The sequence below is a fragment of the Streptomyces griseochromogenes genome (assembly GCF_001542625.1).
In the GTDB taxonomy this organism is placed as follows: Bacteria; Actinomycetota; Actinomycetes; order Streptomycetales; family Streptomycetaceae; genus Streptomyces; species Streptomyces griseochromogenes.
Map to the genome: position 1 here is coordinate 4,627,108 of NZ_CP016279.1, position 230,686 is coordinate 4,857,793.

190 protein-coding genes, 14 pseudogenes and 1 riboswitch (1 of these 205 cut by a window edge) are annotated in these 230,686 nt (G+C 70.4%); of the genes and pseudogenes, 108 read left to right on the forward strand and 96 right to left on the reverse strand.

Annotation, left to right across the window (positions count from 1 at the left end; all coding sequences use genetic code 11):
* A protein-coding gene (locus AVL59_RS19620) for a polyamine ABC transporter substrate-binding protein (RefSeq protein ID WP_067306110.1) crosses the window boundary here: on the reverse strand, positions 1–795 show its 5' portion. Its footprint begins 330 nt before the window's first position; the window shows 795 of its 1,125 coding nt (coding positions 1–795); it begins with the start codon at positions 793–795; its stop codon lies beyond the left edge, outside the window.
* A gap of 171 nt (positions 796–966) precedes the next feature.
* Complete coding sequence (locus tag AVL59_RS19625) at positions 967–2,145, reverse strand: aromatic ring-hydroxylating oxygenase subunit alpha (RefSeq protein WP_079146802.1); 1,179 nt, start codon at positions 2,143–2,145, stop codon at positions 967–969.
* A gap of 389 nt (positions 2,146–2,534) precedes the next feature.
* Between AVL59_RS19625 and AVL59_RS52990 the strand changes: the two genes are divergently transcribed.
* The 8 genes from AVL59_RS52990 (at position 2,535) to AVL59_RS19665 (ending at position 10,816) form a co-directional block, all read left to right on the forward strand.
* Positions 2,535–3,119: a hypothetical protein gene (locus tag AVL59_RS52990; protein ID WP_067306113.1), complete on the forward strand. Its 585-nt coding sequence runs from the start codon at positions 2,535–2,537 to the stop codon at positions 3,117–3,119.
* On the forward strand, positions 3,116–4,399 hold the full coding sequence (locus tag AVL59_RS19635) for an NADH-ubiquinone oxidoreductase-F iron-sulfur binding region domain-containing protein (RefSeq protein ID WP_067306116.1): 1,284 nt from the start codon (positions 3,116–3,118) through the stop codon (positions 4,397–4,399). The genes AVL59_RS52990 and AVL59_RS19635 overlap by 4 nt, the downstream gene beginning before the upstream one ends.
* Positions 4,400–4,456: 57 nt before the next feature.
* Positions 4,457–4,648: a ferredoxin gene (locus AVL59_RS19640; protein WP_067306119.1), complete on the forward strand. Its 192-nt coding sequence runs from the start codon at positions 4,457–4,459 to the stop codon at positions 4,646–4,648.
* Position 4,649: 1 nt separating this feature from the next.
* Positions 4,650–6,704 (forward strand): acetate--CoA ligase family protein, encoded by a 2,055-nt coding sequence (locus AVL59_RS19645; RefSeq protein ID WP_067306122.1) that lies wholly within the window; start codon positions 4,650–4,652, stop codon positions 6,702–6,704.
* Positions 6,705–6,754: 50 nt separating this feature from the next.
* The gene (locus tag AVL59_RS19650) at positions 6,755–7,927 is read left to right on the forward strand and encodes an acyl-CoA dehydrogenase family protein (RefSeq protein WP_067306125.1); all 1,173 of its coding nucleotides are present in this window, start codon (positions 6,755–6,757) and stop codon (positions 7,925–7,927) included.
* A gap of 38 nt (positions 7,928–7,965) precedes the next feature.
* Positions 7,966–9,138 (forward strand): acyl-CoA dehydrogenase family protein, encoded by a 1,173-nt coding sequence (locus AVL59_RS19655; protein WP_067306126.1) that lies wholly within the window; start codon positions 7,966–7,968, stop codon positions 9,136–9,138.
* A gap of 116 nt (positions 9,139–9,254) precedes the next feature.
* Positions 9,255–10,157 (forward strand): 3-hydroxybutyryl-CoA dehydrogenase, encoded by a 903-nt coding sequence (locus AVL59_RS19660; RefSeq protein WP_067306127.1) that lies wholly within the window; start codon positions 9,255–9,257, stop codon positions 10,155–10,157.
* A 47-nt stretch (positions 10,158–10,204) separates the two neighbouring features.
* Positions 10,205–10,816 carry a TetR/AcrR family transcriptional regulator gene (locus tag AVL59_RS19665; RefSeq protein WP_067306128.1) on the forward strand — a complete coding sequence of 204 codons (612 nt, stop codon included), beginning with the start codon at positions 10,205–10,207 and terminating at the stop codon, positions 10,814–10,816.
* Positions 10,817–10,894: 78 nt separating this feature from the next.
* Here the strand turns inward: AVL59_RS19665 and AVL59_RS19670 are convergent, their stop codons facing one another.
* Positions 10,895–11,779, reverse strand: a complete 885-nt coding sequence (locus AVL59_RS19670; protein WP_067306129.1) for an NAD(P)H-binding protein — start codon at positions 11,777–11,779, stop codon at positions 10,895–10,897.
* Between the two features lie 42 nt (positions 11,780–11,821).
* Positions 11,822–12,871, reverse strand: a complete 1,050-nt coding sequence (locus tag AVL59_RS19675) for a YncE family protein (protein WP_067306132.1) — start codon at positions 12,869–12,871, stop codon at positions 11,822–11,824.
* A 144-nt stretch (positions 12,872–13,015) separates the two neighbouring features.
* Between AVL59_RS19675 and AVL59_RS19680 the strand changes: the two genes are divergently transcribed.
* A complete protein-coding gene (locus AVL59_RS19680) occupies positions 13,016–13,912 on the forward strand; it encodes a LysR family transcriptional regulator (protein ID WP_067306135.1) in 897 nt (298 codons plus the stop codon).
* Between the two features lie 89 nt (positions 13,913–14,001).
* Here AVL59_RS19680 and AVL59_RS19685 read toward each other — a convergent pair whose 3' ends face one another.
* On the reverse strand, positions 14,002–15,012 hold the full coding sequence (locus AVL59_RS19685; RefSeq protein ID WP_067306138.1) for a zinc-dependent alcohol dehydrogenase family protein: 1,011 nt from the start codon (positions 15,010–15,012) through the stop codon (positions 14,002–14,004).
* Positions 15,013–15,174: 162 nt separating this feature from the next.
* Positions 15,175–15,525, reverse strand: coding sequence for an ArsR/SmtB family transcription factor (locus AVL59_RS19690; RefSeq protein ID WP_067306141.1), 351 nt, complete (start codon positions 15,523–15,525; stop codon positions 15,175–15,177).
* A 194-nt stretch (positions 15,526–15,719) separates the two neighbouring features.
* Here AVL59_RS19690 and AVL59_RS19695 point away from each other — a divergent pair, with 194 nt between their 5' ends.
* Positions 15,720–17,012 (forward strand): hypothetical protein, encoded by a 1,293-nt coding sequence (locus tag AVL59_RS19695; protein WP_067306144.1) that lies wholly within the window; start codon positions 15,720–15,722, stop codon positions 17,010–17,012.
* A 103-nt stretch (positions 17,013–17,115) separates the two neighbouring features.
* On the opposite strand, the gene AVL59_RS19700 is transcribed toward AVL59_RS19695, so the two are convergent.
* Together AVL59_RS19700 and AVL59_RS19705 are read right to left on the reverse strand one after the other, a co-directional pair.
* Entirely contained in the window at positions 17,116–18,528 is a 1,413-nt protein-coding gene (locus AVL59_RS19700) for an FAD-binding oxidoreductase (RefSeq protein ID WP_067306146.1), read from the reverse strand.
* 68 nt (positions 18,529–18,596) lie between these two features.
* Positions 18,597–21,821, reverse strand: coding sequence for an ATP-binding protein (locus AVL59_RS19705; protein ID WP_067306149.1), 3,225 nt, complete (start codon positions 21,819–21,821; stop codon positions 18,597–18,599).
* Between the two features lie 238 nt (positions 21,822–22,059).
* Between AVL59_RS19705 and AVL59_RS19710 the strand changes: the two genes are divergently transcribed.
* Positions 22,060–22,617, forward strand: a complete 558-nt coding sequence (locus AVL59_RS19710; RefSeq protein ID WP_067306152.1) for a DoxX family protein — start codon at positions 22,060–22,062, stop codon at positions 22,615–22,617.
* Positions 22,618–22,729: 112 nt separating this feature from the next.
* Here AVL59_RS19710 and AVL59_RS19715 read toward each other — a convergent pair whose 3' ends face one another.
* On the reverse strand, positions 22,730–24,298 hold the full coding sequence (locus AVL59_RS19715) for an FAD-dependent monooxygenase (RefSeq protein ID WP_067306159.1): 1,569 nt from the start codon (positions 24,296–24,298) through the stop codon (positions 22,730–22,732).
* A gap of 361 nt (positions 24,299–24,659) precedes the next feature.
* Here AVL59_RS19715 and ligA point away from each other — a divergent pair, with 361 nt between their 5' ends.
* Entirely contained in the window at positions 24,660–26,744 is a 2,085-nt protein-coding gene (ligA, locus tag AVL59_RS19720) for an NAD-dependent DNA ligase LigA (protein ID WP_067317504.1), read from the forward strand.
* 28 nt (positions 26,745–26,772) lie between these two features.
* Here ligA and AVL59_RS19725 read toward each other — a convergent pair whose 3' ends face one another.
* From AVL59_RS19725 to AVL59_RS19735, 3 genes are all read right to left on the reverse strand, one after another.
* Positions 26,773–26,967, reverse strand: coding sequence for a hypothetical protein (locus AVL59_RS19725; protein WP_067306161.1), 195 nt, complete (start codon positions 26,965–26,967; stop codon positions 26,773–26,775).
* 45 nt (positions 26,968–27,012) lie between these two features.
* Positions 27,013–28,086, reverse strand: coding sequence for a PP2C family protein-serine/threonine phosphatase (locus AVL59_RS19730; RefSeq protein WP_237281558.1), 1,074 nt, complete (start codon positions 28,084–28,086; stop codon positions 27,013–27,015).
* 612 nt (positions 28,087–28,698) lie between these two features.
* Positions 28,699–29,277 (reverse strand): TetR/AcrR family transcriptional regulator, encoded by a 579-nt coding sequence (locus AVL59_RS19735; protein ID WP_067306164.1) that lies wholly within the window; start codon positions 29,275–29,277, stop codon positions 28,699–28,701.
* Positions 29,278–29,548: 271 nt separating this feature from the next.
* On the opposite strand from AVL59_RS19735, the gene AVL59_RS19740 reads away from it, so the two are divergent.
* The 4 genes from AVL59_RS19740 to AVL59_RS19755 are packed head-to-tail and all read left to right on the forward strand — an operon-like array spanning position 29,549 to position 34,392.
* Positions 29,549–30,139 carry a (2Fe-2S)-binding protein gene (locus AVL59_RS19740; protein WP_067306167.1) on the forward strand — a complete coding sequence of 197 codons (591 nt, stop codon included), beginning with the start codon at positions 29,549–29,551 and terminating at the stop codon, positions 30,137–30,139.
* A complete protein-coding gene (locus tag AVL59_RS19745; RefSeq protein WP_067306169.1) occupies positions 30,136–31,128 on the forward strand; it encodes an FAD binding domain-containing protein in 993 nt (330 codons plus the stop codon). The genes AVL59_RS19740 and AVL59_RS19745 overlap by 4 nt, the downstream gene beginning before the upstream one ends.
* Positions 31,125–33,257, forward strand: coding sequence for a xanthine dehydrogenase family protein molybdopterin-binding subunit (locus AVL59_RS19750; protein WP_067306171.1), 2,133 nt, complete (start codon positions 31,125–31,127; stop codon positions 33,255–33,257). The genes AVL59_RS19745 and AVL59_RS19750 overlap by 4 nt, the downstream gene beginning before the upstream one ends.
* Positions 33,250–34,392 (forward strand): XdhC family protein, encoded by a 1,143-nt coding sequence (locus AVL59_RS19755; RefSeq protein WP_067306174.1) that lies wholly within the window; start codon positions 33,250–33,252, stop codon positions 34,390–34,392. The genes AVL59_RS19750 and AVL59_RS19755 overlap by 8 nt, the downstream gene beginning before the upstream one ends.
* 41 nt (positions 34,393–34,433) lie before the next feature.
* On the opposite strand, the gene AVL59_RS19760 is transcribed toward AVL59_RS19755, so the two are convergent.
* Together AVL59_RS19760 and AVL59_RS19765 are read right to left on the reverse strand one after the other, a co-directional pair.
* Positions 34,434–35,312, reverse strand: coding sequence for an MBL fold metallo-hydrolase (locus AVL59_RS19760; protein ID WP_237281559.1), 879 nt, complete (start codon positions 35,310–35,312; stop codon positions 34,434–34,436).
* Between the two features lie 12 nt (positions 35,313–35,324).
* A riboswitch (guanidine-III (ykkC-III) riboswitch) is annotated at positions 35,325–35,392 on the reverse strand.
* A gap of 121 nt (positions 35,393–35,513) precedes the next feature.
* Positions 35,514–36,611, reverse strand: a complete 1,098-nt coding sequence (locus tag AVL59_RS19765; protein ID WP_237281560.1) for a PP2C family protein-serine/threonine phosphatase — start codon at positions 36,609–36,611, stop codon at positions 35,514–35,516.
* A gap of 441 nt (positions 36,612–37,052) precedes the next feature.
* Between AVL59_RS19765 and AVL59_RS19770 the strand changes: the two genes are divergently transcribed.
* The 3 genes from AVL59_RS19770 (at position 37,053) to AVL59_RS19780 (ending at position 41,720) form a co-directional block, all read left to right on the forward strand.
* Complete coding sequence (locus tag AVL59_RS19770) at positions 37,053–38,285, forward strand: FAD-dependent oxidoreductase (protein ID WP_067306178.1); 1,233 nt, start codon at positions 37,053–37,055, stop codon at positions 38,283–38,285.
* 98 nt (positions 38,286–38,383) lie between these two features.
* Positions 38,384–40,030: an APC family permease gene (locus tag AVL59_RS19775; protein WP_067317509.1), complete on the forward strand. Its 1,647-nt coding sequence runs from the start codon at positions 38,384–38,386 to the stop codon at positions 40,028–40,030.
* 367 nt (positions 40,031–40,397) lie between these two features.
* Positions 40,398–41,720, forward strand: coding sequence for an MFS transporter (locus tag AVL59_RS19780; protein WP_079146804.1), 1,323 nt, complete (start codon positions 40,398–40,400; stop codon positions 41,718–41,720).
* A 673-nt stretch (positions 41,721–42,393) separates the two neighbouring features.
* Here the strand turns inward: AVL59_RS19780 and AVL59_RS19785 are convergent.
* Positions 42,394–43,683, reverse strand: coding sequence for a collagen-like protein (locus AVL59_RS19785; RefSeq protein WP_067306181.1), 1,290 nt, complete (start codon positions 43,681–43,683; stop codon positions 42,394–42,396).
* Positions 43,684–43,843: 160 nt separating this feature from the next.
* Between AVL59_RS19785 and AVL59_RS52230 the strand changes: the two genes are divergently transcribed.
* The 3 genes from AVL59_RS52230 to AVL59_RS19800 all read left to right on the forward strand — a co-directional run bounded on the left by AVL59_RS52230 (position 43,844) and on the right by AVL59_RS19800 (position 47,770).
* Positions 43,844–44,170, forward strand: a complete 327-nt coding sequence (locus AVL59_RS52230) for a hypothetical protein (RefSeq protein ID WP_067306182.1) — start codon at positions 43,844–43,846, stop codon at positions 44,168–44,170.
* Positions 44,171–44,501: 331 nt separating this feature from the next.
* Positions 44,502–45,950, forward strand: a complete 1,449-nt coding sequence (gene argG, locus AVL59_RS19795; RefSeq protein WP_067306185.1) for an argininosuccinate synthase — start codon at positions 44,502–44,504, stop codon at positions 45,948–45,950.
* 140 nt (positions 45,951–46,090) lie between these two features.
* Positions 46,091–47,770 carry an immunity 49 family protein gene (locus AVL59_RS19800; protein WP_067306187.1) on the forward strand — a complete coding sequence of 560 codons (1,680 nt, stop codon included), beginning with the start codon at positions 46,091–46,093 and terminating at the stop codon, positions 47,768–47,770.
* Positions 47,771–47,922: 152 nt separating this feature from the next.
* Here AVL59_RS19800 and AVL59_RS19805 read toward each other — a convergent pair whose 3' ends face one another.
* Positions 47,923–50,262 carry a glycosyl hydrolase family 95 catalytic domain-containing protein gene (locus AVL59_RS19805; RefSeq protein WP_208870405.1) on the reverse strand — a complete coding sequence of 780 codons (2,340 nt, stop codon included), beginning with the start codon at positions 50,260–50,262 and terminating at the stop codon, positions 47,923–47,925.
* A 279-nt stretch (positions 50,263–50,541) separates the two neighbouring features.
* Here AVL59_RS19805 and AVL59_RS19810 point away from each other — a divergent pair, with 279 nt between their 5' ends.
* Positions 50,542–51,093 carry an HD domain-containing protein gene (locus AVL59_RS19810; RefSeq protein WP_067317513.1) on the forward strand — a complete coding sequence of 184 codons (552 nt, stop codon included), beginning with the start codon at positions 50,542–50,544 and terminating at the stop codon, positions 51,091–51,093.
* Between the two features lie 87 nt (positions 51,094–51,180).
* A complete protein-coding gene (locus tag AVL59_RS19815) occupies positions 51,181–51,399 on the forward strand; it encodes a hypothetical protein (protein WP_067306201.1) in 219 nt (72 codons plus the stop codon).
* Positions 51,400–51,434: 35 nt separating this feature from the next.
* Here the strand turns inward: AVL59_RS19815 and AVL59_RS19820 are convergent, their stop codons facing one another.
* The 7 genes from AVL59_RS19820 to AVL59_RS19845 all read right to left on the reverse strand — a co-directional run bounded on the left by AVL59_RS19820 (position 51,435) and on the right by AVL59_RS19845 (position 59,909).
* The gene (locus tag AVL59_RS19820; protein ID WP_067306204.1) at positions 51,435–52,406 is read right to left on the reverse strand and encodes a phosphotransferase family protein; all 972 of its coding nucleotides are present in this window, start codon (positions 52,404–52,406) and stop codon (positions 51,435–51,437) included.
* A 143-nt stretch (positions 52,407–52,549) separates the two neighbouring features.
* On the reverse strand, positions 52,550–53,209 hold the full coding sequence (locus tag AVL59_RS19825; RefSeq protein WP_067306209.1) for a DUF5825 family protein: 660 nt from the start codon (positions 53,207–53,209) through the stop codon (positions 52,550–52,552).
* 48 nt (positions 53,210–53,257) lie between these two features.
* Positions 53,258–55,219, reverse strand: coding sequence for a RiPP maturation radical SAM C-methyltransferase (locus tag AVL59_RS19830; protein WP_067306212.1), 1,962 nt, complete (start codon positions 55,217–55,219; stop codon positions 53,258–53,260).
* A gap of 93 nt (positions 55,220–55,312) precedes the next feature.
* Positions 55,313–55,438: a hypothetical protein gene (locus AVL59_RS55610; RefSeq protein WP_257785090.1), complete on the reverse strand. Its 126-nt coding sequence runs from the start codon at positions 55,436–55,438 to the stop codon at positions 55,313–55,315.
* 57 nt (positions 55,439–55,495) lie between these two features.
* A complete protein-coding gene (locus AVL59_RS19835; protein ID WP_067306215.1) occupies positions 55,496–57,349 on the reverse strand; it encodes a S9 family peptidase in 1,854 nt (617 codons plus the stop codon).
* A complete protein-coding gene (locus AVL59_RS19840; RefSeq protein ID WP_159399957.1) occupies positions 57,346–58,746 on the reverse strand; it encodes an MFS transporter in 1,401 nt (466 codons plus the stop codon). The genes AVL59_RS19835 and AVL59_RS19840 overlap by 4 nt, the downstream gene beginning before the upstream one ends.
* A 632-nt stretch (positions 58,747–59,378) precedes the next feature.
* Positions 59,379–59,909: a GNAT family N-acetyltransferase gene (locus AVL59_RS19845; protein ID WP_237281887.1), complete on the reverse strand. Its 531-nt coding sequence runs from the start codon at positions 59,907–59,909 to the stop codon at positions 59,379–59,381.
* A 165-nt stretch (positions 59,910–60,074) separates the two neighbouring features.
* Between AVL59_RS19845 and AVL59_RS19850 the strand changes: the two genes are divergently transcribed.
* From AVL59_RS19850 to AVL59_RS19885, 8 genes are all read left to right on the forward strand, one after another.
* The gene (locus AVL59_RS19850; protein WP_067306220.1) at positions 60,075–60,281 is read left to right on the forward strand and encodes a hypothetical protein; all 207 of its coding nucleotides are present in this window, start codon (positions 60,075–60,077) and stop codon (positions 60,279–60,281) included.
* A gap of 30 nt (positions 60,282–60,311) precedes the next feature.
* Positions 60,312–60,737 carry a DUF6233 domain-containing protein gene (locus tag AVL59_RS19855; RefSeq protein ID WP_237281561.1) on the forward strand — a complete coding sequence of 142 codons (426 nt, stop codon included), beginning with the start codon at positions 60,312–60,314 and terminating at the stop codon, positions 60,735–60,737.
* A 293-nt stretch (positions 60,738–61,030) separates the two neighbouring features.
* Complete coding sequence (locus AVL59_RS19860; protein ID WP_067317518.1) at positions 61,031–62,182, forward strand: glutathione-independent formaldehyde dehydrogenase; 1,152 nt, start codon at positions 61,031–61,033, stop codon at positions 62,180–62,182.
* A gap of 377 nt (positions 62,183–62,559) precedes the next feature.
* Positions 62,560–65,031 (forward strand): ATP-binding SpoIIE family protein phosphatase, encoded by a 2,472-nt coding sequence (locus AVL59_RS19865; protein ID WP_237281562.1) that lies wholly within the window; start codon positions 62,560–62,562, stop codon positions 65,029–65,031.
* 713 nt (positions 65,032–65,744) lie between these two features.
* On the forward strand, positions 65,745–68,564 hold the full coding sequence (locus AVL59_RS19870) for a lectin (protein ID WP_079146807.1): 2,820 nt from the start codon (positions 65,745–65,747) through the stop codon (positions 68,562–68,564).
* Positions 68,565–68,755: 191 nt separating this feature from the next.
* A complete protein-coding gene (locus AVL59_RS19875) occupies positions 68,756–69,571 on the forward strand; it encodes a maleylpyruvate isomerase family mycothiol-dependent enzyme (RefSeq protein WP_067306223.1) in 816 nt (271 codons plus the stop codon).
* Between the two features lie 187 nt (positions 69,572–69,758).
* Positions 69,759–70,640 (forward strand): RNA polymerase sigma-70 factor, encoded by an 882-nt coding sequence (locus AVL59_RS19880; RefSeq protein WP_067306225.1) that lies wholly within the window; start codon positions 69,759–69,761, stop codon positions 70,638–70,640.
* Between the two features lie 2 nt (positions 70,641–70,642).
* On the forward strand, positions 70,643–71,101 hold the full coding sequence (locus AVL59_RS19885; protein WP_067317523.1) for an SRPBCC family protein: 459 nt from the start codon (positions 70,643–70,645) through the stop codon (positions 71,099–71,101).
* Between the two features lie 36 nt (positions 71,102–71,137).
* On the opposite strand, the gene AVL59_RS19890 is transcribed toward AVL59_RS19885, so the two are convergent.
* Complete coding sequence (locus tag AVL59_RS19890; RefSeq protein ID WP_067317525.1) at positions 71,138–72,478, reverse strand: MFS transporter; 1,341 nt, start codon at positions 72,476–72,478, stop codon at positions 71,138–71,140.
* A 314-nt stretch (positions 72,479–72,792) separates the two neighbouring features.
* On the opposite strand from AVL59_RS19890, the gene AVL59_RS19895 reads away from it, so the two are divergent.
* Positions 72,793–80,787: a type I polyketide synthase gene (locus AVL59_RS19895; protein WP_472573242.1), complete on the forward strand. Its 7,995-nt coding sequence runs from the start codon at positions 72,793–72,795 to the stop codon at positions 80,785–80,787.
* Between the two features lie 17 nt (positions 80,788–80,804).
* Here AVL59_RS19895 and helR read toward each other — a convergent pair whose 3' ends face one another.
* From helR to AVL59_RS19920, 5 genes are all read right to left on the reverse strand, one after another.
* The gene (gene helR / locus AVL59_RS19900; protein ID WP_372450428.1) at positions 80,805–82,961 is read right to left on the reverse strand and encodes an RNA polymerase recycling motor ATPase HelR; all 2,157 of its coding nucleotides are present in this window, start codon (positions 82,959–82,961) and stop codon (positions 80,805–80,807) included.
* 603 nt (positions 82,962–83,564) lie between these two features.
* Positions 83,565–84,623, reverse strand: a complete 1,059-nt coding sequence (locus AVL59_RS19905) for a zinc-dependent alcohol dehydrogenase family protein (protein ID WP_067306233.1) — start codon at positions 84,621–84,623, stop codon at positions 83,565–83,567.
* Between the two features lie 166 nt (positions 84,624–84,789).
* Positions 84,790–85,776 carry a hypothetical protein gene (locus tag AVL59_RS19910; protein ID WP_067306236.1) on the reverse strand — a complete coding sequence of 329 codons (987 nt, stop codon included), beginning with the start codon at positions 85,774–85,776 and terminating at the stop codon, positions 84,790–84,792.
* 100 nt (positions 85,777–85,876) lie between these two features.
* Positions 85,877–90,454, reverse strand: coding sequence for a peptidoglycan-binding domain-containing protein (locus AVL59_RS52995; protein WP_162494772.1), 4,578 nt, complete (start codon positions 90,452–90,454; stop codon positions 85,877–85,879).
* 5 nt (positions 90,455–90,459) lie between these two features.
* Positions 90,460–93,609, reverse strand: coding sequence for a hypothetical protein (locus AVL59_RS19920; RefSeq protein WP_067306243.1), 3,150 nt, complete (start codon positions 93,607–93,609; stop codon positions 90,460–90,462).
* A 242-nt stretch (positions 93,610–93,851) separates the two neighbouring features.
* Here AVL59_RS19920 and AVL59_RS19925 point away from each other — a divergent pair, with 242 nt between their 5' ends.
* Positions 93,852–94,646 carry a hypothetical protein gene (locus AVL59_RS19925; protein ID WP_067306246.1) on the forward strand — a complete coding sequence of 265 codons (795 nt, stop codon included), beginning with the start codon at positions 93,852–93,854 and terminating at the stop codon, positions 94,644–94,646.
* 36 nt (positions 94,647–94,682) lie between these two features.
* Complete coding sequence (locus tag AVL59_RS50510) at positions 94,683–95,408, forward strand: peptidoglycan-binding domain-containing protein (protein WP_067306248.1); 726 nt, start codon at positions 94,683–94,685, stop codon at positions 95,406–95,408.
* 24 nt (positions 95,409–95,432) lie between these two features.
* Here AVL59_RS50510 and AVL59_RS19935 read toward each other — a convergent pair whose 3' ends face one another.
* From AVL59_RS19935 to AVL59_RS19985, 11 genes are all read right to left on the reverse strand, one after another.
* Entirely contained in the window at positions 95,433–96,206 is a 774-nt protein-coding gene (locus AVL59_RS19935) for a YqjF family protein (RefSeq protein WP_067306249.1), read from the reverse strand.
* Positions 96,207–96,377: 171 nt separating this feature from the next.
* Positions 96,378–96,902, reverse strand: coding sequence for a TIR domain-containing protein (locus AVL59_RS19940; protein ID WP_208870406.1), 525 nt, complete (start codon positions 96,900–96,902; stop codon positions 96,378–96,380).
* Between the two features lie 9 nt (positions 96,903–96,911).
* A complete protein-coding gene (blsL, locus tag AVL59_RS19945; protein ID WP_067306253.1) occupies positions 96,912–97,553 on the reverse strand; it encodes an L-leucyldemethyl-blasticidin S guanidino methyltransferase BlsL in 642 nt (213 codons plus the stop codon).
* Positions 97,554–97,591: 38 nt separating this feature from the next.
* Positions 97,592–99,466: a hypothetical protein gene (locus tag AVL59_RS19950; protein ID WP_067306256.1), complete on the reverse strand. Its 1,875-nt coding sequence runs from the start codon at positions 99,464–99,466 to the stop codon at positions 97,592–97,594.
* Positions 99,467–99,563: 97 nt separating this feature from the next.
* Positions 99,564–100,799, reverse strand: a complete 1,236-nt coding sequence (locus tag AVL59_RS19955; protein WP_237281563.1) for an MFS transporter — start codon at positions 100,797–100,799, stop codon at positions 99,564–99,566.
* 66 nt (positions 100,800–100,865) lie between these two features.
* Positions 100,866–102,113 carry an ATP-grasp domain-containing protein gene (locus AVL59_RS19960; RefSeq protein WP_067306266.1) on the reverse strand — a complete coding sequence of 416 codons (1,248 nt, stop codon included), beginning with the start codon at positions 102,111–102,113 and terminating at the stop codon, positions 100,866–100,868.
* Positions 102,110–103,288 (reverse strand): DegT/DnrJ/EryC1/StrS family aminotransferase, encoded by a 1,179-nt coding sequence (locus AVL59_RS19965; RefSeq protein WP_067306273.1) that lies wholly within the window; start codon positions 103,286–103,288, stop codon positions 102,110–102,112. The genes AVL59_RS19960 and AVL59_RS19965 overlap by 4 nt, the downstream gene beginning before the upstream one ends.
* Positions 103,285–104,508 (reverse strand): arginine 2,3-aminomutase, encoded by a 1,224-nt coding sequence (gene blsG, locus AVL59_RS19970; RefSeq protein WP_099053299.1) that lies wholly within the window; start codon positions 104,506–104,508, stop codon positions 103,285–103,287. Before blsG ends, AVL59_RS19965 begins: the two co-directional genes overlap by 4 nt.
* A gap of 128 nt (positions 104,509–104,636) precedes the next feature.
* Complete coding sequence (gene blsF / locus AVL59_RS19975) at positions 104,637–105,590, reverse strand: CGA synthase-related protein (protein ID WP_237281564.1); 954 nt, start codon at positions 105,588–105,590, stop codon at positions 104,637–104,639.
* A 48-nt stretch (positions 105,591–105,638) separates the two neighbouring features.
* Positions 105,639–106,673 (reverse strand): cytosylglucuronate decarboxylase, encoded by a 1,035-nt coding sequence (gene blsE, locus AVL59_RS19980; protein WP_067306278.1) that lies wholly within the window; start codon positions 106,671–106,673, stop codon positions 105,639–105,641.
* 48 nt (positions 106,674–106,721) lie between these two features.
* Complete coding sequence (locus tag AVL59_RS19985; protein ID WP_067306281.1) at positions 106,722–107,939, reverse strand: hydroxymethylcytosylglucuronate/cytosylglucuronate synthase; 1,218 nt, start codon at positions 107,937–107,939, stop codon at positions 106,722–106,724.
* A 592-nt stretch (positions 107,940–108,531) separates the two neighbouring features.
* Here AVL59_RS19985 and AVL59_RS56445 point away from each other — a divergent pair.
* A pseudogene (locus AVL59_RS56445) lies at positions 108,532–108,660 on the forward strand (hypothetical protein); the annotation flags it as partial.
* A gap of 225 nt (positions 108,661–108,885) precedes the next feature.
* Here the strand turns inward: AVL59_RS56445 and AVL59_RS19995 are convergent.
* The 3 genes from AVL59_RS19995 to AVL59_RS20005 form a co-directional block, all read right to left on the reverse strand.
* Positions 108,886–109,311, reverse strand: a complete 426-nt coding sequence (locus AVL59_RS19995) for a RidA family protein (RefSeq protein WP_079146808.1) — start codon at positions 109,309–109,311, stop codon at positions 108,886–108,888.
* A gap of 48 nt (positions 109,312–109,359) precedes the next feature.
* A complete protein-coding gene (locus AVL59_RS20000; protein ID WP_067306289.1) occupies positions 109,360–110,901 on the reverse strand; it encodes a carboxylesterase/lipase family protein in 1,542 nt (513 codons plus the stop codon).
* A gap of 191 nt (positions 110,902–111,092) precedes the next feature.
* Entirely contained in the window at positions 111,093–111,833 is a 741-nt protein-coding gene (locus tag AVL59_RS20005) for a class I SAM-dependent methyltransferase (protein ID WP_067306292.1), read from the reverse strand.
* A gap of 275 nt (positions 111,834–112,108) precedes the next feature.
* Between AVL59_RS20005 and AVL59_RS20010 the strand changes: the two genes are divergently transcribed.
* From AVL59_RS20010 to AVL59_RS20030, 5 genes are all read left to right on the forward strand, one after another.
* The gene (locus AVL59_RS20010; RefSeq protein ID WP_067306294.1) at positions 112,109–112,540 is read left to right on the forward strand and encodes a hypothetical protein; all 432 of its coding nucleotides are present in this window, start codon (positions 112,109–112,111) and stop codon (positions 112,538–112,540) included.
* A 130-nt stretch (positions 112,541–112,670) separates the two neighbouring features.
* Positions 112,671–113,150 carry a Pycsar system effector family protein gene (locus tag AVL59_RS20015; RefSeq protein WP_099053087.1) on the forward strand — a complete coding sequence of 160 codons (480 nt, stop codon included), beginning with the start codon at positions 112,671–112,673 and terminating at the stop codon, positions 113,148–113,150.
* 187 nt (positions 113,151–113,337) lie between these two features.
* Entirely contained in the window at positions 113,338–114,024 is a 687-nt protein-coding gene (locus AVL59_RS20020; protein ID WP_067306302.1) for a FadR/GntR family transcriptional regulator, read from the forward strand.
* The gene (locus tag AVL59_RS20025; RefSeq protein WP_237281566.1) at positions 114,021–115,460 is read left to right on the forward strand and encodes a hypothetical protein; all 1,440 of its coding nucleotides are present in this window, start codon (positions 114,021–114,023) and stop codon (positions 115,458–115,460) included. Before AVL59_RS20020 ends, AVL59_RS20025 begins: the two co-directional genes overlap by 4 nt.
* Positions 115,457–117,289 carry a GMC family oxidoreductase gene (locus tag AVL59_RS20030; protein WP_067306303.1) on the forward strand — a complete coding sequence of 611 codons (1,833 nt, stop codon included), beginning with the start codon at positions 115,457–115,459 and terminating at the stop codon, positions 117,287–117,289. The genes AVL59_RS20025 and AVL59_RS20030 overlap by 4 nt, the downstream gene beginning before the upstream one ends.
* A 101-nt stretch (positions 117,290–117,390) precedes the next feature.
* On the opposite strand, the gene AVL59_RS53595 is transcribed toward AVL59_RS20030, so the two are convergent.
* From AVL59_RS53595 to AVL59_RS20040, 3 genes are read right to left on the reverse strand one after another with little or no spacing between them, the layout of a single operon-like run.
* Positions 117,391–117,501 carry an ALQxL family class IV lanthipeptide gene (locus tag AVL59_RS53595; protein WP_208870408.1) on the reverse strand — a complete coding sequence of 37 codons (111 nt, stop codon included), beginning with the start codon at positions 117,499–117,501 and terminating at the stop codon, positions 117,391–117,393.
* A gap of 39 nt (positions 117,502–117,540) precedes the next feature.
* A complete protein-coding gene (lanL, locus tag AVL59_RS20035) occupies positions 117,541–120,270 on the reverse strand; it encodes a class IV lanthionine synthetase LanL (protein WP_067306306.1) in 2,730 nt (909 codons plus the stop codon).
* A gap of 56 nt (positions 120,271–120,326) precedes the next feature.
* Positions 120,327–121,424, reverse strand: a complete 1,098-nt coding sequence (locus AVL59_RS20040) for a radical SAM protein (RefSeq protein ID WP_335743747.1) — start codon at positions 121,422–121,424, stop codon at positions 120,327–120,329.
* A gap of 253 nt (positions 121,425–121,677) precedes the next feature.
* Here AVL59_RS20040 and AVL59_RS20045 point away from each other — a divergent pair, with 253 nt between their 5' ends.
* The gene (locus AVL59_RS20045; RefSeq protein WP_237281567.1) at positions 121,678–122,331 is read left to right on the forward strand and encodes an IclR family transcriptional regulator; all 654 of its coding nucleotides are present in this window, start codon (positions 121,678–121,680) and stop codon (positions 122,329–122,331) included.
* Positions 122,332–122,379: 48 nt separating this feature from the next.
* Here AVL59_RS20045 and AVL59_RS20050 read toward each other — a convergent pair whose 3' ends face one another.
* Entirely contained in the window at positions 122,380–122,847 is a 468-nt protein-coding gene (locus tag AVL59_RS20050) for a PPOX class F420-dependent oxidoreductase (protein WP_067306313.1), read from the reverse strand.
* Between the two features lie 442 nt (positions 122,848–123,289).
* On the opposite strand from AVL59_RS20050, the gene AVL59_RS20055 reads away from it, so the two are divergent.
* Both AVL59_RS20055 and AVL59_RS54430 read left to right on the forward strand, forming a co-directional pair.
* Positions 123,290–123,592, forward strand: coding sequence for a hypothetical protein (locus tag AVL59_RS20055; RefSeq protein ID WP_159399959.1), 303 nt, complete (start codon positions 123,290–123,292; stop codon positions 123,590–123,592).
* Between the two features lie 277 nt (positions 123,593–123,869).
* A pseudogene (locus tag AVL59_RS54430) lies at positions 123,870–123,962 on the forward strand (nuclear transport factor 2 family protein); the annotation flags it as partial.
* A gap of 145 nt (positions 123,963–124,107) precedes the next feature.
* Here AVL59_RS54430 and AVL59_RS20060 read toward each other — a convergent pair.
* Complete coding sequence (locus tag AVL59_RS20060; RefSeq protein ID WP_208870410.1) at positions 124,108–125,151, reverse strand: alpha/beta fold hydrolase; 1,044 nt, start codon at positions 125,149–125,151, stop codon at positions 124,108–124,110.
* A gap of 431 nt (positions 125,152–125,582) precedes the next feature.
* Between AVL59_RS20060 and AVL59_RS20065 the strand changes: the two genes are divergently transcribed.
* The 4 genes and pseudogenes from AVL59_RS20065 to AVL59_RS56845 all read left to right on the forward strand — a co-directional run.
* Positions 125,583–127,343: an alpha/beta hydrolase gene (locus AVL59_RS20065; RefSeq protein WP_079146809.1), complete on the forward strand. Its 1,761-nt coding sequence runs from the start codon at positions 125,583–125,585 to the stop codon at positions 127,341–127,343.
* Between the two features lie 25 nt (positions 127,344–127,368).
* Positions 127,369–127,704, forward strand: a complete 336-nt coding sequence (locus tag AVL59_RS20070) for a hypothetical protein (protein WP_159399960.1) — start codon at positions 127,369–127,371, stop codon at positions 127,702–127,704.
* Positions 127,701–128,279 carry a hypothetical protein gene (locus AVL59_RS20075; RefSeq protein ID WP_159399961.1) on the forward strand — a complete coding sequence of 193 codons (579 nt, stop codon included), beginning with the start codon at positions 127,701–127,703 and terminating at the stop codon, positions 128,277–128,279. Before AVL59_RS20070 ends, AVL59_RS20075 begins: the two co-directional genes overlap by 4 nt.
* A 305-nt stretch (positions 128,280–128,584) precedes the next feature.
* Positions 128,585–128,677 (forward strand): annotated as a pseudogene (locus AVL59_RS56845) (helix-turn-helix domain-containing protein); the annotation flags it as partial.
* Between the two features lie 32 nt (positions 128,678–128,709).
* Here AVL59_RS56845 and AVL59_RS20080 read toward each other — a convergent pair.
* Positions 128,710–129,363 carry a response regulator gene (locus AVL59_RS20080; protein WP_208870608.1) on the reverse strand — a complete coding sequence of 218 codons (654 nt, stop codon included), beginning with the start codon at positions 129,361–129,363 and terminating at the stop codon, positions 128,710–128,712.
* A gap of 11 nt (positions 129,364–129,374) precedes the next feature.
* On the reverse strand, positions 129,375–130,517 hold the full coding sequence (locus AVL59_RS20085) for a sensor histidine kinase (protein WP_208870411.1): 1,143 nt from the start codon (positions 130,515–130,517) through the stop codon (positions 129,375–129,377).
* A gap of 110 nt (positions 130,518–130,627) precedes the next feature.
* Between AVL59_RS20085 and AVL59_RS20090 the strand changes: the two genes are divergently transcribed.
* The 3 genes from AVL59_RS20090 (at position 130,628) to AVL59_RS20100 (ending at position 132,770) form a co-directional block, all read left to right on the forward strand.
* Positions 130,628–130,810, forward strand: a complete 183-nt coding sequence (locus AVL59_RS20090) for a hypothetical protein (RefSeq protein WP_067306330.1) — start codon at positions 130,628–130,630, stop codon at positions 130,808–130,810.
* A 68-nt stretch (positions 130,811–130,878) separates the two neighbouring features.
* On the forward strand, positions 130,879–131,781 hold the full coding sequence (locus AVL59_RS20095; protein WP_067306333.1) for an ABC transporter ATP-binding protein: 903 nt from the start codon (positions 130,879–130,881) through the stop codon (positions 131,779–131,781).
* Complete coding sequence (locus tag AVL59_RS20100; RefSeq protein ID WP_067306336.1) at positions 131,778–132,770, forward strand: ABC transporter permease; 993 nt, start codon at positions 131,778–131,780, stop codon at positions 132,768–132,770. The genes AVL59_RS20095 and AVL59_RS20100 overlap by 4 nt, the downstream gene beginning before the upstream one ends.
* A gap of 118 nt (positions 132,771–132,888) precedes the next feature.
* Here AVL59_RS20100 and AVL59_RS51405 read toward each other — a convergent pair whose 3' ends face one another.
* Positions 132,889–133,962 carry an IS630 family transposase gene (locus AVL59_RS51405; protein WP_107407372.1) on the reverse strand — a complete coding sequence of 358 codons (1,074 nt, stop codon included), beginning with the start codon at positions 133,960–133,962 and terminating at the stop codon, positions 132,889–132,891.
* A 140-nt stretch (positions 133,963–134,102) separates the two neighbouring features.
* On the opposite strand from AVL59_RS51405, the pseudogene AVL59_RS56045 reads away from it, so the two are divergent.
* The 3 genes and pseudogenes from AVL59_RS56045 to AVL59_RS20120 all read left to right on the forward strand — a co-directional run.
* Positions 134,103–134,600, forward strand: a pseudogene (locus AVL59_RS56045) (cupin domain-containing protein); the annotation flags it as partial.
* A gap of 72 nt (positions 134,601–134,672) precedes the next feature.
* Entirely contained in the window at positions 134,673–134,999 is a 327-nt protein-coding gene (locus AVL59_RS56050) for a helix-turn-helix domain-containing protein (RefSeq protein ID WP_335743777.1), read from the forward strand.
* Between the two features lie 235 nt (positions 135,000–135,234).
* Complete coding sequence (locus tag AVL59_RS20120; RefSeq protein ID WP_067306340.1) at positions 135,235–136,029, forward strand: SAM-dependent methyltransferase; 795 nt, start codon at positions 135,235–135,237, stop codon at positions 136,027–136,029.
* Between the two features lie 215 nt (positions 136,030–136,244).
* Here the strand turns inward: AVL59_RS20120 and AVL59_RS20125 are convergent, their stop codons facing one another.
* Positions 136,245–136,772 (reverse strand): transglycosylase SLT domain-containing protein, encoded by a 528-nt coding sequence (locus AVL59_RS20125; RefSeq protein ID WP_067306342.1) that lies wholly within the window; start codon positions 136,770–136,772, stop codon positions 136,245–136,247.
* Between the two features lie 985 nt (positions 136,773–137,757).
* Between AVL59_RS20125 and AVL59_RS54435 the strand changes: the two genes are divergently transcribed.
* Together AVL59_RS54435 and AVL59_RS54440 are read left to right on the forward strand one after the other, a co-directional pair.
* Positions 137,758–138,282, forward strand: coding sequence for a hypothetical protein (locus AVL59_RS54435; RefSeq protein ID WP_237281568.1), 525 nt, complete (start codon positions 137,758–137,760; stop codon positions 138,280–138,282).
* A 74-nt stretch (positions 138,283–138,356) separates the two neighbouring features.
* The gene (locus tag AVL59_RS54440) at positions 138,357–138,788 is read left to right on the forward strand and encodes a hypothetical protein (protein ID WP_237281569.1); all 432 of its coding nucleotides are present in this window, start codon (positions 138,357–138,359) and stop codon (positions 138,786–138,788) included.
* Position 138,789: 1 nt separating this feature from the next.
* Here the strand turns inward: AVL59_RS54440 and AVL59_RS52235 are convergent.
* Together AVL59_RS52235 and AVL59_RS20135 are read right to left on the reverse strand one after the other, a co-directional pair.
* Positions 138,790–138,884: pseudogene (locus AVL59_RS52235) on the reverse strand.
* A gap of 193 nt (positions 138,885–139,077) precedes the next feature.
* Positions 139,078–140,379 carry a hypothetical protein gene (locus tag AVL59_RS20135; RefSeq protein ID WP_237281570.1) on the reverse strand — a complete coding sequence of 434 codons (1,302 nt, stop codon included), beginning with the start codon at positions 140,377–140,379 and terminating at the stop codon, positions 139,078–139,080.
* Between the two features lie 258 nt (positions 140,380–140,637).
* Here AVL59_RS20135 and AVL59_RS20140 point away from each other — a divergent pair, with 258 nt between their 5' ends.
* From AVL59_RS20140 to AVL59_RS20175, 8 genes are all read left to right on the forward strand, one after another.
* Complete coding sequence (locus AVL59_RS20140) at positions 140,638–141,408, forward strand: SDR family NAD(P)-dependent oxidoreductase (protein WP_067306344.1); 771 nt, start codon at positions 140,638–140,640, stop codon at positions 141,406–141,408.
* A gap of 39 nt (positions 141,409–141,447) precedes the next feature.
* The gene (locus tag AVL59_RS55860) at positions 141,448–144,336 is read left to right on the forward strand and encodes a BTAD domain-containing putative transcriptional regulator (RefSeq protein WP_067306345.1); all 2,889 of its coding nucleotides are present in this window, start codon (positions 141,448–141,450) and stop codon (positions 144,334–144,336) included.
* A gap of 38 nt (positions 144,337–144,374) precedes the next feature.
* Positions 144,375–144,998, forward strand: coding sequence for an LLM class flavin-dependent oxidoreductase (locus tag AVL59_RS20150; RefSeq protein ID WP_067306352.1), 624 nt, complete (start codon positions 144,375–144,377; stop codon positions 144,996–144,998).
* Between the two features lie 354 nt (positions 144,999–145,352).
* Positions 145,353–146,039 (forward strand): SDR family oxidoreductase, encoded by a 687-nt coding sequence (locus tag AVL59_RS20155; protein WP_067306354.1) that lies wholly within the window; start codon positions 145,353–145,355, stop codon positions 146,037–146,039.
* Between the two features lie 106 nt (positions 146,040–146,145).
* On the forward strand, positions 146,146–146,904 hold the full coding sequence (locus tag AVL59_RS20160) for an SDR family oxidoreductase (RefSeq protein ID WP_067306357.1): 759 nt from the start codon (positions 146,146–146,148) through the stop codon (positions 146,902–146,904).
* Positions 146,905–147,139: 235 nt separating this feature from the next.
* Entirely contained in the window at positions 147,140–147,559 is a 420-nt protein-coding gene (locus AVL59_RS20165; protein WP_067306360.1) for a hypothetical protein, read from the forward strand.
* A 470-nt stretch (positions 147,560–148,029) separates the two neighbouring features.
* Positions 148,030–148,701, forward strand: coding sequence for a HEAT repeat domain-containing protein (locus AVL59_RS20170; protein WP_067317541.1), 672 nt, complete (start codon positions 148,030–148,032; stop codon positions 148,699–148,701).
* A gap of 3 nt (positions 148,702–148,704) precedes the next feature.
* Positions 148,705–149,709 (forward strand): MerR family transcriptional regulator, encoded by a 1,005-nt coding sequence (locus tag AVL59_RS20175; protein ID WP_067306363.1) that lies wholly within the window; start codon positions 148,705–148,707, stop codon positions 149,707–149,709.
* A 350-nt stretch (positions 149,710–150,059) separates the two neighbouring features.
* Here AVL59_RS20175 and AVL59_RS20180 read toward each other — a convergent pair.
* Positions 150,060–150,395, reverse strand: a pseudogene (locus AVL59_RS20180) (VOC family protein); the annotation flags it as partial.
* Between the two features lie 782 nt (positions 150,396–151,177).
* On the opposite strand from AVL59_RS20180, the gene AVL59_RS20185 reads away from it, so the two are divergent.
* The 4 genes from AVL59_RS20185 to AVL59_RS20200 all read left to right on the forward strand — a co-directional run bounded on the left by AVL59_RS20185 (position 151,178) and on the right by AVL59_RS20200 (position 154,409).
* Positions 151,178–152,257, forward strand: a complete 1,080-nt coding sequence (locus tag AVL59_RS20185; protein WP_208870412.1) for a zinc-dependent alcohol dehydrogenase family protein — start codon at positions 151,178–151,180, stop codon at positions 152,255–152,257.
* 32 nt (positions 152,258–152,289) lie between these two features.
* Positions 152,290–152,994, forward strand: a complete 705-nt coding sequence (locus AVL59_RS20190) for an NADPH-dependent F420 reductase (protein ID WP_372450408.1) — start codon at positions 152,290–152,292, stop codon at positions 152,992–152,994.
* A 127-nt stretch (positions 152,995–153,121) separates the two neighbouring features.
* Positions 153,122–154,216 (forward strand): zinc-binding dehydrogenase, encoded by a 1,095-nt coding sequence (locus AVL59_RS20195; RefSeq protein ID WP_237281572.1) that lies wholly within the window; start codon positions 153,122–153,124, stop codon positions 154,214–154,216.
* Positions 154,164–154,409 (forward strand): MmcQ/YjbR family DNA-binding protein, encoded by a 246-nt coding sequence (locus AVL59_RS20200; RefSeq protein WP_167549287.1) that lies wholly within the window; start codon positions 154,164–154,166, stop codon positions 154,407–154,409. Before AVL59_RS20195 ends, AVL59_RS20200 begins: the two co-directional genes overlap by 53 nt.
* A gap of 224 nt (positions 154,410–154,633) precedes the next feature.
* Here the strand turns inward: AVL59_RS20200 and AVL59_RS20205 are convergent, their stop codons facing one another.
* The gene (locus tag AVL59_RS20205) at positions 154,634–155,269 is read right to left on the reverse strand and encodes a TetR/AcrR family transcriptional regulator (RefSeq protein WP_067306374.1); all 636 of its coding nucleotides are present in this window, start codon (positions 155,267–155,269) and stop codon (positions 154,634–154,636) included.
* Between the two features lie 554 nt (positions 155,270–155,823).
* Positions 155,824–156,015 (reverse strand): annotated as a pseudogene (locus tag AVL59_RS48420) (IS5/IS1182 family transposase); the annotation flags it as partial.
* 297 nt (positions 156,016–156,312) lie between these two features.
* Here AVL59_RS48420 and AVL59_RS20210 point away from each other — a divergent pair.
* The 8 genes from AVL59_RS20210 to AVL59_RS20245 all read left to right on the forward strand — a co-directional run bounded on the left by AVL59_RS20210 (position 156,313) and on the right by AVL59_RS20245 (position 163,768).
* Entirely contained in the window at positions 156,313–157,341 is a 1,029-nt protein-coding gene (locus AVL59_RS20210; protein ID WP_067306377.1) for a 3-oxoacyl-ACP synthase III family protein, read from the forward strand.
* On the forward strand, positions 157,338–158,078 hold the full coding sequence (locus AVL59_RS20215) for a glycosyltransferase family A protein (RefSeq protein WP_237281573.1): 741 nt from the start codon (positions 157,338–157,340) through the stop codon (positions 158,076–158,078). The genes AVL59_RS20210 and AVL59_RS20215 overlap by 4 nt, the downstream gene beginning before the upstream one ends.
* Positions 158,078–159,556 (forward strand): class I adenylate-forming enzyme family protein, encoded by a 1,479-nt coding sequence (locus AVL59_RS20220; RefSeq protein ID WP_067306383.1) that lies wholly within the window; start codon positions 158,078–158,080, stop codon positions 159,554–159,556. The genes AVL59_RS20215 and AVL59_RS20220 overlap by 1 nt, the downstream gene beginning before the upstream one ends.
* Entirely contained in the window at positions 159,553–160,326 is a 774-nt protein-coding gene (locus AVL59_RS20225) for a glycosyltransferase family A protein (RefSeq protein ID WP_067306386.1), read from the forward strand. Before AVL59_RS20220 ends, AVL59_RS20225 begins: the two co-directional genes overlap by 4 nt.
* Positions 160,323–161,495 carry a cytochrome P450 gene (locus tag AVL59_RS50525; RefSeq protein ID WP_099053090.1) on the forward strand — a complete coding sequence of 391 codons (1,173 nt, stop codon included), beginning with the start codon at positions 160,323–160,325 and terminating at the stop codon, positions 161,493–161,495. The genes AVL59_RS20225 and AVL59_RS50525 overlap by 4 nt, the downstream gene beginning before the upstream one ends.
* Positions 161,492–162,424 carry an NAD-dependent epimerase/dehydratase family protein gene (locus AVL59_RS20235; protein WP_067306389.1) on the forward strand — a complete coding sequence of 311 codons (933 nt, stop codon included), beginning with the start codon at positions 161,492–161,494 and terminating at the stop codon, positions 162,422–162,424. The genes AVL59_RS50525 and AVL59_RS20235 overlap by 4 nt, the downstream gene beginning before the upstream one ends.
* Positions 162,425–162,504: 80 nt before the next feature.
* Complete coding sequence (locus AVL59_RS20240; RefSeq protein WP_067306391.1) at positions 162,505–163,185, forward strand: helix-turn-helix transcriptional regulator; 681 nt, start codon at positions 162,505–162,507, stop codon at positions 163,183–163,185.
* Between the two features lie 31 nt (positions 163,186–163,216).
* Entirely contained in the window at positions 163,217–163,768 is a 552-nt protein-coding gene (locus AVL59_RS20245) for a DUF3291 domain-containing protein (protein ID WP_067317544.1), read from the forward strand.
* A 471-nt stretch (positions 163,769–164,239) separates the two neighbouring features.
* On the opposite strand, the gene AVL59_RS20250 is transcribed toward AVL59_RS20245, so the two are convergent.
* The 3 genes from AVL59_RS20250 to AVL59_RS20260 all read right to left on the reverse strand — a co-directional run bounded on the left by AVL59_RS20250 (position 164,240) and on the right by AVL59_RS20260 (position 167,371).
* Positions 164,240–164,797 (reverse strand): GyrI-like domain-containing protein, encoded by a 558-nt coding sequence (locus tag AVL59_RS20250; RefSeq protein ID WP_079146816.1) that lies wholly within the window; start codon positions 164,795–164,797, stop codon positions 164,240–164,242.
* Positions 164,791–166,005: a CaiB/BaiF CoA transferase family protein gene (locus AVL59_RS20255; protein WP_067306397.1), complete on the reverse strand. Its 1,215-nt coding sequence runs from the start codon at positions 166,003–166,005 to the stop codon at positions 164,791–164,793. Before AVL59_RS20255 ends, AVL59_RS20250 begins: the two co-directional genes overlap by 7 nt.
* 82 nt (positions 166,006–166,087) lie before the next feature.
* Positions 166,088–167,371, reverse strand: coding sequence for an acyl-CoA dehydrogenase family protein (locus tag AVL59_RS20260; protein WP_208870413.1), 1,284 nt, complete (start codon positions 167,369–167,371; stop codon positions 166,088–166,090).
* A gap of 257 nt (positions 167,372–167,628) precedes the next feature.
* Here AVL59_RS20260 and AVL59_RS54450 point away from each other — a divergent pair, with 257 nt between their 5' ends.
* Complete coding sequence (locus AVL59_RS54450) at positions 167,629–168,366, forward strand: helix-turn-helix domain-containing protein (RefSeq protein ID WP_079146818.1); 738 nt, start codon at positions 167,629–167,631, stop codon at positions 168,364–168,366.
* Here the strand turns inward: AVL59_RS54450 and AVL59_RS56055 are convergent.
* Positions 168,336–168,464 (reverse strand): annotated as a pseudogene (locus AVL59_RS56055) (MmyB family transcriptional regulator); the annotation flags it as partial. The gene AVL59_RS54450 and the pseudogene AVL59_RS56055 sit on opposite strands and share 31 nt — an antisense overlap.
* Positions 168,465–168,580: 116 nt before the next feature.
* Here AVL59_RS56055 and AVL59_RS20265 point away from each other — a divergent pair.
* Entirely contained in the window at positions 168,581–169,144 is a 564-nt protein-coding gene (locus AVL59_RS20265; RefSeq protein WP_067306400.1) for a dihydrofolate reductase family protein, read from the forward strand.
* A gap of 167 nt (positions 169,145–169,311) precedes the next feature.
* Here the strand turns inward: AVL59_RS20265 and AVL59_RS20270 are convergent, their stop codons facing one another.
* The 3 genes from AVL59_RS20270 to AVL59_RS20280 form a co-directional block, all read right to left on the reverse strand.
* The gene (locus AVL59_RS20270) at positions 169,312–169,596 is read right to left on the reverse strand and encodes a transposase (protein WP_067306403.1); all 285 of its coding nucleotides are present in this window, start codon (positions 169,594–169,596) and stop codon (positions 169,312–169,314) included.
* Positions 169,597–169,689: 93 nt separating this feature from the next.
* On the reverse strand, positions 169,690–170,874 hold the full coding sequence (locus AVL59_RS20275; RefSeq protein WP_067306406.1) for a flotillin family protein: 1,185 nt from the start codon (positions 170,872–170,874) through the stop codon (positions 169,690–169,692).
* An 11-nt stretch (positions 170,875–170,885) separates the two neighbouring features.
* Complete coding sequence (locus AVL59_RS20280; RefSeq protein ID WP_067306409.1) at positions 170,886–171,137, reverse strand: hypothetical protein; 252 nt, start codon at positions 171,135–171,137, stop codon at positions 170,886–170,888.
* A gap of 152 nt (positions 171,138–171,289) precedes the next feature.
* On the opposite strand from AVL59_RS20280, the gene AVL59_RS20285 reads away from it, so the two are divergent.
* Positions 171,290–171,535, forward strand: a complete 246-nt coding sequence (locus AVL59_RS20285; RefSeq protein ID WP_067306412.1) for a hypothetical protein — start codon at positions 171,290–171,292, stop codon at positions 171,533–171,535.
* A 565-nt stretch (positions 171,536–172,100) separates the two neighbouring features.
* Here the strand turns inward: AVL59_RS20285 and AVL59_RS20290 are convergent.
* The 3 genes from AVL59_RS20290 to AVL59_RS20300 all read right to left on the reverse strand — a co-directional run bounded on the left by AVL59_RS20290 (position 172,101) and on the right by AVL59_RS20300 (position 174,613).
* Positions 172,101–172,760, reverse strand: coding sequence for a response regulator transcription factor (locus tag AVL59_RS20290; RefSeq protein WP_067306414.1), 660 nt, complete (start codon positions 172,758–172,760; stop codon positions 172,101–172,103).
* Between the two features lie 260 nt (positions 172,761–173,020).
* Positions 173,021–174,265: a sensor histidine kinase gene (locus AVL59_RS20295; protein ID WP_067306417.1), complete on the reverse strand. Its 1,245-nt coding sequence runs from the start codon at positions 174,263–174,265 to the stop codon at positions 173,021–173,023.
* 168 nt (positions 174,266–174,433) lie between these two features.
* A complete protein-coding gene (locus tag AVL59_RS20300; RefSeq protein ID WP_067306420.1) occupies positions 174,434–174,613 on the reverse strand; it encodes a hypothetical protein in 180 nt (59 codons plus the stop codon).
* Positions 174,614–174,938: 325 nt separating this feature from the next.
* Between AVL59_RS20300 and AVL59_RS20305 the strand changes: the two genes are divergently transcribed.
* Genes AVL59_RS20305 through tpg form a run of 3 tightly spaced genes read left to right on the forward strand, consistent with a single transcriptional unit; the run spans position 174,939 to position 178,029 of the window.
* A complete protein-coding gene (locus tag AVL59_RS20305; RefSeq protein ID WP_067306423.1) occupies positions 174,939–175,325 on the forward strand; it encodes a hypothetical protein in 387 nt (128 codons plus the stop codon).
* Between the two features lie 18 nt (positions 175,326–175,343).
* Positions 175,344–177,470, forward strand: coding sequence for a telomere-associated protein Tap (gene tap / locus AVL59_RS20310; RefSeq protein WP_067306426.1), 2,127 nt, complete (start codon positions 175,344–175,346; stop codon positions 177,468–177,470).
* Positions 177,471–177,474: 4 nt separating this feature from the next.
* Entirely contained in the window at positions 177,475–178,029 is a 555-nt protein-coding gene (tpg, locus tag AVL59_RS20315) for a telomere-protecting terminal protein Tpg (protein WP_067306429.1), read from the forward strand.
* A 219-nt stretch (positions 178,030–178,248) separates the two neighbouring features.
* On the opposite strand, the gene AVL59_RS20320 is transcribed toward tpg, so the two are convergent.
* The gene (locus tag AVL59_RS20320) at positions 178,249–178,551 is read right to left on the reverse strand and encodes a hypothetical protein (RefSeq protein ID WP_067306431.1); all 303 of its coding nucleotides are present in this window, start codon (positions 178,549–178,551) and stop codon (positions 178,249–178,251) included.
* A 267-nt stretch (positions 178,552–178,818) separates the two neighbouring features.
* Positions 178,819–179,298, reverse strand: coding sequence for a hypothetical protein (locus tag AVL59_RS52240; RefSeq protein WP_159399963.1), 480 nt, complete (start codon positions 179,296–179,298; stop codon positions 178,819–178,821).
* A gap of 717 nt (positions 179,299–180,015) precedes the next feature.
* On the opposite strand from AVL59_RS52240, the gene AVL59_RS20330 reads away from it, so the two are divergent.
* The 6 genes from AVL59_RS20330 (at position 180,016) to AVL59_RS56060 (ending at position 183,420) form a co-directional block, all read left to right on the forward strand.
* On the forward strand, positions 180,016–180,549 hold the full coding sequence (locus AVL59_RS20330) for a hypothetical protein (RefSeq protein WP_067306437.1): 534 nt from the start codon (positions 180,016–180,018) through the stop codon (positions 180,547–180,549).
* Between the two features lie 113 nt (positions 180,550–180,662).
* A complete protein-coding gene (locus AVL59_RS20335) occupies positions 180,663–181,001 on the forward strand; it encodes a hypothetical protein (RefSeq protein WP_067306440.1) in 339 nt (112 codons plus the stop codon).
* Positions 181,002–181,275: 274 nt separating this feature from the next.
* Positions 181,276–181,461 (forward strand): transposase family protein, encoded by a 186-nt coding sequence (locus AVL59_RS20340; RefSeq protein WP_067306443.1) that lies wholly within the window; start codon positions 181,276–181,278, stop codon positions 181,459–181,461.
* 78 nt (positions 181,462–181,539) lie between these two features.
* Positions 181,540–182,157, forward strand: coding sequence for a GNAT family N-acetyltransferase (locus AVL59_RS20345; RefSeq protein WP_067306446.1), 618 nt, complete (start codon positions 181,540–181,542; stop codon positions 182,155–182,157).
* A gap of 40 nt (positions 182,158–182,197) precedes the next feature.
* A protein-coding gene (locus AVL59_RS51415; RefSeq protein WP_372450407.1) for an IS5 family transposase occupies positions 182,198–183,129 on the forward strand; the annotation gives its coding sequence in 2 pieces (ribosomal slippage) (positions 182,198–182,584 and positions 182,587–183,129; 930 coding nt in all).
* Between the two features lie 42 nt (positions 183,130–183,171).
* Positions 183,172–183,420, forward strand: coding sequence for a transposase family protein (locus AVL59_RS56060; protein WP_209508370.1), 249 nt, complete (start codon positions 183,172–183,174; stop codon positions 183,418–183,420).
* 51 nt (positions 183,421–183,471) lie between these two features.
* On the opposite strand, the gene AVL59_RS20360 is transcribed toward AVL59_RS56060, so the two are convergent.
* The gene (locus AVL59_RS20360) at positions 183,472–183,975 is read right to left on the reverse strand and encodes an NUDIX hydrolase (RefSeq protein WP_067306449.1); all 504 of its coding nucleotides are present in this window, start codon (positions 183,973–183,975) and stop codon (positions 183,472–183,474) included.
* A gap of 262 nt (positions 183,976–184,237) precedes the next feature.
* Between AVL59_RS20360 and AVL59_RS20365 the strand changes: the two genes are divergently transcribed.
* Entirely contained in the window at positions 184,238–184,606 is a 369-nt protein-coding gene (locus tag AVL59_RS20365; RefSeq protein ID WP_067306452.1) for a nuclear transport factor 2 family protein, read from the forward strand.
* Positions 184,607–184,802: 196 nt separating this feature from the next.
* A pseudogene (locus AVL59_RS56450) lies at positions 184,803–184,952 on the forward strand (hypothetical protein); the annotation flags it as partial.
* A 566-nt stretch (positions 184,953–185,518) separates the two neighbouring features.
* Here AVL59_RS56450 and AVL59_RS20375 read toward each other — a convergent pair.
* Positions 185,519–186,361, reverse strand: a pseudogene (locus tag AVL59_RS20375) (IS5 family transposase).
* 188 nt (positions 186,362–186,549) lie between these two features.
* Here AVL59_RS20375 and AVL59_RS20380 point away from each other — a divergent pair.
* Both AVL59_RS20380 and AVL59_RS20385 read left to right on the forward strand, forming a co-directional pair.
* Positions 186,550–187,236 carry a TetR/AcrR family transcriptional regulator gene (locus tag AVL59_RS20380; RefSeq protein ID WP_067306457.1) on the forward strand — a complete coding sequence of 229 codons (687 nt, stop codon included), beginning with the start codon at positions 186,550–186,552 and terminating at the stop codon, positions 187,234–187,236.
* A complete protein-coding gene (locus tag AVL59_RS20385) occupies positions 187,229–188,584 on the forward strand; it encodes a serine hydrolase domain-containing protein (protein WP_079146820.1) in 1,356 nt (451 codons plus the stop codon). Before AVL59_RS20380 ends, AVL59_RS20385 begins: the two co-directional genes overlap by 8 nt.
* A 340-nt stretch (positions 188,585–188,924) precedes the next feature.
* Here the strand turns inward: AVL59_RS20385 and AVL59_RS20390 are convergent, their stop codons facing one another.
* A complete protein-coding gene (locus tag AVL59_RS20390; RefSeq protein ID WP_237281574.1) occupies positions 188,925–189,194 on the reverse strand; it encodes a DUF3761 domain-containing protein in 270 nt (89 codons plus the stop codon).
* Between the two features lie 1,601 nt (positions 189,195–190,795).
* Here AVL59_RS20390 and AVL59_RS20400 point away from each other — a divergent pair.
* Entirely contained in the window at positions 190,796–191,926 is a 1,131-nt protein-coding gene (locus tag AVL59_RS20400) for an FAD-dependent oxidoreductase (protein ID WP_067306465.1), read from the forward strand.
* A 622-nt stretch (positions 191,927–192,548) separates the two neighbouring features.
* On the opposite strand, the gene AVL59_RS20405 is transcribed toward AVL59_RS20400, so the two are convergent.
* A complete protein-coding gene (locus AVL59_RS20405) occupies positions 192,549–193,028 on the reverse strand; it encodes an SRPBCC family protein (RefSeq protein ID WP_208870415.1) in 480 nt (159 codons plus the stop codon).
* A gap of 441 nt (positions 193,029–193,469) precedes the next feature.
* Positions 193,470–195,074, reverse strand: coding sequence for an ABC-F family ATP-binding cassette domain-containing protein (locus tag AVL59_RS20410; protein ID WP_167549299.1), 1,605 nt, complete (start codon positions 195,072–195,074; stop codon positions 193,470–193,472).
* Positions 195,075–195,695: 621 nt separating this feature from the next.
* Here AVL59_RS20410 and AVL59_RS20415 point away from each other — a divergent pair.
* The 4 genes and pseudogenes from AVL59_RS20415 (at position 195,696) to AVL59_RS20430 (ending at position 197,998) form a co-directional block, all read left to right on the forward strand.
* Positions 195,696–196,064 (forward strand): nuclear transport factor 2 family protein, encoded by a 369-nt coding sequence (locus AVL59_RS20415; RefSeq protein ID WP_067306472.1) that lies wholly within the window; start codon positions 195,696–195,698, stop codon positions 196,062–196,064.
* A 156-nt stretch (positions 196,065–196,220) separates the two neighbouring features.
* Positions 196,221–196,553: pseudogene (locus AVL59_RS20420) on the forward strand (transposase); the annotation flags it as partial.
* Positions 196,554–196,595: 42 nt separating this feature from the next.
* A complete protein-coding gene (locus tag AVL59_RS20425) occupies positions 196,596–196,916 on the forward strand; it encodes a hypothetical protein (RefSeq protein WP_237281575.1) in 321 nt (106 codons plus the stop codon).
* Between the two features lie 245 nt (positions 196,917–197,161).
* Positions 197,162–197,998 carry an RNA methyltransferase gene (locus AVL59_RS20430; protein ID WP_067306479.1) on the forward strand — a complete coding sequence of 279 codons (837 nt, stop codon included), beginning with the start codon at positions 197,162–197,164 and terminating at the stop codon, positions 197,996–197,998.
* A gap of 621 nt (positions 197,999–198,619) precedes the next feature.
* On the opposite strand, the gene AVL59_RS20435 is transcribed toward AVL59_RS20430, so the two are convergent.
* Positions 198,620–199,414 (reverse strand): phytanoyl-CoA dioxygenase family protein, encoded by a 795-nt coding sequence (locus AVL59_RS20435; protein ID WP_067306481.1) that lies wholly within the window; start codon positions 199,412–199,414, stop codon positions 198,620–198,622.
* Between the two features lie 152 nt (positions 199,415–199,566).
* On the opposite strand from AVL59_RS20435, the gene AVL59_RS56455 reads away from it, so the two are divergent.
* Entirely contained in the window at positions 199,567–199,860 is a 294-nt protein-coding gene (locus AVL59_RS56455) for a LysR family transcriptional regulator (RefSeq protein ID WP_079146823.1), read from the forward strand.
* A gap of 252 nt (positions 199,861–200,112) precedes the next feature.
* Here AVL59_RS56455 and AVL59_RS56850 read toward each other — a convergent pair whose 3' ends face one another.
* Positions 200,113–200,832, reverse strand: coding sequence for a hypothetical protein (locus AVL59_RS56850; protein ID WP_472573243.1), 720 nt, complete (start codon positions 200,830–200,832; stop codon positions 200,113–200,115).
* Positions 200,833–201,168: 336 nt separating this feature from the next.
* Between AVL59_RS56850 and AVL59_RS20445 the strand changes: the two genes are divergently transcribed.
* From AVL59_RS20445 to AVL59_RS53600, 4 genes are all read left to right on the forward strand, one after another.
* Positions 201,169–202,104, forward strand: a complete 936-nt coding sequence (locus AVL59_RS20445; RefSeq protein WP_067306484.1) for a LysR family transcriptional regulator — start codon at positions 201,169–201,171, stop codon at positions 202,102–202,104.
* A 900-nt stretch (positions 202,105–203,004) separates the two neighbouring features.
* Positions 203,005–204,759, forward strand: a complete 1,755-nt coding sequence (locus AVL59_RS20450; RefSeq protein ID WP_067306487.1) for an RICIN domain-containing protein — start codon at positions 203,005–203,007, stop codon at positions 204,757–204,759.
* A 353-nt stretch (positions 204,760–205,112) separates the two neighbouring features.
* The gene (locus AVL59_RS20455; protein WP_067306489.1) at positions 205,113–205,430 is read left to right on the forward strand and encodes a hypothetical protein; all 318 of its coding nucleotides are present in this window, start codon (positions 205,113–205,115) and stop codon (positions 205,428–205,430) included.
* A gap of 231 nt (positions 205,431–205,661) precedes the next feature.
* Positions 205,662–206,168: an EF-hand domain-containing protein gene (locus AVL59_RS53600; protein ID WP_067306491.1), complete on the forward strand. Its 507-nt coding sequence runs from the start codon at positions 205,662–205,664 to the stop codon at positions 206,166–206,168.
* A gap of 172 nt (positions 206,169–206,340) precedes the next feature.
* On the opposite strand, the gene AVL59_RS48470 is transcribed toward AVL59_RS53600, so the two are convergent.
* Both AVL59_RS48470 and AVL59_RS20465 read right to left on the reverse strand, forming a co-directional pair.
* Positions 206,341–207,513 (reverse strand): serine hydrolase domain-containing protein, encoded by a 1,173-nt coding sequence (locus AVL59_RS48470; protein ID WP_335743778.1) that lies wholly within the window; start codon positions 207,511–207,513, stop codon positions 206,341–206,343.
* A 78-nt stretch (positions 207,514–207,591) separates the two neighbouring features.
* Positions 207,592–208,068 (reverse strand): hypothetical protein, encoded by a 477-nt coding sequence (locus AVL59_RS20465; RefSeq protein ID WP_067306494.1) that lies wholly within the window; start codon positions 208,066–208,068, stop codon positions 207,592–207,594.
* A 607-nt stretch (positions 208,069–208,675) separates the two neighbouring features.
* On the opposite strand from AVL59_RS20465, the pseudogene AVL59_RS54470 reads away from it, so the two are divergent.
* Positions 208,676–208,896: pseudogene (locus AVL59_RS54470) on the forward strand (AAA family ATPase); the annotation flags it as partial.
* 127 nt (positions 208,897–209,023) lie between these two features.
* Here AVL59_RS54470 and AVL59_RS55620 read toward each other — a convergent pair.
* From AVL59_RS55620 to AVL59_RS48480, 6 genes and pseudogenes are all read right to left on the reverse strand, one after another.
* Entirely contained in the window at positions 209,024–209,155 is a 132-nt protein-coding gene (locus AVL59_RS55620) for a hypothetical protein (RefSeq protein WP_257785091.1), read from the reverse strand.
* On the reverse strand, positions 209,152–209,454 hold the full coding sequence (locus tag AVL59_RS20475; RefSeq protein WP_208870416.1) for an OsmC family protein: 303 nt from the start codon (positions 209,452–209,454) through the stop codon (positions 209,152–209,154). The genes AVL59_RS55620 and AVL59_RS20475 overlap by 4 nt, the downstream gene beginning before the upstream one ends.
* On the reverse strand, positions 209,451–210,635 hold the full coding sequence (locus AVL59_RS20480; protein WP_067306498.1) for a site-2 protease family protein: 1,185 nt from the start codon (positions 210,633–210,635) through the stop codon (positions 209,451–209,453). Before AVL59_RS20480 ends, AVL59_RS20475 begins: the two co-directional genes overlap by 4 nt.
* A 191-nt stretch (positions 210,636–210,826) precedes the next feature.
* Positions 210,827–211,168 (reverse strand): STAS domain-containing protein, encoded by a 342-nt coding sequence (locus tag AVL59_RS20485; protein WP_067306501.1) that lies wholly within the window; start codon positions 211,166–211,168, stop codon positions 210,827–210,829.
* A 291-nt stretch (positions 211,169–211,459) separates the two neighbouring features.
* Positions 211,460–211,915 (reverse strand): pyridoxamine 5'-phosphate oxidase family protein, encoded by a 456-nt coding sequence (locus tag AVL59_RS20490; RefSeq protein ID WP_067317552.1) that lies wholly within the window; start codon positions 211,913–211,915, stop codon positions 211,460–211,462.
* Between the two features lie 200 nt (positions 211,916–212,115).
* Positions 212,116–212,751: pseudogene (locus tag AVL59_RS48480) on the reverse strand (putative PEP-binding protein); the annotation flags it as partial.
* A gap of 362 nt (positions 212,752–213,113) precedes the next feature.
* Between AVL59_RS48480 and AVL59_RS20500 the strand changes: the two are divergent.
* From AVL59_RS20500 to AVL59_RS20510, 3 genes are all read left to right on the forward strand, one after another.
* A complete protein-coding gene (locus AVL59_RS20500; protein ID WP_067306506.1) occupies positions 213,114–213,401 on the forward strand; it encodes an SHOCT domain-containing protein in 288 nt (95 codons plus the stop codon).
* Positions 213,402–213,417: 16 nt separating this feature from the next.
* Positions 213,418–213,912: a CBS domain-containing protein gene (locus AVL59_RS20505; protein ID WP_067306509.1), complete on the forward strand. Its 495-nt coding sequence runs from the start codon at positions 213,418–213,420 to the stop codon at positions 213,910–213,912.
* A 225-nt stretch (positions 213,913–214,137) separates the two neighbouring features.
* Positions 214,138–214,431: a hypothetical protein gene (locus AVL59_RS20510; protein WP_067317554.1), complete on the forward strand. Its 294-nt coding sequence runs from the start codon at positions 214,138–214,140 to the stop codon at positions 214,429–214,431.
* 139 nt (positions 214,432–214,570) lie between these two features.
* On the opposite strand, the gene AVL59_RS20515 is transcribed toward AVL59_RS20510, so the two are convergent.
* From AVL59_RS20515 to AVL59_RS20540, 7 genes and pseudogenes are all read right to left on the reverse strand, one after another.
* Positions 214,571–215,539 carry an alpha/beta hydrolase gene (locus AVL59_RS20515; RefSeq protein WP_067306512.1) on the reverse strand — a complete coding sequence of 323 codons (969 nt, stop codon included), beginning with the start codon at positions 215,537–215,539 and terminating at the stop codon, positions 214,571–214,573.
* 644 nt (positions 215,540–216,183) lie between these two features.
* A pseudogene (locus AVL59_RS20520) lies at positions 216,184–217,307 on the reverse strand (beta-ketoacyl-[acyl-carrier-protein] synthase family protein).
* Positions 217,304–217,474, reverse strand: a complete 171-nt coding sequence (locus AVL59_RS52255; protein ID WP_159399965.1) for a hypothetical protein — start codon at positions 217,472–217,474, stop codon at positions 217,304–217,306. Before AVL59_RS52255 ends, AVL59_RS20520 begins: the two are co-directional and overlap by 4 nt.
* A gap of 67 nt (positions 217,475–217,541) precedes the next feature.
* The gene (locus AVL59_RS52260; protein ID WP_067306513.1) at positions 217,542–217,745 is read right to left on the reverse strand and encodes a hypothetical protein; all 204 of its coding nucleotides are present in this window, start codon (positions 217,743–217,745) and stop codon (positions 217,542–217,544) included.
* Positions 217,746–218,410: 665 nt separating this feature from the next.
* Positions 218,411–219,169 carry a DUF2182 domain-containing protein gene (locus tag AVL59_RS20530; RefSeq protein WP_067317556.1) on the reverse strand — a complete coding sequence of 253 codons (759 nt, stop codon included), beginning with the start codon at positions 219,167–219,169 and terminating at the stop codon, positions 218,411–218,413.
* The gene (locus tag AVL59_RS20535) at positions 219,166–219,780 is read right to left on the reverse strand and encodes a DUF1326 domain-containing protein (protein ID WP_067306516.1); all 615 of its coding nucleotides are present in this window, start codon (positions 219,778–219,780) and stop codon (positions 219,166–219,168) included. The genes AVL59_RS20530 and AVL59_RS20535 overlap by 4 nt, the downstream gene beginning before the upstream one ends.
* Before the next feature lie 235 nt (positions 219,781–220,015).
* Positions 220,016–221,503 (reverse strand): long-chain-fatty-acid--CoA ligase, encoded by a 1,488-nt coding sequence (locus AVL59_RS20540; protein ID WP_067306519.1) that lies wholly within the window; start codon positions 221,501–221,503, stop codon positions 220,016–220,018.
* A 149-nt stretch (positions 221,504–221,652) separates the two neighbouring features.
* Between AVL59_RS20540 and AVL59_RS20545 the strand changes: the two genes are divergently transcribed.
* Entirely contained in the window at positions 221,653–222,837 is a 1,185-nt protein-coding gene (locus AVL59_RS20545; RefSeq protein ID WP_245384127.1) for a PucR family transcriptional regulator, read from the forward strand.
* Positions 222,838–223,062: 225 nt separating this feature from the next.
* Here the strand turns inward: AVL59_RS20545 and AVL59_RS50540 are convergent, their stop codons facing one another.
* The 5 genes from AVL59_RS50540 to AVL59_RS20570 all read right to left on the reverse strand — a co-directional run bounded on the left by AVL59_RS50540 (position 223,063) and on the right by AVL59_RS20570 (position 229,399).
* Positions 223,063–224,058 (reverse strand): tetratricopeptide repeat protein, encoded by a 996-nt coding sequence (locus AVL59_RS50540; protein WP_067306524.1) that lies wholly within the window; start codon positions 224,056–224,058, stop codon positions 223,063–223,065.
* A 546-nt stretch (positions 224,059–224,604) separates the two neighbouring features.
* Positions 224,605–224,838, reverse strand: coding sequence for a hypothetical protein (locus tag AVL59_RS52265; RefSeq protein WP_159399966.1), 234 nt, complete (start codon positions 224,836–224,838; stop codon positions 224,605–224,607).
* 11 nt (positions 224,839–224,849) lie between these two features.
* A complete protein-coding gene (locus tag AVL59_RS20560; RefSeq protein ID WP_067306530.1) occupies positions 224,850–226,466 on the reverse strand; it encodes an MDR family MFS transporter in 1,617 nt (538 codons plus the stop codon).
* Between the two features lie 123 nt (positions 226,467–226,589).
* Entirely contained in the window at positions 226,590–227,798 is a 1,209-nt protein-coding gene (locus AVL59_RS20565; RefSeq protein ID WP_067306533.1) for a glycosyltransferase, read from the reverse strand.
* A gap of 143 nt (positions 227,799–227,941) precedes the next feature.
* Positions 227,942–229,399: a UDP-glucose dehydrogenase family protein gene (locus AVL59_RS20570; protein ID WP_472573244.1), complete on the reverse strand. Its 1,458-nt coding sequence runs from the start codon at positions 229,397–229,399 to the stop codon at positions 227,942–227,944.
* A 285-nt stretch (positions 229,400–229,684) separates the two neighbouring features.
* Here AVL59_RS20570 and AVL59_RS20575 point away from each other — a divergent pair, with 285 nt between their 5' ends.
* Positions 229,685–230,485, forward strand: a complete 801-nt coding sequence (locus tag AVL59_RS20575; RefSeq protein WP_099053091.1) for a TetR/AcrR family transcriptional regulator — start codon at positions 229,685–229,687, stop codon at positions 230,483–230,485.
* The last annotated feature ends 201 nt before the right edge of the window (positions 230,486–230,686 follow it).

Below are 230,686 nucleotides of genomic sequence, written 5' to 3' on the forward strand. Positions count from 1 at the left end.
GTCCTTGGCCTGGTTGAGCATGGCGGCCATGTCGCCGCTCCAGGCCTGGGTCATGACCGCGTTGCCATTGAGGAGGTTGTTGTAGCTGTCGCTGGAGAAACCGCGCAGGCGCGGGCGGAGGGTGCTCAGCAAGGTGGTGATGCGGTCGAGGTCACCGGCGTCTCCGGTGCTGACGCCCAGGCCGAGTTCCAGGGCGCCCATGCCGAGGACCTCGTCGCGGTCGTCCAGCAGGAAGACCTTGCCCCGCGCCTTGTCGCTCCACAGGTCCTTCCACGAGCCGGTCAGCTCGCCGATCCTGTCGCGGCGCCAGCCGATGCCGGTCTTGTACGCGGTGAAGGGGACGGTGTGCGCGGAGCCGGGGTCGTACCAGGGGTCGGCGAAGTAGGTGTAGGTGCCGAAGACGGCGTGCGCGTGGGGGAGCTGGGAGTGGTCGATGCGGCGCAGCCGGCCGCCCCTGACCAGGCGCTGGGCCCACTTGGCGGAGGGGAAGATCACGTCGTAGCGATTGCCCGCGTTGAGCTTGGCGACCATGCCTTCCATGGAGTCGAAGTTCGACTGGACGACCTTGACGCCGTATTCCTTCTCGAAACCCTTGAAGACGGACGGGTCGACGTAGTCGGCCCAGTTGAAGTAGACGAGATCGCCGTCGACGCGCGCCTTGACCGGGGCGAGCTGCTGAGCGTCGGGCGTTTTGGCGGGCATGAACCCGCAGCCGCCGGCCGCGGCGCCGAGCAGGCCGCAGGCGCCCGCCCGCAACACGGCGCGTCGGGTCGGCGGTGGTACCTCGGGGGACATGAAGCGTCCTCTCCGTCGAGGAACGGCACAACTCCAGGGCGGGACCGGCTGGTCGGCTCACGGAGGCCCTGACTCCGTAGTGAAGACCGGTCTGGGAGGGTGCGGACGTGCGTCAGCGGGCGCGGGATAAGTCCGACGGGAGGCGTACGGCGTACGGCGCGGGGGAGGACGTCACGGCGTGTCTCCCTCCAGGTCGTCCCTGACCCGGCGGGCGAACCAGCCGACGGCGGCCTCGCGCTGCGACAGCGGCCCCGGCTCGAAACCGGGCGTGGTCAGACCGGCCTGCACGCGCTCCACCAGCTCGGCGTCCTCGTCGTTGGTGACCCAGCCGATGTGGATGTTCAGCCGCCGGGCCAGCCTGGTGCGCACGCTCTCGCCGTGCCGGGTGTAGAAGCCGCCGGGGATCGCCGCCCGGTCCTGGGCGGTGGGCAGGGCGGTCCACGCGAGCACGTGGTCAGGGTAGAAGTCGATGAGAGTGTTCGGATAGATCACCGCGTAACGCCACACGCGCCGGTCGGCCTCGGCCAGCCCCGGCATCGGGGCCGCGAGGCGCTGATAGAGCCGCTCGGTCCAGTTCGAGGACGGCTTGTCGCGCAGCGGGGACTCGAACAGCACGTAGTTCTCCCGTACGTCCACCGTGTACGCCTGGTAGTCGAGCAGGCGCATGAGCGCGGGGTGGGCCACGGGGACGTGGTAGCCCTCGAGGTAGTTGTCGACGATCACCTTCCAGTTGGCGTTCTGTTCCTCGCCGCCCGACAGGTCGTGGATGCGGTGCTTGCCGACGGGGATCAGGCCGGGATCGGCATAGCGGCCCATGGCCTCCGCGAGCCCGGCACAGCTCTTCGCGAGCGGGGTCGCCTCCAGGTCGAGGTTGACGAAGACGAAGCCGAGGAAGGACTCCACGTTGACCGGGTGGAGTCCGAGCCGGGGCTTGTCGAGGCAGGGGATCCGGCGCGCCTCGGGGGCACCGACGAGCCGACCGTCCAGCTTGTAGGTCCAGCCGTGGTAGGGGCAGCGGATCGCCTTGCCCGCCGGTTCGGGCGCGGTGACCAGGCGGGTGCCGCGGTGCCGGCAGACGTTGAGGTGGGCGGCGAGGCCGCCGTCCTCGGTGCGTACGACGAGCACCTCCCGGCCGGCGGCGGTGGCGGTCAGCCGTGCACCGGGGTCCGGCAGGTCGGACTCGTGGCAGACGAGCTGCCAGGACCTGGCGAAGATGCGTTCGGTCTCGGCCTCGGCGATGGCCGGATCGGTGTAGTAGCGAGCGGGCAGGGCTTCCCCCGGATGCTCGGGGGGTGGCTCCTGCGAGGCAGGGGAGACGGTGTCGGCTGCCCGGGTGGTCGAGGGGTGCATGGGGTCCTCCTCCGCGCCGCGGCGGCGGCGACGGGCGGTGACGCTGTGCCCGGAAAAGCGGCAGGTGGTCCTTCCGGACCTGCTGCGATCCGGCTGACTGATTGGTTAGTCAGAGTGGGACGAGTGCGGGAGCAAGTCAAGACTTGTGAGCTGACTAATTAGTTAGTTAGTCTCGTGGCAGACGGATGGCCCAGGCCCGCAGACGGATGCCCAGGCGCATTCCGCAAGCCCGCGGCCCACGGTCCGCGCCACACCGGGAGTCCGGATCCGGACATCCCGCACGGTTCCCCGCCCCTCTCGTCACGGCGCCGGAGCATTCCCCGTCCACGCCATCGCCGCGCCACCCCGTCCCCGGACCAGCCGGGCACGGTGCGCCCCCGGAGGCACGCATGAGCGCTCGCCGAAGTCTCGTATGGCTCGGTCTCACGCCGGAGCCCGAACAGGAACTGCCCGTCGCGGTGGCCGCCCTGCGGGCCCCGGCGGACGGCCGCCCGTCGTCGGCCCTGGTCGCCGCCGAGCGGCACCGCGTCGAACGGCTCGTGCTGCGCGGTACACAACGCGGCTGGCTGCGCTACCTCGGCGAAGTCACCGACCTGGTCGTCGAGGCCGCGACCGGCTCCGGGGTCCGCGACCCGCGGTCGGCACTGGTGGCGGGCGAGGTCGTCCTCGATCACCACCGGATGCTGATCGGCCTGCCGGGGTCCGGATATGCGCGCACCGCCCCGCAGCGGCGGGATCTGGAAGAGGCGCTCGCTCGGCTGAGGGCCCGCCCTCGCATCGACCTCCCAAGGCCATCCGGCCCCTCCGGCGTCTCCGGCCCCTCCGGCGTCTCCGGCGTCTCCGGCGTCTCCGGCCCCTCCGGCGCCTCCGGCCCCTCCGGCATCTCCGGCCCCTCCGGCATCTCCGGCCCCTCTGGCCTCTCCGGCCCCGTCTCCAGTCCCTCCGGCCACTCCGACCCCAGGAGCACCGCATGACCGGCGTCTTCTCCCTCCTTCCCGAAGGACGACCCGGCCTCCTCGCCCCGCTGCTGTCCGGGGCCTGGCTGGCCGGCGGCGGCGAGGATCACGCCAGATACCTCGCCGCAGGCGGATACGCGCCGCTGCCCGCCCCCGGTCGGTTGCTCGACCGGATCGCCGCGGTGGGGCTGCGCGGCCGCGGCGGGGCCGGTTTCCCCGCCGCCGTCAAGCTCCGCGCCGTCCGCGACGCACCGGGGCTGCCCGTCGTCGTGGCCAACGGCGAGGAGGGCGAGCCGGGCTCGGTGAAGGACCGCTGGCTGCTGCGTCACCGACCGCACACGGTCCTGGACGGACTCAGGCTGGTGGCGGCCATGACCGGTGCCGGGCGCGGCTGCGTGTATCTCTCCGACGCCCCCGCCGAGCGGGCCGTACGCCGTGCGCTCGCCGAGCGGCCCCCCGAGCTGCGCGTCGACGTCGTCCGGGCGGAGCACGCGTACGTCGCGGGGGAGGAGACAGCGGTCGTGCGGCGCATCGACGGTGGTCCGGCCCTGCCCGTGGCGAAGCCTCCGCGCCCGTTCGAGAGCGGTGTCGGCGGCGCGCCCACCCTCGTCGCCAACGTGGAGACGCTGGCCCGTATCGCGCTGACGCACTCGCGTCCCGAGGCCGCGAGAGCCATCGCCGGATCCCATCTGGTGACCGTCTCGGGCGCCGGAACCCGTGCCGACGTCGGCGGGGGCGCCGGCGGTGCGCTCGCGCTGGCCGAGGTGCCCGCCGGGACGCATCTGAAGGTGCTCGCCGACCTGTGCGGGCACGGCAGCGCCGAGGCGGTCCTGCTGGGCGGCATGTTCGGCGGACTGCACGGCACCGGCTGGACCGATCTTCCGCTCGACCACGACCGCCTGAGCGCGGCCGGCGCGGCGCTCGGCTGCGGAGCGCTGCACTTCCTGCATCCGCGGGACTGCCCGGTCGCCGTGGCCACCGAGGCCGCCGCCTATCTCGCGGCGCAGAGCGCCCGGCAGTGCGGGGTGTGCGTCTCGGGCACCGGGGCGCTCGCCGCAACCCTCACCACCGTCGCACGCGGCGAGGCGGGCGACGACACGGCCGACCGGCTGCGCCGCTGGTCACGGCAACTGCCCGGCCGCGGCGCCTGCGGGCTCCTCGATGCCGCCGCCCGCGTCGTCGCCACCCTCCTCACCCACTTCCCCGACCGGGTCGACGCCCACCGCGGCTCCGTGTGCCCCGCGTGCGCGGACCCGGCACCCGCCGACGGACGCCGGTTCACCGTGCCGGTGCCCTGAGCCGCATCCGCCTCGCCGCCTCCTCGACTTCGCCGACCGCTCCGAAAGGACCTCGCCATGAAACTCCTGCTGGACTCCACCCGCTGCCAGGGCTACGGCCTGTGCCAGGAACCCGCGCCCGAGCTGGTCGAACTCGACGAGTGGGGTTACGCGCGGGTGCGTGAGAACACCGTGCCTCAGAGCGGCGGGGAAGCCGCCGCGGCCGCCGTGGCCGCCTGCCCCAACTCCGCGCTGCGGCTGGTGAAGTGACATGGGACGTGACCTGTCGGCCCTCTTCGACCCCGTCTCCGTCGCCGTCGTCGGAGCCAGCGACGACCCCGCCAAGTACGGCCACGCCATCGCCGCGCAGGCTCTGCGCGCGAACGGCCGCCGCCCCGTGCACCTGGTCAACCGCCGCGGCGGCACGGTGCTCGGCCGTACCGCCGCACCCAGTCTGAGCGCGATCGGCGAGTCCGTCGATCTGGCGGTGGTCTCCGTGCCCGCCGCCGGTTTCGAGGACGCCGTCGACGAGGCCCTGCGGTGCGGGGCCCGGGCCATCGTGGCGATCACCGCCGGCTTCGCCGAGACCGGCGACGCGGGGCGGGCCCGCCAGCACGCCGTCGCCGAACGCGTCCGTGCCGCCGGTGCCGTCATGGTCGGGCCCAACTGCCTGGGGCTGGCGGACAACACCACCGACCTGTTCCTGGCCTCCGACACCTTCACTCCCGGCGGTGTCGCGCTGCTCAGCCAGAGCGGCAATCTGGCCCTCGAACTCCAGCTCCGCTTCCGCCCGCACGGCCTCGGCTTCTCCCGGTTCGTCTCGATCGGCAACCAGGCCGACGTCACCCTCGTCGACCTGCTCGCCGACTGCGCCCGGCACGAGGGCACCCGGGCCATCGCGGTCTACGCGGAGGACTTCGCCGACGGACGCGCCTTCGCCGAGGCGGCCGCGGACGCCGGGAAGCCCGTCGTGCTGCTCACCGCAGGACGCGGCGACGCCTCCGCACGCAGCGCCCAGTCGCACACCGGGGCGCTGACCACCTCGGCCGACGTGGTGACCGCGGCGTGCCGGGACGCCGGTGTGGAACTGGTCGCCACCCCGCGTGAACTCACCGTCGTCCTGGCCGCGTCGAACGGAGCGCGACGGGCGGCCGGCCGCCGGGTCGCCGTGCTCACGGACGGCGGCGGCCACGGCGTGGTCGCCGCCGACGCCGTCGAGACGGCCGGTCTGAGCGTGCCCGAACTCCGGGAGCCGACACGTCGGGAGCTGCGCGAGGCCCTGTGGGAGCAGTCGGCCGTCGCCAACCCCGTGGACCTCGCCGGAATGGGGGAGCAGGACCCCGGCTCGTACGCGCGGACCGTGGCGGCGCTGCTGGCGGCCGAGGAGGTCGACGCCGTCCTGATGACCGGCTACTTCGGCGGCTACGCGGCCGCCGAAGGCGGGCTCGGCGGGGGAGGCGCGGTGCTCGCGGACGGGGAGCAGGAGGCGGCGCGCCTGATCGCCGCCCGGCATCGCGCCACCGCGAAACCGATCGTGGTGCAGTCCATGTATCCCGGGTCTCCGAGCTGCCGTACCCTCGCCGAGGCCGGCATCCCGGTCTTCGCCGCCACCGAGGACGCCGCCCGAGCCCTCGCCGCCACGGCACCCCGCGCCCTGCGCACCGGTGTCGCACCTCTTCCCGGACCCGCGTCCCCGCTGCGCGAGAGCGGCTATCTGCAGACCCGCAGGGCTCTCGAGGAGGCAGGCCTCGCCTTCCCCGCCGCCCGGGAGGTCCGCGACGAGGCCGAACTGCGCGCCGCGGCCGAGGAGTTCACCGGGCCGTACGTGCTCAAGGCTCTCCATCTGCTGCACAAGTCCGACGCCGGCGGCGTGGCGCTGGGCCTGGCCGGACCCGGCGAACTGCTCGCAGCCTTCCGCGAGATGCACGCCCGGCTCGGCGCCCCCTCCTACTCCGTGGAGGCCATGGCGGACCTGACCGACGGCATCGAGCTCATCGTCGGAGTGAACCGGGACCCGCGCTTCGGCCCGGTCGCCATGGTGGGCCTGGGCGGAGTGCTCGCGGAGACGCTGCACGACGTCGCCTTCACCCTGGCCCCCGTGCCCGCCGACCGGGCCCTGAGCCTGCTGCGCTCACTGCGCACCGCCGCCCTGCTCGACGGCGTGCGCGGCCGCCCGCCCGTCGACGTCGCCGCGGCCGCGGCGGCCGTCGAGACGATCACGGCCTTCGCCGCCGCCCACCCGGAGATCGCCGAGATCGAGGTCAACCCCCTGTTCGTCGGCCCCCACGGCGTTCTCGCCCTCGACTCCCGAGCCGTACTCGCCTGACCGGACCCGCCCGCCCCGATCCCCTCGCCGCCCCGACCGAAGAGGCCACCATGGACATGCGCTACACCCCCGAGCAAGCCGACCTGAAGCGCCGCGCCGCCGACTACGCACGCCTGCTGATGCGCTACGAGGACCAGTCCGAGCAGGCCGGCGGCCCCCTGCCGCAGCAACTCGTCACCGAGCTGACCCGGGCCGCCATGGACGCCGGCGTCTACGCCATCAACATGCCGTCCGAGTGGGGCGGCGCCGGCCTCAGCCTCCTCGACCAGGTCATCGTCGAGGAGGAGTTCGGCAAGGTCACCAACTGCCTCTGGGACATCCCGTGGCGGCCCGCCAACGTCCTCGCCCAGGGCGACGAGCGGCAACGCGAGAAGTACCTGCTGCCCGTCATCCGGGGGGAGAAGTTCGACGCGTTCGCCGTCACCGAGCCCGGCGCGGGCTCCGACCCGTCCTCCGGTACCTCCACCGCCACGCGCACCGACGGCGGCTGGCTGCTCAACGGGGAGAAGTGGTTCGTCACCTGCGGCGACATCGCCGACTTCCTGCTGGTGCAGGCGGACGCGGGACCCGAACGGCTGGCCACGCTGTTCTTCGTGGACCGGGCCGCGCCCGGCGTCGAGATGACCCGGGTCCCGCACTTCATGCACTCCGCCGTCAACGGGCATCCCGAGTTCACCTTCACCGACGTCTTCGTCGCCGACGAGGACGTGCTCGGCGGCGTCGGCAACGGCTACGAGCTGACCAAGGAATGGTTCACCGACGAACGCCTGATGATCGCGGCCCGCACCGTCGGCGCGGCCGAGCGCGCACTCCAGCTGGCCCGTGACTGGGCGGTGGAGCGCGAGCAGTTCGGGGCGCCGATCGCCTCTTACCAACTGATCCAGGGCATGCTCGCGGACTGCGCCGTCGACATCGCCGTCAACCGCGCCTACACCCACCAGGTCGCCTGGGAAGCCGACCAGCCGCACACCGACCGCAAGACGCTGCACGCCAAGGCCTCCACCGCCAAACTCGCCGCCAGCGAGGCCGCGGGGCGGGTCGCCGACCGCTGCCTGCAGATCTTCGGCGGCCGCGGCTACGACCGCACCTACCCCGTCGAGCGCATGTACCGCGAGCTGCGCGTGGACCGGATCTGGGAGGGCACCTCCGAGATCCAGCGGCTGATCATCGCCAACGAGCTGATCAAGCGCGGCACCCGCGCCCTGGCCCTGCCCACGCACTGAAACCGCCCACCCCCGTTCACCGCACAGCGAGGACTTCCATGGACTTCCGCCTCACCCCGCGCCAGGCGCAGCTCAAGGCCGACGCGCGCGCCCTCACCGACTTCATCACCGCCTACGAGCTTCAGTGCGAGGAGGAGAACGGCCTGCCCGCGAGCGCCCACGCCAAGATCCGCGACGCGGTCCTCGACGCGGGGCTCCAGGCCGTCAACATGCCGGCCGAGTGGGGCGGCGCGGGACTCACCATCGCCGAGCAGGCCACCGTGCAGGAAGAACTGGGACGGCTCACCGGCGCCCTGTGGGACATGGTGTGGCGCCCGGCCAACGCGCTCCGTTTCTGCACCCCCGAACAGCGCGAGCGCTTCCTGATCCCGGTCATCAAGGGCGAGCGACGCGACTGCTACGCCGTCACCGAGCCCGGCGCGGGTTCGGACCCGCAGAACCTCGCCACCACCGCGACGAAGAACGACCAGGGATGGGTGCTGAACGGCGAGAAGTGGTTCGTGACGGTCGGCGACCACGCCGACTTCATGATCGTGCTCGCCGCGGCGGGCCCGGACCGCGCTCCGACGCTGTTCCTCGTCGACAAGGACACCCCCGGCATCGAGATGACGCGCGTACCGCGCTTCATGCACACCTTCGTCTACGAGCACCCCGAATTCACCTTCACCGATGTCCAGGTGGGCGACGACGCCGTGCTCGGCGGCATCGGCGAGGGGTACGACATCACCCGTTCCTGGTTCACCGAGGAGCGCCTGATGATCGCGGCCCGCACGACGGGCGCGGCCGAGCGGGCCCTGGAGCTGGCCCGTGACTGGGCGGTGGAGCGGGAGCAGTTCGGGGCGCCGATCGCCTCGTACCAGCTGATCCAGGGCATGCTCGCGGACTGCGCGGTCGACATCGCCGTCAACCGGGCCTACACCCACCAGGTCGCGTGGGAGATCGACCAGGCTTCGGCCGAGGACCGCAAGACGCTGCACGCCAAGGCGGCCATCGCCAAGCTCTCGGCGAGCGAGGCCTCGGGCCGGGTGATCGACCGCTGCCTGCAGATCCACGGTGGCCGCGGCTACGACCGCTCGTACGCCGTCGAGCGGCTCTACCGCGAGCTGCGCGTGGACCGGATCTGGGAGGGCACCTCCGAGATCCAGCGGCTGATCATCGCCAACGAGCTGATCAGGCGCGGCTCGGGGGTCCTGGACCTGCCCGTCGCATGACGCGCCAAGGCCGGGGCGGGCCCGCTGGGGCCGGCCCCGGCCGGTCGGGCGGCGGACGGCGTCGCAACGGATCGCCCTGGGGTGGAGTGAGCGCCCCGCAGCGGAGAGGAAGAGGGATGACCGACACAGAGCGGGTGGGAGTGGTCGGCTGCGGCCTGATGGGCGCCGGCATCGCCGAGGTCTGCGCGCGCGCCGGCGTGCCGGTCACGGTCGTGGAACGCGATGCGGAAGCGGCCCGTGCGGGCCTGCTGCGCATCACCCGATCGCTCGACCGGGCCACCGCGCACGGCAGGCTCAGCGGCGAGCTGCGCGAGGCCGCCGCGGCCCGGATCACCGTGGCCGACCAGATCGAGGCGCTGCACGGCCACGACCTGGTGATGGAGGCCGTGGCGGAGGACGAGGGCCTCAAGACCGACGTCTTCACCCGCCTCGACACCGTGATCACCGGTGACCGCACCATCCTCGCGACCAACACCTCCTCCATCCCGGTCATCCGCCTCGCCGCCGCGACCAGCCGCCCCGACCGTGTCGTCGGCGTGCACTTCTTCAACCCGGTACCGGTGCTGCGGCTCGTCGAACTCGTCCCGTCGCTGCTCACCTCGCCCGCCACCGCGGCCCGGGCCGAGAGTTTCGTGACCGGCACCCTGGGCAAGGAGGTCGTCCGCACCCGGGACAAGGCCGGGTTCGTCGTCAACGCGCTGCTCGTGCCGTACCTCCTGGCCGCGATCCGCATGGTGGAGTCGGGCAGCGCGACCGTCGACGACGTCGACCGGGGCATGGTCCTCGGCTGTGCGCATCCGCTCGGTCCGCTCGCCCTGACGGACCTGATCGGCCTGGACACCACGCGGGCCATCGCCGAGTCGCTCTACGCCGAGTTCCGCGAGCCGCAGTACTCACCGCCGCCGCTGCTGTCCCGGATGGTGGAGGCCGGACTGCTCGGGCGGAAGTCGGGGCGGGGCTTCCACGTGTACGACGAACAGCGGCGGGGTGCGGCGGCGGCAGCGGGGAGGCCGCGGTGAGGGAAGATGGTCATCACGTACGACCACCGGACGAGGGGAGCGGCAGCGTGTCCACCAAGGTGCGCACGGCAGACACACGCGAGCGCATCCTGACCGCGGCGTGCGAGGTCATCGCCGAGATCGGCTTCGAGAAGATCCGTATGCGCATGGTCGCCGAGCGGGCAGGCGTGTCGACGGCGCTGCTGCACTACCACTTCGACACGCGCGAGAAGCTGTTCACCGAGGCGATGACCCACTCGTTCGCCAACACCGCGGTCGATCTCGAACGCGACGCGGGGACGGCGCCGGCGGCGGTCATCCTGGCCCGTATCCTGCGCAGTCTGCTGCCGACCGATCCCGAACTGCAGCAGGACTGGCGGCTGTGGCAGGAACTGTGGGCCCGGGCCCTGCGCGACGAGACGACCCGCGCCTTCGCCGTGGACCTTTACGCGCAACTGCACGCCTGGGTAGCCGACGCCGTACGGCGCGGCATCGAGTCCGGTGAGTTCACGCCGACCGACGTGGACGCCCTCAGCACGCTGGTCCTGTCCTTGAGCGACGGCTACGGCATCCGCCTCATGCTGCGCGACCCGACGGTCACCCTGGACTCGGCCCTCACGGCCGTCTGGCGCCAGGTGTCGGCCGCGCTGGGCCTGCCGGACGCACTGCCCACCGAGTGAACCGTCGACCACCGCACCACTGCGCGCCGACGGGTGACGTCGGCGCGCAATGGTCGGCTCGCGGGGGAGTGTTCCGGGTCAGGCCGTCACGGCCGGCTTGAGGACCTCCTCGCACCACTGCCGGAACGTCGTCGCGGTCGTCGACTCCGCGGTGCGCGGCTCGGCGTTGTCGAGGCCCTTGTTCTTCGCCTCGAACATGTCGACCATGCCCTGCGCCATGCCGTCGGTCATCCCGAAGCCGGTCATGCGCTCCTTGAACGCCGCGCCCGTGATCTGCCGGTAGCCGATCTCGGTGCCGAGGACCTCGGAGATGATCCGTGCCATGTCGTTGGGCGACAGGTCCTCGGGCCCGAGGCAGGCGACCTGGCCGGACCCGTCCCACGAGTCGTCGAGGAGCAGCCGCGCGGCGGTGGCGGCGATGTCACGGGTGGCGACTGTCGGTGCCTTGAGGTCCGGGTCGGTCATCATGAAGAACATGCCCTGCTCCTTGAGCGCACGGACATGGTTGAGCAGGTTGTGCATGAACGACGGGCAAGCCACCGCCCGCAGGGCCACTCCCGACGAGGCGATCAGATCGCACATCGCCAGGGACGAGGTCACGGGGCCGGCGTGGTCGGCCTGCGGAGTCCCCCGACCGAGCGCGGTGACGGCCACGACGCGCCTGACGCCGTGCCGGGCGAACGCCGTGGCCGCGGGGCGGGTGAAGTCGACGTACGCGACTTCGGTGCTCGGCGCGGAGCCGTCGTCGGGCGCGAGCCAGAAGACGGCCTCGGCACCCTCGCACGCCCGGTCGATGACGGTGGCGTCGCCGTGCGAGCCCACGACCACCTCGGTCCGTGCGCGGACCTCGGGTGCGAGCCGTGACGCGTCGCGGACGACGAGGCGCAGTCGCTCCCCGCGATCGAGCAGGTCGTCGACGAGCAGGCGGCCGATGGTGCCGGTGGGTGCGGTGATGACGATCATGTGTCTGTTTCCTCTTCTGGGAGTGCCCGCGAGCGCCGGATGTCAGACCGCGCGCGGGACGTAGGCCAGGCCGTGGGCGCCGGACTCACCCAGCTCGGCGATGTCCAGCCGCGCCAGGCGCCGCGGCCTCTCCAGGTCGACGATGTCGACGGTGGACGAGGCGTAGCAGGCCACATAGGCGATCCGGCCGTCGGGAGACGAGGTGATGGTCAGCGGGGCGAGGCCCACCTCAAGGCCGCCCAGTCGCTCGTGGGTGTCGGCCGAGAACACCGTCAGACGCCCCGGTGCCATGCCCGCGGACCGGCCCTCCGGGTCGCGGTGCACGCGCACCTCCCCCGCGAGCAGCCGGCCCGACGAGGTCAGGTGCACGGGCATGACGGAGTCCCGCGTGGGCAGGGTGTCGATCACGGACGCCGTCCCGAGGTCGACGACCCTGATTCCGGCGGCCGGTGGTTCGTCGGAGGTGAAGGAGCCTCCGTAGGGCGTGGCGACGTAGGCGCGCGTGCCGTCGGCGGAGACGGCGATCCCCTCGCTGCCCGGAACGTCGATCTTCGCGGTGAGGGTGTCCCGTTCGAGGTCGAGGACGGAGACGAACGGTGCCTCCTTGTTGGCGACGCAGCCGGTCAGTCCGGCGCCGTCGACGGCGACCCAGTGCGCGCCTGGTGCGTCCGTGTCGATCCGCCCCATGGGCCGGCGGGTCCGGGTGTCGATCACCACGACGCCGCCGGGCCGGTCCGCCGCTCCCTCCACGGTGACGTAGAGGCGGCCGCGCACGGCGTCCAGCGCGAGCCCGTGCGGGGCGTGTTCCGGGGCGAGGTCGACGATCTCGACGACGCGGCGTGCGTCGGGGTCGATGACGGTCAGTTCGGTGCGCCGGCCACTGTTGTCGTGGTAGTAGCCCGAGTGATACGTCATCGTGCACCACAGCAGTCGCTGTGCCGGGTCGAAGCACAACTCGTGCGGCTCGGCGAGGGTTTCCACCGAGCCGAGGTACCGGTCGCGGGCGGCGTCGAAGAACGAGACCGACGGCCCGCTCTGGCCGACCACGGCCAGGACGTCGCCTTCTCGGGCGGCGCGGGAGAACTGATTCATGGCGGTTCCTAGAACGCGGTAAGTGGGGTGCCAGGCGTTTTCGCCGGCACACCCACTCTCCGCACGGGAGGATCCCGCAACCATGCAAAGATCGGCACACAATAATTGACTCAGACGTAAAAACGCAGTTCAGGAGCGCTGTCCATGGATCTCAACCTGCTGCGAGTGCTGGACGCCCTGCTCCAGGAGAACAGCGTGACCCGTGCCGCGGAGCGGCTCGGCACGTCACCCGCGGCAGTGAGCCGTACGCTGGCCCGGCTCCGCCGCGCGGTGGGTGACCCTCTGCTGGTCCGCGCGGGTCAGGGGCTGGTCCCGACGCCGCGGGCCCTGGAACTCAGGGAGGAGGTCGGCGTGTTGCTGCGCGGCTGCGACAACGTCCTGCGGCCCGGGGACGGTTTCGAGGCCGTGCACCTCCAGCGCACCTTCACCGTGCAGGCCACCGATCTGCTTCTCGTCGGGCTGGCCGGGCCGTTGACGGACCGGATCCACGCGGAGGCCCGGCACGTGGACGTGGTCTTCCTGCCGGAGGCGTTGGAGGGCGGCCCCGCGCTGCGGCAGGGCCTGGTCGACGTCGAACTGGGTGTTCTCGGAGAGCTAGACCCGGAGATCCAGACCCGGCAGCTCGCCCGGAAGACGCTGGTCGGGGTCGCCCGCAGCGGTCATCCGCTCTTCAACGGCCGGATCACCGCCCGCCGTTTCGCCGCCGCCGACCACATCGGCGTCTCCCGGCACGGCAAGCGCCTCGGGCCCATCGACGCCGCGCTCACCGAACTCGGGCTGCGGCGCCGGATCGCGGCCGTCGTCCCCAGTCACACGAGCGCGATGATCCTCGCCCGTGACAGCGACCTGGTGGCACTCACCCTGGCCGACTGGCTCCCCGGCACCGTCGCCGCTCTGGGCCTGCGCACCTTCCCCATCCCCGTCGACCTGGCACCCCTCGACTTCGGAATGGCCTGGCACCCCCGCAACTCGGCCGATCCGGGGCACCGTTGGTTCCGTGACCATTTGGCGGACGCGGTACTGGCCCCGTCGACGTCGTAGGGGCGAGGAGGGGACGGCGGGCCCTCGCCGGGCGTCGGCCCACGGCCGGCGGACGCCGAGGGCGATCCGGCCGGAGCCTGCTCCTCACCTCACGACGACACCCCGTCCTCGTGCGTGACCGTGACGACGATCTTGCCCACCTGGCCGTTGGCCTCCATGTAGCGGTGGGCCTCGGCGATGTCCGCGAGGTCGAAGGTGCGGTCGACGACGGGGGTGAAGGAGCCGGAGGCGAGGCCGGCGTTGACGAACGCGACCGCGCGGCGCAGGCGCTCGGGATTCGTGGTGATCTCGAACAGCGTGTAGGTGCTGGTGGTCAGCGCCGGGAAGGAACCGGCGTTGGGCAGGGGGGTGGGACGCGGGTCGAGAGCGCCGTAGACGACCAGGCTGCCGCCGGGGGCGATGGCCTGGGCGATGGTCTCGACGCCGGGACCGGCGATCGGGTCGAAGGCCAGGCGGACGCCCTCGCCGCCGGTGATCTCCTTGACGCGGGCGGGGAGGTCCTCGTCGTCGGTGACGACGACATGGGCCGCACCGGCGTCCAGGAGGGCCTGCTTCTTGCCGGCGGCGCGCGTGGTCGCGATCGGGACCGCGCCGACGTGACGGGCGATCTGGATGGCGGCCAGGCCGACGCTGCTGGAGGCCGCGGTGATCAGTACGTGGTCACCCGGACGGACCCGGCCGCCCTCGGCGAAGGGCCCGTATGCGGTGATGTAGGCCATCCACACGGCCGCGGCCCGGACGGGGTCGACCTCCGCGGGGCGGGGCACGACGGCAGAGGCCGGGACGATGACGTGGTCGCCGTAGGTGCCGTACTCGCTCTGCAGGAACGCCGGCACGACGGCGACCGGGTCGCCCTCGGCGAAGCCGGTCACGTCCTCGCCCACCGCGTCGACCGTACCGGCGGCCTCGTAGCCGAGCGTGGAGGGGAAGTCCGGCTGGTAGAAGTAACCGCCCTCCCGGTACATGATCTCGGCCCGGTTCAGGCCGATCGCGTCGACGCGGATCCGCACCTCTCCCGCGCCCGGAGCGCCCACCTCGACGTCGCGGAGGGTCAGAACCTCGGGGCCGCCGAGCCGGTCGAACTGTACGAGCTTTGCCATGGTGCATCCGTCCTCGGAGCAGGGATCAGGGAAGGACACCGCATCGACTCGGTGCCGACATTCACCCTGCCCCAAGGTTCGATGACTGTCAAACTTTGAGGGCTGTCGAAATAGATGCCCGTCGGTGCGGTCCCGACGGCGCACGGGGTCTGCCCGGTGGTCTCAGGCGGTGCCCGCCTCCGCCTCCGCGGCCGAAGCGGCCATCACGGCCGCGAGCAGACCGGGAAAGCGCTCTTCCATCTCCTGCGTGCGCAGCGTGTTCATCTTCGTCGTGCCCACGTAGTACTGCCGGATCACGCCGGCCTCGCGCAGCACGTTGAAGTGGTGGGTCAGCGTCGAAAGGGACACCGGCGCGTCGAACCTGCCGCAGCTCATGTCCTCGTCGGCCCGCGTCAGCTGGGTCACCACCGTGCGCCGCACGGGATCCACCAGGGCCTCGAGGACCTGCTGCAGCGAGACCTCCGAAAGATCCGGGTGCTCCACTGTCCGGGCGGCGGTGCGCGGGCGGGCCATGGTGACTCCTTGGGGCGACGTCGATGCGATCAGGCCATGGTACGACCGCCATCGAAACGGTCTGGCCTTCAAGATCACTCGCCGCCGCCGCCGCCGACGGCTGCTGCCGCCGTACTGGGCCGCCTCCTCGTCCGCCCGCGTTGTCAGTGCCGCGCCGTAGGCTGCCAGGGCATGGTCGGTTCCTGGTGGTGACGATGGGGGTAGTGGTGCACAGGCCGGTCGAGGGCGAAGTCCATGTTCACTACGGTCAGATCTATGTCGAGAGCGATCCGGACAGCTTCGGCCCGGATCTCGCCGAGGCGTTCGCCGGGCAGAGCGGCGGACTGTGCGGGGCGGCCGTTCCCGGCGCCCTGTGGCTGACGACCGGACTGCACACGGGGTACGTCGGCTTCACCGCCGAGGTGCACGACCAGGCCCCGCCGCCGGAGGCGGGGTGGGAGGACGTCGTGGAGGTGTCCTTCCGCCCCGCTTCCGCCGACAGCGCACTCGTGCAGTGGGCGGGCGAGGACTCCTGGGACCTGGACCTGGAGGAGACCGACTACCGAGTGCGCTACAGCGCCAAGGGCATGGACGAGGCGAACCGGCAGGACACCCGGCTGGACGAAGATCCCCAACTGGACTGCTACCTGCTGCAGTTCTGGCCCGCGCCGCCCGCCCCGGACCGCGTCGTCAAGGAGACCTCCGCGATCGCCGCCTACTGGCACGACTACGCCCGCCGACAGCCACCTCCTCCGACACCCGCCGAACGCGCTGAGGCCGAACGCCTCGCCCGCCTCGCGCAGGAGCGGGCGGAACAAGAACGCCAACTGGCCTACGAGCGCTGGGAGTGGGGCGGCCGGCTGCCGAGCCAGGCCCTGCGTTCCGTCGACGGCAACGTGCGTGGCCTGCTCGACTTCGACCCCGATCTCGTCCACGCCATCGATGCCGCCGGATCCGGCGTCCAGCGCGCGGTGGCTCTGCTCGCGGCCCGACGCGCGTGCGACGCGGCCGGCCTCGCCGATCTCGACTGGATCGCCGAAGGCCTCACAGCCCTGGCCGAAGGGCGCCCGATGCCCGCGCCGTTCGACGACCCGGAGCGCGTGTGGCACGCTCTGGACTCCGATCCGCGCGTCCCGGACAGAACCGTCCGCCGCGCCGTCCCGCCCGACCGGCCTCCCTTCGAGCCGCCCGCAAGTGACGACGCCGGCATGCTGCTGCCGCAGGTCGTGCTGCCGGTGGTTGCCACGGCGCAGCCGCCGGGCGAGCCCGAAGCAGAGCCGCCGCGGCCCACCGGGGAGCGGTACATCCTGGTGGCCACGGTCGGCCGGCCGGACCCGTCCCTGCGCATGTCCCAGCCGCACATGGCCCTCCCGGCGCTGCTCGGCGCCGCCGAGGCCGATCCGCTCCAGGCGGCACTCGATGCCGTCTACGCGGGGGTGGCCGCCTATGGCGAGGACTACCGGACCTTGCTCCAGGAGGTCTGGTCCCTGTGCGAGGGACGCCGGTAGACACCGACGCGGGCAGGATCCTCGAACGACCGGAAGCCCGTGCCGGACGGCCGTCTCGCCCTTCGGCGACGCAGCCCGCACGGCCCTGTTCCGTACGAGTCGCTCACGCCGCGGCCGAGGGACGGATGTTCTGGTTGAGTCGGAAGAAGTTCGTGGGGTCGTAGGTGTCCTTCACCCTCACCAGCCGTTCGTGAACGGCACCGGGGTAGGAGGCGCGCACCTTGTCCTGGGCGGCGTCGCCGGTGAAGTTGACGTACGTGGCCCCGTGGCCGTGGTGCGCGATCTCCTCGCGGGCGGCGCGGGCCCAGGCGACATGCGCGTCGAAGTTCGTCGCTTCGGGGGATCGTGCGACCACGTTGCACAGCATGCCGGGATCGCGCTGGCTGAAAGCCGTGGCCTCGGCGGGCACGCGGGCGAAGGCGCCGCCCAGCTGGTGCAGATGCAGTTCGCTGGAGGGCGTGGGCGTCGTCAGGTGCTGTCGCAGCACGGCGTCGAGAGCGGCGTCGGTCGGCTCGATGAACGCCGACGTGAAGTAGTTGTGGGCGCCGGCCGTCCACAGCGGGTCGAGCATGGACTGCATGCCCGTGTACGGCATGGGGCCCAGGAGGTCGGCGATGGGCGTGCCCAGCGTCCGCAGCGGTCCGACGGCCGCCTCTCCGGCCGCGGGATCGCCGGCGTACATGCCGAGCAGCACCACGACGCGGGTGCCGTGCACCTCCTGGGGCAGGAACGGCAGGGGAGGGGCCGTCGTCAGGTTCACCACCGTCGTCAGGTCGTCGGGCATGCCTTCGGTCAGTTCGCGCCAGCCCGTGATCACCTGACGGGCCTGCTCCCGGGGATAGACGATCAGGCCGGCCAGGACCTGCGGCCCGACCGGGTGCAGTCGGTACTCGAGCGAGGTCACGACACCGAAGTTGCCGCCACCGCCACGCAAGGCCCAGAACAGCTCCGAATGTTCTTGCCGGTCCGCGCGCACCACGCGGCCGTCCGCCGTGACGACCTCGGCAGCCGTCAGGTTGTCGGAGGCCAGCCCGTGGCGGCGCAGCAGCCAGCCCACGCCGCCGCCCAGCGTGAAGCCGGAGACACCGGTCGTGGAGACCAGGCCGCCGGTCACGGCGAGGCCGAAAGCCTGGGTCTCGTGGTCCAGGTCGCCCCAGGTCAGACCGGCCTGCGCGACCACACGGCGCCCCTCGGGATCGACGATGGCGCCCTTCATCGGCGACAGGTCGATGACGATGCCGTCATCACAGGTCGAGAACCCGGCGATGCTGTGGGCACCGCCGCGCACGGCGACGAGCAGGTCCTGGCTGCGGGCGAACTCGACGGCGCGGATCACATCCGCCGTTCCGGCGCAGCGCACGATCAGGGCCGGATGCCGGTCGTGGGCCCCGTTCCAGACCGCGCGCGCCTGGTCGTAGCCGGCGTCGTCAGGGCGTACGACCCTGCCGCGCAGGCCTGCCTCCAGCTCGGCGATGGTGGCGTCCCCCAGGACGCCCTTTGCCGTGTCGATCGACATGGTCGGCTCCTCGGTATGAGTGCTTGCGCTGATGTCCACGACCGTAGGCAGTGCCTCTTAGCACTCACTCAGCAGCCGCTTTGGGCGGTGGGTGCCGGTCGCGGCGTGCGCCGCAGGAGGGCCTGGCCGCGAGTGCAGCCGAGGTGGGCGAAGAGCTCGGTGGCCCGGGCGGCTCTCGCTTCGGCGGCCTCGTGCTCACCCTCCTGCCACAGCAGCCGCGCGAGCATCAGGGCGACCCATCCGCCCGCGGAGGCCGACCCGGCGACCTGCTCCAGTCGCTGCGCTCGCGTCAGCAGGGCGCGGGCACGCGCTGTGTCACCCGCGGCCCGGGCGACGAGCCCGAGGTGGAGCAGGCTGTTGGTGATACCGGGGATGTCGTCGGTCTCCTCGAAGCCCGCGAGCACACCGGCGATGGTGGCCCGTGCGCCCGTGACGTCCCCCTCGGCCAGCCGGAGCAGGCCGAGGCACCCCAGGGTGATGCCTTCCTCCCGGCGGTCGCCGACCCGGCGCCTGATCGCGAGCGCCGCGTCGAGGTACTTCCGTGCCGCTTCGTGGTCGCCCCGGCTCCGGTGGACGTTGCCGAGGGCGTTCAGGGCCAGGGACTCCCCGTGCGGGTCGGCGAGCACGCGGAAGCAGTCGACACCGCGCTCGGCCGCCACGACGGCGGCGCCGGTGTCGCCCACCAGGCGGGTCGCCCACGCGAGATTCGCCAGCGCGTAGCCGCGTGCTCGGGAGGGGCCGACCGTGCGCCCGGCCAGCACCGTCTCCTCGAAGCACAGCGAAACCCGGCCCTCCCCGTCGTCCTCGACCGTGTAACCCGGCGTCATGACCGGGAAGAACGGCAGGCTGTCGGCTTCGACGTCGTCCAGCAGCCGCAGAGTCTCCTCGCACGCCTCGCGGGCCATCGAGCCCTCCCCGCGGCAGACGGCCCAGACGCCGTCGAGATGCGCGGCGGCGGCCAGGACCGAGGAGGCGCTCGCCTCCCGGGCGAGGGCGCGGGCCCGGTCGAGGGCGGTACGGGCACGGCCCCACGCACCGCGCATCCAGAGCAGGATCGCCTGCTGACAGTGGGCGGACGCCAGCGCCGACGGGATTTGTCGCCGCTGCTGGATCCCGACGATCTGCTCGGCGATGTCCTCCAGGGGAGAGCCGTCGCCGAGGCGGATGGCCAGCACGGCCCGCCCCATCAACGCGCTGGCCCGCCGCGGGGTGGGCTCCGGTGCGGCGGCCAGGGCGTCCTCCAGCCAGCGCCGGCCCTCGGCGAGGCGCCCACGCTCGGGCCAGAACGAGCGCAGGGCGACGGCCAGGCGCAGCGCACTGTCGGGGTCGTCGCGCAGCAACGAGCGCAGGGCGGCCCGGAGATTGCCGTAGTCGGCCTCCAGCTCCAGCGACGTGGCCCCGCAGACCCCGGTGGGCCGCTCACGGTCCCGCGCCTCGGCGAGTGCCAGGTAGAAACTCCGGTGCCGGGCCTCGATGGCCGCCCGTTCCCCGGCGTCCCGCAGGCGCTCCGCGGCATACTGCCGGATCGTCTCCAGCAGCCGGTAGCGAACCTCGTCCTGCCGGGGCTCCACCCACACCAGGGACTTCTCGGCCAGCCGGCCGAGGAGGTCCAGCACCGAGGTGTCCTGCGGTCCGTCCGCGCACACCTCCTCGGTGGCCGCGAGGGAGAACCCGCCCGCGAAGACCGCGAGCCGACGGAACAGACGCCGTTCCTCGTCGTCGAGCAGCCGATGGCTCCACTCCAAGGTGGCCAGCAGCGTCTCCTGGCGGGTCGCCCCGCGCCGGCTGCCCCGGCCGAGCAGGGCCAGGGCGTCGTCGAGCCGTTCGGCGATCTGACGCGGGGCCAGCACCTGCACCCGGGCCGCCGCGAGCTCCAGGGCCAGGGGCATGCCGTCGAGCCGGAAACAGATCTGCGCGACGGCCTCCGCGTTGCCCCGGGTCAGCCGGAATCCCGGCGCCGCTTCGGCTGCCCGCTCCACGAACAGCCGGACGGAGGCGAAGCGGCTCAGTTCCTCCACGGACGGCAGCCGGCGCGGATCCGGCAGCCCCAGAGAGGGCACCCTGAAAGTGCGTTCCCCGTAGCTGCGCAACGGCTCCCGACTGGTGGCGAGGACGAAGACGTCCGGGCATCGGGCCATGACCTGCGAGACCAGGACGGCACACGCATCGATCAGATGTTCGCAGTTGTCCAGCAACAGCAGCGTCTTCCGGCCGCCGAGCTGCGCGATCAACGCTTCCCGGCCGCCTCCGGTCTGCGGGAGCTGCAGTCCCAGGGCCGCGGCGACCGCCTCGGGCACGAGGTGCGGTTCCGCCAGCCCGGCGAGGTCCACGAACCAGGTCCCGTCCCGGAAGTCGTCGCGCCGGCGGGCCGCGACGGCGAGCGCGAGCCGGGTTTTGCCGCAGCCGCCGGCCCCGGTGAGGGTCAGCAGCCTGCCGCGCCCGAGCAGCTGCTCCACCTCGGCCGTCTCACGCTCCCGGCCGATGAGGGCGGTCGCCGGTGCCGGCAGGTTGTGCCGTGGGTTCCCGGGCCGCTGCTCCGGCTGCTCGACCGAGTCGGCGAGCAGCTCGCGGTAGAGACGGCGAGTCTGCGGGTCGGGATCGGCGCCGGTGTCCTCGCGCAGCGCATCCCGCAGCCGCTCGTAGACGGCCAGTGCCTCCCGGCGCCTCCCGGCATCGGCCAGGACCCGCATCAGCGCCCGGTGGCCGGGCTCGTGCAGAGCGTCCTCGGTGATCAGGGTGCGCAGTACGTCGACGGCCTCGGCCGTGTGGTGATCGTGCTCCAGAGCCTCGGCCAGCCCCAGCCGAAGTGCCGTGCGCCGCGTCTCGAGCGCCTCGGCGGCCTCGCTCACCCAGGGCTCGTACCGGTCCTCGGGCAGCAGCCCGGGAGCGGCCAGCGCGAGCGCGGCCCGGTATTCGGCGGTGCCGCCGGCGTCCGACGCCTGCCGGGCCGCCTCGTCGAACGCGTCGAGATCGATCCGTACCCCGCCGTCGGGGCCGAGCAGCACCAGATCGTCGCGGAGCACGACGACGTCGTCCGGCGCGCCTGCGGAGGCCAGCGCCCGCCGTACGGCGTGCAGCACCTGGTGCAGGTTGTTCGCCGCGGCCGTCCGGTCGAGGTCCGGCCACAAAAGGTCGTAGAGCCGCTCCCGGTGCAACCGGTGACCGGACGACAGGCACAGCAGTTTCAGCAGACTCCGGGCCTTGCGCAGCCGCCACGCCCCGGCGGCGACCGGGCGGTCCTCGACCGCCACGGCGAAACCGCCGAGGAGCCGGATGCGCACCTCATCGGCCATGGCTGCCCTCACGAGCAGGCTACCGCCGGCTGCCCGCCGGGGCCCGGGCTGGACAGGACGCCCGGAGGAGCCGCGGGAGGGCAGGGCCCGGATGCGTGATCACGGTCGTCGGGGAAGGATCGGCAGGGGCGGACCACGCACCGCGACCCAGCGCGGCGCGCCCGCCGACCGGTGCCTCGGCGTCTACCGTCCGAGCTGGGGGCAATGCCCTTTCCGGCCTCCTTACCGGAGCATCGACATGCATACGAATCGCATCCCGCGCCGTTCTTCGAGTTCCGCGGAATCACGCGCGCCCGGCGCCGCGGCGGTGAGGTCGCCCGCCGCCGACTGGGGGCTCTTGCTCATCCGGTTGACCTTCGGGCTGTTCATGGCCGGGCACGGCGCTCAGAAGCTGTTCGGGATCTTCGGCGGAGACGGCCTGACGGCGACCGGCCGGGCCTTCGCCGGCCTCGGTTACCGTCCGGGAAAGCTCTTCGCCGTGATAGGCGGCCTGTCGGAATTCCTCGGCGGCCTCGGCCTGGCTCTCGGACTGCTCACCCCACTGGCGGCCGCCGCTCTGATCGGCGTGATGATCAACGCCATGGCGACCGTCACCGGCGCCCACGGCCTGTGGGACGTGGACGGCGGCGTGGAGTACAACGTCTGCATCGCCGTGGTCGCCCTGGCCGTCGCGGCCATCGGCCCGGGCCGCTTCGCCGTCGACCGGTTCCTCCCCTGGGGCACGGGCGGCTGGCGCGAGGCCGCGGTCGCCCTCGGGCTGGGCGGTGTCGGCGCTGCGCTGTCGCTCATTCTTTGAGCAGGTGCCCTTCCTGCGAACCGGCTTCCGGCGCGGCGTACGAAAAGTCCTACACCGCGCATGCGGTGACCGGGAGGTACCCGATCCGCCGGTCGAAGGCGTCGCCCTGCTGTCAGGGCAGCGCCGGACAGGTCACCGCGCTGAGAGCGTCGTGGAGGGCGGCCTCGCTCGGCGGGTGCTCGGGCCACCGCGCGCCGATGTGGCCGTCGGGACGGATGAGCAGGGCTCCGCGCGGGCCGAGTCCGCAGAGGCCGGTGTGCTCGGCGGGCAGGGGCTCGACGCGCAGCGGCCACGGCGTGGGGGTGCGTGGTGCCCAGCGGGTGGGGTCCGGGGTGAGCAGGGTGAACCATTCGCCGAAGGCGTCGAGCGTGGAGCGGGTCCGGGCGAGCCAGAGATGCGGCATCCGATGGCCCGGCTCGGCGGTGGGGAAGTAGTCCGTGCCTCGCTCGGACGGCTCGGGTGGGGCGGTGTCGTCGGCCAGGACGGCGCCGGAGCGATAGGTGACCCCCAGGACGAAGCCGAGTTGCGCGAAGTACCGCTCCGACCAGGGTAGTTCGATCTGATCCGATGCTGCCTGACCGCTCTGGAGCTGGTCCCGGCGTCGCTTCTGCACTTGGAACAGAAGGTGGGCGTTGGCCACCGCCTGGCGGAGAGTCTCGTGGGCGACGGGTTGGCGTTCCGTTTCGTAGGTCTCCACCAGGCGCGGCTCGGCCCACCCCCGCAGAACACCCGCCAGTTTCCAGCACAGGTTGTGCACATCGGAGAGACCGGCGTTCATGCCCAGGCCGCCGATGATCGGGACCGCGTGCGCGGCGTCACCGGCCAGCAGGATACGGCCGTGCCGGAAGCGTTCGGCGACGAACGCGTTCATCACCCAGTGCTGCACCCGCACCACCTCGGCCCGCGCCTCGGCTCCCGGGCCGAGGGCGCGCGCGACGAGAGCGGGCCAGTCGGCGCCCGCGGCGTCGTCGGGTGTGGGGCCGAACCAGGCCCAGCCCCCTTCGGGGTAGAGGGGCGCGAACGATCCGTGCGCCGTGAAGTAGACCCCGGCGGGCTGACGGGCGCACCAGCGGTTGAGGTCGGCGTGGAAGACGACGGTGGTGAAGTCGCCCATCGCGCCGGGGCCGGTGGTGTCGATGCCGAGCAGTTGCCGGACGGCGGAGTTCGCGCCGTCGGCGGCGAGTACATAGCGGGCACGGACGCGCGTCCGGCCACCGTGTTCGTGGTCGACGAGCGAGGCGACGACGCCGTCGTCTTCCTCGGCCAGGCCGACGAGCTCGGCCCCGAACCGTGTCTGCGCGTCCGCTGCGGCGAGCAGCGTGGGTTCCAGCCGGTCCTGTGAGGTGACCACGCCGATCACGGGGCTCTCGGGGACCGGCGCGTTCACCCCGACCATCGCAGCTGTGGCGAAGTCCTGGTCGTGCAGGGTGTCGCGGAAGCGAATGCGGCCGTATTCGGGGGCGAACGCCCTGGCCGCGATCCGGGCGGCCAGCCCGAGCTGGCGATAGATCTCCATCGAGCGCACATTGACCAGCCGGGACCGTGGAAACGGTGACAGCTCGCGGTGCTTCTCGACCAGCAGGACCCGTACGCCCCAGCGTTCCAGAAGCGCCCGGGCGGTGAGCCCGACCGGTCCGCCACCGACGATCAGCACGTCCGCCTCGGCCTCTGCTCCGGGCATGTCGCACTCCTCCCGCTGAACTCTGATCCGACAGGGCACTCGTCGGCTGTCGGCCCACCTGTCACGCCGTGGCGGCGAAGCCACGGTGACCGGGAAGCCGGCACCGACGACGACGAAGGCCGTCTCGGCGTGATCGGTACCGCCGTGAGGTCACGGAACCGCACCCGGTGCCGGGCCGCAACGTCCGCCCGCCGGAATACACCTGAACGCAGTGCCGTCCGGCGCGAGCCGTGCGGGCCGCCGTCTCACTGCCGCACCGGGCGGCCCGGTGCGCTCAGTGCGGTGGGTTTCGCCCGGACCCTACGCAGGTGACCAGTGCGGCCGGGGCCCATTGTCAGTGGTGGGCGGCAAGATGCAGGACATGACGACTTCTGCAGCAGTGATCGTGGATGCCGCCGCCTATGCGCAGGCGGTCGATGACGCGGTGGGCGCGGCGGCCGCCTACTACGCAGGTGGCACCTCGCCGCTGGACGACGACGCCTACGACCGGCTGGTCCGGGGGATCGCCGCGTGGGAGGCGGCGCACCCGGATCAGGTGCTGCCCGAGTCCCCCACCGGGAAGGTCGCCGGTGGCGCGGTCGAGGGCGATGTGCCGCACACCGTCCCCATGCTCAGCCTCGACAACGTGTTCTCCGCGGAGGAATTCACTGCCTGGACGGCGTCTTTGGCCCGCCGCATCGGGCATGATGTCCAACGGCTCGGCGTGGGGCCGAAGCTGGACGGGCTGGCGATCGCCGCCCGCTACACCCGTGGACGGCTGACCCGGCTGATCACCCGCGGGGACGGAACGGCCGGAGAGGACGTCTCGCACGCGATCGGCACCATAGAGGGGCTGCCCGAGACACTGGCCGAGCCGGTCACCGTGGAGGTACGCGGCGAAGTACTCATGACGACCGCCCAGTTCGAGCACGCCAACGAGGTGCGCACGGCTCACGGCGGCCAGCCGTTCGCCAACCCGCGCAACGCGGCCGCCGGCACGCTGCGGGCCAAGGAGCGCGCCTACACGGTCCCGATGACGTTCTTCGGCTACGGCCTGCTGCCCGTCCCCGACACCGACCCGGCCCTTGCCGAACGGCTGACCACATCCGCCCACAGCGACCTGATGAACATGGCCGCTGCCTTCGGAGTGCACACCAGCGCCCAGACCGCCGTCCAGGACGTGGTCGCCCACAACCCCGAGCAGGTCCTGGCCCGGGTGAAGGAGATCGCCGCCTCGCGTGCCGAACTGCCGTTCGGTATCGACGGCATCGTCATCAAGGCCGACCTCGCCGAGGACCAGCAGGCAGCCGGATCCGGCTCCCGCGCACCACGGTGGGCGATCGCCTACAAGCTGCCGGCCGTCGAGAAGATCACCCGGCTGCTGGAGGTGGAGTGGAACGTCGGCCGCACCGGCATCATCGCCCCGCGCGCCGTCCTCGAACCAGTCGTGATCGACGGCTCCACCATCACCTACGCCACCCTGCACAACCCGGCCGACATCACCCGCCGCGCCCTGCTCCTGGGCGATCACGTCATGGTCCACCGCGCCGGAGACGTCATTCCCCGCATCGAGGCCCCGGTCACCCACCTGCGCACGGGCGACGAACAGACCATCGCCTTCCCCGAACAGTGCCCGCGCTGCGGGTCCGACATCGACACGAGCGAAGAACGCTGGCGGTGCGCGCAGGGCCGCAACTGCCATCTGGTCGCCTCCCTCGCCTACGCGGCGGGCCGCGACCAGCTCGACGTCGAGGGCCTGGGCACCACCCGCATCGTCCAGCTCGTCGACGCGGGCCTGGTCACCGATCTCGCCGACCTGTTCACCCTGAAACGCGAGCAGCTGCTCGGCCTCGAACGGATGGGCGAGACCAGTACCGACAACCTCCTCACCGCGATCGCGAAGGCCAAGGAGCAGCCGCTGGCGCGGGTGCTGTGCGCGCTCGGCGTCCGCGGTACGGGCCGCTCCATGTCACGGCGTATCGCGCGCCACTTCGCCACCATGGACAACATCCGCGCCGCCGATGCCGAAGCGATGCAGCAGGTCGAGGGCATCGGAACCGAGAAAGCCCCCTCCATCGTCGCGGAACTCGCCGAACTCGCCCCGCTCATCGACAAACTCGCCGCCGTCGGAGTCAACATGACCGAGCCCGGCGCCACCCCTCCCTCGGCCGACGCCACCGGCCCGGACGGCACGGCCGCGGCTTCGCCACAGGCGGGTCCGCTGGCGGGGATGACCGTGGTGGTCACGGGTGCGATGACAGGCGCACTGGAGAAGCTCTCCCGTAACGAGATGAACGAACTCATCGAACGAGCCGGGGGACGCTCCTCCTCCAGCGTCTCCAAGAAGACCGCCCTGGTCGTCGCGGGCGAGGGAGCGGGTTCCAAGCGTGCCAAGGCCGAGCAACTCGGCATCCGCCTCGCCACCCCCGACGACTTCGCCGGCCTGGTCGCCGACCTCCTCGCCTGAGGCAGCGGGAGCCGGGTCACATGCTCTTTCAAATGGAGGCCGCCTCGGGCTGACGGCGTGAGCGGGTCGCGCGGCGGGTCGTGAAGATGATGAACGCCCACTGGTTCTGGACTTCGGCACGGGACATCAGGCTCGCCGACTGTGCGCGGGACGGCGTACGACCGACGCCGGCGGCGAGGGCGGGGCCCTTGCCCGGGACTCCGGCTTCAGGCAGCTCGAACACGGTCCGGTGCCTGGAACCCGCGCAGGTCAGAGCCTCATCTCAGGATCAGAGGATCGGGCGCCGCCGGGCGAGGAGGGCAGCGACGTCGTCGTCGAGCTCGCCGCCGCTGTAGGCGATCAGGTCGCGGTGGAGATGCTCGAGGAGCTGGTGAGACGCCTCGCCGCTCCAAGAGCGGATGCGTTCGGTGAGGGGGTAGAAGGCGCCGGAGCGGTCGCGGGTCTCGGTGACCCCGTCGGTGTACAGCAGGAGCTGGTCTCCGGAATGGAAGGGGGCGAGGTCGACGTGGTACCCGTCGCTCACCAGGTTGCCGAGGTTGAGCGGCGGCGAGGGAGCGGCGGGCTGCAGCTCCCGGACCTCGCCGCGGTGCAGCAGCAGCGGGGGCGGGTGGCCGCAGGTGACAGTCCGGACGACCGGCTCGTCGTCCGGGATCTCGGCGAGGAGCGCGGTGATGAAACGTTCGGCGATCTCCGAGCCCGGGACCTCCGGGTACTGGGAGGCGCTGCGGCTCATGCTCGTCTCCAGGCGGCACGCGAGGTGGGGCAGGTCGGGTGCGTCGTGGGCGGCCTCGCGGAAGGCGCTGAGCAGCGTCGCGGCCGTCTGCATCGCGAGCAGGCCCTTGCCGCGTACGTCACCGATGAGCAGCCGTACGCCGTGCGGGGTGCGTATCGCCTCGTACAGATCGCCGCCGATCCGGGCCTCCGCCGCGGCGGCCAGGTACAGGCTGTCGAGCGTGACGTGCCCGAGGTGTCGAGGTACCGGATGCAGCACCGCCAGCTGGGCGCTCTCGGCCACGGAGCGGACCTGAACCAGCTCATTGGCGCGTCGGCGCAGCAGGCGGTTGAAGAAGACGGCGAATGCGGCGATCGCCACGAGGGTGGCCAGCTCGGAATAGGCGGTCGCATCCCGCAGCGCGTCGAAGTCCACCATAAGGCCGACAAAGATGGCGCACGCGCCCACTCCGATCAGCACGGTCCCCCACAGGGGCAGTAGCGCGGAGCCGGAGACCATGGCCGTGGCGAGGAAGGCATCCGGCCTGACATCGCGCGGTGTGAAGAGGCCGATGAGCAGGCCGATGAGCAGCAGCAGAGCAGGCAGGACGGACAGCAACCTGCCCCGCACACCAGCGCTGTGCGGGGCTCCGCGTTCTCCAGGAGACCTCGCCACCGTGCCGCTCCCCAAGGTTGAGCGGCAGCCCAGGTCCGAAAGCCAGGCCACCGATTTGAGTAATTTTATCGCTGTTCGCCCGTGGCCTCGGCGCATCCGGTGAGCGGTGGTGACGCACAGGCGTCACCGGATCCCGTACCGCTCGGCGACAGGATTGATGGTCACCGTCAGCCCACCACGAGCAGAGGCCGACGGCACCCGCGCATTTTCGTGACCTACGAGAAGTACCCACGAGGAGTCGCGTCCAGCGAGCGCCTCGGAGACCGCCCCGGCAAGCTCCTCGACGACTGCGTCACCGACCACGACCTGAGCCGGCCGGACGAGGAGAAGTCCGCGTATCCGGGCTGGACACGCGGAAGCCGAGCTTCGCTTCCCCCTCCGCGCAAGCGGCGAAGCCGCCGGACCAGGGCTTCGGCCGACTCGTCGGGCATCCTGTCGCTGAGAAGAGGGGGGACTTGAACTCGGCTCCGGCTCGCCGGTCAGCCTTCGGGGACGTCATGCACCACTTGCAGGTCGATCTGGCTCCGGTTCACCGCCTCGCCCGGTCCGTCGTCGGTGGCGCGGCGCTCACCGGCCGGTCGCCCCCGCCCGCAGACCGTCCATGACGAGGTCGAGGAGCCGGGTGGCGCGGGGCTGCCAGTCGTCGTGCGGGTCGAGCTGCCAGAGGCCCGCGATGGCGAGGAGGAAGTCGTCCGCGGTGACTCCGGGGCGGATGGTGCCGGCTTCCTCGTTGGCGCGGAGCAGGATTTCCGCCGCCGAGGTCACCGGCGTGTGGGCCGGTTTCGCCGGGCTGCCCGGTGTGCTGGTGGCCTGTCGTATCGCGTCGGCCAGGCCGGCCTTGGTCATGGCGAACTCGGCGAGCCGGTCCATCCAGGCACGCAGGGCCTGTTCGGGCGCCAGGGTCGCGACCAGATGGGCCGCGCTGTCGGCGACCTGCTGCATCTCGTGGCGGTAGATCTCCAGGACGAGCGCCTCGCGGTTGGGGAAGTTGCGGTAGAAGGTGCCCTGCCCGACGCCGGCCTTCTTGGCGATCACGCTCAGCGGGGCGTCCGCGCAGCGCGTCAGCTCGGCGACCGCCACGTCCAGGATGCGCTCGCGGTTGCGCTGCGCGTCCGAGCGCAGGGGTGCGTCCTTCTTCTGCTGCACTCTTCCTCCTCGCGGGTTCGTGGCCGAACCCCGCCCTTGCTAACCGGACAGCTGTCCGTTACGTTTTCCAGGTAGCGGACAGCTGTCCGGTTACGTTCACGATAGCCGTGGCCGTGACCCTGTGGCAGTCGTCGGCTGTCATCTTCGGCCCCAGCATCCCGCACCTTCGGCGCGCGCATGCGCATCGGCCCGGACGACGCACTCAGCGCGGTGTCCGGCGGCCGGGCTGCCGGGGCCCCCTTCTGCTCTGGAAACGCGAAAGAAGCTGCTCATGCCCTCATCGACGTCCAGTGTCATCACCTTGAAGATCAACGGCGAGAAGTACGCACTGCCCGTCGACCACCGCACCACCCTGCTCGACGCACTGCGTGAGCGCCTCGATCTGACCGGCCCCAAGAAGGGCTGTGACCAGGGCCAATGCGGAGCCTGCACCGTCCTGCTGGACGGGCGCCGGGCCGTCGCCTGTCTGCAACTGGCCGTGGCGGCCGAGGGCCGCGAGATCACCACCGTCGAAGGCCTGGCCGACGGCGAGCGGTTGCACCCCGTGCAGCAGGCCTTCCTCGACCTGGATGGTTTCCAGTGCGGTTACTGCACCCCGGGACAGATCTGTTCGGCGATCGGCGTGATCGAGGAGCACGCGGCCGGCTGGCCGAGCGCCGTCACCGAGGACCTGCGGCCCGAAGCGGGACCCCCACCCCTGAGCGCCGACGAGATCCGCGAGCGGATGAGCGGCAACCTGTGCCGCTGCGGCGCGTACGTCTCGATCGTCGAGGCGGTGGCCCGGGCGGCCGAGGCCGGGACGCTCACGGCTCCCGCGGCGCGTATCAGCCCGGTGGCAGGCCCGAAGGAGGCTGTGGCATGAGGGAGTTCGGCTATCAGCGGGCCTCCGACGTCGCCGGCGCCGTCGCGCTGCTCGGCGCCGATCCGGACACCCGCTTCCTCGGCGGCGGCACCAACCTCGTCGACCTCATGAAGAGCGGCGTCGAACGTCCCGCCCGGCTCATCGACATCCGTGAACTCCCGCTCGACGAGATCGAATCCACGCCGGAGGGCGGCCTGCGCATCGGCGCGACCGTCACCAACGGCGACCTGGCCGCCCACCCCGAAGTCCGGCGCCGCTACCCGGTGCTGGCGCAGGCGGTGCTGGCCGGCGCGTCCGGGCAGCTGCGCAATATGGCCACGGTCGGCGGGAACCTGCTCCAGCGCACCCGCTGCGGCTACTTCACCGATGTCACCAAACCCTGCAACAAGCGAGTCCCCGGCAGCGGTTGCCCGGCCGTCGAGGGCGAGCACCACAACCATGCGATCCTGGGCGCGTCCGGCCACTGCGTGGCCGTACACCCTTCGGACATGGCCGTCGCCCTCACCGCCTTCGACGCCGTCGTCCACTACGAAACCGCGGACGGACCGGGGAAGTTGCCGTTTCGCGAGTTCTACCTGCCCGTCGCCGACACCCCGCACCGTGAGACCGCCCTGCCCCCGGGCGCGCTGATCACGGGCGTCGCACTGCCGCCCACCCCGGTCGCCGCCCGTTCCCGCTACCGCAAGGTGCGCGAGCGAGCCTCGTACGCGTTCGCCATCGGCTCGGTCGCCGCCGCGCTCGACATCCGTGACGGCGTCGTCCGTGAAGCGCGCCTTGCCCTCGGTGCAGTCGCTTCCCGTCCCTGGCGGGCCGTGGCGGCCGAGCGTGTCCTGACCGGTGCGCCGTCCGGCCCCGAGACCTACGCCGCCGCGGCGGACGCCGAGCTGACGGGCGCGCGGCCGCTGCCGCACAACGGATACAAGGTGACCCTGATGCGCAACCTCATGGTGGCCGTGCTGACCGAACTCGCCGAGGAGGCCGCCCGATGACCACCCTCACCACCGGGACACCCACGCCGACACCCTCCGTCGGCATCGCCCACACCCGCGTGGAAGGCAGGGACAAGGTCACCGGAGCGGCCCGCTACGCGGGCGAGATCCCCTTCGCCGACCTGGCGCACGGCTGGCTGGTGCTGTCCACGGTCGCCCGTGGCCGCATCCGCTCCATCGAGACCGCCACCGTCCTCGCCATGCCCGGCGTCCTCGGCGTTCTGGACCACCGCAACGCGCTGCGCCTGGAGACCGATTACGCCGGCCTGATGGGATCGAAGCCGGACCCGACCTGCGCCGTCTTCCAGCACGACCGGGTGCCGCACCTGGGCTGGCCGGTGGCGCTGGTCGTCGCCGAGACCTCCGAGCAGGCCAGGGAGGCCGCCGAGGCGCTCGTGGTGCACTACGAACAGGAGCCCCACGACGTCGACTTCACCGGCGAGCGCCCGGACGCCTACCCGCTGGACAGCCATGTGCCGGCGGTGACGGAGAAGGGCGACCTCGACGCCGAACTGGCCGCCTCGGCCGTCGTCGTGGACGCCGAGTACACCACCCCCGAAGAGCACCACAGCCCGATGGAACCCCATGCGGCGACCGCCCGCTGGGACGGCGGCCGGCTCGACGTGGTCGACTCCAACCAGGGCGCCACCTGGGTCGTCGGTGAGCTCGCGAGCCTCTTCTCGCTCGACCCGGGCTCGGTGCGCGTGCGCTCCGAACATGTCGGCGGCGGCTTCGGCAGCAAGGGCGTCCGTGCCCACCAGGTGGCCGCCGTGATGGCCGCGACCGTCCTGCGGCGCCCCGTACGGGTCGTCCTGACCCGCCGTCAGATGTTCTCGCTGGCCGGCTACCGCAGCCCCACCGCCCAGCGTGTCAGGCTCGGTGCCGACGCCGACGGACGACTGCGCGCACTGGAGCACCGCTCGCTCAGCCTCACCTCCACCGTGCACGAGTTCATCGAACCGAGCGCAGGGGTGGCGCGGGTGATGTACGACGCCGACGCCCACCACACCGCCAACCGGGTCGTACGACTCGACGTACCGACCCCGACCTGGATGCGTGCCCCGGGCGAGGCGCCGGGGTCGTTCGCGCTGGAGGCGGCACTGGACGAACTCGCGGAGAAGTGCGGCATCGACCCGATCGAGCTGCGCCTGCGCAACGAACCCGACAAGGGGCCGGTCTCCGGCCTGCCGTTCTCGGGCCGCCATCTGCCGGCGTGCTTGCGGGAGGGTGCCCGCAGGTTCGGCTGGGCTGACCGGGACCCGCGTCCCGGCGTACGCAAGGACGGCCGCCGGCTGCTCGGCACCGGCATGGCGGCCGCTTCCTTCCACGCGGGCGCCATGCCGTCCACGGCGACCGTGACCGCCCACGCGAACGGCACCTTCACCGTCCGGATCGCCGCGGCCGACATCGGCACCGGAGCCCGTACGGCCCTCACCCTGGTTGCCGCGGACGCCCTCGGCGTCCTCCCGGAGCGCGTCCGTGTGCGCATCGGCGACAGCGACTTCGGACCGGCGATGATCGCCGGAGGGTCCATGGGCACCCGCTCCTGGTCCTGGGCGGTCACCGCCGCGGCCGGCGAACTGCGCGACAGGCTGGCCCTGAGCGGCGACATCCCCCCGGAGGGCATCACCGTACGGTCGGACACCACCGAGGCCATCGGCGCCCTCGCCCCCGCCGAACGCCACTCCTTCGGGGCGCAGTTCGCCGAGGTGGCCGTGGACGTCGACACCGGCGAGGTGCGCGTGCGGCGCATGCTCGGCATCTTCGCGGCGGGCCGCATCGTCAACCCGCTGACCGCACGCGGCCAGTTCGTGGGCGGCATGATCTGGGGCATCTCCATGGCCCTGCACGAGGAGGCCGTCCGGGACCGTGCCTTCGGCGGCCATGTCGGCGCCGACCTCGCGGGCTACCACGTGGCCACGCACGCGGACGTGCCGCACATCGAGGCCGAATGGATCGACGACCCGGACCCGGGGGACCCGGTCGGGATCAAGGGCATCGGCGAGGTCGGCATCGTGGGTGCGGCCGCCGCCGTCGCCAACGCGGTCTGGCACGCGACCGGCGTACGCCACCGCAGCCTGCCGATCCGGCCGGACCGCGTCATCCAGGCCGGGGCACCCCGTGCTTGACATCGCCGAGGAGCTTTTGACCTGGGCCGAGGAGGGCCGGGACTTCGCCGTCGCCACCGTGCTCGCGGTGGGCGGCAGCGCGCCGCGCGGCCCCGGCGCCGCCCTCGCCGTCGACAGCGCGGGCACGGTCATCGGCTCGGTGTCCGGCGGTTGTGTGGAGGGCGCGGTCTACGACCTGTGCCGGGAGGCGCTCCAGACGGGCGAGAGCGTCACGGAACACTTCGGCTACAGCGACGAGGACGCCTTCGCCGTGGGACTGACCTGCGGCGGGACGATCGATGTGCTGATCACGCCGCTGGGCGGGCACGCGCCCGCCCGGACCGTCCCGGCGTCGGCCCTGTCGGCCGCGGGCCGGGGCGAACCGGTCGCCCTGGCCCGGGTCGCCCGCGGGCCGGCGGAACTGCTCGGCCGGGCCCTGCTGGTGCGAGACGACGGCACCTACGAGGGCGCTCTCGGCTCGCACCCGGAGCTGGACCGGACGGCGGCCGCCGAGGCCCGGGCGCTGCTGGAGGCGGGGCGGACCGGCACCGTGGACATCGCCGAGGACGGCTCGCACTGCCCCGGCGGCCTCACCCTGCTGGTCGAGTCGAACGTGCCGCCCCCGCGCATGATCGTCTTCGGCGCGGTGGACTTCGCGTCGGCGCTGGCGCGGGCCGGCAAGTTCCTCGGCTACCACGTGACCGTCTGCGACGCCCGCCCCGTCTTCGCCACACCTGCCCGCTTCCCCGACGCCGACGAGGTGGTCGTCGACTGGCCGCACCGCTACCTGCGCCGCACCGGGACCGACGCCCGCACGGTCCTGTGCGTGCTCACCCACGACGCGAAGTTCGACATACCGCTGCTGAAGGCGGCCCTCGGGATGCCGGTGTCGTTCGTCGGTGCGATGGGCTCGCGCCGCACCCACGAGGAACGCCATCGGCGGCTGCGGGAGGAAGGCGTGACCGAGCGCGAGTTGGCCCGGCTGCGGTCCCCGATCGGCCTTGACCTCGGCGCCCGCACCCCGGAGGAGACCGCCCTGTCGATCGTGGCGGAGATCGTCGCCGCCAGGCGCGGCGGGACGGGCGTTCCCCTGACCGGCACGAACACACCGATCCACCGTGACCGGGACCGACACGGCGGTGCGACGGCCGCCTGAGCGGCTGCCCGAGCGGCCGGGAGGCGGTCCCTCCCGGCCGCTCAGGAGTGCGGGCACAGGACGAAGTCGTCGTAGGCGCGCCGGGTCAGGTCGTCGCCGAGGCCGGTGAGCGCCTCGCGGATCCGGCGGAGGCGGGCGGGCGGCAGCTGGAGCGGGGGCTCGTCGGGCTGGTAGGTGGTGCGGACCGGATAGTCCACGCCCGGTTCGGTCGTCATCTCGATGTGGCAGCCGAGCACATGGGTGACCGGCCGGCTGTCGGCGAACTCGATCAGCCGGTCGATGCTGCGCGCGAAGGCGGGCACGTCCTGGATGTAGAGCCGCCCCGGATAGACGCTGTCACCGGTCAGCAGGAGGCCGGTGGCCGGGTCGTAGTAGGTGACCGCCGCCTCGTGGTGGCCCGGCGTGGCCAGGCACTCCAGCTCCCGGCCGCCCAGATCGACGACGGCGACGGCGTCCGGGTCCGTGTCGAACCCGAAGTACCGCCAGGCGGTGGAAAGGCCGGCGCCGACCACCGTGGTGCCGGGGCGGCCCGCGAACTGGGCGTCGCCCGCGATGTGGTCACCGTGCCCGTGGGTGTGCAGCACGAGCAGTTGGTAGTCCTCCCGGGGATGCCGGGCGAGCCAGTCCGCGAGGAGCCCGTCGACCACGTGGCGCAGCGGGAAGAACTCGGCGGACTCGGTGGCGCCGGTGTCGATGAGCACCGCCCGCTCGTTTCCGCACAGCAGGAACAGGAACGGCGCCTCGTAGTGGACCGCCATGTTCTGCCGCAGGATGAAGGTGTGCTCGTCGTACGCGTGGACCTGGATGTCCGGGTCGGTGTTGTGCTTCGCCGACGGCGAGCCGTGGATCCACCTCACGTCCAGCGGGCGCGCCCGTGGAGGGGCGCCAGTGAAGTCGATCAGCCGCGTACGGGCGTCCACGATGCCTCCGCGCGTGCGTCGTCTTGGCGGGCCGGGTACGGCGCACATCTCGTCCGGGGCAGGCACGTCCGAGCCTCCGACGGGACGCTACCACGCCGTCCTGCGGGTGAGACCGGACGGCGGCCCGCGCCGATCCCCTGGCATCCGGCCGTCACCGGCGAGTCCGGAACACCGCCGTGCGGGCCGTGACACCCGCCGGCGTCAACACGGCTCGGCGCCCTCGCCCGACCCGGCCCGCGGCGGATGCGGCACGGATGGTTCCTCGGCGAGCAGACAGGCCGTGAGCGCCGCGGTGTCGTCCTGCAACTGGTTGTGGCTGTAGGCCAGCAGGTCGTGGTGGAGCTGCTCCAGCAGCTCCCGGGGCGGCAGGGGGCCCCAGGAACGGAGGCGCTGGAGAAGGGGGTAGAAGGAGCCGGAGGAGTCGCGGGTCTCCGTGATGCCGTCCGTGTACAGCAGGATCTGGTCGCCAGGACGGAAGTCGTAGACGTCGACCTGATAGGGGTCGTCGACGAGCATGCCGAGGTTCAACGGAGGGCCCGACCGCCCTCGGTCCAGCTCACGCGCCTCGTCGCGGCGGATGAGGATGGGCGGCGGATGGCCGCAGTTGACGACGCGTACGACATGTCCCTCGGGTGGGATCTCGGCGAAGACGGCGGTCACGAACCGTTCGCCCAGCTCGCTTCCGCCGAGCCGGTCCGCCCTGCGGTCCATGCTCGTCTCCACGCGGTCCGCCAGGGAGGCGAGGTCGGGTTCGTCGTGCGCGGCCTCGCGGAACGCGCCGAGCATGGCGGCGGCGGTCTCGACCGCGAGCAGACCCTTGCCGCGGACATCGCCGATGAGCAGACGGACCCCGTACGAGGTGGGGACGGCCTCGTAGAGGTCGCCGCCGATGCGTGCCTCCGCGGCGGCGGAGAGGTAGAGGCTCTCCAGGAGAAGGTTGCCGATCCGGCGCGGAACCGGTCTGAGCAGGACGCGCTGGGCGATCTCGGCGACGAAGCGCACATCGGCGAGCGTGCGCTCACGGCGGGTCCGATGGGAGGCCAGGACCGTGCCGAGGGCACCCACCAAGGCGGTGCAGATGTAGGAGGCCACGTAGTGGCGGTCCCACAGGTACCCGACGGACCGGCCCGCGCAGCACGGAGTACCGGCCAGCACTCCTTCGAAGAGCACGGCGAACACCGTGGCGCCGGCGACCACCAGGGGCCCGTGCGCGAACGCGGCCACCAGAGGTACGGCGATCAGTGCGAAGCTCACCGGCCAGTCCACCGGCGTAAGGGGTTCGACCGCCAGAAGGGCCATGACGTACAGGATCGGAAGCCATCGCATCCACCCCGGAGGCGCGGACAGCCGAGTCCGTGCGGCCATCTCGGCCTCGGGCTCCCGAACGGCGCGCCCGTTCCTCACCAGTCGCTCCTGCGCGCGGAAGCCGTGGAAGCTGCCAGAGCGGCCCGGAAGACGTGCCCTGCGGGGGCACGGCATGCCCGACGGTTCGGCTTACGCGGCCTTCGCACTGCGGACTCCTGTCACACGACCCCGACAAGAGGTCCAGCCTCCAGCGCCGGGCCTCGGCGCACCGGTGATTGCTCCACCTGGCGGCATGTTCGTCCCGCCCGTTCGTCGCCCCTGCCGCACACGGCGCCTCGCCCCGCGACTTCGGTCCGGAGCCGGTGCGCGGGCGCGGCGTGGAGTATAGTATTCATCGACCGATGAATTAATGGTCTCGTGAAGGGCAGGACTGCCATGGAACGGACCACATGCTGTGTGGTGGGAGGCGGCCCCGCGGGCATGGTGCTCGCCCTGCTGCTGGCCCGGGCCGGAGTCGCGGTGACGGTCCTGGAGAAGCATGCCGACTTCCTGCGTGACTTCCGCGGCGACACCGTCCACCCCTCAACCCTCGCGCTGCTCGACGAATTGGGTCTGGCCGAGCGCTTCGCCCGGCTGCCGCAGCGCCGGGTACGCACCGTCCAGCTGCCCGTCGGAGCCGGCCGCTCACCGGTCACGATCTCCGACCTCACCGTGCTGCGAGGCCCCTACAACTACGTGGCGATGGTGCCCCAGTGGGATCTGCTGGACCTCCTCGTGGACGAGGCCCGGCGCGAACCGTCCTTCGACCTGAGGATGAGCACCGAGGCGACCTCCTTCCTCGTCGAGTCCGGCCGGGTGGCCGGGGTGCGCTACCGCACCGCGGACGGCCGCGCCGGCGAGCTGCGGGCCGTCCTCACCGTCGCCTGCGACGGCCGCGGCTCACTGGCCCGCTCCCGGCCGGAGCTGGGACTGCGCCGCTTCGTCTGCCCGATGGACGCCTGGTGGTTCCGCCTGCCGCGGCACGAGGGCGACCCGCGCGGACTCGTCGGCGGCGCCGGTGACCGCTTCCTGACCGCCATGATCGACCGCGGCGACTACTGGCAGTGCGCCGCGCTCATCCCCAAGGGCACCGACACACGGCGCCGCGCCGCCGGACTCGACCGATTCATGGCCGACTTCGCCGCCGCCGTGCCCTGGATCGCCGACCGAGCGGACGCCCTCGGCTCGTGGGACGAGGTCAAACTCCTCGACGTACGCCTGGACCGGCTCCGCCGCTGGCACCGTCCAGGCCTGCTGTGCATCGGCGACGCCGCGCACGCGATGTCTCCGGTCTTCGGCATCGGGATCAACCTCGCCGTCCAGGACGCCGTGGCCGCCGCCCGCTATCTGGCCGAGCCCCTGCGCCGCGGGACCGTGCGCCCGCACGACGTCCGAGGGGTACAGCGCCGCCGCCGTCCCACCACGGTGGCCACACAGGCGCTTCAACGGCTGGCCCACGCCCGCGTCATCGCTCCCGTCCTGCAAGGCCGGCCCCCGCTCGGCAGCGCGGAGCGGGCCGAGCGCCTCGTGCGCCTGCTCACCGGGTCACGATGGGCGCGCCGCCTGCCCGCGTACTTCATCGGATACGGCGCACTTCGGGAACGCCCGCCCCAAGTGGCCGTTCGTTGACCGAAGAGCCGCGGTTTCGATGCACGGCCCATCCCCGCTCCGGCCCAGCTGGTGGCACGATGGTGGTGAGCATCACCCTGATTGAGGGGACGTGGGACATGGCCGCGTCGCAATCGCCGCCCACCTCGGAATCCCACCGGCCGGGACTGAGGCGGGAGATCGGCTTTGTCGGGCTCATCTGGGCGTCCGAGGGCTCGATCATCGGATCCGGATGGCTGTTCGGCGCTCAAGGCGCCCTGGCCGCTGCGGGACCCGCGGCGATCATCTCCTGGGGCATCGGCGGCCTGGCGATCCTGATTCTCGCGCTGGTACACGCCGAACTGGGCGGCATGTATCCGGTGTCCGGCGGCACCGCCCGCTTCCCGCACTACGCGTTCGGCGGGGCCGCGGGCGCGTCGTTCGGCTGGTTCTCGTGGCTGCAGGCGGCCACGGTGGCGCCCATCGAGGTACTGGCGATGATCACCTACGCCCAGCACTATTCCTGGGCGAGCGGCTGGGAGAAGATCCAGGGCGGCGAACACGTCCTGACCCCACCCGGCATCGCTGTCGCGGCGGGCCTGATGGCTGTCATCACGGCCGTCAACTTCCTCAGCATCCGTCTGCTGGCACGGACCAACAGCGCGGCCACCTGGTGGAAGGTCGGCGTCCCTCTCCTGACGATCTTCGTCTTCGCCGTCGCCCAGTTCCACACCAGCAACTTCACCGCCGCCGACGGATTCGACCCCTACGGCGCCAAGGGCATCCTGTCCGCCGTCTCCACCAGCGGCATCATCTTCGCGCTGCTCGGGTTCGAGCAGGCCGACCAACTCGCCGGTGAGAGCGCCAACCCCAAGAGGGACATCCCGCGGGCGGTGATCGGGTCGATCGTCCTCGGCATCGTGATCTACATCCTCCTCCAGGTGGCCTTCCTCGCGGCACTGCCCGCTTCCCAGATCGGCAGCCACTGGGCCACCTCCGCGTTCAACGCGCTCAGCGGCCCGTTCGCCCAGGTCGCCACCCTCATCAGCCTCGGCTGGCTGGCCACGATCCTTTACCTCGACGCCGTGATCTCTCCCGCCGGTACCGGCCTGATCTACATCACCGGTTCCTCCCGCGTCTCCTATGGCCTCAGCCGAAACGGCTACGTGCCCTCCGTGTTCGAGACCACCAACCGGCGCGGCGTCCCCTGGGCGGGCCTCATCACCGCCTTCGTGATCGGCTGCGTCTGCTTCCTGCCCTTCCCCAGCTGGCGCTCCCTCGTCGGGCTGATCACCAGCGCCAGCGTGCTCATGTACGCCGGAGCGCCGCTCTCCTTCGGTGTGTTCCGCAACCGGCTGCCGGACGCACATCGCCCCTACCGGCTCCCCGGAGGCAGCTGGATGTCTCCGCTGGCCTTCGTCGTGGCCAATCTGCTGATCCTGTGGTCGGGGTGGACCACCGACTGGAAGCTCGGCGTCGCCATCCTCATCGGCTACGTCATCCTGGTGGCGAACCGGCTGTTCAAGATGAACCCGATCACTCCGCAACTCGACCTGCGCGCCGCCCAGTGGCTGCCCGTCTACCTGATCGGCATGGGCCTGATCGTCTACCTCAGTGACTTCGGACCCCTCAGGCACCCGTGGTTCCCGCTGTGGTGGGACATCGGCGTCACCGCGGCCTTCAGCCTCGCCATCTACTACTGGGCCCTCGCCGTCGCCCTGCCGACCGAGAAGATCCAATCGCTGATCGACCAGGTCGTCGTCCCCGAGGAGGGGGACATCCACTGACCGCCCCGGTCGGTTCTCCGGTCCGACTGCCGTGTGCGACGCGTGGCGCGCTGGGACTCGGTGCCGGACGCGGCCGCGGTGGATCTCCCTGATCCGGACGCCCATCGCGGTGCCGTGGTCGAAGTGGGCCGAGGGCCTGAGCACTTCTCCCCGGCGACCTTCACGTGTATTCCAACGCCGCACGCCACAGGAATCGTTCCCGCCTCTGCTGTGATTCTTCCCTTGCCGGCCGAACCTGTTCCGAACCTCCCTCACCAACCCATACTCCCTGGTCGGCGGTGGTGACGGCGCATATCAGGCTCAGGACGAGCCTACGCGGTGGAGCACCACTCGCCTGTCCTGACAATCGGCCGTCAGACATGGGGGAATGGTGTTACCAGGTGTACCGAACCGCGCGCCCGAAGAACCGTCCGCGGAAGGCGCGAAAGGCAGCGAATCCTGGCTCGTCGCTCGCGGCATTCTCCTCCGACCGGGCCCGAGGCGGACGCTCGCGACCGCGAGCTTCGTCAACATGCTCGGCAGCGGGGTGTTCATGCTCAGCGCCGCTGTCTTCTTCACCCGCTCCGTGGGACTCTCGGTCGCGCAAGTCGGCCTGGGCCTTGGCGTGGGCGCCGTGGTGGGGCTGCTCTCCGGCGTTCCCGTCGGGCGGATCGCCGACCGGCGCGGCCCGCGCGAGGTCTACATGCTGACGCTGGCCGTTCAGGCCGTCGCGATGGCCGGGATGGTCCTCCTCCACTCGTTCTGGCTCTTCACACTGGTGGTCTGCCTCACCGAACTCGCGAGCTCCGCCAGCCAGGCGGCGCGCGGACCCATCGTGCGCGGCTTCTCCGGCCCTCGCCCGGCCCGTTTCCGCGCCTATCTGCGCGCCGCCGTCAACCTGGCCTCCAGCATCGGTGCCCTGCTGGCCGCGCTAGTCGTCCAACTGGACACCCGTGCCGCATACGTCTGCCTCGTCCTGGGAAACGCTCTGAGCTTCGCGGCAACGGCCTACGTCGTCAGCCGACTGCCGTCCCTGCCGCCCGTCCCGGCTCCCCGAGGCGGCGGACGCTGGTCGGCGTTGAAGGACCACCGCTACATGGTGATCACCGCTCTTGACGGCTTGATGTCGATCCACGGCTCCGTCCTGGTTTTCGCCCTGCCGCTGTGGATCGTCGGCCATACCCATGCCCCTCGCTGGTTCGCCGGATCCAGCGTCCTCCTGAACACCGTCATGGTGATCTTCCTTCAGGTGAGGACCAGCCGGGGCATCGATACCAACGTCGCCGCCGCACACGCCTGGCGCCGTGCGGGCGGCGCCTTCCTGATCGGGATGACGCTCATCGGCCTCGCCTCCGGCGCGCCCGCTTGGGGCGCCGTCCCGCTGATCCTTCTCGGAGTGGGCGTGCACACCCTGGGTGAACTCCTCTACGCGGCCGGTTCGTTCGAGTTGCGCTACAGCCTCGCCCCCGCGCACGCGCAGGGCCAGTACTCGGGTGTCTTCCGCTTCGGCGGTGGGCTGGCGAGCGTTGTCGCACCGTCCGTACTGGCGTGGCTCTGCCTCGACAGCGGCAAGCTGGGCTGGCTGCTGATGGGCGGGATCTTCCTGAGCGTGGGATTCGTGGCGCCGCCAGTGGTCCGCTGGGCAGAGCGATCCCGCGAGAAGGAAGCAGTGAACGCCGTGCCGTCGGAGACTGCTTCTCGCAGCACCTGATCCGGCCCGATCCACCTCGATCCGGTTCGTGCCGGCTCGTGCAGGCCGGGATGGTCCACAGCCTCGGCCTGCACGAGGTCGGGGCGGAGCCCATCCGGCGGGCGGACGCGGTGCATCCGATCGCGGCACCGCGGAGTGAACCGCTGTACAGCCGGCGCGGCGGCAGCATCCGGAGGGTCGTCCGGCCGTCCTGACCGTTCACCTGGCCGCCGAGCTCGTCGACGTTCTGCCGGGCCGGAGTTTCGACGCAGCGTCGGCCTGCGACACGAACTGCTTTTCCAGAAGCTCCCGCTGCTCGACAGGAGCGGCCAGTATGTTGATCTGACTGCGCCGTGAACCCGTCCTGACCCAATCCCTCGCGACCATCCGGGTCAACTGGCCTCCCGCGCTACACCATCCGGTGGCTTATAGCCGTCGCAGCGTTATTCATGTAAGCCGACTTCCCATTCATTCCACTATCCAGTTCTTGGTGCTGACCAACCGTCACAAAGCCCTGAACCAAGTCGAGGAGAGTGGAGTAAATGAAGACATCGCCGCGATGGCGATCTGCTCTGGCGCCGACGGCCATCGCTGTCGCGCTCGCCGCAGCGCCGCTGGCGACCGGGGGGATGGCCTACGCTCAGGACCGCACACCTCCGCACCCGCCGTACCCGGGCATGCCCGCCTACCCGCCTCACCCGTCGAAGCCCGAACACCCGCAGAAGGCCTCGTATCCGGAGAAGCCGGCCTTTCCGGCGAAGCCTGAGCATCCGGTGAAGCCGATGTATCCGGTGAAGCCTGAGCATCCGGTGAAGCCGGTGTATCCGATGAAGCCCGAGCATCCGGTGAAGCCGGTGTATCCGGAGCGGCCGGTGTATCCGGCGAAGCCTGAGCGTCCGGTGAAGCCGATGTATCCGGTGAAGCCTGAGCATCCGGTGAAGCCGATGTATCCGGAGAAGCCCGCGTATCCGGCCAAGCCGGTCAAGCCGATGCTTCCGGAGAAGCCTGCGTATCCGGCCAAGCCGGTCAAGCCGATGCTTCCGGAGAAGCCCGCGTATCCGGCCAAGCCGGTCAAGCCGATGCTTCCGGAGAAGCCCGCGTATCCGGCCAAGCCGATGAAGCCGATGCTTCCGGAGAAGCCTGCGTATCCGGCCAAGCCGGTCAAGCCGATGCTTCCGGAGAAGCCTGCGTATCCGGCCAAGCCGGTCAAGCCGATGCTTCCGGAGAAGCCTGCGTATCCGGCCAAGCCGGAGAAGCCGATGCTTCCGGAGAAGCCTGCGTATCCGGCCAAGCCGGTCAAGCCGATGCTTCCGGAGAAGCCTGCGTATCCGGCCAAGCCGGAGAAGCCGATGCTTCCGGAGAAGCCCGCGTACCCGGTGAAGCCGATGTTGCCGGAGAAGCCTGCGTATCCGGCCAAGCCGATGAAGCCGATGCTTCCGGAGAGGCCTGCGTATCCGGCCAAGCCTGTGATGCCGGTGAAGCCGATGATGCCGGAGAAGCCCGCGTACCCGGTGAAGCCGATGATGCCGGAGAAGCCCGCGTACCCGGTGAAGCCGATGATGCCGGAGAAGCCCGCGTACCCGGTGAAGCCGATGATGCCGGAGAAGCCCGCGTACCCGGTGAAGCCGATGATGCCGGAGAAGCCCGCGTACCCGGTGAAGCCGATGATGCCGGAGAAGCCCGCGTACCCGGTGAAGCCGATGATGCCGGAGAAGCCCGCGTACCCGGTGAAGCCGATGATGCCGGAGAAGCCCGCGTACCCGGTGAAGCCGATGATGCCGGAGAAGCCCGCGTACCCGGTGAAGCCGATGATGCCGGAGAAGCCGGCGCATCCGGTGAAGCCGATGATGCCGGAGAAGCCCGCGCATCCGGTGAAGCCGATGATGCCGGAGAAGCCGGCGCATCCGGTGAAGCCGATGATGCCGGAGAAGCCCGCGCATCCGGTGAAGCCGATGATGCCGGAGAAGCCCGCGCATCCGGTCAAGCCGATGATGCCGGAGAAGCCGGAGAGGCCCGTCCCCCCGATGCACCCGAAACGACCGGACCATCCGCGCCACGAGGAGACGGAACGCGAGGGAGGAGAGGACTGACCCGCACGAGCGAACACGGGTGACAACGACAAGGAGAAGCTGATCCCGGGTGGCGTGGCCGTCGGCGGTCCCGTCGAGAACTTGGGCGACGGCCCGGTGCGGCCCCTGCACCGCACGGTCAGCGGCCCGATACCGGGCGCACTCTCCTCCGGCCCGGCGGCTCCCGCCGGGCCGGGCGCCCGGGACCAGCACACCGACCGGCATCCGGGGACGCCGAGGTCGGTACACACCGACGCTGCTGTCGCCGCGTTGCGTGACTCGCGTCTGTGCGACGACGACGCCGAGTGGCGCAACGCGGCGGCGGCGCGCGGGGGAGTCCCGGCGACCGAAACCCGCGACTTGGTCCACCGGCCGCGCCTCGCGGCCGCACCGCACGGCTGATCCGAGCCGGCCCGCTGCCACGCCGCATCGGTCCGGCGCCGGCCGGCCGCACTCCGCTGATCTCGCCGGCACAGCGCTCTGCTGCCGCTCCTACGTCACGCCCGCACCCGAGCCGATGGCGCACGTTCGCCGTGATCGAGCCGCTGAGGGGCAGGCTGGTGTCCGCTCATGTCCCCATCGTGCTCATGGCTGCCGGTACGGGAGCGGATCAGACTTCCGGCAAGCCGAATGCCTCAGGGGCGCACACCGCCCGGGCGCCCTCTCGCTGGCGGCCCGCTTTCTTCGAACCAGCGCCTTTGCATAAAGATGCGCGGCGTGGCATAGTCTTCCCATGTCCAAGGTCCTCACCTCCCTCCCCGTCGGCGAGCGCATCGGCATCGCGTTCTCGGGCGGCCTCGACACGTCCGTCGCGGTCGCGTGGATGCGCGACAAGGGCGCCGTCCCGTGCACGTACACCGCCGACATCGGCCAGTACGACGAGCCCGACATCGACTCGGTGCCCGGCCGTGCGAAGACCTACGGCGCCGAGGTCGCCCGTCTGGTCGACTGCCGCGAGGCACTGGTCGAGGAGGGGCTCGCCGCGCTCGCCTGCGGGGCCTTCCACATCCGCTCGGGCGGGCGCCCCTACTTCAACACCACGCCCCTCGGCCGCGCCGTCACCGGCACCCTCCTGGTGCGGGCGATGCTCGAGGACGACGTACAGATCTGGGGCGACGGCTCCACCTTCAAGGGCAACGACATCGAGCGGTTCTATCGGTACGGCCTGCTCGCCAACCCGCACCTGCGGATCTACAAGCCCTGGCTGGACGCGGACTTCGTGACCGAACTCGGCGGCCGCAAGGAAATGTCGGAGTGGCTGCTCGCCCACAATCTGCCCTACCGCGACAGCACGGAGAAGGCGTACTCCACCGACGCCAACATCTGGGGCGCCACGCACGAGGCGAAGACCCTGGAACACCTGGACACCGGCCTTGAGACCGTCGAGCCGATCATGGGCGTGCGGTTCTGGGACCCGGACGTCGAGATCCTCACCGAGGACGTGACGATCGGCTTCGAGCAGGGCCGCCCGGTGACGATCAACGGCAAGGAGTTCCCCTCCGCCGTCGACCTGGTGATGGAGGCGAACGCCATCGGCGGCCGCCACGGCCTGGGCATGTCCGACCAGATCGAGAACCGGATCATCGAGGCCAAGAGCCGCGGTATCTACGAGGCGCCGGGCATGGCCCTGCTGCACACGGCCTACGAGCGCCTGGTCAACGCGATCCACAACGAGGACACCGTCGCCCAGTACCACAACGAGGGACGGCGCCTCGGCCGGCTGCTCTACGAGGGCCGCTGGCTGGACCCGCAGGCGCTGATGGTGCGCGAGTCGCTGCAGCGCTGGGTCGGAGCGGCGATCACCGGTGAGGTCACGCTGCGGCTGCGGCGCGGCGAGGACTACTCGATCCTCGACACCACGGGCCCCGCGTTCAGCTACCACCCGGACAAGCTGTCCATGGAGCGGACCGAGGACTCGGCGTTCGGCCCGTCCGACCGGATCGGCCAGCTGACCATGCGCAACCTCGACATCGCCGACTCCCGCGCGCGACTCGAGCAGTACGCGGTTCTGGGCATGGTCGGCGCCGATCACCCGACGCTGATCGGGGCCGCGCAGGCCGCCTCGACCGGTCTGATCGGTGCGATGGACGGCGGCGGCGCCGAGGCGATCGCCTCGCGCGGAGAGGCCGCGGACGAGGAGACGATGCTGGACCGCGCCGCGATGGAGTCCGGCACGGACTGAGACCGGTCAGCGGTCCTCCGCACCCGGGCAGGGGCCCCGGCGGTCGTGTACCGCCGGGGCCCCTGCCGTCGCCGATCCGCGACCGCGAGCCCCGACCTCGGTGTCACGACGGCGCGTGCACGCCTCGTAGAGTCACGGGGATGACATCACACGACACTCCCGACTCCGGCCTGCCGATGCTGACTTCCGCGCAGGCCTCGCATCTGCGCGCACTCGCAGCCCCGTACGCCCAGGACGGGCACCACCACTCCCTGCACGATCTCGCGCACATGTGCCGCAAGGTGCCCGAGGAACAATGGCCCGGCCTGGTCGCCGCGCACTTCGCCCGCCTGCGACAGGCGAGCAAGGGTGGCGAGAGCGCGGAGGAACTGCTGCGGGATGTCCATGCCCGGCTGCTGCCCGTCGAGTCGCTCACCCCCGAACTCGCCAACGCCCTGCGCTACGCGCGCGTGGTGGCCGACGGACTCGTCTTCGCCTACGCCCTCGACGCGCCCACCAGCGTGCGGATCCTCACCGACGACGACGTGGAGCGCGCCGGGATCGAGGAGCTGGGGCGGGCCGCCTACGCGAACCTGATGCGCGTACCCGTGCAGCACGACGAAGTGGTCGTCGAGGAGGGGGCGATGCTGCACTCCCTGTACGGAGACTCCCCGTTCGTCGCGGGCAAGGCGCTGTTCCTGTCCGAAGCGGCCCGGCAGGCCGTCGGCGAGCCGCTCCCGGACGCCGGTGCCCTCGTCGTCGTGCCGACGCGGCACAATCTCGTGTACCACCCGATCGCCGACGGCTCCGTCGTGGACGCCCTCAACAGCCTCGCCGCATACGCGTTGGGCGCACACGAGGACGGGCCGGGCGCGCTGTCACCCCGGGTCTACTGGTGGCACCGGGGCGGCCTGACCTCGCTCACGGTCATCGACCACGACACCCGCACCTTCTCCCTGCGGCCGCCGCCGCTGCTGCTCGGCCTGATGAAGGGCCTGGTCCGCCTCGACCGCGCCGGCCGGCTCGCGACGAGCACCGTGGCCACGGCGCCCGACCTCGCCGAACTCGCCCACGCCACCGCCGAGTCGATAGCACACCTCGGCCAGGACCCGACGGGCCTGGGCGACGCCTTCGCCTCCGCCCTCGCACTCGCGCACGCCCGCTGCGCCACCGACCCGAAAGCGGCGCACGTCGGCACGTGGGACGCATGGGCCACCGCGGTCCAACTCGGTTCCGCCTTGTTCACCGGAGCCCAGCCGCAGGAGTGTCATCTGGGCGAGGGTTTCGTCCGGCAGTTGCCCGCCACGCCCGCCGAGCCTCCCGCGGACGCCCGCGCCTGGCTCGATGCCCTCTACCTCGCGGCCGTGTGCCGCCAGAAGGACCGGATCGGCCGGCTGTGCGAGGTGCCGCTGGAGACGCTGCGACAGGACGACTCCGTCGACGAGTACGTCCTGCACTGGATCGACACCCTGCAGACCTACTTCTCCGGCCGGTCCATGGACGACGTCGTGGAGAAGCTGCTCGCCACCATGGAGAGCTCCATGCCCGACGCTCTGACCCACGCGCCGAAAGACTTCGTGAACCGGATCGACTACCAGCCGATCGCGCTCTTCCACCGCCTCATCGCGCGCGACCACGACACCTTCGCCAAGACACTGGCGGAAGCCCTCGCGGAGCACGCCGGTTACTGGGGCGAATCGCCCGCCCCGCGCGCCCGGGTGGCACTCGGACCACTCGCGATGGCGAGCCTCGCCTACGACTACGAGTTCCCCGTCGACACGACGCAGCCGTATCTGCCCATGTATCTGCTCAACCGCGAGCGGATCGAGGTGATCCCCTGACGAGGAACGGCCCGCGTCCGTCTGTCCGCTCCGTGCCGCCGTCCTTCTCCCTCCCCGGCGATCAGGGCTGTGCGCCGCGGAGGGAGAACGGCGGATCGATCAGCGAGGGCAGGTGGTGACGCCTGGGCGCCAGGGGCAGGAGGCGGCGGCCGTCACCGGGGCAGGCCCCAGGCCGGGCCCGGCTCGCTGAGGGTGACGGGGGCGATGACGAGATCGGGCCGGGAGCCGGAGTGGACCAGTACTTCGCGGCCTCGGGGCAGATCGATGGCGAGGGTGCCGTCGCCCAGGTCCTCGGTGTGGGCGGGGGTGTCGTCGTCCAACAGGGCGGTGAGGGTCCCGCCGAGCCCGTGCCGGAGCCTGAGAGGCTCGCCCGCCAGGCTCCTGATCCGGACGAAGCGGGTCGCCCCCGCCTTTCTGACGGCACTGACCAGAAAGGCGCCCTGGGTTCGGAAGTTGTGCAGGGTGACATCCGCCCAGGCGGACGGGACGGCCGGGAAGACGCGGATCACGCCGCCCCAGTTCTGGCAGAACATGTCGTGCAGGGACTGCGAGGCGGACAAGGGCGTCTCGATGACCGGACCGGCCTCGGTGTAGTGGGTGTTGGCGCGGCAGGGGAAGCGGGTGGTGGGGTCGAAGAACTTGCGCAGATAGGTGATCGCGGTGTCACCGTCGCCGGTCATCGCGTACATCGAGGCGGCTCCGGTGTAGCTGTAGCCCCGGTGGGCTCCGGTCAGCGCGTGCCAGCGGGCCACCGACTTCGCGATCAGGTCGCGGCTCTCGGGCTGGTCCCAGTTGACGAGGTACAGCGGGTACACCATCAGCAGGTGCGAGTAGTGCCGGTGGGACTGCGCGTACGGGGTGTCTGCGCCGATCATGAAGCCGTTCTCGTCGACCGGGTACGGCGTGAGCCTGGCCAGCACCTCCTGCCAGCGCGGAATCAACTCGTCGTCGATGCCCAGCAGTCGGGCCGACTCGATGAGTGTCCGGCAGCCCCAGCGGATCAGCGCCAGATCGTAGTTGGTGTCCTGCGGCGGCACGACGGGGTATTCCGGTGACAGCGTGCTCGGCAGGTGGAGCTTGCCGTCGCTTCCCGGAGTCAGGAAGTGCAGGTAGTAGTTGATCGCCCGGCGGAGCACCGGGAAGATCGTGTCGCGCAGCAGAGCCTCGTCCATGGAGTGCCGGTAGGACAGCCACACGTTGTGCAGCGCCCAGGTGAGGTCACCGGTCTCGGCGCCGGTGCCCGGCCGGCCCACCCCGCGGTCGGCGAACATGTCGGAGCTGCGGCCGATGCCGGAGCTGTCCGCGCGGTAGGCCTCGGGCACGTTGGCGGTGAGCTGCTCCTGGTTCTGCCGAAGGGTGGTGGCGAGCGCGTCGAGCTCCGGGTGGTTGAAGCCATGGATGAGCCAGTACTCCAGCTGGACGTTGAGGTTCCACCAGACCGCGGGCCAGGGCGTGGGCTCCAGCCACGGCCCGGAGGTGGCCATGACGGGGCCGCCCGCGCGGCTGGCGGAGGCGACCTTGTAGAGCTGGATCCAGTGGAAACTCTGCAACCGCTGGTCGGGGAACGAGACGAAGCTCTTCCGGTAGAAGCCGTGCCACCAGCGGATGTGCCGTCGCCGGAGGGTCCCGTACGACGTCGCGTGCCGGAGGTTGCGCAGGGAGGCGGCCTCGGCGGCGGTGTCCGAAGGGAAGCTGTGTCCGACGCCGAGCAGCAGATCATCGCCGGTGCGGCGGTACGCGGTGGCGGTCTGGCCGCCGCCGGTGAGGGGCTGGAGCACCTGCTCGGTGCCGTCTGCGGCGGTCTTCGTGGTCCAGGGCGGGTTGGCGGTGTAGCCGGAGGGCGGGGCCTCGCTGATCCGCCGGGGGCTGACGGCGTCCTCGGGACGGAACGTCCAGACGACCCGTTCGGCGCCGCCGGCCCTGGCGCGGACGGCCAGGACCTCGTCGTGGATGAGGGCGGAGAGGGTGAGCGTGCCCGCGGTGGTGGTGACGGTGCCGGCGAGTTCGGCGTTCCACAGGCTCAGCCGCCAGTCGACGGCGGTGATGGTGCCGACCGGTTCGAGCGTGAGATGCCCGACCGGCAGACGGCAGGTGCCCCAACCGCTGCCGAACTCGGGACGGTGGTCCTGGACGCGGCCGTGCTGGACGGTGAAGCGGATCTGGTGGGCGCCCGGCTCCTGGTAGATCATGCTGCCCAGTAACCCGTCGCCGAGGAAGGGACCCTCGTGCCAGAGGGCGGGCAGTCTGGCCCACCGCAGGTCCTGGCCGCGCAGGAACCGCTCCCAGGCGCCGTCGCCGGTCATGGTGTCCCGGAGCCTCCAGGGGTGTCTGCCGCCCTCGGCCGCCGGACCGGCACCGTCTGACGGCAACGCCTGCGCGCTCTGTTCGGCATGCGCCGTCCCGGACAACGCCGCCGCTGCCGCTCCGCCCAGCGCGGTGCCGAGCACGACTCTGCGAGGCATCGGCGAGCGCTTCCCCGGCTGTGAGGTCATCATCGTCCTCCAGAGTTGACGGATCATCATTCATACATCGGGTGTATCGGGGAACCTAGGCATGCTTGATGGACCTGTCAACGACTCGCGAGAGAAGGAAATCAGGCTGTGGAAAGGCGACTTACTGGCAGAGTCCGCGCCAAGCGCACGCATCGAAGCCCCGCCGAGCTCTCTTACTCATCCGATGTATATTGGGTTCGATCGAAGGGGAGCGGGTGCCAGGGAAAGACGACACCTCGCTGTTACCTGCCGTATCCCCGATTGCTGCAGCGTGGCGGCATGACGTACGACCGCATTCCCTCCGTGGACGAGCTGATGGCACTGCTGGCCGACTGCGCCGACGCCTGGGACCGCCCGGACCGCTCCGGTGACCCGGTGGCCATCCTCGACCATGGCCTCCAGGTCGCCTCGGTGCTGGCCGAGCGCAACCCGCAGGACGAGGAACTGCAGGTGGCCGGGCTCGTCCACGACATCGGCCACTACCTCGTACCCGGTGACGAGGAGGGCCACGGTACGCACGCCGCGCGGGCGGTGGAGGACTTGCTGGGCCCGCGGGTCGCCCGCCTGGTCGCCCTGCACATCCCGGCCAAGCGCTATCTCGCCACCGCCGATCCGGACCTCGTGCTGTCGCCGGAGAGTGCCCGCACGCTCGGATGCCAGGGCGGCCCCCTGACGCGGCAGGAGGCGGCGGCCTTCGAGGCCGACCCCGACTTCGCGGCGGCGGTCGCACTGCGCCGCGCCGACGACGCGGGCAAGGTGGTGGGCCTGCGGGTGGAGGGTCTGGAGTCCTGGCGGCCCGTCGTGGAGCGCGTGGCTGCTGCCGCCCGCTGAGACGACCGAGTTGGGACATCTGACCGAAAGCCTCTCCGGCTCCTGGGACCGTACCCGAGCGGCCCGCGACTCCCTCGTGGAACCGGCGTGAGCCACTCGGACCCCGAGGCGTTCGCCGCTAGGTACCGCCAGGTGAAGGAGGAACTCCGGATTCCCGACACCTGCTACGCCCATGACATCGCGGCCCGGCTGTCCGTCGATCCCGGCGCGTTCGGAGCGAGTGCCCGAGTCGGGGGTTCCGGAGTCCTCGCGCTCACCGCGTGCGGCCGCGAGCACGGCCACCCCGCGGGAGCACTCGGAATCTGACGTCGCCGGTCACGCGGGGGCACTGCCGCCGTCCGTCACCACAGTGTTTCCAGCGTCTTGCGCAGGTTGTACTCGGCGATGCCCGCCATGTCCGCCCGGTCGGGGAAGTCCCCGTCGAGCAGTCGCAGTGGTCCGGCAGTCAGTGAGAGCCGCTGTGCCAGCAGGTAGAGAGCGAGCCGGTCCTCGTCCAGTCCGTCCACCGCCAGCGCCCGGTAGGCATCGCCCAGGCGGATCTGCAGGAAGACGTGCTCCCACTCGACGTCGAAGTACATCGACCCCTCGATGTCGATCGCCACGGGGTTCCCCTCCGCGTCCACCAGCACATGGTCGGGACCGAGTTCACCGTGCACGACCGCATACCGCGCGCGCGGCCGCACCGCCGCCGCCAGGCTGCGCAACCGCTCCTCCAGGCGCACGCGGACTCCGGCGATCCGCGGATCACGCGACGCGGCCTCGGCGAGGTCCCGCAGCGCACGTTCGAGGACCACTTGCTCGCACGACGTCCCGCGTGACGTTCCTCCCGCGTCGACCACGGCCACCTTGCCGTACCCGGACGCCCGGTGGCGCCGCATCGCCTCCAGAGCGTCCCCGAGCCGGCGCAGGACCGGGGCGGCCGCGCGTGGGTCGCGCGCGAGGAGTCGCTCCAGACTCTCGCCCGGGATGTCCTCGACGACCGCGAGATCCGACGGGTAGTGGACGCCGTCGCGGTCGACGAGACGGATCGCCGGGACGCGGACGCCGAGTGCGTGCAGCCGCGTGTGGGCGGCCTCGAACAGACCGAGTCCGAGGCCGGGCGAGAACGGGTCGGTGAGGTCGTCGTCGCCCTCGGCCGCCGGCCAGTAGTTCTCGGTGTTGTCCCATACGTACGCGATCGCCGTCGTCGCGTCGTCCATCACCAGGCGGTACACGCCCTTCCTACTGCCGCCCGCGACCGGCTCGACCGCGTCCAGCCGCCGCCCGCCGCCCAGCGCGGCCCGTGCGGCGCCCGCCAACCGGTCCCGCGTCACTGCCCTGGGTGCCACGTTCCGAACCGCCTCTCCGTCAGGACAACTCGCGCACCCTACGGGACCATCGTCGCGGAGACGATCAGTTTGTTCCGCGCCGGGTCCGGGGCTGTGCCGCCCGGGTCGCTCCGCGCAGACGGCACGGCCTACACGGCCATCGCCTCCTGGAGCCAGCGGGAGACGTGGTAAGGCAGCCACCAGGCGAGCTCGTCCGCTCGCAGGACCAGGTGTTCGGCGGTGAGCTCTTCCAGGATGTCGGGGGCGATGTCCGCTTGGTGCACGCCTCGGTCGAGTCGGGCGATGGCGGCCGGGTAGCGGGGGTCGTCGGCGGTGAACCGGCGTAGATCGCCCCAGCGCCGGTCGCGGATCTGCAGAAAGCCCGGCCCCCGACGCCATATCAGTTTGCAGAGGTAGTGACGGGTTCGCCAGGCGTGCAGAGCGGTGTCGGCGTCGGCGAGGCCGTGGACGGTGCGTGGCGGATGGAGGTGGGACAGCACCTTCCAGAGGTGGTCGGCGCGGTCCGGGGGCAGGCGCAGATCCCAGTCGACCTGGACGGCGCGGGCCGTCAGGTCGCGGATCAGGCAGAGCCGGTCGACCGCCGCGCGGGCGGCGGCCTGCCCGGGCGTGGCGAGGTCCACGGGGCTGTCGAGTTCGGCGCGTCGCGCGCCCATGGCCCACAGCCGTTCGGCGTCGCCGGGCTCAGCGGTGAGCGGGACGCGGCCCAGGGACATGCCCGGCAGCGTCCGGGCCTGAGCGTCGTGGTCGCGCCAGGCCTGGACGGCCGGGCTCGGAGTGCTCGGTGGCATGGTCGGTCCTTGTCGGTGGCCGGAGTCGGATCGGCGAGGAAGGCGGGGTCAGGGGAGTGCGGGAGCCGATGCGGCGGGCGTCGCGGTGACGGGTGCGCCGGCCGGTTCGGCCGTGGGGCGGGTGTGCACATGGCTCATGTAGTCCAGGCGCAGGAAGTCCTGGTTGACGGAGGCAGGTGCGATGTGGACGTACTGGCCCGCGTCCGTGAAGGTCACGCCGAGGTCCGTCCAGTCGTTCAGAAGGCCTCGCACGTCCTCGGGAGCGCGTTCGGCGAAGGCGGGGACGGAGGTCGCCTTGCGGTGCAGGGCCGCGGGGGAGTGCGGCTGGTCCAGGAGCCGGAAGACCGCGACGGCGAACGGGTCGGTCAGGCGCAGGGTCTGCCAGTCGAAGGAGGGCCTCCGGCTGACCAGGACGATCTCGTCCCCCAGGTCGGTGTGGGTGAGCCTGGCGTCGGTGTGGTGCTTCTTCCATGTGGCGATGGCGTCGTTCAGCCGGGTCACCGTGTCCTTCTCGATGCCGCGTTCGGGGGCCTGGAAGACGTAGGCCAGGTCGTGGAGTTCCGCCTCGGGCAGGTCGTAGGTGAAGGTGTAGTGCTCCTCCGGGCGCAGCCCGGTGAAGCCCAGTTCGGGCCGCTTGAAGTAGGGGCTGAAGCGCTCGATGGCGATCCGGGCGGACAGGTCGACCGGCGGGTTCAGGTGTTCCAGCGCGGGCAGTTGGCGGATCACGGGGTCGTAGTCCTCGGCGGTCTCACCGGGGAAGCCGTGCAGATAGTTCCAGGACACGGACAGTCCCGTCTCGGCCGCGTCCCGGAGCATGCGCACGTTCTGGCAGCCGCTGACTCCCTTGTCCATGAGGTCGAGCACCCTGCTGTTGAGGCTCTCGATGCCCGGCTGTACGTAGATGAGTCCGGCGTCGGCGAGGACCTGCAGCTGCGGGCGGCGCATGTTCGCCTTGATCTCGATGTGCATGCGCAGGTCGTAACCGCTGTCGATGATGCGGGGCAGCACGCTGGACAGGTACCGCATGTCGAGGATGTTGTCGACGACGTACATGTCGAGGACGCGATGGCGCTCCGCCAGGTCCATGATCTCCTGGTAGAAGGTGTCGGGGCTCTTGCTGCGGAACTGCATGAACGAGCCGTTCAGACCGCAGAACGTGCAGTGGTGCTTCTCGCCCCACCAGCAGCCGCGCGCGCCCTCGACGACCAGTTTCGGCTCCACCCAGTTACGGGCGACCGACTCGGCGAGGCGTTCGAAGTAGCCGCTGTAGTCGGGAGGCAGGATCGCCGCCGGGGGCAGGGGACCGGTGGGCATCGGGTTGGCGGTCGACGCCGTGCCGCCGTCACCGCGGTGGCACAGGCCCGGAATGTCGGCCAGCACGGCCGCCCCCGATCCGTCCCGCAGCGCTTCGAGCAGCCGCGGGAAGGCGTCCTCACCCTCACCGCGTACGACGAAATCGACGAACGGGAAGTTGCGGTGCACGGCCGCGCCCTGTTCGGCGTCGCAGTTGGCGCCGCCCATGACCGTCACGATGTGCGGGGCGAGCCGCTTGATGTGCCGGGCCGCGGCCAGGGCGGCGGTGTTCTGCTGGAACGTGGACGTCAGCCCCACGACATCGGGCGCGAGCTCGGCCACCCGCCGCGCGACCTCCGTCACGAACTCGGGCACGATCTCGTGCAGTTGGCGTGTCATACGCATCCGTGCCGAGCGCAGCTTGCCGGTCATCATCTCGGTGAACTCGGCGTCCTTCCAGGCCGGATCGTCGTACAGGGCACTGGAGAAGACCCAGTCGCCGCAGCCGAGGAAGTAGGACGACAGCGCGTAGTACTCGTAGTCCTCGGCGGCGAACTCGGTGCGCCGGGTGATCCAGTCGGTGAATTCCAGGTTGGCGTGCAGCACCTCGCACGTCGCGCCCGCAACGCGCTCGTCGACACTGCGTTTGAGGATGCCCAGGGCCAAGGAGGGCAGGTCGATGGGCGACCAGGGCATGTTGAGCAGGAGAACGCGCACGGTCGGCTCCTTGAGGGACGGCGCAGGCAGAAGGGCGGGAGGAACGGGGAGCCCGGCCGGCCCGTGTGCTCGACGGGCCGGCCGGGCCGTTGTTCACTCCTCGTCGTCGCCGCCCTCGTCGGCGTTGCGGAACGGGATGGTGATCGTGATGCCGATGCCCGGCTTGCGGTTCTCCTCGTCGCCCGCGAGCGGGTCGTTGTGGATGATGTCCTTCTGCACGGTCTTCCTCCTTCTGTGACGGGGATGGTGCTGTGCGAGCCCGGTCCCGCTGTTGCCTCAGCGGGACCGGGGCCCTCCGGCGGGTGCCGGGGGACGTCCGGGGGCGCGCGGCGCCGGGTCGGGCAACCGGTCGCGCAGAAAGAACAGGGACCGGCGCAGGACGGCGACGTGCGTGGCGCCGTCGTAGCCGTCGTGTCCGCTGTCCAGCCACATGGCCTCGTGCGGTACGTCCGCCGCGGCCAGCGCGGCGAGATAGGTACGGATCTGCCCGGGCGGGCATTTGGCGTCCCGGGTCGCGCCGACCACGAGCAGCGGTGCCGTGACCGCCGCCGCGTAGGAGAGGGGCGAACTGCTGGCGTAACGTTCCGGCACCTCGTCCGGAGTGCCGCCGAACAGCCGGATGTCCAGGGCCCGCAGCGCCGGCGTGGTCGCCCGGTGGGCGGTGACCCAGTCGGCGACCGGCTTGACGGCGATGCCGGCCTGCCACAGCCCGGGGCGGGTGCCGAGGGCGAGCAGCACCAGGTAGGCGCCCCAGGACACACCCCACAGCGCGCTCGCGTCACCGGCGACGAGGCCCCGGGAGACGAGCTCGGCGCGGACCGCGGCCAGGTCCTCCACCTGCGTGTGGCCGACTCCGGCGGGGAACGCGCGCCGCCAGCGCGGCCCGTACCCGGTGGAGCCGCGGTAGTTGACGCGGACGACCGCGTAGCCGGAGGCCACCAGCGAGTGCACCGTGGCGTCGTAGGCGTCCCGGTCGTGGTCGGCCGGTCCGCCGTGTACCAGGAAGACGGCGGGCGGCGGCACGCGGCCGTCCCGTTCCGGCAGGCTCAGCAGGGTGTGCAGGCGTCCCCACGCCGTGGACGTCCACCGAGCGGTGTGTCTGCCGGGGACGACGGTCGAGAGGCCGGGCGGGGGCAGTGCCATGCCGTCCGTGGCGTGCGCGACGGGCGGGTGGGCGGTGTCGGTCCACAGATAGTCGACCGCTCCGCCGGTGCGGGGCGCCGCGTCCAGCAGGCTGCCGGCGGGCGTGGGTACGATCCTGCGCGCCCGGGAGCCCAGGTCCACGCGGTACAGCAGGGAGCGGCCGTGCCGGTCCTGACGCACCAGCACCTCGCGGGTCCGCGGATACCAGCGGGCGCTGATCTCCGTGTCGAACGTGCACCAGCGGTGCGTACGCAGTCCTTCCTCCGGTGTCCAGGTGGCCGGGGCGTAGCAGTCCCCGAGGTCCTGGACCAGCAGCAGCTCGCGGTGTCCGGGCCGGGACGAGAAACCTTGGCACCACAGGCCGGTGCCGGACCGGTGGGATCCGGGCACTGCGGAGACGGTACGACCGGGTTCGGGCAGGCCGGGTCCGGAACGGCCGGAGCCGGGCAGTGTGGCGACGGTACGGCCGTCGGTTGTGACGACCGTGACCGCCGCCGCGTCGTCGGCCGACGACGCCAGGGCGATCAGAGTGCCGTCGGGGGCGAAGCCGCCCAGTCGGCACGGTGCGGAGGTGCGCAGCACCTCGTGCGGGGCGCGGCCGCGCCGCCCCACCAGCAGTACCGTCTCCCGTCCGAGGGCGACGGCCGCGACGACCGCTCCGCCCGCGGTCACGGCCAGCCCGCGCGGTTGCCCGGCCGGCGCACCCGGCAGGCCCGGCAGCCGCGGGCCGCCGTCGAAGTGCTGAAACCACCAGCGGCCAGTGTCCGTCGCGTCCTGCTCGAACCACCACACGTAGCCGTCGGCGTCGATCGCGCAGTGGGCCGTGCCGCCGGGGGTGTCGGTGACCTGGCGGGCCCGGCGGGCCCCGGAGTCCCACGTGAAGACCTCGCACCGCCCGCCGGAGTCCGCGGTGAACACCATGCGGCTGGGGTCCGCCGGGCACACGTCGGGGAGGGTTGCGACGAACACCTGGTAAGGGCTGGTCATGACCGACTCCCCGGGGACGATCCGGCAGGGCGGGTGTCCTCGTGCGCGTCCCCGGGGACGGCAGGCCGCAGCACGGTGCGGGCCGTGCGCTGCGTGTGGACCGCGAGCAGGGCCAGGACGGCGCCGCAGGTCAGGGCCGGTGCCCGCGGGCCGCCCCAGGTCACCAGGGCGGCCGCGACAGCGGGCGCCACGGCGGCCGTGACGGCGGTGGCGGATCCGAGTACGGCCCCGGTCCGGGACTGCAGATCCTGAGGGACGGCGAGGACGGCGGCGCCGCCCAGGACGACGGTGACCACCGGAAGTACCAGGCACAGCGCGGAGAAACACAGCCCCCAGAGCCAAGGACGGTCGGCCGCCGACAGCGCGGCACACGGCGGGAGCAGCAGCCACGTGGCCGCCGTCAGCGACCGATGAGCGCCGAACCGTTTCACGATCCGCGCCGCCACCAGCGAACCGACCATGCCCGCCGCGCCGGAGGCCGCGAGCACCCCACCGGTGGTGGCACTTCCCGCGCCGGTGCCCAGAACGAACACCGCGGTATAGAACAGCAGGGCCAACACCCCGCTCGCCACCGACGACCACAGCAGCACGAGTCGCAGCACGGGGGAGTGGACCACGGCGGCGAGGCCGGCCCGCAGCGCGCCGAAGGAAGGCCGACGTGACGCAAGGGGCTCTTTGCCGACCGGAGCCGACGATGCGTCGGGCGAGGATAAGGGCGTGCCTGGCGAAGCCACGTCAACGCTCGGAGAATCCAGGGGAGTACGAATGGCCCGCACTCCGAGAGCCGCCATGGCGTAGGAGACCGCGTCGACGGCGAACGGCAGGAAACGGCTCAGACCGAACAGGACGCCGCCCAGTGCCGGTCCCGCCACCAGCGCCGTCTGATCGCCCGCCTGGACTCCGGCCACGGCACGCGGCAGATCGTCCGGCGCCGCCAGCCGGCTCAGGGCCCCGCGCGCCGCGGTCTCGTAGGCCGTCGCGCACAGGCGCTCGGTCAGAGCCAGGCTCAGCAGGACCCACGGGGGCGGGTGGCGGAGACAGCAGACGGCCAGGCCCGCCATCGCCAGCGATGCCGTCAGCGCCGAGCCGGTCATGAGGCGGCGCCGGTGGCCCCGATCGGACGGTACCGCGATGAGCGGCCCGAAGAACACACCGGCGAAGGCGGCCACGCTGGCGAACACGCCCGCTGTGCCAGGGCCGTGGCCCAGGTCCAGGAGCAGAAGCGGGAACACCAGCCCGGATGCCTGGCTGCCGAGTCCGTCGACGGCGTTGACGCACCACAGGACGGCGACGTCGCGTCGGCTGCCCGCACGGGACGCACTCCGCGGCGGGAGGGGAGCGGCGACGGCCGCGGACGGCGGCTCCTCGTCGGCGGTACGCCGCGGTGGTCGAGACACGTCGATCTCCTCCACCCCCTGGATGTGCTGACAGTCCCCCGTGAGAAGGCCACCGGAGCGCCTACGCGGAAACGGCTGCCGAACCGAAGAATCTGGTCATCATGTGAGAGAAATGTGTACGAGATGCGAAAGCGAGCCGGAGCCTAATCACCCGGGCGCGGCGGGAACAAGGGTCCGGAAGCTCCCCGCCGCTCGCTCGCCGCGCCGGATATGGCCGACAGTCGACTGGCCGAACGCGCGCGCCGAGGTCCCCTGTGGCATGCCTCGGCCGGCGCGCGCACAGGGCGCGGCGAACCGCTCCGGCGCTTCGCGATGGTGTACCCGGAAGACGACAGCGGTCTGTCCCGCGCCCTTCGGGCAAGGGTCGATCCGGCGCAAGCCATGAAGGCCGTACGCCTTCACCGGCCCGGACGGACGGTCATCGGCCTCCGGGAACCCGCGTGCGTGGGGGCGTTGCGGCGCCAAAGGAAGGCGTTCCCTGCCAGGGGCACGTGCCTCCGTATCCGCGCCACGCTGTTTCGGCGAGCGGCTCGGCGCGCTCGCTCGGTGGCGGTCGGCGCGAGCGCGTCACATTGGCCGACAATGCCCCCCAACAGAACCCAAACAGCAATCAACCATTCCGCCAGAGGGAGTCAGGCCGAGGGGCCCACATCGAGGCGCAGACGTACATAGTTCGCGTCGCAGGGGCCGGGCCGATGGTGCCCGTCGGGCATCCATCCGTGCCGGGCATAGAACGCCTGGGCTCGGCTGTTGCGTTCCCACGCTTCGAGCACCCCGGCCGTCAAGGACGCGTCGCGGAGGAACCGTACGAACGCCGCGTGCAACTGGCTGCCGATCCCCTGTCCCCAGCGCCCTGCACGGACGTGGATCTGATAGAGCTGAGCGGCGGAAGCGGCGTCCATGTCAGGGTCCAGCGGAGGGCCCATCGCCAGGATGCCCACCATCTCGCCTTCGCGCACGGCGCACAGCACCGTCTTGGTGTCGTCCTGGACGGCACGCATCCACATCTCCCGTCGGCTGGACCGCCCCTCGGGAGAGGTGAGCTCCGTCTCCGAATGTCCACCTGCCTGGTAGTACGCGGTGCGCGCCTGCGTGTGGAGGTCGGTGATCTCGTCCAGGTCGTCGAGGTTCGCCGTTCGCAGCGAGGTCTGGAAAGTCGTCACGATCAAGAGACGCTCCTGCTTCGATACGCAGTTTCCCACCCCGCTGTTCCGCCCGCCGACGGGGCGGCTGCTCTGGTTGATCCCATCTGGGCCCGAGGGTGGATTGCCCTGCCGTGCCCGTGCCGCCGGTGGCGCAGAAAATCGAACACATGATTGAATCTGGCCATGCGGCCGATTCCCGACGACCTCACCCAAGCCCTGGAGGAGTGGCACACCACCTACCGCCGGCTGGCGGCCGAGCCACGCACCGCGCTGCGGCGAAGGCTCATCCGGCTGTCGGCGCAGGTGCTGTTCCATCCGTACTGGGACGGCGGCCGGCGGACGGCTGCGCGATCGAGCCTGTACACGGCGTGGCAGGAGAGAAGGAGCTGACCATGTGCGTCGTCCCGTGCAGGGCGGCTGGTGCGCGTCTTGTCGCAGCTGCCGCCTGATCTGCCCCGGCTCCGGATGATCCTGGCTCACCTCGACCGGCAGATCGCGGAGAACCACACGATCGGCGTCTACCTGCGGCTCCAGCGGGACGCCGTACGGGAAGCCCTCGCCCGCGCGGAACACCGGCCCCCGCGGCGGCCGAGCCGGGCGAAGGGCGGGGGAGCACTGCCCGGTTTCACGCCCCTGCCCGCGGCGGGAGTGGGCTTCGTGGTGCAGCAGAAGCGGACGCCGACGGGGCCCGAGCCCGCCCTGATCCACCTGGTCGACTGCAGCATGATCGAGGGACGGCCGCACCGGATCAGGGCCGACGAGGCACGGGCCGCGCTCACCGACCCGAATGTCGAAGCCTGCCGGCGATGCCGACCGGACACCGAGCTGGGTATCGACCTGGCGTGAGCGACACGACCGCTCCCGGCGCGTCCGGTAGCGGCGCCGGGCGTACGGGCGGACGGAGGACCGCGTTGTTGCAGCGGTGCCTGGCCCAAGAGCCTGATCGACCGCCCCGGACGTGGTGCCGCCGACGTGGGTTGCAGCCCCCGCCCCAGGGGCGTTACCTGGAAGTACCGGCGGTGAAGCGAGCGCGTGAGGGCCACGGCACAGTCCGAGGGCCCGCCTTCGTGTGTGTGCCCCGCCAGCGGCTTTCTGTCCCTCGCCGCCGTCGTCCAGCGCTCGACGCGGAGGTGATCCAGGTGAAAGCCGTTGTCTACGAGAAGCCCTTCAGCGTGACGGTGAGGGACGTCGATGATCCGCAGATCCAGCATCCGAACGATGTTCTGGTACGGGTCACGTCGACCGCCATCTGCGGATCCGACCTGCACATGTATGAGGGCCGCACGGCGGCCGAGGCGGGCATAGTCTTCGGACACGAGAACCTCGGGATAGTCGAGGAGGTCGGCACCGGTGTGACCTCCCTGTCCCAGGGGGACCGCGTCGTCATGCCGTTCAACGTCGCCTGCGGATTCTGCAAGAACTGCCTCGCCGGAAAGACCGGTTTCTGCCTGACGGTCAATCCCGGTTTTGCCGGCGGAGCCTACGGTTACGTGGCGATGGGCCCCTACAAGGGCGGCCAGGCCGAGCTGCTGCGGGTGCCTTTCGCCGACTTCAACTGTCTGAAGCTGCCGCCGGGCAACGAATTCGAGACCGACTTCGTGCTGCTCGCCGACATCTTCCCGACCGGATACCACGGATGCGAACTCGCCCAGGTGTCCCCCGGCGAGAGCGTGGCCGTCTACGGCGCGGGACCTGTGGGCCTGATGGCCGCCTACTCGGCACTGCTGCGCGGCGCGGCGAAGGTGTTCTCCGTGGACCGGGTGCCCGAGCGGCTCGCCAAGGCGGAGGAGATAGGGGCGATCCCCATCGACTTCACCAAGGGCGACCCGGCCGAGCAGATCAAGGAACAGACGAACGGAGAGGGAACCGACAAGGGCGTGGACGCCGTCGGGTACCAGGCCCAGGCACACGACGCCAGCCACGAGGAACCCGCCATCGTCCTCAACGAGCTGGTCATGACGGTCCGGCCCACCGGCATGCTCGGCGTCCCGGGCCTGTACGTGCCGTCCGACCCGGGTGGACCCGACGAGCACGCCAAGCACGGTCAGCTACTGGTCTCCATCGGCAAGATGTTCGAGAAGGGCCAGCAGATGGGCACCGGACAGTGCAACGTCAAGCGGTACAACCGCCAGCTGCGGGACATGATCATCGCCGGGCGGGCCAAGCCCAGCTTCGTGGTCTCCCACGAGATGTCGCTGGAGGAGGCCCCGCTGGCCTACGAGAAGTTCGACAAGCGGATCGAGGGCTACACCAAGGTGGTACTTCACCCAGGACACGTCCTCGCCGCATGAGGCACGGGTCCGGGCTGCCCACGGGGGCGCCCGGACCCCTGGGCCGGGGCAGGCCCTGTCTCGGTGCCGCGTCCCGGATCAGACCCCGTGATCCGCAAAGCCGTTGAGAGAACCGATCGCTCCACAACCAGGGCCGCCACGATCCCCTGCCGGGGCCGGTGGCGAGAACGGTGACGAGCGGAACGGCGCCGCTCCCCGCCGCCGCCCCATGGTCGCTCACGGCAAACGGAACACCGTGCGCATCCGGACGTCACCATGCGTGACTCACCCTGCGTGAGGGCCGCGATGCCGCCACCGGTACGCCGTAGTCCGGTACGTCGTCGCGCCTTTGGTGTGAGAGCCTGGTGGCGGGGTCCGCCTGTAGAGGGGACCGGATCATGGGCGTGTGGGGCCTGCCATACGGCGACGGCGTGGCCGACGGCGTGGTCGATCCGTTCGACTTCGCTACCGCCGCGCTGGTGATGGTGGACGCGGCCGGGCTGATCGAATGCTGGAGCGCGGAAGCCGAGAAGCTGCTCGGCTACAGCTCGGCGGACGTACTCGGCCACCCGGCCTCGGCCGTGCTGGACAGCCAGGACGGACTCGCGGCCCTGGTCGAAGGACGGCTGGTGGCCGACAGCTGGGAGGGCCGGATCTCGGTCCGCCACCACGGCGGTCACAGCGTGGAACTCGGACTGCGGGTACGAGCCCTGCGGGTGCCCTGCGGGCGCGGCGGCTGGATCGCCGCCCTGTGCAGCGCCGCCGCGCTGCAGCGATGGGAACTGGGCCAGGCGACGATGCAGGGCCTGCTGACCCAGTCACCGATCGGCATCGCCGTGCTCGACACCCAGCTGCGGTGCGAGTGGTGCAACGAGGCGCTGGCCACCATGGAGGGCCTGCCGGCCGAGGAGAGCGCTGCCGTGCCGGAGCGGCACCGCGGAGGGCTTCCGGCCATCGAGCGACAGGCCGGACGGGCGCTGGCGACCGGGGAGGTCCTGTCGGCCGTCGAACACGAGGCACCCCAGCCCGGAGTGACCGGCCAGGTGAACGCGGAGCACCTCAGGCTGCGCACGTCCTTCCCGCTGCGGGCCCGGACGGGGGCCACCCTGGGCGTGTGCCAGACCGCCATGGACTTCATCGACCGCGAGCGCGACAAGGGCCGCAGGCGGCTGGTGCTGGTGAACGAGGCCGGCGAACGCATCGGTACGACGCTGGAGCTCGGGCGTACCGTCGAGGAGCTCGCCGAGGTTCTGGTGCCCCAGTTCGCCGACTTCGTGGCGGTGGACCTGGTCGACGGCGTACGGCCTCCGGAAGATCTGGCCACACGTCCGCGCAAGGGCCAAGGCGGTCTCTACCGCGCCGCTCACCTGTCGATCCGCTCCGACGACCCCGAGGCGGTCGTCGCGATCGGCGCGCCGACCCACTATCCGGCACAGTCCCCGCAGAGCCGCTGCCTGGCAACAGGCCTGTCCGTGCGGGACGCGGACGTCTCGGCGTCGACCGCCTGGCTCGACGGGGATCCGCTTCGCCTGGACGCGTTCCGCCGCATCGGCGTCCATTCGCACATGGTCGTGCCGCTGCGCGCGCGGGGTGTGACCGCGGGCGTGGTCACGATGCTCCGCTGGGAGAACCCGGACGCCTTCGACGAGGACGATCAGCTCCTCGTCGAGGAACTGTCCGGCAGGGCGGCGGTCTGTGTCGACAACGCCAGGCGCTTCGCCCGTGAGCACAGCGCGGCGCTCGCGCTACAGACCAGTCTGCTGCCCCCTGCGCTGCCGGACCTCAGCGCCGTCGAGGTCGCCTATCGGTATCTGCCGGCGGATGCCGAGGCCGGGGTGGGCGGGGACTGGTTCGATGTCATCCCTCTTTCCGGTGCGCGCGTCGCGCTGGTGGTGGGGGACGTCGTCGGGCACGGCATCCACGCGGCGGCGAGCATGGGCCGGCTGCGCGCGGCCGTGCAGACGCTCGCCGACATGGACCTGCCGCCCGAAGAACTGCTGACCCACGTGGACGACCTGGTCCTGCGGCTGTCGGAGGAGGCCGAGGCGGCCTCGGACGGTGTGGTCATCGGCGCGACCTGCGTCTACGCCGTGTACGACCCCATCGGGCGCAAGCTGTCCGTCGCCCGGGCCGGACATCCCAGCCCGGGACTCGCGCACCAGAGCGAGCCCGTCGAAATCCTCGATGTCCCGGCCGGTCCTCCCCTCGGACTCGGTGGTTTCCCCTTCGAGTCGGTCGAGTTCGACGTGGAGGAGGGAAGCGTCATGGCCTTGTTCACCGACGGGCTGATCGAGGCGTCCGACCACGACGTCGATGCCGGCCTGGAGCGCCTGTGCTTCGCGCTGGCCCACCCCGACCGGCCGCTCGAGGAGATCTGCGACACGATGGTCCGTACGCTCCTTCCCGACCGTCCGCGCGACGACGTGGCGTGCCTCGTGGTGCGCACCCGCGGCCTGGACTGCGACCGAGTGGCCACCTGGGACATCCCCTCGACTCCCTCCTCGGTCGCCGAAGCCCGCAGCGAGGTGGTGGCACAACTCGCCCGGTGGAACCTGGACGACATCGCCTTCACCACGGAGCTGATCGTCAGCGAACTGGTCACCAACGCGATGAAACACGCTCACGGCCCCATCGGCCTCCGGCTGATTCACGATCGGACCCTCATCTGCGAGGTGTCCGATGCGAGCAACACCTCCCCGCGGCTGAGGCGCGCCCGGTCCTCCGACGAAGGCGGCCGCGGGCTGTTCCTGGTTGCACAGCTCGCACAGCGCTGGGGCACGCGCTACACGACACCCGGGAAAACGATCTGGACGGAACAGCCGCTGCCCGCCCGCGCTCACGACGTCACACGGGCCGCGACCGCTGAGTAGCGCACGCCCGCTGCCCGCCGGTTCGGCGCCGGGGGAGCGGCAGCGGCGGTGACGTCTGCGGCCCACGCGCCCGACGAGGTGCCGTCCTCACGCCTGCTCCGCGTGCGCCCGCGAGTCCCTCGGTCTGCGTGACCGACGGAGCGTGCGCCATGGCGGGAAGCCGCGCCTTGTCTCAACTGTCCGCAGCCGTCGCGGTGATGAGTGGGTGGTCTTCCCGTGCGCACGGGAGCGGAACAGCCGGTGTATTGACGTGTGCACGACCGATGGATACGTTGCCCCAGTGCTCCGAGTCGGACCGTCGTCCGGCGGAGACGTCCGTTCACTGTGAGACAACGTTGTCAAGGCGGTGATCTCGAGTTGAGTCATTGCGTGGTCGGCGATCTCGCGCACACGGCCTCGCCGTCGCGGTCCGCGGTCGAACCGGCATCGGGGCGCGGCCGCGCCCCGAGCCCGCCCCAACTCATCGCGCCCTGGCTCCCATTGGCATCGCACTCGCAGTGAAGCCGTCCCTCCGGGTCCCGCGACTCCGGGGACAACGTTGTCGCCCGCATGCACCGCTGACCCGCACCGCATGCCGGACCTGTGGCACCTCCGGCCCCCGGCCGGACCACAACTCCGTGACCTGACGGGCCCCGTCATCCCCGCGCACCGGGTCGCGCTGCCTCGTCCGGCTCGCCGTGCTCCCGAAACGCGTACCCCCAGGAGGTAGTCCGATGTCTCTGATTCCGGCCGGCGGCCGCCGTCGCGGCCCACACGGACGAACGGTCCGCGGCCGCCCGATCCGGCTCGCTCTGGGCGTCGGCGCCGGCGCCGTTCTGCTGGGCGCGTACGGGTTACCCGCGCCCGTCGCCTGGGCCGCGCACCCGGTGCCGGCGAGAGCGGCGAAACTCGTGTCCTCGCCGGCTGATCTGGTCGACCCCTTCATCGGCACCACGAACGACGCGAACGACTTCCCGGGCGCGGACGTCCCGTTCGGCATGGTGCAGTGGAGCCCGGACACTTCATCGCGTCCGCCCGGTGGCGGGTACGAGTACAAGGACTCGTCGATCACCGGATTCAGCCTCACCCACATCGCGGGACCGGGCTGCGGGGCCGCCGGTGACGTGCCGGTACTGCCCACGGTGGGTGCCGTCGACAACACGGCGACGGCCTCCTTCTCGCACGCAGGCGAATCCGCGCAGGCGGGTTCCTACAAGGTCGCGCTCGACAACAAGGTGACCACCGAGCTCACCACCACCACGCGCAGCGGCATGGCACGCTTCACCTTCCCCCCGACCTCTCAGGCCAACTTGGTCTTCAAGCTGACCAGCAGTCAGAACAGTGGCACTTCCACCCAGTTCGACGTCGTCTCCGGCACCGAGGTCAGCGGTCAGGTCACCAGCGGAAGATTCTGCGGCGCCCGGAACACCTACACCGTCTACTTCGACATGGTCTTCGACCGGCCCATCGCCTCCAGCGGCAGTACGCTCGCCCACGCGACGAAGCCCGAACCGTCACCCGAACGCGCCGGCCAGAACGCTCCGGAGGAGCCGAACAGACCGCGGCTTCACGGTGTGATGCCGAAGGCGCCCGCAGGCAGGGCGGCGCCGGACGCCGCCGCGAACGCGCATGTCACCTTCGACACCACCACGCACCCGGTCGTCCAGGCCAAGGTCGGCATCTCCTACGTCTCCGTGGCGAACGCGGTCGCCAACCGGAGCGCCGAGAACGCCGGGTGGGACTTCGACGGCGTCCGCGCCAAGGCCCACCAGGCATGGGACACGGCACTCGGCAAGGTACGGATCGCCGGCGGCGCGGCGGACCAGCAGCGGATCTTCTACACGGCGCTCTACCACTCGCTGCTGCACCCGAACGTCATCAGCGACACCAACGGCCAGTACTACGGATTCGACGGCACGACGCACCAGGTCGACACAGGACACCATGCCGCCTACGCCAACTACTCCGGCTGGGACATCTACCGCTCCCAGGCCCAGCTCGAAGCGCTGGTGAGCCCCGAGGCCGCGTCCGACACCGCGCAGTCGATGACCGACGACTACGCCCAGACCGGCATCTTCCCCAAGTGGTCGGAGAACAACGGCGAATCGTACGTCATGGTCGGCGACCCGGCTGCGGCGATCATCGCCGACTACCACGCTTTCGGCGCCCGGGACTTCGACACCTCCAAGGCGCTGTCCGGCCTGCTGAAACAGGCGAGCACCACGAACAACGACCGGCCGGGCCTGAACTACCTGGACACCCCGGGCTACGAACCCCACGACGGCAGCTACGGCTGCTGCAACTTCTACGGCCCGGTCGCCACGACCCTGGAATACGACACCGCCGACTTCGCCCTCTCCGCCTTCGCCGGCGCCCTCGGCGACACCCGCAGTCGGCAGACGTACGCCCATCGTGCCCAGGACTGGCGCAATGTGCTGAACCCGGACTCCGGCTTCGTCCAGCCCCGCAACGCCAACGGCTCCTGGACCAGTGGATTCTCCCCCACCAGCGGCACCGACATGGTGGAGGCCGACTCATGGATCTACTCGGGCATGGTGCCCTTCAACGTGGCCGGACTGGCCACCGCAAAGGGCGGCGACAAGGCGATGAACGACTACCTCGACACCGTGCTGCGCAGCTACACCGGCGCCAACGGCTACGCCTGGGTCGGCAACGAGCCGAGCGTCGAACTGCCCTGGGAGTACGACTACATCGGCGAGCCCTACAAGACGCAGGCCACCGTACGCTCGATCCAGGACGAGATCTGGTCCGACACCCCCGAGGGCCTCGCCGACGGCAACGACGATCTCGGTGAGATGAGCGCGTGGTACGTGTGGTCCGCGCTGGGCATGTATCCGATGACCCCCGGCACCTCCGATCTCGCCCTCGGCTCGCCCCTGTTCTCCCAGGCGGTGATCACCCTGCCGTCCGGGAAGACCCTGACGATCAACGGCGACGGCGCCGCGGACGACGCACCCTATGTCCAGTCCGCTACGTTCAACGGGTCCGCGTGGAACAACGCCTACGCGCCCACGACCGCGATCACCTCCGGAGGCACGCTGTCCTACACGCTCGGCACCAGCCCCAACACCGGCTGGGCGACCCAGGCTTCGGCCGCCCCGCCCTCCTACCCCGGTGACACGGCCGCCCCGCCCAAACCGCGCGTGGGTCCCGTCAAGGCGGGCGTGGACTCGGCGCAGTGCGTCGACGACGCGGGCTCCGGCACCGCCGATCACACCGCCGTCCGTCTGTGGGCCTGCAACGGCACCTACGCCCAGGACTGGACGGTCGCGACCGACGGCACCCTGCGCACCCTCGGCAAGTGCCTCGACGTGACGAACAGCGGCACGACCGACGGAACGCTCGTCCAGCTCTACACCTGCAACGGCACCGGCGCCCAGCAATGGACGGCGGGCGCCGACGGCTCACTGACGAACCCGCACTCCGGGCTCTGCCTGGACGATCCCAACTCCTCCACGACGCAGGGCACACGGCTTCAGATCTACACCTGCAACGGGACCGCGGCGCAGAAGTGGACGCTGCCACCGGCCTGATGCCCCGCCCGAAGCGACCCCGTCGCCCGCACCCAGCGCAGGGCTCGCGGTTCCGCTCGCCGGCGGAACCGCGAGGTCCTTCACTGGTACACGCGGGCGAGGGTGTCACCGGGATTTGTGTTCGAGTGCACTCCAACATCCACACTGATCGTGAAGGGGCGTCCGCCCCTGGCACAGATTGGTGGGAGCACATGGGCAAGACGAGCAGGGCGGGGCATCCTCTGCCTTACGACACGTACCGGCAGGCGATCGAACGCGAGACGCTGCGCTTCGCCGAAGCGGTGTCGGGAGCCGACCCGGCGGCTGCGGTGCCCTGCTGCCCGGATTGGACCCTGGCCGATCTCACCCGCCATGTGGGAGCGCTGCAGCGCTGGTTCTCGGTGCTGCTGACCCAGCTGGTGCAGGAGCCCCCGCGCAGCCGGGACGTGGAGCTGGGGCTGCCGGAGACGGCGCGGGAGTATGCCGACTGGGTGGCAGCGGGCGTACCCCAGGTGGCGGCCGTGCTGCGGGCCACGGACCCTCAGGCCGCGATGTGGGCCTGGGGTGAGGACCAGCACGCGCGCTTCTGGGCCCGCCGGATGCTGTTCGAGACGCTGGTGCACCGGGTGGACGCGGAGCGCGCCGTCGGCAGGGAGCCGGACATCGACGCCGAGCTGGCGGCGGACGGGGTGGACGAATTCCTCGTCAACCTGCGCCATGCGGGGCTCTTCGCCCCGGCCGTCACGAAGCTGAACGGGGCCGGCGAGACCATCGCGTTCCGGTGCGCGGCCTCCGACGGCGCGAGCGGCGAGGAGTGGCGGGTCCGGCTGGACGCGGACGGCTTCCGTCTCCTTCCGCCCGCCGGGGGCGATGACGTCGAGTCCGAACGGCCCACGACGGCGGTTCGCGGACAGGCGGCGGATCTCCTGCTGCTTCTCTACGGGCGGCGGACGTACCAGGATCCGGCCTTCGAAGTCTCCGGAGAGGCCACGGTCCTCGATCGCTGGTTCACCCACACGGCCTTCTGACCCGGTCCGGCCCACACCCCGGACACTCCGGTCTCCACGGACCGGAGCTCTCCGGTCGGCGCTGTGAAGCGGATCACAGCGGCGGACTGTCACACATTCCCCGCGCGGCGTGTCCCCATGGGCAGCCGATGAAAGGAGCCGGGTGTGAGGCCGGGGTCACCGAGCGCGCTCACGGGGGAGACGGGCCATGCCTGAGGACGCCTTCACCGAGCACCGACCGCTGCTGTTCACCATCGCCTACGAGATGCTGGGCAGCGCCACGGACGCCGAGGACGTGTTGCAGGAGAGCTACCTGCGCTGGAGCCAGGTCGATCCCGCCACGGTCGAGCATCCACGCCCCTATCTGGTGCGCCTGGTGACCCGGCAGGGTCTCAACCACCTGCGTGCGGTCAGGGCGCGGCGAGAGGAGTACGTCGGAACCTGGCTGCCCGAGCCGATCCGCACCGCACCCGAAGTGAGCGACGACGCGACGCTGGCCGAGTCGGTGTCGATGGCCGTGCTGCTCGTCCTGGAGACGCTGAACCCCACCGAGCGCGCGGTGTTCGTCCTGCACGAGGTGTTCGGCTACGCCCACGGCGAGATCGCCGCCGCGATCGGCAAGACGGAGGTGGCCGTCCGGCAGACGGCCCATCGCGCACGCCGTCATGTCCTCGCCCGGCGCCGCCGTTTCGAACCCGACTCCGGGGCGACGCGCGAGATCATCCAGCGATTCCTGCGCGCGGCGGCGACCGGTGACATCCAGGCGCTGATGGACCTGCTGGCGCCCGAAGTGGTGTCGATCTCCGACGGCGGTGGGAAGGTCGCCGCCGCCCGCCACCCGATCACCGGTCGCGCCGACGTCACCCGCTTCGCCCTCGGCGTGGCACGCACCGGCGCCGCGAGCGTCCCCGTCGAGCACGCCACCTACAACGGCATGCCCGCGGCACGCTTCCTCATCGGCGGTGAACTCGACTGGCTGCTCGCCTTCGAGATCCACGAGGGACGGATCACCGGGCTCTACGGGATTCGCAACCCCGACAAACTCCGCAGTGCCGACACAGTGCTTCGGCTCGACAGAAAGGGACCGTGACCGTGGAGACCGTGACCGTTGAGCGGCTCATCGACGCCCCGATCGACGACGTGTTCGCCTGGCTCACCGCGACCACCAACTACACCGGTTCGCCCCTGGTGCTGCGCTGCGCCCTGACCCGGCAGGGCCAGGGCGCGCCCTACGGCGTCGGCGCGGTGCGCAGTCACCTGTGGGCGATCGGCTGGTTCCGGGAGCGCATCACCCACTACGACGCGCCGTATTGCACCGAGTACGTCGTCGATCGCAGCCTGCCGCCGTCCAGGCACGAACTCGGCCGGATGACGTTCACCGAGGAGGCCGGCGGCACCCGGGTGTGCTGGACCACCCGCGCCGAGGTCAGCGTCCCCTTGTTCGGACCGTTCCTCACCAGGCGCCTCATGCGGCCCATCATCGCCGGTACCTTCGGCAACATCCTGGACGCGGCCGACACCGCGTTGACCCGGACCTCGAGCCGGCGGTGACCCCCTGTTCCACCGCCCGGTGACCGGCACGCGGTCCTACGCCGTCTTGGGCTCGGCCGGTACGCAGAGCCATGCGAGGCCGGCGGCGGTCAGGTAGGCGAGCGCGCCGATGGCCATGCTGGTGCGCAGCCCGGCGCCGTAGCTGCCCGCCGTGGCGAGCAGGCTGCCGCCGAGTGCCACACCGGTGGCACTGCCGATCTGGCGCGTCGTGTTGAACAGGGCGGAGGCGGTCCCTGAGAACGCCGCGGGGGCCGCACCCATCATGGTGGCGGTCGAACCGGTGAGGGCGAAGGAGGTACCGAACCCCGCGGCCATCATCGGAGCGACCAGCAGCGCGTAGGCGGGTTCGGGTCCCGCGGCCGCCCAGCCGGCCAGACCCAGGGCGGCCAGGAGCATGCCGGAGACCACCAGCGGACGATCGCCGGTGCGGCGGGACAGCCGCCCCGACAGGACGGAGGCGAAGGTGGTCATCGCTACCGCGGGGAACAGAGCCACCCCCGTGCGCAGGGCGCTGAAACCGCGCTGGTGCTGGAACTCCAGGCTGGCGGTGAACACCATGCCGTAGAAGCCCAGGTTGAACAGCATGCCGATGACGGCTCCACCGCTCATCGCACGCGAGCGCAGCAAGCCCGGCGGAAGGACGGGAGACCGGGCCAGCCGCTCACGCAGCGCGAACGCCCCGGCGGCCAGCACGGCCAGGCCCGCTCCGGCGAGCACGGCCGGATCGGACCAGCCCCGCCGTCCGGCCTCGTTGAGCGCGGCCGTCAGCAGCGCCACCGCCGCCACGACCGCGCACTGCGCAGGCCAGTCCAGGGCCCGGTCGGAGTGCCGGGGCGAGCGCGCCACATGCCGCAGCGTCAGCACCAGGCAGGCGACGCCGACCGGCAGATTGATGAGGAACACCCAGCGCCAGCCCACCGTGGAGACCAGCAGCCCGCCCAGCAGCGGCCCCGCGGAAGCGGCGATACCCGCCATCGAGCCCCACAGGCCGAAGGCCCGGGACCGTGCCGGCGGCGACGGGTAGGCCTGCTGGAGCAGGGCCAGCGAACCCGGCACGATCAGTGCCGCGCCGAGCCCTTCCACCAGCCGGGCCGTCACCAGGAAGAGGGCACTCGGCGCGAGCGCGCAGGCGGCCGAGGACGCCGTGAACACCGTCACGCCCAGGCAGAAGACCCGGCGGTGCCCCAGCCGGTCGCCCAGTGCGCCGGCGGTCAGCAGGAACCCGGCGAAGACCAGGGTGTACCCGTCGGTGATCCATTGGATGCCGGTGAGCGAGGCGGGCAGTTCCCGGCCGATCACCGGCACGGCGACGTTGATGACGGTCACATCCAGGATCACCATGAAGTACCCGGCGCACACCGCCAGCAGCGGTGCCAAGGCCGCCACGTCTCCCACTCCCTCCCGTCCGCGGAGATCCTTTGCAAAAGCCACATTAATGCATATATGGATGGCAGGCGGGGAGCCGGGCGGACGCACATCACCCCTGGAACGGGCCGGCACGGCGCACGCGCAGCGCTCACGGCCGCGGGCGGTCCGTGAGCCTATAGTCGGTTGGCGTCGGGGGAACGCACACAAAAGGGGTGGGAATGACGGGGGTTCGTGGGGAGCTGGTCCGTCCGTTGGCCGAAATCGTCCGGGAGCATGCGGCACGGGCGGGGGAGAGGACCGCTTTCCGGGATGCCCGTCGCGGCGTGACCTGGGCGGAACTGGACGAGCGGACGGCGCGGATCGCGGGGCATTTCGCACGGCTGGGCGTGCGCCGCGGGGACCGGGTGGTGTTCTGCCTGCCCAACCGCGTGGAAATGGTCGAGAGTTGCCTGGCGGCAGTGCGCGCCGGTGCCGTGGGAGTCCCACTGGATCCGGGGGCGACCGATGCCGAGGTGGCTCATGTCCTCGGCGACAGCGGGGCGGCGGCGGTCGTGCTCGAGGCGTCGCAGGCGGATCGGTTGCAGCGGGTGGCGGCCGGGCAGGCGTTGCCGCGCGTGGTGCTCGTCGGTGCGGAGACGCCGCCCGCCGGAGCACCCGCGGGCACGGTCCCGTACGAGGAACTCGCCCGGACCGATCCGGGCGGTCCGCCGCGCGACGATCTCGGCCTCGACGAACCGGCCTGGATCCTCTACACGTCCGGAACCACCGGCGAGCGAAAAGGTGTCGTGTCGAGCCAGCGGGCCGCGCTGTGGTCGACGGCCGCCGCCTATGCGCCGCTCTTCGGCCTGTCCGAGAAGGACCGGCTGCTGTGGCCGCTGCCGATGCACCACGCCTACGCGTACTCGCTGTGCGTCCTCGGGGTGGTCGCCACAGGCGCGAGCGCCTACCTCCTGGACCGGGGCGTGGACGTCGTCGAAGCACTCGAACGACAGCCGCTGCAGGGGCCGTTCACCATGCTGGCCGGGGTGCCGGCCACCTATCACCTGCTGGTGAGCGCGCTGCGAGACGCGCCGCGTCCGCCCGGAGGACTTCGGCTGTGCATCACCGCGGGGGCACCCTGTCCTGCCGAACTGCGCGCCGACGTGGAAGAGTTGCTGGGCGCACCGCTGCTGGACGGGTACGGCTGCACCGAGACCTGTGGAAAGATCGCGGTCGACCGGCTCGAAGTGCCGATGCCGGAGCGCGTGCCGCAGCCGGTGCCCGGAGTCGAGGTCCGGGTGACCGACACGGTGTCCGGACAGCGCGCCGCCGACGGTGACGAGGGCGAGATCTGGGTGCGTGGCCCCGGCTTGATGATCCGGTACCACAATCGCCCCGACAGCACGGCACAGGTCCTGCGGGACGGCTGGTACCGCACGGGCGACCTCGGCCGTCGCGAGCCGGGCGGCGGGCTGAGGGTCACCGGCCGGGTGGGCGACCTGATCATCCGTGGCGGGCAGAACGTCAACCCGGTCGAGGTGGAGCAGGCGCTGCTGACCTGTCCCGGTGTCGCGGACGCCGCGGTCGTCGGCAGGCCGCACGACGTGCTGGGGGAGGTTCCGGTGGCGCTCGTCGTCCCCGGGCCGGACGGGGTCGACCCGGCGCGGGTGCGAACCGCGTGCCGGGAGCGGCTGTCCGCGTTCAAGGTGCCGGACGACATCGTCCTGGGCGGTCCGGTGCCCCGCACCTCCTCCGGCAAGATCCAACGGACCGTACTCGCCCGTCAGTTGGCCGAGGCGCTCGTCACCGGGAAAGGCAACGCCTCCGCCGCGCTGCAGGCCCGGCTGCTGGCGCTGCCCGCTCCGGAGCGGCTCCGCGCCGTGCAGCGCCTCGTCGTCGACGCGGCGGCCGAGACCTCCGGTGACCAGCGGGTCGCCCCCGAGCCGGGCCGGGCCTTCACCGACCTGGGACTCGGCTCCTTGCAGGGTGTGCTGCTGCGCGACCGGCTGGGGGCGCTGACCGGCCTGGAGCTGCCCGCGACCCTGGTGTTCGACCGCCCGACGCCGGACGCCGTGGCCGAGTACCTCCATGACGCGCTGCTCGGCGCTCCCTCCGAGCCGGTGCACGGCGTCAGGTCCGGAACACGCGCGGGCACTCCGCCGCCCGACGAACCAGTGGCCATCGTGGCCATGGCCTGCCGCTACCCGGGCCTCGTGGACGACGTCGCCACGCCGGAGGAACTGTGGCGGCTGGTCGCGGGCGGCACGGACGCGACCTCCGTGTTTCCCGCCGACCGGGGCTGGGACCTGGCAGGTCTTTTCGACTCCGACCCGGACCGGCCGGGCACCTCGGTCACGCGCCGCGGCGGCTTCCTGCGCCGCGCCGCCGACTTCGACGCCGACTTCTTCGGCATGTCCCCCCGGGAGGCGCTGGCCACCGACCCGCAGCAGCGGCTGCTGCTGGAGACCGCCTGGGAGGTCGTGGAACGGGCGGGCATCGCCCCGAACGCCCTGCGCGGCAGCGACACCGGAGTCTTCGTCGGCATCATGCACGGCGACTACGCCGGCCGCCTGCTGCACCGGGGAGGCCACGCGCACGAGGCCCACCTCGCGCTCGGCTCCGCGGGCAGCGTGGCATCCGGGCGCATCGCCTACACCCTGGGCCTGGAAGGGCCCGCCGTGACGGTGGACACGGCCTGCTCCTCGTCGCTGGTCGCCATGGACTGGGCGGCCCGGGCACTGCGCTCGGGCCAGTGCTCGCTGGCCGTGGCCGGCGGGGCCACCGTCATGGCCAGCCCGGTGCCGTTCACCGCGTTCAGCAGGCTGCGGGGACTCGCGCCCGACGGGCGGTGCAAGCCGTTCTCGGCCGCGGCAGACGGCACCGCCTGGGGCGAGGGCGTCGGCCTGGTCCTGCTGGAGCGGCTCGCCGACGCCCGGCGCAACGGCCATCCGGTACTGGCCGTGCTCCGAGGCTCCGCGGTCAACGGCGACGGCGCGTCCAACGGCCTGACCGCGCCGAGCGGCCCCGCGCAGGAACGGGTGATCGGGGACGCCCTGGCCGCCGCCGGGCTCACCCCTGCCGACATCGACGCCGTCGAGGCCCACGGCACCGGCACCCCGCTGGGCGACCCCATCGAAGCACGGGCGCTGCTGGCCGCGTACGGGCACGACCGCCCGGCCGAACGGCCGCTGTGGCTGGGATCGCTGAAGTCCAACATCGGGCACACCCAGGCCGCGGCCGGTGTCGCCGGGGTCATCAAGACCGTGCTGGCGATGCGGCACGGGCTGCTCCCGCGCACACTGCACGCCGATGAGCCGTCCCCCGGGGTGGACTGGTCCTCGGGCGCACTACGGCTGCTCACCCGGGAGCGGCCGTGGCGCCCCGCACCCGGGAGCCCCCGCCGCGCCGCCGTGTCCGCCTTCGGCATCGGCGGAACCAACGCCCATCTGATCCTCGAGGAAGCGGCCCCGGCGGACGCGGACCCGGCCCCGGGACCCGAACAGCCCGTTCCGGAACCGCCGTTCCTCCTGTCCGGCGCGAACCCCGAGGCGCTGCGCGCCCAGGCACGGCATACGGCGGCCTTCCTCCGCGAGCGGCCCGAACTGCCCCCGCGGGACGTGGCGTTCTCGCTCGCCACCACCCGCGCCGCTCTCCGCCATCGGGCCGCGGTGCCCGTCCAGGACCGCGCGGGCCTGCTCAGCGAACTGGACCGCCTCTCGGCCGAGGCGACGACAGTCCTGCCGCCCCCGGCCCGCACAGACGGACGACTGGCACTGCTCTTCACCGGCCAAGGCGCCGGATGGTCGGGCCTGGGCCGGGAACTGCACCTCGCCTATCCCGTCTTCGCTGACGCCTTCGACGCCCTGTGCGGCCGTTTCGACTCCGCCGGTGTCGTGGACCGGCCCCTGCGCGAAGCCTTGTGGGACGAGCCGGGAACAACGGCCGCCGATGTGCCGTACAGGACCGACATCGCACAGGCCGGCCTGTTCTCGTTCGAGGTCGCCCTGTTCCGGCTGCTCGAATCCTGGGGTCTGCGGCCGGACTTCGTGGCCGGCCACTCCGTCGGCGAACTGGCGGCGGCGCATGCGGCCGGGATCCTGTCGGAACGGGACGCCGTCGACCTGGTCGCCGCCCGGGGGCGGGCTATGCGGCAACTCCCCGCGGACGGCGCCATGGTGTCCCTGGACGCCACCGAGGACGAGACCACGGCAGCGCTGGCGGAGTTGCCGGAGGCGGCCGGGCCGGTGGCCATCGCGGCGGTGAACGGCCCGCGGTCGGTCGTCGTCTCCGGGGCGGAGCAGGCGGTGACGGCGGTGGCCGAACGCTTCGAGGCCCGTGGGCGTCGTACCGTACGACTGCGTACCAGCCATGCCTTCCACTCACCGCTCGTCGAACCGGCGCTCGGGGCGTTCGGCAGGGCCGCGGCTCGGGCCACCTACCATGAGCCCCGCGTTCCGATCGTCTCCGCACTGACCGGGCGTCGGGCCACCGGAGACGACCTGCGCTCGGCGGCCTACTGGGTCCGCCACGCCCGTGAGACGGTCCGGTTCGCGGACGCCGTACGCCATCTGGTCGGCGCGGGTGTGACCGCCTTCGCCGAAGTGGGCCCCGGCGCACACCTCACCTCCGCCGCGATGACCGCGGTCCAGGATCCGGGGGACCTGGTCTTCACCCCGACCGTGCGGCCCGGCCGCCCGGAGCCCGGCACGGTCCTTGCGGCACTCGGCCTCCTGCACGTGCACGGCACCGCGATCGACTGGGAGGCCGTGCACCGGGGACACACCGGCAGGCGTGTCCGGCGCGTGGACCTGCCCACCTACCCCTTCCAGCGGGAACGGTACTGGCTGGCCGAACCTCCCGGCACCACGCCGAGCGCCGCACGGACCGGCGTGGGCCATCCGGTGCTGACCTCGACGACGAGCCTCCCGGACACGAGCCGCGTGCTCTGCACCGGCCATCTGTCGGACACCGACCAGCCCTGGCTGCGCGACCACGTCGTCGCCGGACACCCGCTCGTGCCCGCCGCCGCCCTGGCCGAGATGGCGCTCCACGCCGGTACCTCGTGCGGCCTTGAGACCCTGGAGGAGCTGACCTTGCTGCTGCCGTTGCAATGGCCCGGCTCCGGGGAGCGTGCCGAGGTGCAGGTGGCACTCGGTGAGCCTGACGCGTCCGGCCGCCGGACCGTGGACATCCGCGCCCGCTCCGAGGATTCCGGTCCGCTCGGTGCGTGGACGCACCACGCGACCGGCCGGCTGGGACGATCGGACCCCGATCCCGGCGCGAGCCACGGCCCCCACGAGTCCTGGCCGCCCCCGGACGCCGTCCCGGTCGACCTCACGGGTGCCTACGACCGCCTGGCGGGCGCGGGGTACGCCTACGGTCCGGCCTTGCGATGCGTGCGGGCCATGTGGCGCCAGGGCGACGACCTGCTCGCCGACGTACAACTCCCCGACGCGGCCGTGGAAGAGGCACAGCGGTACGGCGTCCATCCCGCGCTGCTCGACGCCGCCGTGCACGCTCCGCTGCTGGCCCCTGCGGATCCGGGCGAGTCCGGCCCGGCCCGGCTGCCGTTCGTCTGGCGAGGTGTCAGCCGACACGCGGCAGGCGTGACCGCGCTGCGAGTCCGGCTGCGCCCCACCGGGGAGGACTCGGTCGCCGCCGACCTCTCCGACCCGGCAGGCAGGCCGGTGCTTCGGGTGGCGGCGCTGACCACCCGACCGGTCCCGGGCACCACCGGTTCCGGCCGGCTCCCGCAGCCACGCCCCCTGTACCGCCCGCACTGGACCGCGGCCGCCCCGGCCCTTTCGTCCACGCCCGCACTCGCGGTGGCGTCCCCGGACGACCTCGGCCTGGCCGCTCTGCTGCCCGACTCCGTGCGGCCCGAGACGCCGGCCCGCGCTGCACAGGCAGCCGACACCGGCTCCCCCGAGGCCGACACCCCGGCCCTCGTCGTGTCCTTGACCTCGCCGGCCCCGTCCACCGACCCGGCCGCCGAGGCGCGCGAGCTGGTCACGCGCGCCCTGGAACAGCTGCACAATCGACTGCCCGCCCTGGCTCCGGGATCCCGTCTGATCCTGCTGACACAGGGCGCCACCACTCCGGAACCCAACCTGCCCGCCGCGGCGGCCCGGGCACTGTCGCTTAGCGCTCAGTCGGAGTACCCCGGCCGCATCACCGTCGTCGACGTCGACGGCCGCCCGGAGTCGCTGCGTCGCCTGGCGGCCGCCATCGCGACAGGTGAGCCCCGACTCGCCATCCACGCGGGCAAGGTGCTGGTGCCCCGGCTGGCCCAAGTCGCCACCGTGCCTGCCGGCGCGCCGAGGTTCGCGGAGGGCGGCACCGTACTGATCACCGGCGGCACAGGGGCTCTGGGTGGGCTGCTGGCCCGCCATTTGACGGAGCGTCACGGAGTCCGTCGACTGGTGCTCACCAGTCGCGGCGGCTCCAAGTCGTCAGGTGCGCAAAGGCTGCGGGAGGAGATCGAGCGGGCCGGCGGCCGGGTGGAGGTGGTCGCCTGCGACGCCGCGGACCGGTCCGCGCTGGCCGAGGTGGTCGACCGGCACGCCGCGGACCTGACCGGCGTGGTGCACACGGCGGGGATCCTCGACGACGGCGTCCTGGAGGCACAGACGCCCGAACGGATCGCGGCCGTCCTGCGACCGAAAGCGGACGCGGCCTGGCATCTGCACGAGCTGACGCGGGACCTGCCCCTGTCACAGTTCGTGCTCTACTCCTCGGCAGCCGGTCTGCTCGGCAACCCCGGTCAGGCCGGCTACGCCGCCGCGAACGCGTTCCTGGACGCCCTCGCAGTGCACCGGGCGGCCCTCGGACTGCCCGCGCTCTCCCTGATATGGGGACCATGGGCGGGAGCCGAGGGGATGGCGGACCGTACCGGCCGGACCGGCGACGGCGTGCTGCGCGCCGTCACCCCAGCCGAGGGCCTGGCACTGTTCGACGCGGCTCTGGAGACGGGCGAACCGGTCCTCGCACCGCTGCCCCTGGAACCCGGGGCCGGTACGGCACGGCGGCCGGTCCCGCCGCCGCTGCGGGGACTGCTGGGCACGTCCGGCTCGCAGGAGGCCCGCGGCGGCGGGCCCTCGACAGCCGCCCAGGCGGCCACGCAGGACTCGCCCGGAGCGTGGCGTGAACGGCTGGCGCGGCTGCCCGCCGACGACCGGGCTGCCGCACTGCTCACGCTCGTCCGGGAAACAGCGGCCGACGTACTCGGCCATCCCGGCGCGGCCGCCGTGACGGCCGACCGCGCCTTCACCGAGCTCGGCCTCGACTCCCTCACCGCGGTACTGCTGCGCAACCGGCTGGGCCTGCTCACCGGCCTGGAACTGCCCGCCACCCTCACCTTCGACCTGCCCACCGCCGAACGCCTGGCGAACCACCTGCTCGCCGAACTGCACCAGGCGCTGCCGCACCGCGAAGCAGCGGCCGACGCGCCGCCACGCCCCGCGACAGCCCGGTCCCCCCAAACCCTCGCCTCCCTCTACCGCCGCGTCTGCGCGACCGGCGACGTCGTATCGGCGATGCACCTGCTCGTGACCGCCTCGCTGGCCGTCCCCGGCTTCGGCCCCGAGGACGCCGCCGCGCACGCCCTGCCCCCACTCCGGCTGGCGGCGGGCGCCGCCGACCGGCCGCCCCTGGTGTGCTTCCCCGGCTTCTCCCCGGCCCTGGGCAGGCCCTGGTACACCGCGCTCGCACGCCACTTCGACGGCGACCGGGACGTTCTGGAGATGCGGCACCCCGCGGTCACCTCCGGCGACGCGCCGCCACGCGACTGGCAGACGCTGGTGGACCTGCACGTGGCGACCCTGCGGGAGCACCTCGGTGATCGCCGGCCCGTCCTGCTGGGCTGGTCGATGGGCGGATACCCGGCGCACGCGGTGGCCGCGCGGCTCGCGGCCACCGGTACTCCGCCCGCCGGCCTGGTCCTCCTCGACACTTACCACGTGACTCCCGAGCGGGAGACCGAGCCCTGGCTGCTCGCCCTGCCCGCCCGCGCGGCTCTGGCCATGGGGGAGAGGTTCGACACCGCGGTGGACGACATGGCACTGGCCGCACTCGGAGCCTACTCCCGGATGCTGCGGGGCCGGCGCCCCGAACCGTCCCACGTCCCGACGCTCCTGGTCCGCGCCACCGAGCAACCGCCCGAGCTGCGCACCCACGGCGGCCGTGGGGCAGGGAGCCAGGGCTGGCGGGCTTCCTGGCCGCGGCCGTCCGACACCGCGGACGTGCCGGGCGACCACTGGACCATGACCGAGGAACACGCTCCGACCACGGCACAGGCGATCCGGCGCTGGATGGGCGGGCTGGAAGGACCTACCGGTTGAGATGTCCCGGCGGGACGTCAGGGGCTGGTGAGGACGACGAGTTGCCGGGTCGCCCGGGTCATCGCGACATACCGGTCGACCGCTCCCTCGATCCCCTTGCCGAATTCCTCCGGGTCGATGAGCACGACCAGGTCGAACTCGAGTCCCTTCGACAACTCCGGGGCCAGTGACCGGACACGGGATGTCGAGCGGAACGTGGGATCGCCGATGACGCAGGCGACCCCCTCGGCCTGCGCGTCGAGCCATGTGCCGAGGACCGAGTCCAGATCCGCGACGGATCCGTGGACGACGGGAATGCCGTTGGTGCGGACGGAGGCCGGCACATTGGCGTCCGGGAGCACGGCCCGGATGGCCGGCTCGGCCTCCGCCATGACCTCCTGCGGCGTCCGGTAGTTGATGCTCAGGGACGCCACATCGATGCGGTCGAGCCCGATCCGCTCCAGCCGTTCCCGCCACGATTCCGTGAACCCGTGCCTGGCCTGGGCACGGTCCCCGACGATGGTGAAGCTGCGGGACGGGCAGCGGAGCAACAGCATCTGCCACTCCGCGTCCGTCAGTTCCTGAGCCTCGTCCACCACGATGTGCGCGAACGGGCCCGCGAGCAGATCCGGTTCGGCGGCGCGCAGTTCGGACTCGTCGACGAGGCTGACCCGGGCGTCCTGACCACGCAACATCACCACCAGGCCTTCTCCGTCATCACCGTCGGCACCGGAGTCGGCCGCGGCTTCGATCAGGTTGCCGACGACCTGTGCCATGCGCTCGCGCTGGGCGGCGAGGACGGCCTCGTTCCTGCGCTTGCGCCGGGCCGCCTCCGGGTCGCCGAGCCGCTGCCGCGCCGCGTCCAGCAGCGGCAGGTCGGACACCGTCCAGGCCTGGGCGTCCGCGCGCTGCAGCTTCCGCACGTCGTCGCGGCCGAGCCAGGGAGCGCACATCCGCAGATACGCCGGGACCGACCACAGATCGCCGACGAGGTCAGCCGCTTCGAGCGTCGGCCAGGCGCGGTCGAGCGTGTCGACCAGCTCCCTGTCGTGCAGCAGCGACCGCCGGAACTGCTCGGGCGGGACGTCGTCGCCGTCGTGCTTGTCCATCAGGATCGCGACCAGTTCCTCCCAGATCTGCTCGCGCGCCTCATTGTGCGCAGTGCCCGGTCCCGGTGCGCGGAACGCCTCGGCCCAGTCGTCGGCGCTGAGCCAGATGTCGGACCAGTCCGTCGTGACCGTCATCCCCTCGGCGGGCGGCTCCTCGTAGAACCTGACGGCGGTCTCGATCGCCTTCACCATGTCCGCGGACGACTTCAGACGAGCCACGTCCGGGTCGGCCTCGACCGCGGCTCCGGCGCCCTCGGCGACCAGGTCCCGCAGGGTGCAGGTCCGCACGCCCTCCTCTCCGAGGCTGGGCAGGACGTCGGCGACGTAGGCCAGATAAGGCTGATGCGGACCGACGAACAGCACGCCGCCGCGACGGTGACCGACACGGGGGTCGGAGTAGAGGAGGTAGGCCGAGCGGTGCAGGGCCACGACGGTCTTCCCCGTACCCGGACCGCCGTCGACGACGAGAGCGCCGCGGGATCCCGCCCGGATGATGGCGTCCTGGTCGGCCTGGATGGTGGCGAGCACGTCCCGCATCCGGGCCGAACGGTTGCCGCCCAGGCTGGCGATGAAGGCGGACTGGTCGTCGAGCGCGGCATGCCCGTCCAGTCCGTCGACGGCGAACACCTCGTCCCAGTAGTCGCTGATCCGGCCACGCGTCCAGCGATACCTGCGGCGGCTCGCCAGACCCATCGGGTTGGCGTGGGTCGCCGCGAAGAACGGCTCGGCCGCGGGGGAGCGCCAGTCGAGCAGCAGCCGACGCCCCGTGCTGTCGGTGAGGCCGAGCCGGCCGATGTACACGGGCTCGGGGTCGTCCGCGCTGACGATGTGTCCGAGGCACAGGTCGAGACCGAAACGGCGCAAGGCGCGCAGACGGCCGGTCAGCCGGTGGATCTCCGCGTCCCGGTCCATCGCCTGCCTGCCGAGGCCTCCGGGCGCCTTGCGCTCGGCTTCGAGACGGTCGGACAGCTCGGCGATCGCCTGCTCGAGGCTGTCCGCGACGGCCGCGAAGTGCCGTTCGTCGCCGGCGATCAGTGTCGGGTCGGCCTTGAGTGAGAGACGGTCGGGCAGGTCGAACGCATGCACTTGGTGAATCTCCTGTTTCCGCAGGTCCTGGCCACGGCCAGCGATTCTGCGGCATCCCCGGGGCCTTGCCGCAAGCCCCCCGGTGCGCTATAGGTTGATAGTGGCAAGGAGTGGGTACTCCTCCTTCCCTTCAAGCCCGTCCTCGCCCACTGCGCATACGAACCCGATAGGTCATGCGCGTGGACGCGTTTCATACATGCGCAGCGCCACGACGAGGCCGGAGTCGGCGGTGAGCGCTCCAGTGAGCAGGGCAACGACGGCGAAGCCACCGTCGCGCCACAGGCGGTAACTGCAACGCGACGACGCCCGTCGACCCGCATCGACCCGCACGTCGCGGAGGCGATGCGGCCGTATCCGACGGATTGGTTCGCAACTCACGCGGATCACCGAGCGCCCGGCCGTGCCGTGCACTGCGCGCGCTCCAGCTGATGCAACGGGCGGTGTCGGCAGGCTCGGCCAGCCTGCGCGAGCCGGCCTTTCTCTCGGGACCCACCTGCCGTGGCGCAATGATCCGCCGGACCGGCCCTAGCCGGGGCCGGTCGCTGCGATCTTGGATATGGAGGGTCGGGGCCGCACTGCCGCCAGCACCGGCAGGGCCGCTTCCTACCCGTCGTCGTTGTCCCGGCCGTCTTCGAAGACGAAGAGTGGTTTGGTGCCATGTGCGGGTGTTTCGGCGAGCGAAATGGCTTCGGCGAAGCGTTCGAGCGGGAACGGCCGGCCTTGGGGGATGCTCAGCACTTCATCGGCGACGAGACTGCGAACCTGGGACAGCGCGCGCAGCGCGTCCTCAGGTGAGGCAGTGCCGAACCAGCGGTTCAGCCAGAAGCCACGGACTGCTTTGGTCTCGTAGATGACCGAGCGTGCCTGCAGCGGGATCGTCAGCGCCGCCGGGTCAGTCTGCCGATGGGTGGAGAGGGCGCCGTAGACCACGACCTCTCCGCCCGGAGCCAATGCCTGGGATACCTGGGCACCCACGCGGCCCGCGACACAGTCGATGGCCTTGCGCACGCCGGCCGGTCCCGCTGTCTCAGCCACACGCCGCAACAGGTCCTCGTCCTCAGTGCAGATGACCTCGTCACCACCAAGCGCTTCGATCTCCTCAACGGCATCGCGCCGCCGCACGACATTGATCGTGCGAATACCCAGATGTCTGGACAGCTGAATGACGAGCCGACCGACGGTGGAGCCTGCGGCCGTCTGCAACAACCATTCACCCGGCTGTACGTCGAGTTCGCGAGTCACGAGGAGCAGCGCGGTCAACGGGTTGACAGCGAGTTGACTGGCGGTGGAGTCGCTCAGACGGTCGGGGACCGGCAGCAGCCTTCGTGTATCGGCAGCAAGGTATTCCTGCCAAGTGCCGGCCACATGAGGCCCGGGTACCGCCGGTACTGCGACGGCCACCACGCGCTCGCCGATCTTTGGTCCCTCGGTATCCGGGCCCAGGGCCTCAATGCGGCCCACGCATTCCATGTGCCCCCCAACAGTCGGGAACTCGGGGGAGAAACCGTAGCGGCCACGCAGCACGTGCAGATCGCTGGCGTGAATCGGAGTCGCCTTCACGCGGATCAACGCCTGACCGGCTTTTGGCGTGGGAACAGGCCGGGATTCCAGCCGCAGGACATCGGTAGGCTCGCCGACCTTTCCGGCTACGAGCGCACGCATGGATCGAGGCATGAGTGACCTTTCGTCTCTCAGCGTCCGACGAACTCGGCGGGTGTTTCGGGCAAGAACGATGCTGGTGCCGGCATCCTCGTCGTCGTCCAGGCTCCGGACTCTTCGTTCTCCATGGAAATCGGCCCGTGCGCAGAGTAGGCGTGCCGGGGGCGGGTCACGGCCAAGCCACTTTGATGCCGAGCTCGCTCTCCACCACGGTGATGTCGCTCATGAGAGCCCTTGTGCCGCCCGCTCTGTTCCCGGCCCAGAGCAGACCGACCGCGGTTCGATTGTCGTTCTCCAGGACCAAGGAACCGGAGTCACCTCCCCTGGCGAAGATCCCGTCCGGGCATCCAGGGGGCAGGAAGAAGATCTCGTACTGATGGGACATGACGAACCTGTGGCCGGGCGGCGGCGTCCGCGGTTCGGCGTCCCAGGGCACGACCAGCTGAATTCCGACCACGATGCCGGCGGTCGGGCCGCTTTGCGAACCACGCTTCCTGACGAACATCCCGGTCGAGGGCGGCATGGTGGAGTCGATGACTCCGAACCCGTCGGTGATCGCGTGGTTGAGCGTGCGCCCCTGATCGACTGCTTCGCCCAACGACACGGTGGCCGCGTCGAGCTGGCGTCCGAGCAGCAGTCCGGCGCCCGAGGGAACGGGGATCGTCTGGGTCGCGGGAGACGCGACGGCGATGGTCTCGCCCAGAGCGTTCGTGAGATCCGGAGGAGGACCACCCGCGATGAACAGGGGCGCCTCCGGCTGCCACAAGGTGCTGCCCGGATCACCGGAGACGTGGTGGCAGGTGAGACCGACCTCGGTACCGGTGCCGTCCTGAACGATCGCACCGAGCGTGCCCGACGCGCCCCGCACCGGCTCGATCTGCGCCCCACCGGGGAGGTCGTCGTAACGGGTCACATCCGGAGCGAAGAGCGGCTCGACCGGGAACTCGATGATGGCGACCGGCAGCCCCGCGAGGCTCTCCGGAATTCCGGCCGGAACGTCGCCGGCGTCGGCGACGAGTACGCGCACGGTGAGTTCGTCGACGAGTTCACCGTCCTCTTCGCGGAATCCGAGTCCCACCCCGGTGACTCCGGGTATCAGCAGCACTTCGGGTGCGACGGCGTCAGCGGCATCGATGACTTCCTGCGGGATGTCCATGACGTCTGTCCTCTCCGTCCGGTTCCGCCGGCCTGTAAGCGCGCATGAGTGGAGTCCGCCGGGCACGGGCACAGCGGACCTCGGCCTTCACCGCCCGCGGTCAATGGTGGGAGAAACCGCCACCGTGCCCGCCGCGCCCGTCTCCGCGCCCGTCACGTCCGTCTCCGCGTCCGTCGCGTCCGTCACGTCCATCGCCCCGTCCGTCACGCCCGTCTCCGCGTCCGTCGCCCCGCCCGTCATCGCCGTCCCCGGGCCTGCCGTGCCCGTCCGAAGTGTCCTGCCCCGGCGGTAGATCGACGGTGTCGCAGTAGAGCACCGGCCCCGGGGGCGTGGGGGCCGTCGGGCCGTCGGCCTGGATGCCCTCGGTCTCGACGACCATGAGGCGCAGCGGCACCCCGCGCCGCACGGGCGGTATCGGGATCTGGCCCGTGTAGAAGGGCCTGTGCGAGGACTCCGCGTCGATCGAGGTGAGTTGGGTGACGGTGTCCTCCAGGGTCACCCAGCCGAGGTCGTGGTCGGTGACGACGTCGTGTCTGCGCTGGAGCGTGGCGGTGATCTGAGGTGGCCGTGCGCCCGTGGGGTCCCAGGAGGGGCCGGTGACACTGACCGTGAGCGGTTGGCCGGGCCTGACCGTCAGCTCGCGGTCGGGCAGGGTGCGTACGAGGTCGGCGAGGACGACCGACGAGAGCTTGGCTCCGGGGATCGATTCCGGCTGGTATCGGACCAGAGCGAGCCGGACGAACGGCAGACAGGCGTCCTTGGTGTCCAGTTCCAGATCGCAGAACCAGCGGCCGCCCTTCTCGTCCGCGTCGAACTGCGGGGTGAAGCCCACGACGGTGACGGTGAGCGGGTCGTTGGGCGGGGGAAGCGAGAGCGTCTCGGAGTGCCGTACCGCGTTGGTGAACACGTCCGCGGTCGGGGCGACGACGGGTGCGGAACGGTGGATGGGGTCGCGGCCCATCAGAGTGACCCAGGCGTCCCGCAGGGAGGCCGGGTCGCCTCCGGGCGGCTCGCCCAGGACCACGCCGAGCAGTTCGCCGTCACCGGAGGAGAACCAGGGACGGTCCAGGTACACCCGGATGCCGCCGCCGCGCCGACGGTGGACGATGGCGCCGGACGGCCCGTCGGCATGCTCCAGGGCCAGCGTGGGCACGCAGTACAGCAAGCGCGGTGCCGTGGGCTGTGCACTGCTGAGCACCGAATATTCCTGCGCCGCTCCCTGTACGGTCAGCGTGTGCCGGCCGGGCTCGGCGTACTGCGCGGGAAAGTAGTCTGCGAATTTGCTGCCGGCCAGGGGGCGGTAGTGCACCGTACGGTGCTTGGTGTCGCCGAACTCGTGCTTCTCGAGGACGAGCGGCGTCCTTTTTGCCTTGTCCTTGTCAGTGGCGGCAGCCGCAGCCGCAGCCTTGGCTTTGTCCTCCGACACCTGGGTGCTGAAGGTCAGGACACCGTTCTGCAGGACGGCGGGTTCGGTGCCGGGGGCGCTGTCGCGGTTCGCTCTGTCCGTCAGCATTCCGAACACCGGGGCGGTCATCCTCCGGGTGTCGCGGCCGGTGGGGCCGGCGTCCGTCACCTCGGTCCACTCCGCGACCAGGTCGACCCGGCCCGTGCTGTCCTCGTCCAGCGCGATGGTGCCGGCGAGGTGCTCGGCGGTGGCGTGTTCGGGACGGGGACTCGTCGGCGGCGGCAGCAGCAGGGTCAGCACGGGTGTCTTCACCGGCTGTTGTACGGCGTGCACGAGGGTCAGCTCGTGCCAGGGAGTGAACATCCAGTGCCGACTGGCCGCGGCCAGTTCCAGCACCTGGTCGGCCCTTTGCGACTCCGCCGCCATCCGTGCCGCCGCTTCCGCCTCCGTCTCCGTCGCGGCCCCCGGTGCCTGCGGCGCCTCCTTCCGGCACCACGAGGCCATGCCCATGATGGCCTCGTCCAGGTCGATCCTGGAACACAGCCGGACGGTCGCCACGGTTCCCTTGGGCAGCGATACGGTCAGTACGCGGGACCCGTCGTCGAAGCGGGGCGGCCCGGACCCTTCGGCCAGCCTCAGCCTGAACGACTTGGGGCGGTGCCAGACATCGCCGTCCCAGGGGATGGGAAAGGGCTCACCGGCGGGCAGCCCGGGCAGGTCCAGGAGGACGGCTCCCGTGGTCCGTGGATCGGGAAGATAGGGCAGTTCGACCTGCTCGCCCGTGTGCAGGGCGATGATCGCCGGATGGTTGGGATCGGCCGCCGGTGACTTGACAGACTTCAACACCACATCCGGGTGGGGGTCGCTGAGGGAGCCGTTCTCCCGAATGGCCAGGTCGTACACCGCGTCCTGGACGGCGTGGTCGGTCGAGCCGATGGCCGGGTCCAGCAGTCCGTGCCACTCCACGCACTGCAGCGACGCCTTCGGCGCCACCACATGGCGTTCGTCGATCCCCTGGTACGGGACGTGCCCCTCCGAGGTGACCGGCGAGGACCGGTTGAAGTCCGCGGCGTACTGTTCCGCCGTACTGCCCGCCGACGCGTCGGCGCCGGGTCCGGCACCGCAGTCGACGCTGAAGCCGTTCTTGCGGCCCAGCTCGGTCAGGGTCTGGCACCCAGGGTCGCCGTCGGCACCGCTCCCCGAAAAGCCCTGGTCACGTTGTTCCTCGGCATAGGCGGTCCTGGTCTCGTCGCCGAAGACGCTGTCCGCGCCGTGGGGGAGGTTGTGGCCCTCGGCGACGAGGGCCTTCTGGACGGTGCGGACATCTTCGTTGGTCCGGCCGAACCGCACATTGGCCAGCGAGACCCTCGCGGCACTGCCTGTGGCGGCGGCCGGGGGAGGCACGGCTCCCGGGCTGCTCCGGATCACCATGCGGAACGCCGAGGCGCCTTCCCCGAGCACCAGCCTGGGCACCACGGCCGGCGCGGGCACGGGCTCGTACCTCCGGAACACCAATGGCTCGGCCTCGGGGAGCACCACGCCGTTCAGGTACTTCATCAGGGCCTCGGCCCCCGGGAAGTCGAGGCCGTTGCCCGCCAGGTCGACGGTGCGCAGCCGCACCCGGTACGGATGGCCGTACCGCAGCCTGGGCAGGGAAGCGGGTCGTGCCTTGACCGTGATCTCCAGGTCCAGTCCCATCCCCGGGTCGTTCCGGGGCGGCACCGGCTTGTTGGGGGGTATGTTCTGGTCGGGCGATCCTATGTCGGTGTCCAGCACCAGGCCCGGATGTGGCGCGGCCTGCGACCAGCCGTCCCAGGTGGCCAGTTGCTCGGGTACGTGCATGGTGGAATCGTCCGGCGCTGAGGCCAGGTGGGCTTGGAAGAAGCCCTCGTCGGAGGCCGTGAGCAGAAGCGGCCCGCCATGGGGCTTGCGGTACTCGACGTCACGCTCGTACAGCGAGAACCACGCCTTCAGGCTCTCGTCCCAGATGTCCATCCGGTGGCCGCGGACCACGTCCTTGGCGAGGAGTTCGGGGGCGGAAGCGGGCTCCTGTTCATCCTGCGGAGCCGCCTCCTCGGGCCCGGCTCCCGGAGACTGGGGGGCCGGTGTCTGGAGTGTCGCCCCCTGTTGCTTTGCCACCCCGTTGAACGCCTTGTTGTGCACGTCCGCCCGGCCGAACTCGTCCTTCAGGCTGTTCAGGCGATCGTTTCTGACCAGCGAAATCCCATGGGTCCGCACCGGGGAGAGCCCCGTGGCACCCTGGGGGACCGACAACATCTTGAGCGCGGCACCGTCGATGTCGGCCTGTTCGACGGAGAACTTCGTCTCGTCCAGCACCACGAGACCCCGGGACGGGGATGCCAGCGTGTCGCCGTCGGCGGGAGCCTGCGCCGCGGGAACGAACAGGCGGTGGTCGGGCGAGAGCGGGTCGGGGTTGAAGAAGTAGCGGGTGCGGCATGGCACGTCGTACGAGTCCTGTCGCAGGGCGGGAGTCCAGCGGGGGATCACGGTCAGCAGCAGCTCGCCCGAGGAAACGGGCAGCCGATCGATCGGCAGAAGGAACTCCAGAACCAGTCCCAGACGCCTGAGGAGCACGGGGTGGTCCCCGAGCGAGGTGAGCATCGCGTGGAAGTCGGCAGGCGGCGGCGACGGAGGCTTCGACGGCTTCACCGGCTCTCCTGCGACGAGCCCGGGTGCCTGCGAGGTCCGGTGGAACGCCTCCAGGCCGGCCAACGGCGGCGGAGTCGCACCGTCTTTCACGCCGGGAGCGCTGGTCACCGCGGCCACGGTCTCGCCGGCCGTGGACGAAGGGGTCTGACGGCTCATCGCGTCGAGCGTCGAGGGCGGGCTCTCGGGGAAGTCCCTGGCCGTGCCGGCGTAGACCCCCTTGGTGTAGCCGCCGACCTCTCGGGCCGAGTACGTGCGGAAGTTCCGCTCACCCGGGGGGAAGGCGTAGGGTAGCAACGGGGTTCCCTCGTCGAAGAGACTCGTCCACAGCTCCGTGACGGGCGGCGGGTCCTGGGGTTTCAGTGGCCCGGTGAAGGGCGCGGGTACGGGTGGCGTCGCGGTGCCGAGCTCCGTGGCGAACTCGAAGGTGGCCGCCATGATCTTCTCCGGCCAGCGCACGAAATCGGGAAAGCTCGCCAGCGTGCCCTCCTTCCCATCGGGCGTGAGCAGCCGCGGTGCGATGAATACCGACACCTTGGCCTGCGTGCCGTCCTCCGAGAACCCGTGAGGGAGAACCGTCCAATTGATGTGCTGTTCGAATGGCATGGTCATCACCCAACAGGTGCAGGAGCGTACGCCGCGCAGTACTCGCGCCAGTCCGGATCCCGCCGGACGCAGTCGGCGAAGGACGGGTCGCCCGGCGCGCCGGAGAAGCTCCGCTCGAGTTCGAGCGAGACGGACTTGCTGAAGAAGGCGATCCGCACGCTCACCGTGAGGGAACCCTTGCCACGGATCATCGACTGGTGGCGTTCCTTGTCCTTGTCGTAGGTGAGTTGCAGATAGAAGTCGACGGACACCGTGACGATGCCCAGCACGCACAGAAAGCCATGACACCGTAGGTAGCCGCTCACGGAGGCTTTCTTGTCGTCCAGCGAGAAGCTGATACCGGCCATGATCGAGACCCCGCCGCTCGCGACCCCGAGATTCAGTGCCGCATTGCCGCCGAACTCTATGGCGCCCTCGATCTGCCGAGGACCCGTGGCGTCGACCAGCATGGAGAAGTAGCCTCCGCCGCCGAACAGGGACACGGTGACGTTGAAGGGATGCTCCCGCTCGGACACCGAGAAGCGGAACGTGACGGGATCGCCGTCGAACGGGATCTTCAACTCGGCCCCCAGCGTGATGTTCGACAGGTTGAAGGCACCGATGGGGATGGCCGGGAGAGCGAACTTGTAGCCCGTGGTGACACCGCTGGGCCCGATGTCCACGTACGCGCCCGCCCCGAAGACGTCGGCGGGCAGGGCGCTGCGGAGGGTATCGATGAACTCCAGCTCGCCTTTGAACTTCAGTTCCACGCCGGTGGCCGTGACATCGGGCTTCTTTCCCGGGCCGGCCTTGAACACCAGGTTGTCCATGTGCACTTGGACGACATCGGCGAAGACCAGTGCGAAGTTGCTCAGTCTGCCCTCCACGGTCGCCTTGTCGGCGGCGTCCTTCGAGCGTATGGTCCGGGCGTCCAGGGTCAGCGTCGCTCCCTCGGCGTCCAGGATGTCCGCCGGGGAATCGCTCTTGCCCAGCTGGGTCTTCCACACGTAACGCAGTTCCTTGCCCTGCCCGTCCACCAGGTCGCGGATACGCAATACGGGCACCGGCAACAGGCCGTCGGCAGCGTTCAGGACGGCCTCGATCTGGTCGTCGCCGAGGTTCTGCACAGTGTCGAGCTTGTCGTTGTCGAGGGCCTTCAGGAAACGGCTGAGGTCGATCCCGCCGAGAAGCTGGGCACCGGCGAACGCATTCTTGATGTCTTGCACGGGAAGCGGGCCGACAACTGCCCCGTTGTCGCTTGTCGCGAAGACGTCGGGTACGACTCCCGCCTGCGCGGTGATCAGTTTGAGCACGGTCCCGGGGCTGGCGACTCCGCCGGCCTTCTCCGCTCCGACGGTGAGGGGGAGCGGGTCCTTCAGGTTGAGATACGCGCCCGCCGGATGCTTCTCCAGGGTCTGCCTGAGGTACGTGTCGTTGAAGGTGACAGACAGATCACCGGCGTTCGGGGTGAACTGCTCCAGGGCGGGGACGCATACCGCGGCGGCGGTCACGTGGAGCTGCCCGACCACGGGGCGGATCTCCTCCTGGCCGCTGACGTAGGCCCCGAGCCCGAAGGTCAGCTCTTTGACCGCGTGGCAGGTGCTGCCGGGAGCGTCGGACGGTGGCTGGACCATGGCCATGACCTGGCCGCGCATCTGCCGGAGCATGCGGCCCGGCTTCTCCTTGTACAGGTTCTTCAGTGCCTCTTCAGGGTTGCTCAGTCCGTCAGGCACGAACACCAAGGGCATGGTGAAGCTGACCTTCCGGCCTTCCCAGTCCGTACCGATCAGGTTGAACTCGTAGTCCTCGCCGCTACTCAGGAGCTGTACCCAGAAGGCGATTTCGTCCCTGATGGGCTTCGTCGGGTCGGGGGGCGGATCCGTCTTCGGGTCCGGCGGCCTGATCACCGGGGTGACGCGATCCGTGATGCGCAGCGCGCGGAAGGGCATTTCGCGCCCCCCGAACGTGAAACCGTTTTCGGGCCCGTACTGGACCTCCGGCTCTTTGACGACGACGCGGTCCTCCCGCTGCAGGTAGGCGACGATCCCGTCGTTCGGCCGCGCGGCGAACACCCGCCTGAACTCGATGACGTGTGCGGCTTGATGACGGGAGGTCAACTTGCCACGGATGACGACACGTATGAACTGTTCACGGCCCAGCCCGGTGATGTGGTCGTAGGCCTCCAGGTCGGGAAAGTGCCGCCCGGCCAGTTGGTAGCGGGGCTTGTCGGACTCCTGCGGCGCCTGCCAGGCGCCGTGCAGATGGGTCGAGGAGCCCATGGGCGTGACGATGAACTGCTCGGCGTGCAGCGGCGCGCTCGGGACGTCGATGGGCACGCCCCCGGCGGTGAGTTCGGCCCGGCTGGTGAGGGTGACGATGTCCTCCAGGTTCACATCGGTGAGAGGGCTGCCCGCGGGCAGCGGGCCCCGGTCCCGGACGGCCGCGAAGGCCCGCAGCAGTACCTCGCCGTCCTGCGCACCGTGCAGCCGGGCGTGCCACAACGCCGCGCGCCCGTCGGCCTGTTGGGGGTCCGTCCGGCCCACCCAGTCCACGGGCTCGTCGTAGGTGATCAGCAGTCGGGTGGGAAACTCGATGACGCTTCTCGGAACGCCCTGGAAAACCGTGGAACCCGGCGGGTCCGGGCCCGGTACGCCCGCCGGCACCGTCAACGGCACCAGCCGCGCCCAGTCGAGCAACGCGGCCAGCGACAGGTCCAGGCCGTCCAGGTTGGCCGGCACCGCGAAAGCCAGCTGGGTCGAGCCGGCGGTGAAGGACTTCATCGGAGCGAGTACGGGCGGGAGGGTCTTCAGCGGCGGGGGGACCTCCTCCCGCACGTGCTGCGGCGGCAGCCCGGCGAGAACGAACGCCGGTTGACCAGGATCCCGTCGCACCAGACGGTGACCGTCGAATCGCAGATTGACCAGACTGATGTCGACGACGAGCATGTCCGCAGGCCGCACCACCCGGAACGGTCCCTCCGCGACGTCTTCGGTGTCCGGTCCGGGGTCCGGTGGTCTGCGCGGGTCGGGGCCGTCGGGCGGGTGGAAAGGCGGCCGCCTGCGGCCGCCGAAGTCGCCACCGCCGTCGCCGTGGCCCTCGCGACGGCCGTCGCCGGCATGGTTGCGCAGCTCTTCCCGGAGCCTCGGCGTGACAGGACGGGCGGTGTTGAAGGACATGGGAAACGCCTCATCCGAGGTCGTGAGAGTTCTGAGGTGCGGCGACGCCGCTCACCTCTCTTCCATGTTCACTCCAATGGCCGAATCCCGCCACCGAACGGCGGCCCTGCCGACCGCTCCGGGACCAGACGCCGAGCTGCCTGCGCGCCTGCCGAGTCCTACAGTTGAGGTGCGTGCCCCGGGTCGCCCGGCTTCGGCCGGTCGATGTCCCACAGGGAGATGTCTGAGATGCGGACGAGCAGATGAGTGCGCGGCAGCAGAACCCGTTTCTGGTCGGCAAGGTGGCTGTGCGGGTCGTCATCGTCTCGGGTCCGGCGGGTACGCCCGCCCTCTTCACCGCGGCCGAGACGGCCCGAGTCCAGGCGATCACCGTCATGGCGCTGCGCATCCTGGGGGTCCAGGCCACGGCGATGGACACACGGGTCCCCCTGGTCTGGGACCTGCGGTTCACGAGCGTGCAGGTGACAGCGCCGCCGCCCGCCCCGCTGCCCGACCCGAACTCCCATGACCGGGCGGTGATCATCGCCCGGGAACAGCCGTGGCGGGACGAGGCCCTGCAGATCTTGACGGGCCAGACCGACGCGGCCGGCATGCGGGCACTGCGGGCTGATTCCCTCGGCGCGAACGACCACGCGGTCATCGTGCTGTGGACGCGTTACGAATGCGGCTGGGTGGCGACCGCGGTCGACGAATTCGCGTACTGCGCGCTCTCCTGGCCGATGTTCGACGCGCGCACGGGATTCCGGCTGAATTCCGCGCCGCTGGTCCTGGCCCATGAGATCTGCCATTTGTTCGGCGCTCCCGACGAATACTCGGCTACGGATTCCACCGGCGTCGTGGTGCCGTGCCGCCTGCTGGACGACCAGGGCGAGGGATTCGGCCGGCTCGACTTCGCCAACATCAACTGCGACCACTTCAATCCCCACCCTGAGCCATGCCTGATGAACAGCAAGGACAACCTCCTCTGCGACACCACCAAGGCTCATGTCGGCTGGCTGGACTCCGACCGGAACGGCGTACTCGACGTCTTCGCATGACCGGCCGAACGAGCGCCTACGAGGAGGAACGCACCGATGGCCCACGTACTCGCCCTGACCGACGGCACCGCCTCCCGGGACTCCCTGCTCGACGAGCTGTCGGCGTCCGACGGACTGGTCCTGCTCGGCCTGAACGAACGCCTGGTGCTGGCCGAGGGCGACGCGGTGACCGCCGCCGCCCTCAGCGGCCTGCCCGGGCTGCTGGGCGTCACCGACGAGCCGCCCCCTCTCGCGCCGGGCGACCTGGAGGCGATGCTGAACGGCGACATGGCGGCAGGGCCCACGGTCGCGAGCCTCTTCGACGTCGACGCTGCCGCCCTCGACGAGGAGTTGATCCGTGACGTGCTCGGCTGGCTGGTCTCGGTCGACCAGCGGTTCGTGGCCGACACCGACACCGCGGCCACGTCGGGCGAGCCGTGGGGACCACCGGCCGCCTGCCTGCGGGACGACTCCGCCCCGCAGCCGGTCCCGCCCGACTCGCCGCTGCGCGCGCCTCGTTTCGCCGACGATCCGGTCCTTGAGCAATGTCTGGCGGGCACCCACCGCATGCTTGCCCCGGAGGAGGGGCGCGCGGTGATGAAAGTGCAGGCAGCGCTGATCGACCTCGGGTTCCCGCTGCCGCGGTTCGGCGCGGACGGGCGGTTCGGCGACGAGACCGGTCAGGCGGTGTCCGCCTTCAAGCGTGGTCAGGGCCTGGCTCCCGACGACCCGGTCGTCGGCACAGGGACCATGGCCGCGCTGGACCGCGTCTTCGCTCCGTAGGGCACGTTCCGTGCCGGATGCCCCTCAGGGGGTGGGAATGCCGGCCGGGGTGCGGGGCGGCCGGCCGAAGCGGACGGGGACTCCGGGGGAGTAGAGCACGCTGACAGGCGGCCCGACCGGTGCGGGCAGGCCCGCGGAGACCACGAGGTTCTCGTCGCAGCGCAGCAGCTCGGCACGGTGGAGCGGCCAGCGCGGATGCGTGTTGGGGAGATACAGGGACCGGCCGAAGAAGGCGCTGTGCATGCCCCAGCGGGCGGTCAGGAAGTGTTCGAGTTCGGTCGGTTCCTCGACCCGTTCGCCGATCCGTATCGCGAGGCTGCTGTGCGCGCCGCGAGGTCCGGGCCAGCGCCGGCTGCTCGTGTAGACGACCGTCTTGCCGTCCTGGCGGATCTCCATCCGCGACCAGATGTACGGGAGCCGGAACGCTGCCCGGCCGACGGCGACGGGGATCAGGCGGGACGCGTCGAGGGAGCGGAAGACCACGCCGCGCCGGCCGTGGGCGTCCACGGAGTACAGACGGACGTTGGTCTCCGGGAAGGAACCGAGGTACGGGATTCCGGGAAGGCGGAACCAGCCGACGCGGTGCATCCGGAAAGCGACGAGACCGACGTAGGTGACGCCGTACAAGGTGTCCGGCCGGGTACCGGTCGGCAGCAGCGGGGCGACGTCCGCCGGGTCGGCGGCCCAGTGGAGAAAGGCCAGATCGAGCCAGGACTGGGTGAGAAGGGGCCGGTCCGCGGTGTGGGGCGGGTCGGCGGTTATCGGTTCGGGGCCCACGGCGAGCGGCGGCTGCGGCATTGAGCCAGTATCCAGGAGCACCCGGCCGGGCGGAACGACCGGCTCGGAACGAGTCCCACCAGCGCCCGGGCAGCGCCCCCGCGTTCACCTTTCCCGACCGTGCGGCCGACGGTGAACACCGTGCCCCGCGCACTTCCCGTCACGCGGGGCACGATGCGGTGCACGGTTCGGTCAGGGCGTTGCGGCCGGGTTGTTCACTCGGTCCACCACTTTGCGGATCGCCGCGTCGATCTGCGGTTTCGCCAGGGCGATGTCCTTGTAGTGGACGAACTCGACCGCGGCGACGGTACCGAGACCGCGGACGAGAAAGCCGTACTCCTCCTCCCTGCCCTCCTCCAGTAAGAGCACGATGGGTTTGTCGAACGCGCTCGCCCAGCCGATCTCGACATGGGTACCGGGGGAGGGCGGGATGCCCGGGATGGCGACGAAGACGTCCGCCTTGCGGATCTCCAGCTGGTCCAGGGGCGTGCACTCCTCCGGTGTCAGCACCTGCGCACCCCAGGCCTCCCGCCGGTGGGCGTTGAAGACCTCCAGACCCTGTTTCTCGAAGTGCTCGATGAGTGTGAGGAAGGGAAGCTGTTCGGCGCTCGGCATGCTGTTGGTCTCGGGGTTGACCAGTCCCATGAAGGGACCGGCGAGAAAGACGCTGCGCACGCCGTCGAGGACGGACTCCGACGCACTGCTGATGACGTTCACGAGGTTCCCTCAGTCCTTGTAGAAACACTGGATGTAGGCGTTGCCACTGGTGCCGTAGGTGTATTCCGTGGTGTCGTACGCCTGGTACGGATGCCGCTCCACGTGGATCCGGCGGAAGTGCTCGACGTACTGCCAGCGCAGCTCGGGCTTGGTGCTGAAGAACGGGATGAAGACGCCTCCGGGCCGCAGCACCCGGACCACCTCGGGCACCGTCCTCGCCCACAGCTCCTCGTCCGTCCACACCTCCATGTCCAGGGCAGGGTCGAAGAACATGCCGTCGAAGCTCTCGCTCGGCAGCTCCTTGATCCGCTGGAAGAAGTCGCCGCGCTCGATGGACAGGGTCGGCGGCAGGTCGGGATTGGCGGTCCGGAACAACTCCTCCACCTCGCCGAAGAGTTCCAGGACGGTGTGGCTCCGGGTGGCCGGGTTGCGTGCGATCCGCAGCGCCGACAGGCCGAGACCCAGTCCGACCTCGTAGAAGTCCTGCCCGTGCCGGCACAGGAGATCGGCGCTCGCCCACATCAGGTCGCGTTCCCACGCCTGCATGGCCTGCTCGCCGCCGATGCTCAAGGTCACCTCGCCGTCCTTCTCGATCAGCTCGATCTCGGGCTCGGCGGAGTCCGCGGCGATCGCGCCGGTGCTCTGCTCCATTACTGTCCTCCTCGGGACGGGAAGGAGGCTGACGGCTGTCAGCCTCGCCGGGGAACGACTCCGAAGTGCCGCCGGGCGGTGGAGACCGCCAGGTCCTGCACCGCGAAGACGGTGAAGTAGTAGGCCTGCGGCGCCGTCCGCTCGGCGAACCGCACCCGGAACGTCACGTCCCTGGTGGTCCGGTCCGATCCCCTGACCTTGACGATCGCCGGTTCGACGACGGTGTCCTCGCGCAGGTACGTCGGCACGAACAGACCGAGCCGCACCGGACCCGGACGGGCCGCGGTCAGTTCGGCACGGACCTCCAGCACCTCGCCCGCCGGGACCTCGTCCGCGGCGAAGGCCAGCAGCTGCGGCGAGTCGGGCACTCGGAAGGTCACATCGCCGCAGCGCAGACACACCACGCACACCGTGTCCAGGATGTGCGGCAGCAGACCCCGCTTGGTGAACCGCTGCGCGGGCCGGCCGCAGTGGCACGTCACCTCGTCGACCCGCTCGTCCAGGCGGCTGCGGTCCCCGAAGTGCGCGGGATAGTTCATCAGCTCGGTCTCCGGGTTGTCGGTGACCTGCTCGGCGATGGTGTGGTCGAGGGACTGCAGATCGGCCTCCAGGGAGGCCCGGATCTCGCTGTCCGACTGGTCGGCGAAGTGGGTGGGACGGGCGACCCACAGGTCCACCTTGCGGGCGAGCTTGGCCAGCCGGGGACGCAAGGGGTGGTTGTGCGGCAGCAGCTCCCCGCTGAGCAGTGCGGTCAGCCGCGTGCCGACCGTGAGGAGCAGCGCGTCGGGACGGTGGTCCGACGGTTCGGGCCGGTCCCCCTCCGGCCCGGCGGGCAGGCCGAAGCGCATGAAGGCGGGGTAGGGGTGCGAGCCGGCCAGGCTGGCGTTGAGAGTGTCGACGGAGTCGGCTCCGGTGGCGGCCGCCCGCATCCAGGCCGCGTTCTCGGGCCGGTCGGAGTCGTGCACGGAGACGGCGGAGACGACCGTGCGGGCCGGACCGTCCAGCGCGTTGAGCAGGATCTGGTAGCGCGGGTCGTAGAGCGCGAGGTCGGACAGCGGCCCGCTGTTGCAGGCGCTGAGGACGACTTCGGCGGCCGTCACCTCGTTCAGCGGTACGAGCTTGTCCTCGGGCTTGTAGCAGGCCAGGCCGTAGGCGCAGCGCGGGCCGAGGAGTTCGGTGTCCCTGGGGGCGGTGTCGTTGAGCCCGCAGATGGTGAACTCGCCCAGGTTGATGCTGTCGTCCTTGCCGTGGCCCTGGAAGACGACCTTGCGCCAGGGGCTGCCGAGGATCTCCGCCTGGATGTCGACGCGGTCGAAGTCCCGGTCGTCGTAGACCCGTACCCGGTCGGTGGAGGCGGGCCGGTCGGTGTCGGTGAACAGCCCGAGACGGGTGAGGGAGTCCCGCGTCCGCGCGTACTGCTTGGCCGTGTTCCACAGGAGGGAGACCGGATCGCGGCCGCTCAGGAAGGAGAGGCCGAGCCCAGCGGCCCGGTATGTGCTCTGCAGCAGGCCGCGCACCGGGTCGAGGCGCAGCCGGTCGTAGGTGCCCACGACCAGGAGGGAGCCGCGCAGGTCGTGCCCGAACCGGCGCAGGTCGTCCGGCGCCAGCCAGGTGCGGGCGAGCGGCGCGACCAGGTCGGTGAGCCCGTCCGGCAGCTCCTCGCCGCCCAGCACCACGCCGTGGTCGAGCGGTGCGGGCCGATGCGTACCGTCGTACAGGCGGCCCGCCAGCTCGACGGCCCGCGCCAGGTCGGCGCGGCCGTCGGTGACGACGGGCACCGGCGTGGTCCCGGGGGCCGCGAGGAACTCCTTCACCGCGGTGCTGAGCCGGCTCGGCGGCACCGGCCGGAAGAGCGGTGGACGTGGGGACGCGCTCTGCTCGGTGTGACGCGGATCGGTGTGGGCGGACTGCATCTGGGTGACCTCTGTCTGGCTTGGTGTTGCGATCGGGCTGTGACATGGAGTGGGCGGTACGGGACATGGGAGGGGCGCCTTCGGGCGTGCGGCCGGGTCAGCCGGTGCCCGTGTCCGCGGTGGCGGGTGCGGCCGTCGTCCGGGCGAACAGGCCGCGGCAGCCGAAGGCCCCCAGCGCGGTCAGCAGCGCGGTGCCCACCGCGACCGTGAAGACGCCGTGCGGCCCGAGCGGGTCGGCGAGCAGACCGCCCGTCTGCTGGCCGATCGCCTCTCCCAGCACGGTGGACAGGGACGCCCAGGTGAACGCCTCGGTCAGCAGGCGGCCATCGGCGAGTGTGCTGACCAGGGTCATCTCGGCGGCGGAGACGAGCGCGATGGGAGCACCGCCCACCGCGAGCGCGAGTCCGAGGGTGAGCTCGGAACCGGCCAGCAGCGGCAGGGCCGTACCCGCCGCGAAGGCGAGGACCAGCCAGGGGAAGCGGCGGTGCACGGGCCGCTCCGTCTGTGCGTTCCCGAGCCACAGCGCGCCGATCGCGCTGCCGATGCCCCAGCAGGCGTACACGAACCCGGTCCGCCCTGCCGTGCCGTGGGCGTCGACGAAGGCCGGGATGGCGAGGGTCATCAGACCGATCGGCACGGCCGAGGCGGCCATCACCGCGAGCAGCCCGAGCAGCGCCCGGTTGCGCAGCGGGCCCAGCAGGCCGTCGGGTGAGCCGTCCTGCCCGGCCGCCGCCCGGTCCCGCTCACCCGCTTCGGGCGGCAGTGGTGTGAGCGCCAGCCCGACCGCGCCGATGCCGCCCAGCACGGCGACCGCGGTCAGGGCGGACCCGGCCGAGCCCACGGCCATCAGCGCCGCGAGCATGACGGGCGTGCCGATGACGAGGAGTTCGGTGAGCAGCGCCTCCCACAGGTAGGCGGTCGCCCGTTCGTCCTCTTCGAGCGGCAGACGCGCCCACAGGCTGCGCATACAGGCGTTCGCCGGGGGCAGGGCGGCTCCGGCGAGGACCGCCAGCACGAGCTGGGCGGGGTCCGCCGGTCCGGTGGCCCACACCAGGAGGACGAGAGCGGCCGGATACGTCATCCCCGTGGCGAGCAGCACGGGCCGCCGGCCGGCGCGGTCGACCCGGCGGGCGACGAGCGGGCTGCCCAGTGCCATGCCCCCGGTGTAGAGGGCGGAGACGAGACCCGCCTGGGGGTATCCGCCGCCCTGCTCACGCACCACCAGGACCATGGCGAGCGACATCAGGTAGACGGGCAGCCTGGAGACCACGCTCCACCAGGCGAGCCCGGCAATGTGCGGGCGCGTCAGCAGACGCAGGAACCTCCGTGGCATCCCTGTCATGGTGGGTTCGGTCCTCCGTGGGTCGTGGACGGGTCGGGCGCGCGGGCGGCGCGCGGCTCAGAGGGAAGGCGCCGGTGCGGACTCGGCGCCCGCGGCGACCTCGATGGTGAAGGCGTCCAGCACCTGTCTCATGCGCTCTTCCACCTCGGCGGCCGTCGCGCCCTCGACATGTACGTGTCCGCAGGAGTTGTGCGAGGCACGCCGTGCGGTGACGCGCTCACCGGGCGAGACACGCAGGGCGGCCGCGATGACGCCGGGCAGGCCCAGCAGCTCCTCCCGCGACGTCAGCGCGGTTACCGTGCCGGTACCGGGCAGCGGCAGCAGCAGATCGCCGACGCAGCGGCGCTCGCCGTACTCCAGGGCGGGGCGCAGACCGGCGTACACGTCGAGCGTCGCGCCGAAGACGTCGAACCCGTAGGCATGCCCGTGGTTGGCGGCGATCTCGCAGCCGGCCATCCGCAGCCCGACCTCCCCCGCGTACACCCGGCCGTCGATCTCGAAGAACTCCATGTGCAGATAGCCGTGGTCCAAGCCCATCCCGCGCACGACACTTCGTACCGTGCCGGTCACGTCACAGGCCGGTCCTGGGCCCGAGGCGACGCTGATGTTCGCGTTCATCGCCCCTTCGACGATGTCGAGGGGCCGGCACGGCATGGCACTGGGCCACACGTCCAGCACCTCGCCGTCGAGGATCAGCGCACACGCCTCCCACTCGGTGCCGCCGAGGTACTGCTCCACCATCCAGCGGCGCGCGGTGAGATCGACCTGTCCGACGTCGGCCGGCTCGCGCAGGAGGTAGGTGTCGACGCAGGCGAAGGAGTCCACGGGCTTCAGAACCACCGGCCAGCCGTGGGCGGCGGCGAAGCGGGTCACGTCGCCGGCCGTCGCGACCCGGGCGTAGGCGGCGGTGCACAGCCCCAGCTCCCGGAACTTGTCCTTCATGTCGGCCTTGTTGCGCACCCACCGCACCTGCCGGGGCGTCAGATGAGGCAGGCCCACCAGCCCCGCGAAGCGTTGCGCGACCTCCTGACGCGGTTCGGAGGGGTTGCAGAAGCGGGTCGGGCGAACCGGCTGCCGGCGGATCCAGTCGAGATAGCGTCGGGCCTCGGCCGCGAGCGGCACGCCGCGGCGGATCCAGAACGCGGGCAGGTGGGCGGTCTCGTCCAGGTACTGTGCCGACATGTCGGCACGAGCCTCCTCGAACCGCAGCAGGACCAGGCCGTCGGCGCGGTTGCGGGCGGCATAGCGGGTGAAGGAGCAGGCCCGGTCGTCCGCCAGCAGAACGGCCTGCGCGGCGCCGGTCACAGCGACTCCAGTGTCTGCCGGAGCGTCTTGGCCGCCACCCGCTGCTCGGCCTCGGTCAGTTCGGGGGACAGCGGCACGCACAGGGTGCGGTCCAGCAGCGAGCGGGTACGGGCGAAGCCGTCCCTGCTGATGGCCCGCGGGACCCCGTCGGCGAGGTTCCAGGGGAAGCCGTCCGCGTACAGGGAGTTGCGTGAGGTGAGGACCGGGTGCTCCGGCAGGAAGTACTTGCCGAGCGTCCAGTGGGCGACACCGCGCGTGCTCAGCCGGGCCACCGCCGCGTCCCGCAGCTCCCGGCTCTCCAGCCGCAGCCGCAGGCTGATCTTCGCGTCGCCTGCCGACCGGGGAACCAGCCCGATGTCGCGTCGGCCGGGGAGTTCCTGCGCCGTGATGGCGTAGTGGCGCTCCAGGCCTGCCAGGATGTCGTCGAGGTGCCGGAACTGCTGCAGCTGGATGGCCGCGACCTCCTCGCTGGTCACGAAGTTCTCGCCGTAGTAGGCGCCTTCGTTCCAGGTGGGGTAGCGGCCGGGCACCCGGGCCGAGCCGTGGTCGTGGTAGCAGCGCATCACCTGCCAGGCCGCGGGGTCATTGGTGACCAGCAGCCCGCCCTCGCCGGAGGTCAGGATCTTGTTGTGGTGGAAGCTGAAGGTACCGGCGTAGCCGCGGGTGCCGGTGTGCCGGCCGTCCGGGAAGGCCGCGCCGAGGGCCTGCGCCGCGTCCTCGATCACGTACGGGACGCCCTCGGGCAGCGGGGCGACCGCGCCCTCCATGTGCGCGACGACGACCCGCTGTGCGTCCGGCGGCAGCAAGGAGGCGTCCAGGGAGAACGACTCGTCGACGTCGACCGGCACCGGGATCAGACCGGTGGACAGCACCGCACCGGCCACCGCCACGAAGGTGACGGCCGGGATGTACACCACGTCACCGGCCCGCGGCCGGGTGGACACCAGGGCGAGGCGCAGTGCCTCGGTGCAGTTGTGCACGGCGAGCACATGGCCCGCGCCGAGCTGTTCGCCGACCCGGCGCTCCAGCCTGTCGGCCATGCTCTCCGTCTCGGTCTGGTAGCGGAACAGCACGCCTTGTTCGATGGCGTGGCGCAGTTCGCTCATGTCCGACCAGTCGAGGTAGTTGGCACCGTAGGGCAGGAACCGCTGTCCCAGCCGCTTGTCGAGCGTCATCGTGCACCCTCCCCGGTGGCCGTCGTCCGGTTTTCGGTCACGTCGGGCGCGTTCCGGAAGGCGTGCGCCGCGGCGGATTCGGTGAGGGGACAGACGCTGTCGTCGACGAGCATCTCCTCGCCCCGGTAATTGCGCAGAACCAGCCCGTCGGGTGTCTCGCGGTAGTACGGGCGGACCATGGGGATCTTCCCCAGCCGGGTGGTGAGGACGTACTGGGGCACGCCGAAACCGGTGATGTGTCCCTGCAGGCCCTCCATGATCTCCCAGCCCTTCTCGACCGAGGTCATGAAGTGGGAGACACCGGTGACGTTGTCGCAGTGGTAGAGGTAGTAGGGGCGTACGCGGATCCGCAGCAGCTCGGTCATGAGCCGGCGCATGGTGCCCAGGTCGTCGTTGATCCCGCGCAGCAGAACGGTCTGGTTGCCCACCGGGATGCCATGACGCAGCAGCCGGTCGATGGCCCGTTCGGACTCCGGGGTTATCTCCTTGGGATGGTTGAAGTGGGTGTTCAGCCAGACGGGGTGGTAACGCGCGAGCATCTCGCACAGCTCCGGGGTGACGCGCTGCGGAAGCAGCACCGGGAAGCGGCTGCCGATCCTGATGATCTCCACGCTCGGGATGGCCCGGAGACCGGCGATGATCTCCTCCAGCTTTCCGTCCCGGTACGACAACGGGTCGCCGCCGGTGAGCAGCACGTCCCGGATCTCCGGATGGTCGGCGATGTAGCGCAGGTCCTCGCTGAAGTCCTCGCCCTCGTTGCGCTCGAAGTACGTGCCGTCGACGTCGGTGGTGTGGAACTTGCGGGTGCAGTGCCGGCAGTACACCGGGCACGCCTCCGTGATCAGCATGATCACTCGGTCGGGGTACTTGTGCACGACGCGGTTGGTCCTGCGGTAGTACATGTCGCCGACCGGGTCGACCTCGGCGCCGCTGAACTCCATCAGCTCGCCGAGCGCCGGCACGGCCTGCTGCCGCACCGGGCAGCCGGGGTCGTCCGGGTCCATCAGCGAGGCGTAGTACGGCGTGACGGACCACCGGTACTTGCCCGCCGTCTCCGCGATCGCCTTCTCCTCCAGGGGAGTGGGACGGATCCACTCCCGGGCCTTGTCGAGATTGGTGATGCGTTTGCGCATGTGCCAGCGCCAGTCGTTCCACTGCTCGTCGGGGATGTCTTCGCGACGGGTGAGGGAAGGCCTGATCCCGTCGGATTCCGTACTCATGTGGGACATCGCAACTCCGGTCCGGCGACTCGGGTCGGAAAAACACCTTGCTGGGTCGGGTGCGTGCGCCCGGCGGGGCCGGGCGCACGCACGGCTGTCCCGCGGACAGCGTGGCGGATGAGTGGGATTCAGAAAGCGATCGGGGCCAGGGCGAGTTGACGGAGCGTCCGGGCGACACGTTGGGCGCCGCGCAGGTCGTCCGAGTCGAGAGCGGCCCATGCCGAGCGGGCGTCGGCGTCCGACGGGGCCCACAGCGCCGGGTCGGCGGGGTCGGTCACCGTCGGCACCCGCACGGCTTGGCGGGCGTGCCGGGCCAGGTCGTCCTGGTCGTGGTCGAGGGGTGGGAGGAGGGCGAGCGGGGTGCGGCGGGACTGCGCCAGCGTCAGGGCCGTCAGCGTCGGGGAGGCGACGAACACATCGGCCGCCGCGTGCAGGGCGTCCACGTCGACCGAGCGGGCGTCGTGCACCCGGACACCGGCGGTGCCCGTCAGAACGGCGGCCGTGCTCGCCGCCTCGCCGTCGCACACCACCTCGCACCGCCCGGTGCGGCGCACCGCCTCCTCGGCCACGGCTCGCAGGAGTCCGTCGGCGAAGGCGGTGAGGTCATGGCCGGGCACCTGGTAGGCGGAGACGAGCAGCAGGCATCCCGCCCGGGTTCTGTCGCGCACCAGCCGGGCCGGTGCGAGCAGGCCCGCGGGGCGTGTGCCGGCGGGACTTCGCGGGGCCGGCAGCCAGGCGGGGGCATGCGCCCGCACGACGGCCGCCGTGACGGCGGGCAACTCCGTGGACCGGTACCCGGAGTGCAGATGCACGACCGGCACCCCGCGCCCGGTCAGCGCCTGCGCCGCGCCGGGAAGATCGCACACCAGGGCCGCGTCGGGACGGTCCGCGTCCTTCCCGATCCACCCCTGCTCCTCCGTGCTCCCGGCCTCCACGACCAGGTCCATCTCGCGCAGATGGGCGGCGACCCTGCGTCGGGCCGTCAGCGAGTCCAGCCGCCGTGGGTCGGCCACCAGCAGCAGGCGCCGGCGTGCCGGTGCCGGCCCGTGCGCCGGGAACGCTTCCTCGCCATTGGCGGGCATCTCTCTCCTGTCGCCTTGACCGATGGGGACCCGGGCCGCTCGGGCGGATCAGTACTGCCACGGCCGTACGCCGCCCAGCCGGGCGATGTCGTCGCTGTATCCGGCCGCCGTCGTCGAGCAGCCGTTGCACACGCGCGGTCCCTCGGTGCGGAAGAAGTCGGCATGGGTACGGAAAGCAGGGGTGTCGAGCCGGATGACCCCGTCCTCACGCAGCGGAGCGCCGCCCGGTTCGTCGTCGCCCTCGCGATGCGGCAGGCAACTGCAGGCGTACGCCCGGCCGTACTTGCCGTCGAGATAGATCACGTCATCGACGACATGGCACAGCGGTGCGCTGGCCCGCGGTGTGACGGAGTCCGAGAAATACAGTTCCTGTTCCTCGGGGGTGTCCCCGTAGAACCGTTTGCCGAGTGGGACCAGCATGTGCTCGGGGTCCGCGTCGTAGACCGGGTCGCACAAGGCCCGTACATGGTCGGGATCGGGGTAGCTGATGGCGCGTTCGAGCTTCAGGGCCGACAGTTCCCACTGCCGCACTCCTGCCTCGGTGAGGACCCTCTGCAACTGGGGCATCTCGGTGTAGTTGTGCGGTCCCACCACGCTGTTCACGCGGGGCAGCACGCCGAGCCGGGCGGCCGCCCGCAGCCCGCGCAGCCCGTTGTCGAACATGCCGGGGGAGCGGCGGTAGACGTCGTGTGTCGCGGCCGAGCCCCCGTCGAGGCTGACGATGATCTGTGCGAGGCCCGCGTCGGCAAGCCGCTCGATCTGCCGGGGCAGCATCATGCCGTTGGTGATGATCGACATCTTCATGCCCGCGTCGGTGCCCCGGCGCACCAGCTCCGCCACGTCCGTGTGCATCAGCGGCTCGCCACCGGTGAAGCGGATGTAGCCGACCCCGGCCTCCACGGCGCGGGGCAGCAGCTCGTCGAAGTCCTCCAGGGAGAAGCGGAACGTGTCCCGGGAGAGTGCGAAGTCGCACATGAAGCAGTCCGCGTTGCAGGCCTCCAGCAGGCGGATGAACAGATACCTCTCGCGGGTGCTGCCGCGCCGGCCCGGCCCGCTGGGGCGGGACGCCGTTCGCTCGGTCATGGCGGAACCTTCCTGTGGGCCGGCGGCAGCCGGTCTGTCGTCGTCCCCTCAGCCGCGGGCCGCGATCGCGGCCCGCGGAACGAGATTCAGGACGTGGTCGGCGACCTGGGCCGCGCCGTGGCGGCCGACGGTGTCGACGAGAGCGGTCCAGCGGGCTCCGGAACCGGCACGGCGCAGCGCCGCGAGGACGCCGTCACGTATGTCGGCCCGGGTCCGTACGGCGTCTTCGACGGCCGCGGTGGCGATGCCCGTGTAGATCAGCCGGAGCGCCGCTTCCTCGGCGGTCGTGCGGTCACGCAGAACCTCGGCCTCGGCGAAGACCCGGTCGGGCCACGTGACCCGGACGTCGGCGCCGACCGCCCGGCTGTGGAAGCGGCCGTTGAAGATCTGGCTGAGGTTCTGCGGGGGGAGACACACGGTGGGTGTGCCCCGCGCGCCGGCCTCCAGCAAGGTGGTGAGCCCCGGTGAGGTGAGCAGGACGTCGGTGTCCGCAAGCCGCTCCAGGAATGCCTCGTGTCCGAGGGGACCGTAGGTGACGCGCATCCGCGAGGAGTGCTCCGCGTCGGCGGAGAACCCGTCCGGGAGATTGCCCGCCACATGGACCTCCCGCGCACCGAGGGAATCCAGCGCTTCCAGCGCGGCCGGTATGACGAGGCTCGGGTAGGACGTCCAGTCGGTGAGCGTCGGTGAACGCAGCCCGCCGAGGCTTACCAGGGCGCGGCGCACGGACGAGCCGGGGACGGGACCGGCCGGTGAGCCGGCGGATATCTCCCGGCCGGGTACCGCCATGACCGCTTCCACCCACTGCAGGTTGGTGATCGAGGCGAGCACCCCCCGGCACTCGGCGGGCAGGTCGACGCACCGCTGGGCGCAGTACACGGAGACGTCGGTCGGGAGCGAGTCCCGGTCTCCCTCGGTCCACAGGAAGGGCAGGCTGTCCACGAAGACCGTGGGCACCCCGGCGGCCTCCAATGCGGTGGCCGCCGGGCCTTCCAGCACGACCAGTCCGGCACTGACGTTCTCACGGCGCGCCACGTCCGCGACCGCCTGGCGGTCGTCGGCGCGCGCGTCGTACCAGCGGTCGATCCCGTGCTCCGTAAGGAGCGCACGGCCCAGGCCGGAGGCGATGCCGACGAAGCGCAGCGGAATCGGTGATCGGTCACGGAGAGTCGCGATCAGGGCACTGAGTTTACCGGTGCTGCCCCAGCCGAACTCGGCTCCCGCGAGGGCGATGGTGGCGGTGGAATCGGGTGACTTCGTCTGCATGGCGCCTGCGTGCCCTTCCTTGCGCACGGACGAATATGCCGGAGACATCAGGGCTTTCCGGACGACTCTCATGCTCAGCGAGGTGGGAAGCGAGACGCAAGGGAGTCATGGCGACTTCTGGCCACATCTTGGTAGTTACAACTGCCGTGCATTAATGGCCCGTTCGGCGGTGCCCCCGGTCTCGCCGCGCGGGTCGGTCCACCATGAGCCGCGGCGACTCAATGTGACGAAAGCGGAGTGGTTCATCCCTTAAGTTAAGGGGCCAGTGAGGCCCGAGTGTCTCCGCTTCACGCGGACCGAAGGTCACAGCTCCTGGAGGCTGATGAACCTCCCCGGACCTCAAGTCCGGCCCACAGCCGCCGCCTTGAAAGAGCGTAGAAGCACGGATGAGGTTGGCTCATATACCAGTGCTGGATTCATCGTTGTGAGTGACACGTTCATGATCGGGCATCCTGTTCGGTGCCTCGCGCACCCTCGACGGAGCCCCTGGCTGGGTTGAAGGCTCGTCCGTGAGAGCCGATCACGGTCCAGCCTTCGGGCGTAGGCCGTTCAGGTCGGACCGTGAGGTAGGCGTCGGACAGTGCTCGCCGACATGCCCGGACGACCCAGCCAAGAGCCCAGCACCCCTCGTAGGTCCAGGCACGACTGGTGGGGCATCGTGTTCGAGGCCCCCGATCCGCCGGCGCTGGCACGTTTTTACTCGGAACTGCTGGGATGGGAGATCGCCAGGGCGGACGCTGACGGGGCGGCCGTCGAGCCACCGGACGGCGTGGCCTGTGCGGCTTCCAGTTCGCCGACGGGTACGTACCTCCGGTCCGGCCGGCCCATGAGGGCACTCGGCGGATCACGAGGCACCTCGATTTCGAAGTCGCCGATCTGCGGGCGGCCGTGGCGCACGCGCTCGAACTGGGCGCGCGGGAGATCGACCACCAGTGGCAGGACAGCGTCAGAGTGATGCTCGACCCGGTCCTTCGGCGACGGCGGCGACACCGTCGATCTCGACACGCACGCCCTCGCGCACCAGTTGCGCGACGACCGTCGTCCGGGCCGGTAGCTGCGGACAGCCCGTGAAGAACTCCTGGTAGACGCGGTTGAAGATCGTGAAGTCGCTTCTGTCACTGAGGTAGCAGGTGCACTTGATGATCAGATCCTTCCTGCTGCCCGCCGCCACACAGACCGCGACAAGGTTGTCCAGGACCTGCCGCACCTGGGCAGCGAAGTCGTCCGGTATCTCGTGGGTAACAGGATCAAGCGGCCCCTGCCCGGACGTGAAGACCAATTCACCGGCCCTGATGGCCTGGGACAACGGAGGCTCGGTGCCATCGGGAAAGCGTACGAACGGGGCGTTCTCGGTGTGGATGCCTTCGATCATGTGGATATTCTCCCGCACCGGTATCCGAGGATCGCTGGGGTCGGAGGGCTACCGGCCGCCGATGAGCGGTAGTGCCTGGAAGAAGTGGTCTCGCCAGATGAGGCGGGAGGTCTCCTCCGGGTAGGCGGTGACGGCCGACCGAGTGTCGAAGATCTGCGTCAGCCGTTTCTCTGCTTCGTACGCGGCCCAACCGGGATCGCCGTGCCCGGCGAACGCCGTCCACGCGGTGCGCATGCGCGAAGACAACTCCTCCGCGGCGGGGGAGGGGGCTTCGCCGATCAGCGCGGCGGGCTGGCCGCTGCTCAGGTTGCCGAACACGAGAGGTACGTCGAGGCCGTGGCAGGCGCCGAGGAAACCTCCCATTCCCGGGGCGGGCCAGGTCAGTTCGTACACATGGGCACACCCGCCGCCGCTGATCTGTGCTTCGGCCAGGCGGAGGCTCGGCATGCGGAACAGCCAGTCCGAGTTGACCAGCTCGTAGAGCTCGTCCGGGCCGGCGGCAGGATAGCCGTCTCGGTAGCGCTGCGCACCGTCCGGGCCCGGGGCGAAGGCCTGCAGAGCGGCCGCGGCCTGCTCCTCCGTCACCTGGCCGAGCAATCCGTCGAGCGCGGTCAGCAACCGCTGCTCGTCTCGGGTGTGCCCGACAAGGATGTCGACGTTCCGGCCCGCGCCGTCGGTCAGGGCCTGCCACGGAGTGACGGGCAGGACATCGCCGTCGACGACGGGCGAGAAGGGGATCGACCGGAGTGCGACCGGGCCCCAGCGCTCCGCGAACGAGGTGGACTTGGCGGTGATCGCATCGCCAGCGGTCGGCAGCTGGTCCGGCGCCACGGTCGACAAGTCGGCCAGCGTGGGGCGCAGTCCCAGCTCGGCCGCGCAGGCGGCGGCGATGTCCCGAGCGAGCGCCGGTGAGAAGAACGTCCCTGGCACGCTCTGCGCGATCGCCCGACGGAAGAGTCCCGCCGCACGCGGCATCGCCAGCAGCGCGGCGACCGAACCGGCGCCCGCCGACTGGCCGAAGACCGTGACCCGGTCCGGATCACCCCCGAAATCCCTGATGTTGTCGCGCACCCACTCCAGCGCGGCCACCTGATCGAGCAGGCCCCGGTTGGCAGGAACTCCATCGATGTGCGCGAAACCCTCGATCCCCACACGGTAGTTGAGCGTCACCACGACGACGCCGCCCTCCCGCGCCAGACGAGCTCCGTCGTACTCGGGGAGGCGTGACATGCCGATGCAGTAGGCGCCGCCGGGGATCCACACCATCACCGGGAGCCCTGCTCCGGGGTGCGGCTCGGGCGACCAGACATTGATCGTCAGCCAGTCGTCGCCCGCAGAGTCTCGCGCCAGTGCGTCCATGCCGAAGTGGCCGGCCTGGGGAGGCGGCGGGCCGTACGACACCGCCATGCGTACGCCGTCCCAGCCGCTGACCGGCTGTGGCGCGGCGAAACGGAGCGGGCCCACCGGCGGTTCGGCGAACGGGATGCCACGGAAGACGGCCAAGCCCTCTTCCCTGGTGCCACGCACTGTCCCTGCAGAGATGCGGGCCTCGGGCTCGGAGCCGGTCGGCTCGGATGCGGCAGTCCTCATCACAATCCCTTCCCGGGCAGGGAGAACGCGTTCAACGGATGCCGACGGCAGCGCGTCATCTCACACACGCTGCAGGCACGCCGACAGCAGCGTGCGGCCGACCCTTCTGCCAGGGCGGGTCGCACGGCCGACACCGGGGATCATCCCGCCGAGTGGGCCAGAGAGCCACTCAATTTGGGGAGCGCTGTCGATCAGACGTGTGTCGTCAAGATCATGTACGGCGCCGTCCGGGACTCCGCCGGGGCATCCTCCGCCGGGCCGTCGGCGGGGAGCGTGGGCAGGTCCACGGTGGGGGAGGGGAAACCGGCCCCGGTCAGGAAGGACCGGTACCGGCCGAGGGAGCGGTAGTGGGTGGCGCTGGTCATCGTGCTGCCATCGCGCAGACGCAGCAGCGTGGGCACGGTGTCGCCGTCGCGGTACACGGCTCCCGCCTCGCCGTGGCGCAGAGTGGAGAAGGGCACGCCGGTCGCGGCGGGGTTGAGGTCGGCGAGGACGTAGGGGGCACCGGGACGCAGGACGCGGCGGATTTCGCGGGTGAGGGCGGCCAGCCGGTCGTCGTCCGGGTCGGTGCAGTACACCAGGCAGCACACGGCGGCGTCGACGCTGTCGTCGGCGAGCCAGGGCAGGGCGCGTCCGTCGAACAAACGGTAGGCGATACGGGGGTGCGGGCGGTCGGCCCGAGCGATCTCGAGCATGCCCGCCGAGGGGTCGAGCGCCTGGACCGTCCACTCCCCGGCACCCGCGAGTTGCGCCGCGACCGCGCCGGTCCCGCACCCGACGTCCAGCGCCAGCCGGTCGGGGCCCGTACAGCGGCCGAGCCGTTCCAGCACACGAGGGAAGATCAGCTGCTCGGCCAGCCGCATGTCACGGTCCTGGTAGGCGGCCGCCGCGGCGGAGGTGTCCCAGCCGAGGGGTTCTTCGTCGGCGATCACGGTCGCTGCCTCCTGCGCTGAACCTGGGCCGTACCGGTGAAGTCGTGTTCTCGGCGGCAGCCTGGCACACGACGGTGCCCGATGGCCCGTGGCAGGGGCGGTTTCCCTCGACGGCGCAGCCGAACGGCGGATGGTTGACGTAAGGGACAGGGAAGTCTCCGCGGCAATCGCCGGTCGGCAGCCCGTCGACAAGGCGCTGGAAAGGGCCCGGCTCTTCGCGCAGGACGTGGTCGAGGGTGCAAGGAAGAACGGTGGCTGTACCAGGAGACTGCGAAATGGGCCGCGGAGCGCGCCAGAGCCGAAGCGGAGGGAAGGCGGCCGGCTTCTGGGGCTCGTGGGGGGACATCATCGGACTGGTCAGCGCCGCCGCCGGCATTCTCGCGCTCTTTCCGGTGCTCACCCCGATCATGGCGTCCATCGCCGTCGTCTCCGCCGTCGGCTTGCTCGGCGCCCACGCGGCGGCCGACTCCATCACGGGCAACTGGAACGCGGCCACGATCGCCGTTCTCGGCGCGGACGCGCTCGCCGCGCCCCCGGCCATCGGCGCCCTGGCCGAGGGCGCCAAGGGAGCATGGGCCGCGGCACGCATGAACAAGGTCGCCGACGTGATCGTCAACGACGCCGGCCAGGCGCATCTTCGCGGTCGGCCCGCCACGGGAGCGGCCGGAGGTTTTGCGCCACTGGCTGGGATCGCCACCCACTCTTGATCAACGGCAAGGAGCCGGTGTACGCCTCCTGCCAGCATGACGGTGACATGGAAGGGCAAACTGCACGCAGGCCGAGCGAATCCGGCGGCCGAAGTGTCCAGTTGCGGGCCGAAGCAGAGGAGCAGCCACCGTGTCGACCACCACCCCGGCCTCGGACCCGTTGCACGCCGGACGGACCGGCCCGCACATCGACACCGCGATCGCTCTGCTGCGCGGGGAGGTGGCCCGCAGCGACAGCAAGGCGGCGCTGCTGCTGGCCCTGACCGGTGCGGCGTTGGCCGCTCTCGTGTCCCTGGGTGTCGGCCGGCACCTGCCCACCTCGGCCGTGGCCGTGGGGGCGGTGGGAGCGGTCGCGCTCTTGGCCGCCACCGTCGTGCTGCTGCTCGCCGTCCGCCCCCAGTTGGGCGGTCCGGGGTGGCCGCAGTGGCCGAAACTCACCGATGAAGAGCTGCTGGCAGAGCTGACCGCCGGCCAGCAAGTGGCCTTGGTGAAGGTCCTCGCCGCCTCCGCCCGGGGAAAGTACGCCCGGATATGCCTCGCGGTCGACCTGGTCCTGACCGGACTGGGCTTCCTCGCCGTGGCGGCCGTCCTCGCCGCGCTGAACTTATGACACCGGAAGGCGTAGGTCGGGCGACCTTCCGTCGACGGGGCGGAGTCGAGGGGGCGATGTCCGGTTTCCTGTCCGGTCTCCGCCGCAAGTGGCGGGGCGGGAACGGCGATTGACCCTGCCGCGGGCGTTGACTTGCCGGACGCATATTGGTTGAGTGGCTCATCCACTGAGCCACTGGGAGGACGGCGTGGAGGCACTGCCCCGCGAAACGATCGTCGATGTGCTGGAGAGTCGTCTGCGTGAGGACATCCTCACCGGACGCCATCCCGCGGGCAGCTACCTGCCACCCGAGCGCACCCTCGCCGACGGCTACGGTGTCACCCGCACCACCCTCAAGCACGCCTTCGGGCGTCTCATGCAGGCCGGACTGCTGGAGACCCGGCACGGCGTCGGCACCCGGGTGCGGGACTACCTGCGTCTGGGCGGCGCCGACCTGCTGCCCATGCTCGTACGGCACAGCCCCGACTGGATCGGTGAGGTCTTCGAAGTACGGCACAGCATCGGCGCGTTGATCGCGGAGCGCGCCGCGGCCCGGGGGACCGCCCGGCAGCGGGCCGAGCTGCGCACACTGCTCGCGGCCGTCGCCGACGCGGGCGACACCGACGCCGTACAGCTCGCGGACATCGAGGTCCACCGGGCTCTGGCCCGCGCCACCGGCAACCGCGTCTACGTCCTGCTGACCAATACCCTCTTCAACGCCTATCTGCCGGTGCGCGCCGCACTGCAGGGACCGTTCACGGATGCCCACGTGGCCCACGGGCGCCTGGCCCCGGTGGTCGAGGCGGTGGCGGCCGGTGACGCGCCGGGCGCCCGGCGGGCCGCCGAACAGTACCTGACGGCGACTGAACGGATCATGCTGGAGGGCCTCGCATGAGCGCGGACACGGCCTCACGCACGGCCATGAGCAGCGGCCGGAGCGCTCGCGGCACCGAGTTCAGGGAGACGATGCTCGGCACGCTGCGCCTCGACGACGAGGACCGTACCCGCAGAGTCCGACTGGATCTGACGGTCACGGCGGACCGCGTGATGCGGCCCCTCGGCACGACCGAGGCCCGCGCCACCGGCCGGATACGGGTCGCCGGCTGGGCGGACGACCCGTGCGCCGAAGGCGAGTTGGAGATCTCGCCGCTCGCGCGACGCAGGATCCGCTACCGCATCACCTTCACCGCCGACGGCCGCCGGCTGACCCTGGACGGCTGGAAGTCCGTCACCCCGCGCAGACCCGTGGCCTCGATGACCGTGCTGCCGTACACCCTCTACGAGGACGGTGCGCGGATCGGCACCGGCACCCTCCGCTTTCCCGTCGGCACACAACTTCTCCCGTTCCTTTCGAGTTTCCGCTTTCCGCGGCGGGAAGATCCCGCCGCGTTCCTCGTGCCCCGCTGGTGCGGCGAGCCGGGCCGTACCGAGGTCTGGTACACCACCGTGACCGACCCGGACACCGGCTGCGGACTGTGGCTGCACCACGAACTGACCGCGCCGGCCGACGGATCCGCACCGTACGCACACGGCTGGGCCGCGGTTTTCCCCAAGGACGGCCCCGTGCGGCACGCCCGCTTCGGCCCCGCCGAGTGGACCCTCGAAGCGTCCGGCTTCAGCGCCGACGGGGCCACTGCGCGGCCCGGACGCCTGACCGGATCGGCCGAAGGCGGCGCCCTGCGCTGGGACCTGGCCGAACGGCCCATGGACGAGCCGCTGTTCACCTTCCCCCGGTGGTCCTGGCGCCGGCCCCTGCTGCCGGCCGCCCAGATGCTCCCCGCCGCACGGGCCCGCTACGACGGCACCTTCGTCCATGACGACACGACGCTGACGCTCACAGCGGCCCCGGGCGCCTCCGCCCGGATCTACGGACACGGCAACGCCCGCCGCTGGGCCTGGCTGCACGCCGACCTCGGCGGCGGGGACGTACTGGAGATCGTCGCCGCCGTCTCGATGCGCCCTGGCCTGCGCAGACTTCCGCCCCTGGTCTTCCTCCGGCTGCGCCGGCACGGCCGCGACTGGCCCCGCCGCCCCGAGCGGCCGGCGCTCGGCTGGGCCGGAGCGGGCCGGTTCCGCGCCGCCATCGGCCTGCCCACCTGGACCGTCACCGGCCGCTGCGGCCTGCGCCGGATCCGCGTCGAGGTCACCCAGCCCGCCGACCGCACCCTCGCCCTGGACTACACCGACCCCGACGGCCGGCACGCGATGTGCCGCAACTGCGAACGCGCCGACACGCACGTCCTGCTGGAGCGTTGGTGGTGGGGCGGCTGGCGCACGGAGGCGGAGTGGAGCCTCGACGGCACGGCCCACGCGGAGGTGGGCACACGATGAGTCTCCAAGGCCTCGTGGCCGCCCTCATCGCCGACGACGGCACCGCCGACTGGCCGCGACGCGTCCCCGCCAGACTGGACACCGTCCTCGCCACGATGCCCTTGCCGGCCCGGGTCGGCATACGGACGGCGGCGCACGCCGTGAACGCGTACGCCATGGCCCGCACCGGACGAACCCTGGGCCCGCTCACCGCGCCGGAACGGGAGTCCGTACTGGGCGAGTTGACCGCACGGCCCGCCCTTCTCCCGCTCCTCGACGTGCTCAAAGTGCCCGTCCTGCTGGCGGCCGGAACGGAGCGGATGCTCCAGGACGGTCCCGCACCGCGCGGCCTCCCGCGCCAGGACCCGCCCCTCGACCTGACGCCCGCATCCGCCTGGCCCGCGCGCTCCACCGCCGACGCGGTGGTCATCGGCTCGGGGGCGGGCGGAGCGATGGCCGCCCGGACCCTTGCCCGCGCCGGCCTGGACGTCGTCGTCCTGGAAGAAGGACGGCACCACTCCACCGAATCGTTCGGCCGGCGTACGCCGCTCGACCGGTTCACCGAGCTCTACCGGGACGGCGGAGCGAGTGCCGCCGTCGGCAGCCCACCGCTGCTGCTGCCGGTGGGCCGAGCCGTCGGTGGCACGACCGTCGTCAACTCCGGCACCTGCTACCGCACTCCGGACCACGTCCTGGACCACTGGAGCAAGGACTTCGGCTTCACGCTCGCCGACGACTTCGAACGCCGTCTGGACGAGGTCGAGCGCACCCTGCGGGTGGCCACCCAGCCCACCCAGGTCCTCGGCGCCAACGGCCGTATCACGCTCGCCGGTGCCCGCGAACTCGGCTGGCGGGCCGCGCCCCTGCGCCGCAACGCGCCCGGCTGCCAAGGCTCCTGCCAGTGTGTGGTGGGCTGCCCGACCGGCGCCAAACAGAGTGTGCAGCTTTCCGTGCTGCCCGACGCCTGCGCCGCGGGGGCCCGTATCGTCACCGACGCGCGGGTGGAGCGCATCCTCGTCGACACGGACCGGCCCGGAGGCCCACGCGCCGCGGGGGTGCGCGCCCGCGGGGCGGACGGAGGGTTCGAAATCCTCGCGCCCCTGGTCGTCGTCGCGGCAGGCGCGCTGCAGTCACCGCCGCTCCTGCGCCGCTCCGGTCTCGGCCGACACCCTCGCCTGGGCCGCAACCTCAGCGTCCACCCGGCCACGAGCGTCGCCGGACGCTTCGCCGGACCGGTCACCGCGTGGAAGGGCGTGCTGCAGAGCGTCGGAGTGGAGGAGCACCACCCGGAAGGCATCCTCATCGAGGCCACCGCCACCCCGCCCGGCATGGGCTCGTTCATCCTCCCCGGACTCGGAGGCGAGCTGCGGCGCGAACTGGAGAGCGCCGACCGTCTCGCCACGCTCGGCGCGATGATCGCCGACCGCCCCTCCGGCAGCGTTCTCGGCCGTGACCGCACGCTGGTCCGCTACGACGTGGACCGCCGCGACGCGGACCGACTGATCCGGGCCGTTCGCGCCATGGGCGAGCTGCTGTTCGCCGCGGGCGCCGAGGAAGTGCTCACCGGCATCCCCCGCACGCCCCGCGTACGCAGCCTCCCGGAACTGGACGCCGTCCTCGCCGGCACGAGCGTCCGGCAGCTTCATCTGTCGGCCTACCACCCGACCGGGACCGTAGCCGCGGGCGCAAGCTCACAGCACTTCCCGGTCGACCCGGAGGGCCGTCTGCGCGGAGTACACGGAGTGCTGGTCGCAGACGCCTCGGTGCTGCCCAGCTGCCCGCAGGTGAACCCCCAGCTCAGCATCATGGCGGCGGCCCTGGCGATCGCGGAGCTGCATCTCCGGGAGTGAGAACGGAGCGGGGCGGCTCCCTGGACGGTACGGCGACGCGTCGGCCCTCTCCCGGGGGCTTTCCCGGCGGAGGGCCGACGCTTGCCGGCCGTGCGGCGTGCTCAGTCCTCCGCGGACGTCGAGGTCCACGGGCAGGTCCACGTGCACGGGTAGAGGCCCGTCTCGGGCTCCTCCTCCTGCAGGTGCTGCAGGGCGTTCACGTCAAACTCCATCTGTCTCACCTCCCTCCGGATCCGGTCTGGTCTCCTGGTTCACCTGGCCGTGTCGCGCTGGTCCGGCCCGGTGAACGTCTTGGGCAGCCACAGGCGGGGCCCGCCGTGCCGCAGCCGCAGCAAGAAGGCCAGTACGCCGCCGAGGCCGGTGCCGTAGTCGGTCGTCACCGCCGTCCCGGTCTCGTCAGGGGCGAGCACGCGCCCCTCGCGGACGGTGTGGCGGGCGTGGATGGCGAGGGCGAGTTCCTCGGCCCAGCGGGCGTAGCGCGGTTGCTCGCAGGCCTCGGCCATGTCGAGCAGGAACTCGCCGTCGCCCGCCAGCCCGTGGCAGTGGGAGGTTCCCGCCTGCCAGCGGGAGCGGCGGACCGCGACGGCGGCCAGCTCGGCGCCCTCCCGCACGCGGGCGTCCTTGTCGTGCTGTGACAGCCGCAGGAGGAAGGTCCCGATTCCCGAGGAGCCGCTGCACCAGTTGGTCCTGCGTGCCCCGCCCGAGGGCCCGGCGGTCCAGTAGGCCGCGCCGTCGTCGTGGCGTGCCGCCGACACGAGCGTGCGCGCGGCTTCGCCCGCGAGCTCCAGATACCGCTCGTCGCCGGTGGCCCGGCCCGCGGCGAGCAGGAACGCGCCCGTGCCCGCGACGCCGTGGGCGAAGCCGTAGTGGACGAGCCCGGCGAGGTGGGACGGCCAGTCGCGCGGGACGGGCCACAGGAGCAGTCCGTCGCGGCGGACCGCCGCGGCGGCCACGGACTCGGCGGCCTTGTCGGCCCTGCGCAGGAAGTCCTCGTCGCCGGTGGCCTCCCAGAAGCGGAGCTGGGTCATGCCGGCCCCGGCGGAGCCATGACAGATGTCCGGATTGGGCCAGCGCAGCGACACCCTTCGGGCCAGGTCCGCGGCAGCACCGGCCAGCGCGTCGTTCCCGAGGACCTCCGCGCTGTCCAGCAGGGCCCAGGCGGTACCGGAGCGGCCGAAGTGCAGGCCGGGCAGCGCACGCGGCTCCCGCCCGACCCGGCCGACGATCCAGTCGGCGGCCGTGCTGACGGCCTCACGCAGTTGCGGACCGGGTTCGGCGCCCAGGGCACGGTTGAGCACACTCAGGAGTCCCGCGGCGCCGTGCTGGACGTTGAGGGGGTCGCTCGTGGCGCCGAACGATGACGGTGGCCAGAGCCGGTCGGCTTCGGGGGTCATCGTCGCCAGCAGATGCTCCAGGACATCGTCGGTCAGCTGCTTGAGTTCGCTTCCGGTCGGTCCCCTCGACGCCGGTGGGAGCATGGGAGGGGACTGTGGCAGGGGTTGGCCGGCCAGGGCGCGCCGGACCTCCGTGAGACCGGGCCGCTGTTCGGGCTGCTCGTGGAGCAGGGCGAGGACGAGCGGTGCGAAGCGGCGTGCGGTCGGGTTGTCGCGGCACAGGCTCTCGAGGAGGCTCGCGATCCGCCGGCGGAAAGGGCGCGCGGGCGGATCGTCGGGGGCGAGCAAGGGGTCCACGCCCGTGACCAGGTACAGCAGTGTGGCGCCGAGGCCGTACAGGTCCGCCGTGAGGCCGGGGCAGCGGTCGACGGAGCGGGCGTCGGCCTGTTCGGGCGCCGCGTAGCCGGGCGTGTGCGCGTGCACCACGCGTTCGCCGGGACGGGCGAGGAGTTCGAGGTCGATCAGCCGTAGCTCGTGGTCCTCGGTGACCATCACATTGTTGGGGTTGAGGTCGCGCAGGACGAAGCCTTCGCGGTGGACGAGTTCCACCAGGCCGACCAGCCCGGCCGCCAGCCGCTCGGCGAGCGCGGCCGTCAGACCCCACTCGCCGCCGTCGCCGTCGTCGTGTGTGAGGTTCTGCGCCACCCAGTCGCGGAGGGTGAGTCCCGCGATCGCCTCTTGGACGAGGAACAGATCGCCCTGCTGCTCGAAGAGGGCGACCGGCCGGGGTGTGCGGCCGAAGGACGCGAAATGCTCCAGCATCGCCGCCTCATGGCGCCGCGCGTCGCGGACGTCTTCCCCGGTCGCGGTGGCCTCGGTGTGGGGACGTGCTTGTTTGACGATGACACGGGAGCCGTCTCGTTCGTCGGTCGCACGGTAGACCCCGCCGGTGAAGGCGTGGCGGACGACCTCGTGGACGACGTAGCGGTCGTCGAGGCGCACCGGTCGGGCGCCGGCCCTGTCAGGATCGGGCGATGCGGGCCGCTGTCCGGTGAACGGATCGCGCGGCGCCCACGACGGCGGGCAGAACCAGGCCTCACGCCGGTCCCGGTCGAGGGAGCCGTCCGGTGCCATCAGCATGGCCTCGTACGAGGCCTCGTTCCCGAGCATGGGCACCCCGTTGAAGGCCCCGAAACGGTAATGCACCAGGCTGCCCGGCCGGTACGGCCGGTCCGAGAGGATACCGGGACCCGGCAAGCCCTCGGTGGTGAGGTGCAGTTCGTCCGCGAGCGCACGCAACCGGTCGTCGTGACCGTCCGGATAGACAGTGATGAATTTGCCTCCGCTGCCCCGGTCCGTACGGCGGGAGCAGAGTTCTGCCACGCGGGCGAGAGTTCCGGCGAATTTGAACGGCAGGCGATGGGCGGCCAGGACATCGGCCGCACGCGCCAGTACGAGCGGGGCGGACAACGGTGTCGCAGAGATATGGAGTTTCCATCCCTGAATACGTGACGGCACATCAGGCAGACGCACATGGCACCAGAAAACGCCCGGCCTGATCTGCCAGTCGTTCGGTTCATGACGAGCGAGAACGGAACGGACGCAGTCCACCAGCAGTGAACTTTCCGCAGTGGGGCCCGATTTCATGGGCTCACCCCTTCATCCGGTACCAGCAGCGTGGGCGAGGAATCGGCGAGAACGCGTCAGCGATACGCGGGGCGCCGGCCGATCCTGGCGCCGTCCTCGACAGTGCCGAAATACTGGTCGATGCGTCGCGCGGCCTCCGCCCATTCCCGCATGGTGCGCACCGGCCTGAGCGTTTCCACGACGAAGGGATGACTGCGTCGGTCAAGGGCCCGCTGCCACAGGACGTCAGGGTCCTCGTCCAGCATGTTTCCCACGGTGCCCTCGTAGATCGGCATGGCCCGCACCGCGCCGTCCGGTTCCACCTGGAGAACGGGCAGAGACCGGCCCCGGGCGAGGTCGTCGGGGTGCATCAGCAGCATGCGGTTGTCCTCGATGGAGATGTCCAGCGTGTCCGGCGCGAGGGATCGCAGGCGCGTGAGCTGCCCGGAACTCGCCGTATCGCGGACCTGGTCGTCCGTGAGAAGCTCGAGTTCGGCGAATCCGGCCCGGTTGGCCAGACCGGAAGGCACCGTCACTCCGAAGATCAGATGCCGCATCGCGGGAAAGCGCGGCGCGATGTCCGTGCAGAACGCCTCAAGTTGATGGATGTTGCTCCGCATCAGTGAGCAGTCGATCCCGAAGGTGGCGATGGCTCGACCGCGCGCGGTGAAGTCCTGGGAGGCCTCGTCGAGGAGGGAGAGCGTCCTGATCGCACGCTCGAAAGACCGGGCACGGCCCCTGATCCGGTCGTGCACATCGGCGGTGGCACCGTCCAGGCTCACGGCGATACGGTGGAAGACGTTCAAGAGGTCCGCGGCCAAAGCCTGGTCGACGTTCCACCCGCTGGTGTAGAGCAGTACGGCGATGCCCGCATCCGCGATGCGCCGGGCGACGTCGAGCAGGCCCTTGACGAGGAGGGGCTCACCACCGGTCAGTGCGATGCCCATGGGGCGCATGGCAATCAGCGCATCGGCCACTTGGAGCATGCGGTCGTGGTCGAGCTGCCGAGACGGTCGGCGCCCGGATTCCGAGTAACAATGCACACAGCGCAGCGGACAGGAATAGGTCATGTCCCAGATGACATCAGTGGGCCCGTTCGGCGTACTCATCGAATAGTCCCCTCCCGCACATTCCCGTTCGCCCAACGGCGCCAGAACCGCTCGGGAATTGACCATAGCGGCGCCCAGGACGGCTCACCGAGACACATTCCGCTGAGCGGAACAAATGGCGGGGAACGGCCGTACATTCCCGGCCACACGTACCCGACCAGCAGGTTTACCCGGCTGACATCGTTCGTCCATCGCCATTGCTTTGACTGGCTTCTGGAGCGGAAAGGGGGTTGGCCCCATGGCTGGACAAGGGTCGGCAGACCGGAAGGCCGGGGAACCGCCGTTACCCGGACGAAGCGTTCTCGAAGGCGCGTTCGCCTTGCTGGAGGCGCTGGCGGACACGAACGAGGCGGGTCTGGCCGCACTGGCCGCGAGCAGCGGCCTGCCCAAGACGACCGCCTACAGGCTGCTGGATCAACTCGTCGCGCTCGGTGCCGTCGAACGCCAGGGCACCCGCTACCGGACAGGGTCACGGATGTTCCGGCTGGGGCGTGGATGGCAGCCACACCCTGGGCTGCGGGCCGCGGCCCGGCAACCGCTGCGGCAGCTGGCGGGCGCGACCGGCGCGAGCGTGTGTCTGTGTGTGCTGCGGGAGGGCCGGACCATGGCGGCCACGGGAATCCCCGGGATCGTCGACGAACTGGCCCCCGTGCGAGCGGGCGCGAGCTGGCCATGGACGACCGCGGCGGGAAGACTGCTGGTGGCGATGGGGCCGCAGGCGCTCCTGATGGGCCCGCTCCCGCCTTCCTGGAGGCGGCAGTCGGCGGACATCCAGGAGAACGGGGTGGCTGTGGACCGCGAGGAGCTGGTGCCGGGGGTGTGCTGCGTCGCCGTGCCCGTGGCGCAGCCGCGCGGCCAGGTCGTCGGCGCCCTGTGCGCGATGGTCGAACCCGAACGGGATCTGCGACGGCTGACGCACATCGTCACACAGGCGGGCCGGACGATCGGAGCGGGCCTGCGTCAATCCTGCTGAGGGCCGCGATGCCGGTCCTCACGCCGCGGCCTTACGACACCCCGTGCGTCAGTACGTCCTCCGACCGGGTGCGGGCGGGTCCTCCGCACCGGGTGCACCCGGGGGAAGGGGCTCGACGCCGACCACGTGCCGCACCTTCGTCGGCTCGACGAACACCACGACACGTCGTTCGCCCGGGATTCCCCATTCGAACCGCTCGGTACCGACGTACTTGACCGCCAGCCGGTCCATGTTCCGGTCCGCCTCCGGTCCCTCGACGAACCGGACGACCCGGCCGCGGATCTGGACGCGGTCGTAAGGGTCGTCCTGGTGCGCGTGGGACAGGCACACGCGCGGATCACGCCGGAGGTTGCGTTCCTTGACGCGCCCGACGGCGGTGTTGAAGAAGACCAGATCGCCCTCCAGACCGACCCACATCGGGCTCACATGTGGCGCCCCGTCTGCATCGACCGTGGCGACGTACCAGATGTTCGGGACTTCGATCCTCTCGCGGATGTGCTTCGACAGAGCAGTCATGGGACCGTCCTGCCCTGCGACGACACCGGCCAAGCCCGGCGGGGCTTGCGAAGACTCACTTCGGGTTGTCGGCGTGGGTCAGGGTCTCCCGGGCCACGAAGCAGCCATCCGTACCGGTGGGACGGCGTGCCTCGGTGGGGCGGCGGGTGCTTGCGGACGGCGGCTTCCGCCGTGATCTGTTCCCAGTTGCCGTTCGTCCGTACAACCAAGGTTGGGGCGGGAACCGCTACCGCCCTCGACGATCGCGCGGGTGTTGTCTGCCGACGGCCGGCCCTGTCCGGTGTGAACATGCCCACTGCCGTTGCGGACCTGGAGCGCGGTCCGGCCGCAGGCCCTCTTCGACTGCGGCGAAGCTCTCGCCCAGAACCGGAAGGAATCCGTCATGGCTCTGTCCCGCAACCGTCGTCGGCCGTCGACGTCTCGGCTCGTGACCGTGGCCGTCGTGATCTTGCTCAGCGTCGCGGGCTGGTACACGTTCTCGGGACGGGGCGCGGGGTGGCTGCCCCAGGACAGCTGGGGGCCGTGGAGAGAGAAGAGAGTGGAGAACTGGTCGGTGCGGATACGGGTGAACTCGTGGAGCGACGCGGCCGAAGCATACGTACACATCGGCAAGGCGGAGGACTTCACGATGAAGGCGTACGGCAGACCGTCCACCGCCACCACGGTGATGGACGGCACCCGCTTCACCCTGACACCCGGCGGCGAGGTCACCGGACAGCGGTCGCGGGAATACGGAGCGAGGTAGCAGCTCTCTCACCAGACGACCGGCCGCTTCACGCCGCTGCACGACACATGGCGGGCCGGCTATGAGGCAGACGATCCATGAGGAGCACTCATCACGAACTCGTGCACGGCGTCTGTGAAGAGCGCTGGGCGGGCGTGGTGGACCTGTACGCGGAGCAAACCGATGTCTCCCACCCTTTCCACCCGCTGGGGGCACCGCCCATGCGCTCCCGCGAAGCGCTACGAGCCCATTTCGGCGGGCCACAGCCATCCCCAGGCCCGACCCTGCGGCGCCGGCCGACGCAGTCGTACTCGGCGAGATCCGTCAGACGGCCCGCTCCACCGGACGCGCTCATCGCGCCAGGTTCGCTTTGCACTTGACTGTCCAAGACGATCGCTGACGCAACCCGCGAAGTCAGCCGTCACGACGACTCGTTGACGGCCCACGAGACCCGCGTTGCTTGCGGGAGGCTTGAGCCTCCGTGATCGCGATCGACATGAGGGCGCGCGCGTGGGCGGGGTTGGGCGGGGCCCGGACTATGCGGAGCGAGCGGCGAGTGCCTCGACGGCCACGGCCACCTGGCGGGGGTGGGAGACCAGGGTGAGGTGGCGGGCGTCGGGGATGAGGGTAGGGGGTGGTGCGCCGATACGTCGGGCGGTCTGCTGCGGGGTCTGGGCACTGAACACGTCGTCCCGCGCGCCGAACACGACCGATTTGGGGATGCGCAGGGCGGAGAGTTGGGCCACCTGGTGGGCGGGCAGACCGGGCACGCCCTGGCCGAGCATGCTCCACAGCGCGGACTCGGCACCCTGCACGCGCAGCGGCCGACGCCATTGGTCCAGTCCCGCGGCGTCCAAGGGCGGGCAGGCGGGGCCGCACTGGGCGTCGTACACGGAGCGGATCAGCGAGTCGGCGCCGAGACCTAGCCGCAGCAAACTGGTGCGATACGGGTCGAACAGCACGTACTTGAGACCCGGCGGGGGACCGGCGCCGGTGTCCAAGGCGTCTCCGTCGAGCAGCATCACGCTTCCGATCCGCCCCGGGGCGCGCAATGCCGCCTCCGTGACGACGGCGGCTCCGCTGGAGTGCCCCACCAGCAGGGGGCGTTGGTCCGGTCCGCCGAGGTGCATGGCCTTGAGGAAACCCAGCAGTTGCCGGGTGAAGTGGCCGACGGTGTAGGGGCCGCGGCGCTGGCTGTAGCCGTCTCCGGTCAGGTCCAGTGCGTACACCCGGTGGTCGTGTGCGAGGAGCGGAGCGAGTCGTGACCAGGTGTCCACCTGCTCGAAGGCACCGTGGACGAGGACGATGGGCGAGCCAGTCGTGCCCCAGGTCCGGTAGCGGGTGCGTATGTCGGCCGCCTGGACGTAGCGCAAGCCCCGGGGAGGCGCTGCGCGTTGTGCCGTGCAGGCGTTGAAGACGAACGAGGCCGTTGTGAGGACTGCCAGCAGGACGGCACAGCCCAGCGCCAGGCGTCGCAGCCACCGCCTGATCCGAGGGCGCCGCCGCGGTGGTGTGCCGTCCATGGCATCGGCATCCGGTGGTGCGGGGTCGAGTGACTCGGCCCGGGGGTGGGCACCCACGTCGGCCTCCTGTCCGTTCTGGCCGGCAACCCCGGCGGCTGTCACAGCAACACAAGCGGCGACCGGCCACAGAATTCGCGTGCCTCCGCTCCTGCCCTCCAGGATCTCGCGACGCAGGACCAGGATCATCCGCCGGGGGTTGTCACCACGCATACTCCGCTGGGAGTAACTCCCTGCCTCACTGGCGCTGACAGGAGCTGATGGGCATGGGACTGTCGGCTTGCGTGGTCGTGGGGCGAGGCAGTCGCGGCCGTGGACCGTGTCGGACGAGGCAGGGGCATGGGGCGAGTCCTCGCACACGGTGACGGTGGTTCGGCCATTTGGCCGTGGTCGGCTCGCGCGCGTGGCCGGGCCGCGGTGCCGTTGCCATGGATGCGTGCCCACGTCCAGCGGGGAAGGGCGTCCGGCGCTCAGCCGTGGAAGGACAAGGCATGCACATATCTGGACCGACAGCGGGCCGTCGGGTTTGTGCCGCGGTCATCGCCGCGATGGTGACCTGCTCGACCGCTGTGACCGGACAGGACCTCGCCGCGGCCGGAGGTACCCCCACACCTTCGGTGCCCGCCCCGAAGCTGGACTGGAGAGCCTGCGTCCAAGGCAGCCCGTTCGACTGCGCGACCGCGAAGGTGCCGCTGGACTACGACAACCCACGTGGTCGCACCATCGAGCTCGCAGTCGTCAAACGGAAGGCGACCGCCCCCGGTCGACGCATCGGCACCCTGTTCTTCAACCCCGGCGGACCCGGTGGGCCAGGAACGGTCCAGATGCCACAGAATTACGAGTCCTTCCCGCGCGAGGTGCGGGAGCGGTTCGACATCGTCAGCTGGGACCCCCGTGGGATCGGCAGCAGCACCGCTGTGAACTGCTTCGCGAGCCCCGAGGAAGCCGCCCACTGGAATGCGAGCAAAGCGGCGGGCTTCCCGGTGGGCGAAAGGGAGCGGGCGGCCTGGATCGCCGCGTACAAGGACCTGGCCCGGCGCTGTGAGCGGCGTGACCCCGAGCTCCTGCGTCATGTGTCGACCGCCGACACCGCTCGCGACCTCGACCAGCTCCGCCGGGCGACAGGAGAGCCACACCTCACCTACCTCGGGATCTCGTACGGCACGTTCCTGGGCGCCACCTACGCCAATCTCTTCCCGGGCAAGGTCCGCGCCATGGTCCTCGACAGCGACTGGGACCCGCAGGCCTGGACGAATCACGCGTCCGACAACGCCCCCCGGCTCACGACATTCCTGCGGGTGGGCTCGGACCGCACCGCGGCAGCGACCCTGGACAGGTTCCTCGCCCTGTGCGGGTTCACCACCACCGCCCGCTGCGCCTTCTCCGCCGGCAGCCCGAAAGCGACCCGGGACAAGTTCGACCAGCTGATGCAGCGGCTCCGGAAGCAACCCGTGGGTACGTCGACCTATGCCCGCACGGTCGCTGACGCGGTGACCAGCCTCTACATCGTTCACCCGGGGTGGACGGACCTCGCCGGCAGGCTGCAGAACCTGTGGCAGGGCCGCGTCCCGAAACCGTCCCCACTACCGCACGCACCACCGGTCCCGCACCCGAATCCGTACTTGGGCGAGGAACAGGCCACCGCGGTGTTCTGCGGCGACAGCCCCAATCCACGTGACCCCGGTGTCTACCACGCTCTGGAGGAGGCCGGCGCCGCTCGTGCGGGTGATGCCGGACGCTTCTGGACGTGGGCCGCCGAGGGGTGCGCCACCTGGCCGGCGGTCGCCGCCAACCGTTACCGCGGCCCGTGGAACAAGCCCACGGCGCACCCCGTCCTGGTGGTCGGCACCACCTACGACCCCTCCACTCCCTACACAGGCGCGCAGGCCATGGCCAAGGAACTGGCCGACGCCCGCCTGCTCACCCACGACGGATACGGGCACACGGCACTGATCAACCCCAGCAACTGCGTCAAGGCCCACGAGAGCCGCTACCTCATCGACGGCACCCTCCCGCCGGTCGGAACCACATGCCGACCGGACACGCCGCCCTTCCCCGCACCCAAGCCCAGAGGCGGCGTCGCCGCCGGCGGTGGCGGGATGGCGGGCGCCTCTTATGGGAGTGGAGAGTTGGGGGCTACTGTCGTGGCTGTCGTGTGCGGACCGACAAGGGGGTCGGCGAATGCTGTCGGAGGCGTTGGCGGCACTGGCCGCAGCCGGTGGAACCGCTGTGGTGCAAGCCGCAGGCACTGATGCGTGGGCTGAGGTGCGGCAGCGCGTGGCACGCTTGCTGGGGCAGGGTAGCCACGAGGGTGAGCTCGATGAGTTGCAGCGACTGGACCGTACCGCTGCCGCCGTGGTGGCAGCGGGCGAGGACGCCACGGTGATCCGAGAGGCAGCGATCTGGCAAGTTCGCTTCGAGACGCTGCTGGAGCGCCTGGACGGTGCCGAGCGTACCGACGCCGCTGCGGAGCTACGGGCGCTCGCTGATCGGATCAGCGCTCGAAGCCGCACCGGCGGGGGAGTCCTGTCAGGCAACGTCTTCCACGGCCCGACTGCGGTTCAGACGGGCAACGGTAACCGCCAGGACAATCGCTTCGACGGCGGATCATGACGGTCTCTCAGGGCAGCGCGCCTGAGGAGGGTACGCCGCATCACAGCGAGTTCCATGGCCCGGCCGCGGTGCAGGGCGGGCCTCATGGAGTTCAGAACAACCACTTCCACGCGCCGGCGCGGGCGGGCAGGGCTCTCCCATGGAACAAGGTCCTCTCGACACTCAAGAACGTCGTGCTGAGCGTGGTGGTTGTGGCTGGTCTCGTCTGGGGTGCGGCCTGGTGGCTGCACCGCCATCATGAGCAGCAGGCGCGGGTCGACGCGACGCGTTCGGCCTGCCGCCAGGCGTACCGAGCAGATGACGTGTACCGCGACTCCACTCTCTCCACCCACTCGTTCAGCGAAGATGTGGCGCCGTCGCGGGAGCTCGCCCGGCGGCTCAGGCTGGCGGCAAGTGCCAGCTCAGACCCCGAGATCAAGAGAGAGATCCAGACTTACGCAGGTGACATGGAGGCTTGGGCGGACGCCACCGAGCGGGGCGACGACGCCGACAGGAACACCGCGACTATCCGCAAAATGGATGATCAAAATGCATTGAACCTGGATTGCCGCAAGGTCTTGGGCGATGACGGCTGAGGACCTCCGAACCGCGGATACCGACTTCTTCCTCGGTGCGCGCGGCAGCCGGCAGTGGTCCCCCTCAGGTAGAGACCGGGTGCGGCACAAGGCCTGAGCCGCTCCAGCTTGCACCCCTGTGAAGCCGGGTTGACCGAATCGGTGCTCCCACCACATGGTGGTTCCCGAGATCGTTGAGGGGTCGGAACGGCACTGTGCCCAGGGGAGCGGGATGACGCCAGTCGTGTTACTGACTTCGGCGTCTCAGGGTCTGTATCTGTGTCGGGACCGGTGACTCGGTTTGTCCGAGGTGGTACGCCGAAGGCATGCGGTATCCGGACGGGGGCGGGCTGACCGGCGAGCAGCGCAAGCGCCGGGAAGAGGTACGGATGCGGGCCGTTGACCTCTTCGATACCGGCCCCAAGACGCCGAAATCAGGTAACCATCAAGTTCAGGACGGTCGTTGGGCGTTGTCCATGAGTCGGCTCTCCCAGGCCCAGGCCGCGATCTCGACTCGATTGCGGACCTGAAGCTTGTTCTGGATGGTCGCCAGGTGGCTCTTGACCGTGCTCAGCGAGATGAACAGCTCGGCGGCGACCTCCTGGTTGGTGCGGCCTCGCGCGATGGCCCGGATCACTTGCGTCTCACGCTCCGAGAGCTGCTGCGCCGGCTTCGGCACGGTCGTCCTCCAGGCTGGCGCGAGGTTGCGCAGCAGCCGCAGCGTGATCGACGGTGAGATGAGGGCGTCGCCGGCGTTCGCCGCGCGGACCGCCTCGACCAGCAGGGTCGGCCCGGCGTCCTTGAGGACGAAGCCGACCGCCCCGGCGTGCAGCGCGCCGTAGACGTACTCGTCAAGGTCGAACGTCGTGACGACGACAACTCGTAGAGGGTCCGGCACGCCCGGCCCGGCCAGGGCGCGGGTGACCTCGATGCCGTCCAGCTTCGGCATCCGGATGTCGATCAGGCAGACATCGGGGCGCAGCCGCCGGGCGAGGTCGACCGCCTCGGCGCCGTCGGCGGCTTCGCCGATCACGGTGATGTTCTCCTGGTCCTCCAGGATGAGCTTCAGGCCGCCGCGGATCATCGCCTGGTCGTCGGCCAGCATGACCTTGATCGTCACCGGCCCTCCTTCAGGAGAACCGGTACTTTGGCGAGCACCGACCAGCCGGCTCCGGGCCCGGGCCCCACAGTCAGGGTGCCGCCGAGCGCCTCGACCCGCTCGCGCATGCCGATCAGGCCGAACCCGCCCTTCGGCAGGTGCCGGGTATGACCCGGGGGCGCGTCGTCGGTGATCCTGACGGTGACGCCGGCCGGGTCCTGGGCGATGTCGACGGTGGCCGAGCGGGCGTGCGAGGCGTGCCGGACGATGTTCGTCAGGGATTCCTGGACGATCCGGTGGACGGTGGTGGTGACCTCGGGTGGCCAGGGCCTCTGGTTCTCGGGCAGCCGGAGCTCCACGTCTGGTCCGTGCCCCTGGAACCGCCGGACGATCTCAGCCAGTTGCTCCGGGCCCGGCGTGGGGGGAGAGGTGGTGGCCGCGTCGTCGGTGTCGCGCAGCAGGCCGACCACACGGCGCATGGCGGCCAGCGCCTCGCTGCCGGCCTCCTCGATGCCTGCCACGGCCTGGTCCAGCATCTCGGGCTGCCGTTTGCCCACGATCCGCGTGGCCTGGGCCTGCACCACGATCCCCGTGATGTGGTGGGCGACCACGTCATGCAGTTCCCGGGCCAGGGTCAGGCGCTCGTCGCGCCGGATAGCCTCGGTGGCCATCCGGCGCCGGTAGTCCAGGAAACGCAGGCCGAGACCGGTCCCGAGGGCGAGGACCCAGACATTCGTACCGACCCGGACCGGAGTGCTGGGGGCGTCTGTGGTCAGCCAGCCGACCGTCATCAGCGCGAACCCGGCAGCGGCGATTGCAGCGGCTTGCCGGCTAGGCAGCGCCCGGATCGCGGAGCCGCCGAGGACCAGCAGCGCCAGCACTGCGCCGGCGCCCGGCTCGCCGGGCAGGTGCGTGAGCCTGGCGAAAAGACCGGCGCCGCCCGCGATGGCCAGGCCGATGGCCGCGGCCCAGCCCCGATGCCGAGCGCGACCGAGGGCGACCAGGCACACTGCCAGGCCGACCCCGGTGTCGAAGGCCCAGGGGCGGCCCTGGCTCATGTACTCGACGGCCATGAAGAGGAGCACCGCGGTGAACACGACCCCCAGGGCCGTGTTGACTGCGGCTTTCGGTCCCCAGACCGGTCGACGTGCGGTGTTCACCTGGTTGACGCTACGCGATGGTCGGCGGACCGCCATACCGGCCGAAAGTACGAGCCGGATGGTTCTTACGGCCGGTGCGACGGCTGACGCCTGTTCAGCATGCTGCGGACATGGCTGATCTCATCTCTTCCGCTCCCCACGTCCTCGCCGTCTCGGCGCTGGCCGAGAAGACCGTGCGGAGTCCTCTGCTGTACGCCTGGTGGGCCCTCAATCTGATCGTCCTCGCCGGGGTTGGCTACGCCGTCTACTGGAGCGTCAAGAAGTGGCGCGCTGGACGAGGGGCGCGCGGGTGACCGGGTTGCCGTCGCCAGGACACGGGATCCACATCCTCACCACTTCGCCACCTCGATCGAGGAAACACATGACACCAGTACTGGAAGCCGTGAAGCTTGGTAAGCGCTATGGCCGCCACCAGGCGCTGATGGACTGCGACCTGAGCATCCCCCAGGGGCGCGTGATCGGCCTGGTCGGTCCCAACGGCGCCGGAAAGTCGACGCTGCTCAACATGTCGTGCGGGCTGATCCAGCCCACCTCGGGCACGATCCGCGTGCTGGGCGCCGAGCCTGCCGCAAGTCCGGCCCACCTGGCCAAGGTCGGCTTCGTCGCACAGGACACACCGGTGTACGCCGATCTGTCGGTCGCGGACCACCTGCGCATGGGCGCGAAGCTGAACCCCCGTTGGGACGGGCCGCTCGCGCAGCGGCGGATCGCCCAGATCGGACTGGACCCGAAGCACAAGGCGGGCCGTCTCTCGGGGGGCCAGCGTGCCCAGCTCGCCCTGACCATCGCGGCGGCCAAGCGGCCCGAGCTGCTGATTTTCGACGAGCCCGCCGCCGCGCTCGACCCGCTGGCCCGCGCGGGCTTCCTGGACAACCTGATGGAGTTCGTCACCGACCTGGGGGCCAGCGCCATCCTCTCCTCGCACGCGCTCCCCGATGTGGAGCGGGTCTGCGACTACCTGATCGTGCTGGCTGACTCCCGGATCCAGGTGGCCGGCGATGTGTCCGGACTGCTGGCCGACCACCACCGGCTCATCGGAGGCCGCCAGGCCATCGGCGAGCTGCCGGCCGGCGTGGAGGTGATCCGCGTCGAACACGCCCCGTCGGAGAGCACCGCGATCGTGCGTGCGGATCAGCGGCAGTTGGCCGGCGGCCCCTGGAGCGTGGAGACCCTCGATCTGGAGGAGCTGGTCCTGGCCTATATGACCCGGGCGAACCAGGCCGCCGCCCAGCCCGCCCCGACGGTTATGGAGGCACAGCGATGATCTGGCTGACTTGGCGCCAGTTCCGCGTTCAGGCGCTGGTGGGCCTCGGTGCCCTCCTGTTGCTCGGGATCTATCTGGTGATCCTCGGCCGGCAGATCCACAGCAGCTACGACGACATGCTCGCGCACTGTACCGGCCACGGCAACTGCTCCAGCACACTGGGCACCTTCGCCGACCACTACAGCCTCCAGGTCGACCTGCTCAGCTACCTGCTGCTGGTGGTCCCCGGCATCATCGGCATCTTCTGGGGCGCTCCGCTGATCAGTCGTGAGCTGGAGGCCGGAACCCACCGACTGGTGTGGAACCAGAGCGTGACCCGCAGCCGGTGGCTGGCGGTCAAGCTGGGGGTGGTCGGCCTGCTGAGCACGGCCGTGGCCGGGCTGTACAGCCTGCTGCTGACCTGGGCTTCAGGCCCGGTCAACACCGTCTTGAACAACCGCTTCGAACCGGTGCTGTTCGCGTCGCGAAACATCGCGCCGCTGGGCTATGCGGCCTTCGCCTTCGTGCTGGGGGCCACCCTCGGGTTGTTCGTCCGCCACACCGTGCCCGCCATGGGAGCGACCCTGGTGGTCTTCGGCGTGCTCCAGATTGTCGTGCCCACCGCGATCCGGCCGCACTACGAATCGCCGGTCCGCACCTCGGTACCGCTCACCGCACAGCTGATCAGCGGCCTGACAAAGATCGGCACCTACGGCGACATCGGCGGGCTGCGGGTGCCCGGTGGGCCCTGGGTGGTGGAGACCACCGCCATGCTCGACTCCAAGGGCAAGGAGGTCGGCCACACTGCACGGTTCCAGGACTGCACCAACCACAAGTCGCTGGCCGAGATGCCGAGTTGCCTGGCGAAGGGCAACCTCCACGTGGACGTCTCCGAGCAGCCGGCCGGCCGCTACTGGACCTTCCAGTGGCTGGAGACCGCGATCTTCACGGCCCTCGCCGGGCTACTGGCCCTCCTGAGCTTCTGGCGGATCCGCAGCCGGCTCAACTGACGCCAGCGCGGCTGCGGAATCCTCTGTCGCCAGTGCCTTCACGCTCGTCTCCTGGGCCAGGGTCGGTTCCGTACCCGGTTACTGAACTTGACGGTTACCTGATTTCGGCGTCTTGAGGTCAGTGCGGTCTTTCGAGAATGAGGCCGGCGGCTTCGAGGAACCCGCCGAGGACGCCGTGCCGGTACTGCAACGCCTTCAGTCGCCGGCGGAGTATAGTCTCCAGCTTGGTGAGGGTACGGGCGGCCAGGTTGGCCAGGCTCCGTTTGATGTGCGCCCACAGGGCCTCCACCGGATTCAGGTCGGGCGCATACCCGGGCAGCAGCACCACAGTCACCCACTCGCGCGCCGCCGCGAGCGCCTTCATCGTCTTCGAGACGTGGGTGCTCAGCCGATCCCACACCATGATCAGCGGGGCCTTGAGCAGGTGGTGGGCGCCGTCGAGCAGGTGGATGTAGTCCCTCTCGCTGAGCGAGCGGCGCTCGCCCTTGCGGCCGGTATGCCGGCGCAGCCGGTAGCACAGGCGGGCGGGCAGGCCAGGTCGGTAGCACAGCAGCCCGGCCACCGAGAGCCGTCCCCGGCTGCGGCCGGACACCTTGACCCTCGGTGTGATGCCGCGTCGGCCCCAGGTGCGCCCCTTGTGCGGACGGCCGGTCACGCCCGCTTCGTCCTCGAAGCAGATCCACGCCCCGGCCGTCGCCCTTACTGCTTTTACCTCCCGCCAGGTCACCTCCCGCCACGCGGCGACGGCTTCCTCGTCGCGCTCGGCGGCGGGTCTGTCCGGCACCTGCACGCTGTAGCCCATACGGTGCAGCAGCCGGGTCACCCCGGAGACGCTGTAGGAGAGGTGGAACTTCCGCCTGATCAGCCTGCCTACCCGGGAGGCGGTCCACACCTGGTCGTCGCTCCAGCCGTGCGCGGCCAGCCCCTCGTCGAGCCACATCGCGAGCTTGGCCTGCAGGTGCGGGCCGAGCCGGCAGTCGCAGCCGGAGGGCCCCTTGGAACGTAACTCCTCGCGTCCGCCCGTCCTCCAGACGCGGCGCCACTGGTAGACCGACTTCCCACTCACCCGTAACTCCCGGGCGATGCGCTGGACTTCGATGGCCTCCTCGAAGAGGTCAACAGCCCGCATCCGTACCTCTTCCCGGCGCTTGCGCTGCTCGCCGGTCAGCCCGCCCCCGTCCGGATACCGCATGCTTCCGGCGTACCAGTGCGGACGCACCGCGTCACCGGTCTCGACACAGATCCAGACCCCGAAACGCCGAAGTCAGTAAGTACCGAAGGCCGGCTCCAGCTGACAGGTTCGCCTGGTGGCTCGAGTCGGCCACCGGAACACTCCTGCCGAATATCCTCACCAGCGATCACGCCGATGACTTCCGAGCCGAGTTGCTCACCCTTCCGGCAGGCGTCGCGTCCGTCTCTTTCTTCGCCTGTCCCTCACTGTATTCACGCCGCACCCCACAGCTGATCCGCCGCAGTGATCCGGAAGTGGTCCAAGTCGCGATCTGCCTGCGCCAGACGATAGGAGTGTCCCAACGACGGCAGGAAGCCGTAATCCAGGCCGGCGAACTCTTCGTCTACGACACCTCGCAGCCCTATCAAGCCTGGATGTCAGGCAATGGCGATATCGCTCGAATGGGCGTCGTGCACATCCCAAGGAACGCGCTGCCCCTTCCAGCGGCAGGTATGCAGAGAATCTTGGCACGCCCACTGTCGGGCAGCCGTGGAATCGGAGCGGTACTCACCTCGTTCCTCGCGTCCTTGGCCTCGCAGGGCGCGACGCTCAACGCCTCTGACCTCGCGCGCCTGGGCGGGGTGACCGTGGACCTGGTGACCACCTATCTGGCACACCACATCGATGCCCTGCAAACCGTACCCGGCGAGAGCCGCCAACGCGCCCTGCTGATGACGATATACACGTTCATCGAAGCTCACCTGCACGATCCGGACCTCGCTCCGAACACGATCGCCGCCGCCCATCACATCTCCTTACGCCAACTGCACCGACTCTTTCAGCAGGAAGACACCACCGTCGCCGCATTGATCCGCTCGCGACGTCTGGATCACTGTCGCCGGGACCTGGAAAATCCCACGCTGCAACACCTGCCCATTTACGCGATCGGTGCTCGCTGGGGATTTGCGGACGCTGCCGGGTTCAGCCGTTCATTCCGTGACACTTACGCAGTGACGCTCGGTGAGTACCGCCGTGCTGCGTACACCAGCCGGGCGTAGATGCGTTGGCACGTGCCGCGATCACGTCGAGATTTCCGTGCGGTCATTCAGAGTCTCGCTCGCGGTTCACCACCGCCGTTTTCGTGCGACCGTGGCGGCACCGGTTGCAGCGATCCCTTCCCACTGCCGCGGTTGCCACGGATCTGCACGACCTGCTGCCCGCTCAGGACATCGACGCCCCGTACGCTCTGGTGGCGCACTCCCTCGGGGTTACAACCGGCTGACAGGAGCACCCATGTCAATTGAACGCCCGCGCATCAATAGCAGCGTGCCGCACTCCGCCCGGATCTGGAACTACTGGCTGGGCGGCAAAGACTGCTACGAGATCGACCGGCAGGTCGGCGACCAGATTGCCGTCGCCAACCCGGCGATTCTCGACACCGCCCGGGCGCAGCGGGCGTTCCTCGTTCGAGCGGTCGAGTACCTCGTCCGCGACGTCGGCATCCGCCAGTTCCTGGACGTGGGTACTGGACTGCCCACGGCTGACAACACCCACGAGGTCGCCCAGCGTCTGCGGCCCGACGCGCGGATCGTCTACGTCGATCACGACCCGGTCGTCCTGGTGCACGCCGCGGCGCTGCTCACCAGCGCGCCCGAGGGCGCGACGGACTACATTGACGCTGATCTACGGAACCCGGACGGGATTCTCGAACAGGCCGCCAGAACACTGGACTTCACCCAGCCCGCGGCTTTGATGCTGCTGGGCATCGCCGCGCATGTCACTGACGACTCCGTCTACGGCATCGTCGAACGCCTGGTCGACGCCCTGCCGTCCGGCAGTCACCTCGTATTTTGCGACAGCACCGACGTCATCCACCCCGAGCAGCAGCGCGCCATGGTCGAGCAGTGGAACGAGGCGAGCGACAACCCTCGCGTCAATCGCAGCCCTGAGCAACTCGCTCGCTTCTTCGACGGCCTGGAGTTACTGGAGCCCGGCCTGGTTTCGACGTCCCGGTGGCGCCCCGTGCCGAGCGGCGCCGAAGAGCCCGCTGAAGTCGACAACTTCGGCGGCGTGGCGCTGAAGCCCTAGGCAGAACCGCTCTGCCGAGTCGTGGTCGTCAACTCGCTTCAACGGTGGCGTGTGTCCGGTGGACTTGAGCTGGAGCGGCGCCGACCCCTCTCCACGGACGGGTCGGCGCCTCCGGTGGCACCCGCTTGAAGGACTCCCCCAACGCATCCGGCACCGAGCGCTCGACGATCCCCGAACCGGCAGGTCGTCGAGCGCGTGCCTGGTGAGCAGGCCCCTTAGTAGGCGGAGTTGACGTTGTCGATGGAGCCGTAGCGGTGGGCGGCGTAGTTGGCCGCCGCGGTGATGTTGGCCACCGGGTCGGTCACGCTCTTGGCGGTGCCGGAGACGTGGTACGCGTTGAAGGTGGGGTCGATGACCTGGAGGAGACCCTTGGACGGGGTGCCCTTCTGAGCGTTGACGTCCCAGTTGTTCTGGGCGCTGGGGTTGCCGCCCGACTCGCGCATGATGTTGCGCTTGAGGCCGTCGTAGCTGCCGGGGATGCCCTTGGACTTCATGATGTCGAGGGACTGCTTGATCCAACCGTCGAGGTTGTTGGCGTAGCCGGCGTTGCTCTTGGCCGTGGTGTGGTCGCTGTTCGTGGAGGCGGTGGCCACGGTGGAGGTGTTCACCTGGGTTGCTTCGGCGGCCTGTGCGGAGGTGGGCATCAGCGTCAGGGCGGCGGCCGCGGCGCCGGTGGTGGCGATGCCGGTGAGGGTGAGGGTGCGCAGGCGGGCGATGCGGTTGGTGCGGGTGATCGTGGCCATGGGGAAGGGACTCTCCTGTGGGGACGTTGTAGGGGTGCCAGCCGGACCGGGGTCGGTCGCGATGGCGTTGGGGCGGGGCCCCGTGCTGCGGGGCGGAGCGGGCGGGTCTGGCGGTAACCGCCCGGTCCGTCTCGTGGCTCCCGGCAACGAGAAACATGGTTAGCGGTGGGTGGGGCGGGGCGCAATGATGTGACGTACTACCCGACTACGGAGGAATGTCCAGAATGTGCCCTTCTGGGGGTTTTCCGCCCTGGTCGGGGCGGGGTGGTTCTACTATCCGCGGTAGGAAGTGATTTGGGTCCTATGGGTGGCGTCACGTCTTCCAGCCCTTTTTGGGCGTTATTGAGGACCCTTGCGGGCGCTTGCGCCCGACTCTTGGTGTCGTGGATTCGGGGCTGTGAAGTGTGGGGTGGCGGCGGGCCAGGGGTGTGGTCGGTGCAGGGGGTGTGGCCTGCTCTCGCCTGTGTTCCGGCGGGGGCGCACGCCGGTCGAGGCCTCCGGGGATGCGGAGGGGCCTTCCCGTGCGGGTGCCAGTCGCTGCCGCGATGTCGGCCATGGCGAGGTCTCCGACTGCTCTCGCGGCAGGTAAGGGGGGCGCCGTCGGTCCTCTGGATCACGGTGATGCCGCGCTCTCGCAGGGTTTGCCCCGAACGTGCCCCCACTTCTTGTGAAGCGGACCCGGGTCCGGATTGTTGAATCGGACCTGTGGTCCGCATTCTGTTGGAATGGAGGGCGGTCATGTCCGCACTGATCCCTGCGCCTACCCCATGCCGCCCCCGGGCGACCTCGACCCGGCGACGATCACGCTGCCCTTCCTCCAGAGCGTCCGCGCGCACGCCCTCGGTATCGGAGGAGACGGCACCGTCTGGACCCGGAATGAACCGCCCCATCGCCGCGAGGGTGGACCGCCGCGTAACCGAGCCCATCCAACGCGTCACCGGCCTTCCCGCACGTACTTTCCGTGCCGTCATCGAAAGGGAGATGGATGAAACAGTTGATGTTCCACGACGATCAGCAGTTCTGGTTCGAGACTCTGCGCAATCTCGGGCTGGCCGTCTACGGGGGCTCGGACGTCGGCGAAGTCGTCGCCACGGCCTCCCGGGTCACCTCCGGCGACCACGACGGATGGCACGACGCCTGGCTGTCCACCGCCGAGCGCCTGGAGGCCGAGGCACACTCAAGCCGTCCCATCAGCGCCCGCGACGGACTCCTGCGCGCCTCCACCTACTACCGGGCGGCCGAGTTCTTCCTGCACGGCAACTCCGACGACCCGCGCATTGACCACGCCTACGAGCGCGGCGTCGCCTGTCTCCGTGACGCCATCGCTCACCTTCCCGGCGTCACTCCCGTGGAAATCCCTTATGAGGGCACCGTGTTGCACGGCTACTTCGCATCGCACTGCTCGGCGTCAGTCTCGGCGGCTACCTCGCCCCTCGCGCCGCGGCCCATGAACGGCGCCTGGCCGCTGTCGTCGCCCTCGATGGTGTCTTCGACGCCGTCTCGGCCCTGACAGCGCACCTGCCGCTGCCGCACGACGAGGCGGTCCTGCGCGCGGCAGCCGCACGTGACGAGGAACTGGACCGGATGATCGCCGACGCCCGTGAACAGAGCCCGACGCCGCGCTGGGCCTGCGACCACGGCCGTTACGTCACGGGGACCCCGACCGACCGTGACTTCCTGGCCGCATACGCCCGCTACAACTTCAATGACGGAAGCGCCGAGAAGATAACCTGCCCCGTCCTTGTGTGCGAGGCGACCGCCGACCTGTTCTGCTCCGCCGACGAGGAGTCCGATCCGCGCAAGCTGTACCGGCATCTCATCAGCGCCGAAGAAGCTCCTCGGCTTCACCGAGGAGGAAGGCGGCGACGCCCACTGTCACCCCGGCGCCGTCCGCCTGGCGGCGGCGCGCATCTTCGACTGGCTCGACGAGACCGTCTGAAGCCGCGCTCCATCGCCCATTCGACCGATCGGCCGGAGTCGATGACGCGTAGGGCGAAGGTTCTGAACGGGACTTGAGCGGAGAGGGCAGGATTCGAACCTGCGCAGGCCTCCAAGGGCCCGACCTCGAGACGCACTCGCCGGTCCCCGATCAACCACTCCGGGCACCTCTCCTCGCTCCCGGCGCCCCGGTCTCCCGCGGCGCCGTTCACGTGTACAACACTGACACCCCTGCCTGACACGGCGCTGACGCGCCTTGGTCGGACAGGGACCTGACCGGATCAGAAACAGCGGGAACCGAGTGGTCGCTGTCGCAGCCGTGCACAGGGACGTCGTCCCCGCAGCCCCTGATCAAACCGGAGTTTTCTCAGGCGGACGGAACCAGAGAGAAGACCACGCGCTTTCCAGTGGTGGTGTTCTCCCGCTCGTTGAGACCCCACAGGCGCCCGGACGACGGGGCGTAGGAGAGGTTCTGGGTCAGCGGCGGCGCGTGGGTGAGGACGTGCGGGGCCTCCCCGACCGCTGCGCGGTGGATGCAGTACGGCACATCGGAGTCGGTGGTGCCCGCGGTCTCGGGACACTCACCGCTGAAGTAGTAGTACTGACCGTCCGTCGCGGCGCCCTGCACCTTCCAGATCGGCACGCTGTACACGGCGGACGCGGTGACCGTACCCGTGGTGTCGTCCTCGGTGTCGGTGTTCGGCAGAGCCGTGCTCGCGTTCAGCGGCCAGCGCATCAGCGGGCCGCCGCCGTGCTCCGCGATCTGCGTCGTGACCAGGGCATCGGGCGTCGAACTACGGTCCAGGCTCAGCGAGGTCAGGCACGGCTCGATCGCGTTGCACGGGTCACCGGCGGAGCCGGTGAAGTAGGCGCCGACCATGGGCAGCGCCCAGTTGCTGTAGTGGGCCGAGGAGTTGCCGTTGCTCTCCACCCCGACCGAAGCGGAGCCGGTGTCGCTCATCTTCCACAGATGCCGCAGGTCGTAGACCTGGATCTGGTGCCCGGTGGCGACGAACAGCTTGTTGCCGTACCAGGTGACGCCGTCGGCGTGGCCACTCAGCACGTCCGTCTGCGGCATGTCGCCCGCTCCGCCCACCGCGCGGAAGGTGGCGCTGGAGCTGCTGGTCGAGTACGGGTCCACCAGCAGCACGTGCTGGTACGTGACCGAGGTGCCGGTCGACTCGGCGATGGTGATCCGCGCGTAGTCGTTGTTCGTGTAGTGCCAGGAAGCGATGTACAGGTAGTGGCCGTTCCACGTCCCCCCGGGCTGCGCGTCATGCGAGCCGGTCAGCCCCTGGGGCGTCCATACCGAGGACGTGTCGTCGGTCTGGTTCCAGCAGAAGCCGTCGTACTTGAGCGAACCGTCGAGGTTCGTGTTGTGGCACAGTGCCGGCCGGCCCGCGTGGCCGCCGTCGGCGAGGATCTGTTCGGGCGAGGTGCGCACGGAGACGCTGCCCGACGCCTCTATGTTGCGGATCGCCTCGCCACGCTTTCCGAAATCCCCCGCACGCATCGTGTATTCGCCGGGGTGAACTGTCACCGGTGCCAGCACCGACGCGGCGGCCGCCGGATGAGCCACCGACAACGTGACGGCGGAGAGCAGCAGGGCCAGAAACGCACCTGCGGCCCCGCTCCACCGGCGACTCGTCAAGAACATGCGTTTGGTCATGTCGGCCGACGCTACCTCACCCCTCCACAGCCGACACTCAGGGATACGGGCCCACGCCGCACACCTGACGACAGCTTTTGACGTCAGACGGACGCGAGTTGGCGCCGCGTGGTGGTTGGTTCGAGGAGTCATCGGGAGGCTGCTTCGTACGTGTCGACGCCGGTGAGTGCGCGGTGAGCCGGCGGTGAGGGGGCCGGCGGAAGGTGGACCCATCGCCGGTTCCGGCAGTGGAACCGGCCCCGATCAAGGGAGTCGACGATGGGTGCTCTGACCGGTAAGACGGCGCTGGTGACGGGCGGTTCGCGGGGGATCGGGCGGGCGGTGGCGCTGCGGTTGGCCGCCGACGGTGCGCTGGTCGCCGTGCACTACGGGGAGAACGCGGAGGCGGCCGCAGAGACCGTGGCTCTGATCGAGAAGGCCGGCGGACAGGCCTTCGACGTCCGCGCTCGGTTCGGCACCGCCGGCGCCGTGGACGCGCTGTTCGAGCGGCTGGCCGACGGACTGGGCGGCCGTGGGCTGGATGTTCTCGTGAACAACGCGGGGATCGCCTCCACCCACTCGATCGCCGACGTCACCGAGGAGGAGTGGGAGAGGCTGCTCGCGGTCAACGTCACCACCCCGTTCTTCGTGATCCGGAGTGCGCTGCCGCTGCTCAACGACGGCGGGCGCATCGTCAACATGGGTTCCACCGCCAGCCGGTTCGCCGTCTCCACCCAGATCGGCTACACCGTCACCAAGGCCGCCCTGGAGTCGCTGGCCCCGTCGCTGGCGAACGAACTCGGACGCCGGAGCATCACCGTGAACACGGTCGCGCCGGGCGCGGTGCGCACCGACCTCACCGCGGACTACACGTCGATCCCTGAGGTGGTCGCCGGCTTGGAGGCGATCACCGCCCTGGGGCGGCTCGGCCAGCCGGAGGACGTGGCCGATGTCGTCGGCTTCCTGGCGGGTCCGCAGGGCCGCTGGGTCACCGGGCAGACCATCGATGTGTCCGGCGGCACCTGGCTCGGGCCCATCGCGGCAGGGTGAGCGTCCCAACTGTCGTACCTCACCTGCATAATCGGCCGCATGCGCTTTGGAATCCTCGGCGAGACGCAGATGTGGGGCGACGACGGCACGCCGGTGCCGCTCGGCGGCCCCGCCCGCCGGGCCCTGCTCACCCTGCTGCTGATCCGGCCCGGAGAGGCCGTCCCGGCCGACCGGCTGGCGGAAGGCGCGGGCCCGGACGGCGCCCCGTCCGCGCACGCGCTGCAGTCACAGGTGTCCCGACTGCGTACGGCGCTCGCCGGGGCGGCCGTGATCGAGCGGACCGGGGCGGGTTACCGCCTCCTCGCCGACACGGACGACGTGGACGCGGGCCGCTTCGAGCGCCTGGCCGCCGAGGGCCGGGTCGCGCTGCGGGAGGGCGACGCCGAGCGGGCCGTGACGGCGCTGCGCGCGGCACTTCAGCTGTGGCGGGGTCCCGCGCTCGCCGACCTCGCTGACGTCGAGCAGGGCGGCGCCCCCGCCGTTCGGCTGGAGGAACTGCGGCTGACGGCCCTTGAGCACCGCATCGAGGCCGAGCTGCTGCTCGGCGAACACCGCGCACTCGTACCGGAGTTGCGGGAACTCGTAGGTCGGCATCCACTGCGGGAGCGGGTCGCCGCCTTGTTGATCCGGGCCCTGTTCGCCGACGGCGGCCACGCCGAGGCGCTGCTGGTGTACGAGCAGGTACGCCGGCATCTCGCGGAGGAGCTGGGCACGGACCCGTCGGCGGAACTCGGCGCCCTGCACAGGGAGTTGCTGGCCGCAGACTCTGTGCCCGTCCCCGCTGCGCCACCCGCCCCGCTGACGGCGTTCGTCGGCCGCTCCGGTGAGGTCGCCGATGTGACCGGCCTGCTGCGCGTGGCCCGCCTGGTGACGCTGACCGGGCCGGGCGGGGTCGGTAAGACCCGGCTCGCCGCCGAGATCACCGCCGCCGCGGACGACGAGGTGTGCTTCGTGGAACTCGGCCCGCTGCGCGACCCGCGCGTCCTGCCGCAGACCCTGCTCGGCGCGCTCGGGCTGCGCGAGCGGGGACTGCACGCCGGCGACGCCGGCGGCCAGGGCGCACTCGACCGGTTGACGGCCGCCCTGTCCGGCCGGACGTTGCTGCTGGTCCTCGACAACTGCGAGCACCTGGTGGAGGAGGCCGCCGTCCTCGCGGCCCGGCTGCTCACCACCAGCCCGGGGCTGCGCGTGCTGGCGACGAGCCGCGAGCCGCTCGGGGTCATCGGCGAGCACCTGCACACCGTACGGCCACTGGACGACGCGGCGGCCGCCGAACTGTTCACCGACCGGGCCCGAGCGGTACGGCGCGCCTTCGTGCCCGATCCGGAGGCGGTGCGCAGGGTCTGCGCGGCACTGGACAACCTGCCGCTCGCCATCGAACTGGCCGCGGCCCGGCTGCGCACGCTGAGCCTGGGAGAGCTGGCCGACCGGTTGCACGACCGGCTCGGCGTGGCCGCACGGGGCAGCCGCGCGGCAGACATCAGACACCGGACCCTGCGATCGGTCGTCGCCTGGAGCTGGGACCTGCTGGATGTGCGGGAGCAGCAGGCGGCCCGGCGGTTCTCCGTGTTCGCGGCAGGCGCGACCACGGACACCGCGTGCCAGGTGTGCGGCACCGACGAGGACACCCTGGCGGCGCTGGCCGACAAGTCCCTGTTGGAGCGGTCGGCGGGGCGCTACCGCATGCTGTCCACGATCCGCGCCTACGCCGCCGAACGCCTCGACGAGGCGGGGGAGGAGAGTGGCACGAACGCCTCCCACACCCGTGCCGTGCTCGAAATCCTCCGTAGGACCGAGCCGTTGCTGCGAGACCGCCACCAACTCCTCTGGATGGAAGCCCTGTCGGCGGAGCAGGCCGAGCTGCTGGCTGCCGTGCGCCGTGCGGTCGGCGCGGGTGAGTGGCGGACCGCGCTGGAACTGCTCGGCGCGGCCTCGACGTACTTGTGGATCCGGGGCGCCGCCGACACCTTCGCCGTCCAGGCCGACGCCGTACTGGACACCCTGGGAGACGACGTGCCGGACGGGCTGGGCGAGGAGTACGCACTGTGCGTGCTGCTGGCCGCGTCCGGGCCGAACGGACGGCAGGCCTGGCGCCGTCACCGGAAGACCGCGGAGCGGGCGCTGACCGCGGCCTGGTCGGGGACGGACCCCGGCCGGTGGCCGGCCGGGCTGCTGCCGTGGATGATGCACCAGGCGAGCGACGGCGACGCGCGCGCCGCCCACGCCCTCGTCTCCGCCCAGCGGGACCGTCCCGACCCCTGGACCAGGGCGGCCGCGCACTATGTCGCCGCCTATGGCCCGCTCGGCGACGGCGACCTCACCGCCGCCGAACAGGGCTTCCGGACGGCGGCCGCGGGGTTCCGGGCGCTGGGCGAGCGCTGGGGCGCCGCACTGGTCCTGGACGGGCTGGCCGGCCTCGCCGGTGAGCGCGGCGCTCACGCGGAGGCGGCCGCGCTCATCGACGACGCGCTCGGCCTCGCCGAGGAGCTGGGCGCCCTGGAGGACTGCGCCGATCTCCTGGTCAACCGCGGTGACCTGAGAGCGGCGGCCGACCCGGAGGCGGCCGGTTGTGACTACGCCCGGGCCGCGGAGTACGCCTGCCGGGCCGGCAGCGAGCGTGCTCTGGCGGCGGCCCGGCGGGGGCTCGCGGACATCGCGCTGCTCGACGGTGACACGGCCACGGCGCGGGAGCTCTACACCCGGGCCCTGGAACGGCTCGACCCGCACTGGGTCAAGGGCGTCGGCAACCGCGTCCGCACGCTGGCCGGGCTCGCCGGCATCGCCCTGGCGGACGGGGACCCGGCCGGGGCCAGGGCCCTCTATCGGGAGGCGGCCCGGTCGGCGGTCCTGCCGGGCCACGAACTGCCCGAATCACTACGTCTGTTGGGCCTGCCGGACGCGATGGTGGAGGCGGTGAGCAAGCATTGAGCGGCCGGTGAGCGCTCGGGTGGCGCAGGCTCGGGGACATGACGAACCACGACACCCCGAAGAACCTCGGCATCCACCTCTCCGGCGCCTCCGTCGCGGCCCCCACGTTCGCCTACTGGCTGGTCCACCACGGCTTCCGCCCGACCACGGTGGAAGGCGCCCCCGCCCCACGAGGGCGTCGGAGTCGGCACCGCCCGGCAGACCGAGAGATGCGTGACCACGGCGTCGATCCGCGCACCCGCGGCGCCCGGCTGGGCGAGCAACTGGCCGCGCTCAGGGAGATCTGGACCAAGGACGAGGCCGAGTTCCACGGGGAGCACATCGACTTCGACCCGGTCTACTCCTGGCCGAAGCCGGTGCGGACGCCCCCGATCCATCACGGCGGTGACGGGTCCCGCGTGCTGGCCAGGGTCCGGACGTACGGCGACGTGTGGATGCCCTCGGCCGTCGCGGACCCGACCGATGTCCCGGCCCGGCCGGCCGCGGCCGACGGTCTACCGGTGTCGGTCCACAACGTCCCGGGCGCCGACGAGCGCCTCATCGACGTCTATGGGGAGGCCGGCGTCGAACGACTGACCCTCTTCATCGACGAGTTCCCCGAAGCCCAGATCCTCCCCGGGCTGGACGACCTGGCGAAACTCATCGAGCGCTGTCCCGGCTGAAACCGCAGGTCAGGCGAGATCGGCTGGCACGCCGCGGGCGAGGCCCGGCCCGGCACATGCAATGCCGCGGCATCTGGTGCAGGCTGGCACTGGAGGAAGCGTGCTCCCCGGGTGCGCCGACACGTATGACTGCCTGTCCGCCCGGCGCCGTCTGAACCGCGGCTCGGGAAAACGAGCCCCGACCGAGGGCGGATGGGTCCCCCTCTGTGCACGTCGCACGCGGACACGGGTACGCCCGACTCGCTGCGAGCCGCGCCGAGCCTGGCTGAGCGGAGCCGAGCTGAGCGATCGAGGGAGCAGAACTTGTTGCCGGCGCCTGGCCGGCACGGCAGGCGCCGCCAGGAGGGAAGCGCGATGGAGATCAAAGGATCGGTCGCCCTGGTGACGGGGGCCAATCGCGGCATCGGCCGCGCGTTCGCCCGCGCGCTGATCGACCACGGAGCGGCCAAGGTCTACGCCGCTGTCCGCGATCCGGCGACCGTGAGCGACGAGGACGTCACTCCGCTGCGTCTGGACGTCACAAAGCCCGATGAGGTCGCCGAGGCAGCCGCGGTCGCGGACGACGTCACCATAGTGATCAACAACGCTGCTGTCGGCGGTTTCGACACCGAGCTCCTGACAGGCTCACTCGACGGCGCGCGCGAGGCGATGGAGACCAACTACTTCGGCACCTGGGCCGTCTCACGTGCCTTCGCCCCTGTCCTGGCCCGCAACGGAGGCGGCGCACTGGTGAACATGCTGTCCGTGGCCTCCTGGGCCTCGCGGCCGGACTACCCCGGGTACGCGGCTTCCAAGTCGGCCCAGTGGTCGTTGACGGGCGCCCTGCGGCAAGCCCTGCGCGAACAGGGGACCCTTGTGATCGGCGTCCACGCCGGTTTCGTGGAGACAGATCTCAGTTCCTTCACGGACGCACCGAAGATCACCGCCGCCGACGTCGCCGAGCAGACCATGGAAGCCCTCGCGAACGACCGCGTCGAGGTCCTCACCGACGAACGGACCAGGCAGGTCAAGCACGCTTTGTCGCAACCGCCCGAGGGGTGAGAAGAAGCCGGCCTCATCGGAAAGTGACTCATCGCCAAGGACGCATCCCGGCCGCTCCGGGCGGCCGCGGCAGAGCAGGATCCATGAGTACGGCCGAGGAGGATCCATGAGTTCTGAGCCATCGGCGGCGCACAGCCCCCGCGACCCGGCTCTGCTCGGACAGACCCTCGTCGTGATCGGCGGGAGCGCGGGTATCGGGCTGGCGACCGCCAGGCACGCCCGTGCCGAAGGCGCGAGAGCGATCCTCACCGGACGGGACCCCGAACGGCTGCGCGCCGCGGCAGCCGAGGTCGAAGCGCTCAGCACGGCCGCCTTCGACGCCGACGACCCGGCACGGTTGCAGCGGTTCTTCCAGGAGCTGCCCAGGCCGGTCGACCATGTGATGGTGACGGCCGGACACCCGTCCTACGGGCGTCTGCTGGACATGGACTCCGATCAGGCGCGCCGGGCGATCAGCGGCCACATGGTGCTCGCGCTGGAGGTCGCGCGCCACGCCGCCGGTACGGTACGACCGGGCGGCACGCTGCTGCTCATGGGCGGCACGGGCGCCCGGCGGATCCGGGCCGGACTCGGGATCGCGCCCGCGGCCACCGCGGCGATGCCCGCGCTCACCGCCAGTCTCGCGCTCGAGCTCGCACCGGTCCGGGTCAACCTGATCGCCGCCGGCTTCGTGGACACGCCGTTGTCGGCCAGGCTTCTCGGCGACGGACTCGACGCGCGTCGCGAGGAACTGCGCACCACACTGCCGATCGGCCGCGTCGTCGAACCGGCCGACGTCGCGGCGCTCGCCGTTCACATCATGACCAACACGGCACTCACCGGTGCGACCTACGACATCGACGGCGGCCAGCAACTCGTCGGCTGAGGGCAGCGGTCACGGTGTCACGTCGATCCAGCAGCCGGACGTCACCAGGGGACAGCCGGCCTTCCTTCCCCCGGGAGCCGTCGATCCGGGACCGTCCGGCTGTTACAAGACAGGGACAAACCCACGATGAACGCCTGCCACCGGGGTGACGTCGTTTCTAGTGACTACGCCAATCGACATGTACGTCGCCTTTGGCGCGAAAAGGTTTCTCACCTCAGAAAGGGACAGATCTGTGATGGTCTCGAAGCGGCGCTCCCTGCGCATAGCCGTTGTCGGCGCCCTCGGCGCGGCCTCCCTCGCCCTCGCGGGCACCGCGATGGCGGCCACCCCTGCCCCACACGCCGCCTCTCCCGTCGCCGCCGCGCACAAGGCTCAGGCCGCCAAGGCCGGCATCACCGCCAAGCCGTCGGCTTCCTCGGTCCGCGCCTGGCAGCTGTTCCGGGTCACGGGCCAGACCACCGGCCTCACGGCGGGCAGCAAGGTGACCCTGCAGCAGAAGCAGCACGGCAAGTGGGTCACCCTGCCCGCGTCCGCGCCCATCGCCCGGAACGGCTCCTACTCGCTGGGCGTCAAGCTCGGACTGAAGGGCAAGAACGACCTGCGCGTCGTCAACGGCAACACGGCGTCACAGGTCTTCAACGTGACGGTCCGCTGAGCCGCCCCGCCACACGGCCCATGGCCACGCCGCTGGGGCAGCTCTGCTTCACGCAGCTCTGCCCCAGCGGCTCGACCAACGCCTCGATCGCTGCCTGGAGATGCCTGTTCTGCCCTGGCCACGCGGCGTGGAACCAGCCAGCTCTTGGCGGTAGCCGCGGCCGTCCAACCAGACTTCGATGACAGTGCGGGTGCTGAGTGCCGCGGCGGCGGCCGGAGCCCACCGCCCCGGGGGGAGTAGGGAATCGTAGAAGCCCGGGGAAGGCCGGCCCAGGTCGTCGGCAGGGTGACGCTGATCATCCACCGCCGTGAAGCCGAGGTCGGAGCGGATCTCGACACTGACCTGTCCATGCGTGCCGTCACGACGGTGCAGTGCGTCCCACACGACTGTTCGCAGCACCTGAGCGGGAAGCTCAGGGTTGACCTTGACACAGTGACAACGTCTTCACTGCGGCCGAGGAGGTGGTCCTGATGACCGTGCCGAAAGAGGACACGAACACGATGCGAGCTCTCCAAGGGCTGGAGAACGACAGCTCGTCGGTCCGGCTGCAGGCAGCGCTGGCGGTTGGCACGACCCCGGACCCGGAGTTCATCGGCAAGCTCATCGAGCGATGCGCGGTCGAACCCGAGTTCTATGTGCGCGATATGCTGACGTGGGCACTCACCCGGCACGCGGCATCGATGACGGTCCCGGTGCTTCTCGACGAAGTCCGCTCGGAGCGTGCGCAGGCACGGAGCCAGGCGTTGCACACGCTGTCCAAGATCGGGGATCGGCAAGCGTGGCCGGCGATGACACCGGCTTTGCTGTCCGACGTCGACGACGAGGTGGCTCGGAGCGCCTGGCGGGCAGCGGTCGTGCTCGTGCCCGAAGGTGAGGAGCACCAGTTGGCCGTAGTGTTGGCCACGCAGCTCGGGCGCGGCGAACGCGAGACGCAGCTGAGCCTCAGCAGGGCACTGATCGCGCTCGGGGAGGCGATGTTGCCGACACTGAGCACCTCGACGATGGATCTCGACCCTCGCGTGCGCGCGCACGCAATCGCCACGGAACGGCTGTGGCGCGACCCGGATACCGGATTCGGGGTCGCGATTGAGGAGGCGAAGCGCATCGTGGCCCTCGGCGGGCCCGGCCAGGAGGGGCGGTAGGCAGTGTTGATCGGTGATGTCGCGCGACGGTCCGGGGTCAGCGCCCGCATGCTCAGGCATTACGAATCGCTCGGCTTGGTGCGGCCAACGGGTCGCACCGACACCGGCTATCGCCAGTACTCCAGCGAGGACATCCGGCGAATCTTCCACATCGAGAGCCTGCGGTCGTTGGGGCTGTCCCTGCGTGATGTCAGGCGCGCACTCGATGACCCCGGCTTCGCGCCCGCGGAGCTCGTCGACGACCTCATCCGCCAGACGCGAGACCGCATCGAAGCGGAGACGGAGCTGCTGACGCGACTTCGTCGGATCGGTGCCGCGGAACCCGCCGGCTGGGAGGACGTCCTCCAGATCGTCGCGCTCCTCCAGGCGTTGGGGTCGAAGAGTGCGGGGGCACGGCAGCGCGCGGCCCTGTCCGCCGTCGAGGAAGTTCCCGTGCCGGTGGAAGCACTGGTCGAGGCCGTGTTGAGCGAGTCGGACCCGAACGTCGCCGGAGCCCTTCGTTGGGCTCTGGTGCACTCGGGCGAGGACGGGCTGGCACTGCTTGCGGAGGGCCTCGGCTCATCCGCACCCGAGGTGCGAAAACGTGCCGTCGAGTCCATCGCCGAGATTCCGAACGCCGAGGCGACCGCACTGCTGCGGGACGCCCTGACGAACCCCGACATCGTGGTCCGCGGGTACGCGGCTCTGGCGCTCGGGGCACGCGGCGTGGCCGACGCGGTCCCGACGCTCCTCGACATGATCGTCGAGGAGAGGAACGACGCCGACGCAGCCGACGCGCTGAGCACGCTGGCGAGTGATCCCGCGTTGGCCGATCAGATCGCTACTGGGCTCGTCGACTGCCTCGCCCACGGCACCACTGGATCGTCCGCACGTCTACGGCTGACACAGGCGCTCGCGGACATCCCGGGGATCCCGGCGTCGCGTGCCCTTGCCGACCTGTCACATGACGAAGATCGTGTCCTCGCGCTCACGGCGACATACATTCTCAAGCTGCGCGACGCACGATAGCGAATGGCCACGGCGAAGGGATGCGTAACGCTGTCCGATGCTCGGGGCTGGACTCAGAGTGAGGGCCGACGGTACAACAATTGCTTCCCGCCGTCGGACTGGTTGCCGGACAGAGAACGTCGTCACCGACTATCTGTCCTTGCGCAACAGCCCTTCCCCCGGCACCTGGCTGGAAGACCACCCGAGATCGACCAAGCCACCCGTCTGGCAAAACCCCAGCACAACACCCGATCCCGGCCATGCATATGGGGACGACCCCGTACGACCAACCCGCGTCCTACGCCATCGATATGTGCACTCCGTCCGAGGGATCCACTACTAGGCATTGCGTGGACGCGCCGGCCCGCCAGTCACCGCTCAGCCGTAATCACAGACGTGCCCGGGAAGAAGTCGGCGCTTTGGACATACTCCATCGCTTGGTGAACTCCGGGTCGCCGGGTGACCTCGGTGACCGACGTTCCGCCCGCAACAACCGCCTGACGGTGCACAGCGTCGGCGTCCTCGACATAGAGGCGGAGGAAGCCAGGGGTCGGGGGCCACTCCGGCCGCGCATCGAACATCATCACCACCGAGTCGCCGATCCGTACCTCCGCATGCTCGATGCTGCCGTCCTCGCCGGCCAGACACGCGAGCTCCTGCGCGCCGAAGGCCGTCCTCATGTAGTCGATGAGCCGCACCGTGTCGCACTGGTAAAGGGCCGTTGTTCAAGAGCTGCGGTATTCCTAAGACCACGCCTTGTCCACCGGCGCTCACTGACACTCCTCGTGCCAGGGTCTGGCAGGAGGTTGTGGGCCCGGCGACGGCTCGCAGCGCCGTTGCGGCCTCGTATCGGCCGATCGGGGTGAGCGGAGCGATTGGTAACCAATCCGGCCGCCGGCACGCTGCCCGCCTTCTGGAGGCTCATCCGGAATGCTCTGCCCCCGCTGTACCGGCCCGTGGGTGGTGCGCAACGCCGGGAGGGGAGCGGGGGCGGTCGATCCGTCATTGCTTCGCCAAAGACCGTGGACTGCGCTCGATCGGGTACTCGGAGCGTGCACCGGCGGCGTGGCGCCCATGGAATCGGCGGGGTGTGATGCGGCAGAAGGAGTACAAGGCCACAGGATCTGTTCAGCCAGCTGTGAGACCGGGCAGGGCGAGTGCCTCTCCGGTCGCAGTGCCCCGGTTCGGGTTCTTTACTAGTAAGTACAAATCTCGCCAAACCGTGCGGTCTGAGAGGTGGCGTGGCGGAGTATTCCTTCGTCGGTGAGGCGTCACAAGGTGGACGGGCATGGGTTGCCGCGTGTCGGCGTGCTGTGCTCTCTGCAGGTCTCCGGGTGAGCTACATCGAGGAAGAAGCGGACATCCTGGGACAGCTTGATGGCAAGGTCGGTATGGGTGGCTGCTCGACCGGGATCGGTCTGGCTATATAGCTCGTCGGTTCGTCGCCGGGGGCTCCACCGCGCACCTCACGAGCCGGAGCAGAACCGAGTTGGATACCGCCGTGGAAACCCTCGGGGACCGGGCCGTCGGCATCCAAAGCGATGTCTCGAATTTCGACGAAGCGACGAAGCGACGAAGCGAGGAGTCGTGTCCCATGCTCGCCATTCACCTCACTCAGTTCGGGGAGCCGGGGAAGAGCCTGAAGGTGGTGGACGTGCCCGAGCCCCCGGCTCCCACCGCAGGACAGGCGCTGATCCAGGTCGAGTACGCCCCGCTCGACCACCACGACCTTCTCCTGGCGCAAGGTATCTACCCCGTACGCCCTGAGCTGCCGATGGCTATCGGAAACGAGGGCGTCGGGACGGTCGTGTCCGTAGGGCCCGGCGTCATGGAGATCAGCCCCGGCGAGAGGGTCCTGCTTCCCTTCGGCGTCTTTTCCTGGTCCGAGCGGGTGGTGGCCGAGGCGGCAGACCTGACCGTCGTGGACAAGTCCATCAGCCTTGAACAGGCAGCGATGCTCACCATCAATCCCGTGAGCGCGGGGCTTCTGGTCGGCCTGCGGGACCTTCGGGCCGGTTCCTGGGTGGTGCAGAACGCGGCCAACAGCGGGGTAGGCCGGTCTGTCATCGTGTTCGCCAAGGAACGAGGGCTGCGCACGATCAACATCGTTCGGCGCGCGGAACTCGTGAGCGAACTCCGAGATCTCGGCGCCGACATCGTGGTTGTCGACTCGGCGGACGCCGGGGCGCGTGTGCGGGAAGCCGTCGGCTCCGATCCGGTGCTACTCGGCCTTGACGGTGTCAGCGGTGCGGCGACTGCACTGTTGCTGGACGTACTGACCGACGGCGCCCTGCTGGCGATCTACGGGTATTTGAGCGGCCAGCCGTTCACGCCCGATCCTGACGTGCTGAGGACGAAGAACATCACCACGACGGAATTCTGGATGTACCAGGACGAGTTGCTTCCCCGGTTTCCGGCTCTGAACGCGGAGTCCGCGCGGCTGGTCTCCGAGGGAAGACTCGTCCTGCCCTCCGCGCCCGTCTACAAGGCGGCGGATTTTCCCGAGGCGCTCGCGTATTTCCGGGAGAACGGCAAGGTCCTGCTGGACTTCGACCCGCCTCGCGCGTAGGCGCCGCCGCACCTGCCGCTGAGGCCGGGACCATCCCGACAGGAAGCGGCCGGAGCCGATCACACAGCCGCTGCCGGGGCGCCGGCACGACCCCCGACACACGATCAAGGATGGGCAGCATGGCCGCACAGAGCACTATCGGCATTCTCGGCGCGGGAGAGATCGGCCAGGCCATCGCCGACAAGGCCGTCCGCCACGGACATGAGGTACTCATCGGCAACAGCCGGGGACCGGAGACACTCAAGGCAGTCGTAGAGCAGTTGGGGCCGAAAGCCCATGCCGTGGCAGCCGAGGAGGCGGCGCAGCCGGAGCTCGTCTTCCTCGCGGTCCCGTTCTTCGCCGTACCGGACCTGACCAGCCTTACCGACTGGTCCGGGAAGATCGTCGTCGACACGACGAATCAGTTCGCGGCGGCCAACCCCTGGAGGGGCCGGTACGACGTCGGTGACCTCACGGGCAGCGAATGGGTCACCCAGCGCCTTCCCGGAGCGCGGATCGTGAAGGCGTTCAACAGCCTGTTCGCCGCGTTCATCGCCGCGGACCCCCAGCACGAGGAAGGCCGCCAGGTGGTCTTCTACGCGGGCGACGACGCCGACGCGAAGACGGCCGTGGCCGGCTTGCTCGGCGAATTCGGATTCGCCGCCCTGGACCTCGGCGGTCTACGGGAGGGAGGCCGTCTGATGCAGCTGGACGGAGCACTCAGCGCGAAGCACCTGCTGCTCCAGGATGTCGGCTGACGCCGGCCAAGCGCCATACACACCAGCGCACAGGAGGAGGATCACGAACCGTCGTGTCGTCTGGACCCGTAGCGGGTCGCCCGCCGACGTCCTGACCGTCATCGAGGAGCCCGAACCGGAAGCACCCGTGCACGGTCAGGTGCTCATCCGCGCCACGGCCTTCCCGGTCCACCCTGGTGATCTCCTAGGCCTCGAGGCCTTCCCCACGACGGCTGCAGAGCCGGTACCGATCGGCGTGGAAGCGACCGGCTTGGTGGAGGCCATCGGCCCGGATACGCGCGTGGCTCCGGGCGTCGAGGTCGGTGGCCGCGTAACAATCTTTCCCCTGCCGGGGGGATGGTCACAGTGGATCCTGGCGGACGCCGAGACTGTCGTCCCCGTGCCTGACGAGCTGTCGGACGAGGTCGCCGCGCAGATGCTGACGAACCCGCTCACCGCGGTGATGCTGCGCCATGAAGCGGAGCAGCACCTGGCTTTGGGATACGACGGCTATCTCGTGCAGGCCGCCGCCGGCTCGTCGGTCGGGCGGCTGGTAACGGGCGTGATGCAGTATCACAACGTGGGCCTGGTCAACGTCGTCCGCAGTGACCGCGGTGCCGCCGAACTGCGCAAGCGGTTCCCGGACGTCCCGGTCGTGGCGACAGAGAATCCGGGCTGGGCCGATGAGGTCCGCAAGGCAGCCGGCGGCCGCCCGCTCAGTGTGGCCTTCGGCCCTGTCGGCGGAAAGCTGACGGAAAGCCTTCTGGACCTGTTGGCGCCGGGCGGCAGGCTGGTCATTTACGGGGAACTCGCCGAGGAGCCGATCTCGGTGCATGCGTCGACGCTGCTGCACCAAGCGCTGACGGTGCGGGGCGCGACCCTCGGCCGGTGGCTGTTGGAGGCATCCGCCGAGAGGCGGGCATCGGACGCGGTCGCCGCGACGCTGATCGCGCTTGCGTTCAAGGACCAGTTCGACGTGGCCGCTACCTACGACCTCGGCGAGCTGGCCACCGCCGTGAAGCACGCGGTGCAGCCCGGCAAGGTCGGCACCGTCCTCATCCGCCCCTGGAAGCCGCTGCTACTTCAGTTATGGAAGCGAGGAAGCCATGATGACCGTGGACGATGTCCGGGAGCTGGCGCTCTCTTTCGCCGGAGTCAGCGAGTCGCGTCCGTTCGCCCCGGACCGCGTGGTGTTCAAGACAGCGGCGAACAACAAGGTGTTTGCCATCCTCAGTGGCCATGAGTTCCCGGACGACCAGGTGACAGTCAAGGCCGATCCGGAGCGCGTCGCCGAGTTGCAGAACCGCTTCGAAGCAGTGCACCCGGCGTACAAGCTGAACAAGCGATACCGGGTCAACATTTCGTTGGCCGGCGATGTCCCGGACGAACTGATTCGGGAGCTGATAGGGGACAGCCACGACCTGGTCGCACCATGAGCCCCGCGCTTCCAGGTGCACAAATCGCCGACGCTGCGCGGCAGGAGCATCGGCCACTGGATGTCAGACACCTGGTAGGCGCCCCTGTGCTGCTGCCGATCGTCCTGTTCGTAGGCGGCTTGCGCGCAATGGCCAAGCGGCGCCCGTGACGCCTGACGGGGCAAGACCTCCACGGCGTGCGGCCCTGGCACTGAAACCCAAGAGCCGTCCAGGTCAGGACCGGGTCACGGCGCTGAACGGTCCTCCTGCCGATCCGGCGCCGGCTCGTTCGTGGACACGCTGGGAAGAAGGGCCAAGGCCTGCTTGGCAGCTCCGATGACAACCTCCGCTGCGGCTCCCGCCCTGCCCAGGGCCTCCAGTCCCCGCAGCACAGCAAGGAGAAGGCTTGCGAGCCCGTCCGTGTCCGCTTCGGCGTCCAGTGAGCCCTCCTCTTGGGCCCGGGCGAGGCAGTCCGACAGCTCGCTGTGCATTCCGCGGACAGTGGCAGCAATCCGCTCGGCGACGGTCTTGTCGACTGCGGCGAGTTCCGTGGCGCTCCTGGCCATCATGCAGCCGCGCCGCTCCACGTCCCTGCTGATCGCTTCGGAGATGTCGCACACGAAGCGTTCCAGCTGCGGGAGGGCCGGTCCCGGGCCGCGCAGAGCCGAACGCCAGGCTCCGATCGCGTCAGCGTTGTAGCTGTCCAGAGCCTGCAGAAACAGGGCATGTTTGTCTCCGAAGGCCCCGTACAGGCTTCCGCGTCCCAAGCCTGTGACGGCGCTCAGATCGTCGATGGAGGTTCGGTCGTAACCGTGGGACCAGAACTGGTCGCGAGCAGCCCGAACAACTTCCTCGTCGTCAAACTGCCGAGGCCGGGCCATGAGAAGACTGTACGCCGTGCGTGGGGCATTATGGGGAGAATGCAGGTCAGTACGAGCATGTTTCGAGGCTTGTGACACCGGCTCGCCCGAACGGCCAGGCTTGTGCACGCCCCGCTCGCCCTCAGAGGGGCACCCCGGGAACCCCTATGACCCGATGGACGGAAGAAACAGCGGAGGCACCTTCACCGACTGCGGCGGCGACACGCTGCCCTGCAGAGTTTGCCACTCCCGGCACGGCCACCGATCTGCCTGCGCACGAACGGACTTCTAGCTCAGTGGCAGCGTAATAGATTCCCGCGCCTTCGAAGTGTTTCCAGCGGGCGATTGGAAGGGACTGGTAGCGGGCGCCGGTGGCGATAATCGCGGCGCGCGCAAGAATATCCGTGCCGTCGGACAGGGAAGATGATCCACGGCGTCACGGTGCTGTAGCCCTGCGGAACCGGCTTGACGGACGTAGGAACTACCTCCTGGACAGCGCATGCCTCAACGTGGCGATGACGCTGAGAGGCTCATAGGTCAGATCCTGTCCTAGGTGGACGCGCAACAGCAGCGCGCGGTGCGCGGTGACGGGCACCGGCAGCGCGCTGGTGAGCCCGGCAGCACGTCGAGTCAACACCGACCACGGTCCAGTCGATCCGTCCCTCCGCGTCGGCGTCAGCCCGGACGGCCCGCAGGAGCCTGTCCCAGGTTCCGTCGGCGGACCAGCGCCGATGCCGGTCATGGACCGTTTTCCACTTCCCGAAACGACGTCCCGGGCTCACTCCGCATCGGACCGATCACCCCGCCCCACGATCGTCGGAACGATCTGGACAGCCACGGGTTACCTGACCCGTCGGACATGTCGCAGCGGCTGGGCGGCAGTCCTGCTCCGAGTCGTCTGTGCGGCAAGTGCAGTACCAGGCCGCCGTGTTCGGCGAGGAGAACCGCCCGGGCCGTTGGGCGTACAGGCCCCGTCGGCTGCCCGGCGCAGCGGCCATGTACCCATGCCACTTGAGTACGAGTGCTCAGGCAAGCCGTCCGGATGCCCTCGTAGCGTCCCACCCATGCACATAGACCACGCTGTCGGCGGCCCAGTGCGCCAGGTAGGCATCACGGCGGTAGCTTCCTGCCTGCCGGAGCTCGAGGTGACTTCTCATGATCTGCAGGAGCAGATCACCATGGCGTCCGGGCTGCGGTTGCCGGCGCGGATGCTGGAACGGGTCACCGGTATCGTCTCGCGCCGGTCGGTGGCGGAGGGCGAGTACGCCTCGACGCTCGCGGTGCGGGCGGCGCGTACGGCCTTGTCCCGGGCGGGACTGAACCCGTACGACGTGGACCTGTTGGTGTTCGCCTCGGCAACGCGGGACGTGGCCGAACCGGCGACCGCGCACATCGTCCAGGCCGAGCTCGGGTCCCGGGCGCACGCGCTGGACGTGACGAACGCGTGCAACAGCTTCGTCAACGGCATCGACACGGCGCGGGCGATGATCCTGGCCGGTCGGGCCCGCCGCGCTCTGGTGGTCACGGGGGAGACCCCGAGCCGGGCGGTACAGCGGGCTCCTTCGGGCCCTGGCCGGCTCCGGGACGGTTTCGCGGGCTACACCTTCGGCGACGCGGGGGCCGCGGTCGTGCTGGAAGCGGTGGACCGGGGCGGCATTCTCGATGTGGACACCGAGACGCATTCGGAGCACTGGTCGGTCGGGGGCATCTTCGGCGGCGGTTCACGTCACCCCCGTGGGGATGAGCACACGTACTTCCACGGTGACGGGAGCGAGTTGCGCGAGGTGTTCGAGAAGGTCGGTACGTCGGTGCTCGACCGGATGAGGCAGCGCACCGGGCTGGCGTGGAACGACTTCCGGCACATCCTGGTGCACCAGGTGACCGTGCCTTACCTTGAGCGGTTCGTGGAGCTCACCGGCGTTCCCCGGGACCGGCTCGTCGTCACGGTCCCCGAGCTGGGCAACATGGCCAGTGCCACGTTGGGTGTGCAACTCGACCTCGTCCATGGGGAGTTGGGTCCCGGTGACCGGGTGCTGTTCGTGGGGCTGGGCGGCGGCGTGAGCATCATGACGATGGTGTGGGAGAAGGCGTGAGCGCGCTGTGGGTGGTGGTGCCCGCGCACCAGGAGGCCGCGCGGATCGGCGCGACGCTGGACGCGCTCGCGGTCCAGCACGACCGGGATTTCACGCTTGTCGTCGTGGACAACGCCTCGACGGACGGCACAGCGGCCCTCGCACACGACTTCGCCCGCTGGGCGCCCTTCCCGGTCCACGTCCTCAGCGAACCGGAGAAGGGTGTGGGCTGCGCGGTGGACACCGGCTTCCGGTACGCCATCCGCAACGGCGCGACGCTGCTGGCCCGCACAGACGCCGACTGTCTGCCTCGCTCCGGCTGGACGGCCGGCGCCCGCGACGCGCTGCGCCACGGCGCGGGCATGGTGTGCGGGCACATCGACGCACGTCGCGACGAGCACGGTCCGCTCGGGCGGGCCGCCTTCCGCACGCTCGTCCACACCGCCGCGTTCTTCGGCCGGGTACGCCCCGCCCACCGGCGCCGCCATGGCTACCTCGCCCCCTACCGGATGCACGCGGGCAACAACATGGCCATCACCGCCGCGCTGTACCAGGCCGTGGGCGGCATGCCACGCCGTCCTTCCCCCACCGACCGGCTCTTCCTGAACAGCGTGCGCCGCCACACCACCGCCATCGTCCACGCCCGCGACATGGTCGTGGAGAACTCCACCCGGCGGCTGCGTGCCTACGGCTTGCTCGGCACCGCCCGCTGGTACCTGGACAAGGGACCTGGCCCGCACGGGGAGGACCCGCGCTGATGCTCGACACACTCACCCATGCCTTCCGTATGGGCCCCGACCGGCCCGCCGTCCTCGGCACCACCCGCGCCGGGGCCGTACGCACCAAGGCCACGTTCGGGGACCTGGCCGCACTCGCCGACCGCTACGCCGCCGCTCTGCACACGCGGGGTATCGGGCGGGGCGGCACCGTCGGCGTCGCCGTACGGCCCGGGCCCCGGGCCCTTGCGGTGATGCTCGCTGTGCACCGGCTCGGCGCGCGGGTCGCGGTGCTGGATCCCGGTGCCGGCCCGGACGTGCTGCGCGCCCGCCTCGCCCTGGCGCGGCCCGATGTCGTCCTCGCCGACGCCACCGCCCAGGCCGTCGCCGGGTGGGCCCGGCCGCTCGCCCGCCGGGCCCACCTGGCCCTGCCGGACCTCGCGGAACTCGGTCCGGTGGCCACGATCGGGCCCCGGCTGCCCGGCTGTGCCCCCGCCCTGGACGACGATGTCCGGGCGGCGGCCCTGCCGCGACCGGTGGACGAGGACGGCGACGCGGTCATCGTGTTCACCTCGGGCACCACGTCGCGGCCCCGCGCGGTGGTGCACTCGCGGTCCTCGCTCGCCGCCGGCATGGCCGCGGTGGCCGGCCTGGTCCGGCCCGAGGCCGAACGGCCGGTCCTCGGCGGTACCTTCTTCGTTCTCGTACCGTCGCTCGCGAGTGGCGCGCCGGTCGCGCTGCCCGCCCGCTCGCCGCGCGTCCTGGCCCGGCAACTGCGCCGGCTCAACCCACAGGCCACCTACCTGACGCCGCCGCAGCTCCGGCTGGCGCTGGCGGAGGGTGCCCGTTTCACGGGGCGGGTGTGGACGGGGTCCGCTCCGGCCAGTGCCGGCCTGCTCACGCGCGTCAAGCAGGCGGGGGCCGAAGAGGCGTGGGGCGTCTACGCGCTGACCGAGTTGTTCCCCGCCGCGGCGGTCGAGCAGGGCGAGAAGGCCGCCTTCACGGGAGAGGGCGACCTGGTGGGCGCTCCCCTTCCGGGCGTGCTGGCCAAGACGGACGGCTCTGGCGAACTGCTGCTGTCCGGCCCGGCCGCCCGAGAGCGCTACCTGGGCGAGGAGCCGGACTCGTGGGTTGCCACCGGTGACCGGGGGCGCCTCGACGGCGGCCGGATCGTGTTGGAGGGGCGCCGCAAGGACATGGTGTTGCGGCATGCGGAGAACATTTACCCGGGCCTGTACGAGCCCGCGTTGCACGTACCCGGTGTCGAGTTGGCCGTGTTGGTCGGTGTTCCGGCCAAAGACGGCGACGAGCGCCTGGTCGCCGTCGTGCAGCCGGGCCGCGGAGCCGACCGTGACGCGGTGAGGTCTGCCCTGGCCGGCCCGCTGGAACGGATGGGTTCCGCCCGGCCGGACGCCGTGCTGCTGACCGACATTCCGCTGTCCGGCCGCTCTTTGAAGCCCGATCGCGCCGCGACCGCCCGCCTAGCCGCCAGGCGCCTTGCGGACGGGAGGCGGAGATGAGCGCGCCGGCCGACGGTCCGCTGTGGGTTGTGCTGCCGGCCTACAACGAAGAGGCCGGGATCGAGGCCACCCTCGCCGCGCTCGTCTCCCAGACCGACACCGGCTTCGCTCTGGTCGTCGTCGACAATGCCTCCACGGACGCGACCGCCGACGTCGTCCGCCGTTTCGCCGCCACGGCGCCGTTCCCCGTGCATCTCGTCCCCGAGGACGAGCCGGGCGCCGGGGCCGCCGCCGACACAGGATTCCGGTACGCCATCGGGCAGGGCGCCGTACTGCTCGTACGTACCGACGCCGACTGTCTGCCCGCCGGCGACTGGATCGCCGCGGCACGCAGGGAGTTCGCCCGAGGAGCGGAGATGGCCTGCGGCCGCAGCGTTCCGCGCCGGGACGAAAACCCCACGCTCGCCGAGCGGTACCTGCTTCCGGCGGTGGTGCGGGCGACCGCACTGTACGGGCGTTACCGGAGGCAGCACCGTCACCCGCGTTACCGCGCGCCCTACGTGCTGTGCCACGGCCACAACCTCGCCATCACGGCCGCACTGTACGTGCGCTCGGGAGGTGCTCCGCGCGTGCCGTTGGAAGGGCCACCCGAGGACGTCGCCCTGCTCAACCGGGCACGCGAGCACAGCACCCGGATCGTACGGGCCGAGCGGATGGTGGTGCAGGCCAGCCTCCGCCGGGTGCGGGCATGGGGCGCCCGCAGGACCTTGTTGTGGTGCTGGGACCGCCGTTTCCGCCCCGCCGATGCGACGAAGGTGCACGTCCGATGACCGCGAACGCCTCGACCACTTCCCTGTCCGTCCCCGGCCCCACCGCGGCCGCTGTGCGAGCGGCACGCCGCCGTGACCGGGCCGTCTACACCCGTTCCCATCCCCTCCTGTTCACTCTTCTCGCCGTCACGCGCCGCCGGTCAGTGACCCGCATCGGCGACGCGGTGCTGGTACACGGCACCGACCCCTACCGGACAGCCCTCACCCGGATCCCGCTCGACCGCACCGCGACCGGCACCACCGGCGGCGCGGCCCGGGAACTGTCCACCGGCGGGACGCTCTTCGACCAGGAGGGAGCCGGTCACCGCGACGCCCGACGCGCCCTGGCCGAGGATGTCGGCGCGGGTGGCGTGGAGCGGCTGCGCCCGGTGTGGCGAGCGGTCCTTGCCCGCCGCCTTGCCCCGCTCGGCATGGGCCGCACCGTCGACCTCGTGCCGCTGGCCCGCGAACTGGCCGGAACGACGGTCTGTGCCCTGCTGGATGCCCCAGGGGAGCCGGCACGCGTCGCCGAAGCGGCGGCCCGTGCGGCGGCAGCCGCGGTACGCGACCACCTGCCCGGCCCCCGGCTGCCCGGCACCGCCCGGGCCGCGGCCGCGGCGACGGCGCGGCTGGAGACCCTGCTCGCCACGGACACCCCCGGCGCGAACGGGGAGACGGCCCTGCGGGCGATGCTCGCCGTCGCCGCCGTCAACACCACCGTGGCCGCCCTGCCCCGCGCCGTCGCCTGGTGCTCCGACGCGCGGCTGTGGGACGAGGCGGCCGACGACCGGCTGCGACCGGCCCTGGTGGGCGAACTGCTGCGGGTGATCGCCCCGTCCCCGCTGCTTCCGCGTGTGGCGGCTGCCGACGCGAACCTCGACGGGTGCCCGGTACGGGCCGGGGACCGTCTGATCCTGGTGGCGCGACACGCCGCACAGGCTCACAACCAACCCCCGGACGCCCGGCATCCGACACCGCCTGCCGTGGCACAGCTCGTCTTCGGCGCCGGCACTCACGCCTGCCCCGGCGCGCGATTGGCCCGTGCGCAGCTCGACGACACCCTGGCCGCGCTCGCCTCGTACCGTCCCACCGTCGTACGCGCCCGCGTCGACCGGCAGGCGGCCCTGCCGGGTTGGCGCTCCCTCACCATCCGGGCCGTTGGCGACCGAGAGTCTGTGGAGGAGCGATGACCACGATCGCCGTCACCGGGGCGAGCGGCTTCTGCGGCTCGCACGTCGCGGCCGCGGCGGCTGCCCGGGGCACCGGGGTGCTGTGTGTCGGACGCCGCCCCGGCCCCGTGGGCCGGCACGTTCCCTGGGACGCCGCACGCGAGGTGCCGGACCTGTCCGGCGCCGACCTCGTCGTGCACTGCGCCGCCGCGGTCGGCGACCCCGCACCCGGCCCCTCCACCGACGCCGCGATGCACGCCGTGAACGTCGACGGTACGGCGCGGCTCCTTGAGGCGGCGGCCGGCCGCCCGGTGGTGTGGGTGAGCAGCGCCAGCGTCTACGCGCCCGGCCCCGGCCGTTCCGGGATCACCGAGGACCACCCGGTGTGCCGCCAGCTGAACGCATACGGCCGGACCAAGGCCGCCGGGGAGGCGCTGGCACTCGCGGCCGGCGCCGTGGTGCTGCGCCCCCGGGCGGTCTACGGCCCCGGGGACCCGCACTTGGTGCCCCGGCTGCTGTCCCGTGTCCGCCGTGGCCTGCTCCTGCTGCCCGGACGCAGCGTCCGCCTCAGCCTGACGGCCGTCGAGAACCTCACCGACGCCTGCCTGGCCGCCGCCGACTGGCCACCTGGTGCCTACAACATCGCGGATCCGACCCCGTACGAACGCGACGATGCGATACGGACCGTCCTGCGCGCCCACGGTGTGCGGGCACGAATCGCCCACATCCCGCCGTCCCTCGCCCACGCCGCAGCAGGTGCCGTCCAGACCCTGGCCCGGCTGCGCCCCCACACAGAGCCACCGCTCACCCGCTACGCCGTTGACCAGCTGGCCAACTCCGTCGTACTGAACGTGTCCAAGGCCCAGGCACAGGGATGGGCACCCCGCCGCACTCTCGGCGACTACACGGCATCCCATTCGGTCGGCCGAGCGACCGCGACGCCGACATGAGCAGAGCGAGCCCTGTGTGGTGAGGGAGCCCTACGTCCCGCCGTTCTATTTCCAACCTGCGTTGTTCATAGAATGGCCGCGTGGAGGACATCGATGCGATCGCGGTGCTGCAGGATCCGGTGCGGCGCCGCCTGTACGAGTACGTGGCGGCGCAGGGCCGCGAGGTCGGCCGTAATGAGGCCGCCGAGGCGGCAGGGGTGACGCGCACCCTCGCTGCGCACCATCTGGACAAGCTGGCCGAGGCCGGGCTGCTGGAGAGCGGGAGCCGCCGCCTGACGGGCCGCTCGGGGCCGGGGGCGGGCCGTCCCGCCAAGGTGTACACGCGGGCGCGGGCGGAACGGGCCGTTTCACTGCCCGCCCGCGACTATCGCACCGCCGCCGAGCTGCTCGCCGAGGCCGCCGAGCAGGCCGGGCTGGACGCCGGGCTCTGCGCGGCGGCACGCCGTCGGGGCGAGGCCTTGCGCGGCGCGGCGGCGCCCTGCGGCAACCTCGAAGAGGCCATGGAGGTGCTGGCCTCCCGCGGCTACGAACCGCACCTGGAAGGCGCCGAGGAGGTGACCGGGGCGGACGCGCGAGTCGTCCGTATGCGCAACTGCCCCTTCCACGCCGTCGCCGAACGCTTCCCGCCGCTCGTCTGTGGCATGAATCTCGCGCTGCTGGAGGGGCTGTTCGGCACGGACGGTCCCGTCCGTGCCCGCATGGACGCCCGCCCGGGGGAGTGCTGCGTGGTCGTCGAAGCTTCTAAAAACAACGAAGATTGACATAGAAATAGGGCCGTGCTGGGATGTGGCCATGACCGCATCCACGCATGCCGCCCACCTCGCCGAGCTCAACGTCGCCACGCTCCGCCACCCCCTCGACGACCCGCGATCGGCGCCGTTCGTCGAGATGCTCGACCCGGTCAACGCCGCCGCCGACAGCGCGCCTGGCTTCGTGTGGCGGCTCGTCGAGGACGGGGCGGCCGACGCCACCGGCCTGCGCCCCGCGGGCGAGAACGTCATCGTCAACCTGTCCGTGTGGGAAACCCAGGAGGCCCTGCGGGACTTCGCCTACCGCAGCGGGCACCTGGACGCGATGCGACGGCGCCGCGAATGGTTCGAGCAGCACGTCGAGGCGCACCTGGTCCTCTGGTGGGTCCCCGCCGGTCATCTCCCGACCGTCGGCGAGGCCCTGGAACGGCTGGCGGACCTGCGGGCGCACGGTCCGTCCCCGCGCGCCTTCACCTTCGACTCCTCCTGTACCGCCGCCGAGGCCGCCCAGCACCTTCGGACCATGCCGCCGACCCAGTCTGAGCAGGCTGCCCCGAGCGCGCGGCCGGAACCGGCCGGAGACTCGGCGGTGTAGGGGAGGAGGCTTTCAGTCCATCAGGGCGGCGGCGTGGCGGCTGCGGTGCTTTGCGCGACTGCCCGGCTCCGGCGCTTCCGGGGCACTCCGGGCCTGGGCTGTTGCCCGGCCCAGTGCCGCTGTTGAGCGGAGGGCGCGACCATTTCCGCCCCAAGACTCGCCTGTTCCTGGGGCGCCCCGGACAGGATCCTGCGGGTCGGAGCTGAGCTCCGCCCTTGGGATGCCTCGCTCAGTCAATTCGAACGCCGCAAGCTCTGCATCTGCGGCTGCGTCTGCGCCCGCGGGTTCGGCACGTCTGTCCGCCCACCTGCCGGGGCGTCGGCGCGGCCGAGGCACACTCACCGGCGAGCTGCCCACTCGTCCGCCCAAGGATCCTTTGATGACGGCGAGTTGGTGGCGCGCTCGGCCCGTACCTCCGCCGAGGATCTCGTAGTCGTCTTCAGGCGGCTGGTCTCTCCCGCCTGAGCACCATCAGCACCGGGGAGTCGTGCACGCCGCGTCGCTGTCGGACAGCGGCCGCTGGTCTGGCCCACCGGCGCGGAAGACCGGCCAGCAGACTTCGGTCCGCCAGAGTGTGCTGTCCGGGGTCTGGCGCCCGCCGACCAGGTAGTACTCGCGGAGTGGGCCGTCGACGGCGAGTGCGTGTCGCGAGACGTAGGCGGCCAGAGCACCGTAGGCGCGGTCTACCTCAGAGGGTGGCCCGCAGTGCTCGATCACGGCGAGCTCCGCGGCCGGCACGTGCAGCGGCTCGACCCGACCGAGCGGCCGGACAGGACCGTTGCAGGGCACGAAGACGGTGGCCGACCCCCGGTGCAGAGTGAACAGCTCGTCCGCGTACACGCCGCCGGCGGGGCCGGTCTCCCGCAGCCCCTGGCCGGCCACGGTCGCGAACAGTTCGCCGAGGGCGCCCTGGAACCAGGTCCCGACGTCCTGGGCCTCGACCGTCGCTGTGATGGCCGCGGTCGGGACCGCGGCGACGCTGCGCAGCTCAATCGCGGGCGCGTCCCCGGACTTGGGCGGCGTCAGCAGGTCGTGACCCCGCGCAGCTCCGTGATCGCGGCATCGTCGTAGCCGAGTTCGCGCAGCACCGCGTCGGTGTGTTCGCCCAGGTCAGGGGCGGGGCGCGGTGGAACCTTGCGCTCCTGGTCCAGTCGTACGGGGCTGTCGACGGTCAGATGCGGCTCGGCGCTGCCGTCCTCGATGGGGACGAGGATGCGGTTGGCCGTTAGCTGCGGATCGTGGGCGAACTCGTCGATCGTCTGGGCGATGCCGTAGGTGAGCCCGGCTGCGTCGAGCACCTCGCGCCACTCGGCGAGCGTCCGGGTCGCGAAGGTCTTGTCGAGCAGGATCGCGATCTCGGCCGCGTGGGCGCGGCGGCTCGGGGTGTCGGCGTAGTCCGGGTTCTGCGCCGCCTCGGGGTGGCCGATGGCCTGGAGGAACAGGGGGACCTGCTTGTCCTCGTTGGCGAAGGCCAGCAGCAGCCAGCGGTCGTCCGCCGTGCGGTAGGAGTTGGCGAGCGCGTTCGGCGGGTCGGTCCGGTCGGCGGGCCGGGGGGCCTTGCCGCCGACGAGCGCGGCCTGCACCCACATGCTCGCCGCCCAGGCGCCTTCGGCGATCAGCGACACCGTGACACGGGCGCCCTCGCCGGTCTTCTCCCGTCGGTACAGCGCGGTCATGATGCCGGCGTACAGGCTGACGGCCGTCGGGTGGTCGCCCGAGCCGAACGCGTTCACGGCGGGCGCCCCGTCGCGCTGGCGCGTGTAGTCCATCAGGCCGCTGCGCGCCCAGTACGCGGTCACGTCGAACCCGGGCAGGTGGGCCTCCGGGCCTTCCTCGCCGAAGCCGGTGACGTCGCCGTAGATCAGCCGGGGGTTGAGGGGGGCCAGGTCGTCGTAGTCCAGGCCCAGCTTGGACCGGGTGTTCGGCGGGAAGTTGGTCACCAGTACGTCGGCCCATTTCACCAGGCGTTCCAACACGGGCTTGGCGCCGGGCGACTTGAGGTTGAGGGCGATGCTGCGCTTGTTGCGGTTGTCGAGCTGCCAGGGGTAATTCACCCCGTCGACACGGGGGTTGGGGGGAAAGCGACTGAGGGCGCGGTAGGCGTCGCCGGTGCGGGGTGGTTCGACCTTGACGACGTCGGCGCCGAAGTCGCCGAGTATCGTGGCCGCGGCGGGAGCGGCGATGAAGCTGGCGACGTCGACGACGTGCAGCCCCTCCAGCAGGTGCGTGTCCGCCATGGCGGATCCTTTCTCGACAGGGCCCCGCGCGCGACGCCGGTGGCCGCCCCCACGACCGGGGCGTCGCGCGCCGACCGGCGGGTCAGTGGCTCGAGGCCGGCGCCGGTGTCGTCGGCACGAAGGCGTTGTAGCCGGTGATGTCACGGCCGACGATCAGCGTCTGCACGGTGTCGGTGCCCTCGTACGTGTCGATGGCCTCGATGTCGCAGAGGTGCCGGGCCACGTGGTATTCGAGGACGATCCCGTTGCCGCCGAGCATGTCGCGGGCGTCGGAGAGGATGGCGCGTGCCCGCTCGGTGTGGTGCATCTTGGCGAGGGACACCCGGGGCATCGAGTACTTGCTCTCGTCCATCAACTGGGCGAGCCGGTACTGCATGCACACCATGTTGGTGATGTCTGCCAGCATCCGCGCCAGCCGGTACTGGATGAGCTGGAAGGAGGCCAGTGGCATCCCGAACTGCTTGCGCTCCTTGGCGTACGCGAGCGCGGTCTCGTAGCCCGCGATGGCCGCGCCGACCGACTCCCAGGCCACGCAGTAGCGTGAGGCCAGCAGCACCTTCTCGGTGTCCCGGAAGGTGCTGCCGCCGGCCAGCTTGTTCTCGGCCGGCACTCGAACGTCCTTCATGGAGATCTGGGCGTTCTGCACGCAGCGCAGCGCCGTCTTGCCCGTGATGGCCTTGGCGTCGAATCCGGGCGTGCCCTTCTCGACCACGTAGCCGCCCACGTGCCCGTCGTCCCCGCGAGCCCAGATGATCACGTAGTCGGCGAAGGTGGCGTTGCCGATCCACCGCTTGTAGCCGTTGAGCACGTAGGAGTCGCCGTCCTTGTGGGCGGTCGTCTGGAGCTTGACCACGTCCGTGCCGTGCGCGGGCTCGGTCAGGCCGAAGGCACCGATCTTCTCCATACGCGCCATCGGGGGCAGGAACCGCTGCTTCTGCTCCTCCGAGCCCAGCAGGGCGATGGAGGTCATGGCCAGGGCCGAGTGGACGCCCATGAACGTGGAGATGCTCAGGTCGCCACGGGCCAGCTCCATGATCACGATCCCGGCGGTCAGATTGCTCATCCCCGGACAGCCGTAGCCGGGGATCTGGAAGCCGGCGATCCCCAGCCCCGCCAGCTTGGGCACCAGTTCGTGCGGGAACTCGGCGCGCTCCCAGTAGGGGTTGATGATGGGGATGACCTCCCGGTCCATGAAGTCCCGGACCTCATGCCTCAGCCGCTGCTGCTCCTCCGTGAGGAGCTCTCCCAGCAGGTAGTAGTCGGACTCCTCGGGGCCGCCCAGCACCGGCGGCTGCACGACCTGCCCGTTCCCGGTCGCGCCCACGGCGCCCAGGACGCCCTCGCCCATGCCTTGTGTCGCGCTCATATGCTGCGTCCCTTCCGTGCTGCGGAGATCGGATCGCGTGTGGACGCGTCCATGGGGACGACGCTAGAAGCCGACCCACAGGGCGCTCATTAGGCGTAGAGCACCACCTTCAGGAGAAAATTGATACGCACGGACCGTTTGGCCTGTTGCGGGCATATAGGTGCTCCATTGAAACCCCTGACTTCTCCGGGGGTACGGCGGCCGGGCCCGCGCGAACACCGCGGGGACGGAGGGCTCGTCGGCCCGGCGGCCCGGGAATGCGGGGTCCATGTCCCACCGTGTCGCCGCCGCCTCCGCCCGGACCCCTTCCGGGGCCCGGTTCCGGGGAGAGTCCACCCGTGGACACTGACCTGAGAAGCGTGGCTCAGCACGGGCCCGAGACCGGTCTTCGGGATTTCCTCCCGACCCGCCGAGCCTGCATCACCCCGGAGCAGGCAGGTCTTCCCCCGCACCCGGGCGTGCGCCGGGTGCCCGGTCTCCGGCGCGAGGAAGTCGCCCGGTTGGCCGGCGTCAGCGTCGACTACTACGTACGCCTGGAACGCGGACGCAGTGTGCGTGCCTCCGCCTCCGTCCTCGAGGCTGTGGCCCGCGCACTGCAACTCAACGACACAGAGCGTGACCACATGTTCGCCCTGGCCGCACCCACCTCTCGGCAACCGCGTCCGACAGCGACAGAGCGCGCACGACCCGGGCTGATGCGAGCGCTGGAGAATGTAACCGAGGTCCCGGCCCTCCTCCTGGGACGTCGCCTGGACGTCCTGGCCACCAACCGCCTGGCCCGCGTCTTACCTGGCCCCACGGCCTGGTTGCCGCAGTGCCCGGCAGTGGATTGCCCGCCGGCCGGAGCACCGTCCAGAAGCCTCGGTGCGGCGCCCGGTGTCCGACCTCGGCCATCTGGTGGCACCTGGGAGTGGCTGGGCTGGTGCGCCGGGACGCTCCAGCCGGCGGGGAGCTTCAGGCGGTCTGCGGAGGGGGAGCCGGGTTCGGCGGTGTAGATGCCGAGGGTCTGATAGGGGGCGTCGGTGGCGGTGAAGGTTTCGTAGTCCAGGACGAGGGTGCCGGTGCCGGGCTCACCAGCATGCCGCCGGGGCATGCCAGGACGGCCATGTCCAGAAGGGACCGCCTTGGCTCAGGGATCCCGCGAGTCGCGATGAGTCCTGCGGCGTCCGGCGGTCGTACTGTCGAACCCGTTGGTGAGGAGGACTTCTGATGCGCAGCGTGACCTATTCGATGAACGTCTCACTTGACGGCTACATCGTCGGGCCGGACGGCGACTTCGACTGGACGGCGCCCGACGAGGAGGTCTTTCGCTTCGTCACCGACGAGATGAGAAAGGTCGGTTTCCATCTGTTGGGACGACGGCTGTACGAGACGATGCTGTACTGGGAGACCGCCGACCAGGATCCATCGCTCGACGACTCGATGCGAGAGTGGGCCGCGATCTGGAAGCCGCTCCCAAAGGTGGTGTTCTCCACCACGCTGTCGGCGGTACAGGGCAATGCCCGCCTGGCCTCCGGCGGCCTGGCGGAGGAGATCGAGCGACTGCGAGCCGAGCCGGGGGAGGGCGACATCGCGATCGGCGGCGCGACTCTCGCCGCCGAGGCGGCCGCGTTGGGTCTCATCGACGAGTACCGGCCCAGGGTCTGCCCGGTGCTGGTTGGCGGTGGCATTCCGTTCTTTCCCCAGCGCGAGCGCCGAGTGGACCTCGAACTGGTCGAGACCCGCACCTTCGGCTCGAGAGTCGTCTACCTCCGCTACCGCGTGGCGCGCTAGGCAGAGTCTCAGAACGCTGCCGCCCCAGCTTGTTGGTCTGGGGCGGCTCCGGCCCTTGAGCCACGAGACGGTCTCTTGCGCGATGCCGCTGATGTCGTCGCCCATGGTGCGCACGGATCGCTGTCGCCGGACAGGATGGCAGGCCTGACCGAGGCGGCGTCGGCCCCTCACAGCCACGCGCCGATCGCAGTGACCAGCACGGTCGCCTGGAATCGGACGGCGGGCTTGTCGAAGCGGCAGGCGACGGCTCGGTGGCGCTTGATGCGATCGATCCCGCACTCGACGGCATGACGGCCCTTGTAGTCCTCGCGGTCGAACGCCGACGGCCTGCCGCCCGAGCGTCCGCGGCGCTTGCGGATCTGGCCGGCCGGCCCGGGAATGGCGCAGGCGTTGCCGCGTCTGCGCAGGTAGTCCCGATCGGCCCGGGACGAAGAGGCCTTGCCGCCTCGCACCCGATCTGGTCGGGTGCGAGGCGACAAGGCCCGTCGCAACCCCTGCCCCACGCGAAGATCATCACGAAGGGCAGCGATCTTTCTCAACACGGCCTAGTCGACGTCCACCGGACCGTCGTCCGACCTCTTCCCCTTGCTGGTGGGCAGCTGGAGCAGGCTGTTGCCCTTGCTCTCCTCGGGGCGTTGGCCGTTGGAGTCCTGGCCGTTCAGGTTCTGCCGGACCGAGTCGAGGATCGTCAGGCCCTGGGACACCAGGCCGGCGGCGATCTCGCCGAGGCCGTCCGCGCCGTTGAGGACGTTGACGTTGGCGCCGGCGAGACCACCGGCGGCCTCCTTGACGATCTGCGGGAGCTGGTCGATCAGCATCCGGTCGAGCGCGACCCGGTCGTACGAGGCCGCCGCCTCTGCCTGGATCTTCATCCGCTGCGCCTCGGCGGCGGCGAGGATCCTGACCCGCTCGGCCTCGGCCTCGGCGGGCTTCACGACCTCGGCCACCAGCTGCTGCTGGCGCAGCTTGGCCTGGCGCTGGGCCAGCTCCGTCTGGGCCGCGAGCACCTCCTGCTGGGCGTGTGCCTGCGCCAGCGGTCCGGCCTGCGCGGCCTCCGCCTGGGCGCGGTCCACCTCGGCCGAGTACTCCGCCTTGACGATGGCGGTCTGCCGGGCGTACTCGGCCTGCTTGCGCGCCGCCGCCTGCTCCGCCTCGACCGCGGCCTGGGTGGCCTGCGCCTGGGCGATCTGCGCCTGCCGCTGGATGGCCGCCTTGTGCGGCGCGGACATCGCGTCGATGTAGCCGGTGTCGCCATCGTCGATCGACTGGATCTGCAGCGAGTCCACGATCAGACCGATCTTCGCCATTTCGGTCTTGGAGGTGTCCAGGACCTCCGCGGCCAGCTTCTGCCGCTCGGTGACGATCTCCTCGACCGTCATCGAGCCGATGATGGCCCGCAGGTGGCCGGCGAAGATCCGTCCTGTGAGCACCGACATCTGGTCCTGGTCGGAGAGGAAACGCTGGCCGGCGTTGATGATGCTCTCGTGGTCGTTGCCGACCTTGAAGGCGATGACCGCGCGGACGTGCAGGGCGATGCCCTGCTTGGTCACACAGGTCTCGGTGACCTCGGCCTCGCACATCGACAGCGTGAGGAAACGGGTCTTACGGAAGATTGGGAGCACGAACTTGCCGTGGCCCGTCACCACTCGGAACGGCGCGCCCCCCAGTCCCCGCCGGCCCCCCGAGATCAACATCGCCTCGTCGGGAGCGGGAACGCGGTATCCGAACATGCTTGTACTCCTCAGCCGGCGTCGGCGGTATCGCCGCCGAGCGCGTCCAATGGATCCACCCACTCGATGACGCCGACCTCGCGGCATCCACGTGATTCGATCACGAGCACCGTCGCGCCCGTGGGCAGGGGGTGCTCGGACCATGCCAGGAAGGTCTCCGAGCCGCCTCTGACCCGAACCAGGACCTCGCCGGGGCCCGCGGATCCGCGAGTTCCGATGAGTATCTTTCCCGTGCAGCCGATCACGGCCTCGTCCTGCGGCATCACCGGCTGTCCTCCTGCTCCTGTCCCCAGGATTCCGACGATAGACCCAGTCCGGCCGGGGACCCAACGGGCAGGAGGATGCGGCCTGTGCCCCGGGATGGACGGGCTCAACACCGGAAGCAAAGTCGGCAGGCGAGCGAGGCCGCATCGTCGTGCCGGACGAAGCCACCCGCTACCTGGACCCGGCCGCCGAGGCCCGTGCCGAGCAGGCCTTCGCGACCCGTGCCGACCATGCCTTCGCGGGCCGCCAAGGCACCCTGATCGTCATCGCCCATCGCATCACCTCGGCCCAACGCGCCCGCCGTATCCCGCTGTTCACCGGCGGCGACCTGGCGCTGGGAACCCATGCCCAGCCGCTGGCCTCACCGCGCACCCACGCCGGCCCGGACCCGGTATGACGGGGGACAGCCGGTGGACGGCGCCGTCTGAGGGGGGCGAGCCTGTGCCCCGGCGCCGCGTGTCAGCCTGCCCGGTGTTCTTGGCACCGGGAGCCTGTTGCGGCGCAGGGGCTCTGGCCCGATGCCATCGACATGATCCAGCTCCCTCGGAGTGCGCGGCCTCGTGACGCCTGGTTCTACTCACCCGAACTCGACTACGACCTCAGGGGCACCGGGCTACCGCACGAGAAGGCGAACGAGACTCTCGTGAAGCATTGGGCAAGTGCGGAGGGGCGGAGCTCTGCGACCGGTGCCGCGATCAATGGCGGGACTACCTGACCGACTTCCCGAATCGAGCAGCGGAGGTCTTCCGGCTGTCTTCGTGAGGCGACAGACATGCTGCAGAAGGGCGAGGATCCGCTGGAGCAGGCCGGCGGACGAGCAGTGACCCGTGCCGCCTGGTCATCGGTCAGTTGCTCTACCGGAACCCAGCGGGGTCCGGCCTCAGTAATCCGGCTTCACGGGGAATCTCAGCACCTCTACGCGGGACCCTCGCCCGGAATCGTGAATTTCGCCGGTGTGCCGGTCAGGAGGCCGGCGGCAGGAGACCGGCGTCGTGGGCGACGATCGCGGCCTGGACGCGGTTGGCGCAGTCCAGTTTTGCGAGGACCTGGCTGAGATGGGCCTTCACCGTGCTCTCGCCCATGTGGAGCGCGCGGGCCGTCTCGGCGTTCGATCTGCCTTCGGCGACCGCGACGAGCACCTGGCGTTCCTTCTCCGACAGTCTGGCCACCTTGGTGCGGGCCGTCTCGGCGTGCGGTGTCTGCGTGGCCAGGTGCTGCTCGATGAGCTTGCGGGTGATCTGGGGGGAGAGGAAGGCATCCCCGGCGGCCACCGTGCGTACGGCCCGGATCAGTTCGGCGGGCGGGGTGTCCTTGAGCAGGAAGCCCGCGGCTCCGGCCCGCAGCGCCCGTGCCACATAGCCGTCCTCGCCGAACGTGGTCAGCATCACCACCTTGGTGCGCGGCACCACGCGGGCGATCTCCTCGGCCGCGGCGAGCCCGTCGCCGCCGGGCATCCGGATGTCCAGCAGCGCCACGTCGACCGCTTGCCGCCGGGCCGCTTCCACCGCCGCGCGTCCGTCGGCGGCCTCCGCGACGACTTCCATGTCCTCGGCGTGGCCGAGGATCAGCATGATCCCGGTGCGGATCAGTGCCTCGTCGTCGGCGACCAGCACCCGGATCATCCGCTGTCTCCGTCCATCGTCATCTGGGTGATGCCCGCCCGCGCCACCGCGCAGGCGGACCGGTGATCTTCTCAGTGAGGTCAGGTGACACCGAGAGTGAGGCCGAGGATGAGCAGCCCCACCGCGGCGATCACCGCGAGCACGATCAGAAGTACGCGCATCGATTATTCACCTCCTTCATCGCTGGTCGGTCCAGGCCCGCCCGGCGGATCGCTCCCGCCGGAGGAGGGCGTGTCTGCAGGACATGCGCGTGGTGGACGTCAGCGGGTGACCGCGGGGGTGCTGTCCGCCTCTGCCGCCGGTGGCGCAAGGGGAAGGTCGGCGGTGATACGGAAGCCTCCGTCGGGGGTGGGGCCGGCGTCGAAGACGCCGCCCAGCAGCCGGATGCGCTCCTCCACACCGATCAGACCGCTGCCGGTCCCGGCCAGCCGTGGCGCCGGCTGCGGTTCGGCCTCGTTCGCCACGCTGATCCGCACCTGCTGCCCGGTCCGCTCCACCCGCACCGTGGACGTGGCCGCCGCAGCGTGCTTGAGCAGGTTGGTCAGACCTTCACGGGCCGTCCTGTGCATGGCACGGCGCACCCGAGCGTCGGCCCCCGTCAGGTCCTCTCCCCGCCAGATGAGCGACACCTTGATCCCGGCCTGGCGCGACGACTCGACCAGCCGCTCCAGGTCCGCGCGCGTGCCGGCGCCCTCCTCCAACGCCTCGGCGTCCGCCGTCTCGGAGTCGGAACCGGAGCCGGAACCGGAGCGCAGGACGCCGAGGATCTGCCGCAGCTCGGTCAGGGCCTGGCTCGAGGTGACCCGGATCAGTTCGGCCCTCTCACCGAGCTCAGGTGCCCGCTTCGCACAGGCCAGCTCCAGCCCTCCCGCGTACACCGACATCAGGCTCAGCCGATGGCCGAGCAGGTCGTGCATCTCTCCGGCGATCCGCGCGCGTTCCTCCAGACGAGCCCGGACGTCGGCGAGGTGGTGGGCGTGTTCCAGGTACGCATTGCGCTCGCGCAGCGTTTCGACCAGGGTACGGCGCTGGCCGGCCAGCATGCCGACGGCGAACGAAGGCAACAGCACCACACCGCCGAACAGGAGCGCCTCTTCCCAGGACACGCCTCCCGTGGATGCTCCGAACAGCAGCACGAACAGGGCCACCGGCAGAAGAACCACCACCATGGCCAGGGCGACCGGCCGCAACCGCGGCGACCCCACCCGCCGTCCGGCGGCGAAGCCCGTCACCACCGCGGCCGGGAACGCCGCCCCCTGCGTCATCGCGAGCAGTATGACCGAAGCACCGAGGGCTGCCAGCGGCCACCGTCTGCGGGCCGGCACCACCACCGCCGCGGCCGCAGCCGCTGCCACAGCACCCGCCGGCCACGACCATGCCAGCGCGGCCACCAGAGCTGCCACGGCGACCGCCAGCGCGACCTCCGCCGCGACCTGGCGCCGCGACAGTCCCGCCGCATCCGTCATCACGTCCTGGGGCACCGCACGCTCCCACCGCTCGTCCATTGGCCGCCTTCCACACTCGCGCACCCCCGCACCCGCCGTCCGGCGCGGGGTGGGGGACCGTATGCCCTTCACCCTGCGTTAGGGCCCTCACCCGCCACCACCGCCGATCGGCTCAGCCTTGCGAGACGATCGGCCGAGCCCGTCGGCCGATCAGGCACACCCGGCCGCCTACCCGGCGCCGGCCGCCGCGTCCGAGGGCTTCGTGCAGGAGACGGCGTTCCAGGACACCGGGACCATCCGGCTTCCGCCCCGCCCGATCACAGGAGCACCCGCGCGGACCGACCAGTGCTCGTCGCCCACCGCGGCCCGGGCCGGCGACGCCGTCACCACCGATCCGGACGCGGTCACACACAGGCTGCATGCGCGCCCGGTGGGTCCCGAGACCCGGCCTGCGCCGCGCGCAGGAACACTCATGAGAGGGGACACGCGGTGCGTATCGTCCTCCGGACCGCGGCCGTGCGTCAGATGACCGTTCTGGGCGCGCATGGCGTCGAGCCGGGCGTGTGGGCGGGCCTGTAGCCCGCACCACCCTCACCGATGTGGTGGTGGCCCATCACACCGAACTGCCCGTGGGTCTGGCGAACTTGGTGCGCCGCTGCACCCGCCCGCACACACCTACACCAACTAAACAACAAAACATTGTTTGGTTGGCTTCGTGGAGTAGGGTGTTGCCATGGCATCCGATGCTCGTCAGCAGGCCCGTGACCGTCTGTCCGCGTTGCGGGAGCCGCCCGTACAGGATGTGGCGGCGGCGCATGGCCTGCAGCAGGATGTCCTGCTGGCGGCACGCCTGCTCGCGGCGGCCGCCGGTGACCGTGACAACGACGGGCGGGAATGGGCGGTCACGGCGGACGAAGTCGGCGCGGCCCTCAGCCTCTTCGACGGCATGCGCGAGCAACTCGACCGCCTCGAGATGCAGGTCGTCCTCGAGGCACGGCGCCGCACGATGGACTGGCGTCAGATCGCCCGCCATCAGGGCCTGAACTCATCCCAGGCCGCCGCGCAGCGCTATCAGAGGCTGGTGACGCGCCTCGAAGAGATCCGCCAGGGTGTCCGGTAGCGGCAGGAAGACAGGCACATGACTCATCAGCCCGAAGAGCTGTTCACGGCCGTGGACTCCCTTCTTGCCGCTGTCGACGGAGGCAAGGTGCTGCCCGCGCCGGGTGAGCGGGTACGTTTGCGGGAGGCGGCAGGACTGACCCCGGCCGCTGTCGCCCAGGCGCTGGGCGTCCGCGTGCCGAGCATCACTGCCTGGGAAGCGGGCCGCGCCGAGCCCAAGGGGGAGCGTCTGGAGGCCTATCGTCGCCTCCTCGAAGGACTCGCCCAGCGCTACCCCGCCACCGCGCAGCCGGCCCCTGCCGACGATTCCGGCACGTCCGCCGCCGACGCACCCTCGACAGCACCCAGGCCGGCACCCGAATCACCCCCTCTCCCGGCCCTGCGGGACACCGCCCCCATCTGTCACCGATCTCGGCCCGACCGGCCCCTCTCCTCGCCTCGCCCCGTGGCGAGGAAGGCAGCCAAGGCCGCCTTCGACCCGCGCTTCCCGCACGGCCCGCTCGCCGTGCTGGACGGTGACGGCTCCGCCTACTGCGCCGACGGAATCGTGCTGGACTGCCTCGCACGTACCGTCCCGGAGTTGGTGGAATGGACCCTTGCCGAGTCCGGACTCGGCGCGCCGCGCCTGCATCGCTACGGCAAGGACCCCGATCCGCTGATCGTGCTCACCGCCGCGGCTGCCGTGAAGCTAGGTCTGCCGGAGCGCCTGGAGGGCCCCGAGCAGCGCCGCTCGCTGCGCCTGCCCGCCGACCATCCGGTGGTCAAGCAGGTGACGAAGGCGAAGTGGAAGCTCACCCAGCGCGGTTTCGGGCCGTGGGCCCGGATCTACCGCCCGGCGCAGGCGGGCAAGCGGCAGTGCGTGCAGCTCGCCGTCCTGTCCTGGGACGCACTCGACAGCAGGGCTTGGCCGGGGGTGCCGGAGATGGGACCGGCCGACATCGCCCGAGTCCTGGGCGTCTACGCCCAGCGTGTCATCACCCCGCGCGGGTCGACGGCCGTGTCCGGGCTGGAGCTGATGACGGCGCTGCGCCCGCCGACCCGCGCCGTGCAGGACCGAACGACCGGCAACTGGGTCCCCGGCCACAACCCGGGCTCGCTGGGCAGCGAGCCGGTCGACCCGGCGCCGCCGGAGGCCACCCAGGAGCATCCCGTGGTCGTCGGCACCGGCTGGACGGGCGGGTTCCTGGATGAGGAGGCCTACCAGTGGGTGCGCGACGTCGACCTGCTCACCGGCGAAGAGGCAGCCCTTCCATGGGCGGTCGGCCTGGACCTGAACACCGCCTTCCTCGCGGCCGCCGCCCGTCTGGTCGTCGGCCTGTCCGGCCCGGAGTACGTGAAGCACCCGGCCTTCGACAAGCGGATCCCCGGCTCCTGGCTGGTGGACCTGTCACGCATCGAACTGGACCCGCGCCTGCCCTCCCCATTCACGCCGTCCGGCCTGCGGCCCGAGGGCCCGGCCTGGTACCAGACACACACCGTCGCCTACGCCCGGCAACTCGGCTACGACGTCCAGCCCATCGAGGCGTACCTGCGGCGCGAGACCGGAGCGTACCTGGACCCGTGGCACGATCGCCTCAAGACCGCCTACGTCGACACCCTCGCCGACCTGGGCGTGACCACAGACCTGGACGACGCCGCCTTCCTCCAGGCAATGGAGCTGCACAAGCAGGTCGACCCCGCTTCGGCCGCGGTCCTCGCCGCCATCAAGGCCACCGTCAAGGGCGGTGTGGGCAAACTGCGCGAGAGGCCGCAGGGACGCCACTACAAGGACGGGGAGCGGTGGCCGGCACTGGAGCGTCCGACCTGGCGCCCCGACATCCGTGCCGCCGTCATCAGCAAGGCCCGCGTCAACATGCACCGCAAGATGCTCAACATGGCCAAGATGACGGGCCTGTACCCGCTGGCGGTGCTGTCCGACTGTGTCGTCTACCCCAGCCCCGGCCGCAGTCCGCTGGACTTCCTGCCTTACAGCGCCGACGGCAAGCCGATCCCCGGCGCCTTCCGCCTCGGATCCACCCCGGGTCTGGCGAAGGTCGAAGGTGTGCAGGCGATGGCCTGGGCGGTCGATGTGATGGAGCAGGGCCTCAACCCCGCCCGCCACATCAAGGGCGACGGCCACGACGCCAGCGTCGACGAAGGAGAGTAGGTCTGTGGGTGACATCGACGACGCCCTGGAGCGCGCCGGCCAGGAGGCGTTCACCAAGGCACCTCCCAAGACCCTCAAGGGCCAGATCAGGTACCTGCTGGGGCAGTTGAAGACGGCCAAGGCCGTCGCGGCGGAGCTCGGCATCACCGCCGACTCCGTCAACCGCTACCGGCGCGGTGCCCGCAAACACCCGCCCGGGCACATCCAGGACAGGATCGATGCCGCCGTACGCTCTCGTTGGCAGCCCCGAGTGCGCAAGCGCCGGCAGAAGCAGGCCGCCACCACCGGTGGGATCACCGTGGAGACACGCGCCCAGTTCGGCTACACCGCACCGATCGGTACGACCGACGACGCCCGCCTCAGACGCCTGACCGTCCATCTTCCCCCTGAGTATGCGCGCCGCCTGTTCGACGCCCAGGCACAAGGTGCCGGCGATCAGCAGATGCGTGACATCGTGGCGGAGGGACTGCAGGAGGTGTACTTCAAAGACGGAGGCCGCCGCGCCGCCGATCTCCACGTCACCCTCAATGACATCGACTACATTGACGTAACTTTCTGATCGTCAGCCGACGCGGCTGCCGCTCACTGGGGCGGTGACCGACCGCCGACGCCGGCGGTGACCGCCCGCGCTGTTGCCGTGGTCAACCAAACCGGCCGTATCCGAATACCCGTTGCCCGTACGCGCCGAGATCTCCGATTTTCCTGAGGATTCCGCGCGTTCGGCCAGTAACCTGCGAGGTTCCGCGGGATTCAGGAAGTCGCCGCCGTCTGATGTTGCTCACCGGCCGGTGGCATCAGGAGCGTTCCCGTTCTTCGTCTCCTCGACGGCTGCGCCCCGGGTGCGACGGCGGCCCAGCAAGGTGCATCCCACAGTCACCAGGCCGATGGCTATGACCTTAGAGGCCCCGTAATAGCCGGACGCCGGCTCCTCTGGGGTGCCGGGCAGCCGGAAGAAGACCCATGCCGCCGCGAGGCCCCCGAAGACGATCAGTGTGACAGCCCCCCACGTCCCGAGGTCCGCCCACCATGGCCCCGGGATGTGACCCCGCTCGTCGGTCTGCTCAACGTCCTTGTCGGGCACGGTCTGTTCTCCTGGGCTTGTGGTGGCGGTCGCGGGGGGAAGACGCGGGCCCGGCGCGGAAGGTTCACCGGGCCAAACGTTCCCTGCTGGAGCCGACATCCTCGCAGCCAGTGAAGTCCCCCCTCGCCTTGCCCTTCGCGGAGCCACGGCCACCCGCGGGTTCGGCACACACCGGCGTCCGGATTCCGCGGACCCGCTGGTTTCCGGATCGCCCCTGTGCCAGACCCCGGGATACGTGCGGACCGCCAAGCAGTAACGGGACAGTCCTCAGGAAGTCCAGATCGGGTCATCCGGTGCGGGGCGCCCGGAGAACCGCTGGAGTGGATCACCGGCAAGGGAGAGCTCTCGGCGCGCGACGCTGATGAAGTTGTTCTGCGCCGAGACCACGCGCCCGCGCAGAACCAGCCAGTCCTCCTCGGGGGTCAGGCCACGTTTAACGATGATGTGGAGACGCCATAACTGCTCGTCAAGGGCGTGCGCGGCTGCCGTGATGTCTGTGTCGGCCACAAGGTTCACCATGCTCAGGGCCTCGTTCCACGGTCGCCAGTCGACGGCGGTCGGAAGCATCACCCCTTGCGGAACGGAGTTCGGGCGACTGGCTTCCATCTCGCTGAGATCCACCAGTGCACCCGAAGATTCGCGCAGCACACGTGCACATGTTGCCGCCAGCTGGTCGCGGACCCAGTGTCTGTCCTGTGCCCTCCTGCTCACAACACTCCCCGCAAACACACCAATCAGTGTGGTCACAACGGCTCCCGCCGGGGCTGCCAACAAACTCCACTGCGCAGACATGAGTTTCAGTCTGACGTGCCGCCAGATAGACGCACAGGCAGTTGGTTCGACCTACGTATGGTGACGGACTCGTAGCAGCGGTTCGCAGACGATTTGGTGTCGGACGCCGGACCGGGCCGATTTGATCGACGCGCCAGCCCTGCCCAATATCCTCGATGCGGTTGTTCCAGGATTGTCGCAACTACGTGCGGAATGACGATCAAGACACCGCGACATCCGCCGTCGACCAGCCGGCCCGCTGAGGGTTCTTGCCCCGCCCCAGGCGCTTGGGATCGGTTGCTGCTCCCTCGGTTTGGATCCCTGCCTGTGCATGAGATGGATCTCGGCATCTGTGTCGGCTGATGACCCCTGTCCGGTGGATCACGTGACGGCCGGCCGGGCGTCGCCGTTTGCGCCTCCGTAGGAATCTGGAACGGCCTCCGAAGACACGGCTCAGGAGGCCACTGGTTTCCACCGCAGCAGTGGACTGATCTGGTTCTGGAAGAGGTCGAATTCTCTATCGTCCGAGAAAGCGCCGCCAGCCCACGCGGCCAGGAAATGTGTGTGTCGAATGGTGACCGCCTTTGTGGAGAAGGGTGGGACTCGGTATCAGCGGTGGGCATGAGAAAGGAGTCACGTATCATGGCTAGACATCGCAAACCGTCAACTTCGCCTGCGCAACGACGGATAGGCATGGGAATTGCCACGGCGGCCCTCGGAGCCACGGGACTTGGGCTCGGTGCCACGATTTCCCAGGCAGCTGACCGCTACGACAGCCCGACGCCTGAAGCCGCGTCGGCCGGCCCTTCGACGTCCGGGAATCCCGTCGACGGCCACCAGCTCAAGGGCGGCGGAGGCAAGGGAGCTCAGCAGCTCTTCGATGGTGTCGTGTGGGCCGGCAAGCAGCTCCTCGGCCTGGACAAAGAGCCCCCTCTCAATACTCCGACGCACAGCATCGGAGGGGGGATCACCAAGGCAGCAGCCGATCAAGCCGATCACTTCGGCAACGATGGCGCCCCGGAGTCCGACGACGAGACCGTATCGTTCCAGGGTTCGGACAACGGCTTCGGGGATGACGTTCCCGTCGCGGAGCCGCAAGAGGAGATGGCCGCGGATTCCGATGTGGACTGGCCCTCCGACCCGGACCCGAATCCCAATGCAGGGCCTGTGTTCGACCTGGATGGTGATGGCGATCAGTCGTTGATCGTCGATTACTGGGCTCGCTGAACGGTTTGCCGGCGCACGGACTCGGCTCCGACAGCGTGACGACGTGCGCAAGGTGCCCGGCTCGACCGGATATCGCTCGGGCCGGGCACCTCGTCTGTGATGGGAGCACCATCATGAACCAACCCGCTCTCGCCGCCTCTCGGGGTGCCGGCGCGCTGCTGCCGGCAGGGCACCGTTGCGGTGCCTCCGAGCTGCCTGCGCGGGAGCGGTTCTTCCCCGTCTGCCTCGTCCTTTCCGGCGCCGACGCGCTTTTCGGCCGGCCGGCGTGGATCACGGCCCTGCCGATCACGCACAGGCTGGAGCACCTGCTGCAGAGCCTGTGCGGCGCTTCGGCGTCGGAGTTGAGCTACTTTGTCGTGTTCGTCGGGTTGCTCGCACTGGTGCCCTTTGGGGGTCTTATGCCGAGCGCCGATGTATCGCCGACGTCGGGCGAGGCGGGCCGGGGGGCGTGAATTCCCCCGAGGCCATGCGCTGGGCATGGCCTGGGCGGTCTGCGCGCTTGCCATCGCGGTCGCCGTTGGGTGGACCGCCCTGAGCGGAAGCGTCCGACCGTCGACGCTGCTCGCCTTCATCCCTTTGCGGATGGCCGTGACCGCGTTCGAGCGACCGATTTCGCCAGGCTCCTAGCCTGTGCATACGACGGCGAGTACCAGCGCCGTTGCTGAAACCAACGACCTCGTGCGCGGTTGGCCGTGGCTCGCGCGCAGGTAGCTCGTTGAACTGGGCATGGTGAGTCTGCGCCACGACATCACCCATGACGTGCTCGCCTGCTGGTTCGGCGTGGACCGTTCCACCATCCCCCGCGCCATCGGCGAGGTTCGGCCCCTGATCGCGCAGCGCATCATCCTCACGGATGCCGAGGGGCGCGTACTGTTCTGCAGCCCGGTCCGGCCGGGCAGTTGCGCCGACTAGGTCCTGTCTCCCCGATCACGGGGTCCTGTGGCGAATATCAGGAGGACGTTGGGCGGTTCGGCCGGACACAATGCGGCCATGGTTGATCACGTTCGAGATGTTTCACGCCCGGATTTCCTCAGCAAGCCGTTGCTACGAGGGGAACAGGTGCTGCTCCGGCCAGTCACGGTGGATGACGTGCCTGCGCTGATGCCGATGTTCCTGGACACAGAGGCATCACGGCTGACCGGCAGTCATGACGACGGTGTGCCCGATGAGGGGCGAATACGTACCTGGTACGACAGTCGTCGGGAGCAAGATGACCGGCTGGACCTTGCCGTGGTCGAGCTGGCGACGGGGAACGTCGTCGGCGAGGCGGTCCTCAACGAGTGGGACCCAGGCAACGAAAGTTGCAGCTTCCGCATCTGCCTGGTGCCCGGCACCTACGGATCTGGCCTGGGGACGGAGGCGACCCGTCTGATCGTCGGGTACGGCTTCGAGAAGCTGGGGCTGCACCGCATCTCGCTGGAGGTCTATGCGTTCAATCCGCGAGCCCGCCGCGCTTACGAGAAGGTGGGGTTCGTCGCCGAAGGCGTACTGCGTGACGCCCTGCTCTGGGAGGGCGAGCGGGTGGACGCGACGGTGATGTCGATCCTGGCGCCGGAGTGGCTCCAGCACGGTGGACGTCCGGAAACAACCGGTCACGCGTCGGTCTGACCGTGCCGCTGGCATCAGGTCGCTCGTTGTTCCGCTCATGATGAGCCGGGGTGATCTGACCGACGCTGAGTGGGCCGTGCTGGAGTCACTGCTGCCGGTGAGCAACAACCGATGCGGCCGGTGGCGGGACCACCGCCAGGTGATCAACGGGATCATTCACCGGCTCGGCACCGGGGCGCAGTGGCGAGAGCTCCCGGAACGTTTTGGCCCGTGGAAGACCGTCCACAAGCGCCACTTGCGTTGGTCGGCCGATGGTATCTGGGAACGCCTGCTTCACCACCTCCAGGCCGTCGCCGATGCGGTGAGCGACATCGACTGGGACATCGACGTCGACTCCACTTCGATCCGCGCCCATCAGCATGCGGCCGGTGCAGCGAGGAAGCCGCCACCGGCCCTGCCGGCTGGGGCAAAGGGGGCTGCGCGAAGATCAGTTCACGTGCGCGCGCACATGCGCCGCAGCCGCCGGGAGGCGGTGGCGCACCCGGCGAGGCCCTGGGCCGCTCGCGCGGTGGGCTGACCACGAAGGTGCACCTGGCCTCGGACGGGCTGTGCCGTCCGCTGGCCTTGCTCGTCACCCCGGGGCAGCGGGCCGACTGCACCCAGTTCATCCCCGTCATGGACAAGATCCGGGTCCCGCGCGTGGGTTCGGGCCGACCACGGCGGTTGCCGGACAGCGTCAGCGCGGACCGTGCCTACAGCAACAGCAAGATCCGCGCCTATTTGCGACGCAGGGGAATCAGCCATGCTATCCCGGAGAAGCGCGACACCATCGCTGCCCGTGAGCGGCGAGGCTCACGCGGCGGGCGGCCACCGGGCTTCGACACCGAACGCTATGCCGCGCGGAACACGGTGGAACGGGCCGTGAACAAGCTCAAGCAGTTCAGAGCCGTCGCAACGCGCTACGACAAAAGAGCGTACGTCTTCCTCGGAACCGTCACCGCCGCGGCCATCCTCATCTGGCTCCGCTCGTGATCGGGGAGACAGGGCCTAGGCGCGCAGAGCGGCGGACGCGTGGTGACACCACTACATCGCAAGTTCAAGAAAAACGCTCCTGCCTGGTACGGGGAGCGGCATGGGCAACAGCGCAAGGCGCACTCTTCACGGCGCATCCGCGTCGAGCACGGCATCGCACACCTGAAGAACTGGAGGGCTCTCGCCCGACAGCTTGGCCGACGCGAGCACATGAGGGACATCGTCCAAGCCGTCGCCGGCCTGCTCTCACACCAGCAGACTGCCACCTTCGACCACGGCCTTCGAGCGTGAACCGACAATGCCAATCCCTCGACGGGCCAAGGCCAACCGTGCACGAGGTCGTCAGAGCCTGCCCGTGCGATCTTGTAGAGCCTTCGCGATCAGGTCGTGGATGAGGTATTCACCGGGAGCCCGGTTCTCCTTGAGACGGGAGAGGTCGTCGGGGCCGAACCAGTCGTATGCGGTGTGCTTGGACCATTCCAGGGCGGGATGGTCCAGGTCGCCCTCGACTTCGACGAGGTAGTCGGCCTCGTGCCGTGTGCCGTTACCGTCGTCGCCGGTCCAGGTGGCGACCCCGAGCAGGCGTCGTACCCGGCACAGACGCCAGCCCGTCTCTTCGGCGACTTCCCGGGCAAGGGCGTCCAGCAGGGACTCGCCGGGCTCGACGTGGCCACCGACGATGTCCCAGCAGTCTGGAAAGAGCCTGCGGTCGGGGCTGCGTTTCTGGGCGAAGGCCCTGCCGTGCTGGTTGAGGATGACCGCTCCGACCGCCCAGACTTCGCCATCGGCGAGAGCCGGGATCTCGACGCCGCTGTCCACGGCCGCGTGGTGCTGATCGTCTGGCATGGCGTCACTGTAGGGCCGAGTGTCCGGCCGTCTCCCGGGAACGTCGACCGGAGCATGGGGGGGCAGGGGGATCTCTCATTTCCCAGGAGAGAACGACGGGCTCCTTCGGTGGGCGAGGGTCGTATTACGTGAGGGGTAATCGCGTGGCCGGGCGGGGCGCGGCAAGGTGAAGTCATCGGGTTCCGGGCCGGCGCACTCCGGCTCGGGGCCCGGGCCAACTGACGTAAATATCAAGCTACTTCACTGGAACGGGAGTCCCGTCATGTCGATCTACACCACTGCTGTTGCCCGCTACTTCGAGGCGTGGAACGCCACCGACGCCGACGCGCTCGCCAAGGCGGTTGCCGCGGCGTGGTCCGAGGACGGCACGTACACCGACCCGCTGGCCGACGTGGGCGGCCACGAGCAGATCGCCGCTGTGATCCGGGCCGCGCACGAGCAGTTCCCCGGCTTCGAGTTCAGGCTGGCCGGTGACGTGGACGGCAATCACCACATCGCCCGCTTCGGCTGGGAGCTCGTGTCCACCGGCGACGGCTCCGCGCCGGTCGCCGGTTCGGATGTGGTCACCCTGGCCGAGGACGGCCGAATCGCCTCCGTCCTCGGCTTCCTCGACCGGCTCCCCGAGGCATGAACCTTCACCCGGGAGAGGACCGATAAGGACCTGCTCGATATTCCCCCGCTGGGCGTACGCCTCCAGGCCACAGGCCTACTGATCGAACGCGCGTCTAGGCTGGCGCCGTGAGCGACAAGGACACGTACACCAGCTACGAATGGCTTCCAGGGTGCATCTGTAGGTGCCACCAGGTTCCGGAAGACCCCAGTGAAGGCACGGAATAGAGAATCTGCGCACGCTGTGCCGCTCCTGCAACAGCCGTCGAGGGACTGGCTACCTCCCGGACATCGATGCACAAGGTCCTGGAGAGGCCGCCTCAGCAGGGGACTTCGGGCGTGGTGATGGCTTGGACAACGGGATCTGACTCTTCACCACGAGCCTCGAATGGCAACAAGTACAGGATCCGCTCGCACCACACCGGCATCTGGACGACTCGGGGGCAGAGGCTAAGGTAACTGGCGGGCAGGTGCATCAGCCGCCATACGGCCGCCGACGAGCAGTCCGAGAGAGACTTCCGGGTGATCAGCACTCTGATCCGGGTCAGAGTCCGGAACTGCGCCGCTCCGCGGTCAGCCCGCCGCCTCACGCGTACCGCATCCCACCGGTTTACCGCAGGGATCACCACGCGTCACCACCCTTCGAAAACAATCCGAAGAGGTCAGCAGCCCTCACCGCGGAGCGTGTCGAGGACGTGGGGCCAGGCAGTCGCCCCCAACAGCGCGCCAGCTTCGGGCGTGCCGCCGTAGAGGAATTTCGGGGATGCCGGCGCCAGGCTCTCGCCGGGAAGACGCGGGCGGTGACCGGCCCCTGCTGGGCGAGGATGCGGGCCCTTTCCCTTTCGATACGCCCGCTGGAACCCGCCAGGACCAGAACCCCGACGTCACTGCCGCCGGCAGGAGTGACTAAGAACTCGCGCGGATAGGCGTGGGCTTACGGGCGTCGCCTCGGGCGGTTGTCCCAGCGGTTGGTGGTCCAGGATCGTCGGATCAGGCTGCGGACGGTGATGATCGTGTCTGCGAGGTCGAAGAAGGCGTCGATCACGACGGCGCGGCGTTCGTAGCAGCGGGAAAGACGGTGGAAGGCGTTCTGCCAGGCGTGGGTGCGCTCGACGTGCCACCGCCGGCTCGCCTGAATCGGTGCTTTCTCGCCCTTGTGCGCTATTCGACCGTGCAGCCCGCGTTCGTCGAGCGGGGCGCGGGTCTTGTTCGAGTCGTACCCAGCGTCCAGGTGCACCGTGATGTCGTCGGGCAGCGGCCCGAGTTCCGCGAGGCGGTCCAGGGTCGGGGCCAGCAGTGGAGAGTCGTGACAGTTCGCCCCGGCCAGGACACGGCCGAGCGGGATTCCGTAGCCGTCAGTCATGCCGGAGCGCTTCAGGCCCTGTTTTCCCCGGTCGACCGGGGAACGGCCGGCGACCTCGCCGCCGCCGGGTGCCTTGGTGAGGGAGCCGTCGATGGCGATCTGATCCAGCATCAGGCCGACGATGCGGTCCTAGGAGTCGAGCGCGATCTGCTTCAACTGGCTGAAGATGCCCAGGCGGATCCACTCATCGCGACGGCTGCGGATGGTGCTCGCCGAGCAGGTCGTGTCAGCAATCGCCTCGTAGGGGCAGCCGAACCGCAGCAACTGCAGAAGCTTGTCGAACACGATCCGGTCACTGATGCGCGGACGGTGGCAGCGCAGAGGATGGTCCGGGTGGTAGAGCGGCCGCTGGGGCAGCAGGGCCGAGAACTGGTCCCACAGCGGTTCGGTCAGCCATGGCGGAAGAACAGGCACAGGTCTCCCCGGTGATCGCAGAGCGTCGCGCTGGGCTGGCGGCAGCGATCGCCTCGACTGCCTGCGTCCGGCTGATAAGCCCTTCCCGAACGTCGCCGCATCGTGGTCGCACTCCAGAGTTGACCATCCCACCCCAGCATTGTCATCATTGATGACAGCACTGATGATTTCGAGAGTGGGGGACGGACATGGCTGTGGGCAAGGGCCGGGCGGTGCGGTTGTCGCCGGAGCTGATCGTGGAAGCGGCCGTGCGGATCGCGGCGCGGGCGGAACCGGACGGGCTGACCGGACGGGCTCTGGGAGAGGAACTGGGTGTGGACCGGTCGGCGGTGTGGCGGCATTTCGCGGACCGGGACGCGCTGCTGCTGGCGGTGGGTGACCGGCTGCTGGCAATGGCCGTGGAGCGTGTGCCCGACGGCCTGGGGCCGCGGGAGGTTCTGCAGGAGCTGGCCCGCTCCCTGGTGGAGGTCTTTGAGGCCCACCCGTACGTCGGTGCGGCCGTCGCATGCCGGACCACCCGCGGCCCGGGGGAGTTCGCCGCGATGGAGACGATGCTCACGGCGCTGGAGGAGATCGGTCTGGACGAGGGCAGTGTGGCCCGCTACCAACGGATGCTCGCCGACACCGTGCTGGCGTACGCGGGCATGCGTGCCGGGTATGCCGCGCTCCCGCAGGAGGTGCGCTCCGCCGACGAGCATGCCTGGGCCGGGGCATACGCCACCATCTCCCCCGAGCAGTATCCGGCCATCACCACGCACCTGCCCCACCTGGCAGCGCAGGACGACGAGGCCGTCTTCCAGACGCTGATGGAGGCGTTCTGGCTGGCCGTCGACGCAACCGCCCGCACCACCCCCAAGGACGACGCCGATGTCTGACCACCGCCCTGCTGCGGAAGCCGCCGACGAGGCTGACGAGGCTGTCGACACGGACCAGAAAGCCCCCCAGGACAGCAGTCCCGAACCGGCAGCCAGCTCCCGGTCCGCTTCCGCTGCCGGTCCCACCACCCGGGCCGTGGAGCCGACCGACCGCACCGTGGCCGACTCGCGTTCTGCAAGGCCGCGGACACGGCGCGTACTACGGCGCACCCTCATCGCGCTGCCGGTGGCGCTTGGCGTGCTGGTGGCCGGCTCCTACACGGCCACCGCGCTGCTGGACATCCCCTCCCCACCCACGCTGGTCCAACTGCTGACCACCGAGCCCTCGCGGCAGGGCGACCTGTTCGCCACCCGCACCATCCCCGCCTCCGCCACGCCGGCACCCCTGCCCGTCCACGACGTGTCGCTTCCTGCGACCGTGCCATGGAAGGGCGAGCGGGTGCCGGTCGAGCAGTTCCTGACGACCACCCACACCAATGCCTTCCTTGTCCTCAGGAATGGCCGGCTGACCCACGAGTGGTACCGCAACGGGGTGAGCCCCACCACCCGCCTGTCGTCCTGGTCGGCCGCCAAGTCGGTGGTGTCCCTGCTCGCCGGGCAGGCCATCGAACAGGGCAGACTCCGGGAAGACGACCGGCTGGTCGATATCCTGCCCCAGCTGAAGACCGGCGGGGCCTACGACGCCATCACCGTGCGCGACCTGCTGGACATGACCTCGGGCGTGGACGTCCCGGAGAACTACAACGAGTACTACCCGCTGACCGGCACCGCCCGGATGTACCTCACCCGGGACCTGCCCGCCTTCGCGCAGGACCATCGCGAACTGCAGTTCCCGCCGGGCAGTCAAGGCGCCTACCGCAGCATCGACACCGAACTCCTCGGCCAGGTCCTGGCCAAGGCCCAAGGACGGCCGCTGGCCGACCTCCTGGCGGACAACATCTGGGCACCGATGGGAGCACAGGACAGCGCCACCTGGAACCTCGACCACGACAACGGCCACGAGAAGGCGTACTGCTGCATCAACGCCACCCCCCGCGACTACGCCAAACTCGGCCAACTCGTCCTGAACAACGGCCGCGCCCAGGACAAACAGATCATCCCCCCGGCATGGATCAAGCGCATCGCCACCCCAGCACCCCACAAAGTCGACGGCTGGGGCTACTCCGCGCAGTGGTGGCATCCGCCCGGCGGCAACGGCAAGGACTACTCCGCCCTCGGCGTGTACGGGCAGTACATCTACGTCGACCCCGTAAGCAAGACCGTCGTGGTGAAACTCAGCGACTACGGGGACCAGCAAGACGAACAGGAGACCTTCGACGCCCTGCGCGCCATCGCCCAGAGCGGCTGACCTGTACCTGCCGTGCTGTCACGGGTACCCCCGCGCCTATCTGCGCGATCTCTAAGAAGCCTTCCTACGGGTCGGTCAACTCGTGCTCACTGACTTCCACGTGGCCCCCCAGCCGGTCTGCCTCAGCTTGTCAGCACAGACGAGTCGGCTCTGCCGCTCCTCCTGGATCGACCGCGCTCGCCCCGTGTGGCCACCGACAGTGTCAATCCTGAGGTCCCCAATGGCCTCGTCCTCCGGAACCACAGCAAGTCGCCTGTTGTTCGCCAACTGTCTGCGGAGTGAGGGTCAGAGCAAGGCCGCCTCCCCCTGGACAGGGAGGAGGCGACCGTAGTTCGGGGGCTTACTTGAACCAGTACCGGACGCCGTGGTGGTGCGAGCAGGTGCCCTGGGAGTGCCGCGAGTACGACAGGGACGCGTCCTTGCACTTGGCCGTCTCGTACTTGTCCTTGGGCTTCTGGTGGTGCGTCCATCCGCACAGCCCGGTGGTGTGGTGGATGCAGTGGTGAGCTGTGTTGGTGGACGGCAGCGTCGCTGCCGAGGCGGTTGGCGCGCTGAAGAAGACGCCGGCGAGGGCGACAGCGACGGCTGAAGCGGCAAAACGTATACGCAAAGGAATCCCCCCTTGTGAAGTTGGGCAACGTGCGGCGCGAGCTTATAGCGGTTTGAACTATGTACTGGCAGGTACCGGAATGTCAGTGCCAGGCAACTGCAGGGCGAGAGGGTGATCTGTCCTGGTATATGGCAATACATCTGCTGCGTTCGTTTGAGCGAGCGTCAAGTTCGCCGCGCGCTGCGTCCGTTCGGCGGCACGGGTGTGCGGTGGTTCAGGGAATGGGGTGGCGAGGTAATCGCCATGCTCCAGGTCGTCGAGCAGTGTCGGGCGGGTGGGCGACCAGCTGAGCAGCTCCTGCGTGTAAGGGCCGGAGACGGGCGCGTCGGTGCCGTAGGCAGGGGCCGCCCGCCTCAGCCCTCGTTTCTCGGGGGGTGCGGCTCCGATCGAGCCCACGCCGTGCGCGCTCGGCCGACACTAAGCTTCCCCACTCAAGGATCACCGGGCGGCGGCGATCCGGGCCGGTGGCGCCGAGGGGCGGCGGCTCCTTGGCGTTGCATCGGCGGGCACTCCTTCAGGTGGTTTGATGCACGGCGCCGATGGCGCCCTGTTGTCTACTGAATACGCTGAGTTACTCCGGCGTGTCGCGTGCAGTGCGATCCGCAGCGATGGAAGGGGTACACGCGCAATGCGACGCATGGCAAAGGCCTTAGGGACGCTCGGGGTAGCTGTGGCACTCGTGCTCACTGTCTCGAACTCCGCTTACGCCGCCCATGGATTCCTGATCATCGATGGTGTGGCGCACCGGGATCCCAGCGGCTGCTTCCCGCTTGGAGACTTCGTTCCTTCGGTGGTCACCAATCGGACTGACGCGGTCGCCGAGGTGTGGTCCGGGCCCGACTGCAAAGGGCAGGTTGACTGGTTGATCTACCCCGGTGAGACGTACCAGCCCAACGGTAGCCGGAGCGTCTTCGTCCTCTGAGGCCCTGCATCCGGTAGCCGGCCGTCGGGCAGCTCGACTGAACCCGCGTACCCACGCACACAAGGGAGCACGCGGGTTCACCACATTTGCATCGACGGCCCGGCGCCTGGCCAAGGCATGTCCGGCGGATCATGTGACTGCTGCGTGCCCGCGTCGTTGATGTGGACATGGGGCGGGGCGATCCGACAGATGCCGGGTGTGCACGGCTGCGGCCGTTTCTGCGCGCCCCCACCGCCCCCGCCACGCCCACCGTCTCGACCCGTTGTCGGATCCCTGTCCATCGCCGATCAGGCATGCGCAGAAGTCAGGTGCTGTCACCGGCGACGGAACTGCCGGGGGTTCGGCGCGGCAGGCGATGGCTGTGACGGTGGCGCCCACCAGGGCCGTGAGCATCCTGACGAGGACTGATGGTTGGCGCAGCGCACGCGTTGTGCCGTTCGTTGTACCCGGTGCAGGCCGGAGTTCGCCGCCCGGGGAGCGACGCGAGAACGCGAGCAGGAGCGCGATCGACCTGGTCGCCGAGCTGAACACCGTACCGGGAAGGTGTCGACTGATCTGCGGTGTCGGTCATCTGTCGGGGGCTGTCGGTCGGATGTCGGCGGCTCGTCGGCGGGGCGTGACACCTTCCTGAGAAGGCCGGCTGGAGTTCACCGGGCGGCCCCGATCGCGAGGAGCCATCATGCACACTCCCGTCACAGTCATCGGCGCCGGACTTGGTGGACTCACGCTGGCACGCGTCCTGCACGTCCACGGAATACCGGTCACGGTCTACGAGGCGGAGCCCTCGCCGTCGGTGCGTTCGCAGGGCGGGATGCTCGATATCCACGACTACAACGGGCAGCTCGCCCTCGAGGCGGCCGGCCTGATGGACGAGTTCCACGCCATCGTCCTGGAGGGCCGCCAGGCGATGCGGGTCCTCGACCGGGACGGGACCGTCCTGTTCGAGAAGGCCGACGACGGTACGGGCGGACGCCCCGAGGCGCTGCGCGGCGAGCTGCGGCGGATCCTGCTCGACTCCCTCCCGGCCGGCACCGTGCGGTGGGGGCACAAAGTCGGCGGCGCCCGTGCCCTCGGCGAGGGCCGCCACGAGGTGACGTTCGACGACGGCACTGCCGTCGTCACCGGCCTTCTGGTCGGCGCGGACGGCGCGTGGTCACGCATCCGGCCGCTGCTCTCCACCGCCACACCCGAGTATGTCGGCACGTCGTGCGTCGAGACATACCTGTTCGACGCCGACACCCGTTGCCCCGCCGCCGCCAAAGCGGTCGGCGGCGGGGCGATGATCGTGCCCTCGCCGGGCAGGGAGATCTTCGCCCACCGGGAGAGCGGCGACACCTTGCACACCTACGTGGTGCTGTCCAAGCCGCAGGACTGGTTCGCCGCCATCGATTTCACCGATGCCGACGCGGCTACCGCGCGGATCGCGGCGGAGTTCGACGGCTGGGCGCCGGAACTCACCGCGCTGATCACCGACGGCGACACCGCGCCGGTGCTGCGCCACAACTACGCTCTGCCCACCGGACACCGGTGGGACCGCGTACCGGGCGTGACCCTGCTCGGCGACGCCGCCCACCTCCAGGCCCCGAACGGCGAAGGTGCCAACCTGGCCATGCTCGACGGCGCCGAACTCGGCAAGGCCCTCGCCGCGCACCCCGACGACATCGAGACCGCGCTCACCGAGTACGAGCAGGCCATGTTCCCCCGCAGCGCCGAGGTCGCCACTTATGAAGGTGTCGAGGTCCACCGGATCGACTCCGACGACAACACAGCCCACGGCCTGGTCAACACGTTCACCGAGAAGGACCAATGAGCCGCTCAAGCCCGGAACTGATGCTCTCCTTACCCCCCTTGCTCAACCGTGACGTCATGGCCAGTCATTGATGGCGGTCATCTGCACGGTTGCCTCGCAGCGGACGGCGAGCCTTTCGTACCTCGTGGCCAACGGGCGGTGTCGCTCAGGTTTGTTGATCCCGCGCTCGACCGCGTGGCGTTGCTTGTAGTGCGTGGTCTGGAAGGCGTACGCACGTCCGCCGCGCCTGCCTCGCCGACGCCGGTTGGCCGCCTGGTCGGCCTTGATCGGGATCGTGCCTTTGATCCGGCGTCGGCGCGGTAGGCATTGTCGGCCTGGGACGCAGAGCTCTTGTCCGCCGGCACCCGGCCCGGGGCGGGTGCTCGGGGCTCCCGTCGAGGCGCGGGACGCGGATGTGCTTGAGGACCGGTTCGGTGACCAGCTTCGCTCACACCCCCGCCAGCTACCACCGACGGAAGAACGGGTACACACATGGCCAGGTTCCGTAGCGTTCATCGTTGGTCGGCCCGGCTCCACCCCGACCGGCGGCAGCGGTTCGAGCCCTCCCACTGGGCGTCGGCCGGATGACCGCGGCCTCCAGGCTGTGGTCATCCGGTACTGAGGGTCATCTTGGTCGACGACGTCACCTGCCGGACACAAGCTCCGCCAGGTGGTGCAGCGAGTTGGTGAGATGTTCAGGGCCGAACGGCGGGAACTGGATGCCCCGCTCCCGGATGAACTGTGGCACCGCCGACCAGTCGTAGGTGAGCGTGACCTCAGTCTGGGACGGACCGAGCGGCGCAAGGTCGTAACGCCAGATCCAGCCGCCGAACTCCAGGTGACCGTCGTCCTTCTCCTGCCCCGTAAGCCAGCCGATGGTGTGCGGCGGGCCGAGAATTTCGACCTTGTTGACCGTCTGGTAGCCACCGTTCGGATGGTTGGCGTGATACATGTCCATCCGGAAAATCTGCCCCACCTCGGTCAGTGGCGCCCGGTCGACAGCTTCCTGAACCCACCCCGTGCCATCGATCGCAGAATGGGTCGTCGGGTCCGCCAGCACCGCGAACACCCTCGCGGCGGGCACGGCGACAGTCAGGGTGGCGCTCACGTTCTCCTGATCCACGGTGTGCACGCTCCTTGTCATCTCATCTCGCGCCTCCCGCAGACGCGGGAGAGGGACGTTTCCAATATGCAGACGACGCGGCGAGGCGGAACTCATCGGTCGTGTGGGCGGAACCCGTACCCGTGCCACCACGGCGGGGCAGTAAGGGCCAAATTTCGAGGTCCGGGGAGGCGGTCTCACTCGTACGCATCCTGCGACACACCACCGCGACCAGACCCCGACCAGCAACGTCGCAGCCGTACCCGCTTCTGAAGACACGGCCTGGGCGCTTTCGTCCCGCCCGGCCGCGGCGTGGGGCGCTGCTCCGGACGGAGGGGACGCAGCCCCACCAAAGGCCCGGAGACGGACGTGCACGCCACTTCCCCAGGTGATCTGGCCGACACCACCACCCGGCCGACCGGGCGCGGAAGCTCGGTCGGCCGGGTCACGCGAGAAGAATGGTCAGGCGGGTGCGACCAGGTCGCGGTAGTCCTCGCTCCACAGGTCCTCGTCGGCGTCCGGCAGCAGCAGGACCCGGTCGGGACGCAGGGCGTCGATGGCGCCCTCGTCGTGGGTGACCATCACGATCGCGCCGGGGTAGGAGCCGACGGCGGCCAGGACCTCGCCGCGGGAGGCGGGGTCGAGATTGTTGGTCGGCTCGTCCAGCAGCAGCACATTCGCCCCACAGTGGACCAGCCCGGCCAGGGCCAGGCGAGTTTTCTCCCCGCCGGAGAGGACGCCCGCGGGTTTCTCCACGTCGTCCCCGCTGAACAGGAACGCGCCCAGGACCCGCCGGACTTCGCCGTCGGTCAGGTGCGGGGCGGCGTCCGCCAGGTTCTGCCGGACTGTGCGGGCGGGATCGAGGGTGTCGTGTTCCTGGGCGAAGTAGCCCAGGCGCAGCCCGTGCCCGTGCACCACCCGCCCCGAGTCCGGGGGCTCCTGGCCGGCCAGGATGCGCAACAGGGTGGTCTTGCCTGCTCCGTTGAGGCCGAGCACGACCAGGCGGCTGCCGCGGTCGACGGCGAGGTCGACGCCGTCGAGGACCTGGTGGTCGTCGTAGGACTTGGCCAGTGCGATCGCGCCCAGCGGCATCCGCCCGCACGGTGCCGGTTCGGGCAGCCGGATCCTGGCCACCTTCTCCGTGCGGCGGACCGGCTCCAGGCCGGCCAGCATGCGGTCCGCGCGGCGGGCCATGCTGCGGGCCATGACGGCGGTGGCCGAGCGGGCCTTCATCTTGTCCGCCTGCGCGTGCAGGGCGGCGGCCTTGCGTTCGACGTTCGTCCGCTCCCGCGCCCGGCGCCGCTGTTCCGCCTCACGCTGCGTCAGATAGGCGGCCCAGCCTGTGTTGTGGATATCGATCGTCGCCAGAGTGGCATCCAGATGGAAGACCCGGTTGACGACCTCGGCGAGCAGACCGGTGTCATGGCTGATCACCACCAGACCGCCCTGATGGCCGAGCAGGAAGGTGCGCAGCCAGGCGATGGAGTCGGCGTCCAGGTGGTTGGTCGGCTCGTCCAGCAACAGCGCACCGTCGTGACCGGAGAACAGGATCCGCGCCAGCTCCACCCGGCGCCGCTGCCCGCCCGAGAGATTGCCGACCGGTTCGGCGAGCACCCGCTCGGGCAGGCCCAGCCCGGCCGCCACACGGGCCGCCTCGGCCTCGGCCGCGTACCCGCCACCGGCTTGGAAAGCCGCCTCCGCATGGGCATAGGCGCGCATCGCCCGCTCCAGCGCGGCCTGTCCGGCGGCCTCCGCCATCGCGGTCTCGGCAGCACGCAGCCGGTGTAGCGCCGTATCCAGGCCACGCGCCGACAGGATCCGGTCCGTGACCGTCACGGCCGCATCGGCGGCGCGGGAATCCTGCGCGAGGAACCCGACCGAGCCGGTACGGCTGACCGTCCCCACGGCAGGCTTGGCCCGACCCGCGAGGGTGGTCAACAAGGTGGTCTTGCCTGCGCCGTTGCGGCCGACCAGGCCGATACGGTCACCGGGAGACACAGTGAAGGAGATGTCCGAGAGCAGCGGGCGGGCACCCGCACGCACCTCGACACCGCGAACGGTAATCATGGAATTACGCTCCGAAAAAGCGAAAGGACACACTTCTGGCGTGGAAGCGGGTCCTCAGCTAAGAGACTCGGGGCGTAGACATGCCTCCACCGTAACCGACGCTCCCCGCACGCCACATCCCCGAACCCGTGCAAGGCTGTCGGCGCACCGTGCAGCGCCCGCCACCTCGGCGCCCCCGTCACCCAGCTCCGCGACGAAGAGCTGCCGAAGGACGACGCAATCAAGTTCCCTCAGGCGTTTTCGGACATTCGACTGCTACGGCGGGCACGATTGTCGTGCCCGCTCTCGGCGATCACTGGCCCTTGAACGCGTGATGTCGTCATGGCGGCGTGCGGATGAGGCCGGTGCCGATGATGAATCCATCGAGTGCGAAGCTGCGGCACTGAAGCTGACATGGCTCGCGCCGAACGGCGGTGATCAGGCCCAGCGTAGTTGAGGCCACGTAACAGATGGCGCGAGGCGCCTCGCTGGGCGAGGGTCGTATTACCTGGGGGGTAATCGCGTGGCCGGGCGGGGCACGGCAAGGTGAAGTCATCGGGTTCCGGGCCGGCGCACTCCGGCTCGGGGCCTGAGTCAACTGACATGAATATCAAGCCACTTCACCGGAACGGGAGTCCCGTCATGTCGATCTACACCACTGCTGTTGCCCGCTACTTCGAGGCGTGGAACGCCACCGACGCCGACGCGCTCGCCAAGGCGGTTGCCGCGGCGTGGTCCGAGGACGGCACGTACACCGACCCGCTGGCCGACGTGGGCGGCCACGAGCAGATCGCCGCTGTGATCCGGGCCGCGCACGAGCAGTTCCCCGGCTTCGAGTTCAGGCTGGCCGGTGATGTGGACGGCAACCATCACATCGCCCGCTTCGGCTGGGAGCTGGTGTCCATCACCGACGGCTCGGCGTCGGTAGCCGGTTCGGATGTGATCACCCTGGCCGAGGACGGCCGAATCGCCTCCGTCCTCGGCTTCCTCGACCGGCTCCCCGAGGCATGAACCTTCACCCGGGAGAGGACCGATAAGGACCTGCTCGATGTCCCCTGCTGGGCGTAGGCCTGCTGCACTACGGCAGGGGGCCGCCGTCTCACGGCCCATGTCGGACGACCCCGAGCCCGCGAAAACCGATGTCACCGGGCTGATCCCCCTCTCGACGCGATGCCCCCGCATACGAGGGCTGCGGGCGGCCTCTGGAACAAGCCAGGCTCGCGTCGACGCAGACCCGTCAAGCTCCACGCCGACAAGGGATACGACTAGGCTCACCTGCGACGATGGTTAGCCCAGCGGGGGATCCGGCACCGCATCTCACGCAAGGACATCAAGACCTCCCAGCGGCTGGGGCGTCACAGGTGGACCATCGAACGCACCATGGGGTGGCTTGCCGGTTGCCGCCGCCTCCACCGCCGCTACGAGCGCAAGGCCGTGGACTTCCTTGCCTTCACCAGCATCGTCTGCACCCTCATCTGCCACCGCCGTCTGAACACGTAACCTCACGCTCAACCCATCATCGACTGCAGCATTATGGTCCGGGTGAGCAGACCAGAGCAGTTGCAGAACACATCCCGCCTTTGGGAGGAACACGTCCGTGCCGTGTTCCCGGCCAGATCGCGAGGCGCAGAGCCGGCAGACATCGACATGGTGCTGCTCGACGCGAGCATCGCCGGATGCGTCTCCACTTGGCTGAACAACGGTGGCACCCTTGATCCGGAGCGCAGCCGGATCCTGCAGGGCAGCATCAATGACCTGGATCGAGTCCTCCTGGGGATCACCGAGGCTCAAGAACTTCGATACTTCCAGCGCTTGCGCCAGCTGGCCATGCTCGTATCAGCGGCCTCCCTCAGGGCCGATTGAGATGGCTTCTTCGTACCGCGACCGCATCGGAGGAGGGCTCCGGCGTTTGCGGTACGAGTGGCCGACTCGGGCCCAGATTGCGTCGTCGCAAGCGTGATCAGTGCAGGAAATGATGCTCTATACCACACATCGCGCCAGAAGCGGTTGCACCGCCTGTCTGAGCCCGCCATCCTGTCGGACGCCTTCGTAAACCCTCTTAGGCTGGCCTGAACACAGCATCAATACTGGCTCAGCTTGGAGAACACGTGCGACCGGACCAGCGAATCACCTCACGCAACGCCCGCTTTCAGCAATGGGAGTCGCTGCTGAACAACCGCAACAAGCGAACGAAGGTACGCGAGTTCCTTGTGCAGGGTGTTCGTCCCATCTCGATGGCAGTCCGGTACGGCTGGCCTGTCAAGGCGCTGGTGTACGACGGCAAACGGACGTTGTCGCAGTGGGCGGAGGACCTGCTGCGGACCGTCGATGCCGAGCGGATCGCCATGGCGCCGGACATGCTGGCGGACCTCGGGGAGAAGAACGAAAACGCGCCGGAGCTCGTCGCCGTCATCGAGATGCCGGCCGACGACCTCGGCCGGTTCAGCGCCGCCGAGAACTTCCTGGGTGTCCTGTTCGACCGGCCGACCAGCCCTGGGAACATCGGCAGCATCATCCGTTCGGCGGACGCCTTCGGGGCGCACGGGCTCATCGTGTCGGGACACGCGGCCGACGTGTACGACCCCAAGTCGGTGCGGGCGAGCACCGGTTCCCTGTTCGCCGTGCCTGCGGTACGCGTGCCCTCACCCGGCGACGTGATGGCCTGGGTCGAGGGGAAGCGGGCCGAAGGGCAGCCGATCGTCCTGGTCGGCACCGACGAGAAAGGGGATTGTGATGTCTTCGACTTCGACTTCACCCAGCCGGTGTTGCTGCTGATAGGCAACGAGACATCCGGGCTGAGCAGCGCCTGGCGGAGCCTGTGCGATCACACGGTCAGCATTCCGATGACCGGCTCGGCAAGTTCGCTGAACGCCGCGAACGCCGCGACCGCTGTGCTGTACGAGGCTTCCCGGCAGCGGATCGCCGCGAGGAAGCGTTCGGCCTGAACGCGAACAACCCCCAGCGGGGGCATGGTCTCATCGGTCGCGGACCAGCTGCGCTGGGCCAGGTTCAACCTCGGCGACGGCCGCGCCGAGCGCGGCGAGTGCCTCCTGCCGAGCGCGTCGCTGGAGCGGATGAAGCAGCCGACGGTCACACTGCGGCAGCCCGTGCAACCAGGTCATCGTACGCTTCGTCCAAATGCACTACCTGGGGCTCGTCGACCGCACCCCCGCGCTGGCTCCCTGTGAACCGACGAAGGCTCAGGAGGTCGTCGGCGTCTACGGCATCGATGCGATGAGGCTCGTCATCGACACCGATGGCGAGTCGCTCAGCCTTACGGTCGGGATCGAAACAGAGATCCGTGCGGCATCTGACCGGAGGCGGCCCGCCGGACTACCCACCGGTCGTGATCGACCCGCTGCACCGCGGACGAGTACCTCGTCACCGAGGGTGGCCCGGCCGGACAACGGGGCCACTTCACCCGCGACGAGCACGGCAACGTCACGAGCATCGATCTCGCCGGTCGGCTCTTCAACCGGTAGCGGCGTCGTCCTGACCCGACGGCCAGGTGGCGACCGGCCGGTTCACGGCCGGTCGCCGGCGCCAACGCCCTTACGCGGATGCCCTCAGCCGGATCGGCCCAGGCCGAGCCGCACCGCGCGCTCAAGCGGCGAGTACGCGCCGTCGGCGCGATCGAGGTCGAATGGAGCGGCCGCCACCAGCGGAGGCTGCGCCATGAACCTGGGCCGGGTGCCGTGGTTGGGCTGGGCGGCATGGATCAGGAACGGGTGGCAGAGATAGACGTCACCGGCCTGTCCGGTGGCGAGCGCCAGCGGGCGGTCGGGGGCGTCGAGCCTGCCCGCCGCGTCCATGGTCTTGCAGAGTTCCATGAAGTTGATGCCGCGCTCTCCCGCCGGGGCGACGAAGCGCGGGACGTCCAGGTGCGAACCGACCTTGATCCGGGTCGCCCCGTGCTCGGCGTCGACGTCGGAGAACAGGAAGAGCATCAGCAGCGCCCGTTCGCGGGAGCGGAGGTTGAGCCAGTAGCCGCTCTCACCCGCAGGCACGTAACTGGCGTCCATGTGCCACCCGGTGTCGCCCGGGTCGTCCGGGTGCGGGAACCGGATGGGGAACGTGCCGAGCCCTTTGCGTGGCAGCCATCGTCCCGGGCCGACGAGTTGGTCGAACGCGCCGTGCAGACGCGGTGTGGTGGCGGCCCGCTGGAACGGCTCGCCCCCGTAACCCGAGAGCCTGACAACTGGCTGGGTCCAGGTGGCGGGGTCGTTCGGGTCGCATCCGGTCTCGCGCCACAGGAACGCGCGGCATTCGTCCGCCAGCGACCGCGGAAAGGCGCCTTCAAGACGGACAAAGCCATCGGTAACAAAGTGCTGTATCTGGTCATGGGTCAGGACGTTTTGCATGAGGGAATTCTCAGTCGAAGTCAGTACGCGCGCAAAGGGATTGCGGAGCTCGCGCCACGGACGGCGCAGCCCACAGGAAACCGCGCTGCGGGCGCCGCACGCCAAGACCTGCTTTCGACGGGGCCATAGGGCAGAACCCATAGACGCTCCGCATCGCGCAACCGAGCCTGAGTCAGCAGATCCGGGCACTGGAGCACCGGGTCGACTCACCGCTGTTCCGCCGCGGGCTGACCAGCGTGGCGCTCACCCAGGCAGGACGCACCCTGCTGGACGTCGTCAACCGCGCCACGGGCGAGCTGAACGCCGCGATAGCAGCCGCCCGCAAGAGGTTCGATCAAGACCGTGGCACCCCGTCGCCGGCAATCAGCAAAAGGCCAGGTCAGTCTCCGGTAACCGACACCGCGGACGAACTCGGCGCACGCGGCGGATTGTGCTGGTCTCGGTAAGCCATCGACTCGGTGGACATGCAGGCGTTGAGAGGGCGGGGCTGGCGGGTCCGAATCCTGTAGACCGGGGAAAAGGGGCTCAAAGATCCACTTGGTCTGAGGGGGCCGGGCTGCCACTGTCCATCGGGATGTCCGCTGCGAATACCCACGACAGCCAGGGCCTTGCGATGATCGACCTCATAAGCTGCAGACGCACCCGCGAATCGACCCTCAACCGGCGGGAAATCGGAGCGTCGTTGCTGATCGCTCGCATCAGATCTGGTGAGGCCACAAGCTGACGCTGTCCGGGCGGAGGCGGACCTCGACCCATGTTCCGTCGGCCTCGTCCGGTGGCAGTGGGTCGGCGAGGTCGAAGAGGATCTGCGAGCCGGCGATTTCAAGGAAGGCCGCTTTGTCGCCGGGCAGACTCAGACGGCCCCGCAAGATGATCTGGTCACCTTCCTCGGCCACTGCGGATGAGGCCGAAGCAGCAGGCTTGGTGTTGCCTGCCCAGGTCATGTAGTCGTCGACAGTCCACTCGACATGATGCTCACGGCCCACATCACCTGGGTCACCCTGCCACAGCACCACAGCGGTACCTACGTCCGAGCGCACGCGCACCATCTCGGACGGCACCGAGGCCTGCCTCACTGCCTCTATCTCGACCAACACCCCGCAATCATCCATGGTCTTGCTCCGTGACCGATCACTCCCGCCGGGACGGAACGCCTCAGGCGAGGAGGTCGGCGGCCAGGGAGGCGAAGTCGTCGGGGGTGGCGAGGTGGATGCCGAGTTACTCGGCCTTGGCCCCTTGGAACCGGCTGCGTCGCCCGCGACGACGACCTCGACCAGCAGGAGCTGAAGGAAGGTGAGCACGCCGAGCGAGAACGCGGCGGGGATCGTCAGCAGCGCCGTGAACCGTACCAGGTCCATCGCGATCGGCACGGACCGCTTGCGGCGGAACTCCACCCACGGGCCGAGCGGCACCGCCACGGCCGCACCCACCGCAGACCCCATGGAGGAGAGCGCGGCGTCCTCGGCACCGGTCCGGCGCGCAGCACCCGGATGGCGATCAGCGGGAACGCGCCGAAGGCGAGCCACGTGCCGAGCGCGCCGGTCCCGTCCCCCCTGCCACCCGAACCGTCACCCCGGCCGATGTCCGAGCAGATGTCCCCGCCGGTGCCCCGCCCCTCATGCCCGACGCCCCTCACCACTCTCCCTGCACAACCAATCCGCGATCAGAAGCATCAAATCGGGCACCACAATCCGGGATCAAACAACCACAGAGCCATCGGGCACAACCAACGGTTGTGCCCGTAGGGTATCGGCATGGACCTCGACACCATCCGGACCTTCGTCGCCGCCGCCGATGCGGGACAGTTCCAGGAGGCCGCCGCCGAGCTGGCGGTCACCCAGCAGGCCGTCTCGAAGCGCATCGCCGCGCTGGAGCGGAACCTCGGCGTGCGGCTGTTCACCCGTACCTCACGCGGAGCCGAGCTCACCATCGACGGGCAGGCGTTCCTGCCCCACGCGCGCGAGCTGCTGCGCGTCGCCGAGCGCGCGGTCACATCGGTGCGCGCCGGCCGACGTCCGCTGCGCGTCGACGTGATCGCGTCGCGCGTCGCGCCATCGGGCCTGATGCGCGGCTTCCACCAGGCTCACCCCGAGATCGACCTCGACGTGGTGATGCTGTTCGACGTCGAGACGGCCGTCGCCGCCATCCGCTCCGGCACGATCGACGCGTCCTTCCGCGCCGTCGCCATGCCTGGTCGGCCCCTACCCGAGGAGATCGAGTCCGTCCGCGTGCTCGACGAGCCGCTCCAGCTCCTCACCGGTCCTGCCCACGCGCTGTCGGGCGCCCGGTCGGTGACCGTAGCCCAGCTCGCCGGGCACCGGATCTGGATGCCCGGCATCGTTCCCGGAACCGAGTGGGCCGCCTACTACGACGACCTCGTCGCCGAGTTCGGCCTCACCATCGAGGCGACCGGCCCCAACTTCGGCTCCGACGCGCTCCTCGACACCGTCGCCGACACCCCGGCCCTGGCCACCTTCATGAGCGAGCAGACCCGCCTCGTCTGGCCCGCCGGCCACGGCCTGCGCCGCATCCCGGTCACCGACCCGACCCCCGTCTACCCGCACTCGCTCCTCTGGCACCGCGACAACCCCCACCCAGCCCTGGCCACCCTCCGTGCCCACCTCGCCGCCCATGCGGCCGGCCACGACGCCGCCGGGACCTGGAGGCCGGGCTGGGTGATTCCGCGCTGAATATCGCCGCGTCTTCGATCATCGTGGCCGGATCGGCAGACGGTGGCTCGAAGGACAGGTGTCGCCTTCATCGACGCACTCCGGAACTCATCTCGAAACGGCATCCCTGGAAAGCGACACAGCCACCCGGGCCTGGATGTTCCACCTCGCCGGAGCGGACGCCCTCAGCCATCACGAACTCGCCGTTCTCATCGCCTGACGCGATGGACTCGACGCAACCCGGCTGCCTGCTGGGCGGCGAGCCGACACCCCCATGCCCGGGGCCCTGTACGTCCGCCTCGCCAGCAGCGCCTCCCAGGGACGTGTGCGCACACGACTGCGTGGAGCGGGCTGCGCCGCCCGGAGCGCGGGGGCGTCCTGGACGGTCCGTTCCGGACATCCCGCCTCGGCAGCGTACTGCTCTCACGCCTGTCGCAAACGTGCAGATTGCGCGCGCAACAGGGCTGGTGTGAGGCCGAGCATCCGGCAGCCGCAGAGCCGCTCCACGCTCCGGTCTCGCGCCCCGTGCGGTCCGTCCTCTTCGCCGAGTTCGCGTTCAGCAGGGTGCATCGCGACAAGTTGCGCGGCCGCGCTCGCCAACATGCAGGGCGACCGGCGTCGACTCTGAGGCGAGCGTAGCGCTCCAGGGACCTTACGGAGGGCGCTCCAGGGACCTTACGGATGCGGGCCGGGAGAGGGCCGGCAGCATCGGCGTGCCGGGAGCACCGCGCCGCCGGCTCCAGCTCGGAGGAGGACCGGGCCCCGAGGGCAACGTGCTGCCTGGTTCCACGACAGCGAGGGCGACCATCCTGAACGTGGGCCGGCCGGTCGCTGACAGGATGCCCGTTTCGCTGGCGTGAAGCGTGCGGTGACGTTGCCCGAACCTCGTCGATGTCTGTCCGGCCCTTTACGATCGTTTTCATGATCTTGAAACAACGGGGGCGTCGTGGGGCACGGACCAGGGCGGCGCTGATCGCTCTGGCCTCGCTCGCGGCGCTGACGACAGCGACAGGCGGTCAGCAGGCGGCGGCGAAGGACGGGGAGACGTTCAAGGGCGAGGATGCGTCCAACTTCGTATTGCATCCGCGCGAGATACCGGGGCTGGACCGGGGCGAGACGGCACGGGGAGTGATCGAGGGGGCGGAGGCTAAGGGTGCGGTGACCCGGGTGTCCCCGCTGACGGTCGCCCAGTCGCGGCAGCACGTGGGGCGTGCGCTGTGCCACACGACCGGCATCAACGGAACGTTCAAATACAACGGCTTCTGCTGGGACGAGACGGACGACAAGACCAGCGCCTGGTCCGATGCCGGCGGGTGGCATCCGCAGGGCTTCACGGCATCGCACGACGCCGACGCGAGCGGCACGGTGGACGGTCACCACCTGTACATGGCCTCCTGGTACTACGGTGCGGGCGGCAAGCGCAACCTGAAGGCCCGTGTCTCCATCCTGGAGTCGACCGGAAAGGACTGGAGTTACGGGCACGTCCTGCTCGTCAGGCCCACCGGCAGCCGGGCCGACCCCGGCTTCACCACCGTGGGCAACATCCAGCCGGACGGCTTCGGCGACGAACACGCGGACGGCATGGTGTGGTACGGAAACAGGCTGTTCGTCGCCGACGGCGGTGACTTGCAGATCTACGACCTCAACCACCTGTGGAAGGTGAAATCCGTCGGCGGCGCCACGGGTATCAACGGCACCGATTCCTCGGCCTCGTACCATCAATGGGCCCTGCCCATGATCGCCCACTACTCGACGCGCACCAAAGCCCAGCAGGACTCCGGGAACCCGAGCAACTGGGCCTGCGACGGGCGCATCGCATGCCTGAGCTCCCTGAGCCTGGACCGCAGCGCGACGCCGCCCCGCCTGGTGTCCGGGGCGTACCGGTCGAACGATGACGACCGGCCGGCGGATGTCATCCGGTGGCCTCTCGACCAGATCGGCGAAGGTGGCACGGCCGACGTTCACGCGACATCCGCCTACAACGCCCCGGTCAAGCAACTGCAGGGCGTGGTCACCGACGGCACTCACTACTACATGGCGGCTCAGTGCGACCCGGGTTACATGGGCGACCAGGACACCGCCGACAGGGGCAGCCTCTCCTGCATCTGGCAGGCTGAACCGAACCAGCCTGTCTCCGTCCTGACCCGTTCCCCCGGCTACACCCAGAACCTCTCCTTCGCGCACAACTCCGACCGGCTGTGGGGAATGAACGAGCTCGACGGCTCCCGTGTCGTCTTCTCCCTCCTGCCCCGCGAGGCCGACCGCGCCGTCTACCTCAGCAACGACTACAGCGCCCTGTGCGCGGGAGTCGGCAACAAAATCACCAACGGCTCACCCGTCATCCAGTGGGGGTGCAACCTGGCCCAGGACGAACGCTGGCTCTTCGAGAACACCACCGACTCCACCGGCGCCCGGGCCTACTTCCTGCGCAACACCTGGTCCGGCAAGTGCATGGGCCCTGCCTCCAGCCTCGCCGATGGTGCCCGGATGATCCAGTACACCTGCAACGGTGCCGTGGACGAGAAATGGTGGTACGACACCGCCACCCACGAACTGCGCAACGTCTACTCCGGCAAATGCCTGGGCCTCGGATCCACGGCCACCAAGGGCTCCCAGCTCATCCAATGGGCGTGCAACGGCGCCGCTGACGAGAAGTGGTCCCAGACCGCCCGTTGACTCGGGCTGACGACCGGCTGCCCCGGTTCCGGACCGGGGCAGCCGGTCACGGTCCTGTCGCTGGAAGCCGAGCTGTGCGCGGGCCCGCGCATGACTCCGCTGAACCCCATCGTGCCGCGACCGCAACCGTCGGCGAGGGCAGCGTGGGCTCACACGGGGGAGGTTTCGCCGTTCAGCGGCAACACTGCCTTATAGGATGAGGCATGAAATCGAACTTGACGCATTCTGGGACGAGTTGGGGCCAGCGACGCCCAGCAGTTTTGGCTTCCTTGCTGGGTGCGGCGGCACTCGGATGGACCGCGGTTGCGCTGAGCGTGCACACGACTGGCTCGACCGCATCGGACCCTGACAGCGTGACCGATGCCGATCTGGCCCGGCTGGGCGCTGCTGTGATGGCCGTCATCGCGGCGGCGGCTGCCGGACTGTGGTGGCGCCACTGGGCGACCGTACGTCGGCCGGTGATCGGTGGAGGCTGGGCGCGGGCGGCGTTTGCTGTCTCCGCCGTCCATTCGATGTTCGTCGTACCGGTGATTGTGTTCGCCTCCTGGGGCTGGAAAGCCCCTGTGATCGCGTTCACCTGCGCGGTGATCGCGGGCGGTGTGCGGGAGGCTGCCGGGGTGACGGCACCAGCCAGCGGCCGCACGGACATGCCGATCCCGATGTCCGGCTGACGACGGCTGCACAGCGAGGCCCGGTCTCGGATCGGTCGGGCGGTGCCGGTGTCGGTCATCCCTCGTGCCACTGGAACGGCTGTCTGCGTCAGCGCAGAGCGGTGGGGGCGAGGCGGGTGGTGTGCGTCTGTTTCCTTGGTGATCGCCGGCCCGGGGGAGTGTCGTTCATTCGGGGGAACGCTCATCGGCGCTCGGCCATGAGCGGGCGAAGCGGTGGCAGGCTCCTGGACCATGACCGAGAACAGCAACAACGGACAGCGTGCGCTCGTCGAAGAGTTTCAGCGCATGGACTTCGATGGCGATGGCGTCGTCGACCTGACCGACTTCCTTCGCGCTCCGCGCAGGATCCTGGCCGAGCTGGGTGTAGCGGAGGACTCGGAGAAGGGCCGGGCTCTCCTGGAAGCCAACAAGCTTCAGTGGGAATCCCTTCTCCCGCTCGCCGGGGGTGACGGTGACGGGATGATGACGGTCGATGAATACACGACTGCCCGTACCTCCCCCGCGTTCCGTTCCCCGGACCGCCCGGGCAAGGGAGAGGTGTGCCGGACTCTGTTCGAACTCCTCGACCGTGACGACGACGGATCGATCAGCCTGGACGAGTTTCTCCGGGCCGCCCACTTCCTGTGCATGTCGGATGTGGACGCCACGACGTACTTCACACAGCTCGACGGCAATGGGGACGGGCGCCTCGACTCCAAGGAGTTCCTCAAGGCTGTGAAGCGGTTCTACACCAGTTGACGCGCTGAGGGAGCCGCCAGGCGATCGGCCATATGCCAGGCCCATGAGCCGCCACCAGCTCGCGCGGCTCATGGGTGCGCCACCGGTCATCACCCCCGGCGGAGGGTACGTTTCCCTTGGATGTGCTGAAGGCCGTGCGGAGGCAGTCACAGCCTCGCTGTACGGGGAGGTGTCACCAGGCGTCCGTCTGTTTGCTCGCCGCCGCACTGGAGGCCGAAGTCAAGTAGTAAATAGCCGAGTTGGCAGCCGAGATGGACGCGGCCGGCCACCGCCTGGCGGTCCGCAACGGCCACCACCGTGGCCGTGGTGCCGCAAGTCGCCCAAGGCCAGCGAAGATGTCCAGTATCACGAGCTGTCCCGGCCGTGACCGGTTGTACCGCGGCCGTCGCGGCGACCATGGCACCGACAGCGTCGGCAGCCACCTGCACATGCTGTTCCGCTCATAGGGGCGACTGCGCGACGGCGACCCACGATGCCCAGATCGACGAGTGTGTGGCCCTCGACAGCGCCGACGACCGGGCGCTGACTGCTGTGTCGGCGGCGGCCGGCAACCGGTCCAAGGCGGACCAGGTCCCCAGCACGTGGCTTCGCCAGCTGTCGCGTCGGTAGCAGGCGGCCCGCGAGCAGCGCGCGGAGGAAGCCGTTCTCGTCCCGAGTGGTCGTGACGAACGAGAGGTTCTCGTAGTCCACCGGTATCTGGTCGGTGACGTCCACCACGGAACCGGGGCCGAAGAAACTGGTAGGCCTGGGCGTGCGGCCGGGGGAGGGTGGGCGAGGTGCCGACCCATTGGGTCCGGTCGAGGCCGAGCAGGCGCAGGATGCGGTCTTCTATCTCCTGGTGAGCGGGTTGACCCGTGGCTTTCTGGATGATCATGCCGAGCAGGATGTAGCCGGTGTTGAAGTACTCCCAGCCCCCGCCGGGCAGGAAGTCCGGCGCGTGGGCCATGGCGCGGGCAACCAGCTGCTGAGGGCCGTAGACGTCGTGGCTCCGCTGGTAGTACTCCTCCGGTGTGGTGTATCCGGGCAGGTCGTCGTGGATGCCGCTGGTGTGCTGGAGCAGTTGGCGGATGGTGATCCGGCTGCCGTCGTTGCCGTTCCCCCGCACCACGCCTGGCAGCCAGTCGGCGACCGTGTCGTTCAGGGACAGCCTGCCCTCGGTCTCCAGTTGGAGGACCACGGTGGCGACCAGCGTCTTGGACGTGCTGGCCATTTTGCCCCCAACGGGACGCGATCCGGCGCATCTCAGGATCGGACGGGGGATATCCCCCCGGCGCGGGCCATCACCAGGCCGGCGTCGAGCTGCCGGGCGCGGTGTGGCGGATCCCGTACGTCCAGGCCTGCTCATCAGCCTCGCGTCGGCGCGTGCCTGGCCTCCGGCCTCCACCTTCCGTCAGTTGGAACCACACGATGCACACACACCCGGCTACGAGGGCCAGATGACTGCACCATCACGCACCACCAGCGGCTCGGACTGGGGCTCTTCACAGAACCGGGTCCACCCCAGGCTGACGCTGCCATCGGGGTGGCGGTGAAAGTCTCCGGCCTTGCTCGCCAGCCAAGAGAGGAGTTCGCCGGTGCGTTCGAAGTCATCGGGGTGGATCTCCTGACGGCTGGTCAGGGCCCAGGCACCGGGCCCGGTTCGCTGCCTGGGAAGCAGGACTGAGACAAGTGCACCGCCCACCTTGGACGCTTCGCCGTCGCAGCCCAGGAGAGGTTCAGGATGGTCCTGGATGACGGGTTCCCCGTGGTCGTCCTCGACCACGAGCGGAAACCCGGTCACGATACGGAGGATCTCCGGCTTGGGGCCCAGCCCAAGATGCCATCGGAGTTCGGCGAGCTCCTCCTCCGATATCGCGTCGTGCAGGTCCAGCGTGAGCATGAGTTCAAAGATGTCGGCCATAGCCGCACACGCTAGTGCTCACGTCTGACAGTCCGGCCCGGTCGGACGGTGGCCTCCCGCGCAATCGGCGCTGCGCGCTGCGGGTGAACGAATCACCGCCTACTCGCGTCGGTCTACTGTGAAGACTCACATACTCGAACGATGCGTTGTGTCAGTGACCGTCGCGGCCTCGGTCGTGCTGACGGGATGTACGGGGTCAGGAGCCGCCAGGTCGAAAACCGTCACGAGGAACGAGGCGATCACTCAACCCGTCATGGTGAGTGGCGACGGTCGGACCCTCACCGTCATGGCGGAGTCGGGTGGGTGCGACGGCCTTCCTCGCCTTCGGGCATCCGAGACCTCCAAGACCGTCTTCCTCACCGTGCGGGTCGTCACTCGGACGGGACCGGACATCGCGTGCCCGGCTGACGCCCGCATCGGCCCGGCACGCGCGACCCTGCACACGGTCCTCGGATCGAGGACGGTGACCGACGAGACGACCGGCCGTCGGTTGGTGGTCCGAAGGGGGTGACGACGATGACATGACTCGTGCGGTGATGCCATGCCCCGCCGCCTGGACAAGACCGAGACCCGCCGGCAGCTGGGTCGTGAGGAGATCTACGGGGAAGCGGCGGCCCGGCTGACCACGCGTGCCGCCGGCCCGTCCGATGCCGGCCCCGACATCGCCGCCCCGCCATGGCGGCCAGGGAAGCGCCGTGGCCCGAGGCCGTCGCAGTCGACACGAGCGGCCCCTTGGAGTCCGCTGTCACCCGGGCGATGACAGCTGTACGCCCTTGGGGCGCCGGCCAGGCCCCGGTCTTCCGTCGCCCTTACATGGAGCCGGGCTGAGGCGCAGAGGTGGCCGTGTTGTCCGGGAGCACGGCGAGGGCGACCGTGAGGGTGGGGAGCGAGGGAGTGAGTACTGTGAGGGCGCTCGTCTACCACGGCCCGCAACAGACCGCGCGCCGACGCCAGGTCACCCGAACTCGATCCGCATATCGGGCGGTCGGTGCAGCGTGTTGTGCACCGTGCAGTGGTCGACCACCGCAGGCAGCGCCTCCATCCTGGCCCTGCTCAGCCCGTGCGGCACCAGGACCCGCAGACTCATGCGGCATTGCGGGCAGGCCGGTCGTCGGCCATGGTGAAGTCCGCCATCACACGGAGGCGTTCGCGGTCGAGCTGGTGGCGTTCCAGGAAACGCCCCGCGTAGTAGGCGACACATGAGGCAAGCGACATGACGAGCGCTTCGACCGGCGTCGGGCCGCGGTCATCACCACCCGCCTCGACGGGCTGATCGGTGACGGCTCCGTGGCCACGTACCGTGACTTCGAACGCCTGGCCCTTCAGGTGACTCACCTGTATGTGGCCCAGCGGCACCGGGGTGACGTGCGGGCTGTGGTCTGTCATGACGTCTCCTTCGGTTGTCCGGGGCGGTCGCGGTGCTTCCCGGCGGAGCCAGGCGCGGTGGACGCGGCAGGCCAGGCCAGGGCGCGGGTGATGTCCGCGAGGGTGAGGATTCCGACAAGACGGCCCCCGTCGAGGACCAGCGCCCGGCGCAGGGGGCTCACCTGAAGTTCGGGGAGCAGGCCGAGTACGGGGTCCTCGGGGGCGGCCGTGACGATGTCGCCCAGGGGACTCATCACCTCGTGGACCGCTGTGGCCGCACGGTCCTGGGCCGGGGTCGCGTCGATCCGCCGCAGGGTGATCACCCCGGTCACCGAGCCGTCGGCCGTGAGCACCGGGAACGCCGTGTGGCGGTACCGGCCGAAGGGTCCCTCCGCCAGGAAGTCGGCGAGGGTTGCCGTGTCCGGCACGGTGACGGGGTCCGGGGTCATGACGAGGCTGACCGGGACTCCGCCCAGAAGGCCGCGCATCTCGGCCTGACGGGCCTCGGCGGTGGCCGCGGCGATGAGGAACCAGCCGAGCAGCGCCGGCCACAGCCCGGACAGGCCACGCCCGTGCAGCAGGGCCACGAATCCGGTCACCACCATGAGCCAGCCCAGTGCCCGTCCCGCCGCCGAGGCACCGCGAGTGGCTCGCAGCCGGTCGCCGGTGCGGTGCCACAAGTACGCGCGCAGCAGCCGTCCGCCGTCCAGCGGCGCGGCGGGCAGCGTGTTGAAGACGGCCAGCACAACGTTGATCGCGGCCAGCCAGGCGACCGCCTCGACCACCAGTCCGGACGCGTGGAGCGCGTCCAGCCCTGCGGCGAGGCCGGTGAGTACGCCACCGGCCACAAGGCTCGTGAGCGGACCGACGGCGGCGATGTGCAGCTCCGCGGCCGGTGTCGGAGCCTCGTCGTGCAGGCGGGCGGCGCCGCCCAGCATCCACAGGGTGATGCCGTCCACCTGGACGCCGTTGCGCCGGGCGACCACGGCATGTGCCAGTTCGTGCGCCAGCAGGGAGCCGAGGAAGACGACGGCGGTCAGCAGGGCGAGTGCCCAGTACACGAGAGCGGAGTGGCCCGGGTGGGCTTCGGGAAACCGGCCGCGCGCCAGTGTGACCGTCACCAGGGCGACGATGACCAGGACACTCCAGTGCAGGCCGACCCGCACACCGGCGATCCGGCCGAGGGACAGCGTCTCGTTCATGAAGTCTCGCCTCACCCTCAGCTCCGTCATCAGCGCGGACGCCGCCGACCTCCCGGCCGGGAGCAGGTCTGCGGCACCTTCATCGTCCGACGGCGGTCGTCCCGCGGGCAGGGGCCGATCGGCTCGCAGCAGGGACGACCGGCCCCTGCGCCGCCGCAGCCCTTCTTCAGGGGCGGAGCAGGGCAGAGGCGCTACGGCAGGTGTGGCTGTACCTCGAAGAGGCTCGCGAGGCCGGTGGCGTGCAGCAGCCGCTTGAAGTCCGTGCTGTCGGTGACCAGCCGCAGTCGGCCCTGCCGGGCGAGTGTCCGGTTCCGTGTCCGGCACAGGATGCCCAGCCCGGCGCAGTCGATGAAGACGACCTGCCGCAGGTCGAGCACGAGGTCGTGGTCCGGGAGAGCGGTGAGTGCGTCCAGCCGCTCCGCTAGCGTGCCCGCGACCAGCACATCGATCTCCCCGTGCAGGGCCACGACGGTCGCTCCGCCGGCCGTCTGGCCTGCGGGGAACGCAGCGGCCCGTGTGTGGTTCTCGGACATGGTTCGAGCCAAGCGGGTTCTTGGAGCCGGCGGTAGGGCCGACCGGTCCCGACGCGAGGGCGGTTGGGGGCACCGGGCGGCCTTCCAGGTCGACCACCTCGACGAGGCGGTCGGCCAGGGCTGGAGCGTCGGCCGGAGGCTCGTGCAGCCTGTGGGCGCGCATCGACGCCTTCACCGTCACCGGACACCGGACACCGGATCACCGTGTGAGGCGGGGTGGACGCAAGGCGATACGAGACATACGACCGTACGTGGGCCACGCCTTCAGCCGTGCTTCCGCACCAAGGTGAATCAGATGTTCTCAGGCGCCTTCTTCCGCACGGTGAGGAGGACCCCCGTGATCAGGTCGGGACGGATGCGTACCGCGTGGTCTGTGGTCGGGCAGGCTGCCCAGGGTTTCAACAGCGCCCGAATGCGTATCAGTTCGCCGGGGTCGGTCACCAGCCGGGCGTAGCCCGTGGCCACCACGCTCCAGCCGAGATGCGTGTCGGGGTCGATGGCGTCCGCCTCGTAGGCGACGACGACGCCCGAGTCGTCACCCTGCTGGGTCCGGGAAGTGAGGGACGAGCCCTCGGGGGTGCGGATGACGATGTCGCCGCCGTCGAGGACGTGGTTGACCGGACGGACCGTGGGCAGGGCCTGCCGGGTGAAGACGATCCTGCCCATGGACACGCTGCCGAGCAGCCGCAGTGCCTCGGTACGGTCGAGGTCGACGCGCTGGTGCGCCGGACGGTCATCACGGATCATGGCTTGGCTTCTTCGCGGGTGTGGCGCTGTCTGCTTGCCTGTCTTGACGCTCTGCTGCCTCCTGTGGCGTGAGACGGGGGACGGAGCGACACCGCGGGGGATCGGTATCGCTCCTGTGCCCACCGTCACCCATGTCTCGCTCTCTCTCCAGTGCCGTTCGGGCCCGATCGAAGGAGTCGGTCGGCCCTGCAATCCGACGCTCACCTGCTGTCGCTCGGGCCCGTGCCGTTCAGCGCGGCCCGGCCCGCCTCCAGGCGGGCCACGGGGACCCGGAACGGCGAGCAGGAGACGTAGTTCCAGACCGGCTGTGTGGAAGAAGTGGATGGACTCGGGGTCACCGCCATGCTCTCCGCACACGCTGAACGCGGCTTCCTCGTCGTCGCGGGAGAAGCCCCAGGTGGTCTGGGTGAGGTCGTTGGTGCCGAAGGAGAAGAACTCCGCCTCCTCGGCGATCCGGCCCGCCGTGAGCGCGGCCCGGGGCAGTTCGATCACCGTGCGATGGGGCAGTGGACGGAGGTGCCGATCTCCTCGGTGACCTCGGCCAGCACCCGGGTCACGTCCTCGCGAGTGAGCTGGAGCTCCTCGACGGCGCCGACGAGCGGCACCATGATCTCCGCTCGCGGGGATCCGCCGGCGCGGGTCCGCTCGACGACCGCCCGGGCGATCGCCCGCACCTGGATCGTCACCAGTCCCGGCACCACCAGTCCGAGCCGCACGCCGCTCAGGCCGAGCATCGGATTCTCCTCGTGCATGCGGTTCACGTCGTCGAGCAACTCCACATCGGGCACGTCCGGTTGCCTGGCCGTGGCGGAGTGCGGCGAGCACCCAGCCCACCGCCGGCGGCACCGCGGACAGGGTGCCCAGGGCCCACAGGAGGTCGGCGAGACCCTCGTGACCGGTGAGCAAGGCGGCACCGCCTGCGGTCAGGGCTGTCGCAGTGATGACCAGGAGGGCGGGCTGCAGCCGTGGCGAGCCGAGCGCACTGGTCAGGGAGCGCAGCCGAGGTGTGAAGGTCGCGCCTGTGCCCGCCGAGCCGGTTCGTCCCTCCCGGGCTCATAAGGGCCCATCGGCCCGTCGCATTGGCCTCACCGGCTCATGCCGTGTTCTGCGGCTGCGGCGAGCCTGAGAAGCAGACACCGAGACAGCCGCAGGCACCGGGCCCGTGCTCCCGGCGCCCTCGAGAAGGTGAGTGACCGTGATGATCTGGTACGACCACGGTGTCGGCGGGTGGGGCTGGTTCGCCATGTCCGTCGGCATGATCTTCTTCTGGGCCCTGACCATCACCATCGGCGTTCTTCTGTACCGCGCCCTGGTGACGCCCGGACGGAGCGGCAACGGTGCCGACGCCCGGCAGCCCGGGCCCCCTCCCGAACAACTCCTGGCCGAACGCTTCGCCCGAGGCGAGATCGACGAGGACGAGTATCACCGCCGCCTGACTGTCCTGGGTGAAACCACCGGCGACGTTTCCCGGCTCAGTCGGCGTTGACCGGGAGGAGGCAGCCGTGGGCGAGAGGCTTTCCGTGGGCGCCCTGATGGACCGGACGCCGTACTCGATCAGCGAGGACGAGACATTGCTGATGGCCTGGGAGGTGTGCGAGCGGTCCAGGCAGTGTCACGTGCCGGTGGTGCGCCAGGACGGCTGCTGCGCCGGTGTGCTGGACCGCGCCGAGCTCGCCGTCGCCTGCGGGGACCCGGCCGTGACCCTGTCCTGCAAGAGGGTGCGTGACCTGGTGCACGGCCGCCGAACCGTCACGGTGCACGCGGAGGACTCGGTTGTGCGTGCGGCGGCCGTGATGACGGAGGAATGCCTCGACGCCCTACCCGTCACGGACCCGCATGGAAAACTGGTGGGCCTGGTCACGGCCCGGGACTACGTTGCCTGGGCCGCAGGACTGCACAGCCGAGCCATGCCTGTCAGCCAGGGCCCCGCACGGGCCACTCTGCCGGGGCTGCCGCCTCGCCGCTCAGCGCGGGAACGCGGAATCGTCGTTCCGTAGCGAGCCGCTCACCCAGGCCGCTCAGCCCGTGGGCGGGACAGGTTGCCCGATGCCTGCGCAACCTCAGTGGCACATCATGAAAGGAGAGCACCCCAGGAGGGGGTGCGCAGGCATGGGAAGGCGCCCCTCTGCCACGACCGGGTTCTCATGGGATTCCGCCAGGCCGATGGCACACAGCAGGTGGCTCAGGTGCGAGCCGCGCACTCAGGAAGGAAGGCTGACGTCATGGTCTGGGCATCGTGGACAACCCCCGGGGTCTTCGCCGGCCGGGGCGGCGCGCGTACGGACGAGGCGGGGGTCGTCACCGGCGACCTGACCGTCCACACCACCTGGGACGGCAATGTGGCCGACGTGACCGTCCAGTACACCGGCACTTCCGAATGGTTCACCGTGACTGGAAGCCCCGTGCCCTGCCATTCGGAGCGGCAAAGCCGGAATCTGCACCAAGCGGTGGTGGCAGCTGTCAGAGCAGGCGGGGGAGTCACCGTTGACCAAGGGCTTGTCAGGGAAACCACCTGAATCCGCGGGGGACTTGACCTCGTTGGTGCCGTCCGCCGCCCACCGGCGGAATCGGGTGTGAAGTGGCGCCCACGACCCGTATGGATCAGGAACATCCCGTCACGCGGTCCCGGTGCGAAACAGCCACACGATCCCATGCCTAGGACTGGTCGGTTCCGAGGGCGTTGCGGAGGAACAGAGTGGCCTGGTCGATGGCTCCACGGGCGGCTTTGGACTGACTGAGCGAGTTGAGCAGCATGAAGTCGTGGACCGTGCCGTCGTAGCGCACCGTGGTTACCGGAACGCCGGCCGCTCGGAGCTTGGCGGCGTACGCCTCACCCTCGTCGCGCAGCACGTCGGCCTCGTCGACGATCAGCAGGGCGGGTGGCAGGCCGGACAGCTGCTGGACGGTGGCCTGGTTGGGAGACGCGGTGATCTCGGCGCGCTGGTTCGGGTCGGTCGTGTAGGCGTCCCAGAACCACTCCATCAGCTTGCGGCTCAAGTAGTAGCCGGTGGCGAACTGGTCGTAGGAACCGGTGTTCATGGCCGCGTCCGTGACCGGGTAGTACATGGACTGCTGTACGAACTTGACGTCACCGCGTTCCTTGGCCATGAGGGCGAGTGCAGCGGTCATGTTTCCGCCGACCGATTCCCCGGCCACTGCCATGCGCTTTGCATCCAGCCCCTTGGACGCTCCCTCGCGGATGATCCACTGCGCGGTGGCGTAGCCCTGCTCGATGGCCACGGGGTAGTGGGCCTCGGGCGACGGCGTGTACTCCACGAAGGCCACTGCCGCCTGTGCGCCAACCGCCAATTCGCGCACCAGGCGGTCGTGGGTGCCGGCGTTGCCCAGCACCCAGCCACCGCCGTGCATGTACAACACGACGGGCAGCGTTCCGGCGGCGCCCCGCGGTTTGACGATACGTACCCGTACGTCGCCCACCGTGGCCGGTACGGTGACCCACTCCTCGTCGACCGGCAGCTTGTCGACCGGTGCGGCCTGGAGGTCGTCGAGGACCTTGCGCGCCGCGGTCGGATCCAGCTCGTACAGGAACGGATGGTGCGAGGTTGCCTCGGCGAGTTCCCGCGCCTCGGGCTCAAGAACGATTGCGGCGGTCTGAGCAGCCATGGGAATACTCCCTGGAAAGTCCGGAAAGCGCATGGTGACGAGCGCAGCAGGCTGAAGAGCGTCGCGGTGCGCTCGAATTATGGGGCGGCCAGTGGAGTCGGCGCCCTCGTTCAAGCCCCCGATGGAGCTGGATCCAGCATAGTCACGCATTCTCTGTCGCTGCATTCCAAGGAACCGCCTTCGCCGTTTCGCCCGGAAGTCGTGTCCGACATCCACACGACACTGGCCGTGAGACGCCGATACGGAAAGTGAGACGTTACAACGTTGTCGTACTCGAGATGGCAGTGCTCGCGTTAAATTCACTCGCCATATCGGTTTTTCGACGAGGCGCAGCGTCCGACCTTGTCTCGGCAGAGGATGTGCAGCCATGCCTCGTACGCCAGCACCACAGTGCGGACGAGAAGAGACGCCACCGCCTCGCTCAGCCTCCATGGAACAGACGCGCCTGTACGGGGAGAGGAGGGTTCAGGCAGAGGCCTTTTCATGGCGAGTCCCTAAGGCGTGTGGCGTTCAAGCGCGGTTCGACTCCTTGCGCCGACTGCGGCAGCGAAGGCCTTCACGCGGGGTGGCTTGGGCCCGCACACGCTGTGCCTCGATGCCGGTGAGCACGACGTAGGGGTGGGGCGGATGGGTTGCGGCGTTGGTCAGGAGGCTCTGGCCAGAGCGAGGACGACGTTGTGGCCTCCGAATCCGAAGGAATTGCTGACGGCCATGCGAATGTCCTGATGACGTGGTTGTTTGATGACGCAGTCGATGTCGAATTCGGGTGCAGGGGCTTGCAGATTCGCAATCGGCGGCACTGTGCGGTGCTGGATGGCGAGCACGGTCAGGGCCGCCTCGATGGCGCCCGCCGCGCCACAGCTGTGCCCGAGAACACCTTTGGGGGCGGTGACGCTGGGGCGGTGCGGCAGCACGCGGGCGATCATGGCGGCTTCGCCGACGTCGTTGAGGGGCGTGGAGCTGCCGTGGGCGTTGACGTGGTCGACATCGTGCCGAGCCACACCCGCCTCGGTCAGGGCGGTGCGCAGGGCCGCCTCGGCGCCGCGGGCCTGCGGGGCCGGTGCGGTGGGATGGTGGGCGTCCGAGGTGCTGCCGCAGCCCACCAGCAGGGAGCGAGCGCGGGCGGCGTCCTCGGCACGCTCCAGGACCAGGATGCCGGCGCCCTCTCCCAGGACGAAGCCGTCACGGTCGGCGGCGAAGGGCCGAGATGCCTCGGCGACCGCGCCAGTGCGCTGGGACAGGGCTTCATGCGCCAGAAACCGGTGGCCGTCAGCCGGCTGATGGGTGTTTCCGCACCGCCGGCCACCGCGATGTCGCACTGCCCGGAGAGCAGGAGGTCTCTGGCGACGGCCATGGCTGTGGCTCCGGAGGCGCAGGCGGTGACCGGGGCCAGGCTGGGACCATGGGCCCTGAGGGCGATGGACACCTCTCCGGCCGCCATGTTCGGGATCATCTGGGGGAGGGTGAGCGCGGAGACCATGTCGGGCCCCGGGTCCGCCAGTCGGCGCCCCTGCTCTTCGCGCACCGCGTCTGTTCCCAACCCGCAGCCGATGACGACGGCGACCCGGTCGCCGTTCCACGTCTGGGAATGGAGACCGGCATCCTGTACCGCTTCGCGGGCGGCGAGCACCGCGAGCTTCGCGGTTCGTGACATGCGCCAGGAAGTACGTCCGACACGGTCGTCCAGAGCGTCGTCCGAGAGGGGGACGCGGCAGGCGAAATCGACGGGTAGTCCGGCGAGCGCCGGGTCATGGGCCGCGGTACTCACGCCATGGCGGACCGCGTTCCACGCGGCATCATGAGGGTGGCGGGCGGCTCGTAGTCGATGTGCACCCGCACCGCGGCGCCGTCGGCGTGTTTGCGGGCGTTGGTCAGTGCTTCCTTGACGATGCGGTAGACGGCCAGGCGGTGCGTGGTGGGGGCCTGCCCGGACACGCCTTCGACGGCCGGCGCGACGTGCTGCCCGGCAGCGCGTGCCTCCTCGGCCAGCCCTGTACTTCCCTCATGAAGGCGCGCGGCCGGACGCCGCCCGTTCGGTGCCGGACTCGCGCAGGGCGCCGAGAACACGACGCAGGCCGGCCAGGGCTGCCACGGACGGGGGGCGCGGCAGGCCGAGGCGTTCGGGGACCGGCGCGGGCAGTGTGCCGTACTTGGTGGACAGGACGCCGGTGTGCAGGGCGATCAGGCTCAGGCGGTGGGCCGGCACGTCGTGCGTCTCCGCCGCGATGCGGGAACGCTCGGTGGCGCGGGCCGCTTCTTTAGCGCAACTGCGTTTCGATCCGTAGGCGCTCGACCTGCGAGGCCGGCGCCTGAACCAGACGCCGCCGGTTGCCCAGCCACAGGCTGATGACCATGGCGAGCGGCGGCAGGAGCACGGTGGAGGCGTACTGGTTTCGGCGTCCACAGCGGGGTCGCCCGGTCGCTGAGCAGGCTGCCGCCGAGCGCGGCGAGGGCACAGGCCGTCGCCACGCGTGCCCGGCCCTCCACGGCCAGGTCGAACGGGGCGAGCACGAGCAGCGTCAGCATCGGCCATCCCCACCACACCGTGGCCGCGGTGACCAAGAGCGTTCGCGACGGGCCGGCGCCGGGGCACGATCAGGGCCGCCCCGCACACGACGGCCACGGCCGTGACGGGGACCGGATAGCGGCCGGTGCTCACCGCCGCGCCGTTCGGACACGCCGCCGCATCGTCTCGGCGGCGCGGATCTCACCCTGGGCGGCCCCGCTCTCCCTGCGGTGGCCCTGGCCGCTCTCGGGGCCGTGCTCGTGTGGAGGAAGAGGCGCAGGCGACGCCCCCGACCCCAGAGTGCCTCGCGCACCCTCATGTGCCCTCCCGGCGTGTGATTGCTCGGGCGGGCACGGCCTCTGTCCTCACATCCCGGCGGTACCGCCACCGGTGAGGCCCGGAGCCAGCGTCGGGACCCAGAAGACGGCGACGGCCAGGGCGATCGAGGCGAACCCCACGGCGCGGGCCACCAGGCGGCCGGCCGGAGCCAGCTTCTCAGTAGTGATCACTGCGGTCAGGACCACCATGGCCCACAGGTTCATCACTCCGAACGCCGCCAGGAGCACCATCAGCGACCAACAGCAGCCCAGGCAGAAGGCCCCGTGGTGGGCTCCGGCACGCAGATCGCGCGAGGGCCCCGGGTGTGAGGCGTAGCGCAGCATGTGCCCGATCGGCGAGCGGCACCTCGCCAGACAGCGATCTTTGAGGGGCATGAGCTGGTAGACGCCGTTGACCGCGAACACGGCCGCGGCCACCGCGGTCCCCGCCACGGCAGGGAGGTCCGCCACCCCGCCCAGACCCGCGGCCAGCCCGTACGCCGGCAGCCCGGCCGCGGCCCAGACGAGCAGGTAGGCGAGGGTGAAGACAACCATGCGCGGCGCCCGGTGCACGGTGATGGTGCGTGCGTACAGCGCGGCGACGGGCGCCGTGGCGGGCAGCATCATGGCAGCCATCATCAGCGTCCACACGGCCAGGAAAGCGGGCAGGCCCAGGCCCATGGTGCCCGGCATCGCCTGCATGCCGCCCCAGCGCGTCACCACCCAGATCCAGGCGGCAGCCGCCGCGACCAGCAGCAGTCCGGCGGGGGCCGCCCCGGGTTGGACGGTGACCGGCCGACCGGTCACGCGGACCACGTGAAGGGCGCCGAGTGTCCGTTGCCGCCGGAGAAGTCCCAGGACCGGCCGTACACGCCGTCACCCGTCGCCCGGGTGGACCGGGCAATGGTCAGCGTGCTGTTCGCCGGGTGGAACATGCCGGTCAGGCTCATGACCGGACCGTCCTCGCCGAACTGCGGGGCGATCTGGTCCTCGATCTCGATGTCGATGGCGTCGCCCACCCGCGCGGCGTGACGGCGGCCGTCGTCGCGGTAGTCGATGGGAACGCGCTCCACGCCGAGGACCTCGCCGATGAGGGGAGTGAGCGCCGCCATCGGCCCGCCGGCCTGGCCTGAGAAGATCTTGCCCAGCGCCTCCGCCTGGCTGTCATCGGCCGAAGCGTCGAGGTACAGCGCCACCTGCCAGCCGCCCTCCGACATCACCTGGGGCGCGTCGATGAAGACGGCGACGCTGCGGTCGGAGACGTCCACGCCGTCCACGTTCCCGCGGTCCACGTGGAACGCGAAGGTCACCTGGCAGCGGTCGTGGTCGGCCGGTGCGGTGAGGCCCGAGGTGGTGCAGGGGCACACCGCGTCACAGTTGCAGCTCTCCAGATACGTGCCGTTGAGATTCCAGGGCATGGCTCTTCGCCTCCCTCTTTTACGTCCCCCTCAGTGAAGGGAGTGCATCGGGGGGCCTGTTCCGTTCCGGTGCAGCTCTTCTCCAGGCTATTCCGGACGACCCCTGGCGCGCAGATCCACTGTCGGCGCAGCTCACCGTCCTGGGTGCCGGGCCCAGGGGGCACCCGCTCTGTCGAGGACCCGGCCATGTGTCGGCGTTGTCAGTGGTCACCCGGCTGGCACAACCACGTCGACCTCATCCCGCCGGCGCGGTGATCTCCCTTTTGAGGATCTTGCCGCTGGGGCCGGTCGGCAGTGTGTCCACGAGCCACACCTGGCGCGGGTACTTGTACGCCGCCACCCGCTCCTTGACGAACTGCCGGAGCTCGTCGGGCGTGGCCTGTGCCTTCGGGCGCAGCACCACGGCGGCAGCGATCTCCTCGCCCAGATGCGCGTCGGCCACGCCCACCACCGCGGCCAGCGCGACGGCCGGGTGCTCGTGGAGCACCTCCTCGATCTCGCGCGGGTAGACGTTGTAGCCGCCGCGGATGATCATGTCCTTCTTGCGGTCGACGATGTACAGGTAGCCGTCCTCGTCCCGGCGCGCGAGGTCACCGCTGCGCAGCCAGCCGTCCGGGAGGGCGGCCGCCGTCTCCTCCGGGCGGTTCCAGTACCCCTTCATCACGTTCGGCCCGCGCACGGCCAGTTCGCCGATGTCTCCGGGAGCCACGTCCTGGCCCTTGTCGTCGAGGAGCCGCACCTCCACATCCTTGATCGGGGTGCCGATGGACCCGGCCTTGCGCGGTCGGTCGGGGTGGTTGAAGGTGACCACCGGACTGGTCTCGGACATGCCGAAGCCCTCCAGCACCACGCAGCCGAAGCGATGCTCGAAACCATGAAGGATCTCCACCGGCAGCGAGGCGCCGCCGGAGACGCACATCCGCAGCGTGGACACGTCGGCCTCCGAGGGGTGCTGGAGCAGCGCCGCGTACATGGTCGGTACGCCCTCGAAGATCGTCGCCCGGTCGCGGGCGATGGCGTCCAGCACGGTCTGCGGGTCGAAGCGGGGGATCAGGGTGAGCGAGGCACCGGCGCGGACGGTCACGCTCATCGTGCAGATCTGGCCGAAGATATGGAACAGCGGCAGACAGCCCACGACCACGTCCTGCGCCGTCATCCGCTGCACATCGACCGCGTTGACCTCGGTGTTGTGCCGCAACCCCGCGTGGGTGAGCGTGGCGCCCTTGGGACGGCCGGTGGTGCCCGAGGTGTACAGCAGCACGGCCACGTCCTCGCCGTCCGGCTCGCTCACCTCCGGCAGCGGCTCGTGACCGGCCAGCAGGCCCGCGAAGGCTACGGGCTCGACGGCCATGTGCCCCACTCCGGCGGCGGCCGCGCCCTGCGCGCCCTCGCCCGGCGCCTGGTGCCACTCGAAGAGCATCACCGCGCCGGAGTCGCGCAGGTGGTACTCGGTCTCCCGGGTCTTCAGCAGCGGGTTCATCGGCACGACGACCGCTCCGGCGCGCAGCACGCCGTAGTACAGGACGACGAACTCGGGAACGTTGGGCAGCATCAAAGCGACCCGGTCTCCCGGCCGTACGCCCTCGGCCTGCACCAGCGTGGCGGCGCGGGCGCTGCGTTCGTCGAGCTCCGCGTAGCTGGTGACCTGGCCCCCCAGTCGCAGTGCGGGGCGTTCCGGCTGCCGCCGTGCCGTCTCCACCAGGAACTGAGCCAGATTGGCCATGACCGCCTCCACGAACGTCGCCGTCGAAATCCGCTGTTCACGTTGACGACATCGTGCAGAGGTCCGTGGCGACGGCCTATGTACGGTATGACAGCGTCTGCCGTCCCGGATTGTTCCCCAGCACAAAACAGGGGCGTTAAGCTGCGGGAATGAACCTCTCCGGGGTGGTCTCGGCGCTTCATGCGAGGCTGCCGGAACTGGGCGAGCGGATGGCGCAGCGCATCCGCTCGGACGTCGATGCCTACAGGGACGAGTCGCTGATCCCCTTCGACTCGCTGCACCGCTCGTGCACCGCCAACGCGGACCTGCTCCTGAACCAGTTCGGCCGCGCGGGCGCGCAGGACCCGAGTCCGGCGCGGGAGACCGGCCGTCTCCGCGCCGAGCAGGGCGTGCCGCTGGCGGACACCCTGCACGCGTACCGGATCGGCTTCGAGCTCCTGTGGACGGAGGTCCTCGCCGAGGCGCGCACCCATCCCGAGGTCACCGACGCCCAACTGGTGTCCCATTCGGCGGAGATCTGGGCCCTGTTCGGCCGCTACGCGGAGGCGGTGGCGGCGGCCTACCGGGAGACGACCACCGAGCTGACATCACGGCGTCAGGCGCGCCGCTCGGCACTGGTGGAGGCGCTCTTCACCGGCGCCGTCGCCGACCGCACGCTGTGGGAGGCCGCCCGTGAGCTGGACCTGTCCGACCGCGGGCCCTATGTCGTCGTCGCGGCGGCCGCCGACGCTCCCGGCGAGGAGCCGCTGGCGGGGACGGAAGCGGCGCTGCGTCAGGCCCAGGTCCACTTCGCCTGGCGGCTGCTGCCCGACCAGCAGATCGGTCTGGCCGCCCTGCCCACGGCGAAGGTCGAGAGCGCCTGCCTGCGCATCCTGCGCCGCGCGGGCGCCCGCGTAGGGATCAGCCCCTGCTTTCACTCGCTGCGGGACACCCCCCAGGCTCTGCGCTTCGCCCGTCTGGCCCTGGCCGGCCTCCCGGGCACCGGCCCCGGCGTCGCGCGGTTCGACGACGACCCGCTGGCGATGGTCGTTGCCGCGGCCCCGGCCGAGGCGGCGCACCTGGTGGAAGTGGTCCTCCAGCCCCTGCTCGATCTCCCGGCCGCGGAGCGTGCCCGTCTCCTGGAGACCCTGGAGCACTGGTACGCCGCCGCCGGCTCCACCGCGGACGCGGCGCGGAGTCTCTTCGTCCACCCCAACACCGTCCGCTACCGGCTGCGCCGCGTCGAGGAACTGGCGGGCCGTTCCCTGTCCGATCCGCGAGCGGCGGCGGACATCGGCGCGGCGCTCCTGGCGGTCCGACGGGTGGGCGCGTCATCGAGTGACATCGCCGAGTAGCTCAACCGCGTGCTTCCAGTGGCGTCCTCGTCCCGGTCGGCCCGTACGGTTCGGCGGGCCGGGCGAGTGGCCCGAGGACTACCGAGGCGGTCCGATGTCGCAACGAGTGCCAACCGTCGCCCGCCCACGGGAACCGGCGAAATGCGGACTGCGGGGTGACGGAATGGCATGGCTGGTGGCGCCCCATCGTCGCATCGGGCGCTCGCCGGACAGCGGGCGTTCCCTCTATTGGTCAGGCTGGTCGCCGCGGATCTGCCACCTTGCATCGGCCGGGTTCCAGACCAGGCGGATCCGGCCACGGTCAGGCCGCTGAGCGGTCAGCTCGTCGAGATTGAGAGAGGCCAGGGCCCGCAAGGCCTCGTCCGAGACGTCTGACCACAAGCACAAGGTGATGTGTGCGTCGGGGTCGTCCGCGATCAGCAGCGTCGCCCCGCTCCTGGCCTCGCTCTGGGCCGGAGACCGGCGGAGCATGCGTTGGACCAGCGCACGAGCCTGCCCGTACGCGTCCTCGGCTGCTTTGGACATCAGGGCCTGTACGAAGGGGATGACAGAAGTCGCGACCACGGCGGTCACGACGACCGTTCCCGTCGCCGAACGCCTGTAGAAGGCACGATTTACGTTTGCTTCCCACTCAAGGACGCGCTTCGCTCGATCGCGCCACTGACCTGCCTCGTCGATACGGCCCTGGGCGGCCAACAAAGTCACGAGTTCAAGGCATGCCTGGTGCCGCGGACCGAGGCCGGCATCGATCTCGGCCGGGTCGCGTGGCTCGATCCACTGTTCGCCGTCGTCTTCGGCCGCTGCGCGGAGCCAGTGTTCCGCCTCCTGGGACAAGTCCCGATCACGTAGTGCGCGACCAAGCTCCAGCTTCGCGTCGGCATGCCCGTTCTCGGCGGCGTGTCGCAGCCATCCACCGCGCTCATCAGCGTCATCGCAGGTCGTGCCCATCGCGTACATGGCTTGGAGGTGTCCCGCCTCCGCGGCCCGCCGGTACCAGTGGAGGGCCTGGTCTGCCTCTCGTCCCGCGAGGAGCTCGGCGAGACGGTACATCGCGTCGCTCTCGCCGGCCTCAGCGGCGTCCTGGAACCACCGCTGAGCCCGCTGGGGATCACGGCGTTCGAAGAAGTGAGCCAGGCGCATCATCGCCCGTGAGTCACCGAACTCGGCGGCCTGCTCCAGACCACGGTCCGGCCTCTCCCAAGAACTCTGCTCGAACGCCACTGAGCCCTCCCGACCCGACCCCGCGGTTCCCCGCCGCCTGACTGACATTCTTCATACCGCATGACAACGGGAGGCGAGGGACGACCTGGCCGTTCTGGGAATTCGACGAGTTCGACACGGGAGCCGCGCACGCCGTCCGGTGGTCGACCTCGCGGTGGTCGGGGCGGTCGACGGACCTTTGGTCGTCTGTTTCGACCGTGACAGCGCCGTGTGGACCTGGGATGTGCAGCGTGACCTCTGGCGGCAGCACCCCTTGGCGTACGCCTTTGCCGACGATCCGCTTGCCGCCCAGTACCCCGACGCCGCGAACGAGCTGGATGCGGTGGCCGCGGCTGTCCACGGTGGTCGTGTGCTGCCGGCCGCAGGCGGCCACGAACAGGGCGCTGCCTTGTGGGATCTGGAAAGTGGTGCGCTGGTCCGGGTAGCGCGGTACGACGAGCCCTACGTCCAGGCTCTGACCCTGGCGGAGGGGGAAGAGGCTCCGCGGTTCGGCGCGGGGGCGGACCCTGGGGTTCTGGTGTGGGAGCTGCCGGCCGAGGAACCTCCTCAGGAGCTGCCGGAGTGCGATGACAACGGCGTCTGGGCCGTCGCGACGATGCGGATCAACAGCCGCTCGTTGGTCGTGGGGGTGGCAGCGACGTGGGCGTGTGGGATCTGGCGGGGGACAGGCAGCTGGCCGCGTTCCTCCCCGACGACGGCACGGTTGAGATGGTCGGGGTGGCCCGGCTCGCCGATCACCTCCTCGTGGTGGCGGCGGATCCCGGCGGGATCTACCCGCACCCAAGCCCGCCTCACTGGTCGGACAGCGTGAGGTTCGGCACCCGCCAGGCCGCGATCAGGAAGGCGACCAGGACCACAGCGGCGCCGGTGAGGAAGACGAGGCGCAGCGAGGCGACGTACCCCTCCAGGAAGGGCAGCGCCGCGCCGGGATCGAGGGCGTGCAGGAAGGCGGAGTCCTCCAGGCCGACACCGCCGCCGGGGCGCAGGACACCCGCCAGGGCGTGCGCGTTGTCGGGCTGGGCCAGCAGACGGCGATAGGCCGTGTGGTGGCGGGCCTGGGCCAGCCGGTCGGCGATATGGCCGGTCGCCGTGGTGAACAGGATCGACAGGAAGGCCGTGGTGCCGACCGTGCCGCCGTTGGAGCGGAAGAAGTTGACCGACGCCGTCGCCGCGCCCATGTCCCCATGGGGCACCTCGCACTGCGCGAGCGTGGTGAGCGTCTGCATCGACGCGCCGAGCCCCGCGCCCATCAGGGCCATGCCGAGCGCCGCGTACCACAGCGGGCTGCCCACGCGCAGAGTGGCGAAGACGAGCATCGCGGCGGTGAACGAGCCGAGACCGGCGACGAGATGGACCTTGAACCGGCCGGTCCGCGCGATCAGCCGCCCCACCAGCAGCGTCACCGCGAGATTCGCGGCGACCGTGGGCAGGGTGGCCAGACCCGCCGCCATGGGGCTCATGCCCCGTATGAGCTGGAGGTAGAGCGGCAGCGTCGTCATCGCGCCGAACATGCCGATGCCGACGACGAAGTGCAGCCCGACGCCCAGCCGGAAGGCGCGGATGCGGAACAGGCGCGGCGGCAGCAGCGCGGCGTCGCCCATCCGCCGCTCCACCACGACGAACACGGCGAGCCCGACCAGGCCCATCGCGTACGCCAACAGCGCCCGGGGCGAGCTCCACCCCCACGTGCGGCCCTGTTCGGCGACCGTCAGCAGCGGCACGAGGCCCACGGCCAGGGCGAGCGCTCCGAAGTAGTCGAGCCGGTGCCGGACCCGCCGGTGCGGGATGCGCAGCACACGGACGATCGTCATGGCGGCCGCGGCGGCGAGCGGCACGTTGATCAGGAAGATCCAGCGCCAGCCGTCGATGCCGAGCAGGGTGGCCCGGCCCGCGAACGCGCCGCCCACCAGCGGGCCGACGATGCTGGCGCCGCCGAACACGGCGATGAAGTAGCCCTGGTATCGGCCCCTTTCGCGCGGTGTGGTGACGTCGGCGGCGATCGTCATCGCCAGTGACATCAGCCCCCCGCCGCCGAGGCCCTGCACGGCGCGGAACGCCGCGAGTTCGTAGATCGACCCTGCGCATCCGCACAGCAGTGAGCCGACCGTGAACAGGGCGATCGCGGCGAGGTAGACGGGCCGTCGGCCGTGGATGTCGGAGAGTTTGCCGTAGAGCGGTGTCGCGATGGTGGCGGTGATGAGATATGCGGTGGTCACCCACGCCTGGGCCGTCAGCCCGTGCAGATCGTCGGCGATGGTCCGCAGCGCGGAGGAGACCACCGTCTGGTCCAGCGCCCCCAGGAACATGCTGAGTACCAGCCCGGACATGACGGTGGTGATCTGCCGGTGACTGAGCCGAGCGGGCACGTCCCCCGCTGCGCCCTGTTGCTGGGTGTCGGAGAAGGTCACGTGTCGTCCTCGGGGGTGGGCGAGTGCGGAGATTCCGGGTGGGCCGGGGGCAGCGTGGCGTGTATGCGCCCCGCCCTGTCCCCGGCCCGGCGGCCGACGGGTCAGTCGGCGACGGCGGACCGGTCAACCGGCGATCTGCTCCAGGTCGGCGACCGCGTGTTCGATCCCCGGCAGCGTCAGCATGGCCAGCTGGGCGGACCGGGCCCGTGCCCGGGGCGCGGGGTCGGCGAGGAGCTTGCGGCACACGTCGGCGATGCCGGCCGCGCTGCGGTCGGTGATGTGGCGGCCCAGGCCCAGTTCCTCCACGCGGTCCGCATTGGCGTGCTGGTCCCCGAAGTGCGGCAGGACCGCCAACGGCGTGCCGGTGCGCATGGCCTCGCGGATGCTGTTGAAGCCGCCGTGGGTGACGAACAGGTCGACCGACTCCAGCAGAAGCGGCTGCGGCACCCGCTCGGTGACGTGGATGTGTCCGGGCAGCCCCTCGGTCTCCAGTGGTATCCCGGACGTCGACACGACCACCGTGCAGTCGTTCAGCTCCGCCGCCGCCCCCACGATCGCGCGCAGGCTCTCGGTGGCGTCCGGCATCTCCACGAGCAGCGGCGTGGACCGGCCGGCCTTGCGCTCGCGCAGCACCGGCAGGGCGGTGCCGATCGCGGCGTACACCAGTGGCCGGTCCGTGAGCAGTGCGGCGGCCCACTCCGACAGCACCCCGCCGCGCTCGACGTCCACCGTCTGCCGGTAGGTCAACGCCTGGTGCAGGTGCCGGGCGAAGGAGAAGGCGGGCGGCACATAGTCGACGCGGCCGTGCGGTACGACGGACAGCGGGTCGTCCTGCACGGGCAGCCCCAGCTCCTGACGCCGCTTGTTGAGCTGTGGCAACACCTCGGCGGGGTCCATGATGTTGCTGAACCCGGAGGGCGTCGGCAGCTGGGGTACGCCCAGCAGCTCGGCGGTGAGCACGGCGCCCATGTCCATGCCGTCCCGCAGGATCAGATCGGGGCGGAAGTCCCGGGCGAGGGGAAGCAGGGTGTCCAGGTGCGGCTTGATGCCCGGCGCGGCCACGGCCCGCACCAACAGCCGGGTCATCGCAGCCATCCGCTCCGCCGGGTCGGCGGTGTCCTGGAGTTCGGCGAGGTACGGCTCCAGCACGGCCGCCGGGTCGAATTCCGGTAAGACCGCGTTCACTTGGACGTCGTCGTCGCGGAAGACGGGGGCGAGGGCGTCGGTGGTGACCACAAGCACCTGGTGCCCGGCCTCGGCGAGGGCGCGCAGCAGGGGCAGTTGGGCACGACCGTGGGAGGGACTGCCGAGCGTGGTGCACAGAATCCGCATGGTGTGAACCTTTCTCTCAGGGAGTCTTCGGGACTTTTCGACGGTGGGGACGAGGGGACGGGGGTTGCCAGGTCGGCCCGGACACGGCGGACCGGTCCGCGCACCCGACCGGGGGTGGACCCGTGTCCCATGGGGGGCCACGCCTACGACGGGATAAGCGGGGCGAACGACCGGAGCAGCCCCCGTACGACGCCCGCAGCCGGAAGCACGAGGGCCACAGGCGGACGGGACGACGCCAGGCGCCGAAGTCTTGACGACCGGCCACCCCGTGCGTGGTTCACCCCACTCGCGCCGGCGCCGCCGCGCGTCCGACGCCCTGCCAGATCAGCCCGGCCCGCGCGAGCCGGTCCGCGTCCAGCAGGTTGCGGAAGTCGTGGACCTCGTGGCCGGCCATGCGCGTGGCGATCGCCGCCCAGTCCACGTCGCGCAGCTCCGGCCACTCGGTGAGGACCACGCAGGCCGCCGCCCCCTCCGCGGCCCGCACCGGGTCGTCCACGAGATCGACCAGATCGCTCAGATCGGGCCGGTCCTCGTGCAACGCCGGGTCGTACGCGGTGAGTTCGGCGCCCCCGTTCGCGCAGCAGCCGGGCGACGGCGAGCGCGGGCGAGTCGCGTAGATCGGACGTGCCGGCTTTGAAGGTCAGGCCGTACAGGGTGAGCCGTACGCCGTGCAGCGAGCCGTCCGCGCCGCGCCCGCACGCGGCGGCGACGCGTTCGACGAGCCGGCGCTGGTGGGTGACGTTGGTCTCGATGGTGGCGCGCAGCAGCGGGAAGTCGACCCCGGCCCGGTCGCACGCGGTCAGCAGGGCGTGGGTGTCCTTGGGCAGGCAGGAGCCGCCCCAGCCGGGCCCGGGCCGCAGGAAGGCGGAGCCGATGCGCGGATCGCGCCCGATGCCCTCGGTGACATCGGCGATGTCGGCGCCGAAGCGCTCACAGACGGTCGCGAGATTGTTGGCGAAGGACAGCTTCATCGCGAGGAAGAAGTTCGCCGCGTACTTGGTCAGTTCGGCGCTGGCGGTATCGGTCAGCACCAACGGCGCGTCCAGTTCGGCGTACAGGTCGGCCACGCGCCGGGCGGTGTCTCGATCGGCGGCGCCGATCACGATGCGGTCGGGGTGCAGGAAGTCGTGCACGGCGTGGCCCTCGCGCAGGAACTCGGGATTGCTCACCACGGCCACATCCGCCCGGCCGAGAAGCGCGGCGACACGCTCGCAGGTGCCGACCGGCACAGTCGACTTGTTGACGACGACGCAGCCGGGCGGCAGCACGTCGCGGATCTGCCCGGCGACGGCTTCCACGGCGGCGAGATCGGCCGCGCCGCCCGCTCCCATGGGCGTGGGCAGACACAGGTACACCACCTCGGCCTCGGCGACCGCTGCCGCGGTGTCGCCGGTGAAGTCCAGCCGGTTCGCGTCCAGGGCGTCCCGGACGGTCTCGGGCAGGCCGGGTTCCAGGATGTCCACCCGGGCCTCGCGCAGCCGCTCGACCTTGTGCGGGTCGGCGTCCGCGCACACCACGACGTGGCCGAGAGAGGCCAGGCAGGCACCGGTGGTCAGTCCGACGTAACCGGTTCCGATGACAGCGACACGTCGAGCAGGCAAAGAAGATCACCCTTTCCGGTCGGTGGGGGGTGTCCGCGCGCAACGGCTCCGGCGGTGTGGGTGTGTCGGCGAACCGGGAACCGTGGGCCGACTCCGTCGTACGGCCCCAACACAGCGAGCACTCAAGTCATCAGTCGTTGACTTGTCCCAGATTTGACATGCGGCGCGAAGGGAAGTCAACGATTGATGACATCGGTCGGTGACTTTGAGACAGTCACCGGAGCCTCGAATATGGGCGGATGACGCAAGGTCCGCGGACAACGGAGGTACGGTGACGTGACGGGAATGCAGAACGGCGAGGCGTCGAAGGCAGCGGCCCGCCGGCCCGCCCACAGGCGCTCGGCCTCGGCCACGCGCACCGCGCTGAGGGCCGCCGCGGCCTTCCGCTTCGGCAAGTACGGCTACGAAGGCACCAGCGTGCGCGACATCGCGGGCGACGTGGGCGTGGACGCCGCCCTCGTCTACCGCTACTTCGGCTCGAAGGAAGCGCTGTTCAACGACGTGGCGTGCACCGGCAAGATGTTCGAACCGCTACTGGAGGAGCCGGTCGAGGCGATCCCCGACTGGTTCTGCGCGCTGCTTCGGGGGGCGCCGAGGGAAGGCGACTTCCCGCACCCGGTGATGTCCGTGCTGCGGTCCTCCGGCCGTGACGAAGCGGTGGGGCGGCTGCGCGCGGAATTCACGGAGGTGTTCTCCCAGCGTCTGGCCGCCCGCCTCGGCGGCCTCGACGCCGACCTGCGCGCGGAACTCCTGGCGGCCTGGATGTTCGGCACCAGCCTGATGCGCACCGAGATACGCACTCCCGCCCTGGCCTCGGTGCCGGACGCCACGCTGGAGCGGTATCTACGGGCGGGCATCGAAGTCCTGCTGGATCCGGCCCCGGAACGCGACGACGAGGGGACGGCCCGAGCCGGAGACGGGGGATGTGCCACAACGGCAGAACACGGTCGGTGCGAGGCCTGCGACGAGCATGGCGAGTGCCAGGAATACGAGGTGGACCGCGCGCACGGCGCGCACGTCCGGAACCACGAGGGAAACAGGGACCGTGCCGGCTGCCCGGGCAACTGCCCGATCAGCCGAGCCTGACCGACGCCACCCCGGCATTGCCCGTACACCTCGCTCCCCGCGCCGCCCGACGGGCCACGGCTCGCAGGCGGTTCGGCGGGGAAGTACGCACGGCTGAGGTGAGGCCGACGCCGGCCCTGAGGGCCGGCTGTCCGGCTGCCGACGTGGCTGAGCTACTCAACTTGACGGAGCAATGTCGGGACGGTTCGTCTGACAGCGGCC

What these genes read in the sequence shown, in the direction of transcription:
- AVL59_RS19625 (WP_079146802.1), bottom strand. Translation starts at nt 2,145, where the DNA reads ATGCACCCCTCGACCACCCGGGCAGCCGACACCGTCTCCCCTGCCTCG.
- AVL59_RS52990 (WP_067306113.1), top strand. Translation starts at nt 2,535, where the DNA reads ATGAGCGCTCGCCGAAGTCTCGTATGGCTCGGTCTCACGCCGGAGCCC.
- AVL59_RS19635 (WP_067306116.1), top strand. Translation starts at nt 3,116, where the DNA reads ATGACCGGCGTCTTCTCCCTCCTTCCCGAAGGACGACCCGGCCTCCTC.
- AVL59_RS19640 (WP_067306119.1), top strand. Translation starts at nt 4,457, where the DNA reads ATGAAACTCCTGCTGGACTCCACCCGCTGCCAGGGCTACGGCCTGTGC.
- AVL59_RS19645 (WP_067306122.1), top strand. Translation starts at nt 4,650, where the DNA reads ATGGGACGTGACCTGTCGGCCCTCTTCGACCCCGTCTCCGTCGCCGTC.
- AVL59_RS19650 (WP_067306125.1), top strand. Translation starts at nt 6,755, where the DNA reads ATGGACATGCGCTACACCCCCGAGCAAGCCGACCTGAAGCGCCGCGCC.
- AVL59_RS19655 (WP_067306126.1), top strand. Translation starts at nt 7,966, where the DNA reads ATGGACTTCCGCCTCACCCCGCGCCAGGCGCAGCTCAAGGCCGACGCG.
- AVL59_RS19660 (WP_067306127.1), top strand. Translation starts at nt 9,255, where the DNA reads ATGACCGACACAGAGCGGGTGGGAGTGGTCGGCTGCGGCCTGATGGGC.
- AVL59_RS19670 (WP_067306129.1), bottom strand. Translation starts at nt 11,779, where the DNA reads ATGATCGTCATCACCGCACCCACCGGCACCATCGGCCGCCTGCTCGTC.
- AVL59_RS19675 (WP_067306132.1), bottom strand. Translation starts at nt 12,871, where the DNA reads ATGAATCAGTTCTCCCGCGCCGCCCGAGAAGGCGACGTCCTGGCCGTG.
- AVL59_RS19680 (WP_067306135.1), top strand. Translation starts at nt 13,016, where the DNA reads ATGGATCTCAACCTGCTGCGAGTGCTGGACGCCCTGCTCCAGGAGAAC.
- AVL59_RS19685 (WP_067306138.1), bottom strand. Translation starts at nt 15,012, where the DNA reads ATGGCAAAGCTCGTACAGTTCGACCGGCTCGGCGGCCCCGAGGTTCTG.
- AVL59_RS19690 (WP_067306141.1), bottom strand. Translation starts at nt 15,525, where the DNA reads ATGGCCCGCCCGCGCACCGCCGCCCGGACAGTGGAGCACCCGGATCTT.
- AVL59_RS19695 (WP_067306144.1), top strand. Translation starts at nt 15,720, where the DNA reads ATGGGGGTAGTGGTGCACAGGCCGGTCGAGGGCGAAGTCCATGTTCAC.
- AVL59_RS19700 (WP_067306146.1), bottom strand. Translation starts at nt 18,528, where the DNA reads ATGTCGATCGACACGGCAAAGGGCGTCCTGGGGGACGCCACCATCGCC.
- AVL59_RS19705 (WP_067306149.1), bottom strand. Translation starts at nt 21,821, where the DNA reads ATGGCCGATGAGGTGCGCATCCGGCTCCTCGGCGGTTTCGCCGTGGCG.
- AVL59_RS19710 (WP_067306152.1), top strand. Translation starts at nt 22,060, where the DNA reads ATGCATACGAATCGCATCCCGCGCCGTTCTTCGAGTTCCGCGGAATCA.
- AVL59_RS19715 (WP_067306159.1), bottom strand. Translation starts at nt 24,298, where the DNA reads ATGCCCGGAGCAGAGGCCGAGGCGGACGTGCTGATCGTCGGTGGCGGA.
- ligA (WP_067317504.1), top strand. Translation starts at nt 24,660, where the DNA reads ATGACGACTTCTGCAGCAGTGATCGTGGATGCCGCCGCCTATGCGCAG.
- AVL59_RS19740 (WP_067306167.1), top strand. Translation starts at nt 29,549, where the DNA reads ATGCCCTCATCGACGTCCAGTGTCATCACCTTGAAGATCAACGGCGAG.
- AVL59_RS19745 (WP_067306169.1), top strand. Translation starts at nt 30,136, where the DNA reads ATGAGGGAGTTCGGCTATCAGCGGGCCTCCGACGTCGCCGGCGCCGTC.
- AVL59_RS19750 (WP_067306171.1), top strand. Translation starts at nt 31,125, where the DNA reads ATGACCACCCTCACCACCGGGACACCCACGCCGACACCCTCCGTCGGC.
- AVL59_RS19765 (WP_237281560.1), bottom strand. Translation starts at nt 36,611, where the DNA reads ATGGCCCTTCTGGCGGTCGAACCCCTTACGCCGGTGGACTGGCCGGTG.
- AVL59_RS19770 (WP_067306178.1), top strand. Translation starts at nt 37,053, where the DNA reads ATGGAACGGACCACATGCTGTGTGGTGGGAGGCGGCCCCGCGGGCATG.
- AVL59_RS19775 (WP_067317509.1), top strand. Translation starts at nt 38,384, where the DNA reads ATGGCCGCGTCGCAATCGCCGCCCACCTCGGAATCCCACCGGCCGGGA.
- AVL59_RS19780 (WP_079146804.1), top strand. Translation starts at nt 40,398, where the DNA reads ATGGTGTTACCAGGTGTACCGAACCGCGCGCCCGAAGAACCGTCCGCG.
- argG (WP_067306185.1), top strand. Translation starts at nt 44,502, where the DNA reads ATGTCCAAGGTCCTCACCTCCCTCCCCGTCGGCGAGCGCATCGGCATC.
- AVL59_RS19800 (WP_067306187.1), top strand. Translation starts at nt 46,091, where the DNA reads ATGACATCACACGACACTCCCGACTCCGGCCTGCCGATGCTGACTTCC.
- AVL59_RS19805 (WP_208870405.1), bottom strand. Translation starts at nt 50,262, where the DNA reads ATGACCTCACAGCCGGGGAAGCGCTCGCCGATGCCTCGCAGAGTCGTG.
- AVL59_RS19810 (WP_067317513.1), top strand. Translation starts at nt 50,542, where the DNA reads ATGACGTACGACCGCATTCCCTCCGTGGACGAGCTGATGGCACTGCTG.
- AVL59_RS19825 (WP_067306209.1), bottom strand. Translation starts at nt 53,209, where the DNA reads ATGCCACCGAGCACTCCGAGCCCGGCCGTCCAGGCCTGGCGCGACCAC.
- AVL59_RS19835 (WP_067306215.1), bottom strand. Translation starts at nt 57,349, where the DNA reads ATGACCAGCCCTTACCAGGTGTTCGTCGCAACCCTCCCCGACGTGTGC.
- AVL59_RS19850 (WP_067306220.1), top strand. Translation starts at nt 60,075, where the DNA reads ATGCGGCCGATTCCCGACGACCTCACCCAAGCCCTGGAGGAGTGGCAC.
- AVL59_RS19865 (WP_237281562.1), top strand. Translation starts at nt 62,560, where the DNA reads ATGGGCGTGTGGGGCCTGCCATACGGCGACGGCGTGGCCGACGGCGTG.
- AVL59_RS19870 (WP_079146807.1), top strand. Translation starts at nt 65,745, where the DNA reads ATGTCTCTGATTCCGGCCGGCGGCCGCCGTCGCGGCCCACACGGACGA.
- AVL59_RS19875 (WP_067306223.1), top strand. Translation starts at nt 68,756, where the DNA reads ATGGGCAAGACGAGCAGGGCGGGGCATCCTCTGCCTTACGACACGTAC.
- AVL59_RS19880 (WP_067306225.1), top strand. Translation starts at nt 69,759, where the DNA reads ATGCCTGAGGACGCCTTCACCGAGCACCGACCGCTGCTGTTCACCATC.
- AVL59_RS19905 (WP_067306233.1), bottom strand. Translation starts at nt 84,623, where the DNA reads ATGCGTGCGCTCGTAGCCGGAAAGGTCGGCGAGCCTACCGATGTCCTG.
- AVL59_RS19910 (WP_067306236.1), bottom strand. Translation starts at nt 85,776, where the DNA reads ATGGACATCCCGCAGGAAGTCATCGATGCCGCTGACGCCGTCGCACCC.
- AVL59_RS52995 (WP_162494772.1), bottom strand. Translation starts at nt 90,454, where the DNA reads ATGCCATTCGAACAGCACATCAATTGGACGGTTCTCCCTCACGGGTTC.
- AVL59_RS19920 (WP_067306243.1), bottom strand. Translation starts at nt 93,609, where the DNA reads ATGTCCTTCAACACCGCCCGTCCTGTCACGCCGAGGCTCCGGGAAGAG.
- AVL59_RS19925 (WP_067306246.1), top strand. Translation starts at nt 93,852, where the DNA reads ATGAGTGCGCGGCAGCAGAACCCGTTTCTGGTCGGCAAGGTGGCTGTG.
- AVL59_RS50510 (WP_067306248.1), top strand. Translation starts at nt 94,683, where the DNA reads ATGGCCCACGTACTCGCCCTGACCGACGGCACCGCCTCCCGGGACTCC.
- AVL59_RS19935 (WP_067306249.1), bottom strand. Translation starts at nt 96,206, where the DNA reads ATGCCGCAGCCGCCGCTCGCCGTGGGCCCCGAACCGATAACCGCCGAC.
- blsL (WP_067306253.1), bottom strand. Translation starts at nt 97,553, where the DNA reads ATGGAGCAGAGCACCGGCGCGATCGCCGCGGACTCCGCCGAGCCCGAG.
- AVL59_RS19950 (WP_067306256.1), bottom strand. Translation starts at nt 99,466, where the DNA reads ATGCAGTCCGCCCACACCGATCCGCGTCACACCGAGCAGAGCGCGTCC.
- AVL59_RS19955 (WP_237281563.1), bottom strand. Translation starts at nt 100,799, where the DNA reads ATGCCACGGAGGTTCCTGCGTCTGCTGACGCGCCCGCACATTGCCGGG.
- AVL59_RS19965 (WP_067306273.1), bottom strand. Translation starts at nt 103,288, where the DNA reads ATGACGCTCGACAAGCGGCTGGGACAGCGGTTCCTGCCCTACGGTGCC.
- blsG (WP_099053299.1), bottom strand. Translation starts at nt 104,508, where the DNA reads ATGAGTACGGAATCCGACGGGATCAGGCCTTCCCTCACCCGTCGCGAA.
- blsF (WP_237281564.1), bottom strand. Translation starts at nt 105,590, where the DNA reads ATGCCCGCCAATGGCGAGGAAGCGTTCCCGGCGCACGGGCCGGCACCG.
- blsE (WP_067306278.1), bottom strand. Translation starts at nt 106,673, where the DNA reads ATGACCGAGCGAACGGCGTCCCGCCCCAGCGGGCCGGGCCGGCGCGGC.
- AVL59_RS19985 (WP_067306281.1), bottom strand. Translation starts at nt 107,939, where the DNA reads ATGCAGACGAAGTCACCCGATTCCACCGCCACCATCGCCCTCGCGGGA.
- AVL59_RS19995 (WP_079146808.1), bottom strand. Translation starts at nt 109,311, where the DNA reads ATGATCGAAGGCATCCACACCGAGAACGCCCCGTTCGTACGCTTTCCC.
- AVL59_RS20000 (WP_067306289.1), bottom strand. Translation starts at nt 110,901, where the DNA reads ATGAGGACTGCCGCATCCGAGCCGACCGGCTCCGAGCCCGAGGCCCGC.
- AVL59_RS20010 (WP_067306294.1), top strand. Translation starts at nt 112,109, where the DNA reads ATGGGCCGCGGAGCGCGCCAGAGCCGAAGCGGAGGGAAGGCGGCCGGC.
- AVL59_RS20025 (WP_237281566.1), top strand. Translation starts at nt 114,021, where the DNA reads ATGAGCGCGGACACGGCCTCACGCACGGCCATGAGCAGCGGCCGGAGC.
- AVL59_RS20030 (WP_067306303.1), top strand. Translation starts at nt 115,457, where the DNA reads ATGAGTCTCCAAGGCCTCGTGGCCGCCCTCATCGCCGACGACGGCACC.
- AVL59_RS53595 (WP_208870408.1), bottom strand. Translation starts at nt 117,501, where the DNA reads ATGGAGTTTGACGTGAACGCCCTGCAGCACCTGCAGGAGGAGGAGCCC.
- lanL (WP_067306306.1), bottom strand. Translation starts at nt 120,270, where the DNA reads ATGAAATCGGGCCCCACTGCGGAAAGTTCACTGCTGGTGGACTGCGTC.
- AVL59_RS20040 (WP_335743747.1), bottom strand. Translation starts at nt 121,424, where the DNA reads ATGGTCAATTCCCGAGCGGTTCTGGCGCCGTTGGGCGAACGGGAATGT.
- AVL59_RS20050 (WP_067306313.1), bottom strand. Translation starts at nt 122,847, where the DNA reads ATGACTGCTCTGTCGAAGCACATCCGCGAGAGGATCGAAGTCCCGAAC.
- AVL59_RS20065 (WP_079146809.1), top strand. Translation starts at nt 125,583, where the DNA reads ATGCACATATCTGGACCGACAGCGGGCCGTCGGGTTTGTGCCGCGGTC.
- AVL59_RS20075 (WP_159399961.1), top strand. Translation starts at nt 127,701, where the DNA reads ATGACGGTCTCTCAGGGCAGCGCGCCTGAGGAGGGTACGCCGCATCAC.
- AVL59_RS20080 (WP_208870608.1), bottom strand. Translation starts at nt 129,363, where the DNA reads ATGCTGGCCGACGACCAGGCGATGATCCGCGGCGGCCTGAAGCTCATC.
- AVL59_RS20090 (WP_067306330.1), top strand. Translation starts at nt 130,628, where the DNA reads ATGGCTGATCTCATCTCTTCCGCTCCCCACGTCCTCGCCGTCTCGGCG.
- AVL59_RS20095 (WP_067306333.1), top strand. Translation starts at nt 130,879, where the DNA reads ATGACACCAGTACTGGAAGCCGTGAAGCTTGGTAAGCGCTATGGCCGC.
- AVL59_RS20100 (WP_067306336.1), top strand. Translation starts at nt 131,778, where the DNA reads ATGATCTGGCTGACTTGGCGCCAGTTCCGCGTTCAGGCGCTGGTGGGC.
- AVL59_RS51405 (WP_107407372.1), bottom strand. Translation starts at nt 133,962, where the DNA reads ATGCGGTATCCGGACGGGGGCGGGCTGACCGGCGAGCAGCGCAAGCGC.
- AVL59_RS56050 (WP_335743777.1), top strand. Translation starts at nt 134,673, where the DNA reads ATGACGATATACACGTTCATCGAAGCTCACCTGCACGATCCGGACCTC.
- AVL59_RS20120 (WP_067306340.1), top strand. Translation starts at nt 135,235, where the DNA reads ATGTCAATTGAACGCCCGCGCATCAATAGCAGCGTGCCGCACTCCGCC.
- AVL59_RS20125 (WP_067306342.1), bottom strand. Translation starts at nt 136,772, where the DNA reads ATGGCCACGATCACCCGCACCAACCGCATCGCCCGCCTGCGCACCCTC.
- AVL59_RS54435 (WP_237281568.1), top strand. Translation starts at nt 137,758, where the DNA reads ATGAAACAGTTGATGTTCCACGACGATCAGCAGTTCTGGTTCGAGACT.
- AVL59_RS54440 (WP_237281569.1), top strand. Translation starts at nt 138,357, where the DNA reads ATGATCGCCGACGCCCGTGAACAGAGCCCGACGCCGCGCTGGGCCTGC.
- AVL59_RS20135 (WP_237281570.1), bottom strand. Translation starts at nt 140,379, where the DNA reads ATGACCAAACGCATGTTCTTGACGAGTCGCCGGTGGAGCGGGGCCGCA.
- AVL59_RS20140 (WP_067306344.1), top strand. Translation starts at nt 140,638, where the DNA reads ATGGGTGCTCTGACCGGTAAGACGGCGCTGGTGACGGGCGGTTCGCGG.
- AVL59_RS55860 (WP_067306345.1), top strand. Translation starts at nt 141,448, where the DNA reads ATGCGCTTTGGAATCCTCGGCGAGACGCAGATGTGGGGCGACGACGGC.
- AVL59_RS20150 (WP_067306352.1), top strand. Translation starts at nt 144,375, where the DNA reads ATGACGAACCACGACACCCCGAAGAACCTCGGCATCCACCTCTCCGGC.
- AVL59_RS20155 (WP_067306354.1), top strand. Translation starts at nt 145,353, where the DNA reads ATGGAGATCAAAGGATCGGTCGCCCTGGTGACGGGGGCCAATCGCGGC.
- AVL59_RS20160 (WP_067306357.1), top strand. Translation starts at nt 146,146, where the DNA reads ATGAGTTCTGAGCCATCGGCGGCGCACAGCCCCCGCGACCCGGCTCTG.
- AVL59_RS20165 (WP_067306360.1), top strand. Translation starts at nt 147,140, where the DNA reads ATGGTCTCGAAGCGGCGCTCCCTGCGCATAGCCGTTGTCGGCGCCCTC.
- AVL59_RS20170 (WP_067317541.1), top strand. Translation starts at nt 148,030, where the DNA reads ATGACCGTGCCGAAAGAGGACACGAACACGATGCGAGCTCTCCAAGGG.
- AVL59_RS20205 (WP_067306374.1), bottom strand. Translation starts at nt 155,269, where the DNA reads ATGGCCCGGCCTCGGCAGTTTGACGACGAGGAAGTTGTTCGGGCTGCT.
- AVL59_RS20210 (WP_067306377.1), top strand. Translation starts at nt 156,313, where the DNA reads ATGCACATAGACCACGCTGTCGGCGGCCCAGTGCGCCAGGTAGGCATC.
- AVL59_RS20220 (WP_067306383.1), top strand. Translation starts at nt 158,078, where the DNA reads ATGCTCGACACACTCACCCATGCCTTCCGTATGGGCCCCGACCGGCCC.
- AVL59_RS20225 (WP_067306386.1), top strand. Translation starts at nt 159,553, where the DNA reads ATGAGCGCGCCGGCCGACGGTCCGCTGTGGGTTGTGCTGCCGGCCTAC.
- AVL59_RS50525 (WP_099053090.1), top strand. Translation starts at nt 160,323, where the DNA reads ATGACCGCGAACGCCTCGACCACTTCCCTGTCCGTCCCCGGCCCCACC.
- AVL59_RS20235 (WP_067306389.1), top strand. Translation starts at nt 161,492, where the DNA reads ATGACCACGATCGCCGTCACCGGGGCGAGCGGCTTCTGCGGCTCGCAC.
- AVL59_RS20245 (WP_067317544.1), top strand. Translation starts at nt 163,217, where the DNA reads ATGACCGCATCCACGCATGCCGCCCACCTCGCCGAGCTCAACGTCGCC.
- AVL59_RS20255 (WP_067306397.1), bottom strand. Translation starts at nt 166,005, where the DNA reads ATGGCGGACACGCACCTGCTGGAGGGGCTGCACGTCGTCGACGTCGCC.
- AVL59_RS20260 (WP_208870413.1), bottom strand. Translation starts at nt 167,371, where the DNA reads ATGAGCGCGACACAAGGCATGGGCGAGGGCGTCCTGGGCGCCGTGGGC.
- AVL59_RS54450 (WP_079146818.1), top strand. Translation starts at nt 167,629, where the DNA reads ATGCGGGGTCCATGTCCCACCGTGTCGCCGCCGCCTCCGCCCGGACCC.
- AVL59_RS20265 (WP_067306400.1), top strand. Translation starts at nt 168,581, where the DNA reads ATGCGCAGCGTGACCTATTCGATGAACGTCTCACTTGACGGCTACATC.
- AVL59_RS20275 (WP_067306406.1), bottom strand. Translation starts at nt 170,874, where the DNA reads ATGTTCGGATACCGCGTTCCCGCTCCCGACGAGGCGATGTTGATCTCG.
- AVL59_RS20280 (WP_067306409.1), bottom strand. Translation starts at nt 171,137, where the DNA reads ATGCCGCAGGACGAGGCCGTGATCGGCTGCACGGGAAAGATACTCATC.
- AVL59_RS20290 (WP_067306414.1), bottom strand. Translation starts at nt 172,760, where the DNA reads ATGATCCGGGTGCTGGTCGCCGACGACGAGGCACTGATCCGCACCGGG.
- AVL59_RS20295 (WP_067306417.1), bottom strand. Translation starts at nt 174,265, where the DNA reads ATGGACGAGCGGTGGGAGCGTGCGGTGCCCCAGGACGTGATGACGGAT.
- AVL59_RS20305 (WP_067306423.1), top strand. Translation starts at nt 174,939, where the DNA reads ATGGCATCCGATGCTCGTCAGCAGGCCCGTGACCGTCTGTCCGCGTTG.
- tap (WP_067306426.1), top strand. Translation starts at nt 175,344, where the DNA reads ATGACTCATCAGCCCGAAGAGCTGTTCACGGCCGTGGACTCCCTTCTT.
- AVL59_RS20330 (WP_067306437.1), top strand. Translation starts at nt 180,016, where the DNA reads ATGGGAATTGCCACGGCGGCCCTCGGAGCCACGGGACTTGGGCTCGGT.
- AVL59_RS20335 (WP_067306440.1), top strand. Translation starts at nt 180,663, where the DNA reads ATGAACCAACCCGCTCTCGCCGCCTCTCGGGGTGCCGGCGCGCTGCTG.
- AVL59_RS20340 (WP_067306443.1), top strand. Translation starts at nt 181,276, where the DNA reads ATGGTGAGTCTGCGCCACGACATCACCCATGACGTGCTCGCCTGCTGG.
- AVL59_RS20345 (WP_067306446.1), top strand. Translation starts at nt 181,540, where the DNA reads ATGGTTGATCACGTTCGAGATGTTTCACGCCCGGATTTCCTCAGCAAG.
- AVL59_RS20360 (WP_067306449.1), bottom strand. Translation starts at nt 183,975, where the DNA reads ATGCCAGACGATCAGCACCACGCGGCCGTGGACAGCGGCGTCGAGATC.
- AVL59_RS20365 (WP_067306452.1), top strand. Translation starts at nt 184,238, where the DNA reads ATGTCGATCTACACCACTGCTGTTGCCCGCTACTTCGAGGCGTGGAAC.
- AVL59_RS20380 (WP_067306457.1), top strand. Translation starts at nt 186,550, where the DNA reads ATGGCTGTGGGCAAGGGCCGGGCGGTGCGGTTGTCGCCGGAGCTGATC.
- AVL59_RS20385 (WP_079146820.1), top strand. Translation starts at nt 187,229, where the DNA reads ATGTCTGACCACCGCCCTGCTGCGGAAGCCGCCGACGAGGCTGACGAG.
- AVL59_RS20400 (WP_067306465.1), top strand. Translation starts at nt 190,796, where the DNA reads ATGCACACTCCCGTCACAGTCATCGGCGCCGGACTTGGTGGACTCACG.
- AVL59_RS20410 (WP_167549299.1), bottom strand. Translation starts at nt 195,074, where the DNA reads ATGATTACCGTTCGCGGTGTCGAGGTGCGTGCGGGTGCCCGCCCGCTG.
- AVL59_RS20415 (WP_067306472.1), top strand. Translation starts at nt 195,696, where the DNA reads ATGTCGATCTACACCACTGCTGTTGCCCGCTACTTCGAGGCGTGGAAC.
- AVL59_RS20435 (WP_067306481.1), bottom strand. Translation starts at nt 199,414, where the DNA reads ATGCAAAACGTCCTGACCCATGACCAGATACAGCACTTTGTTACCGAT.
- AVL59_RS20445 (WP_067306484.1), top strand. Translation starts at nt 201,169, where the DNA reads ATGGACCTCGACACCATCCGGACCTTCGTCGCCGCCGCCGATGCGGGA.
- AVL59_RS20450 (WP_067306487.1), top strand. Translation starts at nt 203,005, where the DNA reads ATGATCTTGAAACAACGGGGGCGTCGTGGGGCACGGACCAGGGCGGCG.
- AVL59_RS53600 (WP_067306491.1), top strand. Translation starts at nt 205,662, where the DNA reads ATGACCGAGAACAGCAACAACGGACAGCGTGCGCTCGTCGAAGAGTTT.
- AVL59_RS48470 (WP_335743778.1), bottom strand. Translation starts at nt 207,513, where the DNA reads ATGAGCAGGCCTGGACGTACGGGATCCGCCACACCGCGCCCGGCAGCT.
- AVL59_RS20465 (WP_067306494.1), bottom strand. Translation starts at nt 208,068, where the DNA reads ATGGCCGACATCTTTGAACTCATGCTCACGCTGGACCTGCACGACGCG.
- AVL59_RS55620 (WP_257785091.1), bottom strand. Translation starts at nt 209,155, where the DNA reads ATGAGTCTGCGGGTCCTGGTGCCGCACGGGCTGAGCAGGGCCAGGATG.
- AVL59_RS20475 (WP_208870416.1), bottom strand. Translation starts at nt 209,454, where the DNA reads ATGACAGACCACAGCCCGCACGTCACCCCGGTGCCGCTGGGCCACATA.
- AVL59_RS20480 (WP_067306498.1), bottom strand. Translation starts at nt 210,635, where the DNA reads ATGAACGAGACGCTGTCCCTCGGCCGGATCGCCGGTGTGCGGGTCGGC.
- AVL59_RS20485 (WP_067306501.1), bottom strand. Translation starts at nt 211,168, where the DNA reads ATGTCCGAGAACCACACACGGGCCGCTGCGTTCCCCGCAGGCCAGACG.
- AVL59_RS20490 (WP_067317552.1), bottom strand. Translation starts at nt 211,915, where the DNA reads ATGATCCGTGATGACCGTCCGGCGCACCAGCGCGTCGACCTCGACCGT.
- AVL59_RS20500 (WP_067306506.1), top strand. Translation starts at nt 213,114, where the DNA reads ATGATCTGGTACGACCACGGTGTCGGCGGGTGGGGCTGGTTCGCCATG.
- AVL59_RS20510 (WP_067317554.1), top strand. Translation starts at nt 214,138, where the DNA reads ATGGTCTGGGCATCGTGGACAACCCCCGGGGTCTTCGCCGGCCGGGGC.
- AVL59_RS20515 (WP_067306512.1), bottom strand. Translation starts at nt 215,539, where the DNA reads ATGGCTGCTCAGACCGCCGCAATCGTTCTTGAGCCCGAGGCGCGGGAA.
- AVL59_RS20535 (WP_067306516.1), bottom strand. Translation starts at nt 219,780, where the DNA reads ATGCCCTGGAATCTCAACGGCACGTATCTGGAGAGCTGCAACTGTGAC.
- AVL59_RS20540 (WP_067306519.1), bottom strand. Translation starts at nt 221,503, where the DNA reads ATGGCCAATCTGGCTCAGTTCCTGGTGGAGACGGCACGGCGGCAGCCG.
- AVL59_RS20545 (WP_245384127.1), top strand. Translation starts at nt 221,653, where the DNA reads ATGAACCTCTCCGGGGTGGTCTCGGCGCTTCATGCGAGGCTGCCGGAA.
- AVL59_RS20565 (WP_067306533.1), bottom strand. Translation starts at nt 227,798, where the DNA reads ATGCGGATTCTGTGCACCACGCTCGGCAGTCCCTCCCACGGTCGTGCC.
- AVL59_RS20575 (WP_099053091.1), top strand. Translation starts at nt 229,685, where the DNA reads ATGCAGAACGGCGAGGCGTCGAAGGCAGCGGCCCGCCGGCCCGCCCAC.